The organism is Halomonas borealis (assembly GCF_004798905.1).
Classification (GTDB): Bacteria; Pseudomonadota; Gammaproteobacteria; order Pseudomonadales; family Halomonadaceae; genus Halomonas; species Halomonas borealis.
Window position 1 is genome coordinate 112706 of the sequence record NZ_SDMO01000001.1, and the last position, 223659, is coordinate 336364.

Annotated in this window: 218 protein-coding genes, 1 tRNA gene and 2 pseudogenes (1 of these 221 running past the window's edge); 129 read left to right on the forward strand and 92 right to left on the reverse strand. The window is 64.1% G+C overall.

What is annotated here, in order from left to right:
- Both ETC07_RS00505 and gcvT read left to right on the forward strand, forming a co-directional pair.
- Positions 1-249: the final stretch of an alanine/glycine:cation symporter family protein gene (locus tag ETC07_RS00505; RefSeq protein WP_136246590.1), read on the forward strand. Its footprint begins 1128 nt before the window's first position; 249 of the gene's 1377 nt are visible here — the last part of the coding sequence; its start codon lies beyond the left edge, outside the window; the stop codon is at positions 247-249.
- A 69-nt stretch (positions 250-318) separates the two neighbouring features.
- Positions 319-1428, forward strand: coding sequence for a glycine cleavage system aminomethyltransferase GcvT (gene gcvT, locus ETC07_RS00510; protein WP_136246591.1), 1110 nt, complete (start codon positions 319-321; stop codon positions 1426-1428).
- An 80-nt stretch (positions 1429-1508) separates the two neighbouring features.
- On the opposite strand, the gene ETC07_RS00515 is transcribed toward gcvT, so the two are convergent.
- The 7 genes from ETC07_RS00515 to ETC07_RS00545 form a co-directional block, all read right to left on the reverse strand.
- Positions 1509-2138 (reverse strand): alpha-ketoglutarate-dependent dioxygenase AlkB family protein, encoded by a 630-nt coding sequence (locus ETC07_RS00515; protein WP_136246592.1) that lies wholly within the window; start codon positions 2136-2138, stop codon positions 1509-1511.
- Between the two features lie 39 nt (positions 2139-2177).
- The gene (locus tag ETC07_RS00520) at positions 2178-2717 is read right to left on the reverse strand and encodes a phosphatase PAP2 family protein (RefSeq protein ID WP_136246593.1); all 540 of its coding nucleotides are present in this window, start codon (positions 2715-2717) and stop codon (positions 2178-2180) included.
- Entirely contained in the window at positions 2689-3846 is a 1158-nt protein-coding gene (locus tag ETC07_RS00525; protein ID WP_136246594.1) for a glycosyltransferase family 4 protein, read from the reverse strand. The genes ETC07_RS00520 and ETC07_RS00525 overlap by 29 nt, the downstream gene beginning before the upstream one ends.
- 104 nt (positions 3847-3950) lie before the next feature.
- The gene (locus ETC07_RS00530; protein WP_240724514.1) at positions 3951-4799 is read right to left on the reverse strand and encodes a LysM peptidoglycan-binding domain-containing protein; all 849 of its coding nucleotides are present in this window, start codon (positions 4797-4799) and stop codon (positions 3951-3953) included.
- 8 nt (positions 4800-4807) lie between these two features.
- Entirely contained in the window at positions 4808-5689 is an 882-nt protein-coding gene (yihG, locus tag ETC07_RS00535) for a 1-acylglycerol-3-phosphate O-acyltransferase, YihG family (RefSeq protein ID WP_136246596.1), read from the reverse strand.
- A 136-nt stretch (positions 5690-5825) separates the two neighbouring features.
- Positions 5826-7778 (reverse strand): acetoacetate--CoA ligase, encoded by a 1953-nt coding sequence (locus ETC07_RS00540; RefSeq protein WP_136246597.1) that lies wholly within the window; start codon positions 7776-7778, stop codon positions 5826-5828.
- A 35-nt stretch (positions 7779-7813) separates the two neighbouring features.
- Complete coding sequence (locus tag ETC07_RS00545; RefSeq protein WP_136246598.1) at positions 7814-8716, reverse strand: LysR family transcriptional regulator; 903 nt, start codon at positions 8714-8716, stop codon at positions 7814-7816.
- 131 nt (positions 8717-8847) lie between these two features.
- On the opposite strand from ETC07_RS00545, the gene ETC07_RS00550 reads away from it, so the two are divergent.
- Positions 8848-9549, forward strand: a complete 702-nt coding sequence (locus ETC07_RS00550; RefSeq protein WP_136246599.1) for a CoA transferase subunit A — start codon at positions 8848-8850, stop codon at positions 9547-9549.
- A gap of 165 nt (positions 9550-9714) precedes the next feature.
- Positions 9715-10377, forward strand: a complete 663-nt coding sequence (locus ETC07_RS00555) for a CoA transferase subunit B (RefSeq protein ID WP_136246600.1) — start codon at positions 9715-9717, stop codon at positions 10375-10377.
- A 216-nt stretch (positions 10378-10593) separates the two neighbouring features.
- Here the strand turns inward: ETC07_RS00555 and ETC07_RS00560 are convergent, their stop codons facing one another.
- Positions 10594-11823, reverse strand: a complete 1230-nt coding sequence (locus ETC07_RS00560) for an MFS transporter (RefSeq protein WP_136246601.1) — start codon at positions 11821-11823, stop codon at positions 10594-10596.
- Positions 11824-11978: 155 nt separating this feature from the next.
- Between ETC07_RS00560 and ETC07_RS00565 the strand changes: the two genes are divergently transcribed.
- Positions 11979-12827 (forward strand): AraC family transcriptional regulator, encoded by an 849-nt coding sequence (locus tag ETC07_RS00565; RefSeq protein ID WP_136246602.1) that lies wholly within the window; start codon positions 11979-11981, stop codon positions 12825-12827.
- Positions 12828-12886: 59 nt separating this feature from the next.
- Here ETC07_RS00565 and ETC07_RS00570 read toward each other — a convergent pair whose 3' ends face one another.
- The 3 genes from ETC07_RS00570 to ETC07_RS00580 form a co-directional block, all read right to left on the reverse strand.
- Entirely contained in the window at positions 12887-13654 is a 768-nt protein-coding gene (locus ETC07_RS00570; protein ID WP_136246603.1) for a VOC family protein, read from the reverse strand.
- 141 nt (positions 13655-13795) lie between these two features.
- Positions 13796-14071 (reverse strand): GrxA family glutaredoxin, encoded by a 276-nt coding sequence (locus ETC07_RS00575; protein ID WP_136246604.1) that lies wholly within the window; start codon positions 14069-14071, stop codon positions 13796-13798.
- A gap of 148 nt (positions 14072-14219) precedes the next feature.
- Complete coding sequence (locus ETC07_RS00580) at positions 14220-15041, reverse strand: inositol monophosphatase family protein (RefSeq protein ID WP_136246605.1); 822 nt, start codon at positions 15039-15041, stop codon at positions 14220-14222.
- 95 nt (positions 15042-15136) lie between these two features.
- Between ETC07_RS00580 and hybE the strand changes: the two genes are divergently transcribed.
- Positions 15137-15568, forward strand: coding sequence for a [NiFe]-hydrogenase assembly chaperone HybE (hybE, locus tag ETC07_RS00585; protein ID WP_136246606.1), 432 nt, complete (start codon positions 15137-15139; stop codon positions 15566-15568).
- 111 nt (positions 15569-15679) lie between these two features.
- Positions 15680-16465, forward strand: a complete 786-nt coding sequence (locus ETC07_RS00590; protein WP_136246607.1) for a 3-hydroxybutyrate dehydrogenase — start codon at positions 15680-15682, stop codon at positions 16463-16465.
- Positions 16466-16589: 124 nt separating this feature from the next.
- On the opposite strand, the gene ETC07_RS00595 is transcribed toward ETC07_RS00590, so the two are convergent.
- Together ETC07_RS00595 and ETC07_RS00600 are read right to left on the reverse strand one after the other, a co-directional pair.
- Positions 16590-17129, reverse strand: a complete 540-nt coding sequence (locus tag ETC07_RS00595; RefSeq protein WP_136246608.1) for a response regulator transcription factor — start codon at positions 17127-17129, stop codon at positions 16590-16592.
- A gap of 26 nt (positions 17130-17155) precedes the next feature.
- Positions 17156-18427 carry an ATP-binding protein gene (locus ETC07_RS00600; protein WP_136246609.1) on the reverse strand — a complete coding sequence of 424 codons (1272 nt, stop codon included), beginning with the start codon at positions 18425-18427 and terminating at the stop codon, positions 17156-17158.
- A 376-nt stretch (positions 18428-18803) separates the two neighbouring features.
- Here ETC07_RS00600 and cysQ point away from each other — a divergent pair, with 376 nt between their 5' ends.
- The 3 genes from cysQ to ETC07_RS00615 all read left to right on the forward strand — a co-directional run bounded on the left by cysQ (position 18804) and on the right by ETC07_RS00615 (position 22410).
- Positions 18804-19625, forward strand: coding sequence for a 3'(2'),5'-bisphosphate nucleotidase CysQ (gene cysQ / locus ETC07_RS00605; protein ID WP_240724515.1), 822 nt, complete (start codon positions 18804-18806; stop codon positions 19623-19625).
- Between the two features lie 182 nt (positions 19626-19807).
- A complete protein-coding gene (locus ETC07_RS00610) occupies positions 19808-21397 on the forward strand; it encodes a peptide chain release factor 3 (RefSeq protein WP_136246611.1) in 1590 nt (529 codons plus the stop codon).
- A gap of 254 nt (positions 21398-21651) precedes the next feature.
- Positions 21652-22410 (forward strand): TatD family hydrolase, encoded by a 759-nt coding sequence (locus ETC07_RS00615; RefSeq protein WP_136246612.1) that lies wholly within the window; start codon positions 21652-21654, stop codon positions 22408-22410.
- Positions 22411-23059: 649 nt separating this feature from the next.
- Here the strand turns inward: ETC07_RS00615 and ETC07_RS00620 are convergent.
- From ETC07_RS00620 to ETC07_RS00630, 3 genes are all read right to left on the reverse strand, one after another.
- Positions 23060-23872, reverse strand: a complete 813-nt coding sequence (locus ETC07_RS00620) for an IclR family transcriptional regulator (RefSeq protein WP_136246613.1) — start codon at positions 23870-23872, stop codon at positions 23060-23062.
- 127 nt (positions 23873-23999) lie between these two features.
- The gene (locus tag ETC07_RS00625) at positions 24000-25205 is read right to left on the reverse strand and encodes a 3-oxoadipyl-CoA thiolase (protein ID WP_136246614.1); all 1206 of its coding nucleotides are present in this window, start codon (positions 25203-25205) and stop codon (positions 24000-24002) included.
- Positions 25206-25227: 22 nt separating this feature from the next.
- On the reverse strand, positions 25228-26745 hold the full coding sequence (locus ETC07_RS00630) for a 3-hydroxyacyl-CoA dehydrogenase (RefSeq protein WP_136246615.1): 1518 nt from the start codon (positions 26743-26745) through the stop codon (positions 25228-25230).
- Between the two features lie 224 nt (positions 26746-26969).
- Here ETC07_RS00630 and ETC07_RS00635 point away from each other — a divergent pair, with 224 nt between their 5' ends.
- The 8 genes from ETC07_RS00635 (at position 26970) to ETC07_RS00670 (ending at position 35885) form a co-directional block, all read left to right on the forward strand.
- The gene (locus ETC07_RS00635) at positions 26970-28121 is read left to right on the forward strand and encodes an acyl-CoA dehydrogenase family protein (protein ID WP_136246616.1); all 1152 of its coding nucleotides are present in this window, start codon (positions 26970-26972) and stop codon (positions 28119-28121) included.
- Positions 28121-29716 carry a class I adenylate-forming enzyme family protein gene (locus ETC07_RS00640; protein ID WP_136246617.1) on the forward strand — a complete coding sequence of 532 codons (1596 nt, stop codon included), beginning with the start codon at positions 28121-28123 and terminating at the stop codon, positions 29714-29716. Before ETC07_RS00635 ends, ETC07_RS00640 begins: the two co-directional genes overlap by 1 nt.
- 76 nt (positions 29717-29792) lie before the next feature.
- A complete protein-coding gene (locus tag ETC07_RS00645) occupies positions 29793-30167 on the forward strand; it encodes a PaaI family thioesterase (protein ID WP_240724516.1) in 375 nt (124 codons plus the stop codon).
- Positions 30164-31183: an NAD(P)H-dependent flavin oxidoreductase gene (locus ETC07_RS00650; RefSeq protein ID WP_136246619.1), complete on the forward strand. Its 1020-nt coding sequence runs from the start codon at positions 30164-30166 to the stop codon at positions 31181-31183. Before ETC07_RS00645 ends, ETC07_RS00650 begins: the two co-directional genes overlap by 4 nt.
- The gene (locus ETC07_RS00655; protein ID WP_240724517.1) at positions 31180-32568 is read left to right on the forward strand and encodes a hypothetical protein; all 1389 of its coding nucleotides are present in this window, start codon (positions 31180-31182) and stop codon (positions 32566-32568) included. The genes ETC07_RS00650 and ETC07_RS00655 overlap by 4 nt, the downstream gene beginning before the upstream one ends.
- Before the next feature lie 192 nt (positions 32569-32760).
- Positions 32761-33513 carry an electron transfer flavoprotein subunit beta/FixA family protein gene (locus ETC07_RS00660; RefSeq protein ID WP_136246620.1) on the forward strand — a complete coding sequence of 251 codons (753 nt, stop codon included), beginning with the start codon at positions 32761-32763 and terminating at the stop codon, positions 33511-33513.
- Positions 33510-34448, forward strand: a complete 939-nt coding sequence (locus ETC07_RS00665) for an electron transfer flavoprotein subunit alpha/FixB family protein (protein WP_136246621.1) — start codon at positions 33510-33512, stop codon at positions 34446-34448. Before ETC07_RS00660 ends, ETC07_RS00665 begins: the two co-directional genes overlap by 4 nt.
- A 171-nt stretch (positions 34449-34619) precedes the next feature.
- Complete coding sequence (locus ETC07_RS00670; protein WP_168709132.1) at positions 34620-35885, forward strand: DcaP family trimeric outer membrane transporter; 1266 nt, start codon at positions 34620-34622, stop codon at positions 35883-35885.
- A gap of 71 nt (positions 35886-35956) precedes the next feature.
- Here the strand turns inward: ETC07_RS00670 and ETC07_RS00675 are convergent, their stop codons facing one another.
- The 8 genes from ETC07_RS00675 to ETC07_RS00710 form a co-directional block, all read right to left on the reverse strand.
- Positions 35957-36730: an enoyl-CoA hydratase/isomerase family protein gene (locus ETC07_RS00675; protein WP_136246623.1), complete on the reverse strand. Its 774-nt coding sequence runs from the start codon at positions 36728-36730 to the stop codon at positions 35957-35959.
- 222 nt (positions 36731-36952) lie between these two features.
- A complete protein-coding gene (locus ETC07_RS00680; RefSeq protein ID WP_136246624.1) occupies positions 36953-38596 on the reverse strand; it encodes an electron transfer flavoprotein-ubiquinone oxidoreductase in 1644 nt (547 codons plus the stop codon).
- Positions 38597-38704: 108 nt separating this feature from the next.
- Positions 38705-39829, reverse strand: a complete 1125-nt coding sequence (locus ETC07_RS00685; RefSeq protein WP_136246625.1) for an acyl-CoA dehydrogenase family protein — start codon at positions 39827-39829, stop codon at positions 38705-38707.
- Positions 39830-39838: 9 nt separating this feature from the next.
- Complete coding sequence (locus tag ETC07_RS00690) at positions 39839-41047, reverse strand: acyl-CoA dehydrogenase family protein (RefSeq protein ID WP_136246626.1); 1209 nt, start codon at positions 41045-41047, stop codon at positions 39839-39841.
- 57 nt (positions 41048-41104) lie between these two features.
- A complete protein-coding gene (locus tag ETC07_RS00695; RefSeq protein WP_136246627.1) occupies positions 41105-42706 on the reverse strand; it encodes an enoyl-CoA hydratase/isomerase family protein in 1602 nt (533 codons plus the stop codon).
- Between the two features lie 180 nt (positions 42707-42886).
- Entirely contained in the window at positions 42887-44026 is a 1140-nt protein-coding gene (locus tag ETC07_RS00700) for a TAXI family TRAP transporter solute-binding subunit (protein ID WP_136246628.1), read from the reverse strand.
- Between the two features lie 68 nt (positions 44027-44094).
- Entirely contained in the window at positions 44095-46110 is a 2016-nt protein-coding gene (locus ETC07_RS00705) for a TRAP transporter permease (RefSeq protein WP_136246629.1), read from the reverse strand.
- Between the two features lie 68 nt (positions 46111-46178).
- A complete protein-coding gene (locus ETC07_RS00710; protein WP_136246630.1) occupies positions 46179-47342 on the reverse strand; it encodes a TAXI family TRAP transporter solute-binding subunit in 1164 nt (387 codons plus the stop codon).
- Between the two features lie 697 nt (positions 47343-48039).
- Here ETC07_RS00710 and ETC07_RS16020 point away from each other — a divergent pair.
- Positions 48040-48177: pseudogene (locus ETC07_RS16020) on the forward strand (transposase); the annotation flags it as partial.
- Positions 48178-48204: 27 nt separating this feature from the next.
- On the opposite strand, the gene ygfZ reads toward ETC07_RS16020, so the two are convergent.
- On the reverse strand, positions 48205-49245 hold the full coding sequence (gene ygfZ / locus ETC07_RS00720; protein ID WP_136246632.1) for a CAF17-like 4Fe-4S cluster assembly/insertion protein YgfZ: 1041 nt from the start codon (positions 49243-49245) through the stop codon (positions 48205-48207).
- A gap of 138 nt (positions 49246-49383) precedes the next feature.
- On the opposite strand from ygfZ, the gene ETC07_RS00725 reads away from it, so the two are divergent.
- The 6 genes from ETC07_RS00725 (at position 49384) to ETC07_RS00745 (ending at position 56139) form a co-directional block, all read left to right on the forward strand.
- Positions 49384-49581, forward strand: a complete 198-nt coding sequence (locus ETC07_RS00725) for a copper-exporting P-type ATPase CopA (protein WP_136246633.1) — start codon at positions 49384-49386, stop codon at positions 49579-49581.
- Between the two features lie 54 nt (positions 49582-49635).
- On the forward strand, positions 49636-49809 hold the full coding sequence (locus tag ETC07_RS15570) for a hypothetical protein (RefSeq protein WP_168709133.1): 174 nt from the start codon (positions 49636-49638) through the stop codon (positions 49807-49809).
- 65 nt (positions 49810-49874) lie between these two features.
- On the forward strand, positions 49875-51896 hold the full coding sequence (gene uvrB, locus ETC07_RS00730; RefSeq protein WP_136246634.1) for an excinuclease ABC subunit UvrB: 2022 nt from the start codon (positions 49875-49877) through the stop codon (positions 51894-51896).
- A gap of 207 nt (positions 51897-52103) precedes the next feature.
- Positions 52104-53609 (forward strand): fumarate hydratase, encoded by a 1506-nt coding sequence (locus tag ETC07_RS00735; RefSeq protein ID WP_136246635.1) that lies wholly within the window; start codon positions 52104-52106, stop codon positions 53607-53609.
- Positions 53610-53715: 106 nt separating this feature from the next.
- Positions 53716-55134 (forward strand): cardiolipin synthase, encoded by a 1419-nt coding sequence (cls, locus tag ETC07_RS00740; RefSeq protein ID WP_136246636.1) that lies wholly within the window; start codon positions 53716-53718, stop codon positions 55132-55134.
- An 87-nt stretch (positions 55135-55221) separates the two neighbouring features.
- Entirely contained in the window at positions 55222-56139 is a 918-nt protein-coding gene (locus tag ETC07_RS00745) for a LysR substrate-binding domain-containing protein (RefSeq protein ID WP_136246637.1), read from the forward strand.
- Positions 56140-56334: 195 nt separating this feature from the next.
- Here the strand turns inward: ETC07_RS00745 and ETC07_RS00750 are convergent, their stop codons facing one another.
- Positions 56335-57429, reverse strand: a complete 1095-nt coding sequence (locus ETC07_RS00750) for a bifunctional nicotinamide-nucleotide adenylyltransferase/Nudix hydroxylase (protein ID WP_136246638.1) — start codon at positions 57427-57429, stop codon at positions 56335-56337.
- A 122-nt stretch (positions 57430-57551) separates the two neighbouring features.
- Between ETC07_RS00750 and ETC07_RS00755 the strand changes: the two genes are divergently transcribed.
- Both ETC07_RS00755 and ETC07_RS00760 read left to right on the forward strand, forming a co-directional pair.
- Entirely contained in the window at positions 57552-58622 is a 1071-nt protein-coding gene (locus ETC07_RS00755) for a YihY/virulence factor BrkB family protein (protein WP_306462081.1), read from the forward strand.
- A gap of 74 nt (positions 58623-58696) precedes the next feature.
- A complete protein-coding gene (locus ETC07_RS00760; protein ID WP_136246639.1) occupies positions 58697-58975 on the forward strand; it encodes an acylphosphatase in 279 nt (92 codons plus the stop codon).
- 18 nt (positions 58976-58993) lie between these two features.
- Here the strand turns inward: ETC07_RS00760 and ETC07_RS00765 are convergent, their stop codons facing one another.
- The 3 genes from ETC07_RS00765 to ETC07_RS00775 all read right to left on the reverse strand — a co-directional run bounded on the left by ETC07_RS00765 (position 58994) and on the right by ETC07_RS00775 (position 61941).
- Positions 58994-59935, reverse strand: a complete 942-nt coding sequence (locus tag ETC07_RS00765; RefSeq protein WP_136246640.1) for a nucleoside hydrolase — start codon at positions 59933-59935, stop codon at positions 58994-58996.
- An 18-nt stretch (positions 59936-59953) separates the two neighbouring features.
- The gene (locus tag ETC07_RS00770; RefSeq protein ID WP_136246641.1) at positions 59954-60862 is read right to left on the reverse strand and encodes a ribokinase; all 909 of its coding nucleotides are present in this window, start codon (positions 60860-60862) and stop codon (positions 59954-59956) included.
- Between the two features lie 161 nt (positions 60863-61023).
- Positions 61024-61941 carry a D-2-hydroxyacid dehydrogenase gene (locus ETC07_RS00775; protein WP_136246642.1) on the reverse strand — a complete coding sequence of 306 codons (918 nt, stop codon included), beginning with the start codon at positions 61939-61941 and terminating at the stop codon, positions 61024-61026.
- Between the two features lie 193 nt (positions 61942-62134).
- Here ETC07_RS00775 and ETC07_RS00780 point away from each other — a divergent pair, with 193 nt between their 5' ends.
- From ETC07_RS00780 to ETC07_RS00840, 13 genes are all read left to right on the forward strand, one after another.
- Positions 62135-62371, forward strand: a complete 237-nt coding sequence (locus ETC07_RS00780; RefSeq protein WP_136246643.1) for an FmdB family zinc ribbon protein — start codon at positions 62135-62137, stop codon at positions 62369-62371.
- A 51-nt stretch (positions 62372-62422) separates the two neighbouring features.
- Positions 62423-64213 (forward strand): aspartate--tRNA ligase, encoded by a 1791-nt coding sequence (aspS, locus tag ETC07_RS00785; protein ID WP_136246644.1) that lies wholly within the window; start codon positions 62423-62425, stop codon positions 64211-64213.
- Between the two features lie 199 nt (positions 64214-64412).
- Positions 64413-65165 (forward strand): YebC/PmpR family DNA-binding transcriptional regulator, encoded by a 753-nt coding sequence (locus ETC07_RS00790; protein WP_136246645.1) that lies wholly within the window; start codon positions 64413-64415, stop codon positions 65163-65165.
- Positions 65166-65380: 215 nt separating this feature from the next.
- Positions 65381-65926 carry a crossover junction endodeoxyribonuclease RuvC gene (ruvC, locus tag ETC07_RS00795; protein WP_136246646.1) on the forward strand — a complete coding sequence of 182 codons (546 nt, stop codon included), beginning with the start codon at positions 65381-65383 and terminating at the stop codon, positions 65924-65926.
- A gap of 124 nt (positions 65927-66050) precedes the next feature.
- Positions 66051-66662: a Holliday junction branch migration protein RuvA gene (gene ruvA / locus ETC07_RS00800; RefSeq protein WP_136246647.1), complete on the forward strand. Its 612-nt coding sequence runs from the start codon at positions 66051-66053 to the stop codon at positions 66660-66662.
- 51 nt (positions 66663-66713) lie between these two features.
- Positions 66714-67742, forward strand: coding sequence for a Holliday junction branch migration DNA helicase RuvB (gene ruvB, locus ETC07_RS00805; RefSeq protein WP_136246648.1), 1029 nt, complete (start codon positions 66714-66716; stop codon positions 67740-67742).
- A gap of 29 nt (positions 67743-67771) precedes the next feature.
- On the forward strand, positions 67772-68449 hold the full coding sequence (gene tolQ, locus ETC07_RS00810; protein WP_205742493.1) for a protein TolQ: 678 nt from the start codon (positions 67772-67774) through the stop codon (positions 68447-68449).
- 13 nt (positions 68450-68462) lie between these two features.
- Positions 68463-68903, forward strand: coding sequence for a protein TolR (tolR, locus tag ETC07_RS00815; protein ID WP_136246650.1), 441 nt, complete (start codon positions 68463-68465; stop codon positions 68901-68903).
- Positions 68904-68912: 9 nt separating this feature from the next.
- On the forward strand, positions 68913-69935 hold the full coding sequence (gene tolA, locus ETC07_RS00820; RefSeq protein ID WP_136246651.1) for a cell envelope integrity protein TolA: 1023 nt from the start codon (positions 68913-68915) through the stop codon (positions 69933-69935).
- Positions 69935-71218: a Tol-Pal system beta propeller repeat protein TolB gene (gene tolB / locus ETC07_RS00825; RefSeq protein WP_136246652.1), complete on the forward strand. Its 1284-nt coding sequence runs from the start codon at positions 69935-69937 to the stop codon at positions 71216-71218. Before tolA ends, tolB begins: the two co-directional genes overlap by 1 nt.
- Before the next feature lie 30 nt (positions 71219-71248).
- Complete coding sequence (gene pal, locus ETC07_RS00830; protein ID WP_136246653.1) at positions 71249-71788, forward strand: peptidoglycan-associated lipoprotein Pal; 540 nt, start codon at positions 71249-71251, stop codon at positions 71786-71788.
- Positions 71789-71832: 44 nt separating this feature from the next.
- Positions 71833-72636: a tol-pal system protein YbgF gene (gene ybgF / locus ETC07_RS00835; protein ID WP_136246654.1), complete on the forward strand. Its 804-nt coding sequence runs from the start codon at positions 71833-71835 to the stop codon at positions 72634-72636.
- Between the two features lie 15 nt (positions 72637-72651).
- Positions 72652-73416 carry a YciK family oxidoreductase gene (locus ETC07_RS00840; protein ID WP_136246655.1) on the forward strand — a complete coding sequence of 255 codons (765 nt, stop codon included), beginning with the start codon at positions 72652-72654 and terminating at the stop codon, positions 73414-73416.
- A 103-nt stretch (positions 73417-73519) separates the two neighbouring features.
- On the opposite strand, the gene ETC07_RS00845 is transcribed toward ETC07_RS00840, so the two are convergent.
- Both ETC07_RS00845 and ubiG read right to left on the reverse strand, forming a co-directional pair.
- Positions 73520-74212 (reverse strand): HAD-IA family hydrolase, encoded by a 693-nt coding sequence (locus tag ETC07_RS00845; RefSeq protein WP_136246656.1) that lies wholly within the window; start codon positions 74210-74212, stop codon positions 73520-73522.
- A complete protein-coding gene (ubiG, locus tag ETC07_RS00850) occupies positions 74209-74934 on the reverse strand; it encodes a bifunctional 2-polyprenyl-6-hydroxyphenol methylase/3-demethylubiquinol 3-O-methyltransferase UbiG (RefSeq protein WP_136246657.1) in 726 nt (241 codons plus the stop codon). The genes ETC07_RS00845 and ubiG overlap by 4 nt, the downstream gene beginning before the upstream one ends.
- A gap of 139 nt (positions 74935-75073) precedes the next feature.
- Here ubiG and galU point away from each other — a divergent pair, with 139 nt between their 5' ends.
- Both galU and ETC07_RS00860 read left to right on the forward strand, forming a co-directional pair.
- Complete coding sequence (gene galU, locus ETC07_RS00855; protein WP_136246658.1) at positions 75074-75961, forward strand: UTP--glucose-1-phosphate uridylyltransferase GalU; 888 nt, start codon at positions 75074-75076, stop codon at positions 75959-75961.
- A gap of 3 nt (positions 75962-75964) precedes the next feature.
- On the forward strand, positions 75965-77254 hold the full coding sequence (locus ETC07_RS00860; RefSeq protein WP_136246659.1) for a nucleotide sugar dehydrogenase: 1290 nt from the start codon (positions 75965-75967) through the stop codon (positions 77252-77254).
- A gap of 209 nt (positions 77255-77463) precedes the next feature.
- Here the strand turns inward: ETC07_RS00860 and ETC07_RS00865 are convergent, their stop codons facing one another.
- Positions 77464-78042 (reverse strand): superoxide dismutase, encoded by a 579-nt coding sequence (locus tag ETC07_RS00865; protein WP_136246660.1) that lies wholly within the window; start codon positions 78040-78042, stop codon positions 77464-77466.
- Positions 78043-78313: 271 nt separating this feature from the next.
- On the opposite strand from ETC07_RS00865, the gene ETC07_RS00870 reads away from it, so the two are divergent.
- The 4 genes from ETC07_RS00870 (at position 78314) to msrA (ending at position 85722) form a co-directional block, all read left to right on the forward strand.
- A complete protein-coding gene (locus tag ETC07_RS00870) occupies positions 78314-79084 on the forward strand; it encodes a hypothetical protein (RefSeq protein WP_136246661.1) in 771 nt (256 codons plus the stop codon).
- Positions 79085-79114: 30 nt separating this feature from the next.
- Entirely contained in the window at positions 79115-80977 is a 1863-nt protein-coding gene (gene tamA, locus ETC07_RS00875; protein WP_136246662.1) for an autotransporter assembly complex protein TamA, read from the forward strand.
- An 85-nt stretch (positions 80978-81062) separates the two neighbouring features.
- Positions 81063-85094, forward strand: a complete 4032-nt coding sequence (tamB, locus tag ETC07_RS00880; protein ID WP_240724518.1) for an autotransporter assembly complex protein TamB — start codon at positions 81063-81065, stop codon at positions 85092-85094.
- 13 nt (positions 85095-85107) lie between these two features.
- Positions 85108-85722, forward strand: a complete 615-nt coding sequence (msrA, locus tag ETC07_RS00885; protein ID WP_205742479.1) for a peptide-methionine (S)-S-oxide reductase MsrA — start codon at positions 85108-85110, stop codon at positions 85720-85722.
- Here the strand turns inward: msrA and ETC07_RS00890 are convergent.
- From ETC07_RS00890 to can, 7 genes are all read right to left on the reverse strand, one after another.
- Positions 85677-86639: a LysR family transcriptional regulator gene (locus ETC07_RS00890; RefSeq protein ID WP_136246665.1), complete on the reverse strand. Its 963-nt coding sequence runs from the start codon at positions 86637-86639 to the stop codon at positions 85677-85679. The genes msrA and ETC07_RS00890 overlap by 46 nt on opposite strands.
- A 113-nt stretch (positions 86640-86752) precedes the next feature.
- A complete protein-coding gene (locus ETC07_RS00895) occupies positions 86753-87808 on the reverse strand; it encodes an ABC transporter ATP-binding protein (RefSeq protein ID WP_136246666.1) in 1056 nt (351 codons plus the stop codon).
- Entirely contained in the window at positions 87805-88827 is a 1023-nt protein-coding gene (locus ETC07_RS00900) for an ABC transporter ATP-binding protein (protein WP_136246667.1), read from the reverse strand. The genes ETC07_RS00895 and ETC07_RS00900 overlap by 4 nt, the downstream gene beginning before the upstream one ends.
- Before the next feature lie 5 nt (positions 88828-88832).
- Positions 88833-89789 carry an ABC transporter permease gene (locus ETC07_RS00905; RefSeq protein WP_136246668.1) on the reverse strand — a complete coding sequence of 319 codons (957 nt, stop codon included), beginning with the start codon at positions 89787-89789 and terminating at the stop codon, positions 88833-88835.
- Positions 89786-90832: an ABC transporter permease gene (locus ETC07_RS00910; protein ID WP_136246669.1), complete on the reverse strand. Its 1047-nt coding sequence runs from the start codon at positions 90830-90832 to the stop codon at positions 89786-89788. Before ETC07_RS00910 ends, ETC07_RS00905 begins: the two co-directional genes overlap by 4 nt.
- Before the next feature lie 105 nt (positions 90833-90937).
- The gene (locus ETC07_RS00915) at positions 90938-92512 is read right to left on the reverse strand and encodes an ABC transporter substrate-binding protein (protein ID WP_136246670.1); all 1575 of its coding nucleotides are present in this window, start codon (positions 92510-92512) and stop codon (positions 90938-90940) included.
- 171 nt (positions 92513-92683) lie between these two features.
- Positions 92684-93337, reverse strand: a complete 654-nt coding sequence (gene can / locus ETC07_RS00920; protein ID WP_136246671.1) for a carbonate dehydratase — start codon at positions 93335-93337, stop codon at positions 92684-92686.
- A gap of 144 nt (positions 93338-93481) precedes the next feature.
- Between can and gorA the strand changes: the two genes are divergently transcribed.
- From gorA to yidD, 12 genes are all read left to right on the forward strand, one after another.
- Positions 93482-94849 (forward strand): glutathione-disulfide reductase, encoded by a 1368-nt coding sequence (gene gorA / locus ETC07_RS00925; RefSeq protein ID WP_136247003.1) that lies wholly within the window; start codon positions 93482-93484, stop codon positions 94847-94849.
- Between the two features lie 252 nt (positions 94850-95101).
- A complete protein-coding gene (gene ectA, locus ETC07_RS00930) occupies positions 95102-95680 on the forward strand; it encodes a diaminobutyrate acetyltransferase (RefSeq protein ID WP_136246672.1) in 579 nt (192 codons plus the stop codon).
- An 88-nt stretch (positions 95681-95768) separates the two neighbouring features.
- A complete protein-coding gene (ectB, locus tag ETC07_RS00935) occupies positions 95769-97037 on the forward strand; it encodes a diaminobutyrate--2-oxoglutarate transaminase (protein WP_136246673.1) in 1269 nt (422 codons plus the stop codon).
- A 113-nt stretch (positions 97038-97150) separates the two neighbouring features.
- Positions 97151-97540, forward strand: a complete 390-nt coding sequence (locus tag ETC07_RS00940) for an ectoine synthase (protein ID WP_136246674.1) — start codon at positions 97151-97153, stop codon at positions 97538-97540.
- Positions 97541-97737: 197 nt separating this feature from the next.
- Positions 97738-98898: a DNA glycosylase AlkZ-like family protein gene (locus ETC07_RS00945; protein WP_168709134.1), complete on the forward strand. Its 1161-nt coding sequence runs from the start codon at positions 97738-97740 to the stop codon at positions 98896-98898.
- Positions 98899-98951: 53 nt separating this feature from the next.
- Entirely contained in the window at positions 98952-99368 is a 417-nt protein-coding gene (locus ETC07_RS00950) for a DUF1090 domain-containing protein (protein ID WP_136246676.1), read from the forward strand.
- Between the two features lie 393 nt (positions 99369-99761).
- Positions 99762-100598, forward strand: coding sequence for an ATP-dependent zinc protease family protein (locus tag ETC07_RS00955; protein ID WP_136246677.1), 837 nt, complete (start codon positions 99762-99764; stop codon positions 100596-100598).
- Positions 100599-100630: 32 nt separating this feature from the next.
- The gene (locus tag ETC07_RS00960) at positions 100631-102145 is read left to right on the forward strand and encodes an inactive transglutaminase family protein (protein ID WP_136246678.1); all 1515 of its coding nucleotides are present in this window, start codon (positions 100631-100633) and stop codon (positions 102143-102145) included.
- A 4-nt stretch (positions 102146-102149) separates the two neighbouring features.
- Entirely contained in the window at positions 102150-103127 is a 978-nt protein-coding gene (locus ETC07_RS00965) for an alpha-L-glutamate ligase-like protein (RefSeq protein WP_136246679.1), read from the forward strand.
- 107 nt (positions 103128-103234) lie between these two features.
- The gene (locus ETC07_RS00970; RefSeq protein ID WP_136246680.1) at positions 103235-103705 is read left to right on the forward strand and encodes a Fur family transcriptional regulator; all 471 of its coding nucleotides are present in this window, start codon (positions 103235-103237) and stop codon (positions 103703-103705) included.
- Positions 103702-104142 carry a phosphoribosyl-AMP cyclohydrolase gene (gene hisI, locus ETC07_RS00975; protein WP_205742480.1) on the forward strand — a complete coding sequence of 147 codons (441 nt, stop codon included), beginning with the start codon at positions 103702-103704 and terminating at the stop codon, positions 104140-104142. Before ETC07_RS00970 ends, hisI begins: the two co-directional genes overlap by 4 nt.
- 4 nt (positions 104143-104146) lie before the next feature.
- Positions 104147-104506, forward strand: a complete 360-nt coding sequence (gene yidD / locus ETC07_RS00980; RefSeq protein WP_136246681.1) for a membrane protein insertion efficiency factor YidD — start codon at positions 104147-104149, stop codon at positions 104504-104506.
- An 88-nt stretch (positions 104507-104594) separates the two neighbouring features.
- Here the strand turns inward: yidD and ETC07_RS00985 are convergent, their stop codons facing one another.
- Positions 104595-105017: a SufE family protein gene (locus ETC07_RS00985; RefSeq protein WP_136246682.1), complete on the reverse strand. Its 423-nt coding sequence runs from the start codon at positions 105015-105017 to the stop codon at positions 104595-104597.
- Positions 105018-105042: 25 nt separating this feature from the next.
- Positions 105043-106158 (reverse strand): tyrosine-type recombinase/integrase, encoded by a 1116-nt coding sequence (locus ETC07_RS00990; RefSeq protein ID WP_136247005.1) that lies wholly within the window; start codon positions 106156-106158, stop codon positions 105043-105045.
- 397 nt (positions 106159-106555) lie between these two features.
- Here ETC07_RS00990 and ETC07_RS00995 point away from each other — a divergent pair, with 397 nt between their 5' ends.
- Positions 106556-107614 (forward strand): DNA-binding protein, encoded by a 1059-nt coding sequence (locus ETC07_RS00995; RefSeq protein ID WP_168709135.1) that lies wholly within the window; start codon positions 106556-106558, stop codon positions 107612-107614.
- A 296-nt stretch (positions 107615-107910) separates the two neighbouring features.
- Here the strand turns inward: ETC07_RS00995 and nfuA are convergent, their stop codons facing one another.
- Positions 107911-108498, reverse strand: a complete 588-nt coding sequence (gene nfuA, locus ETC07_RS01000; RefSeq protein ID WP_136246684.1) for a Fe-S biogenesis protein NfuA — start codon at positions 108496-108498, stop codon at positions 107911-107913.
- A 309-nt stretch (positions 108499-108807) separates the two neighbouring features.
- On the opposite strand from nfuA, the gene metH reads away from it, so the two are divergent.
- From metH to pdxH, 10 genes are all read left to right on the forward strand, one after another.
- Positions 108808-112509, forward strand: a complete 3702-nt coding sequence (metH, locus tag ETC07_RS01005) for a methionine synthase (protein WP_136246685.1) — start codon at positions 108808-108810, stop codon at positions 112507-112509.
- Between the two features lie 63 nt (positions 112510-112572).
- Positions 112573-113901 (forward strand): MATE family efflux transporter, encoded by a 1329-nt coding sequence (locus ETC07_RS01010; protein WP_136246686.1) that lies wholly within the window; start codon positions 112573-112575, stop codon positions 113899-113901.
- A gap of 153 nt (positions 113902-114054) precedes the next feature.
- On the forward strand, positions 114055-115707 hold the full coding sequence (locus ETC07_RS01015; protein ID WP_136246687.1) for a nitrite/sulfite reductase: 1653 nt from the start codon (positions 114055-114057) through the stop codon (positions 115705-115707).
- The gene (locus tag ETC07_RS01020) at positions 115700-116221 is read left to right on the forward strand and encodes a DUF934 domain-containing protein (protein ID WP_136246688.1); all 522 of its coding nucleotides are present in this window, start codon (positions 115700-115702) and stop codon (positions 116219-116221) included. Before ETC07_RS01015 ends, ETC07_RS01020 begins: the two co-directional genes overlap by 8 nt.
- Before the next feature lie 135 nt (positions 116222-116356).
- Positions 116357-116785 (forward strand): gamma-glutamylcyclotransferase family protein, encoded by a 429-nt coding sequence (locus ETC07_RS01025; protein ID WP_136246689.1) that lies wholly within the window; start codon positions 116357-116359, stop codon positions 116783-116785.
- Positions 116786-116904: 119 nt separating this feature from the next.
- The gene (locus tag ETC07_RS01030; protein ID WP_136246690.1) at positions 116905-117372 is read left to right on the forward strand and encodes an MgtC/SapB family protein; all 468 of its coding nucleotides are present in this window, start codon (positions 116905-116907) and stop codon (positions 117370-117372) included.
- 82 nt (positions 117373-117454) lie between these two features.
- Positions 117455-117796 (forward strand): arsenate reductase (glutaredoxin), encoded by a 342-nt coding sequence (gene arsC / locus ETC07_RS01035; RefSeq protein ID WP_136246691.1) that lies wholly within the window; start codon positions 117455-117457, stop codon positions 117794-117796.
- Between the two features lie 30 nt (positions 117797-117826).
- On the forward strand, positions 117827-118444 hold the full coding sequence (wrbA, locus tag ETC07_RS01040; protein WP_136246692.1) for an NAD(P)H:quinone oxidoreductase: 618 nt from the start codon (positions 117827-117829) through the stop codon (positions 118442-118444).
- Positions 118441-118845 (forward strand): DUF2069 domain-containing protein, encoded by a 405-nt coding sequence (locus tag ETC07_RS01045; protein WP_136246693.1) that lies wholly within the window; start codon positions 118441-118443, stop codon positions 118843-118845. The genes wrbA and ETC07_RS01045 overlap by 4 nt, the downstream gene beginning before the upstream one ends.
- Positions 118846-119023: 178 nt before the next feature.
- A complete protein-coding gene (gene pdxH / locus ETC07_RS01050; protein ID WP_136246694.1) occupies positions 119024-119665 on the forward strand; it encodes a pyridoxamine 5'-phosphate oxidase in 642 nt (213 codons plus the stop codon).
- A 35-nt stretch (positions 119666-119700) separates the two neighbouring features.
- Here the strand turns inward: pdxH and ETC07_RS01055 are convergent, their stop codons facing one another.
- The gene (locus tag ETC07_RS01055; RefSeq protein ID WP_136246695.1) at positions 119701-122451 is read right to left on the reverse strand and encodes a bifunctional acetate--CoA ligase family protein/GNAT family N-acetyltransferase; all 2751 of its coding nucleotides are present in this window, start codon (positions 122449-122451) and stop codon (positions 119701-119703) included.
- 110 nt (positions 122452-122561) lie between these two features.
- Here ETC07_RS01055 and ETC07_RS01060 point away from each other — a divergent pair, with 110 nt between their 5' ends.
- The 5 genes from ETC07_RS01060 (at position 122562) to ETC07_RS01080 (ending at position 126411) form a co-directional block, all read left to right on the forward strand.
- Positions 122562-123494 carry a histone deacetylase family protein gene (locus ETC07_RS01060; protein ID WP_136246696.1) on the forward strand — a complete coding sequence of 311 codons (933 nt, stop codon included), beginning with the start codon at positions 122562-122564 and terminating at the stop codon, positions 123492-123494.
- 172 nt (positions 123495-123666) lie between these two features.
- Complete coding sequence (locus ETC07_RS01065) at positions 123667-124287, forward strand: helix-turn-helix domain-containing protein (RefSeq protein WP_136246697.1); 621 nt, start codon at positions 123667-123669, stop codon at positions 124285-124287.
- A gap of 84 nt (positions 124288-124371) precedes the next feature.
- Positions 124372-124692: a DUF1244 domain-containing protein gene (locus ETC07_RS01070; protein ID WP_136246698.1), complete on the forward strand. Its 321-nt coding sequence runs from the start codon at positions 124372-124374 to the stop codon at positions 124690-124692.
- Positions 124689-125210 (forward strand): molybdenum cofactor biosynthesis protein B, encoded by a 522-nt coding sequence (gene moaB / locus ETC07_RS01075; protein ID WP_136246699.1) that lies wholly within the window; start codon positions 124689-124691, stop codon positions 125208-125210. Before ETC07_RS01070 ends, moaB begins: the two co-directional genes overlap by 4 nt.
- A complete protein-coding gene (locus ETC07_RS01080) occupies positions 125203-126411 on the forward strand; it encodes a molybdopterin molybdotransferase MoeA (protein ID WP_136246700.1) in 1209 nt (402 codons plus the stop codon). The genes moaB and ETC07_RS01080 overlap by 8 nt, the downstream gene beginning before the upstream one ends.
- On the opposite strand, the gene ETC07_RS01085 is transcribed toward ETC07_RS01080, so the two are convergent.
- The 7 genes from ETC07_RS01085 to ETC07_RS01115 form a co-directional block, all read right to left on the reverse strand.
- Positions 126361-126990: an acyl carrier protein phosphodiesterase gene (locus tag ETC07_RS01085; RefSeq protein WP_136246701.1), complete on the reverse strand. Its 630-nt coding sequence runs from the start codon at positions 126988-126990 to the stop codon at positions 126361-126363. The genes ETC07_RS01080 and ETC07_RS01085 overlap by 51 nt on opposite strands.
- An 18-nt stretch (positions 126991-127008) precedes the next feature.
- Positions 127009-127362 carry a TusE/DsrC/DsvC family sulfur relay protein gene (locus ETC07_RS01090; RefSeq protein WP_136246702.1) on the reverse strand — a complete coding sequence of 118 codons (354 nt, stop codon included), beginning with the start codon at positions 127360-127362 and terminating at the stop codon, positions 127009-127011.
- Between the two features lie 3 nt (positions 127363-127365).
- Positions 127366-127656 (reverse strand): sulfurtransferase complex subunit TusB, encoded by a 291-nt coding sequence (tusB, locus tag ETC07_RS01095; protein WP_136246703.1) that lies wholly within the window; start codon positions 127654-127656, stop codon positions 127366-127368.
- 21 nt (positions 127657-127677) lie between these two features.
- Positions 127678-128058, reverse strand: a complete 381-nt coding sequence (tusC, locus tag ETC07_RS01100; RefSeq protein WP_136246704.1) for a sulfurtransferase complex subunit TusC — start codon at positions 128056-128058, stop codon at positions 127678-127680.
- A 12-nt stretch (positions 128059-128070) separates the two neighbouring features.
- Positions 128071-128463, reverse strand: a complete 393-nt coding sequence (gene tusD, locus ETC07_RS01105) for a sulfurtransferase complex subunit TusD (RefSeq protein ID WP_136246705.1) — start codon at positions 128461-128463, stop codon at positions 128071-128073.
- A gap of 70 nt (positions 128464-128533) precedes the next feature.
- A complete protein-coding gene (locus ETC07_RS01110) occupies positions 128534-129202 on the reverse strand; it encodes a Bax inhibitor-1/YccA family protein (protein WP_136246706.1) in 669 nt (222 codons plus the stop codon).
- Positions 129203-129475: 273 nt separating this feature from the next.
- Positions 129476-129694 carry a hypothetical protein gene (locus ETC07_RS01115; RefSeq protein ID WP_136246707.1) on the reverse strand — a complete coding sequence of 73 codons (219 nt, stop codon included), beginning with the start codon at positions 129692-129694 and terminating at the stop codon, positions 129476-129478.
- Positions 129695-130007: 313 nt separating this feature from the next.
- On the opposite strand from ETC07_RS01115, the gene ETC07_RS01120 reads away from it, so the two are divergent.
- The 7 genes from ETC07_RS01120 (at position 130008) to merA (ending at position 134205) form a co-directional block, all read left to right on the forward strand.
- Complete coding sequence (locus tag ETC07_RS01120) at positions 130008-131207, forward strand: tyrosine-type recombinase/integrase (protein ID WP_136246708.1); 1200 nt, start codon at positions 130008-130010, stop codon at positions 131205-131207.
- Between the two features lie 268 nt (positions 131208-131475).
- A complete protein-coding gene (locus ETC07_RS15730) occupies positions 131476-131610 on the forward strand; it encodes a ribonuclease H1 domain-containing protein (RefSeq protein ID WP_181463086.1) in 135 nt (44 codons plus the stop codon).
- Complete coding sequence (locus tag ETC07_RS01125; protein ID WP_205742481.1) at positions 131570-132118, forward strand: RNase H family protein; 549 nt, start codon at positions 131570-131572, stop codon at positions 132116-132118. Before ETC07_RS15730 ends, ETC07_RS01125 begins: the two co-directional genes overlap by 41 nt.
- 19 nt (positions 132119-132137) lie before the next feature.
- On the forward strand, positions 132138-132239 hold the full coding sequence (locus ETC07_RS01130) for a mercuric transporter MerT family protein (RefSeq protein WP_205742482.1): 102 nt from the start codon (positions 132138-132140) through the stop codon (positions 132237-132239).
- A gap of 12 nt (positions 132240-132251) precedes the next feature.
- Positions 132252-132548, forward strand: a complete 297-nt coding sequence (merP, locus tag ETC07_RS01135) for a mercury resistance system periplasmic binding protein MerP (RefSeq protein WP_112055405.1) — start codon at positions 132252-132254, stop codon at positions 132546-132548.
- Positions 132549-132680: 132 nt separating this feature from the next.
- Positions 132681-132806 (forward strand): mercury resistance system transport protein MerF, encoded by a 126-nt coding sequence (locus tag ETC07_RS16495; protein ID WP_240724520.1) that lies wholly within the window; start codon positions 132681-132683, stop codon positions 132804-132806.
- Between the two features lie 124 nt (positions 132807-132930).
- Complete coding sequence (merA, locus tag ETC07_RS01145) at positions 132931-134205, forward strand: mercury(II) reductase (RefSeq protein ID WP_438590655.1); 1275 nt, start codon at positions 132931-132933, stop codon at positions 134203-134205.
- 200 nt (positions 134206-134405) lie between these two features.
- On the opposite strand, the gene ETC07_RS01150 is transcribed toward merA, so the two are convergent.
- The 4 genes from ETC07_RS01150 to ETC07_RS01165 form a co-directional block, all read right to left on the reverse strand.
- Positions 134406-135422, reverse strand: a complete 1017-nt coding sequence (locus ETC07_RS01150) for a L,D-transpeptidase family protein (protein WP_240724521.1) — start codon at positions 135420-135422, stop codon at positions 134406-134408.
- Positions 135423-135496: 74 nt separating this feature from the next.
- Positions 135497-136999: an apolipoprotein N-acyltransferase gene (gene lnt / locus ETC07_RS01155; RefSeq protein ID WP_240724522.1), complete on the reverse strand. Its 1503-nt coding sequence runs from the start codon at positions 136997-136999 to the stop codon at positions 135497-135499.
- 4 nt (positions 137000-137003) lie between these two features.
- On the reverse strand, positions 137004-137507 hold the full coding sequence (gene lspA / locus ETC07_RS01160; RefSeq protein WP_136246710.1) for a signal peptidase II: 504 nt from the start codon (positions 137505-137507) through the stop codon (positions 137004-137006).
- The gene (locus ETC07_RS01165; protein ID WP_112056444.1) at positions 137504-139699 is read right to left on the reverse strand and encodes a heavy metal translocating P-type ATPase; all 2196 of its coding nucleotides are present in this window, start codon (positions 139697-139699) and stop codon (positions 137504-137506) included. The genes lspA and ETC07_RS01165 overlap by 4 nt, the downstream gene beginning before the upstream one ends.
- 89 nt (positions 139700-139788) lie before the next feature.
- Between ETC07_RS01165 and ETC07_RS01170 the strand changes: the two genes are divergently transcribed.
- Positions 139789-140247 carry a MerR family transcriptional regulator gene (locus ETC07_RS01170; protein ID WP_112056442.1) on the forward strand — a complete coding sequence of 153 codons (459 nt, stop codon included), beginning with the start codon at positions 139789-139791 and terminating at the stop codon, positions 140245-140247.
- Between the two features lie 310 nt (positions 140248-140557).
- Here the strand turns inward: ETC07_RS01170 and ETC07_RS01180 are convergent, their stop codons facing one another.
- The 3 genes from ETC07_RS01180 to ETC07_RS01190 all read right to left on the reverse strand — a co-directional run bounded on the left by ETC07_RS01180 (position 140558) and on the right by ETC07_RS01190 (position 143483).
- Positions 140558-141793, reverse strand: a complete 1236-nt coding sequence (locus tag ETC07_RS01180) for a M23 family metallopeptidase (RefSeq protein WP_136246711.1) — start codon at positions 141791-141793, stop codon at positions 140558-140560.
- Entirely contained in the window at positions 141790-142428 is a 639-nt protein-coding gene (locus ETC07_RS01185) for a DsbA family protein (protein ID WP_240724523.1), read from the reverse strand. The genes ETC07_RS01180 and ETC07_RS01185 overlap by 4 nt, the downstream gene beginning before the upstream one ends.
- 140 nt (positions 142429-142568) lie before the next feature.
- The gene (locus ETC07_RS01190) at positions 142569-143483 is read right to left on the reverse strand and encodes a cation diffusion facilitator family transporter (protein ID WP_136246712.1); all 915 of its coding nucleotides are present in this window, start codon (positions 143481-143483) and stop codon (positions 142569-142571) included.
- A 598-nt stretch (positions 143484-144081) separates the two neighbouring features.
- On the opposite strand from ETC07_RS01190, the gene ETC07_RS01195 reads away from it, so the two are divergent.
- The 3 genes and pseudogenes from ETC07_RS01195 to ETC07_RS01205 all read left to right on the forward strand — a co-directional run bounded on the left by ETC07_RS01195 (position 144082) and on the right by ETC07_RS01205 (position 147109).
- The gene (locus ETC07_RS01195; RefSeq protein ID WP_112056432.1) at positions 144082-144369 is read left to right on the forward strand and encodes a metal-sensing transcriptional repressor; all 288 of its coding nucleotides are present in this window, start codon (positions 144082-144084) and stop codon (positions 144367-144369) included.
- A 34-nt stretch (positions 144370-144403) separates the two neighbouring features.
- The gene (locus tag ETC07_RS01200) at positions 144404-145777 is read left to right on the forward strand and encodes an MFS transporter (RefSeq protein ID WP_112056430.1); all 1374 of its coding nucleotides are present in this window, start codon (positions 144404-144406) and stop codon (positions 145775-145777) included.
- 29 nt (positions 145778-145806) lie between these two features.
- A pseudogene (locus ETC07_RS01205) lies at positions 145807-147109 on the forward strand (ISL3 family transposase).
- Between the two features lie 571 nt (positions 147110-147680).
- Here ETC07_RS01205 and ETC07_RS01210 read toward each other — a convergent pair.
- On the reverse strand, positions 147681-148907 hold the full coding sequence (locus ETC07_RS01210) for a YagK/YfjJ domain-containing protein (protein ID WP_168709136.1): 1227 nt from the start codon (positions 148905-148907) through the stop codon (positions 147681-147683).
- Between the two features lie 356 nt (positions 148908-149263).
- Between ETC07_RS01210 and ETC07_RS01215 the strand changes: the two genes are divergently transcribed.
- Positions 149264-150064 (forward strand): hypothetical protein, encoded by an 801-nt coding sequence (locus ETC07_RS01215; RefSeq protein ID WP_136246714.1) that lies wholly within the window; start codon positions 149264-149266, stop codon positions 150062-150064.
- Here the strand turns inward: ETC07_RS01215 and ETC07_RS01220 are convergent.
- From ETC07_RS01220 to ETC07_RS15735, 4 genes are all read right to left on the reverse strand, one after another.
- Entirely contained in the window at positions 150061-150294 is a 234-nt protein-coding gene (locus ETC07_RS01220) for a helix-turn-helix transcriptional regulator (protein WP_112056424.1), read from the reverse strand. The genes ETC07_RS01215 and ETC07_RS01220 overlap by 4 nt on opposite strands.
- A gap of 358 nt (positions 150295-150652) precedes the next feature.
- Positions 150653-151117, reverse strand: a complete 465-nt coding sequence (locus ETC07_RS16500; protein WP_438590654.1) for a Mu transposase domain-containing protein — start codon at positions 151115-151117, stop codon at positions 150653-150655.
- 416 nt (positions 151118-151533) lie between these two features.
- Positions 151534-151698, reverse strand: coding sequence for a hypothetical protein (locus ETC07_RS15575; protein ID WP_168709076.1), 165 nt, complete (start codon positions 151696-151698; stop codon positions 151534-151536).
- A gap of 196 nt (positions 151699-151894) precedes the next feature.
- A complete protein-coding gene (locus tag ETC07_RS15735) occupies positions 151895-151996 on the reverse strand; it encodes a helix-turn-helix domain-containing protein (RefSeq protein ID WP_181463124.1) in 102 nt (33 codons plus the stop codon).
- 617 nt (positions 151997-152613) lie between these two features.
- Between ETC07_RS15735 and ETC07_RS01225 the strand changes: the two genes are divergently transcribed.
- The 6 genes from ETC07_RS01225 to radC all read left to right on the forward strand — a co-directional run bounded on the left by ETC07_RS01225 (position 152614) and on the right by radC (position 158913).
- On the forward strand, positions 152614-154251 hold the full coding sequence (locus tag ETC07_RS01225) for an AICE-type RepA C-terminal domain-containing protein (RefSeq protein ID WP_136255830.1): 1638 nt from the start codon (positions 152614-152616) through the stop codon (positions 154249-154251).
- 1481 nt (positions 154252-155732) lie between these two features.
- The gene (locus ETC07_RS01230; protein WP_136246716.1) at positions 155733-156701 is read left to right on the forward strand and encodes a DUF932 domain-containing protein; all 969 of its coding nucleotides are present in this window, start codon (positions 155733-155735) and stop codon (positions 156699-156701) included.
- Between the two features lie 108 nt (positions 156702-156809).
- Positions 156810-156983 carry a hypothetical protein gene (locus tag ETC07_RS15580; RefSeq protein ID WP_168709137.1) on the forward strand — a complete coding sequence of 58 codons (174 nt, stop codon included), beginning with the start codon at positions 156810-156812 and terminating at the stop codon, positions 156981-156983.
- Between the two features lie 11 nt (positions 156984-156994).
- Positions 156995-157732 (forward strand): ERF family protein, encoded by a 738-nt coding sequence (locus ETC07_RS01235; protein WP_112056413.1) that lies wholly within the window; start codon positions 156995-156997, stop codon positions 157730-157732.
- A gap of 60 nt (positions 157733-157792) precedes the next feature.
- On the forward strand, positions 157793-158404 hold the full coding sequence (locus ETC07_RS01240; protein ID WP_112056411.1) for a lambda exonuclease family protein: 612 nt from the start codon (positions 157793-157795) through the stop codon (positions 158402-158404).
- 11 nt (positions 158405-158415) lie between these two features.
- On the forward strand, positions 158416-158913 hold the full coding sequence (radC, locus tag ETC07_RS01245) for a RadC family protein (RefSeq protein WP_112056409.1): 498 nt from the start codon (positions 158416-158418) through the stop codon (positions 158911-158913).
- A 217-nt stretch (positions 158914-159130) separates the two neighbouring features.
- On the opposite strand, the gene ETC07_RS01250 is transcribed toward radC, so the two are convergent.
- The 4 genes from ETC07_RS01250 to ETC07_RS15740 form a co-directional block, all read right to left on the reverse strand.
- Entirely contained in the window at positions 159131-159571 is a 441-nt protein-coding gene (locus tag ETC07_RS01250; protein WP_112056407.1) for a DUF411 domain-containing protein, read from the reverse strand.
- The gene (locus tag ETC07_RS15810) at positions 159568-159714 is read right to left on the reverse strand and encodes a hypothetical protein (RefSeq protein WP_168709075.1); all 147 of its coding nucleotides are present in this window, start codon (positions 159712-159714) and stop codon (positions 159568-159570) included. The genes ETC07_RS01250 and ETC07_RS15810 overlap by 4 nt, the downstream gene beginning before the upstream one ends.
- A gap of 67 nt (positions 159715-159781) precedes the next feature.
- Positions 159782-160006, reverse strand: a complete 225-nt coding sequence (locus ETC07_RS15590) for a hypothetical protein (protein ID WP_168709138.1) — start codon at positions 160004-160006, stop codon at positions 159782-159784.
- Between the two features lie 263 nt (positions 160007-160269).
- Positions 160270-160824, reverse strand: a complete 555-nt coding sequence (locus ETC07_RS15740) for a Spy/CpxP family protein refolding chaperone (protein WP_240724524.1) — start codon at positions 160822-160824, stop codon at positions 160270-160272.
- Positions 160825-161079: 255 nt separating this feature from the next.
- Here ETC07_RS15740 and ETC07_RS15815 point away from each other — a divergent pair, with 255 nt between their 5' ends.
- The 10 genes from ETC07_RS15815 to ETC07_RS01305 all read left to right on the forward strand — a co-directional run bounded on the left by ETC07_RS15815 (position 161080) and on the right by ETC07_RS01305 (position 169976).
- Entirely contained in the window at positions 161080-161295 is a 216-nt protein-coding gene (locus ETC07_RS15815; protein ID WP_258396695.1) for a multicopper oxidase domain-containing protein, read from the forward strand.
- 349 nt (positions 161296-161644) lie between these two features.
- The gene (locus ETC07_RS01265) at positions 161645-162058 is read left to right on the forward strand and encodes a hypothetical protein (RefSeq protein ID WP_112056401.1); all 414 of its coding nucleotides are present in this window, start codon (positions 161645-161647) and stop codon (positions 162056-162058) included.
- A gap of 573 nt (positions 162059-162631) precedes the next feature.
- Entirely contained in the window at positions 162632-162958 is a 327-nt protein-coding gene (locus ETC07_RS01270) for a hypothetical protein (protein WP_276605467.1), read from the forward strand.
- A gap of 337 nt (positions 162959-163295) precedes the next feature.
- Complete coding sequence (locus ETC07_RS01275; protein WP_112056399.1) at positions 163296-164081, forward strand: c-type cytochrome; 786 nt, start codon at positions 163296-163298, stop codon at positions 164079-164081.
- 104 nt (positions 164082-164185) lie between these two features.
- The gene (locus tag ETC07_RS01280; protein ID WP_240724526.1) at positions 164186-164626 is read left to right on the forward strand and encodes a DUF411 domain-containing protein; all 441 of its coding nucleotides are present in this window, start codon (positions 164186-164188) and stop codon (positions 164624-164626) included.
- A 249-nt stretch (positions 164627-164875) separates the two neighbouring features.
- Positions 164876-165346 (forward strand): cupredoxin domain-containing protein, encoded by a 471-nt coding sequence (locus ETC07_RS01285; protein WP_136246719.1) that lies wholly within the window; start codon positions 164876-164878, stop codon positions 165344-165346.
- Between the two features lie 4 nt (positions 165347-165350).
- Positions 165351-166016 carry a response regulator transcription factor gene (locus tag ETC07_RS01290; RefSeq protein WP_136246720.1) on the forward strand — a complete coding sequence of 222 codons (666 nt, stop codon included), beginning with the start codon at positions 165351-165353 and terminating at the stop codon, positions 166014-166016.
- Positions 165997-167355: an ATP-binding protein gene (locus ETC07_RS01295; protein ID WP_112056394.1), complete on the forward strand. Its 1359-nt coding sequence runs from the start codon at positions 165997-165999 to the stop codon at positions 167353-167355. The genes ETC07_RS01290 and ETC07_RS01295 overlap by 20 nt, the downstream gene beginning before the upstream one ends.
- A 56-nt stretch (positions 167356-167411) precedes the next feature.
- Entirely contained in the window at positions 167412-169196 is a 1785-nt protein-coding gene (locus tag ETC07_RS01300; protein WP_136246721.1) for a copper resistance system multicopper oxidase, read from the forward strand.
- A 9-nt stretch (positions 169197-169205) separates the two neighbouring features.
- Positions 169206-169976: a copper resistance protein B gene (locus ETC07_RS01305; protein ID WP_136246722.1), complete on the forward strand. Its 771-nt coding sequence runs from the start codon at positions 169206-169208 to the stop codon at positions 169974-169976.
- A gap of 666 nt (positions 169977-170642) precedes the next feature.
- Here the strand turns inward: ETC07_RS01305 and ETC07_RS16030 are convergent.
- The 4 genes from ETC07_RS16030 to ETC07_RS01325 form a co-directional block, all read right to left on the reverse strand.
- Positions 170643-171053, reverse strand: a complete 411-nt coding sequence (locus ETC07_RS16030) for a DDE-type integrase/transposase/recombinase (RefSeq protein WP_368732980.1) — start codon at positions 171051-171053, stop codon at positions 170643-170645.
- Positions 171054-171355: 302 nt separating this feature from the next.
- On the reverse strand, positions 171356-171535 hold the full coding sequence (locus tag ETC07_RS15745) for a hypothetical protein (RefSeq protein WP_205742483.1): 180 nt from the start codon (positions 171533-171535) through the stop codon (positions 171356-171358).
- Between the two features lie 70 nt (positions 171536-171605).
- Entirely contained in the window at positions 171606-173609 is a 2004-nt protein-coding gene (locus ETC07_RS01320) for an acyltransferase family protein (RefSeq protein WP_168709140.1), read from the reverse strand.
- Between the two features lie 41 nt (positions 173610-173650).
- On the reverse strand, positions 173651-174505 hold the full coding sequence (locus ETC07_RS01325; protein ID WP_136246724.1) for an IS5 family transposase: 855 nt from the start codon (positions 174503-174505) through the stop codon (positions 173651-173653).
- A gap of 725 nt (positions 174506-175230) precedes the next feature.
- Here ETC07_RS01325 and ETC07_RS01330 point away from each other — a divergent pair.
- The 11 genes from ETC07_RS01330 (at position 175231) to ETC07_RS01380 (ending at position 185954) form a co-directional block, all read left to right on the forward strand.
- Complete coding sequence (locus tag ETC07_RS01330; protein ID WP_112056290.1) at positions 175231-175908, forward strand: TVP38/TMEM64 family protein; 678 nt, start codon at positions 175231-175233, stop codon at positions 175906-175908.
- 394 nt (positions 175909-176302) lie between these two features.
- On the forward strand, positions 176303-176641 hold the full coding sequence (locus ETC07_RS01335) for a cation transporter (protein ID WP_112056292.1): 339 nt from the start codon (positions 176303-176305) through the stop codon (positions 176639-176641).
- A 185-nt stretch (positions 176642-176826) separates the two neighbouring features.
- Complete coding sequence (locus ETC07_RS16035) at positions 176827-176979, forward strand: transposase (RefSeq protein ID WP_112056372.1); 153 nt, start codon at positions 176827-176829, stop codon at positions 176977-176979.
- Between the two features lie 200 nt (positions 176980-177179).
- Entirely contained in the window at positions 177180-177542 is a 363-nt protein-coding gene (locus ETC07_RS01345; protein ID WP_112056293.1) for an NADH-quinone oxidoreductase subunit A, read from the forward strand.
- 50 nt (positions 177543-177592) lie between these two features.
- Positions 177593-179473 (forward strand): heavy metal-binding domain-containing protein, encoded by a 1881-nt coding sequence (locus ETC07_RS15825; protein ID WP_240724528.1) that lies wholly within the window; start codon positions 177593-177595, stop codon positions 179471-179473.
- Positions 179470-180366, forward strand: a complete 897-nt coding sequence (locus tag ETC07_RS01355) for a complex I subunit 1/NuoH family protein (protein ID WP_112056301.1) — start codon at positions 179470-179472, stop codon at positions 180364-180366. The genes ETC07_RS15825 and ETC07_RS01355 overlap by 4 nt, the downstream gene beginning before the upstream one ends.
- Positions 180366-180902 carry an NADH-quinone oxidoreductase subunit J family protein gene (locus tag ETC07_RS01360; protein ID WP_112056303.1) on the forward strand — a complete coding sequence of 179 codons (537 nt, stop codon included), beginning with the start codon at positions 180366-180368 and terminating at the stop codon, positions 180900-180902. The genes ETC07_RS01355 and ETC07_RS01360 overlap by 1 nt, the downstream gene beginning before the upstream one ends.
- A complete protein-coding gene (gene nuoK / locus ETC07_RS01365) occupies positions 180899-181210 on the forward strand; it encodes an NADH-quinone oxidoreductase subunit NuoK (RefSeq protein ID WP_136246725.1) in 312 nt (103 codons plus the stop codon). The genes ETC07_RS01360 and nuoK overlap by 4 nt, the downstream gene beginning before the upstream one ends.
- Positions 181207-183105: an NADH-quinone oxidoreductase subunit 5 family protein gene (locus ETC07_RS01370; RefSeq protein WP_136246726.1), complete on the forward strand. Its 1899-nt coding sequence runs from the start codon at positions 181207-181209 to the stop codon at positions 183103-183105. Before nuoK ends, ETC07_RS01370 begins: the two co-directional genes overlap by 4 nt.
- A 15-nt stretch (positions 183106-183120) precedes the next feature.
- On the forward strand, positions 183121-184590 hold the full coding sequence (locus ETC07_RS01375; RefSeq protein WP_136246727.1) for a complex I subunit 4 family protein: 1470 nt from the start codon (positions 183121-183123) through the stop codon (positions 184588-184590).
- Positions 184590-185954, forward strand: coding sequence for an NADH-quinone oxidoreductase subunit N (locus ETC07_RS01380; RefSeq protein ID WP_112056311.1), 1365 nt, complete (start codon positions 184590-184592; stop codon positions 185952-185954). The genes ETC07_RS01375 and ETC07_RS01380 overlap by 1 nt, the downstream gene beginning before the upstream one ends.
- A 400-nt stretch (positions 185955-186354) precedes the next feature.
- On the opposite strand, the gene ETC07_RS15830 is transcribed toward ETC07_RS01380, so the two are convergent.
- The 8 genes from ETC07_RS15830 to ETC07_RS01420 form a co-directional block, all read right to left on the reverse strand.
- On the reverse strand, positions 186355-186612 hold the full coding sequence (locus ETC07_RS15830; protein ID WP_240724529.1) for a hypothetical protein: 258 nt from the start codon (positions 186610-186612) through the stop codon (positions 186355-186357).
- Between the two features lie 18 nt (positions 186613-186630).
- The gene (locus ETC07_RS01390) at positions 186631-187959 is read right to left on the reverse strand and encodes an APC family permease (RefSeq protein ID WP_240724537.1); all 1329 of its coding nucleotides are present in this window, start codon (positions 187957-187959) and stop codon (positions 186631-186633) included.
- A gap of 226 nt (positions 187960-188185) precedes the next feature.
- Complete coding sequence (locus tag ETC07_RS01395; RefSeq protein ID WP_112056316.1) at positions 188186-189256, reverse strand: YncE family protein; 1071 nt, start codon at positions 189254-189256, stop codon at positions 188186-188188.
- A 116-nt stretch (positions 189257-189372) separates the two neighbouring features.
- On the reverse strand, positions 189373-191844 hold the full coding sequence (locus ETC07_RS01400; protein ID WP_175070158.1) for a copper-transporting P-type ATPase: 2472 nt from the start codon (positions 191842-191844) through the stop codon (positions 189373-189375).
- 91 nt (positions 191845-191935) lie between these two features.
- A complete protein-coding gene (locus tag ETC07_RS01405; RefSeq protein ID WP_205742484.1) occupies positions 191936-192190 on the reverse strand; it encodes an SHOCT domain-containing protein in 255 nt (84 codons plus the stop codon).
- Positions 192191-192365: 175 nt separating this feature from the next.
- Positions 192366-193040, reverse strand: a complete 675-nt coding sequence (locus ETC07_RS01410; protein WP_112056318.1) for a methyltransferase family protein — start codon at positions 193038-193040, stop codon at positions 192366-192368.
- A 3-nt stretch (positions 193041-193043) separates the two neighbouring features.
- Positions 193044-193388 carry a DUF5676 family membrane protein gene (locus ETC07_RS01415; RefSeq protein WP_205742485.1) on the reverse strand — a complete coding sequence of 115 codons (345 nt, stop codon included), beginning with the start codon at positions 193386-193388 and terminating at the stop codon, positions 193044-193046.
- The gene (locus tag ETC07_RS01420; RefSeq protein ID WP_112056319.1) at positions 193381-193734 is read right to left on the reverse strand and encodes a YHS domain-containing protein; all 354 of its coding nucleotides are present in this window, start codon (positions 193732-193734) and stop codon (positions 193381-193383) included. Before ETC07_RS01420 ends, ETC07_RS01415 begins: the two co-directional genes overlap by 8 nt.
- Before the next feature lie 481 nt (positions 193735-194215).
- On the opposite strand from ETC07_RS01420, the gene ETC07_RS15605 reads away from it, so the two are divergent.
- The 4 genes from ETC07_RS15605 to ETC07_RS01435 all read left to right on the forward strand — a co-directional run bounded on the left by ETC07_RS15605 (position 194216) and on the right by ETC07_RS01435 (position 197608).
- Entirely contained in the window at positions 194216-194380 is a 165-nt protein-coding gene (locus ETC07_RS15605) for a hypothetical protein (RefSeq protein ID WP_168709072.1), read from the forward strand.
- Positions 194381-194399: 19 nt separating this feature from the next.
- A complete protein-coding gene (locus ETC07_RS01425; protein ID WP_168709141.1) occupies positions 194400-196145 on the forward strand; it encodes a DUF3141 domain-containing protein in 1746 nt (581 codons plus the stop codon).
- 172 nt (positions 196146-196317) lie between these two features.
- Positions 196318-196776: an ATPase gene (locus ETC07_RS01430; protein WP_112056322.1), complete on the forward strand. Its 459-nt coding sequence runs from the start codon at positions 196318-196320 to the stop codon at positions 196774-196776.
- Between the two features lie 109 nt (positions 196777-196885).
- Positions 196886-197608, forward strand: coding sequence for a cytochrome c biogenesis CcdA family protein (locus ETC07_RS01435; RefSeq protein ID WP_112056323.1), 723 nt, complete (start codon positions 196886-196888; stop codon positions 197606-197608).
- Positions 197609-197873: 265 nt separating this feature from the next.
- Here ETC07_RS01435 and ETC07_RS01440 read toward each other — a convergent pair.
- The 4 genes from ETC07_RS01440 to ETC07_RS01455 all read right to left on the reverse strand — a co-directional run bounded on the left by ETC07_RS01440 (position 197874) and on the right by ETC07_RS01455 (position 201035).
- Positions 197874-197963 (reverse strand) — tRNA-Ser (locus tag ETC07_RS01440).
- An 85-nt stretch (positions 197964-198048) separates the two neighbouring features.
- Positions 198049-198636, reverse strand: coding sequence for a recombinase family protein (locus ETC07_RS01445; RefSeq protein WP_136246728.1), 588 nt, complete (start codon positions 198634-198636; stop codon positions 198049-198051).
- A 315-nt stretch (positions 198637-198951) separates the two neighbouring features.
- Positions 198952-199110, reverse strand: a complete 159-nt coding sequence (locus ETC07_RS01450) for a YqaE/Pmp3 family membrane protein (RefSeq protein ID WP_136246729.1) — start codon at positions 199108-199110, stop codon at positions 198952-198954.
- A 218-nt stretch (positions 199111-199328) separates the two neighbouring features.
- A complete protein-coding gene (locus ETC07_RS01455) occupies positions 199329-201035 on the reverse strand; it encodes a potassium/proton antiporter (RefSeq protein ID WP_136246730.1) in 1707 nt (568 codons plus the stop codon).
- A 172-nt stretch (positions 201036-201207) separates the two neighbouring features.
- Between ETC07_RS01455 and ETC07_RS01460 the strand changes: the two genes are divergently transcribed.
- Positions 201208-202386 carry an ABC transporter substrate-binding protein gene (locus tag ETC07_RS01460; RefSeq protein ID WP_136246731.1) on the forward strand — a complete coding sequence of 393 codons (1179 nt, stop codon included), beginning with the start codon at positions 201208-201210 and terminating at the stop codon, positions 202384-202386.
- A 5-nt stretch (positions 202387-202391) separates the two neighbouring features.
- Here the strand turns inward: ETC07_RS01460 and ETC07_RS01465 are convergent, their stop codons facing one another.
- From ETC07_RS01465 to ETC07_RS01475, 3 genes are all read right to left on the reverse strand, one after another.
- Positions 202392-203168 carry an alpha/beta fold hydrolase gene (locus ETC07_RS01465; RefSeq protein WP_136246732.1) on the reverse strand — a complete coding sequence of 259 codons (777 nt, stop codon included), beginning with the start codon at positions 203166-203168 and terminating at the stop codon, positions 202392-202394.
- A gap of 18 nt (positions 203169-203186) precedes the next feature.
- The gene (locus ETC07_RS01470) at positions 203187-203861 is read right to left on the reverse strand and encodes a 7-cyano-7-deazaguanine/7-aminomethyl-7-deazaguanine transporter (RefSeq protein ID WP_136246733.1); all 675 of its coding nucleotides are present in this window, start codon (positions 203859-203861) and stop codon (positions 203187-203189) included.
- Between the two features lie 124 nt (positions 203862-203985).
- Entirely contained in the window at positions 203986-205896 is a 1911-nt protein-coding gene (locus ETC07_RS01475; protein ID WP_136246734.1) for an AMP-binding protein, read from the reverse strand.
- Positions 205897-206208: 312 nt separating this feature from the next.
- On the opposite strand from ETC07_RS01475, the gene ETC07_RS01480 reads away from it, so the two are divergent.
- Positions 206209-206535: an ArsR/SmtB family transcription factor gene (locus ETC07_RS01480; RefSeq protein WP_136246735.1), complete on the forward strand. Its 327-nt coding sequence runs from the start codon at positions 206209-206211 to the stop codon at positions 206533-206535.
- 5 nt (positions 206536-206540) lie between these two features.
- Here the strand turns inward: ETC07_RS01480 and sohB are convergent, their stop codons facing one another.
- Positions 206541-207578 (reverse strand): protease SohB, encoded by a 1038-nt coding sequence (gene sohB / locus ETC07_RS01485; RefSeq protein WP_136246736.1) that lies wholly within the window; start codon positions 207576-207578, stop codon positions 206541-206543.
- 148 nt (positions 207579-207726) lie between these two features.
- Here sohB and ETC07_RS01490 point away from each other — a divergent pair, with 148 nt between their 5' ends.
- On the forward strand, positions 207727-208038 hold the full coding sequence (locus ETC07_RS01490; RefSeq protein ID WP_136246737.1) for an SCP2 sterol-binding domain-containing protein: 312 nt from the start codon (positions 207727-207729) through the stop codon (positions 208036-208038).
- 50 nt (positions 208039-208088) lie between these two features.
- On the opposite strand, the gene nudC is transcribed toward ETC07_RS01490, so the two are convergent.
- From nudC to ETC07_RS01510, 4 genes are read right to left on the reverse strand one after another with little or no spacing between them, the layout of a single operon-like run.
- Positions 208089-208862, reverse strand: a complete 774-nt coding sequence (gene nudC / locus ETC07_RS01495; RefSeq protein ID WP_136246738.1) for an NAD(+) diphosphatase — start codon at positions 208860-208862, stop codon at positions 208089-208091.
- Complete coding sequence (gene dnaQ / locus ETC07_RS01500; RefSeq protein WP_136246739.1) at positions 208862-209620, reverse strand: DNA polymerase III subunit epsilon; 759 nt, start codon at positions 209618-209620, stop codon at positions 208862-208864. Before dnaQ ends, nudC begins: the two co-directional genes overlap by 1 nt.
- Before the next feature lie 42 nt (positions 209621-209662).
- The gene (gene rnhA, locus ETC07_RS01505; RefSeq protein ID WP_136246740.1) at positions 209663-210133 is read right to left on the reverse strand and encodes a ribonuclease HI; all 471 of its coding nucleotides are present in this window, start codon (positions 210131-210133) and stop codon (positions 209663-209665) included.
- Positions 210130-210897 carry a class I SAM-dependent methyltransferase gene (locus ETC07_RS01510; protein WP_168709142.1) on the reverse strand — a complete coding sequence of 256 codons (768 nt, stop codon included), beginning with the start codon at positions 210895-210897 and terminating at the stop codon, positions 210130-210132. The genes rnhA and ETC07_RS01510 overlap by 4 nt, the downstream gene beginning before the upstream one ends.
- A gap of 104 nt (positions 210898-211001) precedes the next feature.
- Between ETC07_RS01510 and gloB the strand changes: the two genes are divergently transcribed.
- The 7 genes from gloB (at position 211002) to ETC07_RS01545 (ending at position 219824) form a co-directional block, all read left to right on the forward strand.
- Positions 211002-211769, forward strand: a complete 768-nt coding sequence (gene gloB / locus ETC07_RS01515) for a hydroxyacylglutathione hydrolase (protein WP_136246741.1) — start codon at positions 211002-211004, stop codon at positions 211767-211769.
- Between the two features lie 68 nt (positions 211770-211837).
- Positions 211838-213028, forward strand: a complete 1191-nt coding sequence (locus ETC07_RS01520) for a transglycosylase SLT domain-containing protein (protein ID WP_136246742.1) — start codon at positions 211838-211840, stop codon at positions 213026-213028.
- A gap of 44 nt (positions 213029-213072) precedes the next feature.
- The gene (locus ETC07_RS01525) at positions 213073-214890 is read left to right on the forward strand and encodes an extracellular solute-binding protein (protein ID WP_136246743.1); all 1818 of its coding nucleotides are present in this window, start codon (positions 213073-213075) and stop codon (positions 214888-214890) included.
- 70 nt (positions 214891-214960) lie between these two features.
- Positions 214961-216034 carry a microcin C ABC transporter permease YejB gene (locus ETC07_RS01530; RefSeq protein ID WP_136246744.1) on the forward strand — a complete coding sequence of 358 codons (1074 nt, stop codon included), beginning with the start codon at positions 214961-214963 and terminating at the stop codon, positions 216032-216034.
- A gap of 2 nt (positions 216035-216036) precedes the next feature.
- On the forward strand, positions 216037-217095 hold the full coding sequence (locus ETC07_RS01535) for an ABC transporter permease (protein WP_136246745.1): 1059 nt from the start codon (positions 216037-216039) through the stop codon (positions 217093-217095).
- Complete coding sequence (locus ETC07_RS01540) at positions 217088-218677, forward strand: ABC transporter ATP-binding protein (RefSeq protein WP_136246746.1); 1590 nt, start codon at positions 217088-217090, stop codon at positions 218675-218677. The genes ETC07_RS01535 and ETC07_RS01540 overlap by 8 nt, the downstream gene beginning before the upstream one ends.
- A gap of 250 nt (positions 218678-218927) precedes the next feature.
- Entirely contained in the window at positions 218928-219824 is an 897-nt protein-coding gene (locus tag ETC07_RS01545; protein ID WP_136246747.1) for a dihydrodipicolinate synthase family protein, read from the forward strand.
- Between the two features lie 48 nt (positions 219825-219872).
- Here the strand turns inward: ETC07_RS01545 and ETC07_RS01550 are convergent, their stop codons facing one another.
- Complete coding sequence (locus tag ETC07_RS01550; RefSeq protein WP_136246748.1) at positions 219873-220574, reverse strand: pseudouridine synthase; 702 nt, start codon at positions 220572-220574, stop codon at positions 219873-219875.
- On the reverse strand, positions 220574-221389 hold the full coding sequence (locus ETC07_RS01555; protein WP_136246749.1) for an amidohydrolase: 816 nt from the start codon (positions 221387-221389) through the stop codon (positions 220574-220576). The genes ETC07_RS01550 and ETC07_RS01555 overlap by 1 nt, the downstream gene beginning before the upstream one ends.
- Before the next feature lie 122 nt (positions 221390-221511).
- On the opposite strand from ETC07_RS01555, the gene rarD reads away from it, so the two are divergent.
- Positions 221512-222417 (forward strand): EamA family transporter RarD, encoded by a 906-nt coding sequence (rarD, locus tag ETC07_RS01560; RefSeq protein ID WP_136246750.1) that lies wholly within the window; start codon positions 221512-221514, stop codon positions 222415-222417.
- Complete coding sequence (locus ETC07_RS01565; RefSeq protein ID WP_136246751.1) at positions 222410-223570, forward strand: FAD-dependent oxidoreductase; 1161 nt, start codon at positions 222410-222412, stop codon at positions 223568-223570. The genes rarD and ETC07_RS01565 overlap by 8 nt, the downstream gene beginning before the upstream one ends.
- Positions 223571-223659 lie beyond the last annotated feature (89 nt).

Genomic DNA, 223659 nt, shown 5'->3' on the forward strand with positions numbered 1-223659 from the left:
GAGAAGTGCTTCGAGTACCTGTTCGGGGTGGGGGCCATCAAGTTCTACCGGGTGGTCTACATCCTGGCGATCTTCGTCGGCTCGGTGCTGCCGCTCGGTTTCGTGTGGCTGCTGGCCAGTGTCTTCAACGCCATGATGGCGATCCCCAACCTGATCGCCCTGGCGCTGCTGTCGCCGGTGGTGTTCAAGCTGACCCGCGACTACTTCGACGGTAAGGACGTACTGCCGGGCGAAGATCTCAACAAGTAAACAACACCGGGCGCAGGCCGGCATCGGGCCGCTCTGCGCCTCCGTTTTCATGGGAGTGATACGACCGCGATGAACGAACAACGCCAGACACCTCTTCACGATCTCCATCTCGAACTGGGCGGCAAGATGGTGCCCTTCGCGGGTTACAGCATGCCCGTTCAGTACGCCCTGGGGGTCAAGAAGGAACACGAACATACCCGCCAGGCCTGCGGCCTATTCGATGTCTCGCACATGGGGCAGGTACTGGTGCGCGGCCCACAGCCGGCAAAGGCCCTGGAAAGCCTGGTACCCGCCGACCTGGTCGGGCTGGCCGAGGGCCAGCAACGCTACGGCCTGTTCACCGCCGAGGATGGCGGCATCCTCGATGATCTGATGATCGTCAACGCCGGCGACCACCTGTATCTGGTGGTCAATGCGGCCTGCAAGGAGCAGGATATCGCGCACCTGCGTCGCGGCCTGTCCGATCACGAGATCGAGGTGCTCGATCGCGGCCTGCTGGCGCTGCAGGGGCCCAAGACCGCCGAGGTCATGGCGCGGCTGTGTCCCGTGGCCTGCGAGATGGTGTTCATGCAGCATGGTCGCTTCACCATCGACGGCATCGACGTGTGGGTCAGCCGCAGCGGCTATACCGGTGAGGATGGCTTCGAGATCTCGGTGCCCGCCGAGCAGACCGAGGCCTTGGCGCGTCGTCTGCTTGCCGAGCAGGAGGTCGAAGCAATCGGCCTGGGCGCCCGCGATTCGCTGCGCCTCGAAGCCGGGCTGTGCCTCTATGGTCATGACATCGACACCGGCACCACACCGATGGAAGGCGGGCTGATCTGGGCGATCGGCAAGCCGCGCCGCCGCGGTGGCGAACGCCCGGGCGGTTTCCCGGGGGCCGACCTGATCCTGCATCAGGTGGCCGAGAAGGATCATCGCCGCAAGCGGGTGGGCCTGCTTGGTGAAGGGCGTGCCCCGGTACGCGAAGGTGCCGAGTTGTTCGACGCCGAGGGCAACGCGCTCGGCGTGGTGACCTCCGGAGGGTTCGGGCCCAGTGTCGGTCAACCGGTGGCGATGGGCTACGTGCCCATCGAGCAGGCCGAGATCGGCACCACCGTCTATGCCGAGGTACGCGGCAAGCGCTTGCCGGTGGTGGTCAGCAAGACGCCATTCGTGGCGCCGGGGTATTACCGCGGCTGACGTTATACCGTTATCTCAGCCTGCGGGCTGAGTATGCCGACGCCGATGACGGCCATCCCATACGGGGTGGCCGTTTTTTTTCATGTGGGCTCATTGCCTGCTGCGCCGTAGTGTACCCAGCGGAAGGTCAGGCTGATGCGCAGGCCGTGCCCGCGACGCGCCAGCAGGGCGTGCTCGAGCTCATCTTGTACCCCGGGTCCCATCAGCAACAGGCTGTCGTGGGGCTGGGCGACATTGAAGGCGGGGGCGTGACGGTCCTTCCAGCGAAAGCGCAACGGGCGGTCGGCGCCCAGGCTGACGGCGGCGATCAGCGGTGCCACACCGAGCTCAGGCTCGTCGTCACAATGCCAACCCATGCGGTCGTCGCCGTCGGCGTAGCGGTTGAGCAGTACGCTGTTGAAACGGGCCCTATGACCGGCGGCGGCCAGTCGAGTGATCACGGCATCACGCAGGGCGAGCACCACGGGATGCCAGGGAGTCGGGGCGAAGTCCCGGCCCGAGTACCGGTAGGCGGCATCGCCCATCCATACCTGGCGCCTGGGGATCGGGTGGTCGCGGCCGTAGAGGCGCAGGCAGGGGCGCTGCCAGTCCAACGCGGCGTCGAGCCTGGCCAGGGCGTCGTCTGCGGCGCCGCCGAGCAGGCCGTCGAAGCGCCATAGTGGCGGGTCGGCGAGCAAGCAGTCGCCGTCGGGCGAGGAGAGCAGGTCCATCCTCTCAGCGTGCCAGCCCACGGCGGTAGGCGCCAGTCATCAGCCCGCCAGGGAAAGGCTCAGCAGGGCCAGTGTGTAGCCGATCGCGGCGCCGGCGACCACGTCGCTGATGTAGTGCAGGCCGAGGCCCACCCGCGAGACCGCGATCAGGGTGGCCACCGGGATCAGCGACGGCAGCAGCCAGGGCGCATGGGTCGCGCTCAGCGTGCAGAACATCACCGCGTGCAGGGTGTGGCCGCTGGGGAAGCTATAGCGATCCCGGGCCGGCTCCTGGCAGGCGATGCCCGAGAAGGTGATGAAGGGCCGCTCGCGACATAGTCGGGTCTTGACCCATCGGTACACGGCGATGGCCACCAGGGCGGTCAGCACGTACTGGAGCAGCAGTCGCCAGCCATCGCGTCCATGCAGCCAGGGCTGAACGGAGATCAGTGCCACCCACAGCGGCCAGTCCCCGGCCTTGCTGGCCAGGCGGAGCGACCATCGCCAGGGGCGGTGGATGCTGAGGCCGGCCAAGCGTTGGCAGAGTTGCCATTCGAGCGTATCGAGGCGATCAAACATGGCGGGGACGCGAGGCTTCATCGGATATCTCCCGGGCATGAGCGAGGGCGCCGAGGAAGGTGTCGGCGATGGCGGGCCAGCGATAGGTCAGGGCGCGGCGACGGGCGGCTCGGCCCAGGCGCGCGTGGCGGGCCGGCTGTTGGCATAGCGCCACGGCGGCGTCGCGAAAGCCGTCCTCGTCGCCGACTGCCAGCTGCAGGCCGTTGATATCGTCCTCGATCAATGCCGCTCCGGCGGCGTGACGGAAGGCTATCGTGGCCAGGCCGCTGGCCATGGCCTCGACCAGCACATTGCCCCAGGTCTCGGAGATCGAGGGGAAAACGAAGATGTCGGCGCTGGCGTAGTAGCGACTCAGGTCGTCCGGCGAGACGAAGCCGGCGAAGTGGGCCTCGGGCAAGGCTCGTTCCAGGTTGACGCGGCCGGGGCCATCGCCGACCACCACCAGCGTCAGCCGCGGATGAGCGTCCTGCATGGCGGCGAAGGTGTCGCGCAAGAGGTCGAGGTTCTTCTCCGGTGCCAGCCGGCCCACATAGAGTGCCACCGGCTCCTGCGGGTCGGCCCCCCAGTGTTCGCGCAGGGTCGCGTCGCGGTGCTCGGGGGCGAAGCGCTCGCCGTCGATGCCGCGGGCCATCACCCTGATTCGCTCGAAACCGCGTTGCCCGAGTTCGCGGGCCTGGAGGTGGGTCGGCACCAGGGTGGTGGCGCAGCGATTGTGGAAGTGGCGCAGACGGCGGATCACCAGCGGTCGCAGCCAGCCAAGGCCGTAGTCCCGGCAGTAATGGTCGAAGTTGGTATGCCAGCCACTGACCACCGGGATGCCGAGCGTCTCGGCGGCCGCCAGCGCCGACCAGCCGAGCGGGCCCTCGGTGGCCAGGTAGATCACGTCGGGGCGATCGGCCTGCCAGAAGCGTCGGATGCGTCGCCTGGCGGGCAAGCCCAGCCGCACCTGGCGGTAGCCCGGCACCGCGGCGGCGCGCACCCGTAATTCGGCGGCCATGCCTTCGGCGCGGTGGTCATCGTCGGCGGGCTGAGGGCGAATCAGCTGCAGCGCATGGCCTTGCGGGCGTAGTTGATCACACAGCCGATCCAGGGTGTGGGCCACGCCGTTGATGTCCGGCGTCCAGGTGTCGCTGACCAGGCAGATGCGCATGTTCGTCCCCGTGCCGTGGGGGGCGATTGGCCCCCGTTCGGTTCAGGATGGTCGGACAGGGTGACCGCATCGCGACAGCCTCGTGACGTCGCGATGACAGCCGTTCAGCGCAGCACGCCGCGCGGATCGATGGGCTTGCCGCCGTGGCGTAGGTCGAAGAGCAGGTCGAAGCGGCCGGTGGATGCGTGGCGATCTACGGTGCATAACGGGGTGCCCCGCCGGACCTCGGTGCCGCTGTCGACCAGCAGGGTTCCGCATAGCGCGTAGACGCTCTGCAGGTTGTCCGGGTGGTGGACGATCACCACCCGGCCGAGCTGCCGCATGCTGTCGGCGAAGCGGACCTCGCCGTCGGCCACCGCCATGGCGCGGGCGCCTTGATCGGTTGCCAGCAGCATGGGCTGCAGGGTGCCACGGTCGTCCTTGCCGAAGGCACGGGCGACCCGGTAGTCGTCCAGCGGCCATGGCCAGTCGCGGGCATCACCCGGGACGGGCCCGGGGTCTGCGGGCGGCTGTGGGCGTGAGGGCGTGGCACTCGACGAGGCGCCGCCTGACGATGCCGAGCCGCCGTGTAGCGGCACCGAAATAAGCTGCCCGACCTTCAGGTCGGTGGGACTGATGCCGGCGTTGGCCGTGGCGATGCTCACCGGCGAGGTGTCGAAGCGCCGGGCGATGGCGCTGTAGGTGTCGCCGGCGCGGACCCGGTAGCGATAGGGGCCTCCCGACGGCGCACGCTCCTCGTGAGCGGGCACCAGGATGCGCTGGCCCACGGCCAGCCCGCGCGGGCTGACGCCGGGATTGAAGCGTCGCAGCCGCACCAGCGGCACCTCGGCACGCCGGGCGAGTTCGCCCAGGGTGTCGCCGCGCTGGATGGTCACCCAGTGGCCCGCCGGTGAGCCGCCGCCCACCCCCGCGGAGCCGGCACAGCCGGCCAGCACGAGGGTCAACAGCAGCATTGAGAGGATCAGTGCGAATCGAGGGCGGCATCCTTGGCCTGCCACTGGGCGTTGAGCCATGCGTGGAAGCGTTCCTTGTAGGCGGAGTCCTGATAATAGTCACCCTGGGTCATCCAGGCGGGGACCGTCAGGCGACGAGCGCTCAGATGGATGGTGCCCTCGCGCCCGCAGAGAAAGTCCCAGAAGCGGGGTTCGGGGCGCGAGTAGCACAGGGTAACGTCGAGAATGCCGCTCAGCCGGTCGCCGAGCAAGCCCAGTACCTGGGCGATACCGCCGGCACGCGGGGGCAGCAGGTGGCGGTAGGGGCTGTCGAGGGCGGCATGCTTGGCCGGCGTGAAGCGGGTGCCTTCGACGAAGTTGTAGATGGCGATCGGTCGCTCGCGGGCGTGCCGGCACATGCGTTGGGTGGCTTCCTGGTCGCGGCGCGCCAAATGCGGGCGGCGTTCACGCTGCTCGCGGGTCAGGCGGCGCAGCATCGGGAACTCCAACGCCCAGAAGGCCAGCCCGACCACCGGGATCCAGATCAGCTGACGCTTGACGAAGAAGTGCGGCATCGGCAGTCGGCGATGCAAGGCCAGGAAGAGCGCGAAGATATCGGTCCAGCTGCGATGGTTGGCCAGCACCAGCCACCATTCGTCGTGGCTGAGCCCATCCGGCAGGTCGAGGCGCAGGTCGAGGCGCAGGTCGGGGCGGATCCAGTGGCGGATCCACCACAGGTTGACGTCGACCCAGCACAACGCTACGCCGTTCAGCCCGCGCAGCACCCGGCGCCGCAGTGGGCGGCCCGGGGTGATCAGCTTGAGCAGGGTGAGCGCGATCAGCGGCACCGCCCAGACCAGGGTGTTGAGGGTCAGCAGTAACAGGCTGACGATGCCCCTGAGGGTCGACATGCCGTCGGTCTCCTTGATGATGTCCTTGAACCGCTAATGCTAATGGATCGCGGCGAGGGTGCCCAGCGATGCGGGTAACATCTTGATCCCGATCCCGATCCCGATCCCGATCCCGATCCCGATTCGCCGCCCTGTGTCATGATGGCTGCAACTCGGGAAGATCCTCGAACAGCGCCAGGGCGTCGGGATTGGCCAGGGCCTCGCGGTTGTTGACCGGCTCACCGTGGATCACCTGGCGGACGGCGAGTTCTACCAGTTTGCCCGACAGGGTGCGTGGGAGGTCGTCGACCTGGAGGATCTTCGCCGGCACGTGGCGAGGAGTTGCATTGCCGCGCAGGGTGTCGCGGATGCGCCGACACAGGGTGTCATCCAGGGTGACGCCCTCGCGCAGGCGCACGAACAGCACCACGCGAGTATCGTCCTGCCATTGCTGGCCGACGCACAGCGATTCCAGCACCTCCTCGATCTTCTCCACCTGGCGATAGATCTCGGCGGTGCCGATGCGCACGCCGCCGGGGTTGAGCACCGCATCCGAGCGGCCATGAATGAGCAGGCCGTCTTCGGGGGTGATCTCGGCATAGTCGCCGTGGGCCCATACGCCGGGGAAGGTGGCGAAGTAGGCGTCGTGGTAGCGCTCGCCCTTTGGATCGTTCCACAGGCCCAGCGGCATCGCCGGGAAGGGCTGGGTGCACACCAGCTCGCCTTTCTCGCCGCGCCGGGGTTGGCCGTCGTCGCCGAACACGTCCACCGCCATGCCGAGCCCGCGACATTGCAGCTGGCCGCGAACCACCGGGCGAATCGGGCAACCCAGCGCGAAGCAGGAGACGATGTCGGTGCCGCCGGAGATCGAGGCCAGCAGCAGGTCCGCCTTGATGTCGCGATAGACATAGTCGAAAGATGCGTGGGCCAGCGCCGAGCCGGTGGAGAGCAGCGTACGCAGCGCCGAGAGATCATGCTCGCGACCGGGGCGCAGGCCCTGTTTCTCGCAGGCGGCCAGGTAGCGCGCGCTGGTGCCGAACACCGTGACGCCTTCGCGCTCGGCCATGGCCCACAGCGCGTCCGGCTCGGGCGCGAAGGGCGCACCGTCGAACAGCACCAGGGTGGCATCCGAGGCCAGCCCCGAGACCAGCCAGTTCCACATCATCCAACCGCAGGTGGTGTAGTAGAAGACCCTGTCCTTGGCGCCGATGTCGGTGTGCAGGCGATGCTCCTTGAGGTGCTGGAGCAGGGTGCCGCCGGCCGAGTGCAGGATGGCCTTGGGAGGCCCGGTGGTGCCCGACGAGTAGAGCAGGTAGAGCGGATGGTCGAAAGGCAGGCTGACGAAGTCGACCTCGGCGGCATCGTGATCGAGGAAGGCGTCCCAGGCCACGGCGCCGGGGATGCCGTCGAGATCGGGGGCGTCCGCCAGGAAGGGGAACACCACCAGCGTTGCCAGGCCGTCGATGGCGTTGGCGATCTCGGCCAGCCGCGCCCGAGTGTCGATGGCCTTGCCGTTCCAGGTGTAGCCGTCGGCGGCGATCAGCACCTTCGGGCCGATCTGGCCGAAGCGGTCGAGTACGCCCTGGAAGCCGAAATCCGGCGAGCAGGATGACCACACCGCGCCGAGGCTGGTGGCGGCCAGCATGCCGATCACCGCGTGCTCGCTGTTGGGCACGAAACCGGCGACTCGGTCGCCCGAGACGACGCCGGCATCGCGCAATGCCGTGGCCAGGGCCGCCACCTGTCGGTACAGGGTGGCGTAGCTCAGTTCACGGCGCCGGCCGCGTTCGTCGGTGACGATCAGCGCCGGGTGTTCGTCACGGCGGCGCAGCAGGTTCTCGGCGACATTGAGTCGGGCGTCGGGGAACCAGCGGGCACCGGGCATCGACTCGGGAGATTCCAGCACTCGCTCGCCGCGTCGTTCGGCGACGATCTCGGCATCGTCCCACAGCTGGCGCCAGAAGGCCTGTGGGTGCTCAATGCTCCAGGCGTGGAAGGCCGCATAGTCAGGCAGCCGGATGCCATGCTGGCGTTCGAGGCGGCGCATCATCGCGGCCATCCGGGTGGCGCCGGCGGCCTCGGGGGTGGGGCGCCAGAGCGGTTCTGCCATGGGGCGTCTCCTGATTGCGGGCCATCATGTGTAGCTTAGTCGGCGTTCAAGGACGGTGTGGTGAGAGTCTCCTGTATCACCTCGCGCAATGCCTGGGCGGCCACGGAGAGTGCTTCGGCGTTGGTGGAGAGCACGCCGACGGCGCGCTGGATCGTCGGCTCCTCGAGGGGCAGGCAGCGCGCGCCGAGTTCATGCATTTGATCGATGCACAGCGATGGCACGGCGCTGACCCCGAGTCCCGCGGCGACCATGCGCCCTACCGTGGACAACTGATAGCTCTCGAAGGCCGCCGGCAGCTCGAGGCCTCGGGCGCGCAGTTGCTCTTCGAGCATCAACCGCACCATGGACGGACGCTGAAGGGTGATGAAGTGTTCGGTCAGCAGCATCTGCCAGCTCACCTTGTGGCGGTTCGATAGCGGCGAGTCGGCCGGCACCACGGCCACGAAGCGGTCCTCGAACAGCGGCGTGAAGTGGAGGGTGTCGGTGGTCTCGGGGGCGAAGGCGACCCCCAGCTCGACCCGGCCCTGGCGGACCATCTCGATGACCTGCTCGTTGATCACGTCATGGACGGTGACGTTGATCTGCGGGTAGCGGGCGCGGAAGGCCTTGAGCACACCGGGCAGCTGGTTGCCGGCGAAGGAGGGCATGGCCGCCAGGGCGACCCGCCCCAGGCGCAGGGTGAATCGCTGGCGCAGCAGCTCCTCGGTGTTGTCCCAGTCGGCCAGCAGGCGCTTGGCTAGCGGCACCAGGGACTCGCCCTCCGGTGTCAGCCGCACGCTACGGGTGCTGCGCGTCAGCAGGCGACCGCCGAGCGATGCCTCCAGGCTCTTGATGGTCAGGCTGAGCGCCGGCTGGGAAAGGTGCAGGCGTTCGCAGGCCTGGGTGAAGCTCAGTGTCTGGGCCACGGCGAGGAAGGCGCGGAGCTGCTTGACGGTCATGGGGCGACTCGCGGATATTTATTGATAAAGTAAAAGAATTGATAAAAAAAACAAACTTAACAAATATATGGTCACTGGCGACACTGCCAGCATCCGCAACAAAAAACCTTCTAACCAGGCGAGGCAGGCATATGGCCGGATTCGACAAGCGAGTGAGTTCCCTTGAGGAGGCGATGGCTGGGATCGAGAGCGGCATGACCGTGATCGCCGGCGGTTTCGGGCTGTGCGGCATCCCCGAGAACCTGATCGGCGAGATCCAGCGTCGCGGCGTCAAGGATCTGTCCGTCTACTCCAACAACTGTGGCGTGGACGGCTTCGGGCTGGGGCTGCTGCTCGAGGATCGTCAGATCAGCACCATCTACGCCTCCTACGTGGGCGAGAATGCGCTGTTCGAGCAGCAGATGCTCGAAGGTGACATCGAGGTGGTGCTGACCCCGCAAGGTACCCTGGCCGAGAAGATGCGCGCCGGCGGTGCCGGCATTCCTGCCTTCTACACCGCCACTGGCTATGGCACGCCGATCGGTGAGGGCAAGGAGGTCCGCGAGTTCAACGGCCGCCACTATATCCTCGAGGAATCGGTGGTCGGTGACTTCGCCATCGTCAAGGGCTGGAAGGCCGACCGCTACGGCAACGTCGTCTATCGTGACACGGCTCGCAACTTCAACCCCCTGGCCGCCACCGCGGGCAAGATCACCGTGGTCGAGGTAGAAGAGATCGTCGAACCTGGCGAGCTCACCCCGGATCAGGTCCACACTCCGGGTATCTACGTCGATCGCATCATCCAGGGAAGCTTCGAGAAGCGCATCGAGAAGCGCACCGTCCACCAGGGCTGAGCGCTTTACCCACGATCCACGATGAGGCGAGCCCGATCCGGAGGCAGGCCTGGGAAGGCGCCCCGCGCCCGATCCCTTGATCGATGCCGTGCTGCGAGGCTCTCGCACCCTGCATCCGGCTTGTTTCCGATGCTCGCCAATCATGAAAGACAAGAGGCAACAACGATGGCACTGACTCGCGAACAGATGGCAAGGCGCGTGGCGCGCGAACTCGAGGACGGTTTCTACGTCAACCTGGGCATCGGCATCCCCACCCTGGTGGCCAACTACGTACCGGACGACATCGACGTCATGCTGCAGTCCGAGAACGGCCTGCTGGGCATGGGGCGCTTCCCCACCGAGGAGGAAGTCGACCCCGACATGATCAATGCCGGCAAGCAGACCGTCACCGCCCGTCCCGGAGCGGCGATCTTCTCTTCCGCGGAGTCTTTCGCGATGATCCGCGGCGGCCACGTGGACCTGACCGTGCTCGGTGCCTTCGAGGTCGACCAGAACGGCAACATCGCGTCCTGGATGATCCCCGGCAAGCTGATCAAGGGCATGGGCGGCGCCATGGACCTGGTGGCGGGCGCCGAGAACATCATCTGCACCATGACCCACGCCTCAAAGCATGGGGAATCCAAGCTGCTGGAATCCTGCAGCCTGCCGCTGACCGGTGCCGGCTGTATCAATCGGGTGCTGACCGACCTGGCCTATCTCGAGATCGAGAACGGCGCCTTCGTTCTCAAGGAGCGCGCGCCGGGGGTCTCCGTCGAGGAAATCAAGGACAAGACCGCCGGTAAGCTGATCGTGCCGGAGCATGTGCCGGAGATGGTCTTCGCCGACTGAAACCTGCACTGGAGTCAAGGTATTTTTTCCTTTCATGGCCCGGGCTTGCCCGGGCCATCTCGTGCGTGACAGGCCACACTCGGGTGCCGAAAAACTGATCATTCTGAGAGTCACGGCCATGTCATGGGGCTCGTCGGGGCTTGTGCGGGAGCGATGCACAGCGTTATCCACAGAAACTGTGGAAATCGACATCGGGGGCGTTCCCCCGGTCGTGGTTCATTCAGATACCGCCGCCTCAGGCAACTGGATATCTCTTCCCGCCAGCAATCCACAGCAGGCCATCAGCGCACTCAAGGCGGCGCACACCACCAACGCCATCTGCCAGTTGCCAAACAGGTCATACATCCCGCCGATCACCGGCGGCCCCATCGCGGCAAGCAGGTAGCCTAGCGTCTGCGCCATGCTCGACAGCGAGGCCGACTGCATGGCGTCGCGTGCGCGCAGGCCCATGAATGACAGGGCGAGGATGAAGCTCGCCCCCGATCCTGACCCCAACAGCATGACCCAGGCCAACGCCCACTCAGGGGAGAGCCATAGGCCGAGGAAGCCGGCCAATGTCATGCAGGGTGCCGTGAAGGCGATCAGGCGTTGATCCTTGAGGCGCGGCATCAGGGGCACTAGCACCAATCCCGGCAAGGCCGTGGCTAGTTGCAGCAGGCCATGCAGCGAGCCCGCTCTTTCGGGGGTGAAACCACTGTCCGCCAGGATGCCTGGCAACCAGCTGTTGACGGTATAGAACAGCAGCGAGTTCAGCCCCATGAACAGCGTCACCTGCCAGGCCAGTGGTGAGCGCCAGACGGCGACCTTGCCCGAGGAGTGCGACCGGTCAGTACCGTGGGCCGCTGCCGGCAAGGAGCGACGTGAGAGTTGTGGCCACCACACCGCCATCGTCACCAGCGGCAAGGCCACCAGCACCAGCATGGCGAACTGCCACCCGTGAGTACTGGCCTGCGCCAGCGGCACCATCGCCGCCGAGGCAAGTGCCGCCATGATCCCCATGGTCAGCACGTAACAAGAGGTCAGCAACGCGATATGGCGAGGGAAGGCGCGCTTTACCAGGCTCGGCAGCAGCACGTTGCCCACCGCGATGCCCGCGCCGATCAGCGCGATCCCCATATAGAGCGCCAGGGTCGTGCCCTGCACGCGTAGCACGATGCCCGTGCCGATGGTGATCAAGGCCAGCAAGATGCTGCGCTCCAGCCCGATGGTGCGCGCAAGACGCGGTACCCAAGGCGAGACGACGACAAAGGCCAGCAGTGGCAGAATCATCAATAGGCCTGCCGCGGTGGCATTGAAACCCAGCGCGGCCTGAAGACGTTCGAGCAGGGGCGCGACGCTGGTGAAGGGGGCGCGCAGGTTCATGGCGATCAACAGGATGCCGGCGATCAGCACGGCGGGATGGCTCAAGCGCCGCAAGGGCGGATGGGCGTGACAGGATTCAGACATGAGGTCCCCAAGGCGGTACGAATGACGAGATATCATTGCGATAATGACCGATAGCCTAATCGTCCCGGCTCCAGCAGAATAAGGCCATGATGACTTCAGATACCTGAAAACTGACAATCTGCGAGTATGTCGAGATGACTACCCCGTCGCTTCTCATGTCTGATGTGCTATCGGCGCTGCACGACACGTCACCCTATTGCGATGTCTACCAGCATGATCCGGAGCTCTCCAACATGCCGGCCAGTGCCCTACACGTCGATACCGGCCAGCAGGCGCTGGAAATCCCCGTTCACCAGCACCGCAAGGGCCAGCTGGTCATCGCCCTGCATGGCGTGGTGACCTGCCGTGTCGCCGAAGGACTGTGGATGGTGCCGCCGCACAGCGGGGTCTGGATTCCCGGGGCGATGCCCCACAGCAACCGCCTGACCCGCGGCGGGCGCATGTGCTATCTGTTCATCGAGCCCGCGGCGCTGGAAATGCCCGATCACAGCTGCACGCTGTCGATCTCGCCACTGCTACGTGAGCTGATACTGCGCCTGGCGGCACTCCCCCAGACCTATGCCGAGCAGGGGCCCACGGCACGCCTGGTCGAGGTCTTGTTTGCGGAACTCGCCGGCATGCCCAGCGAACGCCTGCACCTGCCGATTCCCGAGGACAGACGTCTCGCGCGCATCAGCGATGCACTGATCCAGGCGCCCGATGACCGCCGAACCCTGGGCCAGTGGGCACAGGAACTGGCGATGAGCGAACGCACCCTCGCTCGCCGGATCCAGCGCGAGACGGGGTTGAATTTCAGCCGTTGGCGACAGCAGCTGCATCTGATCGTCGCGATCCGTTATCTCGCCGAAGGCATGAGTGTGCAGCGCGTCTCGGAGGAGGTCGGCTATCAGTCGGTGAATGCCTTCATCAGCATGTTCAAGAAACTGCTCGGCACCACGCCGACACGCTATCTCGACGCTCATCGGCAACGCCTCAATGGCATTGGCAGGCACTCAAACCACTGACTCGAGGGGCTAAAGGCGGGGACAGGCCCCGGTTGCCGGGTTGTCGTTCGCCGCGGCGCTCAATTCAGCTCACAACGGGTATGGTAGGGAAGCAGCAGTTCGGCGGTGCGCTCCTGATTGGCGCTGACCTGTTGTTGCACCAAGGCCAGGCCACCGCTGGCGATGCGTCGTTCGTCGCCCTCGGCGAACACCATTCGGCGAGTCGGGCCGGGGTAGAATCGATAGTCGAGCAGCGGTGAGACGGGCAGGATGCCGTGATGGCGATCGGCGCTGCCGTGAAGGCCGGCCTGGGTGAGGGCGTCATCGAGCCGATCGATGCGCTGCCCGAGCCGGGCGCAGTCGAACCCGGGGTGATGCAGGCGCGGGCCCATGGCGGCCAGCCAGCCGGCCAGTGGGTGGGCCGCCGTCAGGGCCTGATAGGTGGTCCAGTCCGGCATCGGCCAGGGGCGCCCCCGACACAGCAGGTTTTGCCCCTGGCTATCGGCGGCGCTGGCCTGGCCGATCAGCCGTTGCAGGGCCTCGCGAGGGGGGCGAGACAGGGTGCCGAGCTGTAGTTCGAGCAGCACCAGCCAGGCGCCGTCGTCGGGGGCCGCCAGCAGGGTGGCGAGCAGGCCGCGGTCGGCCATCGCATGGCGTCGCCGCGGCCGATAGCCGAAACGCACCAGCGTGGGCAGCAAGGCCTCCATGGCCCAGGGGCCATGGTTGAGCGTGAGCAGCGTCAGGTACTCCGGCGATGCCTCCACCGGCCATAACCGTAGTCCGCCCAGTTCCGGGTGCTGATGAACGTAGTCCAGCCACAGCTGCTGGAGGAATTCTTCCCGCTGCATCCTGCTTCGTCCTCTGACCGTGTCGATTGCCCTACAGGCAGTGTAAGCGGCTCGAGTGTGGGCGGATTCAACGAGGCGGGTGTGGCTCAAAAGCAAGAAGGCCGCCCTGGGGCGGCCTTCGTCACTCGCGCAATACGCGGCTTACTGGGCGGCTTCGGCCGACAGCAGGGCCTGTTCGCGGACGTACTGGTCGAACTCGGTGAAACCGCCGACATGGGTCTGGTCGACGAAGATCTGCGGCACCGTCTCGACCGGCTTGCCGATGGTCTTCTCCATGTCGGCCTTGGTGATGCCTTCCTCGTGGATGTCCACGTAACGATGCCCCTGAATGGCGCCGGCATTCTCGAGCTTCTCGGCGAGCTCCTTGGCGCGCACGCAGAACGGGCAGGCGGGGCGGCCGAAGATGACGACGAACATAACGTGACTCCTTGCATCTCTGATGCATCGAAATGGGAAGTGAAATCGAACGCCATTTTGCCCCAGCGACGCGCCGCTGGCCAATAGGCATCGTCTGGCAAGACGATTGGGGCATGCTATGGGCGTGGTGAGCGGTCGTCGCTAACGGCTAGAGCGCCTGCTGGTCGCTGGCGTCGGCGTGGCGTAGCAGCTTGGCCAGCGGGTCATGCAGGGCGGGGCTCGAGACCAGCAGGTTCTCGCCGTAGAGATCCTCGGGGATGCCGCCAGGTAGCGGATACAGGTGGCCGGTGCGGGCACCGGCTTCTCGGGCGATCAGCACGCCGGCGGCCATGTCCCAGGGCGAGACACTCTCGTAGTAGGCATCCAGGCGGCCGCTGGCCACCGCGCACAGGTCGAGGGCCGCCGAGCCGGCGCGGCGCACGTCCTGGCAATGGGTGAGCACCGCCATGAGTCGGCGCATCAGCGGCGGGCGGCTGTCGCGGCGATAGGGAAAGCCGGTGCCGACCAGACTCGTGGTCATGTCCTTCGCGCCGCTGGCGCGGATCGGTTCGCCGTTGCACCAGGCGCCGCGACCGGCCAGGGCCGTGTAGGTCTCGCCGAGGAAGGGAGCATGCACCACGCCGAGCCTCACGCGCCCTCCGCTGGCCCAGCCGATCGAGACCGCCACGTGATGCAGGCCGTGGGCGAAGTTGACGGTGCCGTCGATGGGGTCCACGACCCACAGCGCCTCGGGCCGCTCCAGGACCTCGCGGTCCGGGGCCAGTTCCTCGCTGAGGCGAGTCTCCTCGGGGAAGCTCGCCTGGAGGCGCTCGCCGATATAGGTGTCGACCTGCAGGTCGATATCGGTGACCAGTTCCTGGCCCTGCTTGTAACGGTGCTCGAAGTCGCCCTGCTCGCGGGCTTCGACGATCATTCGGCCGGCATGGGTGGCGATGTCGGCGGCGATCTCCAGGCGCTGTTCGGGGGTCATGGCGGTTCCTCGCGGTAACGGTGCCTTCATAGGCTAGCAGCAACCCCCGGTCGGTTGGCTATACTGGCCGCCCATTCATTCGAAGGAAACTCAGGATGCCGGCATTGAGCGCCGATCAGTATGATCACCTGAGACGCCTGGCGACGGTCTGGGAGCGCATGTTTCATGGGGCCGACCGGAGCGCGCCGAGGGATAATCCGCGGCTCGAGGTGGACGCCTTATGCTTCCAGCCGCAGACGCTGCCGGATGGCCGTCATGGGCTGCTGGGGGCATGGATCACGCCGGCTTCGTTGTCGCTGGTGGTGGTGCCGGAGACGAACGATCTGGAGTGTCCTGGCGGCACGGCGCCTATGACGCTGGCGTTGCCGTCGGGCCGTTATCCCTTTCGCGCGGTATCGCTCGGTGGTGAAGGGTGGCTGTGGCAATGCGAGCTGCTCGACGACCTGCGCGATCTCGACTCGCGACAGGACGGCAGTCGGCTGGCCCAGCGGCTGATGAGGACGGTGATGACGCCGGCCGCCGACTAGGGGGAATGTCGCCCTGGTGCCGCGCGCAAAAGGTTCATATGCTGGTGGCGCGCAGCCTTTGACCTCTCCCTGCCCGTGACGGACGGACAGGCAACGTAACGAGGAGACCCCATGTCGGTTCCCCCCTCCACGGTTCCCCCTTCCACGCCCCGCGTCGCGCTCGTGACCGGGGCCAGCAGCGGCATCGGCGAGGCCGTGGTACGCCATTTCTGCGAGCTGGGCCATCAGGTGCTCGCGGTGGACCTTGCCCGCGAGGGGCAGGCGGTCGCCGAGCGTGCCGGTGCGGCCTTCTTCCAGGCCGATCTCACCGATGGCGAGGCCTGCAAGGCGGCGGTCGCCGACGCCCTGAGCCGTTTCGGGCGGCTCGATATCCTGGTCAATAATGCCGGCATCCAGCATGTCTCTTCGATCGAGGCGTTCCCCGAGGCGCAGTGGCGGCGAATCATCGATCTGATGCTCACCGCTCCCTTCCTGCTGACGCAGGCGGCTTGGCCGTCGATGCGCGAGAACGGCTGGGGCCGCATCGTCAACGTCGCCTCGATCCATGCCCAGGTCGCCTCGCCCGGCAAGGCCGCCTATATCAGCGCCAAGCACGGCCTGATCGGTTTGACCAAGACCGCGGCGCTGGAAGGCGGGGCGCAGGGCATCACCGCCAACGCCCTGTGCCCGGCCTACGTGAAGACGCCGCTGGTGGAAAATCAGATCGCCGACCAGGCCAGGTTGAACGGGATGGAAGAGCAGCAAGTGATCGAGCAGATCATGCTTAAGAACGCCGCCGTCAAGCGGCTGATCGATCCCGACGAGGTGGCCGCGCTGGTCGGCTACCTGGCCTCCGATGCGGCGGGTGCCGTCACCGGTGCCAGCTGGAACATCGACCTGGGCTGGACGGCGCAGTAAGCGCGCTGAGCGCCGTAGGACCAGCAAGCTCCGAAGGTTGAGTCTTCGGGGTTTGCTGTGCGTCGGGCGATCTCACGCTGCCGCTTGCCGCTTGCCGCTTGCCGCTTGCCGCTTGCCGCTTGCCTCAGTGCCGCACGGGCCGTTTCTGGAGCTTGCGCTGTAAGGTGCGGCGGTGCATGCCGAGCGCCCGGGCGGTGGCGGAGATATTGCCGTCGTGTTCCTGCAACACCTTCTGGATGTGTTCCCAGGTCAGACGGTTGATCGATGGGGGGCGCTCGGCGACTTCGGCCTCGGGGTCGCCTTCCTCGAGCGACAGGGCGGCGAGGATTTCCTCGGCATCCGCCGGTTTGCACAGATAATTCACCGCGCCGAGCTTGATCGCCTGTACCGCCGTGGCGATGCTCGAGTAGCCGGTCAACACCACCACCCGGCAGTCCGGCACGACATCCAGCATCTCGGGCAGCAGCTTGAGGCCGGACTCCTGTTCCAGCTTGAGGTCCAGGGTCGCCATGAGGGGGTGGTATTGACGCGCCAGGGCCAGCGCCTGTTCGCCGTCATGGGCGACCAGCACCTCGAAGCCGCGCCGGCTCATGGCGCGGTGCAGCACGTGGCAGAACATCTCGTCGTCGTCGATGATCAGCAGGCGTTCGTCACTCTCTTGCATGGCATCCTCGCTGGAATCGGGCGCGATCAGGCCGCGGGGGCACTCCGGGGCAGGCTCACCTCGGTCAGGGTGCCGCCCTCGGGATGATTGTAAAGCCGTACGCCGCCGCCGAAACGGTTGATGGTGGCATGGGTGAGGAACAGGCCGATCCCCAGCCCCTTGCTCTTGGTGGAAATGAAGGTCTCGCCGAGCTGATCGGCGATGCTCAGCGAGACGCCGGGGCCGTGATCGCGGATGTCGATGATCACCTCGTCGGCGTTCCAGTCGACCTGGATGACGATGTTATCGGGATTGGCATCGGCGGCATTGTTGAGCAGGTTGGTCAGCGCCTGGGCCAGGGTGGTATCCACGCTCAGTCGTGGCGTGCCACGGCGGCCTAACACCTCCAGCTGGTAGCCGACATCCGGGCGTAGCACCAGCCAGCGTTGCACGACCTCTTCCAGCCACTCCAATGCCTCGCGCACCTCGGGGTTGGCCATGCGGCGGCGGTCGGCGTTGTCGACTAGGTGACGCAGCCGCGATTTACAGGTGTCCACCTGCTCGCGAAGCAGCTCGATATCCTGGGTCAGCAGTTCGTTGCCGCGGGCGTCCTCGCGCATCTCGTTGAGCAGTACCGCCATGGTCGATAGTGGGGTGCCGAGCTCATGGGCGGTGCCGGCGGCCTGGGTGGCCACCGCCAGCACCTGTTCGTTGCGCAGCACCGCTTCGCGGGTGCGTGACAGGGCTTGTTCGCGGCCACGCAGGGCGCGGGCCATCTTGAAGATAAAGAAGGTCACCAACCCGGCGGACAGGGCGAAGTTCATCCACACGCCGAGGATATGCAGGCTGATGCCGTCCTGCAGGTGAGGCATGCCGAGCTGGGGTACCGGATGATAGAAGCCCATCAGGAAGCTGGTGCCGGCCAGGCCCGCGGCGGCCACGCTCCAGGCATAGCGCCAGGGCAGGGTAGCGGCGGCGATGGTCACCGGCACCAAATAGTAGTTGATGAAGGGGTTGGTGGCGCCGCCGGTGAAGTAGAACAGCAGCGTCAGGCCCGCCATGTCGGCCAGCAGGTGGGCCAGGTACTCGCGATGCGTGACATCGCGCGGCCGGCCCAGGCGCCACCAGGTGGCGATGTTGATCAACGCCATCACCACGATCACCGCGCCCACGGCCGGCAGGTCGAGCTCGAAGCCTAGCCCCGTGACTCCGATGACGATGCCGGCGAGAAAACCGGTCCAGGTAATGCCGCGCACGATAGTCAGGCGCACCATGTTGCGGTTGGGGGTGGACAGCGGTAGGGGCAGGGCGGCTGGCATGGGGGCTCCGCGGCAGTATCGTGTCGCGATGATACCCGATCGGCCTGCGCGGCGTCCTCCGATGGGGGTGCGGCCGGGCGTCGCTGCTGGTGCGATGCGTCGGCTGTCGTGAACTGTCGTGAATGGGCGGATGCCGAGCGCGGGTTTCCCTCTGTGGCTCAGGCGGTATATTGGAGGCTTCGAATCCTCTCGAGGGATGCTCGATGCGACGACGGCTGATATCCGTGCTTTTCCTGTTTCTCGGGGCGGGAGCCTTGCTGGGCCTGTGGGGCACTCGGCCCGTGCCTGTCTCGCCGAGCCGCGGTGCCAAGCGTGCCGCGGGTGGGGCCGGGAGGCTTGCATGGTGAATCCTGGCGATTCGGAAGATCGCGTCGGCATGACGGCTAAGCGACGTGATCGCCTGCTGGCGGGTGTCGAGGCGGCGGGAGAGGCGGTGCTGAGCATCTATCGTAGGCCCTTCAGCATCGCGACCAAGGCCGACGACAGCCCGCTCACCGAGGCCGATATCTGTGCCCATCATGCGCTCATCGATCTGCTCGGCGAGGTGACACCGGCGTTGCCGGTGCTGTCCGAGGAATCGGAAGCCATTCCCTATGCCATCCGTCGAGCCTGGCGTCGCTATTGGCTGGTCGATCCGCTGGATGGTACCAAGGAGTTCATCAAGGGCAGCGGTGATTTCACCCTCAACCTGGCGCTGATCGAGGACGGTGTGCCGGTGTTTGGCATCGTGCATGCGCCGGTGCTTGGGGTCAGCTGGCTGGGTCAGGTGGGGCAAGGGGCCTGCCGCCATGAGGAAGGTATTGCACGCGCGATAGGCGTGCGTGACCTGCCGGATCCGGCACTCGAGCCCTGGCGTATCATGGGCAGCCGTTCCCACGGGCTGTCGGCCCTGTCGGCCTTCCGCGCTGGCCTGCCGCGTCATGAGCTGGTGGCTCGGGGAAGCTCACTGAAGCTGTGCCTGGTGGCCGAAGGCGCCGCCGATCTTTACCCACGCTTCGGTCCGACCTGTGAGTGGGACACGGCGGCGGCCCAGGCGGTGGTGACAGCGGCAGGCGGCCAGGTGCTGGATGCCCGCCATCTGATGCCGCTGCGCTGCAACCGCCAGGCGTCGCTGCTCAACCCTGACTTCATCGTCTGCGGAGAACGCGACAAGCGCTGGGAACGAGCGCTCGTCGATGGCCTGGACGGGAAGGGCTGAACGCTCCCGCCCGATGGGGTGCCGGAGACGACCCATGAAGCCCCGAACCGCATGACCGGCCGGCGCGGCATCGAGACAGCGGCCTGGCCTAGCGGTACAATCCCGCCAACTCTCACACCCACATCACCCTGGTGCGTGTCAGGATGAACCCCAGGGTGAGTAAAAGTTGATGAAAACGCGACATGTCGAATGACAACCAAGCCTACGAGACCGGGCTTCGACGCACCTTTGCGATCATCTCGCACCCCGATGCGGGCAAGACCACCATCACCGAGAAGATGCTGCTGTTCGGCAACGCCATCCAGATGGCGGGGTCGGTGAAGAGCAAGCGTGACGATCGCCATGCCACCTCCGACTGGATGAAGATGGAGCAGGAACGTGGCATCTCGGTGACGACCTCGGTGATGCAGTTCCCCTATGGCGGCCGCATCGTCAACCTGCTCGATACCCCGGGGCACGCGGACTTCTCCGAGGACACCTACCGCACCCTGACCGCGGTGGATTCGGCGCTGATGGTGATCGATGCGGCCAAGGGCGTCGAGGACCGCACCATCAAGCTGATGGACGTCTGCCGGTTGCGTACCACGCCGATCCTGACCTTCGTCAACAAGATGGATCGCGATACCCGTGACCCGGTCGAGGTGATGGATGAGGTCGAGAAGGTCCTCAATATCCAGTGTGCCCCCATGACCTGGCCGATCGGTATGGGACGCCACTTCAAGGGCGTCTACCATCTCTACAACGATGTCATTCATCTCTACACCCAGGGCCAGGGCAACCGTGTTCCTGAGGACAATCGCATCGAGGGGCTCGATAGTTCCGAGGTCGACGAGGTGCTGGGCGAGGAGGCCGCCGAGGAGCTGCGCATGGAGGTAGAGTTGGTGCGCGGTGCTTCCCATGCATTCGACCTGCAGGCCTATCGGCGCGGTGAGCTGACGCCGGTGTATTTCGGCACCGCCATGGGTAACTTCGGGGTGCGCGAGATGCTGGATGGCTTCGTCGAACACGCGCCACCGCCCCAGCCGCGCGAGACCAACCTGCGTCAGGTCGAGTCCGAGGACGGTCGTTTCACCGGTTTCGTGTTCAAGATCCAGGCCAACATGGACCCCAATCACCGCGACCGGGTCGCCTTCCTGCGCGTCTGTTCGGGCAAGTACGAGAAGAACATGAAGATGCGCCACGTGCGTATCGGCAAGGACGTCAAGATCGCCGACGCCCTGACCTTCATGGCCTCGGATCGCTCCCACGTCGAGGAGGCCTGGCCGGGCGATATCATCGGCCTGCACAACCACGGCACGATCCAGATCGGCGACACCTTCAGCCAGGGTGAGGACATGCGCTTCACCGGCATTCCGCACTTCGCCCCGGAGTTGTTCAAGCGTGTGCGCCTCAAGGACCCGCTGAAGATGAAGGCCCTGCAGAAGGGCCTGCAGCAACTCTCCGAGGAAGGCGCCACCCAGGTGTTCATGCCGATGGATAACAACGACCTGATCCTCGGTGCCGTGGGTACCCTGCAGTTCGATGTGGTCGCCCACCGCCTCAAGCAGGAGTACAAGGTCGACTGTATCTATGAGGGGATCAACGTCCAGACCGCCCGCTGGGTCTACTGCGATGATGCCAAGATGCTCGAGGAGTTCAAGCGCAAGGCCAGCCAGAATCTGGCCATCGACGGCGGCGGTTGCCTGACCTATATCGCCCCTACCCGCGTCAACCTGCAGATGATCCAGGAGCGCTGGCCTGAGGTTCGCTTCAGCCCGACCCGTGAGCACTGATCCGGGCTACGCCTGGGGCTAAAAGCGCCGAGTGGCAAGAAAACCCCGAGGCCCAAGCCTTCGGGGTTTTCTTTTGCATCGGGCGATCTCACACTGCCTTGCTGCTGATGGTGAGCGGCGCCGGCGGCAGACCGAAGCGGAGGTCATTGGCTAGGGAGGGCAAATGTGGCGCCCAGGGATGGGATCATAGCGCCTCCGCGAAGGGCCGCCCTCGGGAAGCCGCAACCCAAAGACCGCTGCCGGAGTCGCTGCCTATGCTCATCGACGCCCACTGCCACCTGGATTTCCCCGACTTCGATACCGATCGTGAGGCGATGTTCGCACGCGCCCGTGCGGCCGGAGTCGGCCACTTCGTGGTGCCCGGCACCATCCGACGGCGCTGGGATGGCGTGCTGGCGCTCGGCGCGCGCGCGGATGTCAACGTCTGCCTGGGCCTGCATCCCTACTTCATGGATGACCATCGCGAGGGCGACATCGATGCGTTGGCGGCGGCCCTGGAGCATCACCCCGAGGCAGTGGCGGTCGGTGAGTGCGGCATCGATGCGCGCTTTGAGGCGACACTGGATGCCCAGTGGGCCCTGTTCGACGCCCAGGCACGAATCGCGAAGGAGCGAGACTTGCCACTGGTGATCCACTGCGTGCGCGCCAACGATCGGCTGGCCAAGCGGCTACGTCAGCTGGCGCCGAGTGCTGGGGGGCTGATCCATGCCTTCGCCGGCTCCCCGCAGCAGGCCCAGGCGTTCCTCGATGTGGGGTTTGTGGTGGGGCTAGGCGGGGCCCTGACGCATGAGCGGGCCAAGCGCCTGCACCGTAGCGTGGTGGCATTGCCCGACGATGGCTATGTGCTGGAGACCGATAGCCCGGACATGCCCACCGCCGGGCATCGAGGGGAGCGCAACGAGCCGGCTCGCGTGGCCGAGGTGGGTCGCCGGGTGGCGGAACTCCGAAGCCAGTCCGTCGAGCGGGTGGCGGCAGACAGCAGCGCCACCGCCCGGCGACTGTTCGGGCTTTAAAATGAATTCATCAAACTTTTCCTGGAAACGCTGTACGGATCATCAGGAAAAAATCGCCGTGTCGCGGTAACTGTAGGTCACCCGTTTGATGACCTTGATTAGGTTGTTCATCCCCTCCAGCACGCTGGGGTTAAGCCAGTGTCGATTGCTGGACAGCCCCCTACGAGGTAGGGGAACAGCCGTGTTGCAAAGCGCGCCAGAGTCTCAATGCCGTTCCCCATGGCCATGTCGCCCCCACTCCGGTCAGGTGCTTATGACGGAGGTCTCATCGTCGGTAAACTAGAGGTTTTTGAGTTGATCCTGGAGATGATACGCCGTGGTCAGTGATGCATTGGCCACCAGTAGCTCATCTATCTTCCGTAGACCACCTCGACGTGGGGACATTGGTGCTTTACCTCGAGATCGATGGCCGAATTCATATCCAAGGTGAAAGTCTCGGCCTGCTCTCGGGAATCGGCCAATCACGCGAAGAAAGGACGGAGTGCCTCGTGGAGCGGTCTTCACCAACCCATATCACCTGCTGGTTGTCTGCGCAGGTGAATACAGTGGCGTCGCGTTGCCCCTTGTGCAGGGCGAGCTCGTAAATCGTCAGGCGCCGAAAGCCTTGCCAGTTTCGCGCTGACCAGCGATGAGCCTAAAATGCGGAGGCTCAGGCGTGCGGAGGCGCCAGGGAGCCTTTGATCTGTTCAACCAGTTCCTGCAGCCGTGGGCCGAGATTCTCCACGAGCACGCGGTGACTCAGACGCAAGGATGAACCGCCACAGTTGATTGCCATGACTTCCGCTCCTTCTTCGAGGATCAGTGGCATAGCCACGGCGCTGACTTCGCGTTCCCAATCGCCCTCGGAAAGGCAAAAGCCGTAGCGGGCATAGTCATCGAGTGATTTCTGGATTGATTGTTCGATAGCTGGCCAGTTGTCGGGGTCGCGCTGGCGCATCTCGTCCATCAACTGTTCTCGGCGTTCGGTGGGAATGCCGCATAGCCAAGCGCGGCCTATGGCAGTGGTTGCCATAGGAATGCGTGAGCCGGTTTCTAAGCGCATTACCAAGGGACCGTTGCCCTGGCATACTTCGATGTAGGTCATCGTCTGGCGATCCGCCGTGCCTAGTGCAATAGCGCAATCGGTGGCGTCGGCCAAGTGCTGCATATGCGGCCGGGCGATGTCGCGGATGCCCATGCTGGACAAGTAGCGATAGCCGAGTGCCAACACGCCAGCACTCAGTCGATATTTTTCCAAGTACTCGTTGTGATGTAGGTAACCGAGTAGCTTGAGTGTATATGTTAGTCGCGAAACGGTAGGGCGGGGGATTCCGGTTCGGCTGGAGAGCTCAGCGTTACCCAAGTACTCTTCGCCGGCTCCGAAAGCTCGCAGTAACTCAAGACCTCGTGAGAGGGCGGTGACGAAGTTGCGGTCCTTGGCTGCGCTGCCTTGTTCCTCGTTAAAATGTGTCGGCTTGTTCATGTGTGCTCCAAAGTCGGCCAGAGTGAGGAAAATGAAACCGAGTATCGCATAACAGCCCGGAGAAGGTGTCAACCTTCTCCGGGCTGGGAGCGCGTCATGCGAGCGTCTGATGGAGAGTGCCGTGTGGCTAATCGATGCGCTCGATCACTGTGGCGATTCCCTGGCCGACGCCGATGCACATGGTTACCAGCGCATAACGCCCGCCGGTGATCTCGAGCTGGCGCAACGCGGTCAGCGCCAGGCGTGCGCCGGACGCCCCCAGCGGATGGCCGATGGCGATGGCGCCGCCGTTGGGGTTGAGGCGGCTGTCGTCGTGCGACAGGCCCAGCTGCTCCACGCAGCCGAGCACCTGTACAGCGAAGGCCTCGTTGAGCTCGATCAGGTCCATCTGATCCAGGCTCAGCCCGGCGCGGGCCAGCGCCTTGTGGCTCGCGGGGACCGGGCCCAGGCCCATCACCCGCGGCGCTACCCCGGCCACCGCCCCGGCGACGATGCGTCCGCGTGGCGCCATACCGGCCTTCTCGCCGGCCGCCAGGCTACCCACGATCATCGCCGCGGCGCCATCGTTAAGGCCCGAGGCATTACCCGCCGATACCACCCCGCCCTCGAACAGCGCCGGCAGTCGGCCGAGCTTGTCGGCATCGCTGCCGGGGCGCGGATGCTCGTCCCGGTCCACCGTCAGCGACGGCTGCTTGCGCCCCTGCGCGACTTCGACGGGAAGCAGTTCTTCGGCATAGAAGCCACGTGCCAGCGCCTCGGCATAGCGCGCCTGGGAGCGGGCGGCGTAGGCGTCGGCGGAGTCGCGGTCGATGGCCAGGTCGTGGGCCACGTTGTCGGCGGTCTCCGGCATGCTGTGGCTACCGTACTCCCTGGCGATCGATGGATTGGGGAAACGCGACCCGATCACCGTGTCGTAGAGCGGCTGGTTGCGCGCATAGACCGACTCGGCCTTGCCCAGCACGTAGGGCGCGCGGCTCATGCTCTCTACGCCACCGGCGAGGAATAGCTCGCCTTCGCCGCTGCGGGTGGCGCGGGCGGCGTCGAGGATCGCCGCCAGACCGCTGCCACACAGCCGGTTGACGGTCTGGCCGGCGACCTCGATGGGCAGGCCGGCCAGCAGCGCGGCGTGACGCGCGACGTTGCGCGAATCTTCGCCGGCCTGGTTGGTGCAACCGGCGAGTACATCCTCGTAAGCGTCGGCGGCGAAGGCTGAGCGTTCGCGCAGGTGTCTGAGGGTCAGGCCCAGCAGGTCGTCGGGGCGCACCCCGGCCAGTGCGCCGCCGTGGCGGCCAAAGGGCGTGCGAATGCCGTCATAGAGATAGGCGTCGTGCATGGTGGTTCTCCGTGGTCGGTGGCTACTGAGCGCTGACGGTGGTGAGCGACAGACCCAGTCGCGCCCGGCGGCGCAGCCACGGGCTCGGCCGGTAGCGCGGGTCGCCGCTGTTGGCCTGCAGGTTTTCCAGGATAGTGAGGATGCGTCGTGCGCCGTAGTGCTCGCCCATAGCCAGTGGCCCGTGTGGGTAGCCCAGGCCGAGCTCGACGGCGCGATCGATGGTCGTCGGCTCGGCGACGCCTTGCTGGGCGATGTCGGCCCCCACGTTGACGATGCATGCCACCACACGCTGCAGCACGAAGCCGCCGCTGTCGTGGATCGCGCTGACCGGCGTACCGTCGGCGGCGAGCAAGGCATGGGCGGCGTCGCGCATGTCGCTGCGGGCCGCCGGGCTGGTCATCAGGCAGCGCCGCCGGTCGAGGCCGGCGAGCATGTCGACGGCGATGGTGCGCGCCGGGTCGAGCCCCTGGCGTAGGGCGCAGTCGGTGGCGTCCTCGCCATAGGGGGTGAGCAGGCACAGCGCCGCGTCGCTGGGGGCGTCATCCGTCTCCAGCGGCCAGCCGGCGGCCTCGACCACGCCGGCCAGGGCGTGCCGGGCGTCGGCGTCCTCGCCACTGATCCACACCGGCATCGGCGCGACACACGGTGCGGCCGGCTCCTCGGGCACTTGGGGCTGGCCGTCGACGTAGCGGTAGAAGCCCTCGCCGCTCTTGCGGCCCAGCAGGCCGGCCGCCAGGCGCTGCCCGGTCAGCGCCGAAGGACGAAAGCGCGGCTCCTGATAGTACTGGTGGTAGATCGACTCCATCACCGCGTGCGAGACGTCGAGCCCGGTCAGATCGAGCAGGCTGAACGGCCCCATGCGAAAGTCGCCCTGATCGGTCAACAGGCGGTCGATGGTGACATGGTCGGCGACGCCCTCGGTGAGCACACGCAGCGCCTCGGTACCGAATGCACGCCCGGCGTGGTTGACCAGGAAGCCCGGCGTATCGGTGGCACGCGCCGTGAAGTGGCCGAAGTGCTGGCCCAGTGCCTCGGTGGCTTCGACTACCGCTTTGTCGGTGCGCAGCCCCGGAATCACCTCAACGATCTTCATCAGCGGTACAGGATTGAAGAAGTGAAAGCCGATCACTCGCGCGGGATGTTCGCAAGCCGCGGCGATCTCGGTGACCGACAGCGACGAGGTATTGGTGGCGAGGATGGCGCGCGTGTCAATTACCGCCTCGAGCTGCCGGAACAGCTGCTGCTTTGCGGCCACCTGCTCGATGATAGCCTCGATGACCAGTTCGCAGTCGGCCAGGTCGTCCAGCGTGGCAGCCTCCACGAGCCGGTCATTCAGGGTCTCGGCGTGGGCGGGGTCGAAGCGCTGCTTCTCGACCTTGCGTGCCCACAGCTTGCCGATAAAGTCCTTGGCCTCGTCGACGGCGCCGTTACGGGTGTCGTGCAGCTTGACCCGCAGCCCCGCCTCGGCGGCGACCTGGGCGATGCCGCGTCCCATCGCGCCGGTGCCGACGATGCCGAGGGTGGTAATGGGTTGACTCATGCCGGATGTCCCTCCTGAGCTCGAAATACACTAACGCTAGTGCGGACCTGTTTCGCAAAGCAGAACCAGGTTCCGAATATTGACGGCCATCATAGGCTGTGCAAAAGTGCATCGCAAGATAAGTGAAGCCTGGTTTCGCAAAGCAGAACTAAAGTCGAAACCCTGCGTCGCCGACCCGCATAACAAGCCATTTCAAGATACAAGACGGCAGCGAGGAAACCGCCATGATTCGCGATCAGGAACTTCTCGATCAATTGCTGGATACGCTTGCACGCTTCGTGCGCGAGCGTCTGATACCCAACGAGGGCCGGCTGGCCGAGGAGGATGCGGTGCCCGCCGAGATCCTTGCAGAGATGAAGGAGATGGGCGTGTTCGGCCTGTCGATACCCGAGGAATATGGCGGTCTCGGCTTGACCATGGAGGAAGAGGCACTGGTGGCGATGGAAATCGGCAAGACTTCGCCTGCGTTTCGCTCGATCTTTGGTACCAACAACGGCATTGGAGCCCAGGGAATCCTGATCGACGGCACCCCCGAACAGAAGACCAGGTACGTGCCACGTCTGGCGACCGGCGAGATCATCAGTGCCTTTTGCCTCACTGAGCCAGATTCCGGCTCTGACGCTGCTAGTCTGCGAACCACAGCGATCCGCGACGGTGATTACTACGTACTCAATGGCACCAAACGCTTCATCACCAACGGTCCGGAGGCCGATCTCTTTACCGTGATGGCGCGTACCGATCCCGACGACAAGGGCGCCGGCGGCATCAGCGCCTTCATCGTCGAAGGCGATACGCCGGGCATCCGGCGAGGCCTGGCGGACAAGAAGATGGGACAGAAGGGCGCTCACACCTGCGACATCATCTTCGACGACTGCCGGGTGCCAGCTGAGAACATCATCGGCGGCCGTGAGGGCCAGGGCTTCAAGACCGCGATGAAGGTGCTCGACCGCGGTCGCCTGCATATCTCGGCGGTCTGCGTGGGAGTGGCCGAGCGGCTGGTCGAGGAGTCGCTGGCCTTCGCCATGGAGCGCAAGCAATTCGGGGCTGCCTTGTCTGAACACCAGCTGGTCCAGGCGATGCTCGCCGACAGCAAGACCGAAGCCTACGCCGGGCGTGCCATGGTGATGGATGCCGCACGGCGCAAGGACGATGGTGAGAACGTTTCAACCCTGGCTTCGTGTGCCAAGCTGTTCTGCGCCGAAATGGTGGGTCGCGTCGCCGACCGTGCGGTGCAAGTCCACGGCGGCTCCGGCTACATGGCCGAGTATGCTGTCGAGCGCTTCTATCGCGACGTACGGCTGTTCCGCATCTACGAGGGCACTACTCAGATCCAGCAGCTGGTGATCGCGCGCAACATGGTGCGGGAGGCGCAGTAATGCAGCTCTTAAACTCTTACCAGGCCATGGATGAACGGATCAACGGGCGCTGGGCCAGCGAGCTCGTTGCCGAACTGCCCGAGCGGCTGAGCACGCGGGTGCTTGAACTGGCCGAGCGCCAGCCACGGCATGAGGCCATTGTCGACGACGAAGTGCGCTGGTGCTACGCCGAGTTGGCGGATGAAGTGCGCGCGGCCACCACCTGGCTGGCCGAGCTCGGGGTGCGCCCCGGCGACAGGTTGATGACGGTGAGCGAGAACTGCCGTGCGCTGGTGGTGCTGCTGTTGGCCGCCAGCGAGATGGATGCCTGGCTGGCGATTGTTAATTCGCGGCTGTCGGCCAAGGAGGTTGATCTGATTTGCGGCAACTGCGAGCCGCGGCGCATCGTTTACACAAGCGCGGCATCGCGCGATGCCGCCGAGCATGGTGTGCGTCACGGCGCTGAGAGCGTTCACCATGCCAGCCTTGGGGAGCTGATGATCGGTCCGCTTACCGACACTGCCACCGAGTCGGTGCACGCCAGTGGTGGCGAGCAGGTCGCAGCGATGATCTACACCTCGGGCACTACCGGCACCCCCAAGGGGGTGATGCTGACCCATCGTGGCATTCTCTATATTGCCTCGATTTCCGGCGGCATGCGCCATCTTACCCAGGGCCAACGAGTCTACGGTGTGTTGCCGATGTCGCACGTGTTCGGCCTCGCCTCGGTGTGCGTGGGCTCGCTGTACAACGGCGCCTGCCTCTATCCGGTGCCGCGCTTCGAGGCACCGGTGCTGGTCGAGGCCTTGGTCGATGAACGCATCACCGTGCTTCAGGGTGTGCCGGCGATGTACGCGCGCATGCTCGATTATCTCACGCACCAGGGCGTGGCGCTGGATGCCCCGGCGCTGATCTACATCTCGGCTGGCGGTTCGCCACTTGACGCCGACATCAAGCGGCGCGTCGAGGCCGTCTTCGGCCAGACCCTGCACAATGGCTACGGCCTCACGGAGGCCAGTCCGACGATCAGCCAGACGCGCATCAACGACACCCCCGCCAGCACCACCGTGGGTCGCGTCCTGCCACTACTCGAATACCGCCTTGAGCCGCTGGGCAACGTCGATGCCGAGGCGTCGGAGGCCGGCGAGCTGTGGGTACGCGGGCCCAACGTTATGCGCGGCTACTTTCGCCAGCCGGAAGCCACGCGGGCCTGTCTCGACGACGCGGGTTGGCTCAACACCGGTGACATCGCACGCGTCGACGCCGCCGGGGAACTGTATATCGTCGGTCGCAGTAAGGAGCTGATCATCCGTTCCGGCTTCAATATCTACCCGCCGGATGTCGAGGCGGTGATCAACGAGCACCCCGAAGTCACGCTCTCGGCAGTGGTCGGCCGCGAAGTGGCCGGCAACGAAGAGGTGATCGCCTTCGTCCAGTGCGCGACCGGGACCTCGCTGAACGAGGAGGCCTTGCGTACCTTCGTCGCCGAACGGTTGGCGCCCTACAAGCGGCCATGCGAGATATTCCTGGTCGATGCGCTGCCGGCAACTGCGACCGGAAAGATCCTCAAGGGCCGGCTTCGCCAGCAGGCGCAGGAGGGCTATCCGTATGACTGAACCTTCGACTTCCACGTGGACTTCGAACGACGCGCCTGATAGCGGCGAACCGTTCGGTTTCCAGTGCCTGTTAGGCATGCGCATCACTGACTGGGATACCGACCTAGCTGTGGTCGAGCTCGATGTCGGTGCGCAGCACCTCAACCGCAGCGACATTGTGCATGGCGGCGTGCTGACCTCGCTGCTGGATACCGCGCTGAGCCTGGCCGGTCTCTATTGCAGCGTGCCCGGTAACGTGCGCAAGGGGATGACGCTGTCGCTGACTACCACCTTCGTTGCACCGGCGCGCAGCGGTTTACTGCGCGCCATCGGCTGTCGCCGTGGCGGCGGACGGGGGACCTTCATGGCCAGCGGTGAGGTGCTCGACGCCGACGGCAACGTGGTTGCCCTCGGCGAGGGCACCTTCCGCGTGCGCCGCGCCAGCCAGTCGCCCGAGGGTGAGCCAGCATGACCGATGCCCTGTCCGCCCCGGCCGCGCATGACTGGCGCGACACGCCGCTGTCCCGGCTATTGGATACCCGGCTGCCAGTGATGGCCACCGGCCTGCAGTGGCTGGCTAACGCCGATTACGTCGCCGCGGCGGTGAATGGTGGCATGATGGGCTTCATCACCGCCGCGAGTTTCCCCGACACCAGCGCGCTGCGCGACGAGATCCAGCGATGCCGTGAATTGCTAGACGGACGCGCCTTTGGCGTCAACGTCTCGATGCTTCCCAAGCTGCTGCCGGGTGATCGCACCGACGAGATCATGGCGCTGATCGCCGATGAGCGCATCACCGTGGTCGAAACCTCGGGGCGTGACCCGACGGCTTATGTCGCCGGCCTGAAGTCCGCCGGCTGCCGCGTGGTGCACAAGGTGCCACAGCTACGCCACGCGCTTAAGGCGGAGGTCGCCGGGGTCGATGCAGTGACCATAGTTGGTGCCGAGTGTGGCGGTCATCCCGGGGAATCGCCGGTCGGGACCCTCGTGCAAGGAGCGCTGGCCGCACGTACCCTGGCGATTCCCTTCGCCCTGGGCGGCGGTATCGCCACAGGAGAGCAGATCGTCGCGGCTCTGGCGCTGGGCGCTTCGGGAGTGGCCATCGGCACGCGCTTTCTCATCGCCGATGAAATCCCTGCTCATGTCGACTACAAGCGGCGCCTGGTCGAGGCCGAGCCCGGCGACACCACGCTGATCTTGTCGTCGGTGCGCAACTCGATGCGCGTGTTGCGCAACGATACCACCGCCACGGTACAGGCACTGGAGGGGCAGGGCGTCGACGATGTTCAGTCGTTACTGCCGTATGTTCGGGGCGCCCTGGGAAAGGCCGCTTATGCTAGCGGTGACTGGCGTCAAGGAGCGTTGTCAGTCGGCCAAGGCGTGGGGCTGATGACGTGTCGTGCGCCACTAGACAAGATCGTTGCCGCGCTCGAAGCCGAGGCGGATGCCGCCCTCGCCAGGCTGGGCGCCGGCGGTGAGCGCGGGTGATTCAGCCTGCGGGCGCGCGGCTGCTCGGTGGCACCATGCTGGCCACGCTGGTCGGTCTGGTGTTCGGCAATACCTGGGCTCACGGGCTGGCCGGGCTCTTGCTGGTGGGGTACCTGTTGTCGCAGCGCGGGTGCTTGTCGCGCATGGCGCTGGGGCTGCTGGCCTTCGCTGGCGTGACCACGCTGGTTGCGCTATGGCGTAGTGATGACGTTTGGGTGTTGCTCGTCGACGCGGTCGGGCGCTTCGCCTTCTTTGCGACCTTCGTTGCCGCCCTAAGCTTGCTTCGGCTCCCCGCCTGTCGCTCGCATCTGGTACGTCAATGCGGCCAGGTGATGCTGCGTCAGCCGCCCACGCGACGCTATCCGATCCTGTCGCTGGGCTCGGGGTTGTTCGGGGTGATTCTCAACATCGGCGTGCTCAACCTATTTGCCGGGATGATCGAGCAGAGCAACACGCTGGCCGCGGCTGAGGGCCGGGATTGGGTCCAGAAGGCACGGCGGCGGCGCATGCTTATGGCGCTGCTGCGCGGATTCTCGCTGGCGCCGCTGATCTCGCCGATGGGCATCGGCGTGGCGGTAATCCTGGCGAGCATGCCCTCGGTGCAGTGGCGCGAGCTGGCCCCCTACGCCTATGGTGCCGCCGCGGTGATCTTTCTCTGCGGCTGGATGGCCGATCACCTCGCCGGGCCCCATCCGCCGCGCCGCCTCGCACCTTCGTTGCCCCCTTCGCTGGCCCCGCTGCAACGTTTCTGCGTGTTGCTGGTGGGCATCGTGTTGCTGGTCTTCGCGGTATCTGCGCTGCTCGACGTGCGCCTGCCGGTTGCCACCTTGGTTGGTGCGCCGTTGGCTGCATGGCTGTGGCTGGCCTGGCAGCGTCGGACCCTGGGGGGATGGGGGGTGCTGCCGGCCGCCGTCACCTTCCATCGCCAGCTGCCGTGGCTGCTGGGACCGTTGGGCAGCGAAGTAGTGGTGCTGGGGTCGGCGGGCTATGTCGGTCACCTGTGGGTGGCATTGATCGATCCGCAGGCGCTGGTAGGGTCGCTGGGCTGGCTGGTACCGCTGGGTGCCTGGAATGCTGTCATCGCCATGTTGCTGGTGCTCGTCACCGCTCAGGTGGGGCTCAATCCTATCGTCAGCGTGACCTTGCTTGCCGGGCTTTTGCCGGCGCTGGAGATTCCCGGTCTGTCGCCGCCCCTGATCGGTGTATCGCTAATGGTGGGCTGGTCGCTGGCACTGATGTCATCGCCCCTCACCGCCTCGATGGTGATCCTCTCACGCTTTTCCGGCGTCGCTTCGTGGCGTATCGGCTATCGCTGGAACGGTGCCTTCATGCTCGGTGTGGTGCCACTGATGGCGGCCTGGTTCCTGTTTGCCAACCTGCTATAACAATTTCAGATTTAAGTTCCTCACAGCGAAATTTTGCATATACCCCCTATCTTCTCTTCCTCACTGATTCCCTCGTACTCCTTTGGTATAGGCCTGAATACTGGTTCTTGACGGCATGGTGTCGGCAACTCTATCGTCTATAAAATTATGCGGAACGTGATTCCGCATAGAGAAACTTACTAGGAGGCGATCATGAAAATCCTCGTCGCGGTCAAACGCGTCATCGACTACAACGTCAAGATCCGCGTCAAGGCGGATCACTCCGACGTCGACCTGACCAACGTCAAGATGGCCATGAACCCGTTCTGCGAAATCGCCGTGGAAGAGGCGGTGCGGCTCAAAGAATCCGGAGAGGTGACCGAGATCGTCGTCGTGACCGTTGGCCCCAAGGCCGCCCAGGAGCAGCTGCGTACCGCGCTGGCGCTGGGTGCCGACCGGGCCATCCATGTTGAAACCGACGCGCGTGTCGACTCGCTGGCGGTGGCCAAGTTGCTCAAATCGGTCATCGATGACGAGCAGCCCGGCCTGACCATCCTCGGCAAGCAGGCCATCGACACCGACAACAACCAGACCGGCCAGATGCTCGCCGCCCTGACCGGGCTGGGGCAGGGTACCTTCGCCTCGAAGGTCGATGTCAAAGACGGCACCGTCGACGTCACCCGCGAGATCGACGGTGGCCTGCAGACCGTCTCATTGACGCTCCCGGCCGTGGTCACCACCGACCTGCGCTTGAACGAGCCGCGCTACGCCAAGCTGCCCGACATCATGAAGGCCAAGAAGAAGCCGCTCGACACGAAGACGCCCGAGGAGCTCGGCGTCGACATCGCCTCCTGGGTCAGCCTGGTGCAGGTCGAGACTCCGGCCGAGCGCAAGGGCGGGATCAAGGTCGGCTCGGTGGACGAGCTGGTCGACAAACTCAAGAACGAAGCCAAGGTGATCGCATGAGCATTCTGGTCCTCGCCGAACATCACGATGGCCACCTGGCCGGGTCCACTGCCAGCGTTGTCGCCGCTGCACGGCAGATCGTCGACTCGAGCGGTGGCGATATCGACCTGCTCCTCGCCGGGGAAGACGTCGGCGCCATCGCCGAGCAGGCCGCCCGCCTCGACGGCGTGGCCCGGGTACGCGTCGCCGACCACGCCGTCTACGCTCACCAGCTCGCCGAGCCGCTGGCCGATCTGCTGGTCGCGTTGGCCGACGACTATTCGCATGTGCTGGCCAGCTCCTCGACCATCGGCAAGAACGTGCTGCCGCGCCTCGCCGCGCTGAAGGATGTCGCCCAGCTCTCCGACGTGCTCGATGTGGTCAGTGCCGACACCTTCAAGCGGCCGATCTATGCCGGCAATGCCATCGCCACGGTACAGAGCAGTGACGCGCTCAAGGTGATCACCGTGCGCACCACCGCCTTCGATGCGGTCGGCGAAAATAACAGCGCTCCGGTCGAAGCCGTGGCCACGGTCGCCGACAACGCCCTATCGACCTTCGTCGGCGAGGAACTCGCCCAGAGCGAGCGTCCCGAACTGGGAGGCGCGCAGGTGGTCATCTCCGGCGGGCGCGGCATGGGCAACGGCGAGAACTTCCAGCTTCTCGACGGCATCGCCGACAAGCTCGGCGCGGCGATCGGCGCCTCGCGTGCGGCGGTGGATGCCGGCTTCGTGTCCAACGATATGCAGGTCGGGCAGACCGGCAAGATCGTCGCCCCGGAGCTGTACATCGCGGTGGGTATCTCCGGGGCGATCCAGCACCTGGCGGGGATGAAGGACTCCAAGGTGATCGTCGCCATCAATAAGGACGACGAGGCGCCGATCTTCCAGGTGGCGGATTACGGACTCGTGGGTGACCTGTTCCAGATCCTGCCGGAGCTCGAGCAAGCGTTGTAAGGACCGCCCAGTACCCGCTCCTGCACGACAGCGGGGGTCGACGCTCCCGCTTCATCAACCCAAGCGCGACACGCGCAGGCCTGTCTAGCGTGACCTCCCCGGGATTCCGATGCTCGTCCAGCGGTCGCCGGAAGGGGGCTTCGCGCGGCTAAAAAAACAATGAGGACCCGCATGTTCAAGCCCGTCAGACGAATAACAACCGTCACCGTCCTTGGTTCCACGCTGATGCTGCCGCTGGGAATGGCCAACGCGCAGGCGACGCCCGATGATATCGAGGCCCTGCAGGCCCAGATGCAGGTATTGCAGACACAACTCGACGAACTCAAGTCAGAGCAACGAACCACCCGGGAAACAGTCGCCGCAGTCAGCGACGACGTCGTCACCCCCACGCCGAAAGGGGACCTGAAGATCGGCGAGACCACGCTGTCGATCGGTGGTTACATCAAGGCCCAGGCGACGCTGGCCAACAACGGTTATGGCGACGGCAAGGCCAGCGAGATCGTCACGCCCGGGTCCTTGCGCAGTGTCGACGAAGACCTGGGCAATCGCACCAGTTTCAGCGCTCGACAGAGTCGCCTGAACGTCGGTACTGCCACGCCGTTGGCCGGCGATACGCTCAAGACCTTCGTCGAGATCGACTTCTACGGTGCCGACGACGAGGCCAACGAGTTCGTAAGCAACTCCTACGCGCCGCGTCTGCGTCACGCCTATGGCAGCTGGGGCAACTGGCTGGCCGGCCAGACCTGGTCGACCTTCATGGACCTCAACGGCCTGGGTGAGATTGATGCCTTCGGCCAACATGCCAGCGTGATCTTCGCGCGCCAGGCGCAGTTACGCTACACCCAGCCCTTCGAGGGTGGCAGCCTGCAGTTCGCCCTAGAGAATCCGGAGGATGGCGGTGACGACCAGTCGGTTCCGGATATCGTCGGGCGAGTGAACGTCGATGGCGACTGGGGCCATGCGTCGGCGGCCGCGCTGGCCCGCCGCTTGACGGTCGACAATGGAGTCGACGACGACAACGAGTGGGGCGATGCCTACAGCGTGACCGGCCGCTTCCCGACCCTCGGCAAGGACGACATTCGCCTGCAGGCCAACTACGGTAACCTGGGGCGCTACATGGGCCTGCGCCCCTACCCGGACGCCCAGACCGAGAACGGCGAAATCGGCGGCGTCGATGCCTGGGGCGCCTCGGCGATCTATCGCCACTACTGGAGCGATGAGTGGCGTAGTTCGCTGGCCTACTCGCGGACCGGGCTGGACGAGTCCGGCTCGGGCGACATGACCGACAGGTACGACACCACCTTCGTCAACCTGATGTGGTCGCCGATGGCGAACACCACTTACGGCATCGAATACCAGCGCTTCGATCTCGAGGAAGTCGATGGTGATACCTTCGGTCTGGATCGGCTGCACGTGTCGGCGCAATACAACTTCTAGTTAGTCATCGCTGCCCGATCGTGACTGCCCTGGGGCCCCGCTTGCGGGGCTTTTTTCGGGGACGCGGGTATTCACCGCCGGCGCGCAGCGCGAAAGGCGGCGATGCGCTCGGCGAACGCCGGCGAGGCCTTGCAGGCATCCTGCAGCCGTCCTTCACGCTCGAAGGTGGTGTCCAGGTTGGAGAACGCCGCGGCGCGCAGGGCCTGCTTGGTGTGGGCGATGGCCTGATGGGGCTGGGCGGTCAGCATGCACGCCCAGCGTAGCGCCTCGTCACGCAGCGACTCGTCATCGACCACATGATTGGCCAGTCCCAGCGTGCGGCAGGTGGCGGCATCGATCGGCGCGGCGGTGGCGGCCAGCTCGAAGGCGCGGACATGACCAACGCGCCGGACCAGATGCCAGGTGATGCCGCCATCGGGTATAAGACCGATGTCGATGAAGGCCAGCTTGAGGTAGGCCGAGTGCGCCATCAGCACTAGGTCGCTGGACAGCACATAGGCGACGCCGATGCCCGCCGCCGCGCCGTTGATCGCGGCGATCACCGGCTTGGGCATCTCGGTCATGCAGCGCAATGCCGGGGTGAACAGCGTGGCGAGGCGTTCGCTGGCCAGCGTCGAGGGGTTCGCTTCGAACTCGGTGATATCGGCGCCGGCGCAGAAGCTGGCGCCGTCACCGCTGAGCACCACGCAATGCACGCTGGGATCGTCGGCTGCCGCTTGCAGGGCATCGGTCAGTGCCAGGGCGGTGGTTTCGTTCAGTGCATTGCGGACCTCGGGGCGCGCTAGCCGAATCTCGACGATGGCGTTGTCGTGCCGGATTACCTCGACCGGGTCATGGGCGGACATGGGGAGCCTCTTCAGTGCATTACAGGGAAGGTGCCGGGCGTGAGCCCGGTACTATGGTGGCCTGTCTGAAAATTGCCTGCGCTTGCCCATGTGGTGTTTAACATCGGCGTGGGCGAGAGTCGGATTAAGCGACTCATTTACGACGTGTAATCTCCGTACTTGCTCCAGTGTTTGCCTTGTCTGGTCTTTGCTTGTCGAATTTCAGACAAGACCGAAACCTTTTTACATGTTCGGGTAGTTCGGCCCGCCGCCACCCTCCGGCGCCACCCAGGTGATGTTCTGCGCTGGGTCCTTGATGTCGCAGGTCTTGCAGTGGATGCAGTTCTGGAAATTGATCTGGAACTGGGGCTTGCCGGTGTCGTCCTCGACCACCTCGTAGACACCCACCGGACAGTAGCGTTGCGCCGGTTCGGCGTACGCAGGCAGGTTGTCGCGGATCGGTAAGTTGGGGTCGGCGAGCTTCAGGTGCCAGGGCTGGTCTTCGTCATGGTTGGTGTTGGACAGGAACACCGAAGAGGGCTTATCGAAGGAGAGCGTGCCGTCGGGCCGCGGGTAGTCGATCGCTTCGCTGGCGTCGGCGCGCCGGAGGCGGGCATGATCCAGCGTGGTGTCGTGGACCGCCGGCAGCTTGCCGCCGAGCAGCTGATCGACGACGTTGTAGGCGCCCCCGCCCACGGTGCCGTACTTGTGGATCGCCGGGCCGAAGCTGGCGCTGGCCTTGAGCTCCTGGTGGGCCCAGCTGTGCTCCCATTTCGCCGTGAAGCCGGTCAGTTCCTGGCCACCCTCGTCCCCGTTCTCGAGTGCCTCGAACACCGCCTCGGCGGCCAGCATGCCGGACTTCATCGCCGTGTGCAGGCCCTTGATCTTGGCGAAATTCAGGGTGCCGGCATCGCAGCCGATCAGCAGCCCGCCGGGGAAGGTCATCCTAGGCAGGCAGTTGAGCCCGCCCTTGGTGATCGCCCGCGCGCCGTAGGCCACGCGCTTACCGCCCACGAGGGATGGCTTGAGCAGCGAGTGGTGCTTCATGCGCTGGAATTCGTCGAACGGCGACAGGTAGGGGTTGGTGTAGCTCAAGTCGACGATCAGCCCCACCACCACCTGCTGGTTCTCGGCGTGGTAGAGGAAGAAGCCGCCGTGGCTCTCCTTGCCCAGCGGCCAGCCCGAGCCGTGCAGCACCAGGCCCGGCTCGTGTGCCTCGGCGGGCACGTCCCACAGCTCCTTCAGGCCGATGGCGTAGTGCTGCGGATCGCTGTCCGCGGCTAGGTCGAAGCGCTCGATCAGCCGCTTGCCGATATGCCCGCGCGCGCCCTCGGCGAACAGCGTGTACTTGGCGCGCAGTTCCATGCCCGGCATGTAGCCGCTTTTCTCGCTGCCGTCGGCGGCCACGCCCATGTCGCCGGTGACGATGCCGCGCACGCTGCCCGCGTCGTCGACCAGTGCCTCCTGGGCGGCGAAGCCGGGGAAGATCTCAACGCCCAGTGCCTCGGCCTGTTCGCCTAGCCAGCGGCACAGGTTGCCGGCGCTGATCACGTAGTTCGGCGTCGCGCCGCCGGCGTTGTGCATGGTCTTGGGCACCAGGGCGTTGGGCAGTTTGTGGGCTGTTTCGGCGTCCTTGAGCAGGTAGACCTCGTCGCGGGTCGCCGGGGTGGTCAGCGGTGCGCCGCGCTCGGCCCAGTCGGGGAACAGTTCATCCAGCGCGCGGGGTTCGAACACCGCGCCGGAGAGGATATGCGCGCCGACCTCGGAGCCTTTCTCGACCACGCACACGCTGAGTTCGCTCTCGGCCTTGTTGGCTTGCTGCATCAATCGGCAGGCGGCGGCCAGGCCGCTGGGGCCGGCGCCGACGATGACTACGTCGAAGTCCATGGATTCGCGTTCCACTGTAATCTCCCAGGGTATTCTATTTTTAATGGACGATATGGGACTCTGTCACGACGAGGTGCCGAGGCTCACGAGCGTTACTTCAGCGCATCGTCAGGCTACAGGTTCGAGCCGGTCCATGACGGTGTCCAGGTGATAGTCGCGATCGCCCAGCGCATGATCGAGTAGGATCAGCCGCTTGGCATAGTGAGCAACAGAGCATTCATCGGTCATTCCCATGCCGCCATGCAGCTGAATAGCTTGTTCGGCGACGAATTGGGCGGCCTCGCCGATATAGGCCTTGGCGGCGGCGACGCGGTAGTCGCGCGGCTCGGCGGGCAGAGCCACGCTGGTGGCGGCGAGGGTCGCCATCGAACGCGCCTGTTCCAGGTACAGGTGCATGTCGACCATGCGATGCTGCAGTGTCTGCTGGCGGCTCAGCGGCGCGCCGAACTGCTGGCGCTCCTTGAGGTAGTCCAGGGTCTGCGCGCAGGCCACCTCCATGGCCCCCACCGCCTCGGCGCACAGCGCGGCGCGGCCCATCGCCAGTGTCTCGTCGAGAGCCGTCTTCAGAGTGTCGCCGTTGGCCAGCAGCGCCGCGCCGGGCAGTGCGACGTCGAGCTCGACATCGCTGGCACGCTGGTCGTCGAAGGTGGCGTAGTCGTGGCGTTGCAGTCCCGCGACATCGCCGGGAACCAGGAAGAGGCCGAGCGTGGCGTCGTCGTGACGCGCGGTGACCAACAACGCCGCGGCGCCGGGCGCGTTAAGCACCACCTGCTTGCGACCGTGTAGGCGCCACGCATCGCCGTTTCGTGTGGCCCGGGTCGTCGGGGTATCGATATCGTAGCGGCTGGCCGCCTCGTGCCAGGCCAGCGCCAGTTGATGCTCACCCGCCAGCAGTGGCGTCAGCCAGCGCTCGCGCAGGCTGTCGTCGGCGAGCCGGGCGAGCAGTGTGCCGGGAATCACCAGGCCGTCGAGATAGGCCTCGGGAACCAGGCCTCGGCCCAGTGCCTGCATGATCAGCATCAGGTCGACGCCGTCGCCACCCAGCCCGCCGGCTTCTTCGTCGAAGGGCATCGCCAGCAGGCCGAGTTCGGCAAAGGTGCGCCACAGCGGGGAGGGTGTGGCACTCCGTTCATCGATCAGGGCGCGGCGCTGTTCAGGGTTGCAGCGGTCGGCGACCAGGCGCGTCACGGTTTCGTCGAGCATGCGTTGCTCGTCGCTCAGGGAAAAGTCCATACCCGCTCCTTACATACCGAGGATCGTCTTGGCGACGATGTTCTTCTGGATTTCGTTGGCGCCGCCGTAGATCGACAGCTTGCGACGGTTGAAGTACTGCGCGCTGACGGCGGCGGTGAGGGCCTGCTTCTCGTCGGCCTGATTGTCGAGGCCGTCGTCGTCACCGGCGAGGAAGTCGGCGAAGAACGGCAGGGCCTGCGGGCCCAGCGCGCGCCGGGTCAGGTCGCTCAGGCGCTGTCGCAGCTCCGAGCCGCGAATCTTGAGCAGCGAGCTCTCGGCGCCCGGTGTGCTGCCGTCGCGGGCGGCGGCGAGCACGCGTAGGTTGGTGACCTCCAGGGCCATCAGTTCAAGTTCGGTGCGGGCTATCTGCTCGCGAAAGCCAGATGAGTCGATCAGCGGCCGGCCGCGGTGGGTCTGATGGTGGGCGACGTCCTTGAGGTGACGCAGGGCCTGCTTGGCGTGGCCCAGGCCGGCGATGCCGGTGCGCTCGTGGGTGAGCAGGAACTTGGCGCAGGTCCAGCCCTCGCCCTCCTCGCCGACACGGTTTTCAACCGGCACGCGTACGTCGTCGAGGAACACCTCGTTGACCTCGTGGGCGCCGTCGAGGGTGACGATCGGGCGCACCGTGATGCCCGGGCTGTTCATGTCGATCAGCAGGAAGCTGATGCCGGCCTGCTTCTTGGCCTGCGGGTCGGTGCGCACCAGGCAGAACATCATGTTGGCGTGTTGGCCGAGGGTGGTCCAGGTCTTCTGGCCGTTGACGACGTAGTGATCGCCGTCGCGCTCGGCGCGGGTCTTGAGCCCCGCGAGGTCGGAGCCGGCGCCGGGCTCGGAGTAGCCCTGGCACCACCAGTCGCGGTTGTCGAGGATGCGTGGCAGGTAGTGGCGCTGCTGGGCCGCGCTGCCGAAGCGAATGATCACCGGGGCGACCATGCCGACGCCGAACGGCACCACCGTGGGGGCATGGGCGGCGGCGCACTCCTCCTCGAAGATGTGCTTCTCGACCGGATTCCAGCCGGTGCCGCCATGCTCGACCGGCCAGCCGGGGGCCAGCCAGCCACGCTCGTTGAGGCGGTTCTGCCAGCGCACATGCTCCTCAGCACTCAATTGCTGGCCGCGGCGGACCTTGCGCTGGATGTCGCCGGGTAACGCCTCGGCGAGAAAGGCGCGCACTTCATCGCGAAAGGCGTTCTCTTCAGGGGTGAAGGCTAAGTTCATGGCTGTCTCGTCATTCGATAAAAGGGCCCGGGGGCTGGCTAGGCCGCCTCAGGTTTGTCAGGCGGCCCGGCCGCGAAAGCGAGGCCCGCCAAGGTGAGCGGGGAAGCCGAAGGCGTGGATCGCCAGCACGTCGATATCGCCATCGCGGTGCACTTGGCCGGCCTGCGAGATGGCTTCGGCGGCCTGCTGCCAGGCGAGATCCAGCGGCCGGCGGTTCTCCGCGGAGGGCTCGTCGGTGCGCGTCTCGGCTGTCTCGCCTGCCAGCCACGGCGACAGGTCCCAGCCCTCGGTGCGCCAGGCAGCCGCCTGGACGTCGGGGGTCACGCCCAGGGCGCGCCGCAGGGCCGTATCGAGTGCGGCAATCACGCTCGCGTCGCGGGTCACCACGACCTGTTGCTTTAGCCGCCTGAGGGTATTGGCCAGTGTCTGGGTCAGCGCGGGATCGCCGATACAGTCGACTAGCTCACAAATCGGCTGGCTGGGGTCACGTGGCGAGAACACCAGGCTGGCGTCGCCGGGCTGGGTGGCCGGTGTGCCTTGGGGTGTCGTCACATCGACCCATGGCGTGCCCGCGGGGAGTGCATTGCGGACCATTCGACACTGGTGGTCGTCGGCATCGGGGGCGACCAGGCAGGCCTCGACATCCTTGATGTCCTCGCCGTCGGCACTATCGAGCACCGCCAGGCGTATCCCGGCCTTGACGGCCGGCGCGGCGAGTGCCGTGAACAGGGCGTGATCGCCGACGAGGGCTAGCGTCGCGAAGGTGGCCTCGGGATCGGCCTCCGGCACCTTGTGGGTGCCGCGCGCGGCGAAGAAGGCGTGGATCATGCCGGCGCGCTGGGGGGAGTCCATGCACTGCGAGAAGAGCGCGCGCTCGCGCGTGAGGCCGTCGGCAAACGGCAGGCGGGTCGCCGCCTCGACAGCGTCCACACAGCGAAACGGCGAGAACAGGTAGGGCACGTCGCGGGCCAGCTGTGCGCGATAGCGCTGGAGCGCGTCGCCGTCGGCCGTGGGCGCGGGCAGCTCGCCGGTGGTGCGCGGCGTGTAGTGGCCCGCCAGAAGCCGCTCGGCGGCGGCCAGGCCCATCGTCAGCGGCTCGTCGGCGGCCACCACGTCGTCGACGATACCGTAACGGCGGGCCTCGTCGGCGTCGACGAAGTGTCCGCGGGTGATCATGTCCAGCGCACGTTCGATTCCGGCCAGGCGTGGCAGGCGCTGGGTACCGCCGGCGCCGGGCAGCAGGCCGAGCTTGACCTCGGGCAGGCCGACGCGGGTGCCCTCAAGGGCGATGCGCAGGTGGCAGCCCAGCGCGACTTCCAGGCCGCCGCCCAGTGCGGTGCCGTGCAGCACGGCGATCAGCGGCTTGGTGCTGGCTTCCAGCGCGGCGATCACGTCGGGCAGCAGGGGCCCCTGCGGCGGCTTGCCGAATTCACGGATGTCCGCACCGGCGATGAAGGTGCGTCCGGCCGCCAGCACCACCACGGCCTCGGCAGCGTCATCGGCGAGTGCCTTTTGCAGGGCGTCGACCAACCCCTGGCGCACCGCCTGGCCGAGGGCGTTGACCGGCGGGTTATCGATGCGGATCACGCCCACGCGGGTATGCCGGATATAGCTGACCGGCGTGGTGTCGCTGGCGGTGACGGTAGTGTCGTTGGGCATCGCGAAAGAGGCTCCCTGTCTGGCGTGGATGAAAACCATGATGCGGTGAAGGGGGTAGGTGGTCAAGTATTACGGAACCAGATTCCGCAAAGCAAAATTATTGTGCGTACCGGTGCCACATGAGAAAAAAGGCCACCCGAAGGTGGCCAAGAAAAAAGACACCGATGGCGAGGCCGCGCGTCAGAACACCGGGCGCATGCCGGCGCCTCGCAGAGCCTCGGCACGCGCCGTCATCCAGCCCTCGCGGAAGGCGTCGTCGTCGGGGGCCGAGGCGACGTAGTCGACCCAGGTGGCGGCCAGTAGCCGCTGGCGCTTGAGCAACTGTTCCTGGTGCGCTTGCTTCGCATCGCTCCACAAGCCCGCCTCGCGGTAGTAATCGACGACCGCCTCGTGGAAGGGGATGACCCAGGTCATATTCTGGTTGTCCACGCCGTAGCCGGCCGCCCCCGGTGCGGCCTCCTTGTAGCGGTCGTAGTCCTCGACCAGGGTTTGGATCAGACCGTAGGCGGTGGCGTATTCGAGATCGGCATTGCCGACCATGATCGGGTAAGGATAGCTGGCGCTCTGGTAGCCACTCTCGGGAATACCGGCGCCGGCGGTCACCTTGTGGGGCTGGAAGTAGGGGGCCACAGCCTCCATGCGTTTCCAGCCGGCATCGTCGTCGAGCGGCAGTTCGGGCCATTGCACGCCACGCGGGCTGGCTGCTAGACGCTGGGCGGCTGGGGTGACGGTGGTGGTCACGGCGGCGTCGGCACGGCCGCTGATGATGCCGTCGAAGGCGCTGTTGTAGCCGGGGAAGACGACTCGCTCGACGTCGTCCCAGCTCAGACCGCCGAAGGCCAGGTAGGCTTCGGCGGCCTTGTTGAGCGCATCGTCGCCGCGGATATAGGCGACCCGCTTGCCTTCGAGGTCGGCGGGTGTCTGCACGTCCACATCGCCGGCCACCGCCATGCCCAGGCCGAATGAGGCCATCGAGGTACTGATCACACGGATCGGCTGGGGCCCCCAGTCGCGACCGGCGAACATCATCACGCCCTCGGAGCCGTAGTAACTGGCAATGCCACAGGCGCACAGATCGACGCGACCGGTCTTGAGCGGCGACATGCGCAGGATGTCGTTGGCACCGGGAATGACCCGGAACTGGGTGCCGCTGCGCTGCTGGATGATCTGGCCAATGGCCATGATCTGGGCGTGGCCGCTGGTACCGGTGCCGTAGGCGGTCCAGTTGAGCGTCTCGGGCATGTCTGCGCTGACGATAGGACTCGCCGCGAGGCCGGCGAACAAGGCGCCGGCAAGGAAGGAACGGGGGGGGCGAGGCATGACGGGCTCCTGCGAGTTGTTATTGTGGGGCGCAGGGCTAGGCCCCGCGCCGGTCGTGAGGTGGGTGGCTAGTGCGGTGCGACCGTGCCGCGGGTGGCATCGCGCAGGCGGTGCTGGCCCCAGCGGGCGAGGATCACCGCCGGCACGCTGGTGGCTACGCCGAGGCTGAGCAGCTCGAGGTTGTTCAGCGGGATCGGGGCACCGCCGGGCAGAGCGACGCAGAGGCCGGCAATCAGCAGCAGGGCGCGAATGACGGTCTCCATCGTCGGCGTGTGACCGAGGCGGCCGACGCCGATCAGGTAGCCCTGCATGGCCGAGGCGAACAGCACGATGCCCAGCACGGCCTGGCAGAACACTAGAGCGACCTCCCACAGCGGTGCCTGCATGATCAGAGCCGGATTGAGTACGAACATGAAGGGGATGAAGTAAATCACGCTGCCCAGGCGCATTGCCTGAAGGCCGGTTTTCATCGGTCGCGCGCCGGCCACGGTGGCGGCGGCGAAGGCGCCTAGCGCTACCGGCGGGGTGATGAAGCTGAGCATGCCCCAGTAGAGGATGAACATGTGCACCGCCATGGGGTCGAGGCCGCCGCCCTGGATCAGCGCCGGGGCCAGCGCCACGGCGAGGAAGATGTAGGCGGCGGTCACGGTCATGCCGATGCCCAGCACGAAGCTGGTCAGTGCGCCCATGATCAGCAGCAGCGGCACGCTGCCGCCGGCCAGGTGGATGAAGTCGTTGGCGATGGTGCCGGACAGGCCGGTCATCGACAGCGCGCCGACCAGCATGCCGACGCCGGCGAGGATCGCGATCAACTCGGCGAACAGCTTGGCCGCCGAGCCGAGTGTATCGGTGACCTGCTTCCAGCCCCAGCGGTGAGACTTGGAGAACTGGTTCATCACCAGCAGCAAGGCGGTGGCGTAGAACGGCGCCACCGCCTCGCGCTGCATCACCAGCAGCATCCACACCAGCAGTGCGAAGACGAAGATGAAGTACCAGCCCTGCTTGAGGGTCTGCCTGACCGAGGGCAGCTCGATCCGGGGCAGGCCCTGGATGCCATGGCGCGCGGCGTAGGCGTCGATCTGGATGAACAGGCCAAGGAAATAGAGCACCGAGGGAATCACCGCAGCCAGGGCGACGGCGGCGTAGGGCACGTCGAGGAACATCGCCATGACGAAGGCGGTGGCGCCCATCACCGGCGGCATCAGCACGCCGCCGGTCGAGGCGCAGGCCTCGACGCCGCCGGCGAACGAACGGCCCATGCCGATGCGGCGCATGGCGGGAATCGATAGCACGCCGGTGGTCAACACGTTGGTGATCACGCTGCCGCTCATCGAGCCCATCAGTCCGCTAGCAAAGATCGAGACCTTGGCCGGGCCGCCGCGCACGTGGCCGAGCAGGGCGAAGGCGAGGTTGATGAAGAAGGCGCCGCCGCCGGTCTTCTGCAGTACCACGCCGAAGATCAAAAAGCCGATCACCAGCCCGGCGAAGGCCTGCAGCGGCACGCCCATGACGCTCTCGGTGCTCATGGTGTGGTAGATGGCGGTCTGCTCCAGCGTCGAAGGAAACGCCTGGATCGGCCCCGGCATGATATCGGCGACCATCGGGTAGCAGGAGAACAGCGCGACGATCAGCGCGATCGGCCAGCCGCCGGCACGCCGGGCGGCCTCGAGAATCAGCAGCCAGTAGGCGTAACTGAACCACACCGCCGGCTCGGGCGCGGCGAAGGCCCAGCCGCGTTCGAGGATCGGCTCGGCCTGGACCACGAAATAGCCGCCGACGAGGGCGGTCAGCAGGAACAGGCCGTAGTCGTACCACGGCACCGGCTTGTCGCGCCCGGAGGGCAGCATCGGCCACAGCAGGTAGACCAGCGGCAGCAGCAGGGCCACTACGGCGTAGTAGAACTGGGTCTCCAGCCCGGTGACGACGGTCAGCAGCCCCAGGTTGAAAAGATAATCCAGCGTCATCAGCACGAGCAGGACGGTAACGCTGCTGGGCAGCCAACGCAGCACGCGCGGCAGGCGGCGCACCTGGCTGACCTGCTCCTTGACGGCGTTGGCTTCTGCGGTCGGATTGGCTTGGTTCATGGCGAGTCCGTGGCGTTGGAGGGGCGCGTAGACCGGCGGCAGCGCTCAGGCGGCCGCCGGCGGGCGGGTCACTCGAAGATGGGGTCGAAGCCGGCGTCGCGCAGGGCGGTGGCACGGGCCTGCATCCAGGCCTCACGGAAGGCATCCTCGTCGTCGGGGACATCGCCCGCGGTGAAGGTCTCCCAAGTCGCGAGCAGCAGGTTCTGACGCTCGACCAGCATGTCCTGGTGGGCCTGCATCGCCTCGGTCCACACGCCGGTTTCCTTGTAGTAGTTGACCACCGCGTCATGGAACGGAATGACCCAGGTCAGGTCCTGGTTCTCCAGCGCATAGCCGGCCGCTCCCGGCGCGTTGTCCTTGTAGGTGTCGTAGTTGTCCTGCAGCGCCTTGATCAGACCGTAGGCGGTGTCGCCCTTCAGGTCGCTGTTGGCGACGATGATCGGGTAGGGGTAGCTGGCGCTGTCGACCGGGTTGTCGGCGGAGACGCCGCCGGCGCCGGCGGTCACCTGGTGCGGACGAAAGTACGGGGCGATGGCCTGCATGCGCTGCCAGGCGGCCTCGTCGTCGGGATCCAGCTCGGGCCAGTTGATGCCGCGCGGGCTGCTGGCGAGTTGCTGGGCCGGTGGCGTCACCGTGGTAGTGAAGGAGGCATCCGCCTCGCCGGCGATGATCGCGTCGAACGAGCGCCCGTAGCCGGGGTAGTCGACCCGTTCGACGTCGTCCCAGGTCAGCCCGCCGAAGGCCAGGTAGGCCTCGGTGCCCTTGTTGAGGGCGTCGTCGCCGCGGATATAGGCGACGCGCTTGCCCGCGAGGTCGGCCGGAGCCTTGACATCGAGATCGCCGGCCACTGCCAGTGACAGGCCGAACGAGGCGGTCGAGGTGGTCAGCACGCGCAGCGGCTGAGGGCCCCAGTCGGGGTGGGCGAACATCAGCACACCCTCGGCACCGTAGTAACTGGCGATGCCGCAGGCGCACAGGTCGACGCGCCCGGTCTTCAATGGGGTCATACGCGAGACGTCGTTGTCGCCGGGCAGCACGCGCACCGCGGTGCCGTACTGGTTCTGCAACATGCCGCCGATGGCCACGGCCTGGGCATAACCGCTGGAGTTGGTGCCGTAGGCGGTCCAGGCCATGGTGTTGGGGAGCTCGACGTCCTTGGCCAGGGCGGCGTCCGACAGGGCGAGACCGAGTGGCAGGGCGGCTAGCAGGAGGGGGCGAGTTAGGCCACGCATGAATTAGCTCCTCGGCTCGTCGAGCCTTTTGTTTTGCTATGCGGTATTGTATTTCACATTATGTTTTCCATAGTAGGGAGAGCTCTGCTGAACTGTCAATATACAAAAGGGAGAAGGAGGGGCGACGTATGGCACAGGGGAGTATTTCACCAGTGCGGTACTGGCCAGGCAGGTAGTCAGGACCGAGCAAAGCGGTTGTTTGGGAGAGGGGGCTCTTTCTGTAGGGGGAGTGTTGCTACCCTCTTGGAATTTTGCCTTGGGGCCGCTTCTATACGGCCTGCTTGTGATCGACTCTCCCGCTGGAAATGTGTGTGATTAACGCCTGGATCGAAAGCTAGGGACACATCAACCTGCTGGTTAGCTGGCTGATAGAAAGCTCCCTCTTTTCGGTTCAAAGCGGAGCTGCGTGAAACTGGCAGGGCCTGCGGCGCAGGCCGGATAGAGAAGCGGCGGCAGATCCGAGTCGAAGCCCGAGCAAGCGGTGAAGCTGGAGGATCTGCTGGTGACCAATGCATCACTCACCATGGCGTATCTACTCCAGGATCAATTCAATACCCCTGGTTTAGCGACGATGTGGCCTCCGAACGAAGTGCTTGGCAGGAGTAGTGCGACAAGGCCATGGGGAGCGGCTAATGAGAACCCTGGCGCACATTGCCACACGGCTGTTTCTCTATCTTGAAGGGGCCTGTTCATCAGCCGACACTGGCTTAACACCCGCGTACTGGAGGGCATGCACAACCGAATCAAGGTCATCAAGCGGGTGGCCTACGGTTACCGCGACACGGCGAACTTTTTCCTGAAGATCCGTGTCGCGTTTCCCGGCAAAGTGCGATGAAGCTGAAAATCTGCCGGCTTTACATATCTAGCTTGCCGTACTAGCCAGGCTCTCGGGGTCCAGGCGTTCGAGCGGGTAGGGCAGCTGCAGGCGCTTGAACTGCTGGCCGTCGATGCTCAGCGGTTCGGGAGCTTCCTTCGTGCTCATCACCGCCAGCACCTCTGCCTGACCATAGGCATCGAGCGCGGTGGAGAGTACTCCGCCGAGGCTCTTGCCATTGGCGTCCTCCACGGCGGCGCCCACGGCCGGCAGGCGGTCTCCTTCGAGCTGGCCGCGCACCAGGCGCTTCTTGACCTGGCCGCGGAAGTGGGCGCGAGCCACGACTTCCTGGCCGGTGTAGCAGCCCTTCTTGAAGCTGATGCCGCCGAGTGCCTCCCAGTTGAGCATCTGCGGCAGATAGGCGTCGGCCTGGTCGGTGTCGAGCCAGACGAGCCCGGCCTGGATGTCGTGCAGGCGCCAGATCGCGTTGTCGACCGGGGTGGCCTGGTCGGCCAGCGATTGCCAGAGCGTCTCGGCTCGTTCGGCGGGCAGGCAGGCCAGCAGCCGAGGACGCGGCCCGGGATGCGCGAGCAGCTGCATGTCGTCGCCGTCGGTTTGGTGCCAGGGCCCAGGAGGCAGCAGGTCCAGCCGTGTCTCGGCCACCGCCGGTGCCTCGCGTCCGATCAGCCCGATCAAGGCCAGGTCCTCGCGAGGCTCGATCTCGGCCTTGTAGAAGGGGGCGAACTTCTTGAGATGGGCGTGCAGTCCGGCGACCAGGCCGCGCTGCATCAGCAGTCGATAATGGCCCTCGGCGACCCGCCACAACTGGGCATTGGCCAGCACCCGCCCCTTGGGTGTGCAGAAACAGGTGAGTGGCGCGAAACGGCCATCGGCCAGCGAGACCTGGGCGCTGGTCTGGCCCTGCAGGAAGCGCTCGGCGTCGTCGCCAAGCACATCGAGGAGGCCGAGATGGGCCAGCGGGGTCATCACGCTGGCCTCCATGGCGAGGTGGGCCTGGTCGGGTGTCTCGAAGACGACGCGCGTCTCGTCTTCCCGGCGGCCGCCGAGGCGGTCGAGCCAATCATTCATAGGGATCTTCCTCGTCTCTTTGCTTGGGCCTTGGTTCCCCGAGGTGAGGGCGCCGGGGCGGCAATGCAACCGCTGCCGGGCCCCGAGGCGGCATGCTAGACTCGGGCCATTCAACCCTTCGCCGACCGGGAGCCTCACATGGCCCAGCAGAGCCTTACCTTCAAGGGCGTCGACAACGCCGATCAGGTCAATCGCATCACCACCGCCCTGATGATGCTCGATGGTGTCGAGAGTGTCGAGGTCGGCCGCCACGGCGCGGACATCGATGGCCGCACCCGCCGCGAGGCACTGATCCAGGCGATCCACAAGCTGGGGCTGGGCATCGAGGTGTCATGATGGAGCCGCTACGCCCCATGACGACGTCGATCTATCGCGGGGTACCGGCAAGGCGTGACCTCTCGCAGGCGCCGAGGTGGTCAACGCTATGAACGCGGGGAGCGCCATGGCGTCTACCGTCTGGACGACGACTCGCGGGCATGGCGCGACCCGATCATCGATGAGTGCCCGATTCATCGTCTGATGACCGAGGCCACGGTGATCGTCACCACCCGGCAGCCAGGCTAGGGCCGTACTCAACCGCCGGCGCGCCTTCCGTCAGCCCAGCGGCGCCGCCACGACCAGGAGATCCGATGACCAAGGCATTCCGACTCGCGTCCAAGTACCAGCCCGCCGGCGACCAGCCCGCGGCCATCGAGGGCCTGGTCAACGGCCTCGAGGCCGGGCTCGCCCATCAGACGCTGCTCGGTGTCACCGGCTCGGGCAAGACCTACACCATGGCCAACGTGGTCGAGCGCCAGCAGCGCCCGACCATCGTCATGGCGCCCAACAAGACGCTGGCGGCCCAGCTCTACGGCGAGTTCAAGTCGTTCTTCCCCGACAATGCCGTGGAGTACTTCGTCTCCTATTACGATTACTACCAGCCCGAAGCCTATGTGCCGTCCTCGGACACCTTCATCGAGAAGGATGCCTCGATCAACGACCACATCGAACAGATGCGGCTGTCGGCGACCAAGGCGCTGCTCGAGCGGCGTGATGCGCTGATCGTGGTCTCGGTATCGGCCATCTACGGCCTCGGCGACCCCGACCAGTACCTGAAGATGCGCCTGCACTTCAATCGCGGCGAGCTGATCGACCAGCGGGCCTTCCTGCGTCGCCTGGCGGAGCTGCAATACACCCGCAACGACCTGGACTTCAAGCGTGGCACCTACCGGGTCCGCGGCGATGTCATCGACATCTTCCCCGCCGACGCCGAGGAAGAAGCGGTGCGGGTGGAGCTGTTCGACGACGAGATCGATGGCATCAGCCTGTTCGATCCGCTGACCGGCGAGGTGCGCGGCAAGGTGCCACGCATGACCATCTACCCGAAGTCGCACTACGTCACGCCGCGCGAGACGATCATGGGCGCCATCGACCACATCAAGGAGGAACTGGCCGAGCGGCTGGCCTGGATGCGCCAGAACGACAAGCTGGTGGAGGCACAGCGCCTCGAGCAGCGCTCGCTCTACGACATCGAGATGATGCTCGAGCTCGGCTACTGCAACGGCATCGAGAACTACTCGCGCTACCTGTCGGGACGCGAGCCGGGCCAGGCGCCGCCGACCTTCTTCGACTACCTGCCCAGCGACGCGCTGCTGTTCATCGACGAATCCCACGTCAGCGTTCCCCAGGTGGGCGGCATGTACAAGGGCGACCGTTCGCGCAAGGAGACGCTGGTCGAGTATGGCTTCCGGCTGCCCTCGGCGCTGGATAATCGACCGATGAAGTTCGAGGAGTGGGAGCGCATCAGCCCACAGACGATCTTCGTGTCGGCGACGCCCGGCCCCTACGAGGCCAAGCACGCCGGCCAGGTGGTGGAACAGGTGGTGCGCCCCACGGGCCTGCTCGATCCCGAGCTCGAGGTGCGCCCGGCCTCCACCCAGATCGATGACCTGCTGTCGGAAATCCGTTCGCGGGTCGCGGTAGAGGAGCGCGTGCTGGTCACCACCCTGACCAAGCGCATGGCCGAGGACCTCACCGAGTACCTGGACGAGCACGATGTGCGCGTGCGCTACTTGCATTCCGACATCGATACCGTGGAGCGGGTCGAGATCATCCGTGACCTGCGCCTCGGCAAGTTCGACGTGCTGGTCGGCATCAACCTGCTGCGTGAGGGGCTCGATATTCCCGAGGTCTCGCTGGTGGCGATTCTCGATGCCGACAAGGAGGGCTTCTTGCGTAACGAGCGCTCGTTGGTCCAGACCATAGGCCGGGCGGCGCGCAACGCCCAGGGCAAGGCGGTGCTCTACGCCGATCGCATCACCGATTCCATGCGCCGTGCCATCGACGAGACCGAGCGTCGCCGGGCCAGGCAGACCGCCCATAACGAGGAACATGGCATCGTGCCGGAGACGGTGCATCGCTCGGTGGCCGACATCCTCGAGGCCGCTCAGGCGCCGGGGCGCAAGGGCAAGGGGCGCCAGGACGAGCGCAAGGTGGCCGAGGGCGCGGCGGTCTACAATCCGGACGACCTGGGCCCGACGGAGCTGGCGCGCGAAGTCACCCGGGTCGAGGATGCCATGTCCGAGGCTGCCCAGAACCTCGAGTTCGAGGAGGCCGCGCGATTGCGTGACCGGCTCCTCGAGCTCAAGGACCGTCAACTGGTGGTGGGCTAGACCATGCACTGAGGCGTGGCATGGTGTGTCTAGGTGTCGAAGGTTATACCGTTATCTAACGTTTCATGTTCGGCACATCCTGGGTTCGGGTCCGGCACGCTGCCGAGGCGGGGCAAGTGCGCTATAATGCCGCCCCGTTCGAGCCCGCCGCCGGCCTCACGGCCGATCAGAAGCGGGCGTGTCGACCCACCAAGGAGCGTCTTGTCCATGACCGTGATTCGCCAGGATGACCTCATCCAGAGCGTCGCCGATGCCCTGCAGTACATCTCCTACTACCACCCCAAGGACTTCATCGACGCCATGGCGGCGGCCTACGAGCGTGAGGAGAACCCCGCGGCCAAGGACGCCATCGCCCAGATCCTGATCAACTCGCGGATGTGCGCCACCGGGCACCGACCGATCTGCCAGGACACCGGCATCGTCACCGTGTTCGTGCATGTCGGCATGAATGTGCGCTTCGAGGCCGAGATGAGCCTCGACGACATGGTCAACGAGGGTGTGCGCCGTGCCTACAAGCTGCCGGACAACGTGCTGCGAGCCTCGGTACTGGCCGATCCGGACGGCAAGCGGGCCAATACCGGCGACAACACCCCGGCGGTCATCCATCACAAGCTGGTGCCCGGCGATACGGTCGAGGTGCACGTGGCGGCCAAGGGCGGCGGCAGCGAGGCCAAGTCCAAGTTCGCCATGCTCAATCCTTCCGACAGCGTGGCCGACTGGGTGCTCGAGCAGCTGCCCAAGATGGGTGCCGGCTGGTGCCCGCCGGGCATGCTGGGCATCGGCATCGGTGGCACCGCCGAGAAGGCCATGGAGCTCGCCAAGGAGTCGCTGCTCGACCCGATCGACATCCAGGACCTCCAGGCCCGTGGGGCGTCGAATCGCGCCGAGGAGCTGCGTCTCGAACTCTTCGACAAGGTCAATCAGACCGGCATCGGCGCCCAGGGGTTGGGCGGGCTGACCACGGTGCTCGACATCAAGGTCAAGGACTACCCGACCCATGCCGCCAACAAGCCGGTGGCGATCATCCCCAATTGCGCGGCCACCCGGCATGCCCACTTCACGCTGGAGGGCAACGGGCCTACGGCCCTGCCGGCGCCGAGGCTCGAGGATTGGCCCGAGATCACCCGCGAGGCGGGCGACAACGTCAAGCGCGTCGACCTGGATGCCGTCACCCCGCAAGAGGTGCAGAGCTGGCAACCCGGCGACACCCTGCTGCTCAACGGCAAGCTGCTGACCGGTCGCGATGCCGCCCACAAACGCATGGTCGACATGTTGGCCAAGGGTGAATCGCTGCCGGTGGACCTCAAGGGGCGTTTCATCTACTACGTGGGCCCGGTCGATCCGGTCGGTGACGAGGTGGTGGGGCCGGCCGGGCCCACCACCGCGACCCGCATGGACAAGTTCACCCGTACCATGCTCGAGCAGACCGGCCTGCAGGGCATGGTCGGCAAGGCCGAGCGCGGCGAGGCGGCCATCGAGGCGATCCGCGACAACCAGGCGGTCTACCTGATGGCGGTAGGGGGCTCGGCCTACCTGGTCGCCCAGGCGATCAAGCAGGCCCGCGTGGTCGGCTTCGAGGACCTGGGCATGGAGGCCATCTATGAGTTCGAGGTGGAGGACATGCCGGTGACCGTGGCCGTGGACAGCGCGGGCACCTCGGTGCACCAGACCGGCCCGGCGAAGTGGAAGGAGATCATCGCCGAGCGTGTGTGACGCCGCATGATGCTCGTGACGGCCCCGCCATCTGGCGGGGCCGTCGTGGTTATGAGTATGCTGGGCGCGCCATTGTTGCACTTGTCCCACGGAAAGGGAGTTCCCCATGACGTCATGGCTGTTCGGCCTGCTGATCCTCGCCATGCACTTGCTCGGGATGTTGTCGGCGGTGCAGGCGCTGATGTCGGCGCGTACCTCCCAGGGGGCGATCGCCTGGATTCTCTCGCTGGTGACCGTGCCTTATCTGGCGTTGCCGGCTTACTGGGTGTTCGGGCGTCCGCGCTTCTACGGCTATGTCTCTGCACGCGGCGAGCGTGACACCGTGCTGCGCCGCGTGCTCGATGGCTATCGCGAGCGTGTCGCGCCCTATACGACCGGTGCCCGGGAAGCCGATGTGCGGGCGGTGGAGAAATTGGCGATGATGCCGATGACTCGCGGCAACCAGGCTGAGTTGTTGATCGACGGTGAGGCGACCTTCGAGAGCCTGTTCGCCGGCCTAGATGCCGCCGAGGACTACATCCTGATCCAGTTCTTCATCGTGCGTGACGACGATCTTGGGCGGCGACTCAGCGAGCGTCTGTGTGCGGCGGCAGAACGGGGGGTTTGGGTACGGTTCCTGTATGATGAGATCGGTAGTCATGCCCTGCCGGAGCGCTATCTCAAGGCGTTGCGTGAGGCCGGCGTCGAGGTCAGCGCCTTCCATTCGTCACGCGGTTTTCGCCATCGTTTCCAGCTCAACTTCCGCAACCATCGCAAGATCGTGGTGGTCGATGGCCACCAGGGGTGGGTAGGAGGCTTCAACGTAGGGGTCGAGTACTTGGGGTGGAAGGCGCGTCATGGGCATTGGCGCGACACGCACCTCAAGCTCGTCGGCCCCAGCGTGCTGGGCCTTCAGGAGGCCTTCTGGGAAGACTGGCATTGGGCGACCGGGGAGGTGGTTCGCCTGGACTGGCAGCCGCGGGAAAGCGCGGGGGCGTCCCAGAACGTGGTCATCGTGCCTTCGGGGCCGGCGGACCCCCAGGAGACCGCCAGCCTGTTGGTTCAACACGCCATTCACCGTGCTCGTGAGCGGCTGTGGATCACCAGCCCCTATTTCGTGCCGGACCACAGCGTGCAGGATGCCCTGCGCCTGGCGGCGATGCGCGGGGTGGACGTCCGCATCATGATGCCCGAACGGCCCGATCACCTGCTGGTCTTCCTGTCGGCCTTTTCGTTCTTGCCCGACATGTTGCGTGCCGGGGTCAAGGTCTATCGCTACCAGCCGGGGTTCTTGCACCAGAAGGTGATCCTGATCGATGAGGCGGCGGCCTGTGTCGGTACCGTCAATCTCGATAACCGCTCCTTCCGGCTCAATTTCGAGATCACCGCCTTCGTCCCCGACCGTGGCTTCGCCGGCGAGGTGGAGGCGATGCTGCTGGAGGATTTCGCCAATTGCCGCGAAGTCTCGCTGGAGGAGATCCTTGCGCGGCCGCTGTGGAAGAAACTGATCTCGCGGGGCGCCTACCTGTTCGCGCCGGTGCAGTGAGTAGGGCGCGCGTCGAATCGCCTTGGGTCGCCGGGCCCGCTGGGGTACATTAGCCACCTTCATAATGCATTCTGATCGGGAGTCGTGGTGAATCTCGAGACCAAGTGGCTGGAAGACTTCGTCGCCCTGGCCAATACCCGCAGCTTTTCCGCCTCGGCTCGCCAGCGTCATGTCACGCAGCCCGCCTTCAGCCGTCGGATTCGCTCCCTGGAGCAGGCCGTCGGCACGACCCTGGTCGACCGCTCCACCACGCCGGTCGACCTGACCTCGCAGGGCCAGCTGTTCCTGGTGACCGCGCGCAACATGGTCGAGCAACTCAATGAGAGCTTGGGGCACCTGCGCGGGCTCTCCATGGCCAACGAGGCGCTCGATATCGTCGCCGCCCATTCGCTGGCGCTGAGCTTCTACCCGCCCTGGATCTCGCGCCTACAGAAGGGCCTCGGGGAGCTGCCGACTCGTTTGGTGGCGATGAACGTGGGTGATGCCATCCACGTGCTGCGGGAGGGCAACTGCGACCTGATGCTGGCCTACTACGACCCCTATGCGACCATGCAGCTCGACGCCGAGGTCTTCCCGTCGTTTTCCATCGGCCAGGTAAAGATGGTGCCGGTGAGCCTGCCCGATTCGTCGGGCAAGCCGCGTTTCTCGCTGGAAGGCCGCCAGGAGGTCCCCTACCTGGCCTATACCCAGGGCGCCTTCCTGGGGCGCAGCGTGCGCATGCTGCTCAAGAACGACCCGCTACGCATGCGCCTGCGGGTGGTCTACGAGACGGCCATGGCAGAGGGGCTCAAGGGCATGGTCATGCAGGGGGTGGGCATGGCCTGGATCCCCGACTTCTGCATCCGCGAAGAGCTCAAGAGCGGCCGCTTGGTGCGGGCGGGGGCCGAGAACTACGACGTACCACTGGAGATCCGCCTCTATCGCTGCTCGATGGTGCACAAACCCGGGGTGGAGAAGCTGTGGCGACAGATGATGAAGCTGCCTCGGGATTTCCTTCAGGCCTGACAAAGGGAGTGCCCTATTACGCTCGATAGCGTGGCCACCGGCGCGGCCCGCTATTCTCATGCGGCAGGCGGCAGGCGACAGGCCGGCCGTTGTGCGGCGACGGTGATCACCCCAATCTTCGTGTGCGACGGACATCCTTACCTCCGTAGCGGCTCAAGCATCAGCGCCTGGTGAGCTGGGTCCTTCTATAGCCTGTCATGGCCCGCCGAAATCGGCGGGTAGGCCGAGGAAGTTCTGGATGATGAAGAAGTGGTCCTCGAACAGGGCGTCCGGTTCGAGGTCGGCCAGCGGTACCCAGCGGGCATGGTCGCCTCCCTTGACCGGCTTGAGCTGTGGCAGCTGCTGCTCCGGGCGCAGCGCGAAGTAGAAGGCCTCGGCCAGGGTGCGCCCCCGCCAGCTGCGATGCGGTTCATCGAACAGCCGTTGACCGCGCAGCGAGCCCTTCAGCACCGGCTCCGGCACCTTGAGGCGGACCCGTTCGCGAAGCTCGCGCAGGCAGGCATCCAGCAGCCGCTCCTGAGGATTGATGAAGCCGCCGGGCAGGGCATAGAGTCCCTTGCCGGGGGCCGCCGTGCGCTTGACCAGTAGGACGTGCCCCGACTGGACGACCACCGCGCAGACGGTGACGAACACCGGCGAGTAGGGCGCCTGGGCCCAGGCCTGTCGGTACTGTTCCAGCAATCCCTGTTCCTCGACTCGCTGCTCGAAGGCTTCGGTGTCGAGAAAATCCTTGAGGCTATCCACCACGCCCGGCGGTAGATCGTGAGAGGCGCCGGTGCTGACGTAGTCCGTCGCGGCGCTCGATGAGCGGAACAGCCGTTCGCGGATCTGGCTGGCCGAGATGCCTTCGACCATCGGCACACTGACCGACTCCCATTGGGGAAACAACGCCAGGTAGTAGCTGGACTGTCCGCGGCTGGCGCCGATCAGGCCGATGCGCGGCAGGCGGGCATGGCGTGGCGTGGCGATGTCGCGCACCTTGCGCTGCACGTCGCGGACCCAGACATCGTTGTTGTAGAGCGCATCGAGCAACGGCACGATTTCGAGCCGGGCGTTGTCGGCGGCGTCGAAGGCGCTCCTCAGCATGCGCCGGCGTTCATCGAAGTGCCAGGGATTACGCAGCGAGCGCGCCTGCCAGGCGGAGCCAACCAGCACGATGACCTGCTGGGCCCGCTTCAGCGCCTCGTCGATCACGGCCAGGTGCCCCAGGTGCGGGGGCTGGAAGCGGCCGATGAAGACCAGGCAATCGAAGTCGGAGGATGACGGCTCGGCGTCCGGCGACAGGCACATGACAGGGCTCCGGCGAGAAAAGCGTCCATTATGGTGGGCCCCATGGGGGCGCGCAATGTTCGTGGCCCCGGGGATGCTGAGGTATGCTGAAGGGGCAAAGGACTGTGAAGGAGACATCGTCGATGTGGAGTCGTATCAAGCGGGTCGTGCTCTTCTGGTGGGGCGTGCTGCGTGACGCCGTCAAGCTATGGGTGGAGCGCAACGCCTTCAGTTATGCCGGGTCGCTGGCCTTTTATACGCTGTTTTCGCTGGCGCCGACGATCATCATCGCGGTGACCGTCATCGGCCTGGTGTTGGGCGAAGAGGCCGCCCAGGGTCAGATCGTCGCCCAGCTGGAGGGCACCATGGGCACCGGGGCCGCCGAGGCGATCCAGAGCGCGGTGGCCCAGTCACGCATCGAGTCGTCCGGCCTGTGGCCAACCCTGATGGGCTTCGGGGCCCTGCTGGTCGGGGCGACGACGGTGTTCGGGCAGATGCAGTACTCGCTGAATACGCTGTGGGGCGTCACCGCTAATCCACGCGCCAACAGCCTGTTGTTGCTGCTCAAGAAGCGCACCCTGTCGATGGCGGTGGTGCTGGCCATCGGTTTCATCCTGCTGGTCTCGCTGGTGCTGGGAGTGGTGGTCACCTCGTTGCTGCATGCCGCCGACAACCTGCTGCCGTTCGTCGGCGCCCTGACTGCCGGCGTCGAGTTCCTGGTGGCGATGGCGCTGGTCAGTGCGTTGTTCGCGACCATCTTCCGGGTGTTGCCGGACGTGGTGCTGAGCTGGCGCGACGTGATCGTCGGTGCCGTGGTCACGGCGCTGCTGTTCGCCGTGGGCCGCAGCGCCATCGCCACCTACCTGGCCTACACCGCGACCGCATCCACCTACGGGGCGGCGGGTTCGGTGGTGGTCGTGCTGCTGTGGGTCTACTACAGCTCGCTGATCCTGCTGTTCGGCGCCGCCTTCACCAAGAGCCTGCTACTGGCCCGCGGCGGCAAGGTGATCCCGCGCAATACCGCCGTGTTGGTGAATCAAGAGCTCGTCGAAGACGCGCCGCGTGACGAGGCCAAGCACTGGTGGCCCGGGCGCCATCGGCAGTCGGAAACAGGGGAAGCACAACCACGAGAAGGGGCGACCGAGGATGGTGACGACAGCACCGTCGTGGGAGGGGCCGAGGCGCCTTCCAGGCGCACGCCGCCGGAGCATTGAGCCCCGGCGGGTGTCTTTGTCACCGAGGGGCTTCGGCGTGATGCGCACACGACATCGACGATCAGGAGGAACCAGTGGAGCATTATGCGATCAAGGCACGGGTCAGCGGCAGGGTCCAGGGCGTCTACTATCGCCGCGCGACCCAGGAGCGTGCCCGGCAAGCAGGCTTGACGGGGCACGCGCTTAATCTCGCCGATGGCCGCGTGGAAGTGCTGCTGTGCGGCCCGCGCGAGGACGTCCGCGGCGTCGCACAATGGCTCTGGCAGGGATCGCCGGGCGCCGAGGTGTCGGACGTCGCGATCGACGAGATCGATCTCGAGAGGGGGGCGCCGGTCGATTTCACGACCGGCTGAAAGCGTCTCAGGAGGATCTCAGGCGAGGGTGTCGGTGATCCACTCCACCACGGCTGCCCCGTCGACGCCGAGGCCCACGTCGGCCAGCGGGGTCTGCGACCAGCGCGGAGAGATGAAGGCGCGTTGGTGAGGCGCGAACAGGGTCTGGCCCTCCGCCGGCCCTTCGGTGGCCACGTTCAGATGGCCGCTGGCGGTGGTGAAGAGCTCGGGGCGTACCAGCCAGGCGAGAGCCAGGCTGTCGTGTGGGCAGCAGCCATCGATGCCCAACGCGTTCTGATAGAACTCGCGGTAGAAGGCGTAGCTGCCGGCGAGTACCTCGCCCAGGGGGCCCTGGCCGGCGGCGATGCGCCGCATATGGCTCGGGGTCAGCACGCAGCGGTGGGTGACGTCCAGGCCGACCAGCGTCAGCGGCCAGCCGGCGGTCAGCACCCGCTGGGCGGCATGCGGGTCATTGAAGATGTTGGCCTCGGCTACCGGCGTGACATTGCCACCTTCCTTGATCGAGCCGCCCATGACCACCACGCGTTTGACGCGCTCGGTGATGCTCGGGTCGAGCTGCAGGGCGGCGGCCAGGTTGCCGAGCGGGCCCACGGCGACCAAGGTGACCTCGCCGGGGCGCGCATTGACCGTGTCGACGATGAACTGTGCCGCACTGCATGATTCGGCCTGGCCGGTCACCGCCGGTAGTTCGATGTCGCCCAGGCCATTGGCGCCATGGATATGCGCGGGTGCCGGATGGCGCGGCTTGACCATCGGTGCCGCGGCACCCTGGGCCACGGGGACACGATGGCCGGCCAGCTCACTCAGCAGCAGGGCGTTGTGGGTCGCCGTCTCGATGTCGACGTTGCCGAAGGTGGTGGTCATCCCCAGCAGCTCGATATCGGGATGGCGCAAGGCGATGGCGATGGCCTGGGCGTCGTCGACGCCCGGGTCGGTGTCGAAGATGATCGGTTCTGACATGCGGTCCTCTGCGGTCGTTCAGGGGGTGCTCGGTGCCTGGTGCAGCCACTGCTCCACCTCGGCGGCCCGGGGAATGCTCTCGGCGGCGCCGTGGCGTTGCACGCTCAGGGCCGCGGCCGCCGCGGCCCGTGCCAGGCAGGTTTCGGGGGCGACGCCGGCCTGCACCGCGGCCAGGTAGTAGCCGATGAAGGTGTCGCCGGCCGCGGTCGTATCCACGGCGGCGGCCGGCAGCGGTGACTGGAAATGACGCGTCTCGCCGTGTTGGTACCAGGCACCATCGCCGCCCAGGGTCAATACCGTCTCGGTGCTGGGGAGGCGTTTGTACAGGGCATCCAGTAGGGCGTTGGCCGGGCTACCGGCGGGCAGCCCGGTGAGCATCTCGGCCTCGCCGCGATTGACGAACAGCAGGCGGCAGGCCTCGAGGGGCAGGTCGGCGACGTCGGCGGTCATCGGTGCCGGGTTGAAGGCGATGTTCAGCCCGCGCTCCGACGCGGCGCCCAGCAGATAGGGCAGGGCGTTGCATTCGTTCTGGGCCAACAGCCAGTCGCCGGGGGCGGCTGCGGCCAGGTGGGCATCGAGCCCCTCTTCGCTGACGCCATGATTGGCACCGGGGAACAGCAGGATGGCGTTCTCGCCTCGATCATCCACCTGGATGATGGCGTGCCCACTGGGGTCGTCTACCAGCTGGACGCGTTCGATATCGATGCCCGATGCCTCGAGCAGGTCACGGGCCCAGGCGTCGTGGCGGCCGAGGCGGCCCCAGTGCCGAACACGGCCGCCTGCTCGAGCCATGGCCAGCGACTGATTGGCGCCCTTGCCACCGAGCCCTACACGATAGTCGTGGCTCATGAGCGTCTCGCCGGGCGTGACCAGGTGAGGAACGCGATAGATGTGGTCGAGGTTGATCGACCCGTAGTTGTGCAGCATGCCGTGCGTCCGAAAGATGGGCGTAGACGAAAATGATAACGGTGGGAGGCCCGAAGCGCCATGGTCGGGGCCTCCCGCCTAGGCCCCGAGGGGTGATAGGGATTTATACCGTTATCTCACTTCAAAAGCTTCCAATTCCCTTGAGGCTTTCGCCGATCAAATCAAATCAGGTTTGTCGCCGTGAGGTCGACGATCCGCTGACGTGCCTCAAGGCTGATCCAGGCGCTATGCGGGGTGACGATCAGGTTGAGTGGTTCACCCAGGGCATCGATCAGCGGATGCCCCTGGCGCGGGGGCTCCTCGGGCAACACATCCACCGCCAGGCCGCCGAGCCGGCCCGCACGCAGGGCCTCCAGGGCGGCGAGCTCATCGATCATCCCGCCCCGGGCGCAGTTGACCAACAACGCCGACGACTTGAGCCGAGCCAGCAACGCGGCATCCACCAGGTGATGGCTGGCCTCGGTGAGCGGGCAATGCAGGCTGATGGCGTCGGCGCTGGGGGCGAGCTCGGCAAGACTTGGCCGCTCGTCATGCAGGGCGCCGGGGCGTGCCGAGAAGACGGCCTCCATGCCGAAGGCGTCGGCGAGTTGAGCGACCCGAGTGCCGAGCTCGCCCTGGCCGACGATCACCAACCGTTTGCCTTCGAGCTGTAGCGTGGTGTGATCCATCAAACAGAAAAACGGGCTTTCTCCCCAACGGCCTTCGGCGACGTCGCGCTGGTAACAGGGCAGCTGCGCCGCCAGGCCGAGCAGCTGCATCAGGGTATGCTGTGCCACGCTCGCCGTGCCATAGGCGGCGACATTACTCACCCGGATGCCGCGACGCTCGGCTTCGTCCATGGCGATGTTGTTGGTGCCGGTGGCCAGCACGCAGATCCGTTTGAGGTCGGGCAGGGCGGCCAGGGTATCGGCGTCGATCACCACCTTGTTGACGATGGCGACCTCGGCACCGGCGAGCCGGCTCGCGGCCTCGTCGCGCGCGGTGAAATCGTGCACGTCGAGGCGCGAGACCCGCTCGCGGATCGGTGTCAGGTCGATATCATCGCCGAGGCTGGCGGCATCGAGAATCACGGCATGCATGGCGGTCTTCCTTGTCGTTGGTAGAGTCTCGCCAGGGCTGGGCCTAGGGCCTGGCGACAGGCTATAATAGCGGGCCTTCAGGGCAGGCTTGGTTGGAATTGTCGCCGCCCGACCTCATATCGCAGCACGTTTTGCGGGCATTGGTTGGCCCGCATCGCCCTCTGGGGGCGTCGTTACCGGGAGACATCGAACCATGCCCATCTACGAATATCAGTGCAAGGCCTGCGGCCATCGCCTGGAAAAGCTGCAGAAGATCAGCGCCGCGCCGCTCACCGACTGCCCGGCCTGTGAACAGGCCGAGCTCGACCGCCTGGTCTCCGCGGCGGGTTTTCGCCTGGCCGGCGGGGGCTGGTACGAGACCGACTTCAAGTCCGGCAGCAAGAAGAATCTGGCCGGTGGCGGCGACGAGACGTCCGGGTCGGCGGCCTGACCGCGGTCGTCGCCTCTTCACACCCTTTCATGCAACAGAACAGGATACGACATGCGCAGCCATTATTGCGGCCAGCTGAACGAGACCATGGTGGATCAGACGGTCACCGTGTGCGGCTGGGTCCATCGCCGCCGTGACCATGGTGGGGTCATCTTCCTCGACATGCGCGACCGGGACGGCATCGCCCAGATCGTGGTCGATCCCGACACCGCCGAGGCGTTCGCCAATGCCGACCGTGCTCGCAACGAATATGTGCTGCGCATCAGCGGCCGCGTGCGCCTGCGTCCCGAGGGCACGCAGAATCCGAACATGCCCACCGGGCTGATCGAGGTGCTGGCCAAGGATGTAGAGGTGCTCAACACCGCCGCCACGCCGCCGTTCCAGCTCGACGAGCATGGCAAGGTCGGCGAGGAAGTGCGCCTCAAGCATCGTTACATCGACCTGCGTCGTCCGGAGATGATCGAGAAGCTGCGCCTGCGCTCGCGGATCTCTCACAGCGTGCGCGCCTACCTCGAAGGCCAGGGCTTCCTCGACATCGAGACGCCGATCCTGACCCGTGCCACCCCGGAAGGTGCCCGCGACTACCTGGTGCCGAGCCGTACCCATGCGGGCAGCTTCTTCGCGCTGCCGCAGTCACCGCAGCTGTTCAAGCAGCTGCTGATGGTGTCGGGCTTCGATCGCTATTATCAGATCGCCAAGTGCTTCCGCGACGAAGACCTGCGCGCCGATCGTCAGCCTGAGTTCACCCAGATCGATATCGAGGCCTCCTTCGTCGAGGAAGAGGACATCATGTCGATCACCGAACGCATGGTGCGCAACCTCTTCCAGGAGGTGCTGGACGTTGAGCTGCCCGAGTTCGCCCGCATGCCGTATGCCGAGGCCATGCAGCGTTTCGGCTCCGACAAGCCGGACCTGCGCATCCCGCTCGAGCTCACCGACGTCGACGACCTGATGAAGGACGTCGACTTCAAGGTGTTCTCCGGCCCGGCCAACGCCGACGACGGCCGCGTGGCCGCGCTCAAGGTCAAGGGCGGCGCGACGCTGACCCGCAAGGAAATCGACGAGTACACCAAGTTCGTCGGCATCTACGGCGCCCGTGGCCTGGCCTGGATCAAGGTCAATGAGCGCGCCCGTGGCCTCGAGGGGCTGCAGTCGCCGATCGTCAAGTTCATGGAAGGCGTGGTCGAGTCGCTGCTCGATCGTGTCGGCGCCGAGGATGGCGACATCATCTTCTTCGGCGCCGACAAGACCACCATCGTCAACGAGGCGCTGGGTGCGCTGCGGGTCAAGCTGGGTGAAGACCTCGAGCTCTACACCGCCGAGTGGGCCCCGCTGTGGGTGGTCGACTTCCCGATGTTCGAGGTCGACGGCAACGCCCGCCTGCAGGCCCTGCACCATCCGTTCACCGCGCCGTCCTGCGACGTGGAGACGCTCAAGGCCAATCCGGCCGAGGCGCTGTCCCGCGCCTATGACATGGTGCTCAACGGCACCGAGTTGGGCGGCGGCTCGATTCGTATCCACGATCAGGCCATGCAGCAGAGCGTGCTCGAGCTGCTCGGCATCGGCGAGGAAGAGGCCCGCGAGAAGTTCGGCTTCCTGCTCGACGCCCTGCAGTACGGCGCGCCGCCCCACGGTGGCCTGGCCTTCGGCCTCGACCGCCTGGTGATGCTGATGAGCGGTGCGCGCACCATCCGCGAGGTGATCGCCTTCCCGAAGACCCAGAGCGCGGCCTGCCTGATGACCGACGCCCCGGGCGAGGTCAACGGCGAACAGCTCAAGGAACTCAACATTCGCCTGCGCCAGAAGGCCCAGGCGGAAACCAGCGAGAACCCCGCCGAGTAATCGGCGCGCTTCCCGTGATCGCACCGGCGCCCCAGTGGCGCCGGTGGCGTTTCTGGGCGAGTGGGGCGGCTGCTCCGTGGTAGGTGAGCGCCCAGGGACGGGTTCACAGCGTCCTCGCCACGGCTTGCCCTCGGGAAAGCTCCTTATGGCGAGCGAGGAACGGCTTCCTGACTCACCGAAGAGACACGAAGGAGGGAATATGGCCGGCCATAGCAAGTGGTCCAACATCAAGCACCGCAAGGCGGCTCAGGACGCCAGGCGTGGCAAGATCTTCAACAAGCTGATTCGCGAGCTGAGCGTGGCCGCTCGCCAGGGCGGCGGCGACCCCGAGGACAATCCGCGCCTGCGCGCCGCGATGGACAAGGCGCTTAGCCACAACATGCCCAAGGATACGGTGCAGCGCGCGGTGGACCGTGGGGCCGGCAACACCGACGGCGACGCCATGGAGGAGGTCGTCTACGAGGGTTATGGCCCCGAAGGCGTGGCGATGATGGTCGAGGCGATGACCGACAATCGCAACCGAACTGTCTCCGAGGTGCGACACGCCTTCGGCAAGCATGGCGGCAACCTCGGCACCTCGGGATCGGTGGCCTTCATGTTCCACAAGCAGGGGCGGCTGACGCTGGCCGACGGCGTCGCGGAAGACGCCGTCATAGAGGCCACCCTGGCGGCCGAGCCCGAGGACATCGAGACCCTCGAGGACGGTCGACTCGAGGTAGTGACCACCCCTGGGCGCTTCGGCGCGGTCAAGGATGCCCTGGTGGAGGCGGATATCGTGCCCGAGGCCAGCGACGTCGGGCTGTTTCCGCAGACCTATACGCCCATCGACGACGTCGAGCTGGGCCGGCGTATCGTCAAGCTGGTCGATTGGCTCGAGGACCTGGACGATGTGCAGAATGTTTACACCAATGCCGACTTTGCCGATGCCATCCTGGAAGACTTGCATGATTGAGGCCGCGCAGTAATGCGGGCTGAGTATGGCGACTTCTACGCGCTGCACGACGATCAAAAATCGAGGAAAAGGATGAGCTGTTCCGGTCACGAGTCACCGCGAGGACGCGGTAACCCCATCCCTGGGGGCTTCTTTTCCCAGCCATGGTCAAAAGAACCTCGCTTCGCCTCGTTGCCGGTGCTCATCCCACACACCGCTGGTGCAGCAGGCCCAACATGCTGATTCTGGGCATCGATCCCGGCTCGCGGATCACCGGCTACGGGGTGCTGGATGTCACGACGCCCAAGCCACAGTACGTGGCCAGCGGCTGCATTCGCACTCGGGGCGACGACCTCGCCCAGCGCCTGGCCCAGGTCTATGCCGGGGTCGGCGAGGTGATCGGCGTGCATGGCCCTGGCGAATTCGCCATCGAGCAGGTCTTCATGTCGAAGAATGCCGACTCGGCGCTCAAGCTGGGGCAGGCGCGCGGCACCGCCATCGTCTGCGCCGCCAATCACGGCCTTCCGGTCAGTGAGTATGGGCCGCGCCAGATCAAGCAGGCGGTGACCGGTGGGGGCGGGGCCGACAAGGCCCAGGTACAGCACATGGTGACCGCCATCCTGGGGCTCTCCGGCACGCCCCAGGCCGATGCCGCCGATGCCCTGGCCATCGCCCTGACCCATGCCTATGCCCGGCTCGGGCTGATCCGCCAGGGCAGCTACGGTGGCGGCGGGCGAGGGCGCGGCAAGGCCTCCTCATGGCGAGACTTTCGCCCCGAGTGATGTCGCCTCATGGCGACGCATGATCGGTTGTCGAACAGCGTTCCACGGGCTGGCATGGCGCCGGAGGGACCAGTATAGTGAGCGCCACGCGCTGCGGATTCATCATCAAGGACAGTGACATATCATGATCGGACGCTTGCGAGGCACGCTGGTGGACAAGCAGCCCCCCTGGCTACTGGTGGACGTGGCCGGGGTCGGCTACGAGCTGGAAGCGTCCATGACCACCCTGGTGGCATTGCCCGGGCTCGGCGAGGAGGTGGCACTGCATACCCACCTGACCGTGCGTGACGACGCCCACCTTCTCTACGGCTTCGCCCGGGAGCAGGAGCGAGCCCTGTTTCGCGCCTTGATCAAGGTCAATGGCGTCGGCCCCAAGCTGGCCCTGGCGATCCTCTCGGGGATGGACGAGGATGCCTTCATCCGCTGCGTGATGGATGGCGACGTCAAGTCCCTGACACGCCTGCCCGGCGTCGGCAAGAAGACCGCCGAACGCTTGATCGTCGAGATGCGCGACCGCTTCCCGCACTGGGAGGCCGATACCGACGCACCGACGGCCGAGGCCGGGAGCCCCCGCGTCGCGGAGCCGCGTCAGGATCCGCTGGCCGAAGCCGAGGCGGCGCTGGTCAGCCTCGGCTACAAGTCCGCCGAGGCGGCGCGCATGCTCAGCGGCCTCGAGGAAGAGGGCAGCACCGAGGCCATCATCAAGGCGGCGCTCGCGCGGCGCATGGCGGGTTGATGGCCATGCGTGCTGCACACCCGTTGATGCCGATGCCGTCGGAGAAGCCTCATGCTGGAAACTGATCGCCTGATCGGTGCCGACGACCGCGATGGCGAAGGTCCCCTGGATCACGCCATCCGGCCCAAGCGGCTCGGCGACTACATCGGCCAGCCTCGGGTCCGCGAGCAACTGGAGATATTCATCCATGCCGCGCGGGGCCGCGACGAGAGCCTCGACCATACGCTGGTCTTCGGCCCGCCCGGGCTCGGCAAGACCACGCTTGCCAACATCATCGCCACCGAGATGGGCGTCGGGCTGAAGTCGACGTCCGGGCCGGTCCTCGAGCGCGCCGGCGATCTGGCCGCCATGCTCACCAACCTGCAGCCCGGCGATGTGCTGTTCATCGACGAGATTCATCGCCTCTCGTCGGTGGTGGAGGAGATCCTCTATCCCGCCATGGAGGACTTCCAGCTCGACATCGTGATCGGCGAGGGGCCGGCGGCGCGCTCGATCAAGCTCGACTTGCCGCCGTTCACCCTGGTCGGGGCCACCACTCGAGCGGGGCTTTTGACCTCGCCGCTGCGCGACCGCTTCGGCATCGTCCAACGCCTGGAGTTCTACTCCGTCGAGGAGCTCAGCGAGATCGTCGCCCGCTCGGCGCGCCTGCTCGGCGTCGCTGCCGATGATGACGGTGCCCGTGAGATCGCGCGACGTTCCCGGGGCACCCCGCGGATCGCCAACCGTTTGCTGCGTCGGGTGCGTGACTACGCCGAGGTTCGGGGCAGCGGCCACATCGATGCCGACGTCGCCGATCGGGCGCTCGACATGCTGCACGTCGATCATCATGGTCTGGATCACATGGACCGCCGGCTGCTGCTGGCGATGATCGAGAAGTTCGATGGCGGGCCGGTCGGGGTCGACTCCCTGGCCGCGGCCATCGGCGAGGAACGCGACACCATCGAAGACGTCATCGAGCCCTACCTGATCCAGCAGGGGCTGATGATGCGCACCGCCCGCGGCCGGGTGGTGACCCGCCAGGCCTGGCAGCACTTCGGCCTGGCCCCGGACGACCGCGCCCCGGCGCCTTCCCCAGACTGACCGAGACGAGGATTCCCGTGAACGATGCCATGTCCATTCCCCACCTGATCATCAACGCCAGCGGCGTGGTCCAGGCGGTGATGCTACTGCTGTTGCTGGGCTCACTGCTGTCCTGGGTGGTGATCTTCCAGCGCAGTTTCGTGATGCGCCGTGCCCGCAAGGCACACCGTGACTTCGAGGACCGCTTCTGGTCGGGGGTCGATCTCAACGAGCTGTATCGCGAGACGCCGGCCGAGCAGGAAACCCTCGGCGCCGAGCACATCTTTCGTGCCGGCTTTCGCGAGTTCAATCGCCTGATGCCCAAGACCCAGAGCCCGCAGGCCATCCTCGATGGCGTGCAGCGCAGCATGCGCGTGGCCTGGTCTCGCGAGGAAGACCGCCTCAACCTACACCTGGTGTTCCTGGCTACCGTGGCCTCGTCGAGCCCGTATATCGGGCTGTTCGGTACCGTGTGGGGCATCATGGGCTCCTTCCAGTCGCTGTCCATGGCCCAGCAGGCCACGCTCGGCACGGTGGCTCCCTGGATCGCCGAGGCGCTGATCGCCACCGCCATGGGCCTGTTCGCCGCGATTCCGGCGGTGATCTTCTATAATCGCCTGTCGTCTGAATCGTCGCGGCTGCTCGGCAAGTACGAGGACTTCGCCGAGGAGTTCCATTCCATCCTGCACCGCAACCTGCAGGGGCGCGGCGACAACGCCGCCGGCTGAGGAGGGCCACGCCATGCACGGACCCTTCAATCGCATGGGCCGGCGCAAGCCGATGAACGAGATCAATGTCGTGCCCTTCATCGACGTGATGCTGGTGTTGCTGGTGATCTTCATGATCACCGCCCCGATGCTGACGCAAGGCGTCAAGGTCGACCTGCCCCAGGTCAGTTCCGAACCCATCGAGGACAACGAGAATCGCGACCCGATCATCGTCTCGGTGGACGACGAGGGGCAGATCTATGTCAGCCTCAGCGGTGACGAGACCGCGGTCGATCTGGATGGTCTCGGCCAGCGCGTACAGGTCCTGCTCGAACGTGAATCGGGGACTCGGGTGTTGGTACGCGGGGACCGCAACGTGCCCTATGGGCAGATCGTCACCCTGATGAGCACCCTGCAGACCTCGGGCGTGGCCAATGTCGGGCTGATCTCCGAGCCCCCGCCCGGGGACGGCTGAGGAGGACGCATGGCCAGACAACGACGCCACGTCGGCTACGGGCTACCGCTGACCCTCGCCATCGGCCTTCACCTCGGGCTTCTGGTGATCAGCGTGATCCGCTTCCCGAGCGCCGACAGCGAGCCTCCTAACCAGGCGATCGTCCAGGCGACCCTGGTGCGCGCCGAGACCGCCACCGACCAGGCTCAGCAGGCGCAGCAACAGGCCCGAGCCGCGGCCAAGGCCGAGCAGCAACGCAAGGAGACCCAGGCCGCCGAACAGGCAGAAGCCGAGGCAGAGGCCGAACGCCAGCGTCGGCAGGAACAGGAACAGGCGGCGCAACGCGAGCAGGCTCGCGAGGCCGCCGAGCAGGCCGAGGCCGAGGCCGAACGCCGTGCCGAGCAAGCCGCGCAGCAGGAAGCCGAGCGTCAACGCCAGGCAGAGGCCGAGGCGGAAGCCGAACGTGAGCGCCAGGCCGAAGAAGAGGCCCGCAAGCAACGCGAAGCCGAGGCGGAGGCCGAACGTGAGCGCCAGGCCGAGGAAGAGGCCCGCAAGCAGCGTGAAGCCGAGGCGGAGGCCGAACGCAAGCGTCAGGCCGAGGAAGAGGCACGCAAGCAGCGTGAAGCCGAGGCGGAGGCCGAACGCAAGCGTCAGGCCGAGGAAGAGGCTCGCCAGCGCGCCGCCGAAGCCTCGCAGAGCAGCCTCGACCAGGCCATCGCCGGCGAGTCCGAGGCTGTGGCCAATGCGCAACAGGCCGAGGAGGCCGCCAACGGCTTCATCAACCTGGTTCGTCAGGCGGTGGAACAGGCCTGGGCGATTCCGCCCAACGTCTCCGACGGCGCCGCGGCCGAGATTTCGGTTCGCCTGGGGCCTTCCGGGGAGCTATTCGCCGCCAGCATCGGTCGTAGCAGTGGCAACAGTGCCTTCGACCGCTCTGCCCTGGACGCGGTGGAGACCGCCGCGCCCTTCGCCGAACTGCGCGAGCTGCCCGCATCGGTGCAGCGTGAGTATCGTGAGTTCACTCTCAGATTTCGACCGGGGGACATACGCTGATGAGAGCCTTGATGACCACCTGGCTGGCGGCCGTGCTGTGGCTATGCACGCCGCTTGCTCAGGCCGACCTGACCATCGACATTACCCGTGGCAACGAACAGGCCACCCCGATCGCCGTGGTGCCCTTCGCCGACGGCCAAGACCTGCCTCAGGACGTGGCGCAGATCGTTGCCGACGACCTGAAGCGCAGCGGTTACTTCGATCCGCTCGAACGCCAGGCAATGTTCGCCAAACCGAGCAGTGGCGATGAGGTCTCCTACGGGGACTGGCAGTCGCTGGATACCCGCTACCTGGTCGTGGGGCGGGTCAGCCGTTCGGCGGGTAACGTCGAGATCCGCTACGAACTGATGAACGTCAGCGGCGAATCACGCATGCTGGGCGAAGTCATCACCGCCGGGCAGGATCAGCTGCGTGGCGCCGCTCACCGTATCAGCGACAAGATATTTGAGGAGATCACCGGCATCCGCGGCGCCTTCTCGACCCGCATCGCCTATGTCACCTCCCAAGGCCTCGGCGACGATACCGCCTATCAGCTGTTCGTCGCCGACGCCGACGGGCGCAATAGCCATCAGGTGCTGAGCTCCGATCAACCGATCATGTCGCCGTCCTGGTCGCCGGATGGTAGCAAGCTGGCCTACGTGTCCTTCGAGTCCGGGCGCCCCGGCATCTACGTGCAGCAGGTGGACAGCGGGCGTCGGGTGCGCCTGACCTCCTTCGAGGGACTCAACAGCGCGCCATCCTGGTCGCCCGACGGCCGCCGCCTGGCCATGGCGTTGTCTCGCGACGGCCAGCCAGAAATCTATGTGATGGACATCGCCTCGCAGAATCTCCAGCGCATCACCAACAGTTCGAGTATCGAGACCGAGCCGTCATGGACACCGGACGGCGACGGCCTGATCTATACCTCGGACCGCAGCGGCGGCCCGCAGATCTATCGCCAGTCGCTTGGTGGCTCGCCGGAACGCATCACCTTCACCGGCAACTACAATGCACGGGCACGCTTCGCACCGGACGGCGAGTCCATCTTCCTGATCCATCGTGGCGCCAACGGTTATCGCGTTGCCCGCCAGGATCTGGAAAGCGGTCGACTGGTTGAACTCGGCGATGCTCGTCAGGCCGAGTCGCCAAGCGTTGCCCCCAATGGCACCATGGTCATCTTCGCCACCCAGCAGGGCGGAAATGGCGTACTGGGGGCCGTGTCCGCGGATGGGCGTGTCTCGTTCCGTCTACCCGCGGCACAGGGCGACGTGCGTGAGCCCGCCTGGTCCCCGTTTCTCAACTGACTGTACCCCCCCAAGGAAAGGAGTCTAACGATGCAAATCAAGCCCTATGCCCGTAGCCTGGCGATCGCCGCGTCATTGGCCGTGATGGCCGGTTGTTCAAGCACCGGTGGCACCCAGGATGGCAATATGAACGGCACCGCTAACGGCAATGGTAGCGGCGTGGGCACCGGCACCGCCGGTACCGGCCAGACCAGCGGCAGCGGCCTCGGCGAAGGTGCCGGCCAGATGGCCGGCTCGCGGATCCCCGAGGTCCGGACCATCTACTTCGCCTTCGACAGCGAGACCATTCGCCCCGAGTTCCAATCGGTGCTCGAGTCTCACGCTCGCTTCCTAAGCGACAACTCGAACGCCAGCGTGGTGCTGCAGGGGCATACCGATGAACGTGGTACCCGTGAGTACAACCTGGCCCTCGGCGAGCGCCGTGCCAACGCAGTGAAGCGCTTCATGAGCATCCAGGGCGTCTCGCCGTCCCAGGTCGAGGTGGTCAGCTACGGAGAGGAGCGCCCGGCCGCCCGCGGCGGCAACGAGGAAGCCTACGCCCAGAACCGTCGCGTGGTCTTCGCCTACTGAGACCGCCGCCGCGCCCGGCACCACGATAGGGAAGGGAGAATGCGATGAGACCTCGTCTCAGAATCTGGACCGCCGCTGGGGCCTTGAGCCTGCTGGCGACTCCGGCACTCGCGCAGCAGCCGGTGGTGGAGGAACTCACCGCCGGTGCCGGCAACAGCGGCGGCTTCTACGACCAGACGGCCACCCGCGAGCCTGCGGGTGGCCAACTGGAGATGTTCAACGAGATGCAGCGCAATCAGCAGCAGTTGCGCCAGCTGCGTGGACAGGTGGAGGAGCTGCGTTATCAGCTCGAACAGCTGAAACGCCAGACTCGCCAGCAGTACATGGATCTGGAAGACCGTCTGGCGAGCGGTGCTGCAGCCGGCGGTGGAACGTCGGCCCAGGCAGGCGCCGATAGCGCCGCCGAGGATGGCTCCCCGCCCGTCGACGAGGCGGCGGCCGCCGCCGCGTCGGGGCAGGGCGGCGCTGATGCTGGGGCGAGGAGCGACTATCAGGCGGCCTTCGCCAAGGTGCAGGCTCGCGAGTTCGGTGCCGCGACCCAGGCCTTCGAGGCCTTCGTCAAGGCGCATCCCGACGCTCAGCTGACCGCCAATGCCCACTATTGGCTCGGCGAGCTGCATTCTGCCGATGACGAGCTCGAGGCCGCCGATGCGGCCTTCCAGCGCGTGCTCGACGACTTCCCCGACAGCAACAAGGTGCCCGATGCGCTCTACAAGCTGGGCCTGCTCAAGGCTCGCCAGGGTGAACCGGAAGCCAGTCAGGTGTTGCTCGAGCGGGTCGAAGAGCAATATCCCGACAGCAGCGCCGCCAGCTTGGCCGCCGACTTCCAGCGTCAGTCGGGCAACTAGCCCCGGAGGTGTGCCATGACGACCTGTCAGATCGACTATGTAGCACCGCCAGGGCTGCTTGCCGGGCGGGTGATCCTGGTGACCGGTGCAGGAGATGGCATCGGGCGTGCCGCGGCGCTGAGCTACGCTCGCCACGGCGCCACGGTGATCCTGCTGGGTCGCACCACCGCCAAGCTCGAGGCGGTATACGACGCCATCGAGGCCGAGGGGCTTCCGCAGCCGGCGATCTTCCCGTTGAACCTCGAGGGGGCCACGCTCAAGGACTACCATGACATGGCCGAGGCCCTGCACCGGGAGTTCGGCCGCCTCGATGGCCTGTTGCACAATGCCGGACTGCTGGGCCAACTGACACCCTTCGCCCAGTATGACCCAGCATTGTGGGAGCAGGTGATGCAGGTCAACGTCACCGGACCGATCTGGATGACCCAGGCACTGCTGCCGCTGCTCGAGGCCTCGGAGGACGCCTCGGTGATCTTCACCTCGTCCTCGGTGGGGCGCCGCGGGCGCGCCTACTGGGGAGCCTATTCGGTCTCGAAGTTTGCCACCGAGGGTTTCATGGAGGTACTCGCCGACGAGGTGGAACACCTCGGCACGCTGCGTATCAACACCCTCAACCCCGGCGCGACACGTACCGCCATGCGCCACTCGGCGTATCCGGCGGAGGACTCCGCTACGCTACGCACACCGCAGGACATCATGCCCAGCTACCTGTGGCTGATGGGCCCCGACAGCCGCGGCCACAGCGGTGAGCGTTTCGACGCCCAGCCACCCCGACAATAATCGGCGCCGACGGTACGATGTACGGGCCTCCCCACGCGGGGAGGCCCGTTTTTCATGCTCGCCAGGGCCGCGTCGTTGTCGACTCGGCGAGACCGATGCTGGCTCAGCGGGAGCTCGTTGCCTGGACGAGGTCCTGCGAGAGCGCCAGGCTCAGCGTATCGGCGTCGGCGAACCATAAGTCTGCCGGCCATAGCCGGTAATCGTCGTCCTCGGCGATATAACCGTAGCCCACCGCCACGGCCGGCATGCCGGCCGCTCGGGCGGCCTGCATGTCGCGGTGATGATCGCCGAGATACCAGCAGTCGCCGGGCGCCACGTCGAGGCGCCGTGCCGCCTCGAGCAGCGGTGCCGGGTCGGGTTTCTTGACCGGCAGGTCATCGGCGCACAGCAAGGCCCCTGGCGTCAGGCCCAGGGCCTCGACCAGCGGCGCCGCGTAGGCACGCGGCTTGTTGGTGACGATGCCCCAGGGGCGACCGCTTTCGCTCCACTCGTCGAGCAGGCGATCCAGCGGTGGGAAGACCCGGCTGTCGACGGCCACCGCCGCGCCGTAGGCGGCCAGCAGGAAGGCTCGCGCCTCGTCATGGCCGGCGGTGTCGCGCTCGAGCCCGAGCGCCAGCGTGACCAGGGCGCTGCCGCCGTTAGAGACCTGGGCGCGGATCGCCGCGTAGGGCAGGGGCGCGAGGCCATGATGACCACGCAACGCATTGGTAGCCCGCGCCAGATCCGGGGCGGTATCCACCAGGGTGCCATCGAGGTCGAAGAGCAGCGCGGCGGGGCCCGGCCGTGGATGGCTCATGAGGCCTCCCGCCGGCAATACATCAGGTAATTGACCGAGACATCGGTGGCCGACAGCCGGTAGCGGCGGGTCAGCGGCTGATAGGTCAGGCCGCTCTGTTCGCAGACCGTGAGCTCGGCCTCGCGGCACCAGGTGGCGAGCTCCGAGGGGCGGATGAACTTGGCGTAGTCATGGGTGCCACGCGGCAGCATGCGCAGCAGGTATTCGGCGCCCACGATCGCCAGCGCATAGGCCTTGGGATTGCGGTTGATGGTCGAGAAGAATACCTGGCCACCGGGCTTGACCAGCCGCGTGCAGGCACGAATCACGGAGGCGGGGTCCGGCACGTGCTCGAGCATCTCCAGGCAGGTCACCACATCGAACTCGCCGGCATGGGCCTCGGCCATCGCCTCGACGCTGACCTGTCGATAGTCGACCGTCGCGCCGGTCTCCTCGGCGTGCAGGCGGGCCACCGCCAGCGGCGCCTCGCCCATGTCGATGCCGGTCACCTCGGCGCCGCGATGCGCCATGGCCTCGGCGAGGATACCGCCGCCACAGCCGACGTCGAGCACCCGGCGGCCGGCCAGCCCCGAGCGGGCGTCGATGAAGTCGAGGCGCAACGGGTTGATCTCGTGCAGCGGCTTGAACTCGCCGCCGGTATCCCACCAGCGATGGGCCAGGGCCTCGAACTTGGCGATCTCCGCCGCGTCGACGTTGTCCGCTTGCGACTGGCTTGCCGTCATCTGTGCTCTCCGTCGGTGTCGCCAGTCTGCCACTGTAGCGAGACCGGCCTGATTCGGTATGATGCCATTCTACTCGTTCCCGACGCGCTGGCCCATGCCTGCCACGCCGGGGCTCAATGCGACACGACAAGGACCGCCCATGATTCGCAAGGCCGTACTGCCCGTCGCGGGCTTTGGCACTCGCTGCCTGCCCGCCTCCAAGGCCATTCCCAAGGAAATGATCACCATCGTCGATCGTCCGGTGATCCAGTACGTGGTGCAGGAGGCCGTCGAGGCCGGCATTCGCGATATCGTGCTGGTGACCCACGCGAGCAAGAGTGCCATCGAGAACCACTTCGACAAGCACTTCGAGCTCGAGGCGAGCCTCGAGGCCAAGGGCAAGCACGAGCTGCTCGAGGAGCTGCGCTCGATCGTCCCGGACGACGTCAACATCATCAGCGTCCGCCAGCCCGAGCCGTTGGGCCTCGGCCACGCGGTGCTCTGCGCGCGCCCGGTGATCGGCGACGACGAGCCCTTCGCCGTGCTGCTGCCCGACGTGCTGGTCGACGGCGACCAGCCGCGCAACGACCTGGCCGGCATGGTCGAAGCCTTCGAGGCCAGCGGCCGTAGCCAGTTGATGGTCGAGGAAGTCCCCCATGAACGGGTCGACAAGTACGGCATCGTGGCCCCCGAGGGTGAGCCCCCGGCGGCGGGGCAGGCCGCACCCCTGGCCGGGCTGGTCGAGAAGCCCGCGGTGGACGAGGCGCCTTCCGATCTGGCGGTGATCGGCCGCTACGCGCTGCCCGGCGCCATCTTCCCGCTGCTCGCCGAGACGCCCCCCGGTGCCGGCGACGAGATCCAGCTGACCGATGCCATCGAGACGCTACGCCAGCAGGATGGCGTCGACGCCTGGCGCATGCGCGGACGCACCTATGATTGCGGCCACCAGCTCGGCTATCTGGAGGCGATCCTCGCCTACGGCCGTCGCCATGAACGTTACGGTGCCGGCTTCCGTGAGCTGCTGAGCCGCTACAGCGGCGAGGAGTGAGCGATGCGCGTCCTGGTTCACGGCAGTGAGCTGGCCGCCGCCACCGCGGCGGCGGCGCTGGCATCGGTCGGCCACCGGGTGACCTGGTGGCCCGATGCCAGCGCCGACTGGTCGACCCTGTCCGCGAGCGGCTGGCTTGCCAGTGAGCCGCAGCTGATGGCACGCCTGGAAGAGGGCGTCGAACAGGGGCACTTGAAGGTGCTCAGCGCCGACGAGCGGGCCAGCGGCGATGGCTTCGAGGTGCTGTGGCTGGCCCTGTCGCCGGAGCAGCGCGAGGCAGCGCGGGGCATCGTGACGGAGCTCTCATCGCGGCTGACCCCGGAGGCCGTGCTGGTCAACAACTCGACCTTCCCGGTCGGCGAGACCGACCGCCTGGCCGCCTGCCTGGGCAACGGCCGGCGGGCCGTGGCGCTGGCCGACCTGCTCGAGGAAGGGCGGGCCTGGGAGACCTTCACCCGGCCGTCGCGCTGGCTGCTCGGCTGCGACGACCATGATGCCGAGCGGCAGGTGCGCGAGCTGCTGCGTGCCTTCAATCGGCGCCATGAGGTCTTCCAGCGCATGCCGCGGCGCGCCGCCGAGCTGACCAAGCTGGCCATCAACGGCATGTTGGCCACCCGCATCAGCTACATGAACGAGATCGCCGGCCTCGCCGACACCCTGGGGGTGGACGTCGAGCATGTCCGCGAAGGCATGGGCGCCGACACCCGCATCGGCTACGAGTACCTCTATCCCGGCTGTGGCTTCGGCGGCCCCAGTTTCTCCCGCGACCTGATGCGCCTGGCCGATGTTCAGTCGGCCAGCGGCCGCCACTCGGCGCTGCTCGACCAGGTGCTGGACATCAACGAGCACAAGAAGGAGACGCTTTTCCGTAAGCTGTGGGCGCATTACCACGGCCGGCTGGAAGGCAAGGTCGTGGCCATCTGGGGGGCGGCCTTCAAACCGGGCACGGCGCGCATCGATCATGCACCGGTGCTGACGCTGCTGCGCGCTCTCTGGGCCCAGGGCGTACGCGTACGGCTGCATGATCCCGCCGCCATCGAGGCGCTACGCGAACGGCTCGGCGAGCACCCGCTCCTCGAGCTGTTCGACGGCGATCCGGACGAGGCCCTGGAAGGGGCCGATGCCCTGATGCTGGTCACCGAGTGGAAGGCCTACTGGAACCCGGATTGGCCGCGGCTGGCATCACGCCTGGCGGGTAAGCTGCTGCTCGACGGCCGCAATATCTATGACCCGACGCATGTGGCAAGCATGGGGCTGCAGTATCGGGGGATCGGCCGCCGTGCCGATCCTTGAGTCAGCTCGATTGGCTGCTGCGCTCGATAGCCTGGTCGCCGGCGGCACTCGCTATCCTCATGTAGCGGGCGACACTCTGGTAGCTGCGGTCGACCAGCCTCTCCACGCTCGCGACGTAAAACGATGCCGACTCGCTGAATCCGGGGCCTGAAAACAAAACGGCCTCGCCAGAAGGCGGGGCCGTTTATCGTTCGCGAGTCCGGGTCGGATCAGGCGAAGTTCTGGGCGACGAAGTCCCAGTTCAGCACCTTCCAGACGTTCTCGAGGTACTTCGGACGCGCGTTACGGTAGTCGATGTAGTAGGCGTGTTCCCACACATCGATGGTCAGCAGCGGGGTCTGGCCGTGGGCGACCGGGGTGTCGGCGTTGCTGGTGTTGACGATGTCGACGCCGCCATCCTCGGTCTTGATCAGCCAGGTCCAGCCGGAACCGAAGTTGCCCGCCGCCTGGGCGTTGAAGGTTTCCTTGAACTTGTCGAAGGAACCGAACTTGGCGTTGATGGCCTCGGCCAGGGCGCCGGTCGGCTCACCGCCGCCATTCGGCGACAGGCAGTGCCAGTAGAAGGTGTGGTTCCAGACCTGTGCCGCCTGGTTGAACAGGCCGCCGGAAGCGGACTTGATGATCTCTTCCAGGGACTTGTCGGCGTTCTCGGTGCCGTCGGTCAGCTCGTTGAGCTTGTTGACGTAGGTCTGATGGTGCTTGCCGTAGTGATACTCCAGGGTCTCGGCGGAGATGTGCGGCTCCAGGGCGTTCTTCTCGTACGGCAGTGCGGGCAGTTCGAATGCCATTATCGTTTCTCCTCATTGCTGATCATGGGTCGGCGACCCATGGTGTGCCAGTGCGCTGGGGGAGTGCAAGGTCGCTGTCGGCTCGAATCGGCCGTGCCCGTTCGCTCCCTCGATAAAAAACCGTACACTATCAGTATGCTGTGCCAATCCGGTCACGGCATCATATCACCCGGTTTGGGGTCCGCCAATTCGCTGACTGGGACCCGCACCGGGCCGCGTGCCGGCGAGACGGCCGGCAGGACGCCGACACGCAACGCGCAAGGAGACCCTCATGGCAGAGCGCCCGGAAGACAGCCGGCAGCCACGCCCAATCGTGCCGGACCCGGATGCCAGCCTGGCCGGGCACCACCGGCCACATGCCTCGCCGCGGGCGGCCATCTGGCCCCTGTGGCTGTTGATCCTGTTACTCGTTGCGGCATTGATCGGACTGGCGGCGGCGGGTTGGCTGGAGCGCCAACGCCTGGAACAGCGACTGGTTCAGCTCAACGGTGAGATCTCCAACGTGCACGCCCGATTCGATGCCTCGGAGGGGCGGGGCGACGTGTTATCGGACCTGCAAGCGCGCCTCGATGAACTCGAGGGGCAGGGCGAAGCCATGGACGCCCGGCTGAAAACATGGCGCGCCGAGCGGCTGACGCCGTTGGCCGATACGCAGGCCGAGCTTCAGGCACGGCTCGCGACCCTCGCCGAGGACGGCGAAGTACGGGCCGACACCCTTGCCGCGGTGCGCGATTCCATGGATGCCCTGGAGACCGCCAGCCGCGAGGGGCAGGCCGCACTCACCGAGCGCCTGGCGGCCCTGGAAACCGCTCACCAGGGACAGGCCGAACGCCGTGAAGCCCTGGCCTCGCGGCTCGACGAGGCCACACAGACCCTATCGACCCTCGACACCGACGTTGAAGCTCTGGCGACGGCGCGCGATGATGATCATCAACAAACGGCCGATCTCGAGGAACGCCTCGGGGACATGCAGGCCGAATTGAGGGAACTCCGCCAGTCACAGCTGGCCATCAACGCCCGGCTCGAAGCGCTGCGGCAATGACAGGACGCCGGCCAGGGAAGCCACGCCATCATGGATAAGTGTTTCATCAAGCACCTCTCGCTCGCCTCGCTGGTGGCCTGCTTCGCCGCCCCCGGGGCGGCGCTGGCCATGGACGCGAGCATCGAGGGTATCGACGGCGCACCGGCCGACAATCTCGAGGTCTATCTCGATGGTCTAGAGGCCGACCAGTACTCGCCGCAGCGACTCAAGGCGGAAATCCAACGTCTCGCCCAGGAATCCCTCAAGGTCTATGGGTACTATGAGCCGACACTCGAGATCGCCTTCGACGATCCTGAGGCGCCCAGCGCGGTGACCCTCGACGTCGACCCCGGCGAGCCGGTGCGCATCGAGCGTCTCGGCTTCCGTCTGGCCGGCGACGCCGCCGAGGATCCGCCGTTCCGCGCGGCTATCGCCGGCTATCCCCAGGAGGAGGGCGAGGTCCTGCTTCACGCCCCCTTCGATGCCCTGCGTAGCCAGCTCTCGGGGCTCGCCCTGTCGCGTGGCTATTTCGACTGGAGCTTCACCGAGCGACGCATGGAGATCCGCCCCTGGGATCACAGCGCTCGCCTGTCACTGGCCCTGGATAGCGGTCCTCGCCACCGCTTCGGGCCGATCCACTTCCGCGGCCAACACATCGAGACCGAACGACTCGAGGCCCTGGCCCCCTTCAGCGAAGGGCAGCCGTATCTGGCCGGTGACATCGCCACCTTCAACCAACGGCTCGGCCAGACCGAGTGGTTCTCCTCGGTCGGCGTGCGTCCCCAGTTGGATGCCGGAGTACGCGAACTGGCCCTGCCGCCGCCGCGCCGGGATTTCTTGCAGGCCCTGGACGTGGCGGGGCTGCCACCGGCGCCGGCCCCCATGCCTCGCCTGAGCGCCGAGGCGCTCACCGCGGCCAACGACCTCCGCGCGCCGGCGGTGCCCGAAGTTCCCATCGAGGTGACGCTCACCCCGGCCGACCGTCACCAGTTCGAGGTAGGCGTCGGCTTCGCCACCGACGTCGGCCCCCGTACACGCTTCTCCTGGGACCAGCCCTGGGTCAATCGCTACGGCCACAGCCTCAACCACGACCTGTATCTCTCCGCGCCGGAGCAGGAATTCAGCGGCGTCTATACCATGCCGCTCGAGGACCCGCGACGCGATAGCTACCGCCTGCAGTATGGCCTGCGCAACGAGGACAACGAGGATACCGAGAGCCTCGAGGCCAGCGTGGAATTCGGCCGTCGCTGGCAGTTCGACAACGCCTGGGAACAGATCGTCTACCTGCGTGCCACCTACGAGGACTTCACCCAGGCGGACGAAGACAACCAAGTGTTACTGCTCTATCCCGGCGTACGCTGGACACGGACCCGCTCGCGCAACCCGACCTTCCCCACCTGGGGGGATCGTCAGCAGATCACCCTGCAATACTCCAGCGAGGCCTGGGGCTCGTCGGCCGAATTCCTGCGCATGAAGGCCGACTCCCAGTGGATCCGCAGCCTGGGCGAGAATTATCGTTTCGTGGGGCGCGTCGGCGCGGGCAGCGTCGTCACCGACGATTTCGGCGACATTCCCCCGTCGCTGCGCTTCTTCACCGGCGGCGACAACAGCGTGCGCGGCTACGGTTATGAATCGCTGTCCCCCGAAGACGACGAGGGCCAGCTGACCGGCGGCGAACAGCGCCTGGTCGCCAGCGTCGAGGCTCAGCGGCGGTTGACCGGCAAGTGGTGGCTGGCGGGTTTCGTCGATGTCGGCGATGCCTTCACCGACTGGTGGCCCCAGGAGCTGAACACCGGCGCCGGCCTGGGCCTACGCTGGATATCGCCGGTGGGGCCGATTCGCCTCGATGTCGCCCATCCCTTCGACAATGAGGACGCCTTCCGCCTGCACTTCGCCATCGGCCCGGAATTCTGAGCAAGGGGCTCATCATCATCACCGTTCACCCCGTGCGTCGGGGCCGCCCCAGGCCCCGGACGCCGAGCCTGCGAGAGTCATCATCGTGAGAAAGCGTCGCCTGAGCTGGGCCTTGGCCCGTCTACTGATCCTGCTGCCGCTGTGGCTGCTGGGCCTGATCCTGCTGCTGTTGGGCCTGGCCCTGTCGCCCTGGGGCACGGGGCTGCTCATGGACCAGGGTCAACGGCTGGGACTGATCGAGGTGGAAGCCGTCGAGGGGGCGCCCCTGGATACTCTGCGGGTCGACGGGCTGCGCCTGGAGGCCGGCCCGGCCAGCGTGGCGCTCGATCATCTCGAGCTGGCCTGGGCCGAGGACTGCCTGCTCGACGGCCGGCTGTGCCTGGATCGCCTGGTGGTCGAGGGCGCGCGGATTCGCCTCGGCTCGGGCGATGGCAGCGACGAAGACGCTCCCGATGAGACCACCGGCGAGGCCGCGGGTCCCATCCAGCTGCCATTCCCGATCGCCCTGCGCGAACTCGTCCTCGATGATGTCGAGGTGCGCCTCGCCGATGGCACGCGTCTGGGTTGGCGTCACTTCGAGAGCGGCGCCGATGCCGCAGCCGAGACCCTGACCCTATCGCCGACTCGCCTCGTCGGCCTGCGCCTGACCCTGCCGATCTCGGCGGGCAATCAGCTCGCCCTGAGCGAGGCCGAGCGTGACGAGCCGGTGCTCACGGCGGCGGCGATCGACGCCGCCGTGGCGGCGCGCTCACCGCTACCGGCAAGCGTCGCCCCATCCGCGGCCGGGGTGAGCGACACCCCGCTAGATGAGCGTGAGCGCCTGAGCCTGCCTTCGATCACCCTGCCTCTGGCGGTGGAGGTCCCCAGCCTGACCCTCGAGAATGCCGCCCTCGAGGGGCCCCAGGCCTACGTCATCGACCGCCTCGACCTCAGTGTCACCGCCCGAGATCAGCGGGTCGTCATCCACCCCCTGGCGGTAGCGTCCCGGGAGGCCGACGCCAAGCTCGAGGCGGAAGTGACCCTCGACGACGACTATCCCCTCGAGATGACGCTGGGAGCCGATTTCTACCTGCCCGAGCGTCTTCCGGCGCTGGCCGGACAGCGTCTCGAACTGGCCCTGAGCGGTGACCTGGGCGACCTGGACGTGGCGTTCACCGCCAGCGGTCCGGTCGAGGCACGCCTGACCGCTCACCTCGATGCCCTGAACCCGGCCATGCCGTTCAGCGCCCATCTGGAAAGCCCCTCGTTACAGTGGCCTTTGCCCGGGGCCGAGCCGGCCGCCGACGACGACGGCGCCGCCGACGACGACGGCGCCGCTGACGACGAGGGCGCGGCGACGCCCGGCGAACCGTGGCGGATCGAGGATCTCGCGCTCGACGCCGAAGGCTCGCTCAACGACTACCGCCTCGCGCTGGGGCTCATGGCTCAGGGGCCGTCGCTGCCACAGACCCGGTTGGCACTCGACGGCCGAGGGGATCTGCAACACTTCGCCTGGGCACCGCTGCGACTGACGCCTCCCGAGGGCCAGCTGACCAGCGAAGGGCGCATCGACTGGTCCGAGGCGCTGGCGGTCTCGGCGCGGCTGGCCGTCGACGGGTTCGATCCGGAACCCTTCGTCGAGGGCTTGTCCGGCCGACTCGATGGCGAGTTGCAGCTGGCCTTCGCCCAGAGCGCCGATGGCTGGCGGCTGGGGGTGCCGAGCCTGTCCGCTGAGGGCGAGCTTGCCGAGCAACCGTTCGCGTTGGAAGGCCAGCTATCCGGCGACCATGACATGAACTGGGAGATCGCGACGCTCGACCTGCGCCAGGGCGATAACCACCTGGAGGCCTCCGGCGAGGTAGCGCCCCAGCGCCTGGACCTGGACGCCCGGCTCGACATGCCACGCCTGGACACCCTCTACCCGGGGCTCGCCGGCGCGCTTTCCGGCGACATCGAGGCCACCGGCAGCTTCGAGCGCCCGCAACTCGAGCTCACGCTGAACGGCAATCGCCTGGCCTTCGCCGACAACCGACTCGGCCGGCTGGACGTGGCGGGCGAGGTCGCCGGCCTCGACGATCCGGCCCTGAACCTGAGCCTTTCGGCCGCCGATGTCGCGGCCGGTGGCCAGGCCTTCGAGGCCATCGACCTGGCCCTCGAGGGGCGGCTCTCCGAGCATCGCCTGACCCTCGACGTGCAAGGCGATCCCGATGGCCCCCTGGCGGCGCTAGAGCTGGCCCTGGACGGGGCCCTCGACGAGGCCCGCGAGCACTATAGCGGCCGGTTGACGCCGCTCGAGGCCGACACCGCCTATGGCCGGCTCGGCCTCGACGAGGCATTGGCCTTCGAGGCCGATCTAGGAGCCAGTGGGCTCGAGGTTCAGCCATTCTGCCTGCGTCGCGAGCAGGGCGGCGGCCTGTGTCTGACCGAGCCGCTGTCGGCCTCGCCCGAACGTGGCCGAGCCGTGCTGGCGATCCGCGAGCTGCCGATGGACCTGATCAATGATGCGTTGCCCTCGGGCTGGCGTGTCGAGGGCGGCAGCACGGGTAACCTGGCGGCCGAGTGGTCGAACGGCGGCACGGCCTGGCAGGCACAAGCCAACCTCGACAGCGAGGTCGAGGTCGCCGGCGAGGACGCCTACGGGCAACCCTGGTCGGTTCCCGGCACGGGGCTTGCTGTCGATCTCGCGGCCGATCAGGCTCGCGCCGATCTCGATCTGGCACTGACCCTCGGCGACAGCGGCGCGTTGCGCCTCGATCTGGGCATCACCGATCCCATGGGCGCCGGGCAACTGGCCGGGCGGCTGGCGATCGACGAGTTGCGGCTCGCCCCCTATCGTCCGCTGGTCGCCGACCTCGACACCCTGGAAGGCACGCTCGGCGGCAACATCGAGATCGGCGGTAACCGTGAGCAGCCACGGCTGGACGGCCGCCTCGAGCTCGATGGCCTGCGCGCGGAGGGTCTCGGCCTGCCGCTATCGGTGGCCGATGGCAACCTGACGGTCGCCCTGAGCGGCCAACGCGCCGACATCGACGGCTACCTGGCAAGCGAAGAGGGACGCCTGAACATCACCGGCGATGCCCGCTGGCCATCGGCGCAGGCATGGCAAGCCTCCCTCGACCTGGAAGGCCGTGAGCGTCCGCTCGAGGCATCACTGCCGGGCTTCGGACGCCTGCGCATGGCGCCCGACCTGTCGATCCGTGCGACACCGGAGCGGTTGCGGGTGCGCGGCGAAGTCGGCGTGCCCTGGGCACGGCTCGAGGTGGGCCAGGTGCCGGCTTCGGCCGTCTCGCCGAGCCCCGACGAGGTGATCATCACTCGCGAGGAGGCCGAGGAGGCCGATCGTCGTGCCGCCGGCGAGGAGGCCGGGGAGTCCACCGCCGAGGCCATGCAGAGCGCCGGCATGGCGCTGGATGTCCGGGTGACCCTGGCATTGGGTCCCGACATGCGACTCGAGGCCTATGGCCTCGAGACCCGGCTGGCCGGTGGCCTGGAGGTACGCCAGTCGGGTGGACCCGTGCAGCTATTCGGCAACGTCAACCTGGAGGATGGTCGCTTCCGCGCCTTCGGCCAGGACCTGGTGATCCGCGAGGGCATCCTCTACTTCAGCGGCCCGCCCGGCCAGCCGCTGCTCGATTTCGAGGCGATCCGTAACCCGGACAGCACCGAGGATGGTGTGATCGCCGGCATACGCGTCACCGGCCCCGCGGCCAAGCCGAGCCTGGATATCTTCTCCGAGCCGGCCATGGACGAGTCCCGGGCGCTCTCCTATGTCTTGCGAGGCCGTGCCCCGGACGACAGCGGAGGCGCCGACGGCGCCCTGACATCGGCGCTACTCGGTGTCACCCTGGGCAAGGCTGGCGGCGCCGTGGGCTCCATCGGCGAGGCCTTCGGCATTCAGGACCTGAGCCTCGATACCGCCGGTAGCGGCGAGGACAGCCAGGTGGTGGTGACCGGGAACCTTACCGACCGCTTGAGCGTCGGTTATGGTGTCGGCGTCTTCTCGCCGATCGCCGAACTGAGCCTGCGCTACAAGCTATGGCGGAACCTCTACCTGGAGGCCGTCTCCGGCGCCTCCCAGGCGGTGGATCTGATCTACACCTTCAGCCTGCCGGGCGACCCTCCGGAACTGAATCGATAACAGGAGCGACACGATGCACAGCTCAACTCAGCCCGCCCCCGAGGGGCGTGACACCGCCCTGACGATCGATGGCCGGCACGCGATCAATGGCCACGACATGATGCCGCCTTGGCCCGCGGGCATGGCGGAGATCGTGCTCGGCCTGGGATGCTTCTGGGGCGCCGAACGGCTGTTCTGGCAGCTGCCCGGGGTTCATGTCACGGCCGTGGGCTACGCCGGCGGCGTGACGCCGAACCCGACCTACCGCGAGACGTGTTCCGGCCGGACCGGCCATGCCGAGGTGGTGCGGGTGGTGTTCGACCCTCGGATCATCGATCTCGAGAGCCTGCTGCGCCATTTCTGGGAGGCCCACGACCCGACACAGGGCAACCGTCAGGGCAACGACGTCGGGCCTCAGTACCGTTCGCTCATCCTCACCACCGACGACGCCCAGCGAGACACCGCCGAGCGCAGTCGCGACGCCTATGGTGAGGCATTGAGCCATGCCGGTCGCGGTCCGATCACCACCGAGATCGCCTCGCTCACGGCCTTCTACTACGCCGAGGACGAGCACCAGCAATATCTGGACAAGAATCCCGGTGGCTACTGTGGCCTGAAGGGTACCGGCGTCGGCTGCCCGATCGGCTGATCCGTCTGGCGGGCGGAATCCACGAGTCGCTGCCACAACGCGGCGACCGCCGGATGCGGGTTGCCCCGGTGGCGGTAGAGGCGGATCGTCAACGCCACCTCCCAGCGTATGCCGCCGGCAGCCACCAGGCTGCCGGCGGCGAGCGCCGCCTGCACCGAGCGTTTCGGCAACCAGCCGAGGCCATAGCCGAGCCCGACCAGTTCCCGGATATTACCGCTCTGAATGCTTTCGTTGAGCACGCTGAAGGTCGGCATCTCGCCGAGCCTCTCCAGATGCGCGCGGATGGCCTGATCGATCATTCCCCGCGGGTGATAGGCGATCAGTGGCAGGGGGCGCCGCCCCGTGTCTTCGAGCGAGAAGCGCGGGCGACCATCGGCGTCGGGCAGCGATACCGGCACCAGGCGTTCCTCGCCGAGTGATATCGCATCGAGCCCGGTGGTATCCAGCGCCAGCGGACAAGGCCCGGCCGGCCAGTAGCACAGCACCAGGTCGCACTCGTTGCGGCCGAGTGCTTGGAAGTAATCGTCGACCAGCCAGCCGGTGGCCCGCAAATAGGGCGTCACCGGTGGTGTCGGCTCGATCCCGGCCAGCCATTCCGGCAGGAAGTTGGCCAGCAGGCTCTGCGGCGCGGCCAGACGGATACGGCTGGCGTCGCTCTCGGCCAGCTGGCCGAGTCGCTCATGGGTGGTGGCCACCCGTCGCGTGACGTCCTGGCACAGGGCCAGGAACTCGTCGCCGGCCGGGGTCAGCGACAGCGGCAGGGTCTGCCGATTGATCAGCGTCGTGCCCATCTCCTCCTCGAGCAGCTTGATGCGTCGCGAGAAGGTCGGCTGGGTCACATTCTGTGCCTCCGCCGCCCGGGAGAAATGGCGGGTACGCGCCAGGGCGATGAAGTCTTCCAGCCAGCGTAGTTCCATAACCGTCCTTAATGCCGGATGACCGAGGGCCGATGCGGTCCATTATGCCAGACCCCATCGGGGCCTCGGCCAGGGGCCATTCGCGGGCGCGGGGAGACGCCCCATGAACGCGCCTAGATCCGGCCTTCCTCCACGCCGTGGCAGGCCACCTGGCCGCCCTCGTCGGTGGCGATCATCGCCGGCACCTCGCGACGACAACGCTCATTGGCATGCGGACAGCGGCCATGGAAGACACAGCCCGACGGCAGTCGGACCGGCGTCGGCACCTCGCCCTCGAGGCGAATATGCTGCGGTCGATCGTCTTCGAGCCGAGGGATCGCCGACATCAACGCCTGGGTATAGGGATGGCGAGGCGTGGCGAACAGGGTCGCCGTGGGCGCCACCTCACAGACGCGGCCCAGGTACATCACCGCCACCCGGGTGCCGAAATGCTCGACCACCGCCAGGTCGTGGGTGATGAACAGGTAGGTCAGGTTGCGCTTCTGCTGGGCCTCCATCAGCAGGTTGAGCACCTGGGCCTGGATGGAAACGTCGAGTGCCGAGATCGGCTCATCGGCGACGATGAATTCCGGATTCACCGCCAGGGCACGGGCGATGGCGATGCGTTGACGCTGGCCACCGGAGAACTCGTGCCCGTAACGGGGGCCCCAGTCCGCGGCGATGCCCACCGAGTCCATCACCTCGGCGACCTGATCCTTGACCCTCGCCGGGGACCAGTCCGGGTGATGCAGCCGAATCGGCTCCTCCAGGGTCTGCTGGATGGTCATCCGTGGATTCAGCGATGCATAAGGGTTCTGGAAGATCATCTGCATGCGCCGCCGAAAGGGCAACAGCGCCTTGGTGGAACGATCATCGATGCGTTCGCCGTCGTAGTGGATCTCGCCGGCGCTGGGCCTGAGTAGCCCCATCACGGTGCGCGCCACCGTGGACTTGCCGCAGCCGGACTCGCCGACCACGCAGAGCGCCTCGCCGCGCTGGATATCCAGGTCGACGCCGTTGATGGCGTGCACGTGCTCCTGTTCGCGGACCAGCTTGCCGCCCTTGAACTTGAGCTGTTCCAGGAAGTCGCCGGACAACGAGAAGCGCTTCTCGAGGCCGCGCATCGACAGCAGCGGGGTGGCCGTCTGCGGCGCCGAAGCGGCGTTGATCGAGGAAGTAGCGGTGGTCATCGGTCTTGCTCCTCGGCCGGAAGCCGTTCGCGTTCGATCATCTCGGCGACCATGTGACAGGCCGCCTGGCAATTGCCCGAGGTGACGAATCCGGGCACCTGGTCGTGACAAGCCTGGCGATGCGACCCGTCGGCACGGGTGACGAAGCCACAGCGCGGGTGGAAGGCACAGCCGCTCGGCAGGCGGTTGAGTGATGGCATGCTGCCGGGGATCTGGTTGAGTCGTTCGCCCGGGGTGGCCATCTGCGGCAAGGCCTTGATCAACCCCTGGGTATAGGGGTGCTGTAGATCATTGATGATCTCCCGGGTCGGCCCCTGCTCGATGACCCTGCCTGCATACATCACCAACATGCGCTGGGTGACCTGGCTGACCACCCCCAGGTCGTGGGTGATCAACACCAAGCCGACGTTGTGCTCCTCGCAGAGCTCCAGCAGCAGCGCCATGATCTCGGCCTGGATGGTCACGTCGAGCGCCGTGGTCGGCTCGTCGGCGATGATGATGTCGGGGTCGAGCAGCAACGCTATGGCGATGATCACGCGTTGGCGCATGCCGCCGGACAGCTCGTGGGGGTACTGGTCGAGGCGCGCCTCGGGGGAGGGGATCTGCACCTGCTGGAGCTTGCGCAGCGAGATCGCCCGGGCATCGCGGCTCGCGATACGACGGTGAGCCTTGAGGCACTCGACCATCTGCTCGCCGATAGTCAGCACCGGATTGAGCGTCATCATCGGGTCCTGGAAGATCATCGAGATGCGATGCCCACGGATGCGACGCAGGGCGCGATCGGAAACCCCGATCAGCTCCTGGCCATCGAAGCGGATGCTGCCGCCGGCGATGTAGCCGGGCTGGGCGATCAGGTTGAGCAGGCTGAAGGCCGCCACGGACTTGCCGGCGCCGGACTCGCCGACGATGCCGAGGCGCTCGCCGCGGTCCAGGCTGAAGCAGATGTCGCGCAGCGCCTTGACGTCGCCACCGCGCAGGGCGAAGCGCACGTCGAGATGGTTGACTTCGAGAAGTGACATGAGGATCAGCCCTTGTAGAGACGGGGATTGAGCACGTCGCGCAGCCAGTCACCGAGCAGGTTGATGACCAGCACCAGCACCACCAGCACCAGCCCGGGGATCAGCGTGATCCACCAGGAGCCGGATTGGATGTAATCGAACCCGGACTTGATCAGCGAGCCCAGCGACGGCTGGGTCTCGGGCATGCCCAGGCCGAGGAAGGACAGCGCCGCCTCGGAGATGATGGCGTTGGCCACCTGCACGGTGGAGATGACGAAGATCGGCGACAGGGTGTTGGGCAGGATATGGCGGAACATGATGCGCCGGCTCGAAAGCCCCATGACCCGCGCGGCATCGACGTATTCCTTACCCTTCTCGGCGAGCACCGAGGCGCGCACGGTGCGCGCATACTGCGGCCATTCGGCCAGGCCGATGATCAGCACCAGCAACGGCACGGCATAGGTGCTGAAGGTGGCACCACCGAAGATCGCCTTGAACAAGGCGCCGACCACGATCGCCACCATCAGCGTGGAGAAGGACAGCTGGATGTCGGCCATGCGCATCAGGAAGGCATCGACTCGCCCGCCCAGGTAGCCGGCCAACAGGCCGAAGCAGACCCCGAGGCTGGCCTGCATCGCCACCGCACCGAAACCGATGATCAGCGACACCCGGAGCCCATAGAGGATGGTCGAGAGCAGATCGCGGCCCTGGGAATCGGTGCCCATCAGGTAGGTCGGATCGCTGCCATCGACCCAGAAGGGGGGTAGCTCGGAGGCCAGGATATCGATCTGTGCCAGGTCGTAGGGGTTCATCGGTGCCAGCCAGGGGGCCAGCAGGGCACAGCCGACCAGCAGGATGAACACCGCCAGGCTGAACTGGGCGATCAGGTCGCGCTTGAAGCTGTAGAGCAGGTAGGAGTCGCGGAAGCGCTCCCAGCGGCTCGTCGTGGACGAACGGGTGACGGAGGAGTGCGTGGTGGTCATGCGGGCTTCCCTGTCAGCTTGACGGTGGGGTTGACCAGGCCATAGATCAGGTCGACCAGGGTGTTGGTGATCACGAAGATCAGCCCCACGATCATCAGGTAGGTGACGATCAGCGGAATGTCGGAGCGTTCGATGGCATCGAGGAACATCAGGCCCATGCCGGGCCACTGGAATACCGTCTCGGTGAGGATGGTGTAGGCGACCAGGGTGCCGATCTGCACCCCACCCACGGTGATCACCGGCAGCATGGTGTTCTTCAGCGCGTGCAGGAAGTAGATGCGGCGCAGCGAGATACCCTTGGCACGAGCGAACTTGACGTACTCGGACTGCATCACCTCGAGCATCTCGGCACGGATCAGGCGGATGAACAGCGGCAGCATGATCGAGGCCAGAGAGATGGCCGGCAGCACCAGGTAGGAAAGCCCCTTGAGCGAGGCGAAGTTGGTCTCCCAGGTGCCGAATACCGCCACCGGATCGCCGCGCCCGTAGGCCGGCATGCCACCCTCGGTGGAGAGCAGGTCATTGAGCCAGCCCCCCCAGCCGGTATCGGCGGGGAAGGGCGTCACGCTCACGCCGATGGCGAACAGCTGGATCAACACGATGGCGGTGAGAAACACCGGAATCGAGATGCCGATGATCGACACTCCCATGAAGAAACGCGACAGCCAGGCGCGGGGCCTGATGGCGCTGTAGACCCCGATGGGAATCGACAGGGCGATGATCAGGAAGGTCGAGGCGGCCACCAGCTCCAGGGTCGCGGGCAGGTGACGCAGGATGACGTCGGTGGTCGGCTCGTTGAAGACATAGGAGTAGCCGAAGTCGAACTGCACCGCATTGGCGGCGAAGCGCAGGTACTGGACCGCGAAGGGGTCGTTGAGGCCGAGCTCTTCGCGTAGCACCGCGCGCTCGCTCTCCGGCACCGATTGGCCGACCATCTGCTGGATGGGGTCGCCCAGATTGTCCTGGATGGCGAAGGCGATCACGCTGATGACGAACATCACCAGCAGCGCATGGAAAAGGCGCTTGATCAGAAAGGCGATCATGAGTGGCGTCCCGTAGGCAAGCAGGGGGTGGCACGCTCGTTTCGAGCGCGCCACCGGGGCAGGAAGGGGCAGGACCTCGCCGGCGGGGCGCCGGCGAGGCAGCGGTCACTGTTCCTCGACGACCAGGTCCCCGAGATAGGGGAAGTTCATCACGTTGAGGATCGGCTCGATGTCGACGTTGGCGGCGGACGCCCAGGCCAGATCCTGCCAGTGCAGCGGGATGAAGGCGGCCTCGTCATAGAGGGTCTGCTCGACCTGCTGAAGCATCTCGGCACGCTTCTCGAGATCGACCTCCAGGTTGGCCTCGGCCACCAGGTCGTCGAGCTCAGGATTGCAGTAGATGCCGGCATTGTACTGGCCGGCACCGCTATCCAGATTCTGGCAGGCGGTCAGGTACTCGTGCAGGTTGGCCGAATCCTCGGTGTCGGCATGCCAGCCGATCATCATCATGTCGGCGGCTCGGTCGTCGTACTCGCCCCAGTACTGGGCCTTGGGCAGGGTCTTCAGGTCCACCGTGACGTTGATGCGTGCCAGCATGGCGGCCACCGCCTGGGCGATCTTGGCATCGTTCACGTAGCGGTTATTGGGCGCCATCATGGTGATCTCGAAGCCGTCCTCATAGCCGGCATCCGCCATCAACTGCTTGGCGCGTTCCACGTCGTAGCGCGGCGCGAGGTCATCGACATGCCCCACATAGCCTTCCGGCGACAACTGGGCCGCCGGGGTGGCGAAGCCCTTCATCAGGCGATCGGCGATGCCTTCCTGGTTGATGGCATAGGCGAAGGCCTGGCGCACTTGTGGATCCTGGAAGGCCTCGACGCGTTCCTGATTCATATGGAACAGGATGATCCGGGTGCCGGACATGGTGACCAGATGGGTGTCGTCGTCGTTCTCGATGCGCTCCAAGTCGTTGGGCGGCACCGGGGCGATGAAGTCGACGTCGCCGGACAGCAGGGCGGCCACGCGGGTGGCGTTCTCGCTGATCGGCGTCATCACGATCTCATCGACGTTGCCCGGGGAGTCTTCGTCCCAATAGTCCTCGTTACGCTCGAAGACCACGCGTACGCCCTGTTGGCGTTCGGTGACCTCGTAAGGGCCGGTGCCCGAGACATGCCGCGAGGCATAGGAGTTGCCGTTCTTGACGATCTCGTCCTTGGCATCACCGTCGCCGTCTTCGCCCGTATAGAACTGGCTGTCCAGCGGGAAGATATAGGTGGCCAGGTTGAGCAACAGCGGGTAGGGCGTCTTGGTGGTGAACTCCACGGTATGCGCATCGACCGCCGTCGCCGAGGCGATGGGCGCGAAGATCGCCTTGAAGTCCGGGCTGCGCTTGAGGCGCTCCACGGTCCACACCACGTCGTCGGCGGTGAAGGCATTGCCGCTATGGAACTCGACGCCTTCGCGCAGGCTCATGCGTAGGGTGGTGTCGTCGACTTGTTCCCAGGCGGTCGCCAGGCGCGGCTCGAACTCCAGATCCTGGTTCCAGCGTACCAACGGGTCGAAGGTCATGTGAGAGAGCTGCAGGATCCCGCCGGAGAGCTGCTCGTGGATATCGAGCGAGACCGGGTCGGCATCGTAGGCCATGCTGAGGGAGGTCTCGGCCTGCACGGCCGGTGCGATGGCAGCCGCGGTCATGGCCGCGCCGATGGCGCTGGCCAGAAGGGTCTTCTTGATTGTCATGTGTCGTTCCATGCCGGATGGATTGTTATGCGCATCGCCTCGAGATCAGGCGAACGACCGTTTGTTGTGGTCCAACCCTCAACATAGAGAGTTCCACGGCAGGAAGACAATCGAAATAACGAGAAGGGATCATGCGCCCGACGAATGACGACTCGTCGGGCGGCGGGGGCGTCAGTCGTCGCTGGGCGGCGCCAGGCGGTCGATCCGATACAGGGTGGAGACCTGGTCGAGCCCGGTCACGCTGCACTCCAGATCGGTGACCCGGCCGTCGCTCAGGCCATAGACCCAGCCATGCACGGCGAGCGGCTGGCCGCGCTGCCAGGCGCGCTGGATGATCTTGGTACGACACAGGTTGTTGACCTGGGCCTGGACGTTGAGCTCGCACATGCGGTCGACCTGCTCTTCCTCCGACAGGTGTTCGAGCTCGGGACGGCGCAGGCTGTAGAGCTCACGCACCGAATGAAGCCAGTAGTCGACCATGCCGCACTCGCCGCCGGTGACCGCGGCCTTCACGCCGCCGCAGCCGTAGTGACCCACGATCATGATGTGCTTGACCTTGAGCACGTCGACGGCGAACTGAACCACCGACAGGGCATTCATGTCGTTGTGATGGAGCAGGTTGGCGACGTTGCGATGGACGAATACCTCGCCTGGCGGCAGGTCGATGATCTGGTTGGCGGGCACCCGCGAGTCGGAACAGCCGATCCACAGATAATCGGGGTTCTGCTGCTGGGAGAGACGCGCGAAGAAGTCGGGATCCTGCTTGCTGACGTTCTCCGCCCACGCACGGTTGCGCTCTAGCAGCTGCTTCATTTCGGTTTTCATGGGGCGGGTCTCTTATGATCAGGCAAACTGATAACGTATATTTTTTATTACCGACATAGCCTCGGTCAATGGCCATGGGCCTCCCTGGCACTCCCGGCGGCTGGTATGATCGCGACCACTTCACCTTCACTCACTTCTCAGGAGATGCCTGTGTCCGAGTACGATTACGACCTGTTCGTCATCGGGGCGGGGTCCGGCGGGGTCCGCGCCGCTCGCACCGCCGCCGCGACCGGGGCCCGCGTCGCCGTCGCCGAAGACCGCTACCTGGGTGGCACCTGCGTCAACGTCGGCTGCGTGCCCAAGAAACTGTACTCCTACGCCGCCCATTTCCACGACAGCTTCGAGGATGCCGGCGGCTTCGGCTGGAGCCTGCCCGCGGCGCCGCAATTCGATTGGGCGACCCTGCGCGACAACAAGATCGGCGAGATCAAGCGCCTCAACGGCATCTATAATCGTCTGCTCGACAACGCCGACGTGCGGCTGATCAACGGCCGGGCCACGGTCCTCGACGCCCACCATGTCAGTGTCGGCGGTGAGACGGTCAGCGCCGCGAAGATCCTGGTCGCCGTGGGCGGCTGGCCCTGGGTGCCGGACTTCCCGGGCAAGGAGCTGACGCTGGATTCCAACCGCGTCTTCGACCTCGACGAATTCCCCGAACGCTTCATGGTGCTCGGCGGCGGCTACATCGCCGTGGAGTTCGCCAGCATCTTCAACGGCCTGGGCAGCGACACCCACCTGATCTATCGCGGCGACCTGTTCCTGCGTGGTTTCGATCAGGAAGTGCGCGAGTTCACCCGCGACGAGATGGACAAGAAGGGCGTCAACCTGCACTTCGATACCAACATCGAGTGCATCGAGAAGGTCGAGGGCGGCCTGCGGGTGACCCTGACCAGCGGCGAGACACGGGAAGTGGATGCGGTGCTGGCCGCCACCGGCCGTCGGCCGAACCTCGAAGGGCTGGGTCTCGACCGGCTGGACGTGGCCACCAGCGGCGATGGCAAGCTCAAGATCAACGAGCGCTTCGAGACCTCCGTGCCGTCGATCCTGGCACTGGGTGACGTCACCGACGGCCCCGAGCTGACGCCGGTGGCACTGGAGGAGGCCATGTCACTGGTCGCGCACCACTTCGGCGAGACCACCCCCGAGCCGCTGGACTACGAGCGCATCGCCACGGCGGTGTTCTGTCATCCCAACATCGGCACCGTAGGGCTCTCCGAGGAGGCCGCCCGCCAGCGCTTTGACGCCATTCGTGTCTACAGCGCCGACTTCCGACCCATGAAGCATACGCTCTCCGGCAGCAGCGAGCGCTGCCTGATGAAGCTGATCGTCGATGACGAAAGCGACGTGGTGGTCGGGGCGCATCTGGTGGGCGATGAGGCCGGCGAGATCATCCAGGGCATCGCCATCGCGGTGCGAGCCGGACTCACCAAGGCGCAGTTCGACCAGACGGTGGGCATCCATCCCACCGGTGCAGAGGAATTCGTGACCATGCGTACGCCGACACGGCGCTGACGCCACAGGCGACGACACACCGTGTCATGGCATTACGGCGGGCCACCCTGAGCGGGTGGCCCGTTTACGTTAGGAGGTTTTCAGGCTAGATCGACGAGATACCACTATGCTGTGAGAAGCCCGCGGCGACCGCGTTTCGGCGCACATCATAAATTATGGTTATGGTTTTTCGGCGACTGGATAACAGGGCTTTTGAAAAGGCGATAAGCCGCTGTTATGATGCTTCCCAAATTCGCTACAGCGAACCTGATAATGAACGTGACCTCAGAGCCCTTCATTCCCTCCGCCGAGCTGGCTCGGCCCAGCATCGCCGACACCGTGGTCGGCCATCAGACCGCCCCGTTGTTCATCCGCAAGCCGAACCCGGACGACGGCTGGGGCATCTACGAGCTGGTCAAGTCCTGCCCGCCGCTGGACGTCAACTCCGCCTATGCCTACTTGCTGCTGGCGACCCAGTTCCGCGACAGTTGCGCCGTGGCCACCAACGAAGAGGGCGAGATCGTCGGCTTCGTGTCCGGCTACGTGAAGAGCAACGCCCCCGACACCTACTTCCTGTGGCAGGTCGCCGTGGGCGAGAAGGCCCGCGGCACCGGCCTGGCACGCCGTCTGGTGGAAGCCGTGATGACGCGTACGGAGCTTGCCGAGGTGCACCACCTCGAGACCACCATCACGCCCGACAACCAGGCCTCCTGGGGCCTGTTCCGCCGGCTGGCCGACCGCTGGCAGGCACCACTGAACAGTCGCGAATACTTCTCCACCGATCAGCTGGGCGGTGAGCACGACCCCGAGAACCTCGTGCGCATCGGTCCTTTCCAGACCACCGACATCTGACGTCATCCGCGGCATCGTCGGCCCGATCGGCCGGCGATGCCACGCCCGTCGATTCCCATCATCCCGCTTTTCCTGACAGGAGGTCGCAATGCAGACCCAGACTCTCGAACGCATGGAATCCAACGTCCGGACCTATTCTCGCTCCTTCCCGGTCGTCTTCACCAAGGCGCAGAATGCTCGTCTGACCGACGAAAACGGCCGCGAATACATCGACTTCCTGGCCGGTGCAGGCACCCTGAACTACGGCCACAACAACCCCGACATCAAGCAGGCGATGGTCGACTACCTGGCCAGCGACGGCATCGTTCACGGCCTGGACTTCTGGACCGCCGCCAAGCGTGACTACCTGGAGACCCTGGAAGAGGTGATCTTCAAGCCGCGCGGCCTGGACTACAAGGTGCACCTCCCGGGCCCGACCGGTACCAACGCCGTCGAGGCGGCGATCCGCCTGGCCCGCGTGGCCAAGGGTCGTCACAACATCGTCACCTTCACCAATGGCTTCCATGGCGTGACCATGGGCGCGCTCGCCGTCACCGGTAACCGCAAGTTCCGCGAGGCCACCGGCGGCGTTCCCACCCAGGGCGCCTCCTTCCTGCCGTTCGACGGCTACATGGGGGAAGCCACCGACACCCTGGACTACTTCGAGAAGCTGCTCGGCGACCAGTCCGGCGGACTGGACGTGCCGGCCGGCGTGATCGTCGAGACCGTGCAGGGCGAGGGCGGCATCAACGTGGCCGGCCTGGATTGGCTGAAGCGCTTGGAAGGCATCTGCCACGCCCACGACATCCTGCTGATCGTCGATGACATCCAGGCCGGCTGCGGCCGTACCGGCAAGTTCTTCAGCTTCGAGCACGCCGATGTGGTGCCGGACATCGTGACCAACTCCAAGTCACTGTCCGGTTTCGGCCTACCGTTCGCCCACGTGCTGATGCGTCCGGAGCTCGACAAGTGGAAGCCGGGGCAATACAACGGCACCTTCCGCGGTTTCAACCTGGCCTTCACGACGGCCGCCGCCGCACTGCGCAAGTACTGGAGCGACGACAGCTTCGCGCGTGACGTGCAGCGCAAGGGGGGCATCGTCGAGGAGCGCTTCCAGAAGATCGCGACCTGGCTCAGCGAAGAAAAGGGCATCGAGGCCAGTGAGCGCGGTCGAGGGCTGATGCGCGGCATCGACGTGGGTAGCGGCGACATCGCCGACAAGATCACCGCCCAGTGCTTCGAGAACGGCCTGATCATCGAGACCAGCGGCCAGGACGGCGAAGTGGTCAAATGCTTGTGCCCGCTGACCATTCCCGACGAGGATCTGACCGAGGCGCTGGACATCCTCGAGGCCAGTGCCAAGCAGGCCCTGAGCTGATCCCGCTTGCCATCGCATAACCCGTCGCATCGCCGACGGGTCGGGAAACACCGGCGCGCCGGCCCAGCGAGGGCCGGCCGCCTGTATCGACTGACATCACAGGGAGAGCATCTATGATCGTTCGTAATCTCGAGGAAGCCCGACAGACCAGCCGCCTGGTCGCCGCCGAGAATGGCAACTGGGACAGCACCCGTCTGTCGTTGGCCGAGGATGGTGGCAACTGCTCGTTCCATATCACCCGGATATTCGAGGGTACCGAGACCCACATCCACTACAAGCATCACTTCGAGGCGGTGTACTGCATCGAGGGCGAAGGCGAGGTCGAGACCCTGGCCGACGGTAAGATCTGGCCGATCAAGCCGGGCGACATCTATATCCTCGACCAGCATGATGACCACCTGCTGCGCGCCACCAAGACCATGCACCTGGCTTGCGTGTTCACCCCGGGCCTGACCGGCGAAGAAGTGCACCGCGAGGACGGCTCCTACGCGCCGGCCGAGTAACGCATCGCGCTGACAGCACCCGTTTGTCGTCGAGCGCGCCCCGTGGTCATTCGCATGAGCCCCCGGTTTCGGGGGCTCGTTTTTTGTGCCCGCGGAGGCAGGCTTGCGTCTCGGCACCGATGCGTAGACAGAACCGCCAAGGGCAGACGATGAGCACACCACAACGCCTATCCCTGAATCTTGCAGAGGCTCGACGCTTGTTGGCCCGCCATCATGATCGCACGGGATCGCTGGAGGCCACCCTCCAGCGTTTGGGTACCATTCAGTTCGATCCACTATCCCCGCTCGGCACGAATCCCGACCTTGTGCTGCAGTCGCGAGTCCACGATTATCGCCAGGGAGACTGGCAGGACGCCGCCTACCGTCGTCGATTGTTGGTGGATGGCTGGGACAAGCAGGCGAGCCTGATCCCTCCCGATCATTGGTGGGCACAAAGCCCTTTTCATCACTGGTTCGCCAGGCGCTGGCTGAGACGTGGCGTGGACGTCGAGTCCTCAGAAGCCGAGGATATTCTCCAACAGGTCGCCCGATGCGGCCCTTCCACCAGTCTCGAGCTGGGCGACCAGCGTTCTGATCCCGACTTGAAGGGCAGTTGGTACGGTCCAAAACGCTCACGCCATCTGCTCAAGGCGCTGTGGGACGCCGGACGCCTGATGACCCATCACCGCCAGAATGGTCGCCATGCCTATGATCTGCCTGAGCGTGTGTTGCCTCAGGGTAGCCGTGTGGCGGAGGCCGACACGGATGCCGCGCTGGAACATCTGATCGTCCGGCGAGTCCGGGCAGCAGGCATGTTGCGTCCGGCCGCCGATGCTGCCGTCTGGTTATTGCCTTGTCGACGCGACGAACGCGATTCCATCGCGGCACGGGCGCTCGACAAGGGCAGGCTGGTCGAGCTCGATGTAGAAGGGGAGCGCTACTGGGCTTCCCCTGAGGCCGTCGCCAGCTTGGACGATCTTCGCGTGGCCGAGGCATCACGGCACCGCATGCGCTTTCTCGCGCCGCTCGACCCGCTGATGTGGGATCGTCGCGCTATCTCCCGGATCTTTGGTTTCGAGTATATCTGGGAGGTCTACAAGCCCCGGGCGCAGCGGCGCTGGGGGTATTATGTACTCCCCGTACGCTGGGGAGAGCGTTTCGTGGGCCGATTCGATGCTCGGTGTCGCAAGGGCATCTTGACCATTCACGCCTGGCACTGGGAAGACGACATCACCCCGTCACGTCTTCCTGACGGCATGCCCGATGCCTTGCACAATGCCGCCCGTGACTTCCTCGATTACCTGGGGGCCCAGCAAGTCATACTGCCGAGAGGGCTGGGGCGTGAGGCGCGGCGTGCGTGGCAAAAGGCGGTTAGATGACATACGGTTGACCGATCATTCCGATCATCTCTATAAACTCAGGACTTCTGACCATGCTTCGCATGACCCGCGACGTTTCTATCCTCATGCTGTGCGCCATGCCAACGGCCTTCAGTCCATCGGCTGTCGCAGAGGACAGCCTGGATTCACTATGTCAGGCCAAGGTCGAGGACATCCAGGCACAGCGACAAGCCGCCGAGCAAGACGGCAACGAGCACCGCGTACGGGGTTTGACACGAGCGCTGGATGAAGTGACCCAGCATTGCACCAATGACGGTGTGCTGGAAGACGCCGAACAGGACGTCCGCGAGAGCATGGCGGAGGTTCGGGAGCGTCAGGCCGATCTGGACGACGCGCAGCAGGCAGGCGACGCGGACGACATCCGCGAGCGCAGCCGCAAGCTCGAAGAGGCGGTCACCGAGCTCGAAGCCGATCAGCGAGAACTCGAGGCGCTCGATCAACAGCCATAAGCCGAGCCGACACCTCGGTCATCCCGGAGACACCAGGCGAGCATCACACTAGTGAAGATATCCGGGCCGAGCGCAGGCGATGAGGCATGCCGCGTGACGATGCCAGCGATCTGGTGCGGCGCTCGAAAGTGTTATGCCTAGAGTTCGCATAATATATATTATGTTAAATATGGGGTGGCACAAGACTCCGCGCCTTGGCGCTCCCGGCCCTTCGCCATCATTTCCTTATAACGCATGCATGACGCCACCAGCGCCGCTGGTGGCACCCTTCCGATGTGCTCAGCCCCGGCTCAAGGCCGTGCTCGCATGGACAGCCCGGCTCTCGCTCCTTATCATCCCGTCAGTCCACGAGGCTTTGCCTCTTCATTCGTCAGAGCCAAGGATGTCGTCGACATGCCGATTCGCCCCCTGCTGATTGCACCTTTCGCCGTCCTGTTATCGCTCGGCGGCTGCGGCCTGGTGCCTCAGCATGAAGCGCCTCCCCAGCCGGTGACGCAGCAGGCCTTCGCGGAACGCATGGATCGACTCGAGACCGACCTGGCGGCGCGCTGTGAGGCCAGCCTCGAGACTCGGGCTTCGCATCGCGAGGAGCAGATGGACCTGCGCGCCGACGTGCGTGAAGTCGGCTTCCTGCTGCGCCACGTGCGCCGCGATCTCGCCGGGCTGCGCGGCGAGGCCTCACAGGAACCGACCACCCAGAACTGCCCGGTGGCCGACGAGCGCCTCGATAACAAGACCCTGGTCGGGCGCAACGAGTGGATCGGCTTCCCCGAGGTAGGCACCTATCTGGAGGCCCGCATCGACTCCGGTGCCCAGACCTCTTCGATGGCGGCCACCGAGATCACCCCGTTCGAGCGCGATGGCGAGGAGTGGGTGCGATTCAAGCTCGGCCTCAAAGACGCAGACAGCGTAGTCGAATCGGTCCGCGACGAATGGATCGAGGCGCCGGTCGAGCGTCGGGTCAAGGTCAACCAGGCGTCCGGTGAGCAATCCCGACCTGTGATCCAGCTGCTGATGACGCTAGGACCGCTGCGCGAGGCCGTGGAGTTCACCCTCGACGACCGCACCCACCTCGACGGCCCGGTGCTGCTGGGCCAGCGTTTCTTGATGGATATTGCCATCATCGATGTGGCACGCCGCCACGTGCATGATCGCCCCACTTTCTCCACGCCGTCGGCACCGGACGCCGACGCCGCCTCCGAGACACAAGATGACACGACGACCCCCTGAGGGGGGATCGTTTCGCGCCCAAGGAAGCCGACATGTCCCGACTGCCCTTCTATCTGATCGTCGCCCTGCTGCTGGTCGCCGGTATCGCCATGAGCGTGCACCGGCACGTCCAGTTCGAGGTGCCATGGACACCGGGCGAGCAACGCCAGGTCTGGGAAATCGAAGCCCAGGTCAACTTCAACGGCAATGGTGACCCTGCCAAGGTGGAAATGGCGCTGCCTTCCACGCAACAGGGCTTCCGCGTGCTCTCCGAGCACACCGCCTCGCCGGGCTATGGCCTGACGTATCTGGAAGAGAACGGCACACGACGGGCCCTGTGGTCGGTACGCGAAGCCTCAGGCAGCCAGCAGCTCTACTACACCGCTCAGGTGCTAGTGGCCCCTCAGGCTCGTGCCAACGTCGTTCCGTCACCTATCCCGGACGCGTCGGTCGCCTGGGAGCCGCCCTATGACACCGCGGCCCAGGCCGTCATCGACCTCGCCTGGTCGCGCAGCGCCGACCCGGCGACCTTCGCTCGGCAGCTGATCCGCGACTTCAGTGACGATCACCAAGGCGAGAATGCGCGCCTGCTGTTGACCCAGTTCGATCGGGTGCCGCTGCTGCTTCGCCTGCTCGACCAGGCCCAGGTGCCGGCCCGCGAGGTCAGCGGCCTGATGCTGGAGGACGGTCGTCGCCGCCAGACGCTGACGTCCTGGATCCAGGTCTATGACGGCGACGACAGCGTCCTGTTCGACCCGACCAGCGGCGAGCAGGGCCGCCCGGACAACCTGCTGCTGTGGGAGAATGCCGGCCAGTCGGTGCTGGAGGTCCAAGGGGGCAGCAACTCGCACGTCGGCTTCTCGATGATCTCGCGTAACCAGCCCGCCGCCGCCGCCGTCCGCAGCCAGCAGGCCAAGGATCCGGATACGCTACTCAACTTCTCGATCCACAGCCTGCCGCTCGAGGAGCAGTCGCTGTTCCAGACCATCCTGCTGATTCCCATCGGCGCCCTGGTCGTGGTCTTGCTGAGGGTCCTGGTGGGCATCAAGACCTCCGGCACCTTCATGCCGGTGCTGATCGCCCTGGCCTTCATCCAGACCACCCTGCTCACCGGCCTGATCGGCTTCCTGCTGGTCGTCGCCGTCGGGCTCGTGATCCGTAACTACCTGTCGTACTTGAACCTATTGCTGGTAGCGAGGGTCACGACGGTGATCATAACGGTGATCGCCATCATCTCGTTGTTCTCGGTACTGTCGTTCCGCTTCGGCCTCAACGCCGGCCTGCAGATCACCTTCTTCCCGATGATCATCCTGTCGTGGACGATCGAGCGCATGTCGATCCTCTGGGAAGAGGAAGGCCCCAAGGAGGTCCTGATTCAGGGCGGCGGTAGCATGCTGACCGCGGTACTGGCCTACCTGGCCATGAACAACCCCTGGATCCGCCACATCACCTTCAACTTCCTCGGCGTCCAGCTGATCCTGATGGCGTTCATCCTGATGCTGGGCAACTACACCGGCTACCGGCTGCTCGAGCTGCGCCGCTTCAAGCCGGTAACGGAGGACGACTGAGATCATGTGGACCTCCCCAGGACAGCTGCGCGCCAAGGGTATCGTCGGCATGAATCGGCGCAATATCCGCTATATCGGTCGCTACAACGATCGCCGCCTCTACCCGCTGGTGGATGACAAGCTGCAGACCAAGCTGCTCGCCCAGCGCCATGGCATCACCTCGCCGGCGTTGATCGGCAAGGTGAGCACGCAGTTCGGCGTCAAGCGCATCCACGAGATGCTGGCCTCGCATGGCGGCTTCGTCATCAAGCCGGCCAAGGGCAGCGGCGGCAAGGGCATTTTGGTCATCGAGCGCCGCGACGGCGCCCACTTCGTCAAGCCTAGCGGTGCCCACCTCAGCCTCGGCGACGTCGAGCGCCACGTCTCCAATATCCTCTCGGGGCTCTACTCCCTGGGGGGATCGCCGGATGTGGCGCTGATCGAGGCCTTGATCGATTTCGACGAGAGCTTCGCCGAATACAGTTATGAAGGCGTGCCCGACATTCGGGTCATCGTCTTCCAGGGGTATCCGGTCATGGCCATGATGCGCCTGTCGACCGCGGCCTCGGACGGCAAGGCCAACCTGCACCAGGGCGCCGTGGGGGTGGGTATCGACATCGCCAGCGGCACGGCGATCCGTGGCGTGCAGTTCGATCGTGCCCGCCACGATCACCCCGACACCGGTCACGAGCTAGCCAGCCTGCAGATTCCCAAGTGGCAGACGCTGCTTCAGCTGGCGGCCAACTGCTTCGAGATGACCTCGCTGGGCTATCTCGGCACCGACATGGTGCTGGATCGCCAGCACGGCCCGATGCTGCTGGAGCTCAACGCCCGACCCGGGCTGGCCATCCAGATGGCCAACGGCGAAGGACTGCGGTCGCGGCTCGATCTCATCGAGCGTCAACCGCAGGGCGTCGCCCCCGATGAGCGTGTCGCCTTCGCCCAGCATCACTTCGCCCGGCGCAGCGAACTCGAACGCGTGGCCCAGACGGCCAAGGCCTGAGGTCGCCGCCCTCGGCCATTTCATCGCCTGACATACCCCCGCCGCGGCTGGCTCGGGGCATGCCGGGCGCGTAGAATGAGATCTCAACCCATGACCACATGGCCCGCATGACCGATACCAGCGCCTTGATACAGCAGGCCCAGCGCCAGTGCCAGCAACGCGGCGTTCGTTTCACCCCGATTCGCCAGCGCGTGCTGCAGATGATCGCCGAGCAGCGCGGCGGGCTGAAGGCCTACGAGCTGCTCGATCGTCTCGCCACCGAGCATGCCTCCGCGCGGCCGCCGACGGTCTATCGCGCCCTGGAGTTCCTGATCGACCAGGGGCTCGTGCATCGTATCGAGTCGCTCAACGCCTACGTCGCCTGCCCCTGCCCTGAGCACGCCCACGGCTTCCAGCTGTTGATCTGTCGTGACTGCGGCCGTGTCGAGGAGCTCCACCTCGACGACATCAACACGCAGCTCGGCCAACGTGCCACCGAGCTCGGCTTCGTGGTACAGCGCCAGACCATCGAACTGCTCGGCCGTTGCGAGGCCTGCCGGTCGGACACCGCCACCTCCCCAGCCTCGGAGGGCTCATGACCGACATCTTCAAGCGCCTGGAAGGCGCCGAGCCTGATAGCCGTCACCCGCTTAGCGGGGTCCTCGCCGCCATCCCCTTCGACGACGACGGCCTGATTCCCGCCATCGCCCAGCAGCATGACAGCGGCGAGGTGCTGATGATGGCATGGATGAATCGCGAGGCCCTCGACGAGACGCTCGCCAGCGGGCGCGTCTGCTACTGGTCTCGCTCCCGCGGCAAGCTGTGGCGCAAGGGAGAGTCCTCTGGCCAGCAGCAGCACCTGAAGTCCGCCACCCTCGACTGTGACGGCGATACCCTGCTGCTGCAGGTCGATCAGACTGGACCGGCCTGCCACAGCGGTCGGCGAAGCTGCTTCTATCTGGCCCTCGAGCACGAGGGCGCGAGGATCACTGCGGCGCCGTTGATCGCTCCCGAGACCCTGTACGGCCAGGGTTGAGGCCATGCCCAACCTGCTTCGCCGTGCCGCCAGGCACCTGCTGGTGCTGCCCCTGCTGGGCCTGGTAAAGGCCTATCAGTGGATCATCAGCCCGCTGCTGGGCCCGCGCTGTCGTTACTGGCCGAGCTGCTCTCAGTACACGAGCGAGGCGCTGCAGGTGCACGGCCCGCTGAAGGGTGGCTGGCTCGGCGTCAGGCGCATCCTGCGCTGCCATCCGGGCGCCGACGGCGGCATCGATCCCGTGCCAGGCGGGCCCAGCGAGCGGCTGTGTCATGAAGATCCCGAGCTCGACGCGAACTTCCGCCCTCGCTGCTCCCACGACGCCGCAGCAGCACAGGCATCAGACGACGCGTCGCCTCGCTGAGCCTGGCAGCATTCCCGCTACGAAGACGCCGCCCGCAGATCGCCTGCGGGCGGCGTCTTCATGGGGTTTGGCCGAAACACGGCGCCGTTCAGGCGGCTTCCTGCTCGGCGACCCGATAGATGCGCTCGAGCATGGCATTCAGGCCATTGCTGCGCGTCGGCGACAGGTGCTTGTCGAGCCCCAGATCCTTGAGGAAATGCGGGCTGGTGTCGCGAATATCCGCCGGCGGACGATCGTCGTAGATGCGCATCAGCACGGCGATCAACCCCGACACGATGGCGGCGTCGGAGACCGCCTGGAACTGGAGACGCTCGCCATCGCGCGCGTGATGCATCCAGACGTTGGACTGGCAGCCCTGGATCTTGCGTTCCTCGGTCTTCCACTCATCGGGAAAGGCCGGCAACTGCTTGCCCAGGTCGATGATGTACTGGTAGCGGTCCATCCAGTTGTCGAACATCTCGAACTCGTCGACGAGTTCCTGCTGGGCCTGTTCGGCGGTCATGGTCGTCATGCAACACTCCTCGATACGATTGGCTTCATTGTAACGGCTCTCCCCCGTCGTCGTCCGCCCCCGGTGACAACCCATGCCGCGATTGCTGGCGATGCCACTCGGCGTCCTCGGCATGCAGGTAGCGGGCCGTGGTATCGAGCCGCGAATGGCGCGCCGTCTCGGCGAGGTAGCGCAGCTCGACGCCGGCCTGGGCCTGATGCGTCAGCGCCGTATGGCGCAGCCAGTGCGGCGTGGCACGACGCAGCAGCGCCACCTCGCGGGCACTCACATCGCCCTGGCGCGCCTCCAGCGCATCCGCCGCCGCGCTGAATGTCTCACGGATCAGGCGGTAGAGCCGGTTGTCGCCGAGCCCGCGTCGACCGTCGAGCCCGCGCAGCAGTGGCGTGGCCTCCTCCGGCCCCGGTTCGGGCGGCAAGTCGAGCACGGCCCGCCAGCCTCCCAGCAGGCGCATCATGTCCGGCGGTACCGGGATGCTCGCCGCCTTGCCGCCCTTCCCCACCGTGTGCCACCACCAGCGACCCTCGCGGCGATGGAAGTCGTGCATGCGGGCCGCCGCCACCTCTCCGATCCGCGGCGCGAGCAGGTAGGCGAAGCCGAATGCCAGCCGCCGACGTTCCTGCTCGAAACGCGCTCGCGGCGTGGACTGTGTGGCCGGCGCCTCGTTCAACCACCGCCACAGCCAGTCCCACAGCGGCTTCTCCAGGTAGCGCTCCACCCGGCCCTGGCGGTTGTCCAACCGGCGGCGCTTGTCGCGCATCAACCGGAACGGGTTGTGCCCGACCCAACCCGCCTCCACCAGCCAGGCGAACAGCCCCTGGAGGATCACCAGGCACTGGCGCCGGCTAGACGGTGACAACGGGCCGCGGAACGGCCGCCAGCGCGGATCATGTCGCGGCCGGGTCGGCCCGGTCCAGCGCTGCCGGGGTTGCGGGTCGCCGAGGAAGGCCTCGAAGTCGTCCAGGTGATCGCGGCGCACGTCCCCGAGCCCGAACCCCTGGGCGTCGAGCCACAACAGCAGCCGTTCCGCCTCGCGCCGATAGGCCCGCTGGGTGTGGGGGCTGGCGCGGTATTCACCGAGCCAGTGGGCCACCGCCTCGGCATCCGAGGACGCCGCGATATGCACCGAGCCGGCGACCGTCATCCGCGCCACCGGCTCGAGCGCTCGAGCATGACTCCCAGGCGTCGCGTCGAGAACGCTTACCCGGGCCGCCAGGCTTGCCGATCCCTTGTCGTCTTCGTCCATGCGCCCCTTTGCCTCCTCGCCGCTGACAGCTCTGACAGCGGCTACATGATGACTTTCTTGCCCCGCCATCCCGGCACCCTGCCCTCGTGCTCCGTCGCGCGGGCCCATCGAGCGACATTCTCACGGCTACACCCAGATTTATCAAGATAATGCGCGTAATCTTGATTTATCTATCTATTTGATAACGTAAATTACGTATTACGTTTAATGTAATTATCTTTATTCACCGAACGCTCCCGGGTATAGTGGCCGCCAGGACGCCCAATGGGTGGCAAGACACAACGAGGAGCACGGCATGGCGCGCAGTGGAGTGCGGTACGAGGATGTGCAGCGAGCGATCGACGAGCTAATGGCCGCCGGGCAGGCACCCAGCGTGCAGCGCATCCGCGAGGCGTTGGGCACCGGCAGCTTCACGACCATCAGCGAACACCTCCGTGAGTGGCGCAAGCGCCGCGAGGAGAACCGCGACGTGCCACCACCGCGGGGCATGCCGGCGGCCCTTCAGGAGCTCGCCGAATCGTTATGGCAGCAGGCCCAGGAGGGTGCCAACGAGGCACTGGCACACTATCGACGCGAGGCCGACGAACGAATCGCCGAGGCGCAACAGGCCGTGGCCGCGTCGGAACGCCGGGCCGAGGATGCCGAACAACGCGAAGCCGCCCTGTCGGCTCACCTGACGCACACCGAGGCGCGCCTCAACGAGCAGACGAGTGAATTCGCCCGCCTTCAGGCGGCCCACGACGCCCAGCAGGCCGAGGCCACACGCGAGCGCGAGGCTCGTACTCGGGTGGAGGCACGCCTGGAAGAGCGTCAGGCCGAGCTCGAGCACCAGGCACAGGCTCATCGTGAGGCGCAAGAAGAGAAGGACGCGACGCATCGCCAGCTCCTGTCCCAGGAGGAGCAGCGCCACGAGGCCGCCGAGGCCAGGCTGATGGGCCTATTGGACGAGGCTCGCCAGGAGCGCCAGGCCGCCGAGAAGTCCCATGTCGCCCGCCATGAACGACTGGAAAAGCGCCACGAGGCGGCCCAAGCGGAACAGCAGGCGCTGCGCGAGGCATTGCAGGAGCAGCAACAGCACCGGCGAAGTGAGGAACAGGCGCGCCTCGAGGCCGAAGCCACGCAGGCCGGCCTCAACGAGGAGATCAGCCGCCTCGGCGCTCAACAGCAGGACGACCGACAGGCTCTGGACCGCCGCGAGGCACGCATCGAAGCACTGGAACAGCAACTCGAGGCACGACTGTGGTCATCGCTGGAGAAGATGCAGGAGAGCCAGGCCCGGCTCGATGCCGCCGCCGAAAACGCCTCGGGCCCCGACGAAGCGGGGCCCGAGAGCAAGGAAGATGCCGATGGCTAGGCTTTCCTGAAACGCCGGCGAGCGAAGGCTAGGCCAGGCTCGCTCCAGACGGGCCAACGCACCTCCCACCTCCACGCGGGGCGCAAGGCAGATAACGCGCAAAATCGGCAGGGATTACCGATTCGGGCAGCCCTGCTGCCCGAAGAGCGAGTGACTCGTCAGAAGCCGGCGTTTACGGAGTGTCCATGAGGACGTCGAGCCGATGCTTGACGTGGGATGGCCGATCGCCGACCGTTTTCAGATATTGTCCAGCAGACGGCGCCGCGACGGCCATCGACCACAACGCCATCATGTGATTAATAGTAGGCGTTGGTGGTGTCGGTATGGTCGGTCACATCGCGGATCCCGCTAAGCTCGGGAATGCGCTCCATCAGCGTCTTCTCGACACCATCCTTGAGGGTGATATCGACCGCGGCACACCCCTGGCAACCACCGCCGAAAGACAGTACCGCCACCTGCTCCTCGGTCAGCTGCACGAGCCGCACTTCACCACCATGGGCCGCAAGCCCCGGGTTGATCTCGCTGTACAGCACGTAGTTGACCTGATCCTCGACGGGACTATCTGCATTGACCTTCGGCATCTTGGCGTTCGGCGCCTTGATGGTCAGCTGGCCACCCATGCGATCGGCGTTGAAGTCGACGACAGCTTCCTCGAGGAAGGCCAGGCTGTTCTTGTCCAGATAGACGGCGATCTTGTCGAGCTCCAGGCGCTCGTCGCTGGGCTCTTCTTCACCGGGCCGGCAGTAGGCCAGGCAGGTTTCGGCGTAGGGCGTGCCCGGCTGGGTGATGAAGATGCGTACCGCGACCCCTTCGACGCCCTGCTTGGCCAGCAGTTCGGCAAGGTAGTCCTGGGCACTATCGGTGATCTGGATGGTCTCGCTCATTGCTCTCTCGCTGGTCGAGCCGCACCGGGCACTGCCCGGGCACGGGCCGGATGAGGTGTTGGTCATCATGGTAAGCGACTCCCCGCCCGCTGGCAATCCCGACCGTCACACTAGGGTATACCCCGCCGAATCATGAAACACACTCACGATGATCATGAAGTAGGCTCCCGACCGCGGCCCCTGCCCCGACGCCATGGCTTTTGCTAAGATATGGCACCTATCCGGCCCTCGTGCCGAGCCTCGACGGATGCCCTTATCCCGCGCCGTCGTCGTGCCCCGATGCCTCTACGCTGGAGATTGACTCGACCCATGGCCGCCGCTCCGACTCCTCTGACCGCCTCCCTTTCCGACAGCCTCCGCCGGCGCATCCTGATGCTCGATGGCGGCATGGGCACCATGCTGCAGAATGCCGCGCTGTCGGAGGAGGAGTTCCGCGGGGAGCGCTTCGCCGACTGGCCATCCGACCTGAAGGGCAACAACGACCTGCTGGCCCTGACCTGCCCCGACCTGGTGACGCGCATCCATCGTGACTACCTCGAGGCGGGCGCCGACATCGTCGAGACCAACACCTTCAACAGCACACGCCTGTCCCAGGCCGACTACGGCATGGAGTCGCTGGTCGCCGAGCTCAACCGGGAGTCGGCGCGCCTGGCCCGAGAGGTCTGCGACGCCGTGGCCGCGGAAACCGGCGTGCCTCGCTACGTGGCGGGGGTGCTGGGTCCGACCTCGCGTACCGCCTCGCTGTCGCCGGACGTCAACGATCCGGCCTACCGCAACGTCACCTTCGATGCGCTGCGCGACAACTATCACGAGGCCGCCGAGGCGCTGATCGACGGCGGCAGCGATCTGATCCTGATCGAGACCATCTTCGACACCCTGAACGCCAAGGCCGCCGTCTACGCCCTGGAAGCGCTGTTCGAGGAGCGCGGCGAACGCCTGCCGGTGATGATTTCCGGCACCATCACCGACGCCTCCGGCCGCACCCTGTCCGGGCAGACCACCGAGGCGTTCTGGAACTCGCTGCGTCATGCCCAGCCGTTCTCGGTGGGCCTGAACTGCGCGTTGGGCGCCGAGGAGCTGCGCCCCTATCTGCAGGAGCTCGCCGAGAAGGCCGACACCTTCGTCTCGGCGCACCCCAACGCCGGCCTGCCCAACGAGTTCGGTGAGTACGACCAGACCCCCGAGGAGATGGCGGCGATCGTCGGCGAGTTCGCCAAGAGCGGCCTGGTCAACATCATCGGCGGCTGCTGCGGTTCCACCCCCGAACACATCGCCGCCATCCACCGGGCGATCCGCGACGAGGCCCCACGCGAGGTGCCGCAGCGGCCGTTGGCCTGCCGGCTGTCCGGCCTCGAGCCGTTCAACATCGCCCACGATTCGCTGTTCGTGAACGTCGGCGAGCGCACCAATGTCACCGGCTCGGCACGCTTCAAGCGTCTGATCAAGGAAGACGACTACACCACCGCCCTGGAGGTGGCCCTGGAGCAGGTCGAGAACGGCGCCCAGGTCATCGACATCAACATGGACGAAGGCATGCTCGAGTCCGAGGAGGCGATGGTGCGCTTCCTCAACCTGATCGCCGGCGAACCCGATATCTCGCGGGTGCCGATCATGATCGATTCCTCGAAATGGGAGATCATCGAGGCCGGCCTCAAGTGCATCCAGGGCAAGGCGGTGGTCAATTCCATCTCGATGAAGGAAGGCGAGGACGCCTTCCGCGAGCAGGCCACCAAGTGCCGTCGCTTCGGCGCCGCCGTGGTGGTAATGGCCTTCGACGAGCAGGGCCAGGCCGACACCTTCGCGCGCAAGACCGAGATCTGCCAGCGCGCCTATCGGCTGCTGGTCGATGAGATCGGCTTCCCCCCGGAAGACATCATCTTCGACCCCAATATCTTCGCCATCGCCACCGGCATCGAGGAGCACGACAACTACGCCGTCGACTTCATCCAGGCGACCCAGTGGATCCGCGAGCACCTGCCCCACGCCATGGTCTCCGGCGGCGTGTCCAACGTGTCCTTCTCGTTTCGCGGCAACAACCCGGTACGCGAGGCGATCCACTCGGCCTTCCTCTACCACGCGATCCATGCCGGGCTGACCATGGGCATCGTCAATGCCGGCCAGCTGGCGGTCTATGATGATCTGCCCGCCGAGCTGCGTGAGGCCGTCGAGGACGTGGTCCTCAACCGTCGTGCCGACGGAACCGAGCGTCTCCTGGAGATCGCCGATACGTTCAAGGGCGACGGCAGCGGCGGCGCCAAGAAGGAAGACCTGGCCTGGCGCGAATGGGAGGTCGAGAAGCGCATCGAACATGCCCTGGTCAAGGGCATCACCGCCTATATCGAGGACGATACCGAGCTCGCGCGTCAGCGCACCGATCGCCCCATCAAGGTCATCGAGGGGCCGCTGATGGATGGCATGAACGTGGTCGGCGACCTGTTCGGCGCCGGCAAGATGTTCCTGCCCCAGGTGGTCAAGTCGGCGCGGGTCATGAAGCAGGCCGTGGCCTATCTGCTGCCCTACATCGAGGCGGAAAAGAGCGAGGACACCCAGGCCAAGGGCAAGATCGTCATGGCCACGGTCAAGGGCGACGTCCACGACATCGGCAAGAACATCGTCGGCGTGGTCCTGCAGTGCAACAACTATGAGGTCATCGACCTCGGCGTCATGGTCCCGGCGGAGAAGATCCTGCAGACCGCGAAGGAGGAGAACGCCGACATCATCGGGCTCTCCGGACTGATCACCCCGTCGCTTGACGAGATGGTCCACGTCGCCAAGGAGATGCAGCGCCAGGGCTTCGAGCTGCCGCTGCTGATCGGCGGCGCCACCACCTCCAAGGCGCATACCGCGGTGAAGGTCGAACCGGGCTACGAGCATCCGGTCATCTATGTCACCGATGCCTCCCGGGCCGTCGGCGTGGCCGGCAAGCTGCTGTCGCCCGCCCAGAAGCCCGCCTACGTGGCCGAGATCCGTGCCGAGTATGACAAGGTCCGCGAGCGCAACGCCAAACGCCGCCCCAAGGCGGCGGACCTGAGCTACGCCCAGGCCCGCGACCGCAAGCCGGCCTACGACTGGGAAGGCTACACGCCGCCGGAGCCGAGCTTCACCGGGCTCAAGACCTTCGCGGACTACGACCTCGAGACCATCGTCGAGCGCATCGACTGGACGCCCTTCTTCATGAGCTGGCAGCTGGCCGGCAAGTATCCGAAGATCCTCGACGACAAGGTCGTCGGCGAGGCCGCACGTAACCTGTTCGACGACGCCCAGGCGATGCTCGCCAAGCTGATCGACGAGCGGCTCATCGAGGCCCGCGGCGTGATCGGGCTGTGGCCGGCCAACAGCGTCGATGACGACGTCATCGAAGTCTATGCCGACGCGTCCCGTAGCGAGGTGGTCGAGCGGCTGCATCATATCCGCCAGCAGACCACCAAGAACCGTGAGGGTGTGTGCTACAGCCTGGCCGACTTCATCGCCCCCAAGGCCTCCGGCAAGCCGGACTGGATCGGCGGCTTCGCGGTCACCACCGGCCACGGCGTGGATGCGCTGTCCCAGGCCTACAAGGCGGCCGGCGACGACTACAACGCCATCATGGTCCAGGCCCTCACCGATCGCATGGCCGAGGCCTTCGCCGAGCATCTGCACGAGCGGATGCGCAAGGAATTCTGGGGCTATGTGCCCGAGGAGACGCTGGATAACGAGGCGTTGATCGCCGAGAAGTATCAAGGCATTCGCCCGGCCCCCGGTTATCCGGCCTGCCCCGACCATACCGAGAAGGCCACCCTGTTCCGGCTGCTCGATGCCGAGGCCCAGACCGGCCTCGAACTCACCGAGAGCTTCGCCATGTGGCCCGCCGCCGCGGTGTCCGGCTGGTATTTCGCCCACCCCGAAGCGAAGTACTTCTCCACCGGCAAGATCACCCGCGACCAGGTCGAGGCCCTGACCGAGCGCAAGGGCATGACGCTGGCCGAGCTCGAGCGCTGGCTGTCGCCGGTGCTCTCCTACGACCCGAGCTGATCGTGGTCGCCCTTGCCCCGGGCCCCTTCGCCGGGCCCGGTATCGCCATCGTTGGAAACCGGCATGCTGCCTGAGCCCTCGCGTCGTCAGACCATCCTGCGAATCGCCCTGCCGATCATCGGCGCCATGCTCACCCAGAGCCTGCTCAACCTCGTCGATGCCGCCCTGGTCGGCTCACTCGGCGAGGTGCCGCTGGCCGCGGTGGGCATCGGTGGCTACGCGACCTTCCTGATCACCGCCGTGGTGTTCGGGCTGTCCTCGGGCGTCCAGGCGCAGACCGCACGCCGCCACGGAGAACAGGATTGGGGCCGGCGCGCCGCGGCACTCAATGCGGGGCTTGCGATCGCGTTGGCGGTGGCCGGCCCGCTGACGGTCGTGTGCCTGTGGCTTGCTCCCGAGCTGCTGGCGCTGATCAACCAGGACCCGGCGGTGAACGCCGAGGCGCTCGGCTACTTCCGCTGGCGGGTGGTCTCGCTGATTCCGGTGGCGATGATCTTCTGCTTTCGCGGCTACTGGAACGGCATTCAGCAGACCGGCCTCTACCTGCGCATCATCCTGATCATGCATCTGATCAATGTCGTCTCGAGCGTGGGCCTGATCTTCGGGCTGGCCGGCCTGCCCGCCATGGGCTCGGCCGGCGCCGGCGCCGGCACCAGCCTGTCGCTGTTTGCCGGGCTGGCGCTCTGGGCATGGCACAGCCTGCGTCATGCTCGCGGCAGCGGTTTCCTGGCGAGCCTACCGCCCGCAGGCACCTTTGCCACGACCCTGCGCCTGGCGGTGCCGCATTCTCTCCAGCAGATCTGGTTCGCCGCCGGCTACGCGATGCTGTTCTGGATCCTCGGGCGGATCGACACCGCCAGCGTGGCGATCGGCCACGTATTGGTGAACCTGTCGTTGCTGCTGATCCTGCCGGGGGTCGGGCTCGGCATGGCGGCGATGAGCCTGGTCGGTGAGTCGCTGGGGCGCCACGACCATCACGACGCCCAGCGCTGGGGCTGGGACGTGGTGCGCCTGGCCTGGCCCTGCCTGTCGTTGATCGCCCTGCCGATGGTGGTGTTTCCCGATGCCGTGCTGGGCCTGTTCCTCCACGATACTCAGTTGATCGCCCTGGGCCGCTTACCGTTGCAGCTGACCGCGGCGATGATCGTGCTCGACGCGGCGGCCCTGGTATTCGCCCAGGCGCTACTCGGCGCCGGCGCCCAACGCACCGTGCTGACCGTCACCCTGGGCCTGCAATGGCTGCTCTTCCTGCCGTTGGCCTGGTGGGTCGGGGTCCACCAGGAGGCCGGGCTGCTCGGCATCTGGTGGGTGCAACTCGGCTATCGCTGCCTGAACTCCCTCGGCTTCATGCTGGTCTGGCAGCATCGCGGCTGGCAACGCCTGGCCGTATGACACGGCATCCCGGCGTCGCCCCTCGTAGCGCGGCGGGCCTCCTCTCATTCCATTGTGAATATAAACTATGCATATTTATTCTTTTATAGAATAATTGTGGCCCGCTATGGTGTCGGCAGGATTCATCATTCTCCTGTTGCAGGTAAGCGCTGAATGTATCGCTATGACACCCATGACCAGACCCTGGTCGACGAGCGCGTCGCCCAGTTTCGCGACCAGATGCGTCGCTACCTCGAGGGCAAGATCAGCGACGAGGAATTCCTGCCGCTTCGCGTGCAGAACGGTCTCTATATCCAGCGCTATGCGCCGATGCTGCGCATCGCGATTCCCTACGGCATGCTGGCCTCCTATCAGCTGCGCAAGCTCGGTGAGATCTCCGCCCGCTATGATCGGGGCTACGGCCACTTCACCACGCGCACCAATCTGCAGTTGAACTGGCCGAAGCTCGAGGACGTGCCGGACATCCTCGCCGACCTGGCCGATGTGCAGATGCACGCCATCCAGACCAGCGGCAATGATATCCGCAACACCTCCACCGACCAGTTCTCCGGCATCGCCGCCGACGAGCAGGTCGATCCGCGCCCTTGGTGCGAGCTGATCCGCCAGTGGTCTACCTTTCACCCCGAGTTCGCCTATCTGCCGCGCAAGTTCAAGATCGCGGTGACCGGTGCCGAGGAGGATCGCGCGGCGATCCAGGTACACGACGTGGGGCTGCGCTTATGGCGCGATGATGCCGGCGAGGTTCGCGTCCGGGTGCTGGCCGGCGGTGGCCTGGGGCGCACGCCGATGATCGGTGGTGCGGTCTGCGAGGATCTCCCCTGGCGGCACCTGCTGACCTACCTCGAGGCCATCCTGCGCGTCTACAACCAGTTCGGCCGTCGTGACAACAAGTTCAAGGCGCGCATCAAGATACTGGTCAAGGCGCTGGGCATCGACGAGTTCCGCCGTCGTGTCGAAGCGGAATGGGCGCATCTCAAGGATGGCCCCCAGACCCTCACCGAGGACGCCGTGGCGGCGGTCGCCGAGCACTTCGTCGACCCCGAGCGTCGCCAGGTCAGTGCCGAGGCGATCGCCGCCCATGAGGCACTGCGTGCCGACAACCGCGCCTTCGCCCGCTTCATGACCAACAACGTCACCGACCACAAGGTCGTGGGGTACAAGGCCGTGACCCTGTCACTCAAGCGTCGCGATCATTCGCCGGGCGATGTCACCTCGGAGCATATGAGCGCCATCGCCGACCTGGCCGACGAATTCGGTTACGGCGAGCTGCGCGTGACCCACGAGCAGAACCTGGTGCTCACCGATGTGCCGGTGGATCGCCTGGAAGCCCTCTGGCAACGTCTCGACGAGCTCGGCCTGGCCAACCCCACCGTAGGCACCCTCGCCGACCTGATCTGCTGCCCCGGCGGCGACTACTGCAGCTTGGCCAACGCCAAGTCGATTCCGGTCGCCCACGCCATCCAGGCACGCTTCGAGGACCTCGACTTCCTCTATGACCTGGGGCCGCTGGATCTCAACATCTCCGGCTGCATGAACGCCTGCGGCCACCACCATGTCGGCCACATCGGCATCCTCGGTGTCGACAAGAAGGGCGAGGAGTACTATCAGATCTCGCTGGGGGGCAGCCAGGGCAACGAGTCTTCGCTTGGCAAGATCCTCGGGCCTTCCTTCTACCGCGAGGATGTGCCGGGCGTGATCGACACACTCTTGCAGGTCTATGTCGGCGAACGCTCGCCCGACGAGACCTTCCTCGACACCTATCGCCGCATCGGCCTCAAGCCCTTCAAGGAGCGCGTCTATGCCTGAACCGATCTCTCGCCGCCCGCTGATCGCCGACCGTCGTATCGTGACCGATGAATGGGTCCTCTGCGAGACGGCCGATTCGCGCCCCGAAGGGCGGCCGACGTTGCTCCCGTTGGCCGACTGGCAGGCTTCCGACAAGGGGCGCGATAGCGCCCCCTGGCTACCCAGCGACACCGAGATGACCGCCGAACTGGCACGCGAGCTCGAGGCTGCCCCCCTGGTGGCCATCGACTTCCCCAAGTTCACCGACGGCCGTGGCTACAGCATCGCCCGCTTGCTACGCGAACGGCATGGCTACTCGGGCCAGGTCCGGGCCATCGGCGACGTGCTGATCGACCAGCTTTTCTACCTCTCGCGCTGCGGATTCGATGCCTTCTCGTTGCGTGAAGACCAGGTCATCGAGGATGCCCTCAACGCGTTGAACACCTTCAGCCGCAGCTATCAGCCAGGCACCGATGAGGCCGAGCCGCTGTTCCGGCGCCGTCTGCGCGAGGCTCGCGAGCGTAACGCCGCCTGAGTCGCGTGACACCCCCACCGCCATGAGCCGGCCCAGAGCGCCGGCTCGTGCATCGGCTCCGCACTCGGGCGTCTGTCGTGGCGCCGCTCGGCTATGGCAGCATATGGATCGCCCTCGTGCCTCGGAGCCCTTGCCATGCCGTCCCCACGCCTGCTGATCGGCCTACCCTTGCTCGTCACGCCGCTGGCGATCGCCGCCTGGTTATGGCTGACCATGCTCAGCCCCTGGACCTACGAACGCCCCGCACATCTGGCCCCGATCGCCGAAGGCCCGCATGTCCTCTTCGTGTATGGGACCCTGACCCATGCGCCGATACGCTGGCTGGTCTATGGCCGCGCCGGCGCACCCACGGAGGGCACCCTCGAGGGCTTCCAGCGTGACGGGCTCGACCTGGGGCGTTGCTCCGACTGCCGCGTGGAAGGCCTGCGACTCAGCGTCAGCGCCGAGGAGCTGGCGCGCCTCGATCGCTACGAACGCCTGGGGGTTCGCTATCGTCGCGTCCGTGTGCCGCTGACCGATGGCCAGTCGGCCTGGGTCTATCGCCGCCTGAACGACACGATTTAAGCGAGCGGTAAGTGAGTGTTCTATGATGGGATAGATAACGGTATAAACTTCTTCCGCTTTTCGTCCCATTAACCGGCAGGCAGTATCGAGGCTGAAACAGCCTGTCCGAAGGAGCCGCCATGGATGCCGATCTCACCCTGTTCGATATGTTCGCCCGCCTCGGCGTGGCCGCCGGCCTGGCCCTGGTGCTGGGGCTCGAGCGCGAGTTGCGCGGTAAGCCCGCCGGCCTGCGTTCGCACATGCTGGTCGCGCTCGGGGCCGCGGCCTTCTTGATCGTCGGACTGGAGATCCTGTTCGCAACGGCCGAGGGCGACCCTTCCGCGCGCGTCGACCCGACCCGCATCGTCGAGGGCGTGATCGGAGGCATCGGCTTCCTGGGTGCCGGCAGCATCATCCGCAGCGGCACCAGTGTGCAGGGCATCACCACCGGCGCCTCCATCTGGCTGGCCGGCGCCATCGGTATCGCCGCCGGCATCGGCAACGTCCCGCTGGCCGCCATGGTCACGGGCATGGCCTTCGTGATCATGGTGGTACTCGGCGGCATCGAACGCACCTTGCCCCATAACCGGCGCCGCCACGGCGATTAAGCGGCGCCGGCAGTTGTGACGACATTCGGCCACGGCCTACAATGAGCCGCGTTCCCCTCGTGCGACACAAGGACCCTCGCCCATGATCACCCTGTTGCATAACCCGCGCTGCTCCAAATCACGCCAGGCCCTGGCGCTGCTCGAGGAGCGTGGCGTCGATGTCTTGGTGCGGCGCTATCTCGAGGACCCGCTGGACGGCGCCGAACTGCGTGCGCTGATCGCACGGCTGACCAGCGAGCCACGCGATCTGGTCCGCGTCAGCGAGCCCGAATGGAAGGCCCTGGGGGCGGATCGCGATCAGCCACAGCAGGTGGTCGATGCCATCGTCGCGCACCCCAAGATCCTGCAACGCCCTATCGCCGACGACGGCACTCGGGCGATCATCGGCCGGCCCCCGGAAGACCTCCTCGCGCTGCTCGACTGACGCTTTTTCCCTCCGGTACCAGGAAGTTTCATGTCCACCCTGCCCTATGTGCTGATCCTCTACTATTCACGCTCCGGCGCCACCCGTGCCATGGCCGAGCGACTGGCCGCCGGCGTCGAGTCCTATCGCGGCATCGAGGCACGGCTGCGCACCGTGCCTCCTGTCTCGCCCAGCTGCGAGGCGGTCGACCCCGAGATCCCCGCCGAAGGCGCGATCTACGCCGACCTCGACGACCTGCGAAACTGCGCCGGCCTGGCGCTGGGCAGCCCGACGCGCTTCGGCAACATGGCCGCGCCGCTCAAGTACTTCGTCGACACCACCAGTGAGTTATGGCTGGGTGGCGCGCTGGTGGACAAGCCCGCCAGCGCCTTCACCTCCACCGCGAGCCTGCATGGCGGTCAGGAGACCACGCTGATCTCGATGCTGCTGCCGCTGCTGCACCACGGCATGGTCTTCGCCGGCATTCCCTACAGCGAGACCGAGCTCACCGAAACCCAGGGGGGCGGCACGCCCTACGGCGCCAGCCACCTGGCCGGCACGCGCAGCGATCGCCCCCTGGACGAGCACGAACGCCAGCTGGCCTATGCCCAGGGCGCCCGCCTGGCGCGCCTGGCGCTGGCGCTCAACAAGGCAGGAGATCGCCCATGAGACGTTGGCTGGAAGGCCTGGAAAGCCGCCAGGGGCTCGATGCGCTGACCGCCAAGTCGCGGCGCCTGGTCATCGTCAGCTATGCAGTACTGCTGGCATTGATGCTGTATCGCGGCGTGGCCATACAGAGCGATGGCAGTGCCATCGGCCCACTGGTGGCCTTCGTGCTGCCGCTGGCCCTGTTCCTGCCCTCGATCCTCGCCAGGCGAGCCCGCGGCCACGCCTGGCTGGCCTTCGTCAGCCTGCTGTTCTTCACCCAGGGCGTGATGGTCGCCACCCTGCCGGGCGAAGCGTTGCGGGGTGTGCTCGAGGCGCTGGTATCGCTTGCCCTGTTCACCGGCTGCATGGGCTACGCGCGCTTTCGCAGCCGTCAGCTCAAGGCCCGACACCAGGACGCCTGAACACGACGCCCCACTCGGCAGCGGTCGCCCCGGGCAGCATCAAGGGGCAGACAGCGGCGCACTCTCGCCGTTACCGCTCTCTGGTATGGCCAGGGTCCGATGGCCGCCCCTGGGGAGAGCCGAGGTTGAGCTCGGAGCGACGAGCGGCGACCATTAAGGCACATTCGAGGAGAACACCATGACACGTGACATCGCCGACATCCGGCGCGACTACGAGGGCGGTCGCCTGGACGAAGACCAGCTGCCCGAGCGACCCATGCCGCTGTTCGACGAGTGGCTCGCGCTGGCCCTGGACGCCGAAGGCCAGGATGCCAATGCCATGACCCTGGCCACCGTGGACAGCCAGGGCTTGCCACATGCCCGGGTGGTCCTGCTCAAGGGCGCCGAGGATCAAGGCCTGCAGTTCTTCAGCAACTACCACAGCCACAAGGGCAGTGAACTCGCCAACGTGCCCCAGGCCGCCCTGGTCTTCTGGTGGCCGTCGCTGGCGCGCCAGGTCCGGTTCGAGGGCGCGGTCGAGAAGATCGATACCAAGGCATCCGACGCCTACTTCGCGCGCCGCCCACGCGCCAGCCAACTGGGCGCCTGGGTCGCCACGCAAAGCGTGGTGATCCCCGGCCGCCAATGGCTCGAGGAGCGCGAGACGCGCTTCAAGCAGGCCTACGAGGGCCAGGAGATCCCGCGTCCCCTTCACTGGGGCGGCTACCACCTGACGCCGAACATGATCGAGTTCTGGCAGGGCCAGCCCAGCCGCCTGCATGATCGCATCCGCTTCGAGCGCCGCGATGACCACTGGCAGCGCTTCCGCCTGGCGCCCTGAGCGAGTCCGACCCTCCTGCCCCGCCATCGGCGGGGTCAGCCTTCTACGGGGCTCTCCAGCCGCAGCCGCTGCCAGTCGCTCTCGGGCTCATTGAGCCGTAGCACCGCATCCACCACGTCCTCGTCCATGTTGTAGCGAAGCCGGAAACCCAGCTGCTGCATCAGCGCCCGCATGGGGCGATTGTCGACCATGATCTTGCCGACCATCTCGAGCGTGCCCAAGCGCCTGCTGTAACGAATCATCTTGTCCATCAACAGACGACCGATCCCCAGCCCGTGCAGGTCATCGCGGACGATGATCGAGAACTCGGTACGAATGTTGTCGGCGTCGTTCCACACCCGCACCACGCCGAGCATTTCCTTGCCGCCCTCGACCAGCGGATGCTCGGCGATGAAGGCCATCTGCCGGTCGTAGTTGATGTGCGAGAGCATCGCCAGGTCACGCTGGCTCAGATCGGCCTTGTGATGGAAGTAACGAAAGCGAATGCTCTCCTCCGAGAGCCGCCGGTGGAAGCCGGTGATCAGCGGGGCGTCCTCGGCGCGGATCGGCCTCACCTCGACCTCCCAGCCATTGCTCAGGGTCACCCACTCCCTCAGCTCCTCCGGATAGGGCATGATCGCGAAGCGCGCCGGCGCGCCCAGGTCCATGGCGAAGTCGACCGCCAGCATGCCCTCGCGATTGAGCACCAGCGGGTTGAGTTCCAGCCCGCGCAGCTCGGTGAGGTCGCTGGCCATCTGCGAGAGCGTCACCAGCAGCTCGCCGATGCGTGCCAGGTCCCGCGCCGGGTCGCTTGAGTGCTCACGGATCAACCGCGCGGCATGGGTCCGGGCGACCAGGTCCGCGGCCAGACTCATGTTCAGCGGCGGCAACGCCACCTGACGATCGGCCAGGATATTGACCTTGTAGCCACCGATGCCGAACACGACCAGCGGGCCGAACACCGGGTCTCGGGTGATGCCGGCGCACAGCTGCATGGAATGCTTGCCGCGTTGCATGGGCTGCAGGCAATACTCACGCACGCGGAAGTCGGGAAACTTCTCGGCGACCTTGTCGGCCAGCCGAGTGGCACCCTCGGCGACCCGCGCAGGACCGTCCAGGTCCTGGAGCAGGCCGGCCGACAGCTTGTGGGGATGCTGGCGATAGCGGAAGGGCCGGCAATTGCCGTCGTGCACCACCTTCAGCGCCAGCGGCCCCTCGAGCGTCCGGGCCTCCTCGGCGGCCCGCTCGGGCGTCGTCGCATAGCGGCTCTCGGCGACCGGGATGCCATAGGACGTCAACACTCGGGCCGCCTCGGAGTGTGCCAGGCATTCCCCTCCCTCCGCCTTCACCCGTTCGATCAACGCACGGCTCGCCGCCCGACTCTCGCGGGTCGGGGTAAACGGCAGGCTCGGCGGGGTCTCTTGAAGCAGCTTCTGCACCCGCTGGTAGTCGACCATGTGCATGAAGGCCTTGACCGCCTTCTCCGGCGACAGATAGGTGGGAATACCGGCCTCGTGACAGGCCTGTCGAGCGGCCAGAGCCTCGCCGAGTCCCATCCAGCTGGTCAACAGGTTGCGGCGAAAGCGCCGGCGGGCGTCGATCAACGCCTGGGCGGTATCGAGTGACGGCGCCATGCGGGTCGGGGCATGCACCACCAGCACGGCGTCCACGCCGGGATCGGCGGCCACCCGTTCGACGATCTCGACGAAACGTGCCGGCGTGGCATCGCCGCCGATATCCACCGGGTTCTCCCCCGGCTTGCTGACATCCATGTCGTCGCGGCACAGCGCCTCGCGGGTCGTTTCGCCGAACTCGGCCAGACACCCGCCGGCGCTGATCAGCTTGTCGATGGCCAGCATCGCCGGCCCCAGGCCGTTGGAGACGACCGCCAGCCGATCGCGCTTGAGCGGGCGCATGCGCGACAGCGTCTCCAGGGCATCGAACAGTTCATCGGAATCATCGACCCGCACCACCCCGGCCCGGGCGAAGGCCGCATCGAAGACCTGGTCGCGGTTGGCGACCCCCGGCGTGGGCGGCAGGTTGGCGATATCCGAGGCCGCGGTGCGTCCGCTCTTGATCGCCAGCACCAGGCGATGGCGGGAGGCTTCGCGCACCGCCGTCATGAAGTGCTGGGCATCCTGGATACGCTCCAGGTGCAGCAGCAGGGCCTGGGTCGGCGCGAACTGGTTGAGGTAATCGATCATGTCCGGCAGCAACACGTCGACGCTGTCGCCCACGGTCAGCAGGTGGGAGAAGCCGATATCACGCCCGGCGGCCCAATCGATCATGGCGTTGCCGAGCATGCCCGACTGCCCCAGGTAGGCCACCCGACCCTTCTTCACCGGCTGGCTGGCGTAGGAGGCGTTGAGCCGTCGCCCGGGCACGATCAGGCCCATGCAACCCGGCCCCAGCACCCGGATCCCGCACTCACGGGCGGCGGCCAGCATGCGCGCCCTGATCGAGGCCTGACCATCACGCGCGACGTCGAGGTTCGCCCCACCGGACAGCACCAGGGCCGCGCGCACGCCGCAACGGCCGAGGCGTGCGATGATCGTCGGCACCCGATCGATGGGCGCGCAGACCACGGCGAGGTCCGGGACCCGCGGCAAGTCGCTCACCCGCGCGACACCCTCCACGCCGTGCACGGACTCGTACCCCTTAGGATTGACCGCCCACAGCGCCCCCGGAAAGCCGCCCTCGAGCAGGGTGCGGATCACGATACCGCCCATGGAGTGTGGTTTCTCCGAGGCCCCGACCACGGCGATGCTGTGCGGCGAGAAGAAATGATGCAGAAAGCGGGTGCTCATCGGCGGGCTCCGAGGGCGTGTCGAGATTGCTTCCTGTGTACGACTTATGGCCACTGTCATGCAAGGCCCCATCGCGCTTAGGGTAACGATGACGCACCTGGAGCCCTCGCATGATCACGGCCTATCTGACCCACCCCGAGTGCCACCGCCACCACATGGGGCCCGAGCACCCCGAAAGCCCCATGCGCCTCGAGGCCATCCACGCACGCCTGATGCGTGCCGGTCTGCTACAACAGACCATGCAGGGCGACGCCCCCGCCGCCACCGACGAGCAGCTCACCCGCGTCCACCCACCCCATCACCTGCAGTCCCTTCAGGCCTGCGTCCCCGAGCATGGGATGGTCCTGCTCGAGGACGACACCCTGATGAACGCCCACAGCCTGCAGGCCGCCCGGCATGCCGCCGGCGCCGTGGTGAGCGGCGTCGATCGGGTCTATCGCCACCAGGCCGACAACGTCTTCTGTGCGGTGCGCCCACCGGGGCACCACGCCGAGCGTGACCTGGCGATGGGATTCTGCTTCTTCAACAATGTGGCGGTCGGGGCCGCACACGCCAGGCAACGATATGGGGCGCAACGGGTTGCGATCCTCGACTTCGACGTGCACCAGTGCAACGGCACCATCGATATCTTCCGCGACGACCCCGAGGTGTTGGTCTGCACCAGCTTCCAATCGCCCTTCTACCCTTGGCGCCACCTGTCGACGGACGCCCCCAATATCATCAACACGCCGCTGCCTGCCGGCACCGACGGCCCCACCTGGCGCCGGGCCATCGAACGAGACTGGCTACCGGCGCTGGACGACTTCGCCCCGCAGATCGTGCTGATCTCGGCCGGCTTCGACGCCCACCGCGACGACCCGTTGGCCGAGTGCTGCCTGGACGACGCGGACTATTATTGGATCACCCGCCTGGCCCTGGACGTCGCCGCGCGTCACGCCGAACATCGTCTGGTCTCGGTGCTCGAGGGCGGCTACGATCTCCCCGCCCTGGGCCGCGGCGTCGAAGCGCACCTCAAGGCGCTGATGGGGCTGCCGCTGGACTGAGGCGCCAGGCGAGCGACGCCGCCATGTTTCCTGCCCCGCGGAAACGCCCCGCCTCAGGATGACGCCTGCCGATTCCATGTCGCCCCCCATCCACATGGGGTCGCACCCAAGCCCGCAGGCGATCGGTGATGTGGTAGTCTAAAGGAAACCCTGTTTCCAATAGTGAACCCGCATGCCCGCCACCAACGACCAAGATGCCGCCCTGCGCATCGCCTCCGGGCGCAAGGCCTTCGTCGAGCCACTCCGGCTCGGCGAGCGGCTCAAGGAGATTCGCCTGGCCAACCGGTGGACCCTGGGAGACGTCAGCGAGCGCACCGGCCTGGCACGCTCCACGCTGTCCAAGATCGAGAACGATCAGATATCGCCGACCTTCAGCGCGGTACAGAAGCTGATCAGCGGCCTGGACATCGACCTCCCTCAGCTGCTCTCCCAACCGCGCCCCCAGGCCCGAACCATGGGGCGTCGCGATCTGACGCGCCATGGCGATGGCCAGCAGCACCCGACGCCGACCTACGAGCACGAGCTGCTCAGCTGCGAAATGGCCCAGAAGCACATGATCCCCTTCAAGACCATCGTGCGGGCACGCAGCTTCGAGGAATTCTGCCAATGGGTCCGCCACGACGGCGAAGAATTCCTGATGATCCTCGAAGGCGAGATTCAGCTCTATTCCGAGTTCTACGAGCCCCTGCATCTGGCCAAGGGCGACAGCATCTACTTCGATAGCGACATGGGGCACGCCCTGGTGTCGGTGAGCGAGGAAGACGCCGTGGTGCTCTCGGTGTGTACCCAGTGACGCTACCTCGCTGCCCCTCGCGCCCCACTCTTTCGAGACACCGGAAGCCACCCCATTGGCCTTCTTGACAACGGAGCCAACGCCATGCAGCACCTGGATGACGACACCCGCACCGAGCTCGAAGCCGCCGCCTTCCGTCGGCTGCTCAGCCACCTGGACGCGCACAAGGAGGTGCAGAACATCGAGCTGATGATCCTCGCCGACTTCTGCCGCAACTGCCTCTCCAAGTGGCTGGTCGCCGCCGCCGAGGAACGCGGCGAGAGCCTCGACTACGAGGCCGCCCGCGAGCACGTCTACGGCATGCCCTATAGCGAATGGAAGACGCTCTACCAGGCCAAGGCCACGCCGCAACAACTGGCCGATCTGGAGGCTCGGCAGGCCGCCAAGCCAGAGGCCGATTCATGAGCGAGGCGATGCTTCCCCTCTCCCTGGCGGTGCTGACGGTCTCGGACACCCGCAGCGAAGACACCGATCGCAGCGGCCAAGCACTGGTGGAACGGCTGACCGCGGCCGGCCATCGCCTGGCCGACAAGCGCATCGTGCCCGACGACGTCTATCGCATCCGCGCCGTGGTCGCGACTTGGATCGCCGATCCCGAGATCCAGGGAATCCTGATCACCGGCGGCACCGGCTTCACTGGCCGGGACTCCACCCCCGAGGCGGTCGCGGCACTGCTCGACAAGCGCATCGAGGGCTTCGGCGAGCTGTTTCGCCAGCTCTCGTGGCACGAGGTGGGAAGCTCCACCGTACAAAGCCGCTGCCTCGGCGGGCTGGCCAACGCCACCGTGGTGTTCTGCCTGCCGGGCTCGACCGGCGCCTGCCACACTGCCTGGGACGGCATCCTCGCCGAACAGCTCGACAGCCGGCACCGGCCGTGTAACTTCGCGAATCTGGTCATCCCCGAGCGAGGCACCCATGGCTGACCTCCAGCCCGTCGAGGCGGCGCTCGACGCGCTGCTGAAAGGCCTAGCGCCGCTCGGCGCCGAGCGCTTGTCGCTCGCGGACGCCGAGGCCCGCGTGCTCGCCGAGACGCAGACCGCGCGACTCGACGTGCCGCCCTTCGATAACAGCGCCATGGACGGCTATGCCCTGCATCACGGCGACGCCGGCCGCTGGCTACCGATCCGCCAACGCATCGCCGCCGGCACCCCGGCCGCGCCGCTCGCACGCGGCGGCTGCGCGCGCATCTTCACCGGCGGCGAGATCCCGCCCGGTGCCGACTGCGTGGTGATGCAGGAAAGGGTCGCGCTGGAGGGCGAGCATGCCCGGCCGCCCGAAGGCGTACCGGCCGGCGACAACCTGCGTGGCCGCGGGCGTGATGTGGCCGCCGGCGAGCCGCTCTTGGCGGCCGGCACGCGGCTCGACGCCGCCGCGCTCGGCCATCTCGCCGGCCAGGGCATCACCGAGGTCGAGGTGCGCCGCCGGCCACGGGTGGCGCTGCTCTCCACCGGCGACGAGGTCGTCGATCCCGGCCAGCCCCTGGCGCCGGGACAAATCTATAACACCAACCGCCCGCTGCTGACATCGCTGCTCAGGCGCTTCGGTGCCGAGGTGGTGATGACCTCGGCGGTGCCGGATACCGCCGAGGCCAGCCGTCGACGGCTCGAGGAAGCCGCCGAGGTCGCGGACGTGGTGATCACCACCGGCGGCGTGAGCGTGGGGGAAGAGGACCACGTACGCGGCGCCGTCGAGGCCCTGGGGCGGCTTGACCTGTGGCGGCTGGCGATTCGCCCCGGCAAGCCACTGGCGCTCGGACGACTGCCGAAGGCCGCCGGCGGCGAGGCCCGTTTCGTGGGCCTGCCCGGCAACCCGGTCTCCGGCTTCGTCGGCGCCTGGCTGTTCCTGCGTCCGCTGATGGGCGCCCTGCTGGGTTGCCCGGCGTTAGCATCACTGCCGGCGCTTTCCGCCCGGGCGGCCTTCTCCACCCACACCGGGCCGCGCCAGCACTACATGCGTGTGACCCTCGAGTTTAGCACCGACGGCATCGAGGCCCGGGCGTTCGAGGATCAGAACTCCGGTGTGCTCTCCTCCTGCGTGGGGGCCGACGCCCTGGCGGTGATTCCCCCCGAGTCCTCAGTGTCGCAGGGCGATACGCTGCGCTGCCTGTGGCTCCGGATCGACTGACGCCGGGGCTGGCCGAGCGGCCGGCACATCGAGATGCGCCTCGAGGTCCGTCCAGAGCCGGGCGAAGGCCGCATCCAGCACGGCGTAATCGCGCTCGAGCCATGGCAACAGTGCGGCGAGGCGGTTGGGGCCCGATAAGCGCCGTCCCAACCCGGCTACCGCCCGGCAAGTGAAACGGAAGTCAGCGTAGCCGCGTAGCCAGTCCTGGCGGACCAGGGCCGGCATCATGGCGGCCAGTCGATCGGGGGCCGGGCGCGCCGCAAGCAACCGGTAGCAGCGCGCGATCACATCATCGCGTTCGAGCCTCGTCAGCCGCCGTGCCAGGCAGTGATCCCACATCAGGTCCAGGGCGATACCGGCCACGCGACGCCCGTCGCGCGGCGCCAAGGCCTTGGCCTCGAGCAGTACCGGGTGACGATCGACGAAGGCATCCACTCGGCGATGGTGGCGTATGCCTGCCGCCACCCCCGGGGCCCAGGCATCCAGGTCGGGCCCCTTGACCCCATCGGCGATCAGGTTCCCGTAGAGGAAGTCGTCGCTACCGCCGCGGGCGAGCCAGCCATGGGCCAGGAAGTTCATCTCAGTCTCCGTGGAGGGTCACAGGCAGTGGGTGGGCTTGGGCAGCCCGGCCAGGCGCGCCGCCCGCTTGGCCGGACTGCCGGGAAACAGGCGCATCAGATGCATCGAGCGTCCCTTGTCGGGCCCCAGGTCCCGCCCCACCGCCTTGACCAACGGACGCATGGCCGGCGCCATCTCATACTCGGCATAGAAGGCCCGCAGGACCTCGAGCACCTCCCAGTGCTCCGCCTCCAGGATCACGCCTTCTTCGCTGGCCAAGGCCTCGGCCACCGCCGGCGACCACTGGCCGATGTCGACCAGATAGCCTTCCGGGTCGAGCCCGACCCGGGCATCGGCCACGCAGAGGTGACGAGTTATTTCGCTGCTTGCCATCGCTCAGTACCAGCTCAGGGTTTGTTCGGCTTGCTCGGTCAACTGGACGAAGCCTTCCACGTCGACCACCTGTACCTCACCATCGCAGCGGCCGAGCAGCCCCCGCGACTCGAGATCCTCGCGCTGCGCGAAGAGCCGCCCCGGAATAGCCTCGAAGTGACGCACCAGCGCCGGCAAGGCGCCCTGCACGCCATCCTCGATCAGCAACAGGCGATCCTCGGGGCCCATGGCGGCCAGCGCCTGCTCATGCACCCGGTAGCTGGCCGGTGAACGGTTCACGATATGTAGGTTCATGAGGGCATCTCCCGAGCCGGGCTAGAAGGTGAGTACGCGTGCATGGCGACGGATCAGCTCGGCGCTATCCTCGGCCTGCAGGACACGCGGCGCCAGCATCAACTCGTCGGCGCTCAGGCCGAAACGCGCCAATGCCTCCGCCTCGACCCATAGCGTGTCGATATCATACATCTCCAGCATCCGAAGCGTAGGGGCGGTGCCCTTCTGGTCCAGCGCTCCTGCGGCCTGGTCCTCGACCAGGGCCGTCACGCCCTCGCCCATGAACAGCAGCGAGACGTCACCGCCGAAGGCGGCCGCGACCAGGGCGACGTCGAGCCCTTCACGCAACCAGCCACTGCCATGCGGGGCATGACGCAGGATCACCAGCAGATCGCCAGCGGGCGTATCATGGTCGTGGTGCATTTGGCACTCTCCTCAGGGCCCGAAGGTCACCAGGCGATCGCAGCGCTGGCTCAGATCCACCAGCTGGCCGACCCCGGTCAGCTCGAACGGCGCCTCGACGCTGTGTCCGTTCTTGCCGTGGCGTGCCGCCTCGCGCTCGTCCATCAGGCCGCGACGCAGCGCCGCCGCGATACACACCTGAAGCGCCACGTCGTGCTGTTCGCACAGCGCGACCCAGCCATCGGTCAGGTGCGGTTCATCCTGGGGTGGAGCGGCCAGCCGCGCGGCGTTGTAGACGCCGTCATGGTAGAAGAACACCGCTTCCAGGCAATGCCCTCGCGCCAGCACTGACCGAGCGAAACGCAGCGCCGAGTGGCTGGCCTGATCGCTGTAGGGCGCCCCCATCAGCAGGATCGCATAGCGCATGATCATCCTCTCAAAAACAAGCTGGCCCCGCCGAAGCGGGGCCAGCATTCTCGCATCGCCGTGGCTAGCGTCAATCCTGGCTCATGATGCCGAGCAGGGACAGCAGGCTGACGAAGAGGTTGTAGATCGAGACATACAGGGTGATGGTGGCGAGAATATAGTTGGTCTCGCCGGCCCGGTGCACGATCTCGCTGGTCTGGTAGAGGATCGCCGCGGAGGCGAACAGCACGAAACCGGCGGACACCATCAGCGACAGCGCCGGGATCTGGAAGATCAGGCCGGCGACCATGGCCAGCATCAACACGATGGCGCCCGCCATCATGAAGTTGGCTAGGAAGCTGAAGTCCTTACGGGTAACCAGCGCCACGGCGGAGAGACCGCAGAAGGTCAAGCCGGTCAGGCCCAGCGCCGTCATGATCAACTGAGCGCCGTTAGGCAGCGTCAGGTAGGCGCTGATGATCGGTCCCAGGGTAAAACCCATGAAACCGGTGAAGGCGAAGGTCGACAACAGGCCGAGGGCCGAGTTGGCGGTCTTGTGCACCAGAAACATCAGGCCATAGGCACCGACGAAGAAGAGCAGGATGTTCATCTGCTGAACGCCCATGGCCACGGCGACGCCGGCCGTGGCGGCGGAAAACAGCAGGGTCATGGCCAGCAGGCCATAGGTGTTGCGCAACACCTTGTTGGTACTGACGGCACTCGACTGCTGCGTCGTCATGTGTGTGTCTTGATAAGCCATCGATCCGAAGCTCCGTGTGGTTGATCTCGGCGATAACGACAGGATGCCGCCTGGCGGATAGTGACGCAAGTGTGAACGCCTCACGGCGTCAACGTTCGACGATGGACTCGGGGCATTGTGCAGGCGGCACCAGGCCAGCGGGCACCGCATCCCGGCCCATCTGCCGGGACGTCGGCACAGCACTACTCGCCGTCCAGTTCCTTGTTGGTGTGGTGAATCGCCCACCAGGTGATGGCCGCGACGGGAATGACCAAGGCGGCCACGATCATCAGGCTATTCATCGTCTCGCTCCTCCATTGCCGCGAGCTGGGCTCTCTTGTGCACCAGTATAACAAGGTTGACGGCATTGTAGGCGATGACCGCGGAACCGACCGTCGGTCCCAACCTGCCACCGACCAGCATGCCGATCGCGGCGCCGGTGATCATGGCCATCGACAACGTGGAGGCACACTCGAGCGCGATCTTGTTGCGGTGGTGCTTGAAGCCCAGCATCACGATGTCTCCTCAAGGCCTTCGCAGGGGCCGGTAGAGCGATCACCACGCGCACCTTCCGGCCACGAAAAAGCCCCGAGACCAGTCGTCGACTGTTTCTCGGGGCTCGCGATTCGAGTGGCGGAGGGACAGTCCGCTTGATTAGGCTTCAGAAACATCCAATAAAATATAATTACTCATTGTTTTAGCTTTATTTTTTTTAATCTCTGTCCAGCAAGATCCAAAGCCGTACCGACATTTCCAGAGTCAAAGTATGGGCCGGAGTATGGGCTAGGGTATGGTACGCTAATCCTTCGACAACGAGGAGGCGGCCATGGGCAAGCTCACCACACGTGGAGTACAGAAACTGGTCAGGGAGGCCAAGCCCGGGTTGACCAACGATGGTGAGGGCCTGTACCTCAAGATCGGCAAGAAAGGGGGAGCAAGCTGGATCTATCGGTTCCGGCGCAATGGCAAACTTCGCGACATGGGCCTTGGTAGCTATTCGGACGTCAGCCTTGCTGAAGCGCGAGCTCGTGCCGGCAAGAACCGTAGCCTCATCAAGGAAGGCCTTGATCCCCTTGAGGCCAAGGTAGAAGAAGAGCAAGTAGACGAGGCCACGCCCACCTTCACCAGCTGTGCCGCCCGCTACATCATGTCCCACCGCCGCAGCTGGCGGAACGCCAAGCACGCGCGGCAATGGGTCAGCACGTTGAAGGCCTACGCTCGACCGGTCATCGGAAACAAGCCTGTCGATGAGGTCACCACCCAAGACGTCCTGAAAATCCTGTCACCGATCTGGACCAGCAAGACCGAAACGGCCAAGCGCGTGCAAGGCCGGATTGAGAACGTCCTCGACTACGCCGCGGCGCACAACTACCGAGATCCTGTGAACCCGGCCCGCTGGCGTGGGCACCTCGACAAGCTGCTGGCCAAACCATCTAGGGTCAAGCAGGTAAGCCACCATCCGGCTATGCCCTATGATGATGTTGCCGCCTTCATGGCCGAGCTTCTGGGCTATACCAGCGTTTCCTCCAGGGCCCTGCAGTTCCTGATCCTGACAGCTACGCGCACTTCAGAGGTCCTGCGCGCTGATTGGCTGGAGCTCGACCTCAACAATCAAACCTGGACGATCCCAGCCGACAGAATGAAGGCACGCCGCGAACACCGTGTGCCGCTGTCACGGCAAGCGGTGGAGCTGCTGGCCCAGCTACCGCGAGTGAAGGGCAACTCCTATGTCTTCCCCGGAGCGCGCTACGGACGCCCTCTCTCCAATATGGCCATGCTGCAGCTGATGCGAGGCATCGGCTATGGTCAGGGTGGCGAACGGGGCGACTACGTGCCCCACGGCTTCCGCTCGAGCTTTCGCGATTGGACCGGCGAAGTCACCAGTTATCCTCGTGACGTCGCAGAAATGGCGCTGGCCCACACCATCGAGAACAAGGTGGAAGCGGCCTATCGCCGTGGAGACCTCTTCAATAAGCGACGGGCCATGATGCAGAATTGGGCCGATTTCATCCTACCACAGAGCTAGTAAGGACACTCTTGAAGTACTGAACACTCGGGCATGGCGCATGTTTTGCTGTGGCAAGGCAGCCTGCAGGCCCTACAGCAGTATTTCTTGTTATCAAAGCGTTACAACAGGTAGCACACTTCATCGAGCGCTACGCTGACGAGCTGCATTCAAGACACTTCGAATCGCCCAGAGAGCTTTAGGAAACTATGTTGACTGACCGAGCCCGGCTTGTAAGGGGCGGGCTCTTCTATTCCTGCATCAGAACATCACCGCCACGGAGCGCCGCATGACAGCAAAGAAAGCCCCCAAATTCTATGTCGTTTGGGTCGGCCGGCAGACCGGGATCTTCACCACACAAGAAGGCGACGACATCTGGCAGCGTGGCCTCGGCCCCTTCGGGCCGCACATCTCGGCGGAATAAGGCGTCAAAAAAGGACGATCATACTCACCCGGGAGAGACCTTCGACACGGAAATCTACTGCGATGGTGCTTGTGACCCCAATCTTGGTGATGCCGGCTCGGGCATGGCCATCTACCGCAAGGGCACCCTCGACCAGCTCTGGTATGGCCTCTACAACCCCAAGGGGACCAACAATACAGCCGAGTTAAACGCCTTTTTCCAAGCTCTACATATGGCCAAGGAGGAAATTGCGCAGGGATCGTCCGTGCGGATCCACTGCGACTCCATGTACACCACCAACGCCATCACGAAGTGGGCCGGCGAATGGCGGAAGCGCGGCTGGAAGAAAGCCAATGGAGAGGCGATAAAGAACCCGGAGATCATCCAGCCCACGCATGCGCTGTACGAAAGCCTCAAATCGTCGCTGACCATCGCCCACGTCAAAGGGGACGCAGGAGTTGAAGGCAACGAACTAGCCGACAGGATGGCAATGTACGGGGCCGACCAACAGGCCTACCACCGCTTGTAAGCCAGGCGAAACCTGCGCGATGCCAAAGGTTCGCACGACGTATAAAGCCATCTTCTGGATCGTCGCTGCCTTGGTGCTGATCGCGCTGCTGTTTCCTTACCTCCTGCCCCTGTTCTACTAAGAGGAGATCGCCATGAAACGACTCGCTGCCTGCATTGCGCTTTCCGCGACGCTCGCCACGTCGGCTTGGGCCGCCCCGCAGACCGTGACGTTGTCGGTGCCGGGCATGACCTGCGCCGCCTGCCCGATCACCGTCAAGGCCGCCCTCAACAAAGTGGACGGTGTCTCGCACGTCGATGTGAGCTACCCGGATCGTGAGGCGGTGGTCACCTTCGACGATTCACGAACGCACGTCGAAGCATTGACCGAAGCCACCACCAACGCCGGCTCCCCCTCATCCCCGACACCCTCGGAAGCGGATCGGGAGTGACCATGAAGAACCCCAAGCCCCTGCTGCGCGCAAGCGTGATTGGCACCGTCCTGCTGGCGCTGTGCTGCTTCACGCCCATCCTGGTGATCCTGCTGCACCGTTGGCCTGGCGGCACTGACCGGCTACCTGGACGTGGTACTGCTTCCTGCCCTGGCCTTCTTCATCGGCCTGACCCTCTATGCGCTATGGCGCGAGAAGCAATACGACGCCTGCTGTAACAACGCCTCTACCTATTCAAGGAATTCCCCTCATGAGTGATGACAAGAACCCGCACATCGCGGTGATCGGCAGCGGCGGCGCCGCCATGGCGGCGGTCCTGAAGGCCGCCTAACGCGGCGCCCGCATCACCCTGATAGAACGCGGCACCCTCGACGGTACCTGCATCAACACCGGCTGTGTACCTTCCAAGATCATGATTCGCGCGGCCCATATCGCCAACTGGCGCACGGAAAGCCCCTTCGATGCCGGCCTGAGCAGCCAAGCGCCGGTGGTAGATCGGGCCAAGCTGCTCGAGCAGCAACAGCGGCGTGTCGAGGAACTGCGCGATGCCAAGTATGAAGGCATACTCCGCGACCACCCGGCCATCACGGTCCTGAAGGGGGAGGCGCGGTTCGTCGATGCCCATAGCCTGACGGTCACGCTGAATGAGGGCGGCGAGCAGACCGTCCGCTTCGATCGCGCCTTCATCGGCACCGGCGCCCGACCGGCAGCACCGCCGGTGCCGGGCTTGGCCGACACTCCCTACCTGACCTCCACCGGCGCGCTGGCACTGGATACCCTTCCCAAGCGGCTGATCGTGATCGGGGCCTCAGTGGTCGCCCTGGAACTGGCCCAGGCCTTCGCTCGGCTGGGCAGCCAGGTCACCGTGCTGGCCCGGAGCCGCCTGTTGTCCCAGGAAGACCCGGCGGTAGGGGATGCGGTGGAGGCGGCGTTTCGCCGCGAGGGTATCGAGGTGTTCAAGCAGACCCAGGCGAGCCGTGTGGATTACCTTGATAATCTATTCATTGTCGACACCAATGCCGGCACCTTGCAGGCGGATCATCTGCTGGTGGCCACCGGACGGACACCCAACACCGAGGCCCTGCATCTGGCGAGCCTCGGCGTGGAAACCGCGCGTGGGGCGACCCTGGTGGATGAGCAGTTGCAAACCACGGTACCGGGCCTCTACGCCGCCGGTGACTGCACCGATCAGCCGGAGTTCGTCTATGTCGCCGCCGCCGGGGGCAGCCGGGCTGCCGTCAACATGGCCGGGGGCGAAGCCACCCTGGAGCTGAGCGCCATGCCGGCGGTGATCTTCACCGACCCCCAGGTGGCCACCGTCGGCCTGACGGAAGCCGAGGCCATCGAGCAAGGCTTCAGCGTCGATACCCGCGAGCTGGACCTGGAAAACTTGCCCCGGGCACTGGTGAACTTCGACACCGGTGGCTTCATCAAGATGGTGGCCGAACGCGACTCGGGGCGATTGCTGGGCGTACAGGCGGTGGCGGGAGAAGCCGGTGAGCTGATCCAGACGGCGGTGATGGCGCTACGCGCACGCATGACCGTACACGACATCGCCAATGAGCTGTTTCCCTACCTGACCATGGTAGAAGGGCTCAAGCTCTGTGCTCAGACTTTCACCAAGGATGTGACGCAGTTGTCCTGCTGTGCCGGGTGAACGATAGCGTTGCCTACACGTCTGCGACCTTTACCACCGTACCATGGTAAGGCCAGTAAACTCTTTTCGGAGACTTCGCAGGTGCCGACATGAGTGACATGACCATAGGCAAAGTGGCCCTGCAGAGGACGATAGATCCTGTATCATCCACGCCTGAAGTCAGCGTCACGAGACTGACAGGACTCGCCGTGTCGTCGTCATCATGGCCTGCCCAGCGCGATTTCTGCGTAGATACCCTGGTAGTCAGTGTCATGCGTTCTATCCGGCTCCGGCTTGGGATTCAGGGCTACCATGCGACCGCTGGGGTCATCTAATAGGCCGCGAAGTTGTTCATAATCGAAGCTCCAGCCCTCGGCGTTGCGCTGGTTGAGACGTGTGATGGTCTCTACCAATGTGGACATGCTGTGCCCTTCTCCCTCCAAAGGCGGGAATGCCTGAACCAGCAGTTGCCCCTCGTACCAGCCGATCTTGATGGACTGGTTGACGATTCGGACCTGGGTGCCGGCGGGCACGCGGTCGAAGATCGACTCGATGTCCCCGGGGAACATGCGAATACAGCCACGACTGGCACGCATGCCGATTCCATCCGGTTGGTTGGTCCCATGGATCAAGTAGCCATCGAATCCAAGGATAATGGCATGGTCTCCCAGCGGATTGTCCGGGCCTGGGGGCACCACGCTGGGCGCCTCTTCACCGCGTGCCCTGGCTTCACGCTGAACCGACTCGGGTGGATACCAGGCGGGATTCTTGATGTTCATGGTGGTCTTGGTGACACCGAGGGGCGTACCGAAGCCCTCGCGACCGATGCCAATAGGATAGGTCTCGACACGCGGCGTCTCGTCGTCATCCACCTCGGGATAGTAATAAAGGCGCAGCTCGGCGATGTTGATGACGATCCCGTTGCGCTCGACATCGGGCAGGATGAAGCGTCCGGGAATGGTCACCTCGGTTCCCTCGCCGGGGATCCAGATGCTGGTGTCCGGATTGGCTCGCATGATCTCCCGGTACCCCAGGTTGTGTCGCCTGGCGATATCGAGCAGGGTATCCTCTCGATCATCCACCGTTATGCGGTAGGTGTCGCCGATCACATTGCCTTCCTCAGGCAGCGGATAGTGGCCGCGGGGCCATTCGCCCTCCTCTTCGGCCTGAGAAGCGCCGATGAGTGCCAGCCAACCGGCCAGCACCCCCACCACTGTGCGTTTTCGGAGCTGCCACAATGGAGCTTCTCTCGCTGTACCAGAGTGAGGTTTCGATAACGCCATAATTCTCTCCTTTTTTGACTGGACCATTATCATCCAGACCGACGTGTGTTAATTCGCCATCCATGCAGCACCAGTAAGGCGGCCAATAGCCAGATTGGCCAGCTACCGGTTCGGGTGAACGGCGTGTTTCCCACCATGGGCCGCACCTCGCCGCGAAGGCTCGTCGCCTGGAACTGTGGTGCGCGGGCTGTGACACTGCCCTGAGGATCGACGATGGCAGTCATCCCGTTGCTGGTGGCGCGAATCAGGTATCGGCCGTTCTCCAGCGCACGCAGACGGGCCATCTGCAAATGCTGCAGGGGGCCGATGGAGCGGCCGAACCAGGTGTCGTTGGAGACCGTCAGCAGTAGCTCGGCAGCGCGCGCCTGCTCGGCGACCCGGTCGGCATAGATGATCTCGTAGCAGATGGCGTTACCGATGGTGGTTCCGGCGGCGTGGATCGGCCCCTGAGCTTCGGGCCCGGGCGTCATGGTCGGCATGGGCAGGTCGAAGAAGGCGATGGTGCCGGCGAGCAGGCTCTCCAGCGGCAGGTACTCGCCGAAGGGTACCAGACGCGCCTTGCGGTAGTGGCCCTCGGCGTTACCCAGGCCGATCACGCTATTGTAGTAGTCGCCGCCGTCGCGCTGCAGGATGCCGGTGAGCAGGGCGGTGTCGGGGGCGAGGTTGGACTGCACCCGCTCCAGTATGGGCCGCGCCTCCTCCTCGAACATTGGCAGCGCCACCTCGGGCCAGACCATCAGGTCGATGCCGTCGGGCTGCTCCCCGGTCAACGCCGTGTAGATGTTGACCGCCTCGCGCTGGCCTTGGGCACTCCACTTGATGCTCTGGTCGAGGTTGCCTTGCAACAGCGCCACGCTGAGCGGCTCGCCGGCCGGGCTGGTCCACTGACCCGGCAAGGCTAACGGGGCCAGCCACAGGGCGGCGATAGGGGCAAGGGCCCACCAGCGTCGGCGCAGCAGCTCCACGCCCAGGGTGCCGGTCAGGGCGGTGATCAGCGACAGAAGATAGACGCCGCCCACCGGGGCCCAGGCCGCCAGCGGCGAGTCCACTTGGGACGTGCCCAGCAGCAGCCAGGGAAACCCGGTAAACAGCCAGGTGCGCAGCCACTCGCTGAGAACCCAGGTGCCGGCGAAGCTGAGGAAGGCCAGGCGTCGGCCCGTGACGCGGCGATAGAGCCAGAAGGGCACGGTATAGAACAGCGCCAGGCTGGCCACGAACAGACCGGTGAGGAAGAGCGCCAGGAGCGCCCCCGTATCCCCATAGCCGTGGATTGCGACGAAGACCCAGGAGGCACCGGAGCCGAACAGGCCCACGCCATAGCACCAGCCACGGAGCGCGGCTTGAGCGGGTGTCAGGGCATGGATGCCGACATAGACCAGGGCCACCGCCACAGGGCCCAGCCACCACAGCGTGAAGGGCGCGGCGCTGAGGGTGGTCAGCCCCCCGGCGGTCAGGGCCAGCAAACAGCCGAGGACCGGAGAGAGCCGTCCGACAGGCGTCATGTCCCGGACTGGCTGGTTCTGTGCATCCATGCCGTCACTCAGACAATCTGGGGGAGGGACGCTCACGCAAGGCCGCAATCGCAAAGGCGATGACACCCAGGAACAGGGCGATATCCGCCAGGTTGAAGGCGGGCCAGTGCCACTCTCGCCAGTAGATGTCCAGGTAGTCCACCACATACCCTCGCACCAGGCGGTCGATGCCATTACCCAGCGCGCCACCCAGCATCAAGCTGTACCCCAGCGCCTCCAGGCGGGGCCTGGGCCTGCACAACAGGAACGTCAGCACGATAGTCGCCAACCCTGCAAAGCACAGGAAGAGGTAGCGCTGCCAGCCACCTGAATCGGCGAGGAAGCTTAAGGCCGCCCCCGTGTTCCACCAGTGACCCCAGTTGAAGAATGGGGTCAGCGGGATGGTCTGGCCATACGGCATCAGCGCCTGCACCAGCCCCTTGATGACCTGGTCGGCCAGGCCGACCATAACGGCCAGTGCCAACCAGTAGCGGCTCTGCGGCGCCATCGCTATCCGTTTCGTTCTCATGACGTGGCTGCCTGGTAGCGCGGGCTTGCCGAGCCAGTCGTGGCATTGCCTGGCGAGAAGCGATAACCCAGCAACCGCATGGCGTTCAGGGTCACCAGCACGGTGGCGCCGGTATCCGCCATCACCGCGATCCACATGCCGGTGATGCCCAGCGCCGTGGTCACCAGGAAAATGGCCTTCAGGCCCAGCGCCAGGGCGACGTTGGTCTTGACGTTGCGCAGCGTGGCTCGGGACAGGGCGATCAGCTCGGCGATGCCGCCGACGCGGTTCTTGAGCAGCGCCGCATCCGCGGTTTCCAGTGCCACATCCGTGCCGCCGCCCATGGCGATGCCCACTTCTGCCGCGGCCAGCGCCGGCGCATCGTTGATGCCGTCGCCCACCTTGCCGACGGGGCCTCGGCCGGCGGCCTGCCAGTCACGAACGCGCTGGGCCTTGTCCTCGGGCATCAGCTCGCCATGTGCCTCGATGCCCAGGCTGTCACCGATGGCCGCGGCGGTACGCGCATTGTCACCGCTGAGCATCACTGCCTGCACGCCCAGGCGCGACAGCGCCGTCAGCCCCTCCCGGGCATCGTCACGCGGCTCATCGCGCACGGCGATCAGGCCCAGCGGATGCTCGCCTTCGACCAGCACGGCGAGACTCTTGCCGGCCCCCTCCAGCTCGGCGATCCGAGCGCTCAGGTCGTGATCGAGAGCGGCCTGCTCTGCCAGGTGGCGGGGGGTGATCAGGCTCAACTCACGCCCCTCGACCCGACCGGCGACCCCTCGGCCCGACAGGGCGCGGCTCTCACTCGCCAGTGGAAGGGAAAGGCCCAACTGCTCAGCGTGGGCGAGGATGGCCGTGGCTATGGGGTGGCTGGAGTCACGTTCCATCCCAGCCGCCAGCCTCAGGATCTCTTGCGTGCCTTGGCCAGTGGCCCAGTCCTCCACGTCGGTGACCTTGGGGGTGCCGGCGGTGAGGGTGCCGGTCTTGTCCAGCGCCACCGTCCGCAGCTTACCCAGCTGTTCGAGCACCGCGCCGCCCTTGATCAGCAGGCCCCGCCGGGCGCCCGCCGAGAGGCCGGCAGCGATCGCCGCGGGGGTTGAGATCACCAGAGCACAGGGACAGGCGATCAACAGCAGGGCCAGGGCGCGATAGATCGATTCCGACCAGGCCATGGTCGAGACCAGCGGCGGCACCACCGCCATCAGCAGGGCGAGCCCCACCACCGCCGGCATGTAGTAGCGAGCGAAGCGGTCGATGAAACGTGCCACCGGCGCCTTGGCGGCCTGGGCCTCCTCCACCAGGCGGATGACCCGTGCGATGGTGTTGTCCTCGGCGCCGCGGGTTACCTCCACCTCCAGGGCGGCATCGAGGTTGACCGTGCCGGCAAAGACGTCGTCCCCCGGCGCCCGCGTGCGGGGCACCGACTCCCCGTTGATCGGTGACTCATCCAGGTCGGATTCGCCGGTCAGAATACGTCCATCGCAGGGCACGCGGTCGCCCGGTCGCACCAGGACTCGCTGCCCAGGCGTGAGCGAGGCGGCCGAAACCTCACGGGTATCCCCATCCTCCATCAGCCTCGCCGTGGACGGCGTCAGGTCCGCCAGGGCCGAGATGCTGCGTCGCGCCCTCGACGCGGCCACCCCCTCCAGCAACTCGCCTACGGCGAACAGGAAGACCACCACTGCCGCTTCGGCGGCGGCATTGATGGCCAGGGCCCCCAAGGCGGCGATGCTCATCAGCATCTCGATGGTGAAGGGGTTGCGCATCTTCAGCGCACCCCAGGCGCCTTGTGCAATGGGCACCAACCCCACCAGGGTGGCCGCAACGAAGGGCCAGTTGCCTAGGCTAGGCCAGACCAGGCGGAGAACGAAGGCCAGAGCCAGCAGCCCCCCCGTGACGAGCACCAAGCGTCCCTTGGCGGTCTGCCACCAAGAGGCCGGAGCGGCATCCGCCTCATCTCCCTCATCATCGGTGGCAAGCTGGTAGCCGAGCTCGTTAAGGATCCGCTCGATCGCCTCATGAGAAGGCGTCGTATCCTGTTGAGGGTGAATCCTCACCGATCCGGTGACCGAACTGGCCGACACCTCCCCGATGCCCTCCAGGCGGCCCAGAGCGGCCTCTACCTTGCGCTCGCAGCCGCCGCAGTCCATGCCTTCCACCTGCAGTGTCAGCGTCGACGAGATAGTGCTTTGCGTTGGTTCGGTCATGGCGTTGCTTCTCCGAATGTCTTAATCTTATTTTGAAGCATAATCCCTGTAGCAACTACAGGTTCAAGTCATGCGAGAGGAGCATCAGGATGCCGGAGATTAGCCATGCCATCGGTATCGGCGAGCTGGCACGGCGCGCCGGCTGCAAGCCTGAAACGGTGCGCTATTATGAGCGCATCGGGCTGATGGGCGATGCATCGCGTACCGAGGGTGGGCAGCGGCGCTATGGCGAAGAAGCTGTCAGGCGGCTGACCTTCATTCGCCATGCCCGAGACTTTGGCTTCTCGGTGGATGCGGTGCGTGAGCTACTGGCGATGTCCGACCAGCCCGACATGCCCTGTCAGGAGGTCGATGCCGTTGCCAAGCATCACCTGGAGGAAGTGGAGTCGCGGCTGCAGCGGCTCTCGGCACTGCGTGACGAGCTCAAGCGGATGGTGAGCCAGTGCGCCGGCAGCAAGGTCGAGAGCTGTCGCATCATCGAGGTGCTGAGTGATCACCAGTTGTGTATCAGTGAGGCAGCCCACAAAGGCGCTCACGATTTGGGATAACCTCCTGTGCGTCCCAGCGTGCCCTAGTTGAGACATTCAGGAACAGCATGATCACCAACTTCATAGAGAAGCCCAGGGTCGCCTTGTTCTGGTGACCGCTGCGGTGGGCCTGGGGAATGATCTCGCGGCTAATGACATACATCATCGCGCCGGCGGCGGGGCTGCCTAAAAACCCCAGTGTGACTGGCGAGACACCGTCCATAACCCCTGCCCGTGTGAAGTGAGTGCCGCTGAGGCTGTAGCGTCACGCGACGCTAGGTACATTGTGCCCACCGAGGCGTGTTTCACAGCAAGTCCACCTAAAGGCTTGTCAGTTCACCATTGCGGCAAGACCGGAAGCAGCGGACGTTCCGATGGCTTTTTGCAGACGTGTCCGAGCCTCGAACAGTGCGCTGCGATACTCTTGGCGTGTGGGTGACTCACTCAGAATAATGCGCTGCCCTTCCTCGAGGGGATCTACGGGGCGGTCATCCACTCTCACTTCGTAGTGCAGGTTGGGCCCCGTGGCGAGTCCGGAAGCCCCTACCTCACCCAGTTTGTCGCCGGCCTTGATGGGGGCCCCGACCGCCAGGCTGGCAGCGAAACGGCTGAGATGCGTATAGCGACTGATGGTGCCCGTATCATGTTTTATCTCGACAACACGTCCATAACCTCCCCGGCGACCGATGAAGGAGACGCGCCCCGGCGCAGTGGCCATGACCGGGGTGCCGCGAGGCGCGGCAAGATCGATACCGTCATGACGTCGGACCCCGCCGTACACGGGATGGCGCCGGTTGCCGAAGGGGGATGTCAGGCGTGCGCCGAGAATCGGGAACTGCAAGGTGTCTTGGAGGCTACCGTCCTTGAAGAGCATCACGCTGGCTCTCTGGTCCGCCGGCCATACTAGCTCCAGCCGCTCCGCCTGGTCAGCCAACCCCATATAGGTCAGACGGGGAGGCCCGACTCGAGTGCCATCCTCACGGCGATCTTCTTCCCACAGTAACTGCAGGCGCTCGCCACCCGAGATATCTCGGCGTGTGTCCATGAGTCCGCCCAGCAGCATGTCAAGCTCTGCAGCGAAACGCCTGGGTACCCCCTCAGCCGCCAAGGCGGCATAGAGTGACGTCTTGACGTCTACTTCACGACCCAGGGTCAGGGTGTCGAGGCGAGGCTGGACAATGCGCGTCGACGGACGCTCACCCAGGGTGACGACGTACTGAATACCCGAGTCACGCTCGATGGCCACCGACACCGGCTGTCCCGTCGCCAGAGAGGTGAAAGTGATACGATCTCCGGGCCGCAATCGTCTCGGGTCGAACCTCTCCGCCAGCGAGGTCGCCGCTTGGGTGCGCGTCTCGGTATTCACGCCAAGCTGTTGCAGCAGTGCGTCCAGGGTATCCCCTGGTTCCACGGTGAGCTTTTGAGCGACGCGACCCACCTTCGCGATAGCTTGTGCCCTGTCCGATGCCGGCTTGGCAGGTGATAATCCGGCACGCTCTTGCCCACGGGCTTCGGCCAACACGGGGCTCAGGACCATCAGTCCCACTAGCAACCAGCGTCGTGTCATGATGCATCCTCTTCGCCGGAGACCTCGGCTACCTCACGGTTAACGGCGTCGACCAGCTCCTGCATGCCGAAGGGGTCCAACAGCTCGCCATTGACGAAGAAGGTCGGCGTCTTGCTGATCTGGTTGGCCTCGACGTCAGCCTTGTCCTGGTCGTAGACCGCCTGTGCCTCTGGTGAATTGAGCTGCTCTTCGGCTGCGGTTCTGTCCAGCCCGGCCTCGCTGGCGATCTCCATGATCGCTTCCTCATCGACACTGCCATGAGCCGCCCACTGGCTCTGGCGAGCCAGCAGCGCCTCCAGCACCGGTTGGAAGGCATCCTGACGCCTGGCGACCTCCAGCACGCGAATGGCGGTTTCGGATACGTCTCCATGGAAGGGGGTGTAGCGCACCACCAGCCGCACCTTCTCGGGGTACTCTTCCAGGATGCGTTTGGTCAGCGGGTAGAAGGCGCGGCAGGCCTCACAGGCCGGGTCGAAGAACTCCACGATCGTCACAGGTGCCTCTTCCGGCCCCAGGACCGGCGAGTGTGCACGCACCAGCGAATTCTCGGCCTGTGCCCCCTCTCGGCTGGCCGTCTCGGCGCCCATGCCCAACAGCGAGGGCCTCGACACGATCACAATGATGGCCGTCAGCATCAACGCTCCGACCAGGATAAAAGTCGCTTTTTTGTACATTCTTTCTCTCAATTTCAAAGAGTTGGGTTTAAAGCAAGCTCAGGATGCTGCTGAGTGGAGCTCAGCCGCTGATGGGTGCCTGAGCAAGCAAATATGGCGTGTTACTCATGCCCAAAAAGGTTGGCATCCTGATGAGCGTGATCAATATGCTCAAATTCCAAACTGGAGTGGCCAATGCCAAAGCGCGCTTTCAGCTGAGCTTTGATATTTACCTTGATCGCCTCGAGCTGGCGCCATCCGGCTTCCGTGATAACCACGTGGCAGTCAAGCGCGGCGGTGTTCTCCTGCATTTGCCATAGGTGAACATGATGCACATCCTCAACCCCTTGGACGTCACGCAGGGCTTCAATGACTGATTGACCATCGATATCGGGTGGCGAGCCCAACATCAGTGTCCGGACAGGGCCGCCTATCTCAGTAAAGGCGAGATAAAGAATATAGAGCGCAATGCCGATCGTAATCGCGGGGTCTACCCAGCGCATGTCATACAGCAGAATCAGTGAGCCCCCGATGATCACGGCGATGGACGCAAAGGCATCCGACAGGTTGTGCAGGAAGAGGGCGCGGATATTGACGCTATGTTTTTGCATCGACCAGGTGAGCAAGGCCGTTAGCGCATCGACAAGAAGAGCGACAATACCGATGATTACGACTATCCAGCCCTTAATCTCTGGCGGGTCGATCATGCGCATGGCGCCTTCATAAATTAGATAAATGCCAACGATAATGAGGGTGGTGTAGTTGATCAGCGCTGCGACAACCTCGATTCGGCCATAGCCAAACGTCATCTGTGAGTCTGGCGGTCGTCTCGCGATCTTGCGGGCAGCAAACGCAATGACAAGCGCAGCCATGTCGGAAAAATTATGCAGCGCATCCGCGATCAGCGAGAGGCTTCCCGCCAGGATACCCCCAACGATCTGGGCAATGGTCAATATCCCGTTGGCCCAGATGGCGATGCTCACCCGACGATCACCAGAGGTGGGATCAATGTGGGGATGATCGTGATGATGTCCCATGCGTTATCCTTGTGGTGTCACGTGATGACCCAGCAATATAAAACCTATAGCGACTCAAGCTTCAAGCCCGAACTCTGTTGAAGAGTGAGCTGGGATTAGGCGTGTGGAACTTTGCATAGTGGGCGCTGCACCAAATTGGCTACCATGTTCCATGCCCCCAGAAGGAGCCCATTGTGATACCCAAGCCTTACTCGCACGCCTGGCTGATGAGCTTGGCTTTACTGCTGATGGTGGTAACGTCAGTCCTCGCCGAGCCACAGCTGCCTGACTTCACGGAACTAATCGACGCATGCGCGTGGCCATGCGCTTCCGGGAGCCCCCCCCTGGAGCCTGTGCTCGACCGCCGCCGAATCGACCGGCCCATGAGCGCGTATCTCGCCAATGCCGGACATGACCAGCCCCTGCACGATAAGCAGCAGGAGGGTCAGGTGACCGAGGCGATGACACAGGCGGTTGAGGAGCATACGGGCAGACCAGTTCGGGGGCGAAGACCGATAGTGAGGCGCGATCTGGCCGAGTCCCCTGGGGCATTGGCACGATAGCGTCTTTGAGCTTAATCCCCCCCCAGAGGGATAGGAATACCAACAAAGAGCTGCGCATGACATCGCATACCCACCAGTCGCATCCCGACATCATCAAGCGTTTGAGTCGCGCCCGGGGACATCTGCAGAGCGTGGCCCAGATGATCAAGGACGGGCGGCCTTGCCTGGACATCGCCCAGCAGCTGCATGCAGTGGAGAAGGCGATCCAGCAGGCCAAGCGAACCCTCGTGCACGACCATATCGACCACTGCCTGGAAGCAGCGATCGGCCCCCACGACAGGGGCCGGAATCAAGACCAGCGCGCACAACTTGAAGACTTCAAGGCGATCGTTCGCTACCTGTAACCGATAACCGACAGCCACGCCTCGAGGAGGACCCGTGCTCCAAGTGCTGAGTCACCGTCGTTACCGCCATTTATTCATGGCCCAGGTCACCGCCCTCGTCGGCACCGGGCTGACAACTGTCGCCCTGGCGCTGCTGGCCCATGACCTGGCGGCCGGGAAAGCGGGGATCGTGTTAGGCACGGCCCTGGCGATCAAGATGGTGGCCTATGTGGGCATCGCGCCGCTGGTCGGGGCCTATGCCTCGCGTCTGCCGCGCCGCACTCTGCTGGTCAGCCTGGACCTGCTACGGACATCCGTGGTCTGCGCGCTGCCCTTCGTCACCGAGGTCTGGCAGATCTATGTGCTGATCTTCCTGCTCAATGCCGCCTCTGCTGGCTTCACCCCGGTCTTCCAGGCGACGCTCCCGGATCTCCTCGAGGACGAGGGACAGTACACCCGGGCATTATCGCTGTCGCGGCTCGCCTATGACCTCGAGAACCTGCTCAGCCCCATGGCGGCCGCGGCGCTGCTGATGGTGATGCGCTTCGATGTGCTGTTCCTGCTCAACGGCCTGGCCTTCTTGGTCTCGGCCGGTCTGGTGGTCTCGGTGGTGTTGCCGTCGCCCCAGGCGGCGGAGGACGAGGCACCGAGCGTGTGGCGTAAGGTCTCTCACGGCATGAGGATCTACCTGAAGACGCCTCGGCTGCGCGGGCTGCTGGGCCTGAACATGGTGGTGTCGGCCGCCGGCGCCATGCAGATCGTCAATACCGTGGTCTACGTCCGCTCTACCCTGGGACTGGGCGAGCAGGCGGTGGCCATGGCCTTCGCGGCGGTGGGGGGCGGTTCGATGCTGGTGGCCCTGCTGCTGCCGAAGGTGCTGGATCGCGTGCGCGAACGCCCGATCATGCTCGCGGGCGCCGCGCTGATGACGGTGAGCTTGTTCCTCGGCCTGTTCGCGCCCGGCTTCGCCGGCCTGATGGGGCTGTGGTTCCTGCTGGGCGCCGGCGCCTCGCTGGTCATGACGCCCACTGGGCGCCTGCTCAAGCAGTCGTGCCACTCCGAGGACCGTCCGGCGCTGTTCGCCGCCCAGTTCTCGCTGTCGCATGCCTGCTGGCTGGTGGCCTATCCGCTGGCCGGCTGGGTTGGGGCCGAGGTGGGGCTGATCGAGACCTTCGCCCTGCTGGGGGCGATTGCGCTGCTGTCGACGGCGCTCGCGACCCGTGTCTGGCCGGCACGGGATCCGCTGGTCCTCGAGCATGACCACGACCCGGTGGCGCATACCTATCTGCACTATCACGACGAGCACCACCAACATGAGCATGAGGGATGGGAGGGGCCGGAACCGCATCGCCATCCCCACCATCATTCGAGAGGCCGGCATCGGCACACCTTTGTGATCGACGGCCATCACACGAGATGGCCGTCGTGACATGACAAAGAGGCTCAAGGAACGTTTGCATGAGCATTCTGCCTGACAACGTCCTTCACTCACCGGAATACCGCATCCTGGGCACAAAGATGGAAGAGCATGACCTCCACTTTCAGGTTGAAGCTCCGGTCCCTGTGGCCTGCGAGGAGTGCCGCGTAGAGGGAGAGTTCGTCAGGTTTGGCAAGCGCGATGTGGCTTACCGAGACCTGCCCATCCACGGAAAGCGGGTCACCCTCTGGGTAGTCCGTCGCCGCTACACCTGCCGGGCGTGTGGAAGGACGTTCCGGCCAGCTCTACCGGAAATGGTAGACGATCACCGCATGACGCGGAGGCTTTACAGCCACGTCGAGAAGGAGGCCTTCAACCACCCCTACGCCTATGTAGCCGATACCACCGGCCTCGACGAGAAGACTGTTCGCGAGATCTTCAAGAAGAAGGCTGAGTTCCTGGCTGCCTGGCACCGCTTTGAGACACCTCACTGCCTGGGCATCGATGAGCTTTACCTGAACCGCCGCTACCGCTGCATCCTGACCAACCTGGAAGAGCGCACCCTGTTGGACCTGTTGCCCGGTCGTCAGCAGGACGCGGTGACGAAGCGGCTCATGAGCATGACCGAGCGCGACAAGGTCGAGATCGTCAGCATGGATATGTGGAAGCCCTACCTCCGTGCCGTCCAGGCGGTGCTGCCACAGGCCCGCATCGTGGTCGATAAGTTCCATGTGGTGCGTATGGCCAACGAGGCCTTGGAGAAGGTCCGCAAGGGGCTCAGGAAGGAGCTGACGGCCAACCAGCGACGGACGCTCAAGGGTGATAGGAAGATCCTGCTGAAGCGGGCTCACGATGTCTCAGACCGCGAACGGCTCATCATGGAGACCTGGACGGGGGGCCTTCCCTCAGCTGCTGGCAGCCTAAGAGCACAAGGAACAGTTCTACCACATCTGGGACTGTGCCACCCGGCGAGATGCTGAGCAGGCACTAGCTGCCTGGATTGACGACATCCCGCAGGGGCAGAAGGAGGTCTGGAAGGATCTTGTCAGCGCCGTCAGCTCATGGCGTGAGGAGATGCTGACCTACTTCGAGACCGACATCCCGATCACCAACGCCTTCACGGAGTCGATCAACCGGCTGGCCAAGGACAAGAACCGGGATGGCCGGGGCTACTCATTCGAGGTGATGCAGGCGCGGATGCTCTACACCACCAAGCACAAGAAGAAGGCGCCACAGATAAAGGAATCCCCTTTCCTGGGCAAGGCCACCATGACCTACAGCATGGGTCTCCCCGAGCCCGAGAAGAACTACGGCGTCGATCTATCAACCTTCTGGGAGAGTTAATGGTCGAAGGAGCAGGAGGCTCCATCTACCACTTAATCCGGATACCCAGAATTCTTTGATGCTGTTCAGCCGCGCCAGCAGCAAGTTGCCATCCCCGCCTCCCCGCTGAGCTAAAGGAATACCGCAAAGAACTGGAGTATTTCAGGCAGGTTGAGCAGCTAGACCGTTTGGAGCACCAGAAAACCTTGGGTACCGCACCGCTTGGTGCAGTTGATGAAAAGCGGACAACCTTTATTGGCGTTCCTGAATTCAAGCAACAAGCGCAGCACCATGATCTGCCGGGCATAAATGTGCAGGGGAGAGCGCTGGTGACTCAATGGGCTCCACAAAACCGGAACGCCAAAGGGAAAGCAGCCCGATGCTTCTGAGGAATGCGTCTTCGATTGTCGCCAGAAATAGGCAGTTCAGTGCCACATCGGCTCTGCGCCCAGTGTGACTGATGCGCTGCTGGTACTGAGATGATCGCCTTAGAGGTGAACCCCTGGGAGGGGAGTCGAGGTGGGAATTTTTAACTGCCTGACTCTACATCAGCTTGAACGGTTCAATGTCATAAATTGATGTGTGATGGTTCTCACACCTTGGAGAGATAACGTCGTGGCCGTCCGCGCCTGACCATCTGCTCCTTGTTCGTGCACGACAGCTGGACAAAGGTTTTCTTGGAGGGTAACAGGGCACTCATATAGTAATCGCTCTTGACAATGTAATCGATCACGACTCCCTTCAGAGCATCGATTTTGTCTTTTTCATGGTAGTTGATCGTCCCTATCCCCAGTTTTTTGTAGCGATGCTTGATTCGATTGCAGTTAAAGTATCTGCCTTCCCCGCCCGTCACTTCGCTGTACCAATACTGCCCCACCATCTTGGCATAGTTAATATCCTGTCGATTGCCGGAACCCTTCATGATGACAACAAGATGGTAATGAAAGCCAGCCAAGACCCCGTATTCCAGCTTGCCAAAGACCGCCATCACATTGGGAGCAACTTTTCCTGACTTAAGGCTATCACTCATTAACGTCCATTCTTTCTTCACCATCTTCATGTCTTTCATAAAGTCTTCCGATTCAATAAACTTTCCTTTTCTATATCCCAAATCCACTCTAAGCACCAGTAGACGGGACCGCTGTGCAAAGCATCTATCGATAATTGCAGTTGCCGCCTTCTTTCTGTCTTTAGCCGCTCGATCAGCACGCCGTGAAAAGTCCTGGATAATCGGCCTGCTGGCCTCATCCTTGATCTCCTCCATGATCTTATTCATGACATTGACGGTCCTAGAGACTCCTCCTGCTAACACGCCATACTCCACCATTGCCCTCAATTCATACTCCCACCTCCTTGTGACCTTGTGATAAATACCGACGTAAGGATTCTTATCGACAACGCGCAGCTGTGCGCATCTCTCATCACAGCCCTTTTTCACGACTTTCAGGAATTCTTTGCCATGTAAGGATTGGAAGAGCTTCAGCTTCCCATTCTTTTTCTCCACCACCTCGAAGTGATCTTCTCGAGAGTCAAATATCCCTTTTATGACCGCTTCTGCACGACGCAGGTGTGCAATAAACTTTTTATCGGATTCTGAAAGCAGCTCTTCTTGGTCATCAGACACCTCCTCCTCGAAGAATAACTCCTCATCATTCATATCCCATTGTTGTAAGTTCTCACCTCTTGCCAGTCGCTCCTCGCCCTCCCACCACGGCACATCATTATCGCTAGGAGAATGATTCGTCCCCCAGTCCCAATCAATATTCCAGTCTTCGTCAAAAGGATGCGAATTCTCACCCGGAGATTCCTCATATTCCATACAGCACTCCATCATCGACTACACGGCTAAAAGTATCAATCTGGATATAAGACACATACTCTTTACTCAACGCTCACTATTTAAAATCCATGTACTGATATGACTCCAGCACTGCTACAACATGACAACCCACCCTAGCACAACCCTTCGGTATAACATATAAAGCAAAAGTAAAACTAACCACCCACTTTCAACATTGCAGGCGCAGCAAGGGTTAAAACAAAAGATAATAGCCTTCGCTTATTCAGAAAATAACGTTAAAAAATCAAAACAAATCAAACGTCGAACCTAAAGCCCTGGAACTTATAGCAAGTTTATGGCATAATTTTAGAATTATTATTCAAAGGAAATCCGCAATGAGCAATAATCCCTTACCTGCCACTACATCCATATCAGAAAAGAAAGAAGGAGAATACAATCAGCACCTCACAAACAGAAACCTCATCATCCCTGACCATTACCACCAGATCTCCTCCATCCCGCTTGAAGACTATATTGAGAGGCTGAAAAGAACGCTTTGCGAAACCTATTTTCATATATCGCAAAAACCTCCAAGCATTGGCTCATCTCCATCGAAAAAAAATGAAGAAGAATTAGCAAACGTGCTCTTCCACCAAGAATACGCTTCAGCTAAAAGGAAAATACTTTCTGGCACGCCAGCTAGCGACTACCAAGAAACCTTAGAGCTTGATCTTTGTGAAAAAATCGATGATAAAATATCTATGTTTTTCTCAACTTCATTCATTTGGTTAGTTTGTTCCGACCTCCTAGCCCAAGAAGGCTTACGCGATCAATCATGGGCAGCGCTGGTTGAATTCGCATCTCTAGAGACAAGACTTGAAGACGCATGCATAGCTGAAGAAAAACGCTGGGAAAAGCTCCTTCAGCAAGAGTATGGAAGATTGGCCAACCAGAATCTAAGGCACTTGAAATATCGTCTCATAGACCTCCTGTATGAGGATTGCCCAGATAATGGATGGCCGTCAGTAAAAGTTGCCGCATACAAACTGCATGAAAAAGTACTCCAATTCCACGAGCAGAGCGATCAGCGGTCAGTAATAAAGCTGAATGAAAGTGATATTCAACGAATGATCACCAACTGGATGAACAAGAACAAAGAAGTCAACGATATCTTCAAGAAATTGAAAAAACTCTAGGTAATATCAGGATCACTCTTGGATTCCCCTTGGTTTGCAAGTAACCACCTGTCGACATCCGGCTCAGACCAGCCTTTAGATCTAGCACCAAGAGAAATCTGCACAGGGAATGTTGGGTCATATTGTGGCATCCGAGGATTAATTTTTGCATAAATTGAAGATCGACTAATGCCTATCTTTTCTACCAACTGCGCCATTCTCAGGATCTTCAGTTTTCTATCGTTGCTCATCTTCAAGTCCTCTATATCAATCAACCGACAATACGAATTGTATCGGAACCAGTTAGATAATCGAGCCGACTTGCCACCTATTCAAAAACAGGGCTCAAACACTGGATATATATCTAGAAGCCCACCATCCAGGGCGATTCCAAGCATTTTTATGCCATATTTTTCAATCACTTAATGAGGGCCGTGTGTTAATGACTACCTAATGCAAAAAATTACTGACCCTGGTCCCCTCCGCTGGTGTTATGCCTACAGGCGCATCTGCCTGGTCAGACAGATGCGAATGCGGTGCGCATACAAGCAGGAATCGGTGGTCGGCGAGCCTTGGGCAGCTGGCCGACCACTTTGCTTTCAAGCGACATCAGAACCTGGTCACCTCCGACAGGGAAATCTGGCCCTTATCCTCTGGCGACCTGCTCGGGATGGTGGATGCCAACGAGCTTGATGAGCCAAGCCTTACGCTTGTCCCACAGTCGGTAACTGCAGCCGCGAAAAGTGATGACGTGACTGTGGTGCAGCAGCCAGTCGAGGATGATAGATCCAAGGTAGCCACTTTCCCGCTTGGCTCCAGAGCCCCCGTAGTAGCCACCTTGGGCGGCCGATAGCTGACAATGCACTGCAGATGGTACGGCAGGAACCGCACCACAGGGCGCCAGCTCAACTCGGAGTGGCGGGCTAACTCCTGGCCGACATGTTGAACCCGCATGTCACCGTCGTCGGTCACGCTGACTAAAACCGGCTCGCCTATCAGACGGCAGGGCACGCAGTAGAGGTTTGTGGCGACCTCAACGGTGGCATCGCGCTGGAAGCAACTGCCGAGTTCCACGTCTGCTCGAAGGGCGGATTGTCGTTCGGCGGTTGCAGGCTGGCCCTTTCAGCTGCGAAGCGAACCGCCGGCAGCTCACCGGTGGCGTATTGCATCCGCTGGTCGGCAATCTCACGCATCCACCAAATCAGGTAGGCCTCCAGCCCCCCTGTTGACCCCGATTAGAAATGTCCGGCCGCGATAGCGTTGCGCTGCACGTAGCCAGCGCCGCGCTCGTCCTTGCCCTTGGTACGGGGCGATACTGAGCGCTGGGCACCGGCCGGAAGCCCCAGTAGCGGGCAAAGACCAAACGCTAATCGTTGAAGGCCGCCTAGAGGCTGGCGGCATTGTGGTGGTCGACCAGTGCCCAGGCGTTATCCAGCAGTACCTGCTCTGGCACCCTACGGAGCCAATGAGCCCCTCTTCCATGCCGGCGGTCACACCAACTGACGCTCGTGACGGAAGGAGTGGGCGTAGTGTCGGCGGGGGTATCCGAGGGTAGTGACGAACAGGTAGATCTTGATCGCTTCGTTGCCGATGGTGATCTGGCGGCTGCCGAAATCGATCTGAAGCTGCTCGCGAGGTGGAGTCTCGAATCTCACCGTCGCCTTGTCTTCGGCGGCCAGCGCCTGGCAATAGGATTCGCAGGCGCGTTCCAGCGTCCGCAGGCTGACGGTTAAGACCGTGTTCGAGCTACAGGACTTGCAGCACCACGGCGGCAATGCCGATGAGCTGCAGGAGGCGGTACTGCAGACAGTGATCCAGAACATCAAGTGAACGGGTGCGCTGCAGGCTGGCCTAGGGCGCCCATCCACCCTGGCGCAGGTAGCGCTTGACGGTGTTCTTGCTGACACCGAGTTCATCGGCGATATGCCTGACGCCCCAGCTACGGGTCTTCAAGCACAGATCGGGACGGGCTCCTTGAAAATTTCTCATACAAAAATAGTTACCATGTATGTCCAGAAGCATCCAAAAGCATCTTTTATCATCTAACGACATACAAACCCAAAGTTAAAAAAAAATCATTATTCACTCCATGTTCAACCTGCTAAATTTGGCAACATCAGTAATGAAGGAGATTCAACATGTAGGAGCTTGCAGAAGACGATATAGGTGGGAAAAACACCCCTTAACGAAGCCAACCCTGCTCCAGGCTAATGACCTTCGGTCTTCACTGGCGCTATTCACCATCCACTGGGTGGATGAAAGATCAGGACGGCGGGCTTCTCATACGCCCCGACACCCTTAACACATATAAATACAACAACTTTTGGAGGAATTAGGACGATAAAACATAGCATTTCCAGCTTGGATTAATGGAAGGCCTCGAATCAAAAACCGACGCACTGGCTACAGCTTCAAGCGGAAAATAAAACTCAACTTACAGGAAAATGTATATACCAAATACGCTACACCCTGATAGTAACCGAGCGCACAGACAGCGCTACAAATAACATGCGAAGGCAAGTAAAAAACATAAACATCATGCCCTAAGAGAAAACTAAGGAACCAGCTTAATGTACGATAACCCATATCCCCTCAACCAATCCGCAACAGGGAACGGTACATATCTTCCCAATCAACCCACTAACTCCCAGATAAACTATCAGGATATCTCCTCCGCAAGCACCTGTAGATACAGCTCGAGCCAGCAACTGCCCTTTTCCCGGGCGGGACGGCCACCCAAGCCCTGCAAGGCCAACCTCATCCGGCAGATCCTTCACCAAGCCTATCGCCTTGTAGCTGATCCTAACGGCGTATATTTCCTTGTACCGAACTTCGGCGGTCCCGTACTGATGTTGGAAGCGGAGATGATTGCACCGATCATCAAGCACATAGCAGCGAGCCATGACAACCGCGACGTTTCGGACCAAAATGTCCGGGACGCGCTTGAGATCATTCGGGGGGACTACCCGGATTTTGCGGAAATCGGTAATGGACGAACCTGGCTAGACAATTACGGTAATCGATATATCGCACTGAATGGAAAAGTGATGATGCTCCCTCCGAAACAGGAGAACATGATTCAGCCAGAGCTCGCCTATCCTTACTGGCATCCCGCCAATTGTCGCCCCTTTCACACGGTGTATATCCAGGGTCCCAGTGCGATGGCCCCCTCAGGCGTGCGTATCATTGAGTCGTATGTGCCGATTCCGAAAGATCGAGACCTGCTGATCTATACGTTCATGGTGCTTTGCATGATGCCAGAACGTCAGCAGCTGGTTCTGGAACTCACAGGAGAGCTTAAATCTGGAATGGCACAACTACAAGACGTCATCAAGCGCACGCTAGATCCGGTAATCAAGGAGAATGCGATTCGTGATACACCCTCAAAGGTCAAGGACGTAGATCAAAAAGCCTGGCGGCATCATGTGCTCAACCTGGACAATGTCGAAGACGGGCTCAGTTCGGCGGTACAGCGACGTATGTTTGAGTTGCTCTGCAAAAGCAGGCTGGAATGGAAAGCTATTGGTTGCCATGAGATTACATCGAGTCTCGCTGTGCGGCGTGCTTTTTTGCTGAGCAGCCTAGAACCGGTCATCACACAACCTGAATTAGTAGAACTCACCTTGAGTCTGGAAATGCCATCACCCTCAACAGATCAGACGGGCAAGGCATCTTCCCAATGGCATACGCAGGAGAGCTTACCAGGCGAAGATCAGAGTCGCGTCTTCAATGCACTGCTTGGCATGCTCGGAAAGGCACATGCCAATATCGGCCAAGTGAGCTTGGATCGGAGAGTACCGGACGGCTGGCACGATTTCTGTCGTATCGGAATGATTGTCTCCGACACACTGACCGGCAGTGCAGAGGCCTTTTGGTCGCAATACGAGGCATATCGCAATGAGCGGCTCTGCGAGATGACTGAAGAGGAGCCGATTGCCAAGGCAGTTGTTGAATACCTGAGGATTAACGCCATCACGGAAGCCGTCGAAAATCCGGCGGGGGTCTGGCTGGCCATCTTGGGCCAGTTCCGGCCGACCTGTGTGTCGGACAGCCAATGGCCACGTGAGGCGCGCGGCCTTGGCGCAGCCTTCAAGCGTGCCGCCCCACTGCTGGATGCCCAGGGGATTACCTGCTGTAGCAACGGTAAACGTGGCTCGAAACGCCATTGGGTGATCGGTCCAAAAGGGCTCGCCATGCAGCATTTCTGACCAATCTGCATTCATCGCGTGTCGAGACTTAGGCGGTTACCTGCCAGTTTGGAGGGGGATTTTGGACCCGACCGGCTTTCTAGGTCGGAAGCCTACCCTGTATGCCTTTCAGGGTAGGCATGGGGCTCGTGGCCGTGAAGCTTGGTAGGCCGGCTCAGGCTCATGATGTTGGAGGCCTGCGGGCTCATGCGCAGTGGCCGGGCGACCAGCCAGTTGGATCTTCCCGGCGACCAGGTGGAGAATCAGAATCTCCACTTGGTCGCCTTCAATCGGCAATGTGCCATCATCTAAGTAGCGCGTCATCACCGCCCAGCGTTTCCGACGACTACCCTACCCCCTCGCCAGGACTCGGTTCAGTGGAACGTGCCCAAGCTAAACTCCCGAGGGCGGGCCAGATGCCCAGCCCACCTGTCCATCAGCCAGATCCGCCAGGCAATGCTCGCTGAACACCGCACAGCGTCGATCCCTGGCCAACCCACGGCGATTGAGCCCCATACCAAAGGTTCCTGATGACGACCTCCTCAGAGTAAGACAGGAGAATCGATTGGTTACTGATTTCAGTCCGGACCGTTAGAAGCGGCGCGGCCAGCAGCCAGTCCTGGCGCTTGGCCTTGCGGATTCAGGTCTGGATAAGGTCGATATAGAGACCTCGCTGCTGGGCGACCTAGACAATCGAGATATCGTGCTATAGGCAATCTGCCACGATCCAGAACTTGAGATCCGGATGTGCCTTCACTGGACATATACAGAACGTCCACGACAAGACGACGTTCGCTGCTGCAAATCTCGTCTGTTGCCCACTCCTGAGGCTGTTTTTTCGAAAAACTTGGTGCCTAACGTCGTAACGTCGTGCTCAAAAACACCCGCCTCATCATCGTGTGGGTCAGCCGCGATGACTGCTGCCCGGCCTCACACTCCTGACAAGCACGTCTGGAAGGAACTCTGGCACGCTGCCGACAGGCCCATCGGAAATGGCGCTAGAACTAAAGTAGCAGAGCTGCATGTAAAGGTTCTGTTCCATTTTTTTTGAAATCTATATCACTCCTGTGAGCCAAACCTCTTCCGGGCTTCTACCGCCGTCACAGGAGACATGAAATGCCCCCACCCTGCTTACGCTGCGAGTCGCAGCGCGTCATCAACCTCGAGAGCGCCCGCAAACTCGGGATCGCGGCCGGCGCAATGGCCGGTACGCTCCAGGGCGCCTATGGGTCGCTCTACTCTCCCGGAAACCTGCTCTCTTCCAGACAATTTCCGCTCACCCGAGCCGCTGCCGCTGTCGTCGCCGGCGCATCAGGTGGCATCGCTGGAGCTGCGGCTGGCGATCGCCTAGTTGTAAACCTGTTCCCTCCCGGAGAAGGCATCCCCTGGCTCTGTCTGGGGTGTGGCCACGCGTTTCGTGAGTTGGCCTGACCCGGCACGACTCATCCTCTTATCCCATCAGCCGGCACTCAGCCGGCTTTTTTTCGTTCAGGAGATTTCTCATGGCACATCAAATCGAACACATGGCCTACGTCGGTGACACCCCCTGGCATGGCCTGGGCCAGCAGCTTTCGCGTCACCAGCCGCTGGAAGTCTGGCGGCAGCAAGCCGGCATGGATTGGCACATCGATGAATCTCCAGTGCGCTTCATTGCAGATGGCGCGGGCCACCTGGGGAGCATCCATTCCTTTCCGGAGCAGAAGGTGCTCTATCGCTCAGACACCAAGGTCCCGCTATCAGTGGTCTCCCAGCGCTACAAGGTGGTTCAGCCAGAAGAGGTATTGGAGTTCTACCGGGATCTGACGGAATACGCGGGTTATGAGCTCGAGACTGCCGGTGTGCTCAAGGGCGGTCGCAAGTTCTGGGCGTTGGCCAAGAGTGGCCTGGGCGGGGCATTGAAGGGCCAGGACCAGGTCAACGACTACCTGCTGTTGGCGACGTCCTGTGATGGGTCTTTGGCCACCGTCGCCACCCCGACCTCGGTGCGGGTGGTATGCAACAACACCCTGTCCATTGCCGTGGACGGTATGTCGCAAGGGGTGAAAGTGTCTCACAGCACCGAGTTCCGTCCTCAGCTGGTCAAGCAGCAGTTGGGGATATCTGTCTCACAGTGGGACGACTTCATGTATCGCCTGAAAACGCTGGCCGAGCGCAAGGTCAGCCAGGAGGAAGCGAGAGCCTACTTCCAGGCGGTGATCTGCAACGCCGAGGCACCGCTGGAAGATCCCTCTAAATTGCCCAACGTCCGTGCCCTCAATCGCGTCCATAAGCTTTTCCAGGGTGAGGGGCGCGGCTCGCGGCTGTGCACGGCGCAAAGCACCGCCTGGGGGCTGCTAAACGCGGTCACCGAGTACGTGGACCATGAGAAGCGCGCCCGTGGTAATGATTACCGCATGGATTCCGCCTGGTTTGGCCAGGGAGCCAATCTCAAGGACAAGGCCCTGGAGTCGGCGCTTGCGCTGGTGGGCTGATTTCCCAGTAGCGACATCCCCACTCAGTCTTTCCCTCATCACGGCATAGCGCCCGGCCCCTTCAAAGGCCGGGCGTTACTGTTTCTGGAGATGCCAATGCAACCGCCCATGACGTTCGAAATGTGCCGTGTCCTGACCCAGCTGACGCGTCAGTTGCTGGAGGCCGGCGAACACGCAACAGAGACCCACGTGCTAGCCAAGGGCCGCGTCTATCGCGTGGCCCTGTCCCTTGAGCCGGTGCCTATCGAACAACTCCCTGACGTCATCCAACGCTATCGCTAACGGAGGCCATTATGGCAACCCCTATTCATCCCAAAACCGTCAACAAAGCACCGGTTACGCAAGCCATCCCGGACAGCACCGCGATCATCCAGGTGATCGAGCGGGCCGCCCTCAACCCTGAGGTCGATATCGACAAGATGGAGCGCCTGCTGCAGATGCAGGAGCGCGTGCTCGATCGCCAGGCGCTGATGGCCTATAGCGCTGCCATGGCGGCCATGCAGACCGAACTGCCCAGCATCGCCGAGCGCGGGAAAACCAACAACGGCCACTACGCCACTCTGGAAGACATCGTCGATACCGTGCGCCCGATCATGAAGACACACGGCTTCGCGGTGAGCTTTCGCATTCAGACACAGGAGCGCGGGATTCAGGTCACCGGTGTGCTCATGCATCAGGACGGCCATCGGGAAGAGACCAGCATGCTGCTGCCGGCCGATACCAGCGGCAGCAAGAACGCCGTCCAGGCATTCGGCTCGTCCACTAGCTACGGCAAGCGCTACGTGCTGTGTGCCCTGCTCAACATCACAACCCGCGGCCAGGACGACAACGGTCAGACCGCTGACCCGGTCAAGCTGGTCACCCCCTTCCAGGCCGGGCAGATCCGGCAGCTGATTGCCGCCTGTCCCCCGACGACTCAGGAATGGTTCGTCGGTAGGTACAGCGACGCCGAGCAGGTGCCACGTAGCGACTTCGACAAGCTGCGTGCCTCCCTACAGAAGCGGGCACAACCCAACCACCAACATCACTGACCGGCTGGCGAGGGGCTTCCCCTCGCTGGCTTATGCCGTGTCATCGAGAAGGAGAACGTCATGCAGATCCTGACACTGGAACAGGGCACGCCCGAGTGGCATGCCGCCCGTCTGGGCATCATCACCATGTCCGAACTGAAGACTCTGCTGGTCAAGGGCAAGGGGCCGGGAGGCTTCGGTGCCGGTGCGATGAGCTACATGCACCAGCTGATCGGTGAGCGCATCACCGGCGAGCCCTCCGATACCTTCCAAGGCAATGCTCATACACTGCGCGGCCACGAGCTGGAGCCGGTGGCCCGCGATCTTTATCACGAATCCGCTGGGCTGCCACGCCTGGAGCAGGTCGGCATCATCTTGAACCACGGAGTCGGCTATTCGCCGGATTGCCTGGTGGATGGCAACGGCCTCGTCGAGATAAAAACCAAGCTGCCCAAGTATCAGATCGAGCTGCTGTTAGCAGACGAGCTGCCCCAGGAGCATGTCGCGCAGTGCCAGGGTGGCCTGTGGGTCAGCGAGCGGGAGTGGATCGACTTCGTCAGCTACTGGCCGGGCATGCCGCTGTTCGTGAAGCGGGCCTACCGGGACGAGGTGATGATTCGCACCATCGCCGAGCGGGTCGAGGCGTTCTACGAGGAACTGGAGCGCCGCATGGACATGGTCATGGCGGCCTGAGGAGCAACATCATGAACCACTGCAAGCTGAGTGCCGGCGAGACCGCCGGCACCTATCGCATAACCGATACTGTGACCGAAGCGGAGCTCTTGAGCATCGCCAAAGCCTTCGCTCGCCGACGACTGGCCAAGGGACGCAAGATTACCAAGCCCGGGCTGGCATTCGAGCACCTGCAGGTGCTGTTGCAGGAGTATGAGCACGAAGTATTCAGTGCCCTATTCCTCGACTGCCAGCATCGGGTGATCTGCTTCGAGGAGCTTTTCCGCGGCACCATCGATTCGGCGAGCGTCTACCCCCGTGAGGTCGTCAAGCAAGCCCTAGCCTGCAATGCTGCTGCGGTGATCCTGGTTCACAACCACCCCTCTGGCGATCCCGAGCCCAGCGATGCAGACCGACGCATCACGCAGCGGCTCACAGAAGCCTTGGGCCTGGTGGAAATCCGCATCATCGATCACATCGTGGTTGGGACAGAAGGATGCTCATCCTTTGCAGAGCTTGGATACCTCTGAACGTCAACGAAAACACAACGCCGGCGCTGCCTTCAGGGGCGGCGCCGGCTTGTAAGGGGTCGCTTTCATTTTTTGGCGCTTCGTCATTGGATGTGAAACTCGACCCATACTGGCTGGCAACGTCGGCCATGCCTAGCGCATAACAAATAGTCGTTTGAAAGATGAATATGGTCCGGGTGCTCGTGCATCCGGACCGTCGATGCATCGACTCAAGCAGTCACAATGTCACGAAGGGTTGTGCCTCACCGTCACGGAACTGGTAGATATCCCACTCTTCCTGCTTGAGCCCTGGCATACCCGGGGTGCCGATGGGCATACCCGCCAAGCCCATACCGTCTGTGTCGGGTTGCTCCTCGAAGAGCCGCTCCACTGCCTCGAAGGGCACGTGACCCTCAATGACATACTCGCCCATCTCGATGGTGTGACAGGAACCCAGTCCGTAGGGAAGTCCGGCTCGCTCCTTAACCTGACCGATTGGTACGTCGTCTACGATGGCAACCCTGACGCCAAGCGCCTCAAGCTGGCGGGCATACTCGTCGCAGCAGCCACACTGGGGGTTCTTATAAAGGATAGCCTGGCCCGGCAAGCCGGCTTGGGCGGTGCCGGTGCCAAGTGACAAGGCGGCAGAGAAGAACAGCGAAGGGACGAGGCGGTTCACGAGCGATTCTCCTGAGAATGACGGAACGTGATCACATATTTGGCATAGGCGGCGGTGCCGAGGCCCAGAAACAGCATGAAGGCCAAAGGCATCAGCCAGCCCATCAAGCCCATAAGGGCGAAGCATTCGTTGCTCAACATCATGTTGTGACTCCTAACGATAATATATTACTGCCGACATGCTGGGGACATCGTGTGACCAGGGTGGGCGTCAGGATCTTGGAGGTTTGAGCGGGGACGGGGCGATGAATTCGACCGCGGCCTGGATGCCGATGCCGATGCCGATGCCGATGCCGATGCCGATGCCGATGCCGATGCCGATGCCGATGCCGGCCAGGGTATTCTGATAGTAGGTAATGACGAGGGTTACTGTCGAAATGGCCGCACAGACGCCACACTCGGGATCGGCGTTATTGAGCACCTTGACCTGGGCCACGTCGCAGCCGTCGGCATGGCCGTCTGGGCCGCCAGGCTGGACACCAACAGCAGCACAGCTAACAACAGCGCTAGCAAGCTTCCTCATAGGGTGAGATGCGGTTGTCTGGCCTGACCGGTCATGGCGATTTCCTCGTTATCGCGAGGCCATTCTGCGCTAGGCGGGCGAGTAACCATATCTATCCAGCACAACCCGGAGCGATATCAAGAAACGCTCCACGCCTGGCGGAGTGCGCAGAGGAATTGGGGAGCGTTAGGGGAGCGTTACTGCGCTGCGTTGCCCCGCCGCATCCGCTCTCGCTGCTCGTCTGTCAGCAGGTCCTGCATCTGGTTACGCATGCGTACCTCGTCTGCCATCATCTCGCCGTGCAGATCAGCCATCTGACCATGGAGTGTCTTTACCTCCTCTGAATCCGGACGATCAGCCTGCATAAGCAGCAGCATCTCCTCGCGCAGGTTCATCATCTCACCCATCCGCTCAAAGTAGGCGGAACGATGTGCCTTGCGCATTTCGCGCAGGGTGCTCAGCTGCTCGTCGTCGAGCATTGCTGCCGCGCCGCCCATGGCTCCCATACCGCCCATCAGGGGACAGGGCATCATGCCACCTTGGCCACCGCCCATCATCATGCCGGGGCCCATGCCACCTTGGCCACCGCCCATCATCATGCCGGGGCCCATGCCAGCTTGGCCGCCGCCCATCATCATGCCGCCAGCTCCCTGGGTGCCTTGATGCATCCCGTGAGCAGAAGCGGCACCGCTGGTGGCGATGCCCAGACCAGAGGCCAGCGCAATGGCGATTACTTGCTTATAGTTGATCATGGTCTTTCTCCTATTTTTGATGATCGCAGTGACGACGACTTCTTTGGTTGGGCAAGGGGCATGAACTACCGTTATGAACTTACAACCTATGTGCACCCCCCAAGTCAAGGTGTTCAGTGAGACAGTGAGCGGCAACGGTTTCAGCTTCGTTTCAGGTTGATGCGAAGAAATGGACCCTTCCACTGACGCCAACGGAGGTATCCACATACGCAAGACATTACTGGCGATCGCACTCGGCTAGTCGGCCACCGCAGCGTGGCCGGCGGCACTAAAGGTGGTAGTGACCAGAGTAGTCAGGCCACGGCCCAGGTGGACCGCACCATCAGCTTCGAGACCGGTGACATGTGGTTCAAGCCCGGCGAACGGGTATCTGCCCTGATCACCGCCGATGCCGAGGGCAGCTGGGCCTTCCACTGTCACCTGCTCTATCACATGGATGCCGGCATGTTCCGGGTCGTCAAAGTCGCGTAAGGAATGTTCATGAAGTCCAAGACTGTCGTTATCGGTACCGGTTCTACCCTCGCCATACTGGTGGCCGCTGGCGCTCAGGCCAGCGATGGCTACGATGCCCCGGCGAACTGGCCATCGCCGAGGGCCGAGCACTCACAGGGCTCGATACTCTTCGATCGCTTGGAATATGCTACCCCCGACAAGGTCGAGGATGCCCTATACTCCAGCCTTCACTCGACACTCTGCATGGCATGGTATGGCTAGATAAAAATGACGGCTAGGTCATATCAAATCAATTTTGTGTATTTTCAGTGCCGTTTCAGCTTTCCCCTCCATGCTAGTTCTTGCCAAACAGCCAAGGAGGTCAATCATGAAACGTTATGCCACTATTCTCGGTGCTACCATGCTAGGTCTATTTTCAATGACGACCTTTGCCGTCACCGGTAATCAGACGTCAGAGCTATTGATGTTGAACGAGGGAGAGAGTGATAGCCAGATCATATCTTCCAACCCCAAACGCTATAGAATTCAAGTAATCGATGAGAGCATCGTACAGCTCAGTAGCGAGCACCTGGCCAGCGACTCTAGTGCTAGCGTCAATATCCAGGGAAGTCTATACGACGAAGAAGGGCGCCTCGTCTCCAAGGACTCAGATCAACGAGGTCACTTCCTGATTACCAAACGAGTAGCGCCCGGAACCTATATTCTGGAAGTGGAAGGGAATGCGATGGGAAGCCCTGATGAAGTTTCCAAGCGCTATAACCTGCACTTGGACTTCGAATAAAACTAGCCAATTAGTTCGTCACCGACTAGGCCGATCGTTGCTGGCCTAGTCATTGCCGGATGTCTCTTCAACGCTAGCTGCGTTGAAGAGACACACCCCACCCCTGATAGCACACTTTGGCTGCTACCAAAATAGCACCAGACCAGATCTTGGGGAGAAAGGTCACCCCCTCACTGCTCGACACACCGCGACCTCACTTGCCTATTCAGCCTAGATTCAGAAAAGTCGCCCATACTAACCACTTTCATGAAACACGGGGAAAGTGCACGCACAAAATCAAACCCTCTATTGCTAAAATATGACCTTTAACGGCCACGGCTTGACCTTGGGGTAACACTAAGGCATTCAAGCCAGAAGAGTAGTTATTGATCACAATCTTTCTTCGGCCCCAAGTCGCCGCCTGCTCGATAAGGCAAACGATCTATAGCAAGCCGGTCAGCAATAGAGTTACTGACATGACGTCACGCCGAGACAACCATTGTCACGAAGAAGCCTCGACACTGGCGCCGACCCGATCAAGAACACTACAGCCGAAGCTATCCACGCCCTGATGAGGAAGGCATCCGCATCGTCATGCTAACCGGTGACAGCCAGACCACGGCCCAGGCCGTAGCGAAGGAGCTGGGAATCGACGAGATCATCGCCGGGGTGCTGCCGGAGCAGGTCAAGGCACTGCAGGCCGAGGGGCGCTTCGTCGCCATGGGCACCGGCACCGACGTGGCCATGGCGAGCGCCGGCGTCACCCTGGTCAAGGGCGACCTGAAGGGCATCGTTCTCGCTCGCCGCCTTAGACGCGCCTCCATGCGCAATATCAAGCAGAATCAGATCTTGCCTTCGGCTACAACAGCCTGGGCGTACCCATCGCCGCCGAGGTGCTCTACCCCGCCGTCGGCCTGCTGATGTCTCCGACCATTGCCTCCGTGACAATGTCATTCAGCTCGTTCTCCGTGGTGGGCAATGCCCTGCGTTTACACGAACCGAAGATTAAACCATGAGAGTAGGCAAGCCTCCCATGACCGTTGACAAACACTGACGAATGGATACGGCGGTCGACCTGCGGGGCCTGTAGGATGAGACGGTAAGCAACGTCGCCGAAAAAGCCTACTTTGCAACAAGCGTTTCACCTCCAGCCACCTGTAGATGCAATGAAAGGCTGGTAGGAGATCGGCCCGGGCGCTCAAAAAGCCGGGAGACAACCATTCCAGACCCGATACCCATATATAGGACTATGTTAAAGATGTTCAAACTTGCGTTAGGTGGAATCATTACCCTACTCCTCCTTGCCGTCGGAGGAATGGCGGTCATGCATAGCGGAATGTACAACGTCGCAGCAACGGACGAGCACCTTCCGCTTGTCAAGTCAGTCCTGCATTCTACCATGCACGCCTCGGTAGAGGCCGGGGCCGAAGAGATAGAAGCTCCCGACCTAAGCAGTGACAGCATGGTTCAAGCCGGGGCCAAAGCCTATGATGGCCTCTGTGCGGCCTGCCACCTCAAGCCCAGCCTCGAGAGCACGGTACTTCGTGCCGGTCTCAATCCCATGCCACCGACATTCTCGGATTCCACTCATCAAGATCCTGCGCAGCAGTTTTGGGTCATCAAGAACGGCATCAAGATGACTGGCATGCCAGCCTGGGGCGTGACCCACGACGACCAGGAGTTATGGGAGATCGTGGCCTTCCTGCAGCGGTTGCCCGAACTCTCGCCGCAGGATTACCAGGACCTGGTCCGTCCTGACAGCCCAATGGCCGATCAAGCGAAGCATGATGGCCACGACCACGACCATGGTGACACCAGCGCTATGGCTCGCTCAGCAAACGACTCTCACGAGCCGGCAGATGACGGCCACGACCATGAGCATGGTGACATGACCGCCATGAGCGAGCACAAGTCGGCTTCCTCAGGCTCCGCCTCGGCAGACGCAGAACCCGCAGCAAAACTCCAGCTGGCCGACTCGCGCCAGGATGCCTCGTCCTCGCCACAATCCACTAACGACCACTATGCGGACGGCCACACGCATTGAGGCCCTCTGGTTCCTCCTCCCCGCCTGCCAGGTCGACTGTGCCTAGGTTTCGGCATTGCCACCCTCATCAAATATCTGTTTACCTCCGACAAGGGAGATCGCTCATGAAACTCACCATGCCTCACCTGCTGCTGGCGACCGGTCTGCTGCTGGGCGCCACCACCGCTCATGCTGCCCTGCCGGACGAGGCCACACTCTACAAGAATCCCCAGTGCGGCTGCTGCGATGGTTATGCCCGCCACCTGCAACGAACGGGTATCGACGTCACCATCGTCGATGACAAGGACTTGAGCGCGATCAAGAAGGCGGCAGGCGTCCCCTTCGGCCTCGGCGCCTGCCACACCATCATCATGGACGACTATGTGATCGAGGGGCATGTCCCCCTGGCAGCAGTAGAAGCGCTCTTCGAACAACAACCCGACACCAATGGCATCGGGCTCGCCGGCATGCCGAGTGGCACGCCAGGCATGCCGGGGCCGCAGACGGAGCCCTATGAGGTCTACCAGTTCCGGGACCACCAGGAGTCGCCCTTCATGACTCTATAGCGAGACCCGCCTGATGCCCCGCCGGACACCTATCGAGAGACAGCCGGCGGGCGTCCGGCATCCTCCGTCCAGGAACGGAGTGACCTCGCTCTAGTCCCTGGCGTTCCTGTGTGGAGAAGATGCCTCGCCGCTTGGAAGATGAGGCCGGATAATCACTGGTTCATGGCTGAGACCCTTTCGGCATTCAGCCCAAATTCAGCTTGATGACTTATAAACGGACCTGTCGACTAACCCCATGGAGCTATCCATATGCGCAAGACAATCCTAGCAACGACCCTGATCCTCGCCTCTACCGCGGTCCTGGCCAGCGGCGAACATGGCAGTGAGAATCCCGCTCAGGTGGACCGCACCATCAGCTTCGAGGCCGGTGACATGTGGTTCACGCCCGGCGAACTCGCTATCGCACCGGGGAAGACGGTGAAGTTCGAGATCACCAACACCGGCAACCTCGAGCACGAGTTCGTGATCGGCGACGCCGCCGCTCAGGAGCAACACCGCGAAATGATGCGCGAGATGGCATCGGGCGGCGGCCACGACATGTCCGGTGGACATGGTGACGGCGGGCACGGCGGCGGCATGCCCTCCGTGACCATCGCCCCGGGTGAGACCGCGACACTGGTGTGGACCGCCCCGCAGGACACCGATAAGGTCGAATTCGCCTGCAATATTCCGGGCCACTACGAGTCAGGCATGAATGGAGAGATCAACTTCCAGGGATGAAAGCATGAAGCTGTTGCTCGTCGAGGACGATGACCTGCTGGCCGAGAGTCTGGCAGAGACCCTGCAGGACGACGGCTACAGCGTCGATACGGCCACACGCATGCGTGTGGCCGACGCGTTGATGGCCACGGAAGACTATGCCCTCGCCATCCTCGATATCGGCCTGCCCGACGGTTCTGGCCTGGACCTGCTGCAACGCTGGCGGGAACATGGTCATCGCTTGCCCATCCTGGCGCTGACTGCACGGGACACCTGGGAAGACAAGGTCGTGGGGTTGCGGCGCGGAGCCGACGATTACATGACCAAGCCCTTTCACGAGGCCGAGCTGCTGGCTCGATTGCATGCCCTACTGAGGCGACAGGCCGGGGGGCTGACCCAGTGCTTGACCGTCAATGGGGTGCAACTGGATGAGCAGACCCAGGCAGTCAGCACCGATGGCGCGACCTGGCAGTCCCTGACCGCCACCGAATTTCGGCTACTGCGCTACCTGATGCATCACCCGGATCACGTGCACTCCAAGGTGCGGCTGCTCGACCAGCTCTACACCCTGGATCAGGATGCCCCCGCCCCGAACCTGGTCGAGGTCTATATCGGCCGGCTGCGCCGCCGGCTTGGCAATCACATCATCCAGACGCGTCGCGGCCAGGGCTATGTCTTTGCTTCGCGTTGATCGTCGTAGCCTGCGCTTTCGCCTATCCCTATGGCTGGGTGGCGTGGCCCTGATCGCCGTCGCCATCACCTGGCTGCTGCATGGCATCCTGCTGCGCGACCTAGCTCGCGACTTCCTCGGCGATCGCCTGCGCCAGGAAGCGCACTACACGCTGCAACGGTTGCGTCAGGAACAATCCCAGGTGAAACCCTGGCTGGACTCCGCCAGCCTGACCTCGCAGATGTTTCATCATCTCTATGTGCTGCGGCTGGATGGCACGGTCAGCACCTCCCACCCCGGCTGGCTGACCAACCTTTCCCCCTACCTGGAGGGCGAAGACGATACCCTGCTCGAGGTGCAGTGGCAGGGCCGCCACCTGCTGCTCTATCGTGAGGTCTTTACCCTGGAAGACGGCGCCGCCGGCACCTTGTTGATCGGCGAGGACTTCGCCGAGGTGGAAGCCGGCCTGGCCACCCTGCACTGGTGGGTCGGTGGCATCGCGGGCCTGGTACTGCTCCTGCTGATTACGCTCAACCTGGTCGCCGTGAATGCAGGACTGTCACCCCTGGTTCGGCTTCAGCGGCAACTCGATGAACTGCGTGCGGGGTATCGCGAGCGCCTGCAGTTGGACACGCCATCAGAACTCGATGGCCTGGTCGGTCAGCTCAACCGCTTCATGGACGAGCAGGACAAGCGACTCAAGCGCTCGCGGGACGCCGTCGCCAACCTCTCTCATGCACTAAAGACGCCCCTGGCGGCCGTCACGCAGGTGCTAAGAGGCTCTCGCCCCATCGATGGCGATCGCCGCCTGAAGCTATTGACCCGCCTGGAGGACATGCAGGCTCAGCTTGACGCGGAGCTGCGTCGTTCACGCATCGCCGGCCCCTATGCCGGCCAGCTCACCCGCGTCCGGAAGGAGGCCGAGCAACTGATCGAGATGTTCGCCACCCTGCACCCCGACAAGCGCTTTCACCTTGATGGACTGCAGGATGGTCGGGCCACGGTCAGCGTCGAGCGCCAGGACTTCACCGAGATGCTGGGGATCGTCCTCGACAATGCCGGGAAATGGGCGCAGCGCGACGTTCACTGTCGCCTGAGCGTGACGACGACGCTGACGCTGGTCATCGAGGATGACGGTCCCGGCGTGGCAAGGGCGGATCTCGCCCAACTGGGCCGACGCGGGCTCCGCCTCGACGAAGGGCGCCCGGGTCATGGCCTGGGGCTCTCGATCCTTCGGCAGCTGGTCGAGCAGTATGAGGGGCGCGTGACCTTCGCCGCGGCGGTCGCGGGGGGCCTGGCCGTCACCATCGTGCTGCCAACCGCCACAGCACGCGTAAATTCCTCCAGCGACTCAGGCTAGATTCAGTTTACCCCGGCATGATCGATTCCTCTCACCTCATCGCAAAGGAATCGTCCATGGTCGCCGCGAAGCAATCCAGGCTTCCCCTATCACGCCGCCAGCTGCTCAAGAGTGGTGCCGCCCTGGGTCTCGGTACCGCCGCCCTGAGCCTGCGCCCAGCCTGGGCCAATCCCTGGGGCCAGGCCGCTGGCTATCCTCAGGGCGTCGAAACCGGGCCCGACCTGGCTCTGGCGATACGCCGTGACACCTTGCCCATCGCCGGCAAGACCGCCAGCCCGATCAGCATTAACGGCACCAGCCCCGGCCCGCTGATCCGCCTCAAGGAAGGCCAGGATGCCGTGCTTCGAGTCACCAATCTGCTCGAGGAACCGACCTCCATTCATTGGCACGGGATGATCCTGCCTCCCGGCATGGACGGCGTACCCGGCGTAAGCTTCGCCGGCATCGCACCCGGCGAGACCTTCACCTACCGTTTCCCGGTTCGCCAGAACGGCACCTACTGGTATCACAGCCACTCGGGGCTGCAGGAACAGCTCGGTCATGCCGGCCCCCTGGTCATCGATGCCGCCGAGCGTGAGCCCTTTCGGTATGACCGCGAGCATGTGCTACTGCTGACCGACTGGACCTTCGAGGATCCGGCCAGTCTCTTTCGCAACCTGAAGCTCGGCGAGGGCTACTACAACTTCCAGGAGCGCACCGTCGCCGACTTCTTCGCCGACGTGGAGCAGCATGGCTTAGCCGATACCGCGACCCAACGCGCCATGTGGGCCCAGATGCGCATGAGCTCACGGGATATCGCCGACGTTACCGGTAGCACCTATACCTACCTGCTCAACGGCCACGCCCCGAGCGATAACTGGACCGCCCTGTTCAGGCCCGGCGAGACGCTGCGACTGCGCATCATCAACGGTTCGGCGATGAGCTACTTCGACATGCGCATCCCAGGCCTAAAGATGACGGTGGTGGCCGCCGATGGCCAACCGGTACAGCCCGTCCCGGTCGACGAGTTCCGCATCGGCGTGGCGGAAACCTATGATGTCCTGGTCACGCCAAAGGATGACAGCGCCTATTCGTTATTCGCCGAATCCATGGACCGCAGCGGCTTCGCGCTGGGCACCCTGGCGCCGCGCCTGGGCATGACCGCCGCCGTCCCGGCGCGGCGCCAGATCGCCGACCGTGGCATGGAGGCCATGGGCGCTCATGGCGACATGGACATGGCCGGCATGAAGGGCATGGATCATTCCAATATGCAGAGCTCGGGCCCGTCCGGCATGCAGGGCATGGACCATTCCAACATGCAGAACTCGGGCCCGTCCGGCATGCAGGACATGGCTTCCCACGAGGCCGGTGCGATACTCCCCGTGGGCGCCGCACAACCCGGCTCTCGCTATGATCAGGCCGGTGTCGGCATCGACCCGAGCGAACGCCGCGTGCTGGTCTATCGCGACCTCAAGGCCTTCACACCCTGGCCGGACCGGCGTCCTCCCGGTCGTGAACTGGAGCTGCACCTGACCGGCAACATGGAACGCTACATGTGGTCCTTCGACGGCAAGAAGTTCAGCGAAGTGACCGGCCCCATCCACTTCGAGAAGGATGAGCGGCTGCGCCTGATCCTGGTTAACGACACCATGATGGAACACCCCATTCACCTGCACGGCATGTGGATGGAGCTGGAGAACGGCGCCAGCGAGCTGATTCCCCGCAAGCACACCCTGAACGTCAAGCCCGGCGAACGGGTATCTGCCCTGATCACCGCCGATGCCGAGGGCAGCTGGGCCTTCCACTGTCACCTGCTCTATCACATGGATGCCGGCATGTTCCGGGTCGTCAAAGTCGCGTAAGGAATGTTCATGAAGTCCAAGACTGTCGTTATCGGTACCGGTTCTACCCTCGCCATACTGGTGGCCGCTGGCGCTCAGGCCAGCGATGGCTACGATGCCCCGGCGAACTGGCCATCGCCGATGGCCGAACACTCACGGGGCTCGATACTCGTCGATCGCTTGGAATATGCTTCCCCCGACAAGGGCGAGGATGCCCTGGTCTGGGATTTCCAGGCCTGGTACGGCGGCGATGTCAATCGAGTCTATCTAAAGGGGGAAGGCGAGAATGTCCAGGGTGACAATGAGGATGCGGAATTCGAAAATCTCGATCTGCTCTACAGCCGTCTGATCACCGATTTCTGGGAGCTCCAGGGCGGTATCGGCTATCAGGGTGGCATCGCTTCGAACGATCACCCCGAACGCTACTTCGGCGTCATCAATCTCCAGGGGCTCGTGCCTTATCGTTTCGAAACCGATCTCGACCTGAGGGTCAGCGAGGACGGCGATGTCTCGGCCAGCCTGGAAAGCGAATACGACCTGCGGATCACCCAGCGGACCTACCTGCAACCGCGCCTGGAAGTCGCAGCGGCAGCCGATGAGGTGCCGGAATTTGGCGTCGGTGAGGGCCTCAACTCGGTTCGCACCGGGCTTCGGTTGCGATATGAAATCACCCGAAAGTTCGCCCCCTATATCGGCGGCTACTGGGAAAAGTCCTATGGTGACACGGCTGACTTGGCCCGCGCCTCGGGGGATGCCACCGAAGATACCGGCGTCGTCGCCGGCGTGAGGATATGGTATTAACCTCATTTTGCATATCTCGATATTTCTTCTGCGCCACATATTAATGTGGCGTTTTTATCTATTTTTATCACATTTCAGTTTTTATTTTCATAATTACAACGTCAACCAATCAAGGAGGTGGACCATGAAACGTCAACTCATTTCCACGGTGCCGCGATGTTGCGCCTGGTCTCTGCCTCATCCTTCGCCATCACTGGCGATAAGCCAAGTGGTTCTGTGATCATTGAAAAAGGGGTGACCAACTCCCAGATCCTGAGCCCCGCCAAGCTCTATCAGGTCAATGTGGAGCAGGCCCAGATGATCCAGATCAGAAACGAACACCTTGCTAGCGACTCCTGCGCTTTTATCGTAATAGCAGGGGGCTGTACGATAGCTCTGGCAAGCTCGTATACAAGGATTCCAACCCACGCATTCACTTCCAGAACTCCGAGCATGTTCAGCTTAGGACCCACAACTACTGCATTCCTGGCAGCGGAACTTGTTTACTGAGCCGTAGGGCTGCAAGGACCTCGTAGAGAATGGTTGAGCCCGCCCGCCAGGATGTTATGAACCTCTGTTAAGCCCTGTCGAGCCGAATCCGGTAGCTCAGGTCTCCTGTCACTATGGTGAGCCACTGATCCGGATATGGCGGACTGCCAAGAATGATCTCTTTTGCTTAGGTCTAAGTTATGCTGACATCTGCAGGGATTTTGTTGTCCATGATGCCACTTTAACCTTAGGTGGCCCGTAGTCGGAGCGCAGTGTCAGTGGTGGCTGAACACGACCCAGAGCCCCTAGTCGATAAATCAGCGCTTCCTCCAAGGCAGCCTCCGCTATTTTGCTGCTGCCTTTGTCCGACAATCGCCAGCCATGGAACTCACGCGTAAAGCAGTCGATGATTACCGCCAGTCTGGCCCGCCGATCTTTACAACACCACACATGGGTGAGATCCGTGGCCCAGCGCTCATCTTGTCGTGAGGCCACGGACGAAAGACTCCTGACGCGAGGGCAGAAGCCCTGTGGTCGCTTGCGCGCCAGCCAGCCCTTCAACTGCAGGATGCGCTGTATCAGCTTGTGGTTCTCTCCCAGGACACACACCAGGCGGCGATAGCCGTAGGTGGGGACCGCTCCAGGGCCAGCTTTACCCGGGCTGCCAGATCAGTATTGATGACACGTCGCCGCGCCTTGGACTGGTAATACAGGCTTCGCAGTAGCAGCTCCAATCAGCGACAGAGCTTGGTTAGGGATACTACATAGCCCTCCAGGGCCAGTTCCGCCTGCAGCGACCTTACAAGTTCCCGTCCTCGTCGAGCAGGCGGCGAAACTTTTTTAATGAATAGATCTGCAGATGGGCCTCGCCCAGCGCTTCCTTAGTTTCCCGGAGCTCGGACTCGAACTGCTCACGGATATCCTTGGCACGGGCCTTGAGCCCATTTCCATGCTGCGCTGGGCTTCTTCGATCCAGCCGAAATCGTGCTGGAGGCCACTTCAGCGACCGTGGTCTTGCCCTTTAAGGTGTCCATGACCACCGCGGCCTTGCGCTTGGCGGTCCAGCGTTTGACGGTAGGTTCGTTGCTCATCGCATCCTCCTCATCGCTGCACTATAGCCTATGCAGCCATGGAGGGGATCACTTCACACATCTAACAATCTTACCAATCGGAGAGTCTAAAAATTTCATCAACAACGATATCGGCCCCCTTCTTGGATAAATGATCGTCATCATAATAAAACGGGACGCTATTCCGTTGAACTACACACCTGCCTTGCACATAGTTGTTACAAAATAGGGCACTAACGACTACCCGCTTAATACCGGGAGCCGGTATACTATCAAAAGCATCTATGACGAATTTATTTCTTGAATAAAAGTCTTCATAAGGGAATGTCACCTGCTCAAGAACTTGATTATTTTCCGAGTAATAAAACCGATTCATCTTTTCAATATCAATGCCAGTCTCAGGAACTGGGTAAACGAGATAAAGAGACCTAGCAACTTTCGCCATTTCTTCAATATACTTTATCAAGTATTCTCTCTTGGTTTTCGCGTCGCGATAAAACTCACCAGAAACCAGCACGTCATATTCTCTGTAGTTGGCATCCCTCTCGGAAAACCCTTCGCTGTTTCGATACGGCATTTTATCAATCACGCCCTCAATAGGAAAAAGCTTGAAGCTCCAACGACTAGCAAGTATCACCTCTGCATCTTGTCGCTTTATGATACTCGTAAATTCCTCGAATCTTTCCTCACAGTTTTCAACCGATCTATTCTTGTTTCTTCTTATAAAGGGCACGGTCTCACAGCCGTCCAAATTGAAAACTTTTCCCTTGATGTTCTGTCTTCTAAACACCTGGTCAAGTGAGTAACTGATGGCTTGAGCATGTGAATCACCGATCAAGATTACGACTTCACTGGAATCCTTGTCCCCAAAGGTACACTCAGATACCCAATGTGAACCCTCGGTCCTTTGTGGCACACAAACATCGCCGATGGTTTCTACTTTTTCACCAAAAGATCGAAACTCAACGTTTGGAGACATTATAAAATCACCGTTGATATATCCATTTTCGTCGTGACCGTATAAACCTATAGATACAAACATTACCAACCCTGCCGAAGAGAAGAAAAATAATCTCCTGCTGTCAATTTTTTCCTTCCTTCGAAACGGCTGCTCAATAATTTTCCAACTGACGACAGCTAGTGCTACTGAAAAACAGCTCAAAAATAGCATTAGCATGGGGCTTGGCTCCGATAGACTTTGTATCCGCGCAAAGGCAAACAGTGGCTGATGCCACAAGTAAGCGCTATAGCTAATAAAGCCTATACCGACGAGCAGGCGAGTGTTGAGAAGTCTTGCGGCGAATGTTTCCTTGTCCGCAAAAAGCACCAAGAGTACGGCGCCTAAAACTGGTGCAAGCGCATATGCACTTGGAAAAGGGGTGGCTTCATCGTAAACGAACACAGATACTAAAATTGCGGCCAAACCGACTAATGCAAGCGAATCATTCTTGACCACTCCACGCCGCTGCACGACAAAAGCCGCCATAGTTCCTGCAAGCAACTCCCACGCTCGCGTTGGTGCTAAATAGAAGTTAGGAGTTGATTTATTTCGCCATCCCCATTCGCTCAGTAAAAAGCTGATTGCGGAAAACAATACGATCATCCAAAAGACGCGATTTTTTCCATATCGCCAAGCTAGAAAGAGAAAAATTGGGAATAAAACGTAGTATTGTTCTTCGACAGCTAAGCTCCATGTGTGTAACAGAGGTTTTTCTTCGGCAGCCGCATCAAAATAACCACTTTCCTGCCAGAATAGCACATTGGACGAAAACAAGCTGACTGCGACAAGGCTGTGAGAAAAATCATCCAATTGGCTTGGCAGCATCCACATCCATGAAAACAAGATGCTGCAGAGCATTACAAAGAAGAGTGCTGGCAAGATTCGCCGTGCACGACGCTCATAGAAATCTAAGAAGCTGAATCGCTTATTATCAATATCTTCAATTAAGATGGTCGTAATGAGGTAGCCGCTGATGACAAAGAAAACATCTACGCCGACAAATCCTCCGCTAAAAATCGCAAATCCGGCGTGGAACAATATCACTGAAACAACAGCAAGTGCTCTCAAACCATCAATTTCGGAACGATATTTCAAGGTAATTATCCTTGGTTAAAAAAGCGGCCTTGATAACAATTCTAGGTTCTGTCTGAAAAGTCGGCACGCAAGCAACGGTCTATGCAAGCAAGGCATATCATTGCCCCGAAACTGCTGGCCAACTTGTCGTACCGGGCGCAGACCCGGCGCAATTCCTTGATCCAGCCGAAACAGCGCTCGATGATGTTTCGCTCTCGATAGCGAGGCTTATCGAAGCCCCGCGGAGCGCCAGGACGCGGTTTTCGCTTCATCTTGCGCCGGGCAATGATTGGCTTCATACGATGCTGGTCGCAGTAGCGACGCAACGGTTCGCTGTCATATCCCTTGTCCGCCACGATGAAGCGGCAACGCTTGCGAGGCCTGCCGGAGGGGCCAGGCAGCTGAACGCGCTCCAGGGTGGGAATAAAGTGCCGTGTATCTGAGTCCTGTCCCGGTGGCAGGGTGAAGGTCAGCGGCCAACCCTGCCGGTCACAGACCATGTGAATCTTGGTCGTAAGGCCGCCACGACTCCGTCCAAGGGCATGGCCTAAGGGGGTCTTGCTGCCCCCCTTTTTGCCGCCTCCTGAGGCGGCCCGGGTGGCGCGGATCGATGTCGAGTCAATCATCCATGTGTCCAGATCCATCAGCCCGTCTTCACGCAGCTTGAGGTGGAGTCGATCCAGCGCCGCCTCGAAAGTGCCATCGTCTCGCCATTGCCGGAAGCGGTCATAGACGGTCTTCCAGGGACCATACCGCTCTGGGAGATCGCGCCATTTGGCACCGGTGCACAAGATCCAAAAGATCCCGTTCAGCATTTGGCGGTCATCCCGGAGCGGGCGGCCCATTGTCTGAGGCGGTGAGACGATGTCTTCGATCATCTGCCAGCTTGCGTCGGAGAGTTCGTGACGTCCTGCCATGCATCACCTATGCAGTTACGGCATCGGAAACATTAGCAAATCAGACTTTTCGGACAAAACCTAACAACTGCCCCGTCATGCACCTTGTTGCCTTAACTCATTGCTATCGCCATTCTTCCTGCTCGCGCTCGTCTTACTGCTAACCTAGAACGCCACGAGCGTGGCATCTGTGCGCCCCTTCAGCGGCGTAGCGCGCCGTAAGGAGCTAGGCCCCAATGCACAGAGCCAAGTTCATACGGCATGCCCTTCCATATAGCCAGCATAGCCAACATGTGTGACTCCAACACCCAAGAAGGCGACCATTTTATCCTGTACCTCGATGACCTAATTGCTCGGCATGTGTATGGAACTGGAGAACGGCGCCAGAGAGGGCCTCAATCCGGTTCCGCACAGGGCTGCGGTTGCGATATGAAGCCACCCGATAGTTCGCCCCCTATGTCGGCGATTACTGGGAAATCTTATGCCGACATGGCTGACTTGGCTCGTGCCTCGTGGGATGCCACCGGGGATACTGGCGTCGTCACCGGCGTGAAGATGTGGCTCTTATCCAGCCCTAACGTCATAATGGTTCGCGCTGAGGCCTCATAAAATATGCGAAGAATCAGGATCTCTCGGTCCTGACCCTGCGATGCGCTCTAGGTCAGAGAAAGGGAGACATGGTTAGCCCGCACAAGATCGATACTGGCGCCCCGAAACGCCTTTCCCGTGCTTCATGGCGACGCATCATGTTGGGCATGGCGGTACTTACCGTTTTTCTCGCCACCGCTCTGGTGCTGTGGCGAACCGGCATGCTGGATGCCTTGCTGGCCGGCGACACCCTCGAACAGGCAGTGATACGGCTTGGCCCATTCGGTCCAGCACTGGTCGTTGGCCTAATGATGATCGCCATCGTCATGAGCCCGATCCCAAGTGCCCCGATCGCGCTCGCTGCTGGCGCGGCCTATGGTCATGTCTGGGGCACACTTTACGTGGCCATCGGCTCCGAGGCCGGCGCGCTCATCGCCTTCGCCATTTCCCGCCTGCTAGGATATGACGCGATGAGAGCCTGGTTGGGCATGCGTCCCTCCAGCGGTCTTCTTCATCGTTTCATCACCTCCCAGAACGCCCTGATGGCCGCCGTTTTCGTGACCCGGCTGATGCCGTTCCTTTCCTTCGACGTCGTCAGCTATGCGGCCGGCCTCTCGCCTCTCAAGGCCTGGCGCTTCGCCATCGCGACGCTGCTCGGCGTCATGCCGGCGAGTTTCCTGCTGGCGCATTTCGGCAACGAACTCGCCTCCGACGATCTGCGCCGTGCGGGCCTAACGGTGCTCGCGCTCGGCACCCTCACTCTGCTGCCGCTGGCCTGGAAGGCGGCGCCGACACGCTACCGATCCGCCCTCAAGCGCTTGCTGCATCTGAGGTAGCCGGTCAGCGTCTCACCAAACACCCGCTGAGGCCGGCTATGACTTGCACCCCGGACATTTCTCGCTGACGTATCCATGACATCCACAACAGTAGCTCCCATTCAGCCTTGGTTCAGCTTTGTCGCCCAGGCTGATGGCGTGCGACGTAGGAGTGAGAATTGCATAACCGTGATCCAGGACTGGTGCTGCCCACCCTCTAGCGGCACACCACAATTTGACCATTGGGTAACACAAGGGTTGTAGGATACTCACACATGATAAGTGGAGGCTCCGCCTGCATCATCCGGGCTGCTCCGTTCTGCGAGCCCCGTCCGGAACGATCAGAAAATCGCCCCCCTGCAGGGAAATGACGCTAGCGAGGTCATGACGACACAGACAAGAAGGAGTGCTCCACATGTCCAAGAATGAACTCCGTCTAGGCGTGAATGAGATCCATCTAGTGACGCGTAAGTTGAAGCTCGAGCCCTGCGATGCCGATGCGTTACGTCTGGCCATCGCACAGATAGACGAGCTATTCGGACTGCAACGCGTCACCTACGACACCGACAAGTGCAAGCTCATCATGGCCTATGACGGGTCGCGGCTGTGCATCGACCATATCGAAGCGATCCTCGCCCGGCACGCCATTGAGATCAGTCACGGCTGGTGGAACCGCTTCAAGGAAGACCACTACCGGTTCGTCGACCAGAACATCAAGGACAATGCCAACAAGGAGCCCTGGAGCTGTCATTGACGGCTCCCGTCGTCACCGACGCCAGGTCGTTCCACGCGGCATCGATGGTGCGGAGTGCCCGTATTTACGTCAGACGAAGATCCCCCACTGTCAAGCTAGTTGGAGCCTCAGCGGCTGATAGACTCTGAACCCTGGAGGGGCGAGACGAGGCTCCGATGAAGTAATCCGACGAGCGCCGGGAAGCTATCCTCAAGAAGCTATTCCCGCCCCATAACCGCACGGTCGCGGAGGTAGCTGAGGAAGAAGGTATCTCGGCGACCACGTTGTACAACTGGCGGAATAAGGCCCGGAAAGCGGGTCGTCTGCTGCCCGACCAGGCGGATGATCCCGAAGGCTAGAGCTGATGTGACAAATTCCATGCCGTGCGTGAAATGGCCGCGCTGAGTGACGCCGAGCTGGCCGAATACTACCGGCAGCGTGGTTTGTACCCTGATTAGTTCCAGCATTGAACGTGCGTCAAGCGTTCGGGCGATGGGCCAAGCAACGCCCACCGGATCATAGATTTCACCGACGTGTAACTGGCTACTCTGGAGGAATAATGAACGCTACGCAGCAATACGTTCTGCTACTTGGCCTGGCGCTGGGTACCGTGGGTATGGTGCTTTCCCTTTACAGCTTGTCCCGCGCCATAGGCCCGACACGCGGGGAGCCGGGCAAGGATGTGCCGGCGAGTTCCGGAGTCCTGTCGCGGGATCCGGTATGGGGGCGGTATCACGCTCGTTACTATGGATACGCGTTGCTGTTTCTGGCTTTCGATATGGAGATGGCATTCATGTACCCGTGGGCCGTTGTGTACAAGGAAGTAGGAATGGTTGCCTTGCTTGATATGGGCGTGTTTCTTGCCATTCTTTTTCTCGGTCTGCTCTACGGGTGGAGTCAGGGGGCTTTCAGGCGGCAATGAGTTCTGATCCAGCAATAAACCTAACGGGCGCACGGCAGAAACGTTACTCAGTGCTGCAGAAGCTGGTTTCCCGGGCCCTGGCGCGTAACCTGAGCTGTCTGATCGTTCCGGGCCCGGAAGTGGCCCTGGCGCATGGTCTGGACGTGACTGCAGCAGGCTTGCGCATTGCAACCACGCCACGCGATGCCAGCGTGCTTCTGATTGTCGGAGATCTGCCCGGGAAAATGGGGGATGCCGTGGCAGTGCTCTACGCGCAGATGCCCCGGCCGCGCGCGATTCTCATGGTAGGCGGGCAGACACCGTCGACTTTATCGGGTGACGATATCTCCTCAGACCTCTCGCAAGAAGATCTGACCGAAGCCGTAGGTCAGCTAAAGCGGGCATTGGCTGACGGTGCCTTTACAGACTCGCCGGAGGATTTCGACGCCTCTGTAATGCACGCCAGGATCGAGTATGTCTGCCCCATGCATCCCGAAGTTGTGGAGGATGAGCCGGGTAGCTGCCCCAAATGTGGCATGGACCTGGTAGCCCGCGAAGCCGGGGAGTCGACCCCTGAAGGCGGCAGCGATCATGAACATCACGAAGATCACGAACACCATGGCCACGAACACGAGCATTGCCATGACCAGGAGCACCAGAGCCACCATGAGCACCAGAGCCACCATGGGCATCATGAGCATCATGATGGCCATGATCAGGACCACGGCCACGACCACGACCACAATAACGAACACCAACCGGAACACGCTCCCGAAAATGCTGGGACCGAATATACCTGCCCCATGCACCCCGAAATTGTTCGGGACGAACCGGGCAGCTGCCCGAAGTGCGGCATGGATCTGGTAGTCCGTGAATCTGACGACCACTCAGAACATGAACATTCCGGCCATGATCACGGTGAACACGATCACGGTGAACACGATCACGGTGGGCATGATCATGAAGGACATGATCATGGTTCCTCGGGATTCATGTCCATGATTGAAGTCACCAAAGACCTGCCGCGCAGCGCCGACGGCCTGCAGATGGACTGGCTTGAGGTGCCGTTCGGTCCGGTCTTCCCTGGCTTGCCCGGCGGACTGAAGTTGACGCTGACCCTTGATGGTGACGGCGTAACGGAGGGGCAGGCGATCTCCCTGGTGGGGGTGACCAGCAAAGGTGACAATGTTGAAGAAAGTGAAGAGATGGATGCCGAGACCTTCATTGCGTATCTGTCAGCTGCAATTCCGCTCGCGCCGGTGAGCTACCGTCTTTTGGCTTGTCTGGCAATAGAGCAAGCGGCAGGACTGGAGGACGATTCGGCAAACGCCGGTGCCCGCACTGGCGCCCTTGAGCGTGAGCGCATCGCCAGTCATCTTGGCTGGCTGGCTCAGTTAGGGCGCCAGCTCGGCTTCGCCTGGCTGACGCAACGGGCTTCAACTCTGCAACTGCAAGTCAGAGAGGCTAACCGGGACAGTCTTGCTGCCCTGGAGCCAGCGCTGCGTACATTGGGTACCCGCCTTGAACGAACGCCTTTGCTTAAATCGCGGCTGATGGGAGTCGGTATACTGCCAACGGAATCTTCTGGTTTGCGCGGCCCCGTAGCGAGTGCTGCCAACGAAGGCGGAGATGCCTGGGCGCGCCTGTGGCAGCGCCTGGCCGAAATTTCGGCCAGCCTTGACCTTATAAAGTCGGGCGCAGAACCGGAGCTGCCGGTTCTGCGCGACGTTGGCGATGTGTCAGGAACCGGTGAGGCAACCGTTGACACTCCGCGCGGCGAGGCCCGGCTAAGTCTGAAACTGGAGCGCGGCCATGTTAAGTCATACGAGCTGGACACCGCCTGCAGTCACCATATCGGCCTGGTCCCGAAGCTTGTCGAGGGCCAGGAACTGGGCGATGCGCTGCTGGCAGTCGGGTCACTGGACCTTTCGCCCTGGGAGGTGACTTCGTGACTGTCGCCATCGTTTTGCTCGCGCTGCTTGGCAGCGCCTGGCTGCTGGCTGTGATTGAGGGCTGGATGGCCACTGGGCGTCTGAGTCCGGCGGCGCCGCTGTTCAACGGCCTGGCTCACCTCGGACGTGAATCTATTGTGCCGCGCTCGCCGGACCGGGTCTTTTTCGAGGCGGCGCCGGTGCTGCTATTGGTCGTAGCAGTGCTTGGCATGGCGGTCCTGCCGCTGGCGCCGGATCTGATCATCGCGGACCTGGGCACCGGCGCGCTCTTCATCAACGCGGCCCTGGCCTATGTGCTGGTCGCGGTGATCATGGCTGGCTGGGGGCCGGATGGCGCCTACGCGATGATCGGCGGCTGGCGTTTTCTGGGCCAGCTTATTGCCTATTCCATGCTTATTGTCATGCCGATCACGGCCGTGGCCATGCGTGCAGAGTCCCTGGTGAACACCGCGATCGTTGGTTCCCAGAGCAGCTTGTGGAACATCGTCTACCAGCCTCTGGGCTTCGTGCTGTTTTTCATTGCCGCCATGGCGCTGGCGTTCCGTGCCCCCTTCGATCTGCCCACCGCAGAAGGGGAGCTTGGCGGAGGTGTGGACGCCGAGTACACCGGGGTGCGCCTGGCAGTGCTGCGCCTGGCCCGACTGACGCTGGTGGTTACTCTGGCTTCGGCGACCACGGTGTTTTACCTCGGCGGCTGGCATGGCCCGCTGCTGCCGCCCTGGGCCTGGAGCCTGATCAAGACCCTGGCCGTAGCCGTGTCGATGCTGCTCGTCGGTCGCTACCTGCCACGCATTCGCGAGGCGGATCTGATGCGGTGGTGCTGGATTATGGGCATCCCCCTGGCACTGGTTAATATCATTATTGTCGGTTTACTGATCCTGGTGGTTCCCTAATGTACGCACAGGCTTTTTTTGTCGCTGTGTTCGGGCTGGCCGCAATCGGCTTCGGCCTGGTGGTGTTTCGCACATCGTCCATGGTCCGTTCCGCACTGGCGCTGTTGTTTTCGCAGACCGCCGTCGGCTGCATGTTTCTGGCGATGCAGACCGAATTTCTGGGTGTACTGCAGATCATGATGATGGCCACGGAGATGAGCATCATGGCCATCTTCATGGTGATGTTCATGATGGATCCCGGTGGGCTTGGCGGTATGGATATGAGCCACCAGAAGCGCTTCTCGATCGGTGCCGGGGTCAGTGCCGCCGTTGTTGCCATCGCCATTGCACTGCTGTCCGACTGGGGTCCCTTGGCGGACCAGGTGCCGGACGCGGAGGCGCAGACACGGGCGCTGGGCATGGAGCTGCTCGGGCGCTCGATGATGATCTTCGAAACCGCTGGCATCACCATCCTGACCGCGATGATTGCGGCCACGGCGGTGGCAATTCCGGTGCAGAACCTGGCGAGTAAAAACGACAAGGAGTCATCGGAATGACCGCAGTTCTGATAGTAGCGCTTCTGATCGGCGCAATACTCTTCGGTATCGGTATCTATGGCGCACTGTCCCAGACCAATCTGGTGATGATCATGATGGGCGTGGAGCTAATGCTGGCGGGCGCGATGGTGAACCTGGTCGCTTTCTGGCGCTTTCTGCACCCAGAAGCCTATTCCGGCCAGATGTTTGTGCTGGTGGTGATGACGGTTATGGCGCTGGAGATGGCGGTCGGCTTTGGCATTGCCATCGCCCGCTTCCGGGCCAAGGGCTCGGTAGAGATGGAAGAAGCGGAGGACCTTAAAGGATGAATGCAGTGGTCCTGCCGATATTACCGCCGCTGATCGCCGCCCTGGCCGTGTTGATACTGCGCCGGTGGCCGCCTGCACTGGCCCTGGCTGGCGCAACGCTCAGCCTGGCGGGAAGCCTCTGGCTTCTGGCCCGGGTGGCTAGTGGTCAGACCGAAACCCTACTTATGCCCGGTCTGCCGGACATGCCACTGCGACTGGTCGGCGTGCCGCTTACGGCGTTATTGGCCGTGACGGTGGCCACGGTGGGTACATTCGTGCTGATCCATGCCGTCGGTTACATGAAGCGAGAGTCTGGTCAGGCGCGCTTCTACGCCGTAATGTCCCTGTTCCTGGCCGCCATGCAGGCGCTGGTGCTGGCCGGCGACTGGGTTCTGCTGCTGGCGGCCTGGGAACTGATCGGGCTCTGCAGTTACCTGCTGATCGGCTTCTGGTTCCAGCGGCCCGAAGCCGCGAACGCAGCCAGCCGCGCTTTCCTCTATACCCGCAGCGCAGATCTCGGGCTTTACGTTGCGGTATTCATACTTATCGGGTCGGCAGGTACCAGTGAGATTGCCGTCTCCCTGACCGCTGGTGGTAGTGCCTCGACCGCGGCCGGGCTTCTGTTACTGCTGGCCGCCATGGGCAAGTCGGCCCAGGTTCCCCTGCAGGACTGGCTGATGCGCGCCATGGCGGGCCCGACACCGGTCTCGGCGTTGTTGCACTCGGCCACGCTGGTGGCGGCGGGCGCGATCCTGCTGATCCGCTCGGCCCCGCTGCTGACTCCTGAAGCGCTTTTCGCCATTGGGCTTGTTGGTGGCGTTACCACGGTGGCAGCCGGGGTGATTGCGCTGGCCGAGCGTGATCTCAAACGCCTACTCGCGGCTTCTACGGCCAGTCAGTACGGCCTGATGCTGATCGCAGTGAGCGCCGGGGTTCCGCTGGCCGCCCTGTTGCACTTGCTCGCCCATGCTGCCATCAAGAGCAGCCTGTTCCTGGCTGCCGGTGAATTCCAGCATGCGCGTGGCGATACCACTTTCGATCGGCTGAAGGGCGTTGGCCGCGCCAGACCCTGGGCCTTCGCTGGCTTTGCTCTGGCGGCGCTGGCACTGGCTGGCATTCCACCGCTGAGCGGGTTCTTCTCCAAGGATGCGGTGATCACCGCCGCTCTGTCTGCACAGGGCGCCGTCTGGCTCGGCCCTCTGGCCCTGGCAGGAACTCTGCTGACCGGCGCCTATATGGCCCGGGCTTTACGCTTGCTCTGGCAGGGCTCCGGCGATACCCGGCCGGTCGCCGGTACTGGCTGGATGCGCGCTGGCATCTGGGGTCTGGCGACCCCCGCCGCAGGCCTGGGTCTGGCCTTTGGTCCACTCGAAACAATGCTTGATCTGCCGGCGCCGGAAACCGCAGGTATCGGCGCCATATTGTCCGGACTCGTCGCCGCCTTGGGTGGCCTGGCGCTGGGCTGGCTGGTGCCGGTCAAGCGTCTGCTTGGGCCTGCCCATCAATGGGCAGCATCGGGGCTAGTGGTTGCGGGCGGGCTCACCGCCTGGGTAGGTCGGCCCGTAATGGCTGTTGCCCGGCAGTGTGACCGTCTGGAAGGCCACCTTTATGCGGCCGCGCTTGGCGTCGGCCATACAGCTCTCACCATTGCCCGCGGGGGCGAGCGCCTGGAACAGCGCCTGTATCTGGCCGTACTTGGCGTCGGTCGCGCCAATCTGGCGGTGGGTCGCTGGGTTCGGGGCGGGGATGAGCGTGGTATCGACGGTCTGATCTTCGCCCTGGTGGCCGGTGTGCGGGCCCTGGGCGCGCGGGCGAGAACCCTGCAAAGCGGCCTGATCCATCACAGCCTGGCGATCAGCGCCGTAGCCACCGCTGTGCTCCTTGTCATCCTGTTTTCAGCTTCACTGAGTTTCTAAAGGAACCCTGTATTCATGATACCACTCGTATCTCTGACCTTGTTTTTGCCTCTCGCCGGCGCCGTGCTGATTCTGTGTTTGCCGAAGCCGACGGCGCGGACAGTGCATGGCATAGCGATCGTCAGTGCCGCCCTGACTCTGGTCGGCGCTCTGGCCATGTGGCTGCAGGGGGTGAGTGGTGAGGGCTTTTCCCAGGTTGAAGAGCTGGAATGGATGCCGGCCATCGGCGCCGCTTATCGGGTCGGGGTTGATGGCATAAGCCTGCCGCTGGTGCTACTGAGTGCCGTGCTTTTCCTGGTTGCACTCATCTACGCCTCGTCGCTTCGCGATCGCCCGCGGGCCTACGTGGCCCTGGTCCTGCTTCTTGAGACCACGGCAATCGGTACCTTTACCGCGCTGGACGGGATTCTGTTCTATGTGTTCTTTGAAGTTTCCCTGGTGTCGATGTATTTCATGATCGCAGGGTGGGGACACGAAGACAGGCAACGTGCAGCGCTGATGTTCTTTATCTACACCCTGCTGGGCAGCCTGCCATTGTTGCTTGCTATTCTGGGGCTTTACCTCGGCAGCCCTGATCCTACCTTCGATATGCGGGCCTGGATTGCCCATCCTCCGCTGGAGGGGGCGGCGGCCATGTGGGCGCTGATCGCCATGCTGATTACCTTTGCGGTCAAGATTCCCGCCGTACCGTTGCATACCTGGCTGCCGGCAGCCCATGTTCAGGCGCCGACCGTTGGTAGCGTCATCCTGGCTGGCATCATGTTGAAATTCGGGACTTACGGGCTTGTGCGCTTCGCCCTGCAAATGACCCCTGACGCTTTCCGCGAAGCCGGAATCGTTGTTCTGTTCTTCGGTGTCGTCAGCGCGATTTACGGCGCCTTTGCCACCCTGGCACAGACGGATCTCAAGCGCCTGGTGGCCTATACCTCAGTCAACCACATGGGCTACGTGATCGTCGGCGTCGCCGCGGCTGCGCTAACACTGGATCCTGCCGTGCGTGCCACCGCTCTGGACGGTGCCGTGCTGCAGATGTTCAGTCACGGTCTGGTCACCGGTGCCCTGTTTTTCCTGGTGGGCATGATCCAGGTGCGCGCCCAGACCCGCGAAATGAGCGAGTTTGGTGGCCTGCTCAAAACAGTTCCGCTGCTTGGCTGGCTCTTTGTGCTGGCAGCTTTCGCGTCTCTGGGTCTCCCGGGCCTCGCGCACTTCCCGGCTGAGTTCCAGATATTCCTCGCGACTCTCGGTACCACTCCCATTGCCGTTATCGTGATTCTGGGCATTGCCATTATCGCCGGAACCTTTCTCAAGGCACTGCGTGAAACCTTTCTGGGTGAGCCCCGGGAGCGCTGGAATAAAATGCCGGATCTGAGCCCGCGCGAAATTCTCGCTGTGGCGCCCCTGCTGGTGCTCACTGTCGCCACAGGTGTTGCGCCGTCCTGGGTGCTGGACATCATTCACCGGACCACATCGGTACTGGTGCTGTAATGGGTCGAGATCTCGCATTATTAATCCCGGAAATTGCCGTCCTGTTGACGGCTGTCGGTGCGCTGATCGCGGAAATGCTGCGCCGGCCCCGAATTTCGCTGGCTGTCGCCGTCATCGGCTTGCTCGTTGCCACGGGGCTGACCCTGCGCCTGCTGGGCACAGACACAACGGTGTTTGGAGGCAGCTTTCGAATCGATGCTCTGAGCATCTGGGCCAAGCTTATTTTGCTGCCTGCTACAGTGCTTTCGATGCTGTTGGCGCGGGTGGATGTTCGGGGGAGCGCCCGCGAAGGTACGGTCTATAGCCTGCTGATCTTTGCCACCCTCGGCGCCCTGGTTCTGGCAGGGGCAGGGGATACCATGTTCCTGGTACTGGGTACACTGCTGACCGGCCTGGCCACCTTTGCCCTGGTTGCCTATCCGGATACTGATCCGGCGACCGAAGCTGCGATGAAATTCTTTGTATTCGCTTCGGTCACCACATCGATCATGATTTTCGGCCTGAGTTACTGGTTCGGCGCTTCGGGCTCCACACTGATTGCCGATCTGCCGGGGATGGATACGATGCCGATGGCTGTCATTCTCGGGTTCGTGGCTGTTGTTGTTGGTCTGGGCTACAAGGCATCGCTGGTTCCGTTTCATTTCTGGGCGCCAGATGCCTACGAGGGCGGGCCCCTCTCGATTGCAGCTTATCTGTCTGTAGTGCCCAAGGTTGGCGCCCTGTTTGCGCTAACGCAGGTGGTTCGTGACCTGCCCCCGGAAACCGGTTGGACTGCCGTCATTGCGGGCCTCGCGGTTCTCAGCATGACCTATGGCTATCTCGCTGCACTGGTGCAGGACAACGTCATCCGGCTGCTGGCCTATTCGTCGATTGCCCAGTCCGGTTATTTTCTTCTGGGCATTGTGGCGGTGGGCTCAAGTGAGCTTGCACTACCATCGATCATTCTGTTTGCCGCCGCCTATGCGGCCATGAACCTGGGTGCTTTCGCGGTTGCCGCCGCAACCGGGCGCACTCTGAACGATTTTGACGGGCTGGGACGTGCACGGCCGATTATGGGTATTGCAATGGTGATCTTCCTGCTGTCGCTGGTCGGCATTCCGCCGCTGGCCGGCTTCGTCGGCAAATTCATGCTCTTTGCTGCTGCCATCGACGTCCAGTTCACCTGGCTGGCAATCATAGCGATCGTCAACAGCGTGCTCTCGCTCGCGGTGTATCTACGCATCGTAGTGCCAATGTACCGGACGGCGGAAAAGACAACCATTTCACCGGGCACATGGCCCGGCATCGTGGTCATGATCACGTTTGCCGCCACACTGATCATCGGACTGGCCGCTCAGATTTTCCTAGCGGGACTGGCGACGTGATCGGACTCGCTATCAAAACGTCCGAGACCATAGACTCACGGACTGGCGGAGCATCTAGGTATCGTTCTTTAGGCTTTGACACCTGGACTCAGGACAATAAACTTCTTATAGCTGCGCCTCTCCTTATAGGCGCATCAGCAGGTTAGCAGTATTTCGGAGGTCGGGCTCACGGGTCTATGTAGTTATAACCCGGCAATTTCACAGATCATCCATCCTCCCCGTCTGACGAACAAGGCGCATTGCTTCGTGTTGCTCCAGCTCAAGAAGGGATTCGAGTAATTCCTTTGCTTCAGGAATTTCTGCCTTACCTATGAGGTTGCGATAAAGGTCCGTCACCTGATCATGGAAATCGAAGATTTCCCGGCAGATCTCATTGAAACCCAGCGCAGCATAGGGTGCATCACAGGTTCGATGCGTACGGATCGGGCTTGTGTTCCAGATGATCATATATATAGGTATTCAATGCTTTGGGGGCGGCTCGACGCTTGAACTCTCTGACAACAAATTCCATCTCATTCTCATGATCCGCCAGATAAGTAAGCAGCATCCTGGCACGCTCTTCTTCATTATGATCGGCACAATGAGAAAGACAGCGTGCCAGATTCTCATGAAGCTGGCGTGTCCAGTCGACCAGATCACCAAACGTTTTTACCTCCATGATCCTGCTCCTCTGAAATCAGTGGGAATGCATGTTGTCGCTGTGATTTGATGATTCTTTACGAGACAGAAAGAGACGTTCGCCAACCAAGATAGCCGCCATGACAACCGATGCTACTATCAGCACCAGGGGATCTGTCGTCGCTTTTACCCAAAGGAAGCCTGCCAGCACGACGACATCCAGCAGTATCGCAATAACCAGCACGATTGGGTTGGCACCGACTTCCTTGCGAAGATGACGCAACACCCCCCAATGAATAGCGATATCCATGATCAAGTAAAAGATGATACCAAGTGCGGCGATACGGCTAAGGTCAAAAAATGCCGTCAGAACCAAACCAAGCACGACGGTATAGACCAGGGTATGCTTCTGGATACTTCCTGGCATATGAAAGTGACGATGCGGCACCAGTTCCATTTCCGTCAGCATTGCCAACATGCGTGAGACTGCAAATATACTGGCAATGATGCCACCCGCGGTGGCCAGCATGGCAAGAATGACGGTAAACCAAACGGCGGCCTCTCCAAAAGCCGGCCGCGCAGCAGCCGCAAGTGAATAGTCTTTAGTTTCGATGATTTCCGTCAGGGACAAGTTACTCGCTACTGCAAACCCCACCAACGCATAGATAACGACGCAAAAACCGATCGATATCATGATCGCCCTGCCGACATTGCGATGGGGATCTTTTATCTCTGAGCCACTGTTGGTAATCGTCGTGAACCCCTTGAAGGCCAGAATACCCAACGCAGTCGCACCCAGAAAGCCTGTAAAAGACCCCTCAGGAGCCGATGCCGAGGTTTCCATACCGACGGAGTCGGCGAATATGACACCGACGACGCCAAACAATAGAATCCCACCAATTTTTATGAACCCGATTACTGATGCAACGCCCTGGATCAACTTGTTGGCGGTGAGGTTGATTAAGAATGCAGAAATAAGCAGCGCCACACCCAGTAGAGGCACATACAGAGACCTATCTCCTAGATCGAAGAGTTCAAGTGTGTAGGACCCGAAGGTTCTCGCCAGGAAACTCTGAGCGATCACCATGGAGAAATACATCAAGAGCGCATGAAAAGCGGTAGGTAGCGTCGATCCATAAGCTTTCTGCAGATACATGCCGATCCCACCTGCCGAAGGATAGGCATTAGACATCTTCACATAGGAGTAGGCACTGAAGGAGACGATTAGTGCCGATGACAAGAAGGCAAGAGGGAAAAGCGCTCCCGTCATCTCGGCCATCTGTCCTGTCAAGGCAAATATGCCAGCTCCAATCATGACCCCGGTCCCTAAAGCAATCGCGCCGACCAGAGACAGGCTATCTTTTTTATATTGTGGCGTTCTATCCATTGGCTCCATTATCTTTCTCCTAGCAGTTCACCTTGCGTCTCATCGATGCTTGGTTCCCGTGCCGATCTAGTACAGGCCGATCCCCTTCTCGATCACGCAGTAGATGCCAGTCAGCCATGCGACGATTCATGCCACACCCAATCGATGGCATATAACCGGCCTGGCCATGCCCCCCTGATGTGCGCTAGCTGCCATGAATCCTTCTCGATCGTAAGAAGAAATAATTCTATCGCGTGTCCAGTGAGATCTGGTGACCTATTCCATCGAGCGAAATGGTGTATAGAACCTCGAGAGAAGCCGGGTCGAGCACCCAGAGCTTGCTTTCCTCACGACTGGTGACAAGCAGCCGGCCATCATCCGGTACCACCGCCAGATGGTAAGGGGCCGTGGACAGGGTGATACTCTGCCGAGTCCCGTCGTCGAGCGTAATCCGGACTAACCGATCATCGCCCTGGCTGGTCGCGTAGAGGATTTGCCCATCTGGGCTCAGACCGACACCATGGGGGGCATCGCCGACCTCATATTCGCCCGTCACGCTGCCGGCAGGCAGATCGATCACGACGACGCGTCCGGCCGAGTCATCATTGACATAGAGCCGCTGATTGTCGCGTGAGAGCACCATATGCTCCGGGCTGCCGCCGACACGCAGGTTTCGCTCAACGAACCAGTGCTGAGTGTCGATTTCGCTGACCGTCCCGTTACCCGCGTTGCTGACCAGCAGCGACTGACCGTCTTCGCTTTCGACGACGTAGTTCGGATTCGGACCCGTTGCCACCGTCTCGATATGCTTTCCGGAATCCAGCGACACGACGCTGATGCTGCCCCCCATGGGATGAGTCGAGACGGCATAGCGACCATCGGCCGTCACCAGCACATGATGAACCGGGCCGGGAACTTCCAGCTTTCGCACAATGGCATTGGTGGTCGTATCCATCATATACAGCACGCCGGTGTTCTGCTGATTGGCCGCTGACTTTTCTCCGCCACCGTGATGGGCCGCATGTTCGTCTTCCGTCACGCCCTCCGGGGGGCTGACGTTTTCCTTCGTATCGCGTGGTGTGAGGCTGCCGGCGATCAGGTAGCGACCGTCCGGCGTTAGTGCAGAACCGTGCGTATTGAGGGTATTCGGAATGGAGGGCATCACCTGGTAGCTCTCCAGGTCAATGACGCCAATGGCATCTGCCGAGCCCATCGGCACGAAGGCGCGACTACCGGCTGCCATCGCGGCCATCGATGCGCCCAGCATGACCCCTGCCACGATTGCGTTGAGCCATTGCTTCGTTGATTTGCGTTCCATGCTGGCACCTCTTTGCTGGATACGCCGCGGGACGTAGGCCCCATAGGGGCGATGCCCACACAGCACTTAGTTGTTGGGTCCCGAGAAGAAGTCCTAGCGCTTGTCCTCGACCATGGTCAGATCTTCACCCGACGCAGCCGCAGCGAATTCGTGACCACCGACAAGGACGACGCGCTCATCGCAAAGGCGGCGAACATCGGCGAGATAAGGATACCGAGGAACGGAAACAGGACCCCGGCCGCGACAGGCACGCCGGCCCCGTTGTAGATCAGCGCGAAGAACAGGTTCTGCTTGATGTTGCGCATCGTGGCCAGCGACAACTTGCGGGCCCGCACGATGCCGTCGAGATTGCCCTTGACCAGGGTGAAGCTTGCGCTTTCGATCGCCACGTCGGCGCCGGTGCCCATGGCGATGCCGACATCGGCCTGAGCCAGGGCGGGGGCATCATTGACCCCGTCGCCCGCCATCGCCACCTTGCGGCCTTGTTCCTGCAGTTCACGGATGATGCGGGCCTTGTCTTCAGGCATCACATCAGCGCGGATCTCGTCGATGCCCAGTCGCCCAGCCACCGCTTTCGCCGTCCGCTCGTTGTCGCCCGTCGCCATGATGATGCGGAAGCCCAGTTGGTGCAGCGCCTTCAGTGCCTCGGGCGTTGTCTCCTTCACCGGGTCGGCGACACTGACCAGACCCGCGATGGCGCCGTCGAGTACGACGAACATCACCGTCTCGCCCTGGTCACGGCGGTCATTGGCGGTGTCCGACAGCTTGCCGCCGTCGAGGCCCAGTTCGGCCATCAGCTTGGCATTACCCAGCGCCACCGGCTTGCCGTCGACCACACCCTTGACGCCCATGCCGGTCACGGCCTCGAAATCGCTGGCATCGGCGAGTGTCACCCCACGTTCCTCGGCGCCGCCTACAATCGCCTCGGCCAGCGGGTGTTCGGAGCCGCGCTCCAGACTGGCCGCCAGGCGTAGCACCTCGGCCTCGTCATGCCCCTCTTCCGGCAACACCGCCACCAGCTTCGGTTTGCCCTCGGTCAGGGTGCCGGTCTTGTCGACCATCAACGTATCGACCTTGGCAAAACGCTCCAACGCCTCGGCATTCTTGATCAGCACTCCCAGCTGGGCGCCGCGCCCGGTGGCCGTCATGATCGACATCGGCGTGGCCAAGCCCAGCGCACAGGGACAGGCGATGATCAGTACCGCCACCGCCGAGACCAGCGCATAGGACAGCGCCGGCGCCGGCCCCCAGATCGCCCAGGCGATGAAGGAGAGAATGGCGACGCCGATCACCGCAGGGACGAACGTGCCCGCCACCTTGTCGGCGAACTTCTGGATCGGCGCGCGGGAGCGCTGGGCATTTGCCACCATCTCGACGATCTGGCTGAGCATGGTATCGGCGCCGACACGGGTGGCTTCCATGACCAGACTGCCGGTGCCATTGATCGTGGCCCCGGTGACCTTGTCGCCGTCGACCTTTTCCACAGGCACCGGCTCGCCCGTGATCATCGACTCGTCGATCGAGGAGCGGCCTTCGACCACCACGCCGTCCACCGGCACCTTGTCACCCGGCCGCACCCGCAGGTGATCACCCACCTGCACGTCATCCAGCGCGACCTCTTCTTCGCTGCCATCGGGCCGGATCACCCGCGCGGTCTTGGCAGCCATGTCCAGCAGCGCGCGAATCGCTTTGCCGGTGCCTTCACGGGCGCGCAACTCCATCACCTGACCCAGCAGGACCAGCGCGACGATCACCGCAGCGGCCTCGAAATAGACGCCGACATTGCCGCTCTCGTCGCGAAAGCCCTCGGGAAAGATGCCCGGCGCCAGCAGCGCGACGATGCTGAACAGATAGGCCGAGCCGACTCCCATGGCGATCAGGCTGAACATGTTAAGATTCATCGTCCGAAAAGAGTTGACACCGCGGACGAAGAACGGCCAGCCCGACCACAGGATCACCGGCGTCGCCAGGACGAATTCGATCCACAGCGTGGTGCGCTCGCCGAAAACGTCGCGGATCGCCGTGAGGCCCAGGAAGGGAGACATCGTCAGCACCAGCAACGGGACCGTGAAGATGGCCGCGACCCAGAAGCGCCGGGTGAAGTCGATCAGCTCGGGATTCGGCCCCTCATCGCCGACCGCCGACGATTCCAGCTCCAGCCCCATGCCGCACAACGGGCAAGCGCCGGGGGCGGTCTGGCGCACCTCGGGGTGCATCGGGCAAGTGTAGACGGCGCCGGCATGCCCGGCCGGCACCTTGTCGTACTTGCCGCCACGCACCGGCGTACTAGCCTCATGGTTGGCATTATGGTCCGCCTCGTGCTCGTGACACTGGTCGTGGACAGTATCGTCATGGCCGGCGAGGGCCTTTGGGTCATCGCTTACCACGGGCACGAGGTGCATGCCGCATTTCGGGCAGTCACCCGGCTGGTTGGCCACCACCTCCGGGTGCATCGGACAGATGTACTGGTCGACACTCTGGTGGTCTCCCTGGCAGCCGGCAGAGACGTGGTCCGTCTCGCCACTGCCTCGTGCTGATACATCATGCGATGCATGCCCGTGACAATGGTCGTGCTGATCTTGTTTCATGGAATCGTCTCCGTCGCCTTCATTGGCAGATGGAATCTCAGGATCGCCTGTTCCGTGATCGATTTGTCGCCATGGTGCTCATGCAGATCCATCAATGACGCAGATCGTTCCTGCGTTGCTCGTATTCCTCACGGTCGATCTCTCCCCGGGCATAGCGTTCTTGAAGAAGGTCCAGTGCCGTTGGCCGCGGCGGGTCCATGGCGTCGCCCCGCCCCCGGCTCAGGCGACGTACCAAGAAAACGGCCAAGGCGATAACGGCGCCCCAGAACAGCACCATCATGAACCCGCCGAAGAGCACATGCCCCCAGCCATCGTTGCCCATATACCCCATCATATCGCCCCACATGGTCGGATCTCCTTTCGTCATGAGGCACTCTGATGTCAGGCTAAGACCTGTGTGTTGCCCAAGGGTCAAGCTGAAGAGGCGAACGCATGCAGCTCTCGACTTCGGTCAACGTTCGGCCTGGATCATGGCATTTCGGCCTTAAGTGGCCGCCACTCCGGGATTCTGGCAAGAGCTCTTAGTGCCGCCCTGCCTGCTCATCATGAGAAATACGTGATCCATCGGCTAGCGTTCGCCACTGCCCCCAGCGAGGAATGAACATCGGCACCCTCCGCTGATAGGCGCGATAGGCGTCACCGAAATGGGCCAGCATCTGCTGTTCCTCGCGATGGGCCAGCCAGGCATAGGTGATTACGATCAACGGAAACAAACCAACCGAGAATAGCGTTGGCCAATGCACCACCCCCTCACCGAACAAGGCGATGAACAAACCCGTGTATTGCGGATGCCGTACGAGGGCATACAGTCCTCCGGTAACCAGGCGGTCCTCGCGCCGTGCCTTGTAGACTTGCCGCCAGCCTTGGATAAAGATCCCGATACCGGTAAACGCCAGTCCATAACCGAGCAGCATGGAGACAAGCATGCCGGTTTCTCCCAGCCCCACCAGCGTCGACCAGAGACTGGCGCTAACATACTCGCTATCCAGGCCGAAGAAACGCACCAGCAGATAGATAGTGAGTGGAAAGCCATACATCTCGGCGTAGAGCGCGATGATGAAGGCCTGCACCGCGCCGGCACCGGCCCATTCGCGCCAGTTCTTCGGTGCGAAATAGCGATAGAAGAACCAGGACACCAAGACGATGACGATCAGCGCGAGGCCCCAGGCCCCGGTATGATTGATGGATTCGTTCATAGCCTAGGCTCCGCTGTGCCGGTGGAGGCGTGTGACAAAGAAGTTGTAGAGCGGGCCGAAGACCAGGGCCACGTACCAGCCGTAGCCGAAGCTTTCAGCCAGGCCCAGGAAAAAACTTGGCCAACTCAACCAGGTGAAGCCAGGCAGGAATCGCAACCAGCTTTCGTACATCGCCTGGTCGGGAAACAGCAAGTCGAAGCCGACACATAGGATGAAGGTCACTGCCAGAAATAGCCCCAGGCTCATCCCCAGTGCGATCACGGGAATCCGCGGCGCGGCTTGACCCGGCAAGGGCGTGCCATGACGCGACCTGGGCTTGGCCATCGGAGCTGGATCGACGTCAGGCATCTTGGTTCTCCAGTTGGGCTGGCCGACTTTCGGTATCCGGGCTGACATATTGCTCGGGCGCTGCCTCGAAGCGTTCCCGACAGTCACGCGAACAGAAGTAATAGACGGAACCGTCGTGGACGCTCGGCTTGGCCTTCTCGGTGCTAACGGTCTTGCCGCAGACAGGATCCACGTCTTCGGCTGGCGGAATCCAGCGCGGGCCTTCGGAGGCCGCCCGGCTCTCTGACGCCACCTCGCCATGCTTGCCCTTGTCACGGCCATGCCCCATCACGTGAGCACCGCAGCCGAAGCGCATCATCAGGAAGATGAGTCCTGCCCAGAGCATGAAATACACCAGTTCGTTCATCGCCCTTCTCCTTTATCATCAACGCCTCACCGCTGGACGCCAGCGAGCTCGATGCCAGTCTGAGGCCTATGGGCAACCCAAGAGGCAAGCAGAACGAGATGTCACGTACTGCGATGCGATTCTTATCCCTAGAAAGCGTATCCCGCCAAGCTGAATCGATGCTGAATGCTGATCTTCGACTCCCGGCGAGTATCACTCTCCCGTCCCTATCTAGCGATCGGAGGCACCCATTCTTCTGCGGTCACCGTAAGCGGCCTGTGACCGCGCGGCCTGTCGAGGCTTATCTGTGAGTCAGTGCAGTCAGGGGCGGCGGGTGCCAAAGCAAGTGATCGAACACCGCACGATTAGGCCTAGCTAACTGGACTCAGCCTGGTTTCAGCTTCGCCCTCTACACTAAAAAAAGACAGTAAGAGGTGTCTCATCGAGCATCTCTGCGTGCCGCCCTCAGAGTGGTGACGGCTCTCGATTCCAGGAGGCGATCATGAAACAACGACGCTTTCTCATCGGCGCGTCGAAGGTAGGAGGTTGCATAGGGGCGACATTCACGACGGAACCAACACCGATCAATCTGGAGGTTCCGCCTTACCGTTTCCTGTCCGAGGCTCGAGTCAAGATCGGCGTCGACCCCCAATCAATGACAGCCTAATACCGAGAGGCAAGTCACCATGACCGCCAACACAGCGACAGACAAGGCACCAACGGTCCGCCGGGCCAAGCGCAAGCGCCAACCGGCAGCATCACAAGAGCTGCCCGAGCAGATGGCCGCACCCGGTCCAGATGAGGTTACTGTCCCAAGCAACGCAGCAACGGAACTGCTCGCCTATCAGGGCGACCTGTGGCGGCGCGGTCTGCGCTACCTGGATACCCTGCGTGAGCGCGCCGATAAAATGCTCGAACATGAGCAGGCGGGTAAGCCGCCACTGCTCGACTTCGACTACGAGATGATCCTCGATGGTCGGCAACTGGCGCGGCCTGCCAACTATGCCCTGCTGCGCATCACCCGGGTCGGCGACGACTGCCTGGAGGACTGTCTCGACGAGAGCAAGCCGCCGGTCATGATCATCGATCCCCGCGCGGGTCATGGGCCCGGCATCGGTGGCTTCAAGCGCGACTCCGAGGTGGGCATGGCGCTCCACTTGGGGCACCCGGTCTACTTCGTGATCTTCTTCCCCGAGCCCGTTGCCGGGCAGACTCTGGAGGATGTGCAGCATGTCCTGCGACGCTTCGTCGAGACCCTGGGGGAGCGTCACCCCGGCAAGCCGCCGGTGCTCTACGGCAACTGCCAGGCGGTCTGGGCCATCGTCCTGCTCTCCGCAGACTGTGAGGGCCTGGTCGGGCCGGCAGTTCTCAACGGCTCGCCGTTGTCCTACTGGTCCGGCGAATCCGGGGTCAATCCCATGCGCCTGGCCGGCGGGCTGCTGGGAGGGGCCTGGCTGACCCACCTGATAGCAGACCTAGGAGACGGGCGCTTCGACGGCGCCCATCTGGCCGCCAACTTCGAGAGCCTCAAGCCGGCGAATACCTTGTGGCAGAAAGACTACCAGCTGTTTGCCGACATCGACGGCCAGCGCGAGCGGTTCCTGGCGTTCGAGCGCTGGTGGGCGGGTTTCTATACGCTAAGCAAGGAGGAGATCACCGCCATCGTCGAAAACCTGTTCATCGGCAACAAGCTCGAGCGTGGTGAACTGCAGATCTGCCCGGGGTGTACCGTCGACCTCAAGCACATCCGCAACCCGCTGGTGATCTTCGCCTCCAGCGGCGACAACATCACCCCGCCCCACCAGGCACTCAAGGCCGCTGGCCAGCGCATCATCTATCTGCTCAATCCGCATGTCGGCCATCTGGGGATCTTCGTTTCCGCCAAGGTCGCACGGCTGGAGCACCGGGCGATCCTCGAGAGCGTCGGCGAGCTGAATGACCTCGCGCCGGGGCTCTACGAGATGAAGATCGACAACCCCACCGGCGATCCCGACTGCCACAAGCCGCAGTTTCAGGTGCACTTCGAGGAGCGCCGCGTGGAGGAGCTGGACTACCCCGAGCAGGAACCGGCGTTCGAGCAGGTAAAAGCACTTTCCACGCACAATGTGGCCCTCTACGAGACCTTCGTCGGGCCCTGGGTACGATTGTTCGTTACACCTTGGTCCGCCGAGGCACTGCGTCAACTGCATCCGGCGCGGACCAGCCGGCTGATATTCTCGGAGCGGTTCGCGCCCTGGATGGGCAGCGTGAAGTGGCTGGCCGAGATAGTGGAGACCATGCCAACGCCGGTCGATAGCAACAATCCCTATCGGCAATGGGAGACCTTGATGAGCGAGGCGATCACCTCGACGCTGACGCTTGCCGGCACGAGTCGCGACAGCGTCTTCGAGATGGTGTTCAAGGGGCTCTATGGCCGTCGCCCAGCCCGATGAGTCGCGGCCCTACAGGGGCCAATGGATAGATCGAGGTCATTCACACCCTGCGCCAGCCGTACTTGATGCGAGTCATGGGCCAAGGCATCCGGCAAGGGTATCCTGCGAGAACCACCGCTTTGGTGCAGGCCTATCGCCGACCAAGCATCCTATAACACAAGAGGGCGTCAACATGCAAGTCGAAACCTTTCAGGATCTCATCGACTGGACCCGGGAGCTCCATGGCTTCCTGGCCAAGTGCCTGCAGCACTGCTCTGTACAGCAAGATGAACCCCGGGCCAAAGCGCTGCTTGAGTACCTTGCCACTCATGAAGCGAACCTGGAAAGTACCGTGGCGAGCTTCGAGCAGCAGGCCGATCCCAAGGCCCTGCATACCTGGGTCTATGACTACTTGCCCCATCCGCCCATCTCGCCCCATCAGGAGTGTGACCTGCCCTACGCCAACATGAGTTTTGATGAGATCTGTCGTGAGGTATTCGCCTTCCATGATCAGGTCGTCGAGCTGTATCAATATCTAGAAGGCCGCGCCGAGATCCCCGAGGCACGCACCTTGATCCAGCAGCTGCTGAAGATGGAGGAACACGAGGCGATGCGACTTTCCCAACAGGCCAATCGCGCCAGAGACCTGTAAGCGTGTATCTTGCTGAGGCCACAGCGCGCCATCATCGTCAATGCGGGTATCGGTGGAGCGGTACTGATGGTGATCCCATTTGCTACGTCGCACTGAAGGAAAGTGACTCGTGGAAACGCTCTCGTCCATTGGACTGATCGGCGCCCTCGTCGGCGGGCTGCTGTCGTTTTTCTCGCCCTGCACCCTGCCACTGCTGCCCGCCTATCTGTCGGTAGTCACCGGCGGCAGTGCCGGCAAGGCGGATCGGCGCTTCGAGGCGTTGCTGCTGAGCACCTTCTTCGTCTTCGGATTCAGCGTGGTCTTCATCCTGATGGGCCTGGGTGTGACCAGCATCGGCCAGCTTCTGCGCGGCTATCGTCAGGAGCTCAACTGGATCACCGGCAGCATTGTCATCGTGCTCGGCCTGTTCATGACCGGCGTGTTCCGACTGCCCGCCCTACAGCGCAGCTTTCAGTGGTCGCCCGAGTTGCGAGGGGGCTCCCCCATGGCAGCAACCTTCTTCGGCGTTTCCTTCGCCATCGGCTGGACGCCCTGCATCGGCCCGATCCTGGGCGCCATCCTGATGGCCACCTCGACCACCGCCAATGCCCAGGCCGGCATGCTCTATCTTGCGACGTACTCGATGGGATTGGCCCTACCCTTCCTGGCCAGCACACTGCTGCTCAACAAGTTCAGCCGCTATCGGGGCAGTCTGGGCAAGTGGAGTGCCTATGCCCGTCCGATCGCAGGCGTGATCCTGATTCTGATGGGGCTTCTGATCGTCTCAGGGACGCTAACCAGGCTCTCCAGCATGCTGGTGGACTGGTTCCCGGCCCTTGCCACCATAGGCTAAATGCTGCCTTCCTGAGACATCTTACCCTTTACACCACCCAATTCGGCACGGGTGAAACCCTACCAAGGATACTCAGTGCGCAGTTCGTGGCACAGAACCGTAAGCTCGGGTGGCAGTGATGAGCCGGAGACCTAACAGGAGAAATTGTCCGTGCTAGTCCAACTACATCTTGTAGGAGCCAGGTACAAAGTATGGGCTAGAGTATGGGCTGATAGAATTTAGACATAAAAAAAGCCGCTGAAATCAGCGGCTTATCTTTGTTTGGTGGCGGAGGGACAGGGATTCGAACCCTGGGAAGGCTCTCACCTTCGCCGGTTTTCAAGACCGGTGCATTCAACCGCTCTGCCATCCCTCCGGCTCACGGCGATGCATATTACCAACTTTCCTGATTAGGTCAAGAGTTTCATGCGATCAATGTGTTACCGCCGCGTTCACGGGCTTCACTCGGCGCCGACGGGGCGCTTGTTCCAATGGCGCTTGATGGTCGCGATGCTCAGCCCGGAACGCGCCGCCGCCTGTGACTGGCTGACGCCCTGCGCCTTGAGCCTCTGCACCCTGTCGGTGGTGTCCGTGGCGACGGGGCGCCCGAGCTTGCTGCCCCGACGCCGAGCTCGTTCAAGGCCTTCCCGTGTCCGCTCGCCGATTCGCTTACGCTCGAACTCGGCGAAGGCCTCGAACACCCGGAAGATCCCCTGCCCCTCGTGGCTCGTCAGGTCATGCATCGGCACGTCCAGCGAGACCACCCGTATGCCACCCTCGGCGAGGTGCGCGATGCTACGCCGCAGGTCGATGTTGTCACCGCCCAACCGGTCCAGCGTCAGCACGACCAGGGTGTCGCCGGGCTCGAGCTTGTGCTCGACCATGCTGCGAAAGGCCGGGCGCTGCATCGCCGGGAGCGCGCCCTGCACGGCCTCGCTGACCACCCGATAAGGCTCGATCGAGTAGCCGGCGGCCTCGATGATCCCGACCTGAGCATCGAGCGCCGATTCCACGGCGCCGATGCGGCAATAGGCGAAGGTCCTTCCCATGCGACTGTCTCCCGGCGAGGGGGGGCGCTTGCCCTTTCACGCCTCGCTAGTATCAATTAATGCTTATTTAGTGATACTAACGATACACGGCTTCATCGGTATCAACAACGCGATAACGGCCATTGTCGATGCCTGATGCTGTCATCCGAGGATGTCGATCCGGGCATGATACGCATGGTGCTCTACGGCGGGTTCATCCCATCGGAGACGATGCGTCGGTCGCGAGACGAGAGAATGCGGGCGAGAGAGGCAGGAAGGCAGGAAACGAGTCAATCCGCGATGCGGGGCGGCCAGTGCCGCCCCGGCCTTAACGGATCATCGCTTGGCGATGATCCATACCGCATGGATGATCCCGGGAATATAGCCCAGTAGGGTCAGCAGGATATTGATCCAGAAATGCAGGCCTAAGCCGACCTGAAGAAAGACCCCTACCGGGGGTAGAAGAATCGCGAACAGTATGCGGATCAAGTCCATCGGAATGCTCCTTGTGTTAATCACTTCGCATCATCGTGGTCATGCGACCCCGACGGTCATTATGACACCCTCACCCAAGGCCCCACACGTACGATCGTAAGGGATCCCTGAGCGGCGATCCACACCCGACCTCGAGCCTGGACGGTGTCTTTGTCGTGGTGCACCGAGCATCGCATCTCGATAGCCGACGGCCCATCGGCGATATGCCTGGCATGGCTTCAGTAGAGCCGCAGACCTACCCGCGTCACCCGGTTGCCATCCATCTCATTGACCACCCAGTGAATGCCGTGCCAATCGACGTCGTCGCCCACCACCGGGTGGCCACCGACGCGCAACGAGATGAAGTCGGCAAGCGTCATCTCCTCCTCACCGGGGCTCAACGTGAGGCCATAGGCATCGGCAATATCACCCAGCGGGGCATCGCCATTGAAGTTGAAGGCGCCGAAGAAGGCACGCTCCCGCTTGAGGGTGGCATCGCCATTGAACAACCGGTTGAGCGCCGGAAGATCGTCGCTGCGGCCGATCACACACAGCACGTCGCCGCGCTGTAACTGGGTGCCCCCCTTGGGATGCAGCATCACCTCGTCGCGGAACAACGACGCGATCATCGCCCCGGAGGGGAAGCGCAGCAGCCGTAGTGGCACATTCTCGAGGTCGGTGCTCTCCACTCGATAGGTGAACATCTCATAGTCGTTGTCGTGCTGAATGCCCAGCGGGCCACGCCGCTTGGGTGTCACGCTCGGCGGTAGCTGGACCTTCAACCGGCGCGCCATCCACGGCAGGGAGCCCCCCTGGATCAACAACGAGAGCAGCACCACCGCGAAGGCCACATTGAAGTAGAGCGCGGAATTCTCGACCCCGCCGATGACCGGGAAGATCGCCAGCACGATCGGTACCGCGCCACGCAGCCCGACCCAGGCGATGAACCCCACCTCGCGCCAGCGGAAGCGGAAGAAGGGCTTGATGGCGACCACCACCGCCAGCGGACGCGCGACGAAGATCAGCGCCAGGGCGACTACCGCGGCCGGCAGTGCATAGACCATCATCTCACTGGGATTCACCAGCAGCCCCAGCACCAGGAACAAGCCGATCTGGCTGAGCCAGGCCAGACCATCGTGGACCGGCAGGATGAAGTTGAGGTGCCGCCCCGGCCGGTTGCCGATCATCAGGCCGGTCAGATAGATGGCCAGGAAACCGCTGCCTCCCAGGGCACTGGTCAGCCCGAAGACGCAGAAACCGAGCGCCAGCGCCAGCAACGAATAAAGCCCCGGCGCCAGATCGAGCCAGGCGATCAAGCGGGCGATCAACCAGCCGGCCCCTAGCCCCAGCGCGATGCCGATGCCGAATTGCTGGAGGAAGAACAACGCGGTCTCGAGCCAGCCTCCGATGTCTCCGACCAGTACTTCTACCAGCATCAGCGTCAAGAAGATCGCCATGGGGTCGTTGGTGCCCGACTCGATCTCCAGGGACGCCCCGACCCGCTCGTTGAGATTGATACCACGCCCGCCGAGCATCGAGAATACCGCCGCCGCATCCGTGGAGCCGACGATGGCACCTACCAGCAGGCCCTGGACCAGGCTCAGCCCGAATACCCACATGGCGATCACCCCGACCATGGCGCTGGTCACGAACACACCCAGGGTGGCCAGCGACAAGGCCGGCTTGAAACCGACCCGAAAAGTCTTCAGACGGGTGCGCAGGCCGCCGTCGAGCAGGATCATCGCCAGCGCCAGGTGGCCGATGAGGAAGGCCAACGAATAGTCGTCGAACACGATGCCGAGCACACCCTCTTCGCCCGCCAGCATGCCAAGCCCCAGGAAGAGCAGCAGCAGCGGAACGCCTACCAGCGTGGAAAGGCGGCTGGCCAGCACGCTCAGCGCGATCAGAAAGCCACTGAGCAGAAAGAGGGTATTGATCGTATCCATGGCATCCTGCCCCAGAAAAGTCGTTCCAGTATCTCATGGTGAGTCAACACCCGCGACAATCCGCGCCACGTTGACCGCCACGCTGGTCATGTGGGACCCGGGGTCGATAGACTAGCCACGTCTTTCCCCTTGCCCGGGCCGCATCGCCCCGGGCATCGCTGGAGCCGCCGACATGCTGTCACCCTTCCATCGCCGGGTCCGCTCGCCCGCCTGGACCACGCTGACCCTGGCCATCGGCCTGCCGCTGTGGTCCCTGGCCGGGCAAGCCGACCCGGCGCCCCCCGAGGCGGACTATCCACCGCTCGGCACCCAGGTCATGGTCCCCGACCTGGTCCTCACGCCGACCGCCGCACCGGGCGAGGATGCGCTGGAGGCCTTCGAGGGCCGCCGCGGCGGGCCATCCGTGGATACACCGACGCGCCCTACGGCCCCGGCCGTGGCCGTGGGGCCCGTCGAGCCCATCGCGCCGCCGCCGGTCACCCGGCTCTCGCTGATGCTCGACTGGTATCCGAGCCCCCGCCATGCGGCGCTGTTCGTGGCTCGTGAACGGAAGCTGTTCGCCGAACGCGGCCTGGACGTGGAGCTGCGCACCCCCGCCGACCCCGATGTGCCTACTAAACTGCTGGCGGCCTCGCGGATCGATCTGGCCTTGACGCGCCAACCGCTGCTGCACCTGAGGGTCGACCAGGGAGAACCGCTGGTGCGCGTGGCCACGCTGGTCGGGCTGCCGCTCGCCTCGCTGGTGGTCGACGACGACATTGGCCTCGATGACCTGGCGGGGCGACGCATCGGTCACGTCGACCTGGACGCCGAGGCCGTGCTGCTGGCCGGGCTACTGCATCACCAGGCCCTGGACCGCGATGCCCTGGACAGCCCCGATCTACACTTCCGGCTCGAGCAGGCCATGCGCGAAGGGCGCGTGGATGGCGTGATCGGCGCCGTGCGCTACCTGCTGCCGCGCGCCCTGGCCGACGACGGCATCTCGACACGCACCTACACCACCGAGGCCATGGGCGTGCCCCGCTATGACGGCCTGATCCTGGTGGCCAACCGCGACCATCTCACCACCCAGCGCGAGGCCATCGCGCGGCTGGTGGAGGCCCTGGAGGACGCCACGGCCTGGATCGTCGAGCACCCCGAGGCGAGCTGGGAGCTACTGGTCCAGGCCGAGCCGACGCTCGACACCCCGACCAATCGCGCGGCCTGGCCCGATGCCATGACGCGCCTGAGCCTGGCACCGGCGGCCCTGCACGCCCAGCGCTACGCCGACTTCGAGCGTTTCCTGGTCGACCGGCACCTGGTTAAGGCGCCCACCCCGGTCGAGCGTCTCGCCATCGACCCCAATCGCTGAACCGTTCAGTCGGCCTGGCGCGCCAGGAAATCATTGACCACGCCCTGGAACTCCTCCGGCCGCTCGGCATGCAGCCAGTGGCCGGCATCCAGGGTCGCCAGCTCGGCCTGCGGTAGCACCTCGTGCAGCCCCGACAGCATGGCATCGGTCACGTAAGGCGAACGACCGCCGCGCACCACCAGCGTCGGCCCCGCGAAGCTGCCTTCGCCATCCGGCGCTCCGCTGATCGCCGCATAACCATCGCGGATCTCGTCCAGGCCGACACGCACCGTCATCGCTCCTTCGTCGCGCACCAGGTTGGTGGCCAGGAACAGCCGCGTGGTGCGGTTGTCGATCCTCTCGGCCATCAGCGCATCGGCCTCGCGACGCCCGGCCGGGCGCGCCTCACGGACGCGCCTCAAGGCCCCGAGCTCGTCGTCATGCCCGTGCCCGTAGGCCTGGGGGGCGACATCCACAACGATCAGCGAAGCCAGCCGCTCTGGTGCCAGACGCGCCAGGGTCATCGCCACCTTGCCGCCCATGGAGTGGCCCAGCACATGGGCTCGGGGCACCTCCAGCCGGTCCAGCAGCGCGAGCACATCCCGCGCCATATCGGCGTAGGCCATGCCGGGCGCATGCGGTGAGCGACCGTGGTTGCGTAGGTCCAGCCCGATCACCCGCCGCCGTTCCTGCCACTGCTTGATGTGCGAGCGCCAGTTGTCGGCGCTGCCCAGCAGGCCATGGATCACCACCAGCGGCGTACCATCGCCGCCGGTGTCGAGATGATGGAGAGCGAGGGTCATCGTGAGCTCCTTGTCGGTTTAACGGGCCTGCTCCGGGGCCAGGTCATGCTCTCCGGTCAGGGTGACCAGCCGGCGTGTCAGCCAGCCCAGCAGCACGCCATAGAGCGGCAGGAAGAAGGCCAGGCTGATGCCCAGCTTGATGGCATAATCCACCCAGGCGATCTCCGGCCAATGACTGGCCATGAAGGCATCGGGCCCACGGTGGAAGGCAATCGAGAAGAAGGCGAAGGTATCGGCCAGGTTGCCGAACAGGGTCGACATCGCCGGCGCCACCCACCAGGCCTTGAGCCGGCGCAGGCGATCGAAGACGGTGACGTCGAGTAACTGGCCGAGCACATAGGCCATGAAGCTGGCCAGCGCGATACGCGTCACGAACAGGTTCCATTCTCCCAACGCCTCGAGGCCGGCGAAGCCCCCCCGCGGGAACACCACCGAGACGACATAGGAGATCACCAGCGCCGGGAACATCACCCGCAGGATGATGGCGCGTGCCGGTTCCTTGCCGAACAACCGCACGGTCAGGTCGGTCGCCAGGAAGATGAAGGGGAAGCTGAAGGCCCCCCAGGTGGTATGCATCCCGAACAGGCTGAAGGGCAGCTGGACCAGATAATTGCTGGCCGTGATGACGGCGATATGGAAGGCGACCAGCCACATCAGGCAGCGGCGAGTCTGGGCGGCGGAAAGCGTGAACATCAGACACCTTTTTGGGCAGGAGGGGTGAGGGAACCCTCATCGAATGGCGTGCCGGCGCACCGGCGAACGGTCGCGGATTATACGCGCCCGCCCGCCCGCGGCCAACTCCATCCCGGGAACCGCCCTACTGTTGTCGTGCCTGATCGGCGTGACCCAGCGCACGGGCCGCCATGGCCTCTTGCACGTCGACGAGGCTGGCGGGATCGTCGATGGTCGAGGGCACCCCGAACGCCGCGCCGTCGGCGATATCGCGCAGCAGCTTGCGCAGGATCTTGCCGGAACGGGTCTTGGGCAGACGCTCCACCACCAGCACCTGCTTCAGGCAGGCCACCGGTCCGATGGCCTCGCGCACCCGCTCGACCAGCTCGCGCTCCAGCGTCACCTCGTCGCCGTCGAAACCGTCCTTGGGAATCACCAGCCCGACCGGCACCTGACCCTTCAGGGCATCGTGGATGCCGATCACCGTGCACTCGGCCACCGCCGGATGACCGCCCACCACTTCCTCCATCTCGCCGGTCGACAAGCGGTGACCGGCGACGTTGATGACATCATCGCTGCGCCCCATGACGAACAGGTAGCCGTCGTGGTCCAGATAACCCGCGTCACCGGTCAGGTAATAGCCAGGCCGGGCCCTCATGTAGGCGGCCTGGAAGCGCTCGGGATCGCGCCAGATACCGGTCAGGCATCCCGGTGGCAACGGCTGGGCGATCATCACGCTGCCCTGCTCCAGGGGCGGCGCTTCCTGTCCCTGACGATCGAGGACATGCACATCGAAACCCGGCACCGGCACGGTCGCCGACCCCGCCTTGGCCGGCATCGGCTCCAGTCCCAGCGGATTGGCGGCGATCGGCCAGCCGGTCTCGGTCTGCCACCAGTGGTCGACCACCGGCACGTCCAGCATCCCCTGCAGCCAGTGGAAGGTCGGCGGGTCGAGCCGCTCCCCGGCCAGGAACAGCGCCTTCAGCGAGGAGATGTCATGTTCGTGCCGATGCGCGCCCTCCGGGTCCTCCTTCTTGAGGGCACGGAAGGCGGTGGGCGCGGCGAAGAAGGCCTTGACCCGGTACTCGGCGATCAACCGCCAGAAGGCGCCGGCATCCGGCGTACGCACCGGCTTGCCCTCGTAGACCAGCGTGGTACAGCCCCGCAACAGCGGTCCGTAGACGATATAGGAATGCCCGACGACCCAGCCCACGTCCGAGGCCGAGAAGAACACCTCGCCCGGTGCCATGTCGTAGATCGCCTCCATCGAATAATGCAGCGCCACGCCATAGCCACCGGTATCGCGTACCACGCCCTTGGGCTTGCCGGTGGTGCCGGAGGTGTGGAGCACATAGAGGGGATCGGTGGCCTTGACCGGTACACACTCGGCCGGCGCGGCAGCGGCTTCCAGCGCCGCCCAATCATGATCGCCTACACCGAGCTCTGCGCGACACGGCTCGCGCTGCCATATCACGCAGGCCTCGGGCCGGTGAGCACTCTGCTCGAGGGCCGCCTGCACGATGGGCTGATAGGGCAGCACCCGATCGACCTCGATCCCGCAGGACGCCGCGATCACGACCCGGGGTTCGGCGTCGTCGATGCGCGCCGCCAGTTCGCGCGGCGCGAAGCCGCCGAAGACCACCGAGTGCACCGCCCCCAGGCGGGCGCAGGCCAGCATCGCGATAGGCGCCTCAGGCACCATCGGCAGGTAGATGATCACCCGGTCGCCCTTCTCGACCCCGAGATCGCGTAGCGCCCCGGCGAAGCGCGCCACGCGATCACGCAACTGGGCATAGCTGAACCGCTGCTTGCCCCCGCTGACCGGCGAATCCCACAACAGGGCGTCCTGATCGCCACGACCCTGCTCGATATGATGATCGAGGGCCGCATGGCAAAGATTGAGCTCGCCATCCACGTACCAGCGAGCGTGTCCCTGATCGTCATACGCAAGAATCCGGCGTGGCGCGGTGATCCAGGGCAGGCGCCACGCCTGGGCCGCCCAGAATGCCTCGGGATGTGCGATGGAATGTCGGTAGTCGCTTCGATAGGTGGACATGGGGCCTGCCTGTTCAGTGGATGTCGCCATGCTGGTTGACACACTAGAACAGCCCCATGCCGAGGGCCTCATTCGAAGGGCGGAACTTCGACAAATGGACGTGCCACCGGGAGACATGGTCGACAAGCGACACAGAAAATCGGCACCGCACCATGGCGATGCCCACACTGAACTATTATTGAGTCATGACTGATTCAGAAAAGACGGGCGGCACCGAGCCATCGCCACGATGACGCCCCGCCAGGGAACATGGGCTTGCCATGGCAAGGAACGACCACCAGCCGTGCCGACGCCACGAGAGGGTGATGCATCATGAAGACTTCACAAAGCCAGGCAGCGTGCCTGATGCAGGGGGGAAACCTCGCTATCGACCAGGCCAGCGCCCTGCTCAAGGCAATGGCCAACGATAACCGGCTACGGATCCTGTGCCTGCTCGACGAGCAGGAGCTGTCGGTCACCGAACTCAATCACCAGCTGGCGCTGAGCCAGTCCGCGCTCTCTCAACACCTGGCCATCCTGAGGCGCGAGGAGCTGGTGAAGACACGCCGGGCATCCCAGACCATCTACTATTCGCTCAACGGCGAACGAGCGCGAATCCTGCTGGCGGCACTCGCCAGCCTGAAGGGCCCCGGCGGCTGAATCATTCAGCGTTTCTGCCAGCCGCCCGCCTCGAGGCGTTCGACGACCCGCTCGACGCCACGCTCCACACCATGGGAGACCGCCAGCCCCAGCCGCGCGATGAGCGGCTGGCGGCGTTCCAGACGCAACGCCACCACCCGAGCCTCCTTCATGCGCTCGACGAGCAACGCCTCGCTGGTGCCCAGCTCATCGGCCAGCCCCCGCGACAGCGCCTGCTGGCCATACCAGCTCTCGCCGGTGGCCACCGCCTCGATGTCCAGCGTCGGACGACGCTCGGCCACATAGTGCTTGAACAGGCCGTGCACGGTCTCCAAGTCCTCCTGAAACTTCTCTCGCCCCTCGGCGGTATTCTCGCCGAGCATCGTCAGGGTTCGCTTGTAGCGTCCCGCCGTCAGCACCTCCACATCGATGTCGTGGCGCTTGAGCAGTCGATGCAGGTTCGGGACCTGCGCGACCACCCCGATCGACCCCAGCACCGCGAAGGGCGCCACCCTCAGTCGATCGGCGCAGCAGGCCATCAGGTAACCGCCACTGGCCGCCACCTGGTCGACGCAGACCGTGGTGTAAAGCCCCGCCTGGCGCAGGCGATCGAGCTCGGCGGCGGCATGTCCGTAGGCATGCACCAGCCCGCCGGGCGACTCCAGGCGCACCACGACTTCGTCCTGCTCACCGGCCACATCCAGCACCGCCGAGATCTCCTCGGCGAAACGCCCGGTGGCGCTGGCCTTCAGGTCACCCTGGAAATCCAGCACCCAGACCGTCGCGGCGGCCTCGCCAGCATCGGGCTGGCGCTTGCCGCGCGTCTTGTCATCGCGTCGGAAGGCCTTCTGCAGCCGCTTGCGTGCACCAGGCTCGCTGGCCGCCAGCTGCAGCCGTCGGCGACGCCGCCGGCGGCCACCATTGAGCTCCTCGAGCTTCAGGCGGACGCCCTCGTGCTCGCCGCCGCGCGCCCGCAACACCACCAGCACGCCCAGGGTCACGATGACGATGATCGCCACCAGCTGGGCCAGGAACATGCCGAAATCCGTCAGCCATTCGTTCACCGCGTGTCTCTCCTTCGGGGGTAGGGGCTTCTCACTCTCGTCTTTCATCCTGCAAGGCGTCAGGCGCCGCGACAAGCCGGCCGACTTGATGGCATCGCCGCTTTTCCCTAATCTCGCGGCTCGAACCATCACCGCCGCGGAGGCCGCCATGTCCGACAATACCCTCGACAAGCTCCATGCTCGCTTCGACCCCGAGGCCGCCCGCGGCATGGATGAGGTCTTCCAGTTCCACTTCAGCGACGCCGGCGATTACCACCTGGTGGTGCGCGACGCCACGTTGGACGTCCAGGAAGGCGTCCATGAGGAGCCGTCGATCAGCCTGCGCCTGAGCACCGCGACCCTCAAGGGCGTGATGAACGGTGAGATCAGTGGCATGAATGCCTTCATGAGCGGCAAGCTCAAGGCCACCGGCAACGTCATGCTGGCCACCGAACTCGGCAAGCTGTTCCCCTACGGCTGAAGGCTCCGTGGCGCCGCCGGCAGGCAGGCGACACCACGCTACGCCGCCCGTCAGGGGCGCGCGCCGACCTCGGCGAGATGGGTATCGATCAGCGCTCGCGAGATCGAATAAGCCGGCGGCAGCTGGGGCAGTTGTCGCGGCGAGAACCAGGCGGCATCGCTGATCTCGTGGCCATCGATACGAATGCGTCGACTGGCCGCCTCGGCGAAATAGCCAAGCATCAGCGAATGCGGGAAGGGCCAGGCCTGGCTCTGGAAGTAACGCAGCCGCCCTACCGTCACGCCCACCTCCTCGAAGACCTCACGATGCACCGCCTGCTCGGCGGATTCGCCCGGCTCGATGAAACCGGCCAGGGTCGAGTAGCGCCTCGGCGGGAAACGCGAATTGCGCGCCAGCAACAGGGATTCGCCGTGGGTCACCAGGGTGATGATGCACGGCGAGATACGCGGATAGTTACGATGGCCACAGTGCCCGCAGCGCATGGCAAACTCATGGTCGAGCCGCGAGGCCGGGGCCCCGCAACTGCCGCAGAAGCGGTGATGACGCAGCCAGGCGCCTACCTGCAGCGCCGTGGAGACCAGCGCGAACCAGGACTCCGGTAGCCGCGCCAGCCACTCCCGACCCTCGAGCCAGTCATCCCCGGGGGTGTCCTCGACCGACAGCGCCACCGGCATGTCATGCCACCAGCACAACGGCTGCATGGCCGACGTCCAGGCCTGAGGCGTCTGCAACGGGCCGCCCTCCGGCCCCGGCGCGATCCGGCCGGCGGCCAGACGAATCACCCGCCCCGAGCCCTCCTCGTAGGGCAATTCGCGACGCAGCATCAGGGCGCCTCCCGACCCGGCCAACCCTCCAGCGTATCCCAGCGGCATTCACCGCCCGCCTCGCGCACGGTCGAGAGCTTGTCGCGATGGGCCTGCCACTCGGCGTCGTCCGGCGCCTGCACCTTGAGCGTGCCCGGCGTGAGCGCCACGCGGCGCACGTTCAGTCCGTCACCGGCCGCATCCTCTTGGCCGGCGCTGGCGCCGGCATCCAGCGACAGCGCGGTCTGGCCGCCGGTCATCGCCAGGTAGACGTCGGCCAGGATCTCGGCATCCAGCAAGGCGCCGTGCAGCACACGATGACCGTTGGCGATCTCGTAACGCTTGCACAACGCATCGAGGCTGTTGCGCTGGCCGGGGTGCTTGTCCCGCGCCAGCCGCAGGGTATCGAGGATACGGCAATGCTCGGCCACCGGGCCCAGGCGCGGTTCGCCGCGGGCCTGGTTGAGCATGCCCAGTTCATGGTCGATGAAGCCCACATCGAAAGGCGCATTATGGATCACCAGCTCCGCGCCCTCGATGAAGGCCCAGAACTCATCGGCGACTTGCCCGAACAGCGGCTCGTCGGCGACCCGCTCGTCGGTGATGCCGTGCACCCCTACCGCCTCGGCGTCGATGCTGCGCTGCGGATTGATGAACTGATGATAGGTGTTGCCGGTCAGCCGGCGATTGACCATCTCCACGGCGCCGATCTCGATCAGGCGATGGCCGTCACGAGGGTCGATGCCGGTAGTCTCGGTATCCAGGATGATCTGGCGCATGGGGGTACCTGTGGGTGTTCGGCGTGCTCTTGAAGGCGGGGCTCAGCCCCCCGCCTGCATCTCGTCGATGGCTTCGTTGGCCAAGGTGTCGGCGCGTTCGTTGCCGGGATGGCCACTGTGCCCCTTGACCCAGTGCCATTCGACACGATGACGCTGGGCCTCCTCGTGGAGGGCGCGCCACAACTCGGCGTTCTTGACCGGCTGCCGTGACGCGGTCTTCCAGCCTCGCTTGATCCAGCCATGGATCCACTCGGTGATGCCACGCCGCAGATATTCGGAGTCAGTCCACAGCTCGATCCGGCAAGGCCGGGTCAGCGCCTTCAGCGCCATGATGGCCGCCATCAGCTCCATGCGGTTATTGGTGGTCTTCTCTTCGGCACCCTTGAGCGGCTTCTCGTGAGGGCCGCTGCACAACAGCGCCCCCCAGCCACCCGGACCCGGGTTGCCACGGCAGGCGCCATCGGTATAGATCGTCACCTCGGGCAACGCCCCGGGCTGTGGTTGGTCTGTCACCCTCGATCACCCTCGTCGGTGGCGGACCGCCCCGAGACATGGCCAAGCGCCGAGCCGGCCAGCGGCGTCGGAAAGACCACCCGGCCACGCCTGGGCTGAGCCAGTTGGGACCGGCGCCGCGCATGAATCATGTAACTATCGCCGAGCGGCAGGTTATGCCGGCGCCCGAAGGTCTCGAGCCGCGCGTTACGCGCCAGGCCGCCGGGCAGACGAAAGCCGCAGTAGTCTACCCGCTGAGCCTCGAAGTCGACAAACGCCAGCCAGTCGGCGAGCCGCCCGGCGGTACGCCAGCGTCCCAGCCCGGGCAACTGACGTCGCCGCCCCGGTGAGCCGCGGCGCCAGCCACTGGGGCCCAGCGGGTGCCAGCCGAAGAGGATGAGGTGGCCATCATCGGCGGTGACCCGCGCGGCCTCCTGGAGCAGGCCATGAGGGTCCGGGGCGATCTCGAACAGGTGATGCACCACCACCAGGCTCAGGCAACCATCGGGCAGCGGCAGCGCCTCCAGGGGGCACACCAGGGTACTGTCGTCGGTGGCCAACTCCCGGGTCGGCGCCCAGCGCAACGCATGGCGTACCGGGCACATGTCGGCAAGCCGCGGCGCCAGCCCCAGCTCCATCCCATGCGTCCCGAACCAGCGTTCGCAGAGCGGCCCCAGGCAGGCCCGCTGGGCCTGCCACACGCCCTGCCCGGCGGCGCTCGCCCAGAAGCGACGCCCCTCGCGCACGCGCTGCGCCAGGTTCATCGCCTCCTGCGCATTTGACATGATCCGTTCATCTCTCCAGAGTACTCGATTTTGCAACGTCCCGATTCAAGGCGCCATCCGGTTGGATCGTCTGATCCGAGCCCGGCGCGAGGAACCCCGAACCCATGTTGAGCGTGACACCGATTACCGCCTTTCGCGACAACTATATCTGGATGCTACGTCAGGACACGAGTGCCGACGTCTGCGTGGTGGATCCCGGTGACGCCGCTCCGGTCATCGAGGCGCTGGAACGCGAAGGCCTGACCCTCGGCAGCATCCTCGTGACGCATCATCATGCGGACCATGTCGGCGGTTTGCCCGAGCTGATCAAGCGCTACGCGCCGCGGGTGATCGGCCCGCACAACTCAAACATCGAAGGCATCGACGAGCGCGTCGGTGACGGCGACGAGATTCGCGTGATCGGACGCCTGTTCGAGATCATCGAGGTCCCGGGGCACACCCTGGACCACATCGCCTTCTTCACTGCCGGCATCCCGCCGCTACTGTTCGGCGGCGACACGCTGTTCAGTGCCGGCTGTGGGCGTCTGTTCGAAGGAACCCCGGAACAGATGCACGCCTCACTGGCACGTTTCAAGACGCTGCCCGAGGATACCCTGGTGTTCGCGGCCCACGAGTACACCCTGGCGAACCTCGCCTTCGCCAAGGCCGCCGACCCCGACAACCCCGACATCGACAGCGCCGAGCAGGAATGCCGGCGAGCTCGGGAGCTCGAGCGCCCTACCCTGCCCAGCACCATCGCTCGGGAACGGCGCATCAATCCTTTCCTGCGCTGTGACGACGCCGGAGTGCGTCGGGCGGCCGCCCATCAGGGCGATACGGCCGATAGCGTGGCGACCTTCGCCACCCTGCGCGCCTGGAAAGACGACTTCTGAGACTCACCCCGCCCGGTGCACGCCCTGTCCCGTCGAGGCAGTACGACGTGCGCCCCGGAGGCCCCTGCATGACCTATCATACCTCGCGCCGACGACTCCTCGGGTTCGCCAGCACGCTCGCCATGGCCGGCGCCCTGATCGCCGGCGCCTACACCAAGGCATCGACCCTGCCCGCCGGCCAGCTGGCCTCCGACACACCGAGCTTCGCCCCCGTACACCGCGGCGAACCGGCAGGCCGCCGGACCTTCTGGAGCCACCTTCAGCTGCAGCAGGCCGACGCCTGGTCGCGCCTTCGCGACACCTTCCAATGGCAGGATCAGTGGCAGGATGGTGCCGGTCACGCCCGCGTTCAGCAGTGGATCGATACCTACAGCGCCAAGCCGCATAACATCGCCGAGATCGCCGAGCGTGCCCGCCCCTGGCTGGCCTGGATCCTCGAGCGAGTCGAGGCCCGCGACCTGCCCGGCGAGCTGGCCCTGGTGCCCTTCGTCGAGAGTTCCTTCGACCCCGAGGCCCGTAGCCACTTCGGTGCCGCCGGGCTATGGCAGATCATGCCGCGCACCGGCGACGCCCTGGGCCTGAACCGTTCCGGCAGCTGGGACGGCCGCCTCGACGTGGTGCGTTCCACGAAGGCCGCACTGGACTACATCGAGTATCAGGCCGACCAGTGGTACGAGGGCAACATTGAGCTCTCGCTGGCCGCCTACAATGCCGGCGCCGGCACCGTGAACCGCGCCCAGCGACGCGCCCTGGCCGGCGGTCAGCAAGGCCATTACTGGGATCTCGAGCTGCCCAACGAGACCATGGACTACGTGCCCAAGCTACTGGCCATCGCGGCGATCATCGGCGAGCCCGAACGTTACGGCGTCGAACTGCCCCGGATCGATGGCACCCCCGCCTTCGCCCGTGTGCCGGTCACCCGCACGCTGCGCCTCGGCGAGGCCGCCAGCCTGGCCGGCGTGCCGACCGGTGAGCTGGCCGCCCTGAACCCCGGCCTGCGTGGCGATACCGCCCGCCCCGGCCAGGTCGGTGAGCTGCTGGTTCCCGCCGACCGGGCCGAGCCGCTGCTCGCCGCCCTCGATAGCGATGCCGCGAGCGACGGTGCCATGAGCGATATCCATGTGGTACGGCGCGGCGACACCCTGTCCACCATCGCCTCCGAACACGCCGTGGCGGTCACCGACCTGGCGCGCTGGAACGGCATCGACAGCCCCAACGCTTTACAACCCGGCCAGCAGCTGACACTTTCCGGTAGTTGATGAGGGGGCCTTCGCCCCCTGACCTGGTACAAGGATGCTGACCGATGCGATCGTTCGTCCCGCTGATGGCGGTCCTGGCGGCGACCCCCGCCCTGGCCACCGCGCCGGCTGACGTGCCCACGCGACATGCCCTGGCGCTTTACGGCGATCCGGCGCTGCCGGCGGATTTTCAGCACTTCCGCCACGTCGATCCCGAGGCGCCGGTGGGGGGCACCCTGGCCCGTGGCGCCAACGGCAGCTTCGATTCGACCAACCCCTTCATCGCCCAGGGCACACCGGCCGCGGGCCTCAACGCCATCTACGATACCCTGATGGTCAGCAACCCCGATGAACCCTTCACCATGTACGGCCTGCTGGCCGAGGGTATCCGGCTCGATCCCGAGCGCCAGTGGATCGAGTTCGACATCGACCCCGACGCCCGCTTTCACGACGGCGAGCCGGTGACCGCCGCCGACGTGATCTTCAGCTTCGACACCCTCACCGCACAGGGCCAGCCCTTCTACGCCGCGTACTATGCCGACGTGCGTGATGTGCGGGCGATCGACGAGGACACCGTGCACTTCGACCTCGCCGACGGCGAGTCCCGGGAGCTGCCACTGATTCTCGGCCAGATACCCATCCTGCCGGCGCACTACTGGCAAGGCCGCGACTTCGATCAGCCGACCCGCGACGACCTGCTCGGCTCCGGCCCGTACCGCATCGCCCAGGTCGATCCCGGCCGACGCATCGTCTATGAACGCGTCGACGATTACTGGGGACGAGAACTCCCCGTCAACCGCGGCCGCCACAATATCGACCGCCTGGTCTACGACTACTATCGCGACCGGACGGTGGCGCTGGAGGCCTTCAAGGCCGGCAACCTCGACCTGCGCATCGGCTCCAGCGCCCGCCAGTGGGCCACCGCCTACGACTTCCCCGCCGCCAACGAGGGTTTCGTCCAGCGCCTGGCGGTGCCCGACGGCCAGCCGGCCGGCATGCAGGCCTACGTGATGAACCTGCGCCGCGCCAAGTTCCAAGACGTACGGGTCCGCGAGGCGCTCAACCTCGCCTTCGACTTCGAATGGCTCAACCAGCAGCTCTTCTACGGCGCCTACGAGCGCACCCAAAGCTACTTCGAGAGCTCCGAGATGGCCGCGCAAGGCCTGCCCGACGACGACGAGCTGGCCCTGCTTGCCCCCTATCGGGACGCACTGCCCGCGCGAGTGTTCGACGAGGCGCTGCCCATCGAGACGCCGGACGACATGCGTGCCCGCCTGCGCCAGGCGCTGAGCCTGCTCCATGAGGCCGGATACGAGAACCGTGACGACGGCACCCTGGTGAACGCCGAGACCGGCAAACCGCTGAGCCTCGAGGTGCTGCTGTACGACACCCAGTTCGAGCGCGTGGTGCAACCGCTGCTGCGCAACCTCGCGCGACTCGGCGTGCAGGGCGATATTCGGCTGGTCGACGTCAACCAGTATCTGAATCGGCTACGTCGCTTCGACTTCGACATCGTGGTGGGAAGCTTCCCCCAGTCGGCCAATCCGGGCAACGAGCAACGCGACTTCTGGGGCAGCGAGTACGCCGAGGCCCCACAGAGCCGCAACCTGATCGGGCTTGCCGACCCGGCGATCGACGCCCTGGTCGACGACTTGATCGCCGCCGACAACCGCGAGGCGCTCGACACCGCCGCCCAGGCCCTGGACCGGGTGCTGCGCTGGGGGTTCTACGTCATCCCCCAGTGGCACCTGGATAACACCCGTATCGCGATGTGGGACAAGTTCGGCTGGAAGGAGCCTTTCCCCGCGTACAACCTGGACCTCGACGCCTGGTGGGTGAAACCCGAGCGCGCCACCGAGGTAGAGGCCCGCCAGCACCGGTAACGGCCGTCGACGAAGGAGAGCCTCCCCGCGCTCCGACTCGACGACCGGCACAGACTGTTAAGGACACGCCGTGGCCGCCTATGTACTGCGCCGCCTGCTGCTGATGATCCCTACCCTGCTGGGGATCATGCTGCTCAACTTCCTGATCGTCCAGGCCGCCCCGGGCGGCCCCATCGACCAGTTACTGGCCCGCTTCGAGGGCATCTCGTCTCAGGCCAGCACCCGGCTCGAGGGCGGCGGCGGCGACAGCGTGGGAGGCGGCGAATCGCGCGGCGCCCGCGGCGTCCCCCAGGCCTACATCGACCGGCTGGAGACTCAGTTCGGCTTCGACGAGCCCGCCTACCAGCGCTTCTTCGGCATGCTCGTCGACTACGCCACCTTCGATCTCGGCGACAGCTTCATCCGCGGCGAGCCGGTCACCGCCCTGATGCTCGAGCGGCTACCGGTGTCGATCTCGCTGGGCCTCTGGACCACCCTGCTGGTCTATTGGGTCTCGATCCCGCTGGGCATCCGCAAGGCCCTGCGCCACGGCTCGCGTTTCGATGTCTGGAGCTCGGGGCTGGTGATCGTCGGCTACGCCATCCCTGGCTTCCTGTTCGCCATATTGCTGATCGTGTTGTTCGCCGGCGGCAGCTATTGGGACGTCTTCCCGCTGCGCGGCCTGACCTCGCCGGACTTCGGCGACCTCTCCGCCTGGGGCAAGGTCAAGGATTACTTCTGGCATATCAGCCTGCCGGTGCTGGCCTCGGCGATCGGCAGCTTCGCCACCCTCACCATGCTGACCAAGAACAGCTTCCTCGACGAGATCCACAAGCAATACGTGCTGACCGCCCGCGCCAAGGGTGCCAGCGACCGCCGCGTGCTCTACGGCCACGTCTTCCGCAACGCCATGCTGATCATCATCGCCGGGCTGCCCTCGGCACTGGTGGCGATCTTCTTCACCGGCTCGTTGCTGATCGAGGTGATCTTCTCGCTCGACGGCCTGGGCCTGCTGGGCTTCGAGGCGGTGATGCAACGCGATTACCCGGTGATCTTCGGCACGCTTTACCTCTACACCCTGATCGGGCTGATCCTGAAGCTGATCTCCGATTTGACCTATGTGTGGGTCGACCCCCGCATCGACTTCGCGACCCGGGAGTCCTGAGCATGGCGTTGACCGACCGCTTCTCCCCCATCGCCCGCCGCCGCCTGGCGGTGTTCCGCGGCAATCCCCGCGCCCGTGTCTCGCTGTGGGCGTTCCTGGCGCTGTTCGTGGTGAGCCTCGGCGCCGAGCTGGTGGCCAACGACACGCCGCTGCTGGTCCACTACCAGGGCGATTGGTACGCGCCGCTGGTGGTCGACTACCCGGACAGCGAGTTCGGGGGATTCTTGCCCACCCCCGCCGACTACCGCGATCCCTACACCCGCGAGGCGATCGAGGCCGACGGCTGGCTACTATGGCCGCCGATCCCGTTCTCCTACGACACCCTCGACCAGGCCCTCGATCATCCCGCGCCCTCGCCGCCCAGCGCCCGCCACTGGCTGGGCACCGATGACCAGGGCCGCGATGTGCTGGCCCGAGTGATCTACGGCTTCCGCCTGTCGGTGGTCTTCGCCCTGGTACTCACCGCGGGCTCACTGGCGCTCGGCGTGGTGATCGGCGGCGTGCAGGGCTACTTCGGTGGCAAGGTGGATCTGATCGGCCAGCGGCTGATCGAGATCTGGTCCGGCCTGCCGGTGTTGTTCCTGCTGATCATCCTGGCGAGCCTGGTCGAGCCCAACCTGTGGTGGCTGCTCGGCATCATGCTGCTATTCTCCTGGCTGGGGCTGGTCGACGTAGTGCGCGCCGAGTTCCTGCGCGCGCGCAACCTCGAGTACGTGCGCGCCGCCAAGGCCATGGGGCTACCCTCGCGGATCATCATGCGCCGCCATGTGCTGCCCAATGCCATGGTCGCCACCCTGACCTTCATTCCCTTCCTGTTCACCGGCGCCATCACCACCCTCACCGCCCTGGACTTCCTCGGCTTCGGCCTCCCGCCGGGCTCGCCGTCACTGGGCGAGCTGGTGGCCCAGGGCAAGAACAACCTCCAGGCACCGTGGCTCGGCATCACCGCCTTCCTGACGCTGGCAGTGATGCTGTCGCTGCTGGTGTTCATCGGCGAAGGCCTGCGCGACGCCTTCGATCCGCGACATATCCAGCACGCCACCGGGAGCCCCCATGAGTGACGACACGCTGCTGCGTCTCGAAGACCTGACCGTCACCTTCGACACGACCCCGGTGGTCGAGGACCTGTCGCTGACGGTACGCCGTGGCGAGACCCTGGCGCTGGTCGGCGAGTCGGGGTCCGGCAAGTCGGTCTCGGCGCTCGGCGCCCTGGGCCTGCTGCCACCGGACGCCCGCATCGGCGGCACGCGCCGCCTCGGCGACACCGATCTCGCCCGGCTGTCCGCTCGCGACTGGCGGGCGCTGCGCGGCGGCCAGGTCGGCTTCGTGTTTCAGGAACCCATGACCTCGCTGAACCCCCTGCATAGCGTGGCCAAGCAGATCGCCGAGACGCTGCGACTGCATCAGGGGCTCACCGGCAAGGCCGCGCGGCGACGCACCCGAGAGTTGCTCGAACAGGTGCGGCTACCACGCGCGGAGGAACTGCTCGACGCCTGGCCTCACCAGCTCTCGGGCGGGCAGCGGCAGCGGGTGATGATCGCCATGGCCATCGCCAACCATCCGCGACTGCTGATCGCCGACGAACCGACCACCGCGCTGGATGTCACCGTGCAACGCGAGATACTCGCGCTGCTCGCCGAGCTGCGCGACCGCCACGGCATGGGCATGCTGTTCATCACCCACGACCTCAACCTGGTGCGCCGCCACGCCGATCGCGTCTGCGTCATGCGTCACGGACACGCCCAGGAAACCGGCCCGGTGGAGCGCGTGTTCGCCGCCCCCGAGAGCCCCTACACCCGCGAACTGCTGGCCGCCGACCCCAGCGGTCGCCCCGCGCCGGTGCCCAAGCAGTCCCCACTGCTCGACGTTCGGCGGCTCGGCATCCGCTTCCCGCGGCCGAAGCCGCTGTTCGGGCGCCGCCCACCGGCCTTCGAGGCGGTCAAGCCACTGGACCTGACCCTCGCCCCGGGCGAGACGCTAGGCATCGTCGGCGAGTCCGGTTCCGGCAAGACCACCCTGGCGCTGGCGCTGCTGCGCCTCCAGCAGAGTGACGGTGAGATCACCTTTGCCGGCGAACGCCTCGACCGCCTGCACGGCGAGGCCCTGCGCCGGCGGCGACGGCGCTTCCAGGTGGTATTCCAGGATCCCTATGGTTCGCTGTCGCCGCGCCTGCCGGTGGCGGAGATCGTCAGTGAAGGGCTGCGCTTTCATCATCCGGAACTGGATGCTGCCGAGGTGTCGCGCCGCGTGCGCGAGACCCTGCGCGAGGTCGGCCTACCCGAAGAATGTGGCGCCCGCTACCCTCATGAGTTCTCGGGCGGCCAGCGCCAACGCATCGCCGTGGCTCGGGCGATCATCCTCGAGCCCTCGCTGCTGGTGCTCGACGAGCCGACCTCGGCGCTGGATCGCACCGTGCAGAAGCAGCTGGTCACCCTGCTGCGCGAACTCCAGCGTCAGCGCGGGATGAGCTACCTGTTCATCAGCCACGACCTCGCGGTGGTGCGCGCCATGGCCCATCGTCTTCTGGTGCTCAAGGATGGCGAGCTCATCGAGCAAGGCGACTGCGAGGCCGTGCTGACGAGGCCGCAGACGGCCTACACTCGCGGCCTGGTCGACGCTGCCGACCTCTCTCCTCAGGCCTGAAGACGATGATTCGCACAAGGCTGGTGTATATGGCGGGATGGCCAAGATAGATAACGGTATAAATGGCATGCCCGACCTCACACTACTCACGCGGACAAGCCGTCATCACGATGATACCGTTCCTCGATGGGGGGCTGCCCCAGCGGATGAGCGATGGCACGGCGTGCCCGGGCGGTCAGGTGGAACCCTCCAGGCCCAGAAACACACAAACAGCAGTTTTCCCCTTCCCATGACATAAGGATAAGCGGTCATGTTCTCCGGTCTCAGCGCCTTTCCCTTGACCCCCATGGATGAGAATGGCATCGACGAGGCGGCCTTCATCCGGCTCATCGAGCGCCTCGCAGAGGCAGGCGTCGATGCCATTGGCGTCCTGGGGTCGACGGGCTGCTATGCCTATCTCACGCGCGCCGAACGGGCACGTGTTGCGCGACTGGCGGTAAGGCACGCGGGCGACGTGCCGGTGATGGTCGGTATCGGCGCCCTGCGCACAGGCGATGTGCTGGCCCTGGCCGCAGATGCTCAAGACGCGGGAGCAAGCGGGGTGCTGCTAGCCCCTGTGTCGTACCAGAAGCTCACCAGCGATGAGGTCTTCGAGCTCTATGCCAGCGCCTCTCACGCCCTCTCCGTACCGCTATGCGTGTATGACAATCCCGGCACGACACATTTCACCTTCGACGACGAACTGTATGGGCGGGTCGCTCACCTTCCGAACGTACGCTCCATCAAGATCCCCGGTGTTCCGGCGACTCCCGAGGCCGCCAAGGCGCATATCGAGCGCCTGCGCGGGCTGCTTCCATCGCACGTGACGCTCGGCGTCAGCGGGGATGCCTTCGCCGCCACAGGGCTGAATGCCGGGTGCGAGGCCTGGTATTCGGTGATCGGGGGCCTGTTCCCCAGAACCGCGCTGGCCATCACCCGCGCCGCACAGGCCGGCGACAGGCACGAAGCCACGCGCCTGTCTGAACGCTTGCAACCGCTATGGTCATTGTTCCGCCAGCAGGGCGGCAGCCTGCGCGTCATCACGGCCGCCGCCGAATTGCAGGGGCTCGTCAAGCATCCCGCCCTCCCATTGCCGCTCAAGGCATTGGACGGAGCCAGCCGGCAACGGCTCGCCGTTGTGCTTGACGAACTTGAGCTGAGCCGATGAATCATGGAGAGGACAAGGCCGACTCACGATCCATGCTGAATCCGCCATCTAGAAGGCCGCGATCTCGTCGGCCGTGAGCTCGCGCCACTCGCCGGGCGCCAGGTCGGCATCCAGCACCAGAGGCCCTACCGACTCACGGTGCAACGCCTCGACGTGGTTGCCGATGGCCGCGAACATGCGCCGCACCTGGTGATAGCGCCCCTCATGGACGGTCAGCCGGGCCTCTAGGGAATCGAGCATTTCGAGCTCGGCGGGCCGGGTCGGCGCGTTATCGCCCTCGAGCAGGATACCCTCGGCGAAGGCCGCCACCGCACGCTCGGCCTCGCCACCTTCCAGGGGGCGCGCCAGGGTCGCGCGGTAGACCTTGGCGCTGCCACGACGCGGCGAGGTGACACGATGCGACCACTGGCCGTCGTCACTGAGCAGCAGCAGGCCAGTGGTCTCCACATCGAGGCGTCCGACCGTCTGCAGGCGCTCGACCTTGGGCAGTTCGATCAGCTCCACCGCCCGCGGATAGAGCCCGCGGCGCGCCGTGCACTCCACGCCTTCGGGCTTGTGGAGCATCACGTAGCGCAGCCCGACCAATGCAAGCCGCTCGCCGTTCCAGGTGACGCGGTCGTCGGCCGCGAGATGGCGCGCGGCCTTCTTCTCGCGCTCGCCATTGACCTCGACCTCGCCGCGCAGCAGCGCTCGCTTGGACAGGCTGCGGGTCATCTCGGTGCTCTCGGAGAGGAATCGATCCAGTCGCATCAGGCGCCCACCCCATCGGAAAGTCCGAAATGATCGGCATCACGCCAGGCCGGAAACTTCTCGCGGAAGGCGCGCAATTCATCCAGCGACAGGCTGGCCGTCTTGACGAAGGGGGTATCGCGCGGCTCATCGATCAGCGGCTCGCCCTTGGCATCCACCAGCATCGAGTCGCCGGCATAGGGCAGGCCCTTGGCGTCCTCGCCGACGCGATTGACGCCGATCACCGGGCACAGGTTCTCCACGGCGCGCGCCTGCAGCAGCACCCGCCAGGGGTGGCGGCGCGGCGCCGGCCAGTTGGCCACGCACAACAAGGCATCGTATTCGAAGGGTTCGTCGCCGGCGGGCTGCTGGCGCAACCACACCGGGAAGCGCAGGTCATAGCAGACGCTGAGCAGGATGCGGAATCCCTTCAGCTCGACGATCACCCGCTCGTGGCCCATGGCGTAGCGCTCATGCTCACCGGCCATGCGAAACAGGTGGCGTTTGTCGTAATGCGCCAGGCTGCCGTCGGGGCGCGCCCAGACCAGGCGGTTGAAGTACTCGCCGTCTTCCACTACCGCCACGCTGCCGGTGACCACGCAGCCGCGTCGCATCGCCTGATCCCGCAGCCAGGCGACGGTGGCACTCTCGGCCATCGGTTCGGCCATCTCGCGGGAGTTCATGGTGAAGCCGGTGGCAAACATCTCGGGCAGCACGATCAGGTCGGTGTCATCGCCGCCGAGCTCGCCCAACGACGCCTCCAGCATCCGGCAATTGGCCTCGGGGTCTTCCCAGCGCAGGTCGGCCTGCACCAGGGTCGTTCTGAGTTCGCTCATCGAGGACTCCATGGGGATCGATACAACCCCATAGCCTAAACGAGAGTGCCCGGCGGCGCAGCCATCACGCACCCCTGGAACACGCATGATAGGCTAGCGCTTTATGGATAAGGAACGTCACGATGTCATCGATGGATCGCGATAACCGGGCCACCCAGGGCGTGGGATACGGCCTGGCCGCCTACCTGATGTGGGGCTGCTTCCCGCTGTTCTTCGCCCTCTTCGACGGCATCCCCGCCTACGAGATCCTGGTCCACCGGGTGCTGTGGTCGTGCCTGTTCCTGGCCATCGTGGCCACCCTGCTGGGCCGCTGGCGCCCGGTACGCAAGGCCCTCGCCCAGCCGCGACGCCTGGGGCGCGTGCTGGCCTGTGCGGTGCTGATCGCCGCCAACTGGGGGCTCTACATCTATGCCGTCGAGACCCATCATGTCCTGCAGGCGAGTCTCGGCTACTTCCTGACGCCGCTGGTCAACGTGGCCCTGGGCATGCTGGTGCTACGCGAGCGCATGAGCCGCCTGCAGGGCGTGGCCGTCGCCCTGGCCGGGGTGGCCATCGCCTTCCAGCTGGTGCTGATCGGCACCCTGCCCTGGATCAGCCTGGTCCTGGCGCTGAGCTTCGGCACCTACGGCCTGCTGCGCAAGCAGGTGCCGCTGGACGGCCTCTCGGGGCTGCTCGTCGAGACCCTGCTGCTGCTGCCCCTGGGCCTGCTGGCCCTCGGTGCGCTCAGCCAGGCCGGCGCCTCACACTTCCTCGACACGCCCCGCACCACCCTGCTGCTGCTGGCCTGCGGGGTGATCACCGCGTTGCCGCTACTGGCCTTCGCCGGCGCCGCCCGGCGCCTGCGCCTGGCCACCCTGGGGTTCTTGATGTATCTCAACCCCAGCATCCAGTTCCTGATCGCCCTGTTCGTGTTCGACGAACCGCTGCGTCCGGTACAGCTGGTCACCTTCCTGATCATCTGGGCCGGGCTCGCCCTGTACAGTTGGTCGGCCTGGCAACGCCGCGCGCCCTCGAACGCTGATGACTGACGCCCCGCAACCGGCGCCCGATGCCGACGCCCCGCTGTTACTGGTGGGGGCGGGGCATGCGCATCTGCACCTGATCGCACAGCGTCATCGGCTCCCCATGCCTCGGGTGATGCTGCTCGACCCCGGCGGCTTCTGGTATTCCGGCATGGCCAGCGGCGTACTGGGCGGCCAATTCCCGCCACCGGCGGATCGGCTCGAGCCCATGGACCTAGCCCGACACCACGGCATCGAGGGCATCCGCGGGCGGCTCGCGGGGCTCGACCTCGATGCCCGCGAGGCCGTGCTGGCCGATGGCCGTCGCCTGGCCGTCTCGGCCATCTCGCTCAACATGGGCTCGACGGTGGACCTCCCGCCCGCACACCCCGAGGGGCCCGGCGTCTGGCCGGTCAAGCCCATCCCACGCCTGGTGGCATTACGTCGGCGGCTGGTGCGGGCGTTCGACGCCGGCCAGCATCCTCGCCTGCTGGTCGTCGGCGGCGGCGCCAGCGGCGTAGAGATCGCCTGTCAGTTGCGTGCCCTGGCCGACCGACACGGCGCCGACCCGGACATTCGACTGTTGACCCGCGCGCCGGACCTGCTACCCGGCGCGCCCGCGGGAGCGATGCGCTGGCTGCACCGCCGCCTCGCCCGGCGGCGCATCGCGATCGACACGGGGCTCGAGCTATCCGAGCACTGCCCCGGCGGCATCATGGCGACGCCGACCGAGCCGCCTGCGGGCACAGGTGGCCCCCGCTTCGTCGCGGCGGATCACGTGGTGCATGCCGCCGGCCTGGTGCCACCGCCAGCCCTCGGGGCGCTCGGCCTGCCGATGCTACCGGGCCGGGGCCTGGCGATCACCGAAACCCTGCAGAGCCCCGCCGCCTCCTGGGTCTTCGCCACCGGCGACTGCGCGGCCCTGATCGATCACCCGCTGCCACGCCTCGGCGTCTACGGCGTGCGCCAGGCCCCCGTGCTGCGCGCCAATCTCGCCGCCTGGTGGCAGGGCGAGGCGCTGAATACCTATTGCCCCCAGGCCCAAGCGTTATCGATCCTCGACCTGGGCCGTGGCCAGGCGCTGGCCATCCGCGGCGGGCTATGGTGGGGCGGGACACTGGCCTGGCGCTGGAAACGCCGGCTGGACGAGCGCTTCCTGGCCGGCCATCGCCTGGGGTGACGGTCCCCGCGGCCGACGCGACTCGATGAGCCCATCTACGCCGAAGGCCGGCACATGGCCGGCCTTCGTGACAACAGTGCACCCAAGCT

What these genes read in the sequence shown, in the direction of transcription:
- gcvT (WP_136246591.1), top strand. Translation starts at nt 319, where the DNA reads ATGAACGAACAACGCCAGACACCTCTTCACGATCTCCATCTCGAACTG.
- ETC07_RS00515 (WP_136246592.1), bottom strand. Translation starts at nt 2,138, where the DNA reads ATGGACCTGCTCTCCTCGCCCGACGGCGACTGCTTGCTCGCCGACCCG.
- ETC07_RS00520 (WP_136246593.1), bottom strand. Translation starts at nt 2,717, where the DNA reads ATGAAGCCTCGCGTCCCCGCCATGTTTGATCGCCTCGATACGCTCGAA.
- ETC07_RS00525 (WP_136246594.1), bottom strand. Translation starts at nt 3,846, where the DNA reads ATGCGCATCTGCCTGGTCAGCGACACCTGGACGCCGGACATCAACGGC.
- ETC07_RS00530 (WP_240724514.1), bottom strand. Translation starts at nt 4,799, where the DNA reads ATGCTGCTGTTGACCCTCGTGCTGGCCGGCTGTGCCGGCTCCGCGGGG.
- yihG (WP_136246596.1), bottom strand. Translation starts at nt 5,689, where the DNA reads ATGTCGACCCTCAGGGGCATCGTCAGCCTGTTACTGCTGACCCTCAAC.
- ETC07_RS00540 (WP_136246597.1), bottom strand. Translation starts at nt 7,778, where the DNA reads ATGGCAGAACCGCTCTGGCGCCCCACCCCCGAGGCCGCCGGCGCCACC.
- ETC07_RS00545 (WP_136246598.1), bottom strand. Translation starts at nt 8,716, where the DNA reads ATGACCGTCAAGCAGCTCCGCGCCTTCCTCGCCGTGGCCCAGACACTG.
- ETC07_RS00550 (WP_136246599.1), top strand. Translation starts at nt 8,848, where the DNA reads ATGGCCGGATTCGACAAGCGAGTGAGTTCCCTTGAGGAGGCGATGGCT.
- ETC07_RS00555 (WP_136246600.1), top strand. Translation starts at nt 9,715, where the DNA reads ATGGCACTGACTCGCGAACAGATGGCAAGGCGCGTGGCGCGCGAACTC.
- ETC07_RS00560 (WP_136246601.1), bottom strand. Translation starts at nt 11,823, where the DNA reads ATGTCTGAATCCTGTCACGCCCATCCGCCCTTGCGGCGCTTGAGCCAT.
- ETC07_RS00565 (WP_136246602.1), top strand. Translation starts at nt 11,979, where the DNA reads ATGTCTGATGTGCTATCGGCGCTGCACGACACGTCACCCTATTGCGAT.
- ETC07_RS00570 (WP_136246603.1), bottom strand. Translation starts at nt 13,654, where the DNA reads ATGCAGCGGGAAGAATTCCTCCAGCAGCTGTGGCTGGACTACGTTCAT.
- ETC07_RS00575 (WP_136246604.1), bottom strand. Translation starts at nt 14,071, where the DNA reads ATGTTCGTCGTCATCTTCGGCCGCCCCGCCTGCCCGTTCTGCGTGCGC.
- ETC07_RS00580 (WP_136246605.1), bottom strand. Translation starts at nt 15,041, where the DNA reads ATGACCCCCGAACAGCGCCTGGAGATCGCCGCCGACATCGCCACCCAT.
- hybE (WP_136246606.1), top strand. Translation starts at nt 15,137, where the DNA reads ATGCCGGCATTGAGCGCCGATCAGTATGATCACCTGAGACGCCTGGCG.
- ETC07_RS00590 (WP_136246607.1), top strand. Translation starts at nt 15,680, where the DNA reads ATGTCGGTTCCCCCCTCCACGGTTCCCCCTTCCACGCCCCGCGTCGCG.
- ETC07_RS00595 (WP_136246608.1), bottom strand. Translation starts at nt 17,129, where the DNA reads ATGCAAGAGAGTGACGAACGCCTGCTGATCATCGACGACGACGAGATG.
- ETC07_RS00600 (WP_136246609.1), bottom strand. Translation starts at nt 18,427, where the DNA reads ATGCCAGCCGCCCTGCCCCTACCGCTGTCCACCCCCAACCGCAACATG.
- cysQ (WP_240724515.1), top strand. Translation starts at nt 18,804, where the DNA reads ATGACGGCTAAGCGACGTGATCGCCTGCTGGCGGGTGTCGAGGCGGCG.
- ETC07_RS00610 (WP_136246611.1), top strand. Translation starts at nt 19,808, where the DNA reads ATGTCGAATGACAACCAAGCCTACGAGACCGGGCTTCGACGCACCTTT.
- ETC07_RS00615 (WP_136246612.1), top strand. Translation starts at nt 21,652, where the DNA reads ATGCTCATCGACGCCCACTGCCACCTGGATTTCCCCGACTTCGATACC.
- ETC07_RS00620 (WP_136246613.1), bottom strand. Translation starts at nt 23,872, where the DNA reads ATGAACAAGCCGACACATTTTAACGAGGAACAAGGCAGCGCAGCCAAG.
- ETC07_RS00625 (WP_136246614.1), bottom strand. Translation starts at nt 25,205, where the DNA reads ATGCACGACGCCTATCTCTATGACGGCATTCGCACGCCCTTTGGCCGC.
- ETC07_RS00630 (WP_136246615.1), bottom strand. Translation starts at nt 26,745, where the DNA reads ATGAGTCAACCCATTACCACCCTCGGCATCGTCGGCACCGGCGCGATG.
- ETC07_RS00635 (WP_136246616.1), top strand. Translation starts at nt 26,970, where the DNA reads ATGATTCGCGATCAGGAACTTCTCGATCAATTGCTGGATACGCTTGCA.
- ETC07_RS00640 (WP_136246617.1), top strand. Translation starts at nt 28,121, where the DNA reads ATGCAGCTCTTAAACTCTTACCAGGCCATGGATGAACGGATCAACGGG.
- ETC07_RS00645 (WP_240724516.1), top strand. Translation starts at nt 29,793, where the DNA reads ATGCGCATCACTGACTGGGATACCGACCTAGCTGTGGTCGAGCTCGAT.
- ETC07_RS00650 (WP_136246619.1), top strand. Translation starts at nt 30,164, where the DNA reads ATGACCGATGCCCTGTCCGCCCCGGCCGCGCATGACTGGCGCGACACG.
- ETC07_RS00660 (WP_136246620.1), top strand. Translation starts at nt 32,761, where the DNA reads ATGAAAATCCTCGTCGCGGTCAAACGCGTCATCGACTACAACGTCAAG.
- ETC07_RS00665 (WP_136246621.1), top strand. Translation starts at nt 33,510, where the DNA reads ATGAGCATTCTGGTCCTCGCCGAACATCACGATGGCCACCTGGCCGGG.
- ETC07_RS00670 (WP_168709132.1), top strand. Translation starts at nt 34,620, where the DNA reads ATGTTCAAGCCCGTCAGACGAATAACAACCGTCACCGTCCTTGGTTCC.
- ETC07_RS00675 (WP_136246623.1), bottom strand. Translation starts at nt 36,730, where the DNA reads ATGTCCGCCCATGACCCGGTCGAGGTAATCCGGCACGACAACGCCATC.
- ETC07_RS00680 (WP_136246624.1), bottom strand. Translation starts at nt 38,596, where the DNA reads ATGGACTTCGACGTAGTCATCGTCGGCGCCGGCCCCAGCGGCCTGGCC.
- ETC07_RS00685 (WP_136246625.1), bottom strand. Translation starts at nt 39,829, where the DNA reads ATGGACTTTTCCCTGAGCGACGAGCAACGCATGCTCGACGAAACCGTG.
- ETC07_RS00690 (WP_136246626.1), bottom strand. Translation starts at nt 41,047, where the DNA reads ATGAACTTAGCCTTCACCCCTGAAGAGAACGCCTTTCGCGATGAAGTG.
- ETC07_RS00695 (WP_136246627.1), bottom strand. Translation starts at nt 42,706, where the DNA reads ATGCCCAACGACACTACCGTCACCGCCAGCGACACCACGCCGGTCAGC.
- ETC07_RS00700 (WP_136246628.1), bottom strand. Translation starts at nt 44,026, where the DNA reads ATGCCTCGCCCCCCCCGTTCCTTCCTTGCCGGCGCCTTGTTCGCCGGC.
- ETC07_RS00705 (WP_136246629.1), bottom strand. Translation starts at nt 46,110, where the DNA reads ATGAACCAAGCCAATCCGACCGCAGAAGCCAACGCCGTCAAGGAGCAG.
- ETC07_RS00710 (WP_136246630.1), bottom strand. Translation starts at nt 47,342, where the DNA reads ATGCGTGGCCTAACTCGCCCCCTCCTGCTAGCCGCCCTGCCACTCGGT.
- ygfZ (WP_136246632.1), bottom strand. Translation starts at nt 49,245, where the DNA reads ATGAATGATTGGCTCGACCGCCTCGGCGGCCGCCGGGAAGACGAGACG.
- ETC07_RS00725 (WP_136246633.1), top strand. Translation starts at nt 49,384, where the DNA reads ATGGCCCAGCAGAGCCTTACCTTCAAGGGCGTCGACAACGCCGATCAG.
- uvrB (WP_136246634.1), top strand. Translation starts at nt 49,875, where the DNA reads ATGACCAAGGCATTCCGACTCGCGTCCAAGTACCAGCCCGCCGGCGAC.
- ETC07_RS00735 (WP_136246635.1), top strand. Translation starts at nt 52,104, where the DNA reads ATGACCGTGATTCGCCAGGATGACCTCATCCAGAGCGTCGCCGATGCC.
- cls (WP_136246636.1), top strand. Translation starts at nt 53,716, where the DNA reads ATGACGTCATGGCTGTTCGGCCTGCTGATCCTCGCCATGCACTTGCTC.
- ETC07_RS00750 (WP_136246638.1), bottom strand. Translation starts at nt 57,429, where the DNA reads ATGTGCCTGTCGCCGGACGCCGAGCCGTCATCCTCCGACTTCGATTGC.
- ETC07_RS00755 (WP_306462081.1), top strand. Translation starts at nt 57,552, where the DNA reads ATGTGGAGTCGTATCAAGCGGGTCGTGCTCTTCTGGTGGGGCGTGCTG.
- ETC07_RS00765 (WP_136246640.1), bottom strand. Translation starts at nt 59,935, where the DNA reads ATGTCAGAACCGATCATCTTCGACACCGACCCGGGCGTCGACGACGCC.
- ETC07_RS00770 (WP_136246641.1), bottom strand. Translation starts at nt 60,862, where the DNA reads ATGCTGCACAACTACGGGTCGATCAACCTCGACCACATCTATCGCGTT.
- ETC07_RS00775 (WP_136246642.1), bottom strand. Translation starts at nt 61,941, where the DNA reads ATGCATGCCGTGATTCTCGATGCCGCCAGCCTCGGCGATGATATCGAC.
- ETC07_RS00780 (WP_136246643.1), top strand. Translation starts at nt 62,135, where the DNA reads ATGCCCATCTACGAATATCAGTGCAAGGCCTGCGGCCATCGCCTGGAA.
- aspS (WP_136246644.1), top strand. Translation starts at nt 62,423, where the DNA reads ATGCGCAGCCATTATTGCGGCCAGCTGAACGAGACCATGGTGGATCAG.
- ETC07_RS00790 (WP_136246645.1), top strand. Translation starts at nt 64,413, where the DNA reads ATGGCCGGCCATAGCAAGTGGTCCAACATCAAGCACCGCAAGGCGGCT.
- ruvC (WP_136246646.1), top strand. Translation starts at nt 65,381, where the DNA reads ATGCTGATTCTGGGCATCGATCCCGGCTCGCGGATCACCGGCTACGGG.
- ruvA (WP_136246647.1), top strand. Translation starts at nt 66,051, where the DNA reads ATGATCGGACGCTTGCGAGGCACGCTGGTGGACAAGCAGCCCCCCTGG.
- ruvB (WP_136246648.1), top strand. Translation starts at nt 66,714, where the DNA reads ATGCTGGAAACTGATCGCCTGATCGGTGCCGACGACCGCGATGGCGAA.
- tolQ (WP_205742493.1), top strand. Translation starts at nt 67,772, where the DNA reads ATGTCCATTCCCCACCTGATCATCAACGCCAGCGGCGTGGTCCAGGCG.
- tolR (WP_136246650.1), top strand. Translation starts at nt 68,463, where the DNA reads ATGCACGGACCCTTCAATCGCATGGGCCGGCGCAAGCCGATGAACGAG.
- tolA (WP_136246651.1), top strand. Translation starts at nt 68,913, where the DNA reads ATGGCCAGACAACGACGCCACGTCGGCTACGGGCTACCGCTGACCCTC.
- tolB (WP_136246652.1), top strand. Translation starts at nt 69,935, where the DNA reads ATGAGAGCCTTGATGACCACCTGGCTGGCGGCCGTGCTGTGGCTATGC.
- pal (WP_136246653.1), top strand. Translation starts at nt 71,249, where the DNA reads ATGCAAATCAAGCCCTATGCCCGTAGCCTGGCGATCGCCGCGTCATTG.
- ybgF (WP_136246654.1), top strand. Translation starts at nt 71,833, where the DNA reads ATGAGACCTCGTCTCAGAATCTGGACCGCCGCTGGGGCCTTGAGCCTG.
- ETC07_RS00840 (WP_136246655.1), top strand. Translation starts at nt 72,652, where the DNA reads ATGACGACCTGTCAGATCGACTATGTAGCACCGCCAGGGCTGCTTGCC.
- ETC07_RS00845 (WP_136246656.1), bottom strand. Translation starts at nt 74,212, where the DNA reads ATGAGCCATCCACGGCCGGGCCCCGCCGCGCTGCTCTTCGACCTCGAT.
- ubiG (WP_136246657.1), bottom strand. Translation starts at nt 74,934, where the DNA reads ATGACGGCAAGCCAGTCGCAAGCGGACAACGTCGACGCGGCGGAGATC.
- galU (WP_136246658.1), top strand. Translation starts at nt 75,074, where the DNA reads ATGATTCGCAAGGCCGTACTGCCCGTCGCGGGCTTTGGCACTCGCTGC.
- ETC07_RS00860 (WP_136246659.1), top strand. Translation starts at nt 75,965, where the DNA reads ATGCGCGTCCTGGTTCACGGCAGTGAGCTGGCCGCCGCCACCGCGGCG.
- ETC07_RS00865 (WP_136246660.1), bottom strand. Translation starts at nt 78,042, where the DNA reads ATGGCATTCGAACTGCCCGCACTGCCGTACGAGAAGAACGCCCTGGAG.
- ETC07_RS00870 (WP_136246661.1), top strand. Translation starts at nt 78,314, where the DNA reads ATGGCAGAGCGCCCGGAAGACAGCCGGCAGCCACGCCCAATCGTGCCG.
- tamA (WP_136246662.1), top strand. Translation starts at nt 79,115, where the DNA reads ATGGATAAGTGTTTCATCAAGCACCTCTCGCTCGCCTCGCTGGTGGCC.
- msrA (WP_205742479.1), top strand. Translation starts at nt 85,108, where the DNA reads ATGCACAGCTCAACTCAGCCCGCCCCCGAGGGGCGTGACACCGCCCTG.
- ETC07_RS00890 (WP_136246665.1), bottom strand. Translation starts at nt 86,639, where the DNA reads ATGGAACTACGCTGGCTGGAAGACTTCATCGCCCTGGCGCGTACCCGC.
- ETC07_RS00895 (WP_136246666.1), bottom strand. Translation starts at nt 87,808, where the DNA reads ATGACCACCGCTACTTCCTCGATCAACGCCGCTTCGGCGCCGCAGACG.
- ETC07_RS00900 (WP_136246667.1), bottom strand. Translation starts at nt 88,827, where the DNA reads ATGTCACTTCTCGAAGTCAACCATCTCGACGTGCGCTTCGCCCTGCGC.
- ETC07_RS00905 (WP_136246668.1), bottom strand. Translation starts at nt 89,789, where the DNA reads ATGACCACCACGCACTCCTCCGTCACCCGTTCGTCCACGACGAGCCGC.
- ETC07_RS00910 (WP_136246669.1), bottom strand. Translation starts at nt 90,832, where the DNA reads ATGATCGCCTTTCTGATCAAGCGCCTTTTCCATGCGCTGCTGGTGATG.
- ETC07_RS00915 (WP_136246670.1), bottom strand. Translation starts at nt 92,512, where the DNA reads ATGACAATCAAGAAGACCCTTCTGGCCAGCGCCATCGGCGCGGCCATG.
- can (WP_136246671.1), bottom strand. Translation starts at nt 93,337, where the DNA reads ATGAAAACCGAAATGAAGCAGCTGCTAGAGCGCAACCGTGCGTGGGCG.
- gorA (WP_136247003.1), top strand. Translation starts at nt 93,482, where the DNA reads ATGCCTGTGTCCGAGTACGATTACGACCTGTTCGTCATCGGGGCGGGG.
- ectA (WP_136246672.1), top strand. Translation starts at nt 95,102, where the DNA reads ATGAACGTGACCTCAGAGCCCTTCATTCCCTCCGCCGAGCTGGCTCGG.
- ectB (WP_136246673.1), top strand. Translation starts at nt 95,769, where the DNA reads ATGCAGACCCAGACTCTCGAACGCATGGAATCCAACGTCCGGACCTAT.
- ETC07_RS00940 (WP_136246674.1), top strand. Translation starts at nt 97,151, where the DNA reads ATGATCGTTCGTAATCTCGAGGAAGCCCGACAGACCAGCCGCCTGGTC.
- ETC07_RS00950 (WP_136246676.1), top strand. Translation starts at nt 98,952, where the DNA reads ATGCTTCGCATGACCCGCGACGTTTCTATCCTCATGCTGTGCGCCATG.
- ETC07_RS00955 (WP_136246677.1), top strand. Translation starts at nt 99,762, where the DNA reads ATGCCGATTCGCCCCCTGCTGATTGCACCTTTCGCCGTCCTGTTATCG.
- ETC07_RS00960 (WP_136246678.1), top strand. Translation starts at nt 100,631, where the DNA reads ATGTCCCGACTGCCCTTCTATCTGATCGTCGCCCTGCTGCTGGTCGCC.
- ETC07_RS00965 (WP_136246679.1), top strand. Translation starts at nt 102,150, where the DNA reads ATGTGGACCTCCCCAGGACAGCTGCGCGCCAAGGGTATCGTCGGCATG.
- ETC07_RS00970 (WP_136246680.1), top strand. Translation starts at nt 103,235, where the DNA reads ATGACCGATACCAGCGCCTTGATACAGCAGGCCCAGCGCCAGTGCCAG.
- hisI (WP_205742480.1), top strand. Translation starts at nt 103,702, where the DNA reads ATGACCGACATCTTCAAGCGCCTGGAAGGCGCCGAGCCTGATAGCCGT.
- yidD (WP_136246681.1), top strand. Translation starts at nt 104,147, where the DNA reads ATGCCCAACCTGCTTCGCCGTGCCGCCAGGCACCTGCTGGTGCTGCCC.
- ETC07_RS00985 (WP_136246682.1), bottom strand. Translation starts at nt 105,017, where the DNA reads ATGACGACCATGACCGCCGAACAGGCCCAGCAGGAACTCGTCGACGAG.
- ETC07_RS00990 (WP_136247005.1), bottom strand. Translation starts at nt 106,158, where the DNA reads ATGACGGTCGCCGGCTCGGTGCATATCGCGGCGTCCTCGGATGCCGAG.
- ETC07_RS00995 (WP_168709135.1), top strand. Translation starts at nt 106,556, where the DNA reads ATGGCGCGCAGTGGAGTGCGGTACGAGGATGTGCAGCGAGCGATCGAC.
- nfuA (WP_136246684.1), bottom strand. Translation starts at nt 108,498, where the DNA reads ATGAGCGAGACCATCCAGATCACCGATAGTGCCCAGGACTACCTTGCC.
- metH (WP_136246685.1), top strand. Translation starts at nt 108,808, where the DNA reads ATGGCCGCCGCTCCGACTCCTCTGACCGCCTCCCTTTCCGACAGCCTC.
- ETC07_RS01010 (WP_136246686.1), top strand. Translation starts at nt 112,573, where the DNA reads ATGCTGCCTGAGCCCTCGCGTCGTCAGACCATCCTGCGAATCGCCCTG.
- ETC07_RS01015 (WP_136246687.1), top strand. Translation starts at nt 114,055, where the DNA reads ATGTATCGCTATGACACCCATGACCAGACCCTGGTCGACGAGCGCGTC.
- ETC07_RS01020 (WP_136246688.1), top strand. Translation starts at nt 115,700, where the DNA reads ATGCCTGAACCGATCTCTCGCCGCCCGCTGATCGCCGACCGTCGTATC.
- ETC07_RS01025 (WP_136246689.1), top strand. Translation starts at nt 116,357, where the DNA reads ATGCCGTCCCCACGCCTGCTGATCGGCCTACCCTTGCTCGTCACGCCG.
- ETC07_RS01030 (WP_136246690.1), top strand. Translation starts at nt 116,905, where the DNA reads ATGGATGCCGATCTCACCCTGTTCGATATGTTCGCCCGCCTCGGCGTG.
- arsC (WP_136246691.1), top strand. Translation starts at nt 117,455, where the DNA reads ATGATCACCCTGTTGCATAACCCGCGCTGCTCCAAATCACGCCAGGCC.
- wrbA (WP_136246692.1), top strand. Translation starts at nt 117,827, where the DNA reads ATGTCCACCCTGCCCTATGTGCTGATCCTCTACTATTCACGCTCCGGC.
- ETC07_RS01045 (WP_136246693.1), top strand. Translation starts at nt 118,441, where the DNA reads ATGAGACGTTGGCTGGAAGGCCTGGAAAGCCGCCAGGGGCTCGATGCG.
- pdxH (WP_136246694.1), top strand. Translation starts at nt 119,024, where the DNA reads ATGACACGTGACATCGCCGACATCCGGCGCGACTACGAGGGCGGTCGC.
- ETC07_RS01055 (WP_136246695.1), bottom strand. Translation starts at nt 122,451, where the DNA reads ATGAGCACCCGCTTTCTGCATCATTTCTTCTCGCCGCACAGCATCGCC.
- ETC07_RS01060 (WP_136246696.1), top strand. Translation starts at nt 122,562, where the DNA reads ATGATCACGGCCTATCTGACCCACCCCGAGTGCCACCGCCACCACATG.
- ETC07_RS01065 (WP_136246697.1), top strand. Translation starts at nt 123,667, where the DNA reads ATGCCCGCCACCAACGACCAAGATGCCGCCCTGCGCATCGCCTCCGGG.
- ETC07_RS01070 (WP_136246698.1), top strand. Translation starts at nt 124,372, where the DNA reads ATGCAGCACCTGGATGACGACACCCGCACCGAGCTCGAAGCCGCCGCC.
- moaB (WP_136246699.1), top strand. Translation starts at nt 124,689, where the DNA reads ATGAGCGAGGCGATGCTTCCCCTCTCCCTGGCGGTGCTGACGGTCTCG.
- ETC07_RS01080 (WP_136246700.1), top strand. Translation starts at nt 125,203, where the DNA reads ATGGCTGACCTCCAGCCCGTCGAGGCGGCGCTCGACGCGCTGCTGAAA.
- ETC07_RS01085 (WP_136246701.1), bottom strand. Translation starts at nt 126,990, where the DNA reads ATGAACTTCCTGGCCCATGGCTGGCTCGCCCGCGGCGGTAGCGACGAC.
- ETC07_RS01090 (WP_136246702.1), bottom strand. Translation starts at nt 127,362, where the DNA reads ATGGCAAGCAGCGAAATAACTCGTCACCTCTGCGTGGCCGATGCCCGG.
- tusB (WP_136246703.1), bottom strand. Translation starts at nt 127,656, where the DNA reads ATGAACCTACATATCGTGAACCGTTCACCGGCCAGCTACCGGGTGCAT.
- tusC (WP_136246704.1), bottom strand. Translation starts at nt 128,058, where the DNA reads ATGCACCACGACCATGATACGCCCGCTGGCGATCTGCTGGTGATCCTG.
- tusD (WP_136246705.1), bottom strand. Translation starts at nt 128,463, where the DNA reads ATGCGCTATGCGATCCTGCTGATGGGGGCGCCCTACAGCGATCAGGCC.
- ETC07_RS01110 (WP_136246706.1), bottom strand. Translation starts at nt 129,202, where the DNA reads ATGGCTTATCAAGACACACACATGACGACGCAGCAGTCGAGTGCCGTC.
- ETC07_RS01115 (WP_136246707.1), bottom strand. Translation starts at nt 129,694, where the DNA reads ATGCTGGGCTTCAAGCACCACCGCAACAAGATCGCGCTCGAGTGTGCC.
- ETC07_RS01120 (WP_136246708.1), top strand. Translation starts at nt 130,008, where the DNA reads ATGGGCAAGCTCACCACACGTGGAGTACAGAAACTGGTCAGGGAGGCC.
- ETC07_RS15730 (WP_181463086.1), top strand. Translation starts at nt 131,476, where the DNA reads ATGACAGCAAAGAAAGCCCCCAAATTCTATGTCGTTTGGGTCGGCCGG.
- ETC07_RS01130 (WP_205742482.1), top strand. Translation starts at nt 132,138, where the DNA reads ATGCCAAAGGTTCGCACGACGTATAAAGCCATCTTCTGGATCGTCGCT.
- merP (WP_112055405.1), top strand. Translation starts at nt 132,252, where the DNA reads ATGAAACGACTCGCTGCCTGCATTGCGCTTTCCGCGACGCTCGCCACG.
- lnt (WP_240724522.1), bottom strand. Translation starts at nt 136,999, where the DNA reads ATGGATGCACAGAACCAGCCAGTCCGGGACATGACGCCTGTCGGACGG.
- lspA (WP_136246710.1), bottom strand. Translation starts at nt 137,507, where the DNA reads ATGAGAACGAAACGGATAGCGATGGCGCCGCAGAGCCGCTACTGGTTG.
- ETC07_RS01165 (WP_112056444.1), bottom strand. Translation starts at nt 139,699, where the DNA reads ATGACCGAACCAACGCAAAGCACTATCTCGTCGACGCTGACACTGCAG.
- ETC07_RS01170 (WP_112056442.1), top strand. Translation starts at nt 139,789, where the DNA reads ATGCCGGAGATTAGCCATGCCATCGGTATCGGCGAGCTGGCACGGCGC.
- ETC07_RS01180 (WP_136246711.1), bottom strand. Translation starts at nt 141,793, where the DNA reads ATGACACGACGCTGGTTGCTAGTGGGACTGATGGTCCTGAGCCCCGTG.
- ETC07_RS01185 (WP_240724523.1), bottom strand. Translation starts at nt 142,428, where the DNA reads ATGCTGACGGCCATCATTGTGATCGTGTCGAGGCCCTCGCTGTTGGGC.
- ETC07_RS01190 (WP_136246712.1), bottom strand. Translation starts at nt 143,483, where the DNA reads ATGGGACATCATCACGATCATCCCCACATTGATCCCACCTCTGGTGAT.
- ETC07_RS01195 (WP_112056432.1), top strand. Translation starts at nt 144,082, where the DNA reads ATGACATCGCATACCCACCAGTCGCATCCCGACATCATCAAGCGTTTG.
- ETC07_RS01210 (WP_168709136.1), bottom strand. Translation starts at nt 148,907, where the DNA reads ATGGAATATGAGGAATCTCCGGGTGAGAATTCGCATCCTTTTGACGAA.
- ETC07_RS01215 (WP_136246714.1), top strand. Translation starts at nt 149,264, where the DNA reads ATGAGCAATAATCCCTTACCTGCCACTACATCCATATCAGAAAAGAAA.
- ETC07_RS01220 (WP_112056424.1), bottom strand. Translation starts at nt 150,294, where the DNA reads ATGAGCAACGATAGAAAACTGAAGATCCTGAGAATGGCGCAGTTGGTA.
- ETC07_RS01225 (WP_136255830.1), top strand. Translation starts at nt 152,614, where the DNA reads ATGTACGATAACCCATATCCCCTCAACCAATCCGCAACAGGGAACGGT.
- ETC07_RS01230 (WP_136246716.1), top strand. Translation starts at nt 155,733, where the DNA reads ATGGCACATCAAATCGAACACATGGCCTACGTCGGTGACACCCCCTGG.
- ETC07_RS15580 (WP_168709137.1), top strand. Translation starts at nt 156,810, where the DNA reads ATGACGTTCGAAATGTGCCGTGTCCTGACCCAGCTGACGCGTCAGTTG.
- ETC07_RS01235 (WP_112056413.1), top strand. Translation starts at nt 156,995, where the DNA reads ATGGCAACCCCTATTCATCCCAAAACCGTCAACAAAGCACCGGTTACG.
- ETC07_RS01240 (WP_112056411.1), top strand. Translation starts at nt 157,793, where the DNA reads ATGCAGATCCTGACACTGGAACAGGGCACGCCCGAGTGGCATGCCGCC.
- radC (WP_112056409.1), top strand. Translation starts at nt 158,416, where the DNA reads ATGAACCACTGCAAGCTGAGTGCCGGCGAGACCGCCGGCACCTATCGC.
- ETC07_RS15810 (WP_168709075.1), bottom strand. Translation starts at nt 159,714, where the DNA reads ATGATGTTGAGCAACGAATGCTTCGCCCTTATGGGCTTGATGGGCTGG.
- ETC07_RS15740 (WP_240724524.1), bottom strand. Translation starts at nt 160,824, where the DNA reads ATGATCAACTATAAGCAAGTAATCGCCATTGCGCTGGCCTCTGGTCTG.
- ETC07_RS01265 (WP_112056401.1), top strand. Translation starts at nt 161,645, where the DNA reads ATGAAACGTTATGCCACTATTCTCGGTGCTACCATGCTAGGTCTATTT.
- ETC07_RS01270 (WP_276605467.1), top strand. Translation starts at nt 162,632, where the DNA reads ATGCTAACCGGTGACAGCCAGACCACGGCCCAGGCCGTAGCGAAGGAG.
- ETC07_RS01275 (WP_112056399.1), top strand. Translation starts at nt 163,296, where the DNA reads ATGTTCAAACTTGCGTTAGGTGGAATCATTACCCTACTCCTCCTTGCC.
- ETC07_RS01280 (WP_240724526.1), top strand. Translation starts at nt 164,186, where the DNA reads ATGAAACTCACCATGCCTCACCTGCTGCTGGCGACCGGTCTGCTGCTG.
- ETC07_RS01285 (WP_136246719.1), top strand. Translation starts at nt 164,876, where the DNA reads ATGCGCAAGACAATCCTAGCAACGACCCTGATCCTCGCCTCTACCGCG.
- ETC07_RS01290 (WP_136246720.1), top strand. Translation starts at nt 165,351, where the DNA reads ATGAAGCTGTTGCTCGTCGAGGACGATGACCTGCTGGCCGAGAGTCTG.
- ETC07_RS01295 (WP_112056394.1), top strand. Translation starts at nt 165,997, where the DNA reads ATGTCTTTGCTTCGCGTTGATCGTCGTAGCCTGCGCTTTCGCCTATCC.
- ETC07_RS01300 (WP_136246721.1), top strand. Translation starts at nt 167,412, where the DNA reads ATGGTCGCCGCGAAGCAATCCAGGCTTCCCCTATCACGCCGCCAGCTG.
- ETC07_RS01305 (WP_136246722.1), top strand. Translation starts at nt 169,206, where the DNA reads ATGAAGTCCAAGACTGTCGTTATCGGTACCGGTTCTACCCTCGCCATA.
- ETC07_RS15745 (WP_205742483.1), bottom strand. Translation starts at nt 171,535, where the DNA reads ATGAGCAACGAACCTACCGTCAAACGCTGGACCGCCAAGCGCAAGGCC.
- ETC07_RS01325 (WP_136246724.1), bottom strand. Translation starts at nt 174,505, where the DNA reads ATGGCAGGACGTCACGAACTCTCCGACGCAAGCTGGCAGATGATCGAA.
- ETC07_RS01330 (WP_112056290.1), top strand. Translation starts at nt 175,231, where the DNA reads ATGTTGGGCATGGCGGTACTTACCGTTTTTCTCGCCACCGCTCTGGTG.
- ETC07_RS01335 (WP_112056292.1), top strand. Translation starts at nt 176,303, where the DNA reads ATGTCCAAGAATGAACTCCGTCTAGGCGTGAATGAGATCCATCTAGTG.
- ETC07_RS01345 (WP_112056293.1), top strand. Translation starts at nt 177,180, where the DNA reads ATGAACGCTACGCAGCAATACGTTCTGCTACTTGGCCTGGCGCTGGGT.
- ETC07_RS01360 (WP_112056303.1), top strand. Translation starts at nt 180,366, where the DNA reads ATGTACGCACAGGCTTTTTTTGTCGCTGTGTTCGGGCTGGCCGCAATC.
- nuoK (WP_136246725.1), top strand. Translation starts at nt 180,899, where the DNA reads ATGACCGCAGTTCTGATAGTAGCGCTTCTGATCGGCGCAATACTCTTC.
- ETC07_RS01370 (WP_136246726.1), top strand. Translation starts at nt 181,207, where the DNA reads ATGAATGCAGTGGTCCTGCCGATATTACCGCCGCTGATCGCCGCCCTG.
- ETC07_RS01375 (WP_136246727.1), top strand. Translation starts at nt 183,121, where the DNA reads ATGATACCACTCGTATCTCTGACCTTGTTTTTGCCTCTCGCCGGCGCC.
- ETC07_RS01380 (WP_112056311.1), top strand. Translation starts at nt 184,590, where the DNA reads ATGGGTCGAGATCTCGCATTATTAATCCCGGAAATTGCCGTCCTGTTG.
- ETC07_RS15830 (WP_240724529.1), bottom strand. Translation starts at nt 186,612, where the DNA reads ATGGAGGTAAAAACGTTTGGTGATCTGGTCGACTGGACACGCCAGCTT.
- ETC07_RS01390 (WP_240724537.1), bottom strand. Translation starts at nt 187,959, where the DNA reads ATGGATAGAACGCCACAATATAAAAAAGATAGCCTGTCTCTGGTCGGC.
- ETC07_RS01395 (WP_112056316.1), bottom strand. Translation starts at nt 189,256, where the DNA reads ATGGAACGCAAATCAACGAAGCAATGGCTCAACGCAATCGTGGCAGGG.
- ETC07_RS01400 (WP_175070158.1), bottom strand. Translation starts at nt 191,844, where the DNA reads ATGAAACAAGATCAGCACGACCATTGTCACGGGCATGCATCGCATGAT.
- ETC07_RS01405 (WP_205742484.1), bottom strand. Translation starts at nt 192,190, where the DNA reads ATGTGGGGCGATATGATGGGGTATATGGGCAACGATGGCTGGGGGCAT.
- ETC07_RS01410 (WP_112056318.1), bottom strand. Translation starts at nt 193,040, where the DNA reads ATGAACGAATCCATCAATCATACCGGGGCCTGGGGCCTCGCGCTGATC.
- ETC07_RS01415 (WP_205742485.1), bottom strand. Translation starts at nt 193,388, where the DNA reads ATGCCTGACGTCGATCCAGCTCCGATGGCCAAGCCCAGGTCGCGTCAT.
- ETC07_RS01420 (WP_112056319.1), bottom strand. Translation starts at nt 193,734, where the DNA reads ATGAACGAACTGGTGTATTTCATGCTCTGGGCAGGACTCATCTTCCTG.
- ETC07_RS15605 (WP_168709072.1), top strand. Translation starts at nt 194,216, where the DNA reads ATGAAACAACGACGCTTTCTCATCGGCGCGTCGAAGGTAGGAGGTTGC.
- ETC07_RS01425 (WP_168709141.1), top strand. Translation starts at nt 194,400, where the DNA reads ATGACCGCCAACACAGCGACAGACAAGGCACCAACGGTCCGCCGGGCC.
- ETC07_RS01430 (WP_112056322.1), top strand. Translation starts at nt 196,318, where the DNA reads ATGCAAGTCGAAACCTTTCAGGATCTCATCGACTGGACCCGGGAGCTC.
- ETC07_RS01445 (WP_136246728.1), bottom strand. Translation starts at nt 198,636, where the DNA reads ATGGGAAGGACCTTCGCCTATTGCCGCATCGGCGCCGTGGAATCGGCG.
- ETC07_RS01450 (WP_136246729.1), bottom strand. Translation starts at nt 199,110, where the DNA reads ATGGACTTGATCCGCATACTGTTCGCGATTCTTCTACCCCCGGTAGGG.
- ETC07_RS01455 (WP_136246730.1), bottom strand. Translation starts at nt 201,035, where the DNA reads ATGGATACGATCAATACCCTCTTTCTGCTCAGTGGCTTTCTGATCGCG.
- ETC07_RS01460 (WP_136246731.1), top strand. Translation starts at nt 201,208, where the DNA reads ATGCTGTCACCCTTCCATCGCCGGGTCCGCTCGCCCGCCTGGACCACG.
- ETC07_RS01465 (WP_136246732.1), bottom strand. Translation starts at nt 203,168, where the DNA reads ATGACCCTCGCTCTCCATCATCTCGACACCGGCGGCGATGGTACGCCG.
- ETC07_RS01470 (WP_136246733.1), bottom strand. Translation starts at nt 203,861, where the DNA reads ATGTTCACGCTTTCCGCCGCCCAGACTCGCCGCTGCCTGATGTGGCTG.
- ETC07_RS01475 (WP_136246734.1), bottom strand. Translation starts at nt 205,896, where the DNA reads ATGTCCACCTATCGAAGCGACTACCGACATTCCATCGCACATCCCGAG.
- ETC07_RS01480 (WP_136246735.1), top strand. Translation starts at nt 206,209, where the DNA reads ATGAAGACTTCACAAAGCCAGGCAGCGTGCCTGATGCAGGGGGGAAAC.
- ETC07_RS01490 (WP_136246737.1), top strand. Translation starts at nt 207,727, where the DNA reads ATGTCCGACAATACCCTCGACAAGCTCCATGCTCGCTTCGACCCCGAG.
- nudC (WP_136246738.1), bottom strand. Translation starts at nt 208,862, where the DNA reads ATGCTGCGTCGCGAATTGCCCTACGAGGAGGGCTCGGGGCGGGTGATT.
- dnaQ (WP_136246739.1), bottom strand. Translation starts at nt 209,620, where the DNA reads ATGCGCCAGATCATCCTGGATACCGAGACTACCGGCATCGACCCTCGT.
- ETC07_RS01510 (WP_168709142.1), bottom strand. Translation starts at nt 210,897, where the DNA reads ATGTCAAATGCGCAGGAGGCGATGAACCTGGCGCAGCGCGTGCGCGAG.
- gloB (WP_136246741.1), top strand. Translation starts at nt 211,002, where the DNA reads ATGTTGAGCGTGACACCGATTACCGCCTTTCGCGACAACTATATCTGG.
- ETC07_RS01520 (WP_136246742.1), top strand. Translation starts at nt 211,838, where the DNA reads ATGACCTATCATACCTCGCGCCGACGACTCCTCGGGTTCGCCAGCACG.
- ETC07_RS01525 (WP_136246743.1), top strand. Translation starts at nt 213,073, where the DNA reads ATGCGATCGTTCGTCCCGCTGATGGCGGTCCTGGCGGCGACCCCCGCC.
- ETC07_RS01535 (WP_136246745.1), top strand. Translation starts at nt 216,037, where the DNA reads ATGGCGTTGACCGACCGCTTCTCCCCCATCGCCCGCCGCCGCCTGGCG.
- ETC07_RS01540 (WP_136246746.1), top strand. Translation starts at nt 217,088, where the DNA reads ATGAGTGACGACACGCTGCTGCGTCTCGAAGACCTGACCGTCACCTTC.
- ETC07_RS01545 (WP_136246747.1), top strand. Translation starts at nt 218,928, where the DNA reads ATGTTCTCCGGTCTCAGCGCCTTTCCCTTGACCCCCATGGATGAGAAT.
- ETC07_RS01550 (WP_136246748.1), bottom strand. Translation starts at nt 220,574, where the DNA reads ATGCGACTGGATCGATTCCTCTCCGAGAGCACCGAGATGACCCGCAGC.
- ETC07_RS01555 (WP_136246749.1), bottom strand. Translation starts at nt 221,389, where the DNA reads ATGAGCGAACTCAGAACGACCCTGGTGCAGGCCGACCTGCGCTGGGAA.
- rarD (WP_136246750.1), top strand. Translation starts at nt 221,512, where the DNA reads ATGTCATCGATGGATCGCGATAACCGGGCCACCCAGGGCGTGGGATAC.
- ETC07_RS01565 (WP_136246751.1), top strand. Translation starts at nt 222,410, where the DNA reads ATGACTGACGCCCCGCAACCGGCGCCCGATGCCGACGCCCCGCTGTTA.